This window comes from Paracoccus methylovorus, assembly GCF_016919705.1.
Taxonomy (GTDB): domain Bacteria; phylum Pseudomonadota; class Alphaproteobacteria; order Rhodobacterales; family Rhodobacteraceae; genus Paracoccus; species Paracoccus methylovorus.
Window position 1 is genome coordinate 779,844 of the sequence record NZ_CP070368.1, and the last position, 225,274, is coordinate 1,005,117.

The window sequence follows — 225,274 nt, forward strand, 5'->3', positions numbered from 1 at the left end:
TCTTTAGCAGGTCCGCAAGCCCTGAGAAAGGCTTGCGGGTCGGCTCTTCGGGCTCGGGTTCCGATGCGTCGAGCGCGGCCCCCTTGGCGCGCGGGTAAAGCGGCAGGGCCAGAACCAGCGTCTCGGTCATGATCGCCTCGACGTCGATGAATTGGCCCAAAGGTTCCATTTCTTCGTCCGGCATTTCGATTTCCTCGCCCTCGGGCGTGCCGACATGGGGCGAAAAGACGCGATGCACAGCTTCGCGCAGGTCGGTCTGGACCGGGGCCAAGGTCACCACGCAAGGCTGTACCACGCGGGCCGTCAACTCACCCGTGACCTCCCACGCGTCGCTGGCTACGGCACGGATGCGGCCGGAAAACCCCAGCCGGGGCAGGGCGTTCAGCCCCAACTCGGCCGCCAGCGCCGCTCGCGCGGGGGCGTCGGGGGCCAGTGCGAAATCGGTCGGCTGCCGGGGGTTCAGATGGGCCACCCGGAACCGGGTCTGCTGGGATTTGGAATTGGTCATCGGTGGCCTTTCGCGGGCAAATTCGCCCTGGGTCTGGATATTCTTGAGCGTGAGGCACGAGTTTGCTAAGCCGGTCGCGCGGCGTCAACAGGCGCGTAATGGGACAGAGAGAAGATGAAGATTTCACGGCGGCAGCTCATGGGTCTTGCGTTGGCCGCGTCTCTTGGCCTTTCCGCCTGTCAGGCCACCTATCGCAATCATGGCTATGTTCCCCCCGAGGAGCAATTGGCCCAGGTGGTGGTCGGCCAGACCACCCAAGCCGAGCTGGAGGGGCTGATCGGCCGGCCTTCGGCGCAGGGGCTGCTGACCGGTTCGGCCTGGTATTACGTCGGGTCGCGCTGGCAGTTCTATGGTCCGCGCGAGCCGCGCGAGGTCGATCGTCAGGTGCTTGCCATCAGCTTTGCCGAGAACGGCGTGGTCAGCAATGTCGAGCGTTTTGGGATGGAACGCGGGCAGGTCGTGGTGTTGTCGCGCCGCGTCACCGATACCGGCGTGGTCAGCCTTGGCCTGATCCGCCAGCTTCTGGGCAATATCGGCCGCGTTCAGGCCGGCGATTTCCTGGGGGATTAAGCGAAAAAGGGGCGCTTGCCGGCGCCCTTTTCCGTTCATCCCGGCTGAGGCACAAAGCGCAGCGCCACGCCGTTGATGCAATAGCGCAGGCCCGAAGGCGGCGGGCCGTCGGGGAAGACATGGCCAAGATGCGCGTCGCAGCGATGGCAGCGCACCTCGGTTCGGATCATGCCGTGGCTGGTGTCGCTGTGCTCGTCAATCGGGCCACCGGGGCCGGAAAAACTGGGCCAGCCGCAGTGGCTTTCAAACTTGGCGTCGCCATCGAACAACCGCGCCCCGCAGCACACGCATTCGTAATATCCCGGCCCATTCGGGAAGCCCGGATGCGAAAACGGCCGCTCGGTTCCCGCCTGCCGGGTCACGCGATAGGTTTCGGCGTCCAGTTGCGCCCGCCATTCCGCATCGCTTTTGATGATCCGCTCTGACATCTTGGCCCTTCAGTCCTTATATGCTGTTGTTACAAGATAGGTGCAGTGTAAGTGGTGACAAGTCGAAGCGGGACCGGCTCAAGATCGGACGGGACGCCATGAGGCCATTGCGCAAGGGTCGTTACCAGGTTGGCTTTGCTGAAAGCGACGCGGATATTCGCAGCGCGCAGCAATTGCGTTGGCTTTGCTTTCTGGGCCGGTACGACGAGGCTGACGGCCGGGAGCTGCTGGATGCCGATGATTACGACGGGCGTTGCAGCCATGTGCTGATTCGCGAAACCGCCACGGGCCAACTGGTCGCTTGCTTTCGCATGCTGACCTTGTCCGCCGGAGCCGAGATCGGCGACAGCTATTCGGCGCGCCATTACAACCTGTCACGTCTGCGCGATTACCGGGGCCGCATGGCCGAGATCGGTCGTTTCTGCATCCATCCCCAATGGCATGACCCCGATATCCTGCGACTCGCCTGGGGAGCGCTGGCCCGCCATGTCGATGAACAGCGTATCGAGATGCTTTTCGGCTGCTCCAGCTTTGCGGGCGTCGATACCCATGGCTACGAGGATGCCTTTGCCATGCTGCGCGAGCGGCATCTGGCGCCGAAACGCTGGCTGCCGCGGGTCAAGGCCCCGCAGGTCTTTCGCTTTGCCCGCGTGCTGCGGCTGCGCAAGGCAGACCCGCGTCGCGCCATGGCGGCGATGCCGCCGCTTTTGCGCTCATACCTCGCCATGGGGGGATGGGTCAGCGATCATGCGGTGGTGGATCGCCAGCTTGATACGCTGCATGTCTTTACCGGGCTGGAGGTTTGCGCCATTCCTCCGGGGCGGGCGAAGCTCTTGCGGATGGCAGGGGGCTAAGGCGGCTTTGCATCCGGCGCGCAAAGCGCCTATGTGGCGGCGCATGAGCGACAGATTCCAATTCTCGGTCCAGGCCACCGACGGCCGTGCCCGCACCGGTGTCATCAGCACCCCCCGGGGCGAAATCCGCACCCCCGCCTTCATGCCCGTCGGCACCGCCGCCACGGTCAAGGCGATGCTGCCCGAATCGGTGCGCGCCACCGGTGCCGATATTCTTTTGGGCAACACCTATCATTTGATGCTGCGCCCCGGCGCGGAACGCATCGCCCGGCTGGGTGGGCTGCACAAGTTCATGAACTGGCCACGCCCGATTCTGACCGATTCGGGCGGGTTTCAGGTCATGTCGCTTTCCAGCCTGCGCAAGCTGACCGAAGAAGGCGTGACCTTTTCCAGCCATGTCGATGGCTCCAAGCATCACCTGTCGCCTGAAAGCAGCATGCAGATCCAGCGCCTGCTGGGGTCCGATATCGTCATGGCCTTCGATGAATGCCCCGCGCTGCCGGCGTCCGAAGACGAGGTGGCGAAATCCATGCGCATGTCGATGCGATGGGCGCAGCGATCACGTGACGCCTTTGGCGACCGGCCTGGCCATGCGCTGTTCGGCATCATGCAGGGCGGCGTCACCCGCGAATTGCGCGAGGAATCCGCCGAGGCGCTGAAATCCATCGGTTTTGAAGGCTATGCCATCGGCGGCCTTGCCGTGGGCGAGGGGCAAGAGGCGATGTTCGGCGTGCTGGACTATGCGCCGGGTTGCCTGCCCGAGGACAAGCCGCGCTACCTGATGGGCGTGGGCAAGCCGGACGATATCGTCGGTGCGGTGGTGCGCGGCGTGGACATGATGGATTGCGTGCTGCCCTCGCGCTCGGGGCGCACCGGGCAGGCGTGGACCCGTCGCGGCCAGGTCAATGTCAAGAACGCACGGCATGCCGACGACCCCCGCCCGCTGGACGAAGAATGCAGTTGTCCGGCTTGCACAGGCTATTCCCGTGCTTATCTGCATCATGTCTTTCGCGCTGGCGAGATGATCTCGGGCATGCTGCTGACCTGGCATAATCTGCACTACTTCCAAGAGCTGATGGCCGGTCTGCGTGATGCCATCGCGCGCGGAGCCCTGACCAGTTTTGTCACCGAATTCGAGGCAATGCGGGCACAGGGTGACATAGATCCGTTATGAAACGCGGGATCATCTCTTGAATTCTGACAAACCTTAGATAATCCCGAAAGGATTCGCTGGCGGAAGAACCGCCCTCTGAAAGAGCCATATGCCCGCAAAAGCAACCCAAGATCAAAATCCCGAGATCCGCACCCTTACCACCACGGATGAACTGGCCGAGTTCTGCGCCCTCGCAAAAACCCAGCCCTATGTCACACTCGACACCGAATTCCTGCGCGAACGGACTTATTATTCCAGGCTGTGCCTGATTCAGGCCGCGCTGCCTTCAGCCTCGGGGGCGAAAGCGGCGGGCGGCACTGCGGTGCTGATCGACCCTATGGTCGAAGGGCTGTCGCTTGAGCCGCTTTACGACCTTTTCCGTCACCAAGCGACGGTCAAGGTGTTCCACGCCGCCCGGCAGGATCTGGAGATCTTCTTTCACGATGCGGGCGTCATGCCCGACCCGCTGTTCGACACGCAAATCGCCGCCATGGTCTGCGGCTTTGGCGAGCAGGTGGGCTATGAGACACTGGTCAAGAAGATCGCCCGCCAGCCGCTGGACAAGTCCTCGCGCTTTACCGATTGGTCGCATCGGCCGCTTTCGGATGCGCAGGCCGCCTATGCGCTGGCCGACGTGACGCATCTGCGCGCGATTTACGAATTCCTGTCGACCCAGTTGGAAAAGACCGGCCGCGCGCCTTGGGTCGCCGAAGAGGTCGCGGTTCTGCTGAACCCCGAAACCTATATCACCCGGCCCGAAGAGGCGTGGGAGCGGGTGCGCACCCGCTCCGGTTCGCCGCGCTTTCTGGCCGTGGTGCGCGAACTCGCCCGCTTTCGCGAAACCTATGCCCAGGATCGCGACATTCCCCGCGCCCGGGTGTTCAAGGATGACGCGCTGATCGAGCTTGCCTCGACCAAGCCGCTGACCGAAGGCGATCTGGCCAAGTCCCGCTTGCTTTTGCGTGACGCCCGCCGGGGCGAGATCGCCAATGGCATCCTTGCTGCGGTCAAGGCCGGGGTCGATGCGCGCGAACTGCCCAAGCCCGCCCCCGAAGAACCGGGCCGACCCGGCAACGCAGCGTTGGCCGAGCTTTTGCGCGTGCTGTTGAAGGCCAAGGCCGATTCGGCTGGGGTGGCGCCGCGGCTGATCGCCTCGGCCGCCGATCTTGACGCCATCGCCTCGGGCGCACGGGATGTGCCTGCGCTTTCGGGCTGGCGGGCCGAGGTTTTCGGCCATGACGCATTGCGGCTGGCGGCGGGCGAGATTGCCTTGTCCGCGCAGGGTGGGGTGGTCAAGGTCGTGCCGGTTCCGGTCTGAAGCGCGCTAATCCGCGTCGCTGTCCGCAGTATCGCGGGCGGCGGGGCTGACCAGCGCCCGGACTAGATACAGCACCACCATGGCCATGGCGGTGGCCATCAGCGCCAGTCGCAGGTCGCCGGTGCCGCAGCAGAGGCCGATGGCGCCGCAAAGCCACATTGAAGCGCCGGTGGTGATGCCGCGTACGTTGCCCTTGCTGATGACGATCGAGCCGGCGGCCAGAAAGGCCACGCCCGCAGTCACCGCCTCGATGAGGCGCAAGGGGTCGGTGCGCTGCTGCTCTTCGTTCACGGGGCTGAAATCGACCAGTTCCATCGCCACCAGCGTAAAGCAGGCCGCGGCCAATGCGATCAGCATATGCGTGCGCAGGCCGGCGGCGCGGGATTTGACCTCGCGCTCCCAGCCGATCACTCCGCCCAACAGAACCGCCATGGTCAGCCGCAGAGCGACCACCCCGGCGGGCAGGCTCATGGGGCGCGAGAACTCGCCCACCAGCATGTCCAGCATGATGTTACTTTCGAGACGCTTTTTCCTCGATCCCCGAACGCCCCTCGCGGCGGTCGAGTTCATTTTCCACGTCGGAAAGCGTCACATCGCGGGCGGCAAGCATGACCAGCAGATGATAGATCGTGTCGGCGGCTTCACAGATCAGCCTGTCGCGGTCGCCCTTGACCGCCTCGATGATCGCCTCGATGGCTTCCTCGCCGAATTTCTCGGCGCATTTCTCGGGGCCCTTCGCCAGCAGGTTTGCCGTCCAGCTTGTCGCGGGGTCGGTGCCCTTGCGGGAAGCGATGGTGTCCGCCAGCCGCTGCAGGCTGGTTACGTCCGGCCCGCTCATGTCAGGCGCACCGGGATGCCGGCGGCGGCCATATGCTCTTTGGCCTCGCGGATGGTGAAGGTGCCGAAATGAAAGATCGAGGCCGCCAGCACCGCCGAGGCATGGCCTTCCAGCACACCCTCGGCCAGATGCGACAGCTCGCCCACCCCGCCCGAAGCGATCACCGGAATGCCCACGGCATCGGCGACGGCGCGGGTCAGCGGGATGTTGAAACCGGCTTTGGTGCCGTCCCGGTCCATGCTGGTCAGCAGGATCTCGCCTGCGCCCTTGGCGGCCACGGTGCGGGCGAATTCCACCGCGTCGATGCCGGTCGGCTTGCGCCCGCCGTGGGTAAATATCTCCCATTTCCCGGGCGCGACCGTCTTGGCGTCGATGGCGCAGACGATGCACTGGCTGCCGAACCGATCAGCGGCCTCGGCGATCACATCCGGGTCGGCCACGGCGGCCGAGTTGAAGCTGACCTTGTCTGCGCCAGCCAGCAGCAGGTCGCGCACATCCTTGTGGCTGCGCACGCCGCCACCCACGGTCAGCGGCACGAAACAGGCTTCGGCGGTGCGCGTCACCAGATCGTACATGGTGCCGCGATTCTCATGCGTGGCATGGATGTCGAGGAAACAGATCTCATCCGCGCCGGCGGCGTCATAGGCGCGTGCCGCCTCGACCGGATCGCCGGCATCGACAAGGTCCACGAAATTCACGCCCTTGACCACGCGGCCATCGGCGACATCCAGACAGGGGATCACACGGGTCTTGAGCATGAAGCTTTGTTACCTCGTCCGGCGTGCTCAGGCCAGCGCCTTCAGCGCCGCGCCCAGGTCGATGGCGCCATCGTAAAGCGCCCGACCCGAAATTGCTCCGGCGATGATGCCGGTGTTGCGCAGCGCCAGCAGATCCTGCATCGAGGACACCCCGCCCGAGGCGATGACCGGAATATTCACCGCCCGCGCCAGCGCTTCGGTCGCCGCGATGTTGGGTCCGGCCATGGCCCCGTCGCGGTCGATGTCGGTATAGATGATCGCGGCGACGCCCGCGTCCTGAAAGCGATGCGCCAGATCGACGGCCATCACATCGGTTTCCTCGGCCCAGCCGCGGGTCGCCACCCGGCCGCCGCGCGCGTCGATGCCCACCGCGATCTTGCCCGGGAATGCCATCGCCGCCTCGCGCACCAGATCGGGCTTTTCGACCGCAACCGTGCCCAGAATCACCCGCGACAAGCCCCGATCCAGCCACTCCTCGATGGTCGCCATGTCGCGGATGCCGCCGCCCAACTGGGCGGGCACGTCGATGGCGGCCAGGATCGCCTCGACTGCGGCGGCATTCACCGGCTTGCCGGCAAAGGCACCGTTGAGGTCGACCAGATGCAGCCATTCCGCCCCGGCGTCCTGAAAGGCGCGGGCCTGCGCTGCGGGATCCGAACCAAAGACGGTCGCCGCCTCCATGTCGCCGCGCAGCAGCCGTACGCAATTGCCGTCCTTGAGGTCGATCGCGGGATAAAGGATCATCGCATCTCTCCTGATAGCGTGGCGCCCCTTTGCCACAGCCGCCGCCGATCCGAAAGACCCCGCCCCCAAAGCCGCGACCTCACGTCAGGCTTGATCGGGGCATCGCGCCTTCGCATCCTGCGCGCAGGAACCATGACCCCGGGGGAGGGGGGAACCACCATGAAGATACTGACCATCGCCGCCCTGCTTGCGCTTGCAGGCACTGCTGCCAATGCTCAAGGCATCGACGGCATCTTTCAGACCCAGGCCAATGACGACGGCAATGTCGGCATGGTCGAGTTCTACGATTGTGGCGGAAAATATTGCGGCAGGCTGATCAAAAGTTTCGACAAGTCGGGCAAAGAGATTCAATCGCCCCACACCGGCAAGAACATCGTCGCCAATATGAGTGATAATGGCGGCGGTAAATTCTCGGGCGGCACGATCTGGGACCCCGGTGCGGACAAGACCTATAAGTCGAAAATGCAACTGAACGGCAAGGCGCTCGACGTCTCGGGCTGCATTGCGGTCTTCTGCAAGACCCAGCACTGGGTCCGGGCCAGATAGGCCCGGCTTCTTTCGTGTTCAAATATCCCGGGGGACGCGCTTGCCGCCCCCGTCAAGGGGGCGACAAGCGCGGGGGGCAGAGCCCCCGCCAGCGCCCGTCAGGGGCGCCAGCGCAGGAAATTGCCGATGATGCGCAAACCTGTCGCCTGCGACTTTTCCGGATGAAACTGCGTGCCGACGATATTGTCGCGCCCAACTACGGCCGTCACCGGCCCGCCGTAATCGGCCGTGGCCAAAAGATGCGCTTCGTCCGTGACGCGAAACTGCCAGCTATGCACGAAATAGGCGTGATCGCCCGAGGAAATGCCATCAAGCAGCGGATGCGGGTGCAGCACCTTCAGATCGTTCCAGCCCATATGCGGCACTTTCAGGCCCGGCGCCCGGATCGCCTCGATTTCGCCGCCGATCCATCCCAGACCATTGGTATCACGATACTCATGCCCGATCCCGGCCAGCATCTGCATACCGACGCAGATGCCCATGAAGGGCACGGCCCGCGCCAGTACCGCCTCGTGCAGCGCCTCGACCATGCCGGGCACGGCGTCGAGCGCGACGCGGCAGGCCGGAAAGGCGCCGTCGCCCGGCAGCACGATACGGTCGGCGCGCGCCACCTTTTCGGGATCGGAGGTCACTACCACCTCGGCCCCGGTCTCGCGTCCCATCAGGGCAAAGGCTTTCTCGGCCGAATGCAGGTTGCCGCTGTCGTAATCGACCAGTGCGACCCGCATCAAAGCGCGCCCTTGGTCGAGGGCAAAACGCCCGCCATGCGCAGATCCGGCTCGACCGCCTCGCGCAGGGCCCGCGCCACCGCCTTGAAGGCGGCCTCGGCGATGTGGTGGGCGTTGAAGCCGCTCAGCCGGTCCACATGCAGCGTGATCCCGCCATGGGTGGAAAGCGCCTGAAAGAATTCGCGCACCAGTTCGGTGTCGAAGCTGCCGATCTTTTGCGCCGGGAAATCCACGTTCCATGCCAGCCATGGCCGTGCCGAAAGATCCAGCGCCGCGCGCACAAGCGCATCGTCCATCGCCAGATGGAACGAGCCATAGCGCCGGATACCCTTTTTGTCTCCCAGCGCCTGCGCCAGCGCCTGTCCGATGGCGATGCCGGTGTCCTCGACCGTGTGATGGTCGTCTATATGCAGATCACCCTTGGCCCGCACCGTCAGGTCGATCAGCGAATGCCGCGAAAGCTGGTCCAGCATGTGATCGAAGAAACCGACGCCGGTCTGGTTGTCATAGCGGCCGGTGCCGTCGAGGTTCAGCTCGACCTCGATCTGCGTCTCGGCCGTCTCGCGGGTGATCTTTGCGCGGCGCATCTGGCGTCTCTCCTCATGCAGGCTGGTTGCCTTATAGGGCTGGACCGGGCGGCTGAAAAGCCGATGCGGCACGCAGATCCGCCGGTAAACTCTGCCCGTCCTTGTCATATGGCCGATGCAATGCGAAAAGTGACGGGCGACCCCCAAAGGACAAGCGACCCGAAAGGATCCTGGTCGATGAGAAATGACTTGAACGTCAGCGAAAAGCGGCTGATCGCGGCCTTGGACCGCATTGACCAATTTCTGGACCGGACGGCCCTGGCGCAGCGCGCCTCGCCCTCCGCATCTTCGTCCGGCGATGCCGAGGCGCGATTGCACGAACTGCATGCTGAAAACCAGCGCCTTTCCCAAGAGCTTGCGGCCTTGCATGCGCGTCAGGCCAGCATGCTTTCCGACTGCGAGACGCGCTTGGCGCAGGCGCATGAGCGTCTGGTTCAGGCCGGGCAGGAGGCCGCGCGGCTTTCGGCCGCGAACGAGGCGCTGACATCCGCCAATCGTGCCCTGATCGCGACGCAGGATCAGGGTGCGTCACCCGACGATATCCGCCTTGCGCTTGAGGCCGAGGTCGAATCGCTGCGCGCCGTCCGCGCCGCCGAGGTTGCGCAGATGGGCGAGATCGTCGATGCGCTGGACCGCATGATCGACGATCCGGCGCCCCCGGCCCATGACGATGCGCCACCCGCTGTGGTCGATGCCCAAAAGGCCGAAGCAGCGGTGATCGCGGGCGACGAACAGGCGAGCGAGGTGGCCGGGACGGCCGCATTGGCCCGCGATGATGCCACCGTGGACGGGGAAAGGGGCTGAACAATGGCCGAAGTGGATTTCTCGATCGGGCACAAATCCTATACGCTGGCCTGCCAGGAAGGCGAGGAGCGGCTGCTGAAGCGTGCCGCCGGCCTGCTGGATGCCGAGGCGCAGGTGATTCTTGAACAGGCCGGCCGGATGCCCGAGCCGCGGCTTTTGCTGCTGTCGGGGCTGATGCTGGCCGATCGGACCTCGGGTCTGGAAGATCGCGTCGCCACGCTGGAGCGCGAGTTGGCGCGGATGAGGACCAATCCGCAGCGCGTGGAGGTGCCGGTGGTGCCCGAAAGCCTGTCGGAGGCCATGGCCGAACTCGCCGCCCGGGCAGAGGCCCTGGCCCAGAAGGCCGAGGATCAGGCGGCGGACTAAGCGCCTTACGTCGCGGTTTTTTGGGTATTTAAGCAACGAAGAAAGGGCGGGGCCGGTGCGTGGTTTGCGGCGCGTCCTTGTGTTGGGGCGGAGTTTTTGGCCGGCTGTGCCGCGCGGACCCTTGCGACTTTGCCCGCCATGGATATAACCCCGGACGATTTATCAGCCGCCAGCCCGAGGGACCGTCATGCCGAAAAGAACCGATATCAAATCCATCCTGATCATCGGTGCCGGCCCTATCGTCATCGGCCAGGCATGCGAATTCGACTATTCCGGCGCCCAGGCCTGCAAGGCGTTGCGCGAGGAAGGCTACCGGGTCATCCTTGTGAACTCGAACCCCGCCACGATCATGACCGATCCCGAGATGGCGGATGCGACCTATATCGAGCCGATCACCCCAGAGGTGGTCGAGAAGATCATCGCCAAGGAACGGCCCGACGCGCTTTTGCCGACCATGGGCGGTCAGACAGGGCTGAACACCGCCCTGGCGCTGGCGGATATGGGGGTGCTGAACCGCTATGGCGTCGAGCTGATCGGTGCGCAGCGCGCCGCCATCGAGATGGCCGAGGATCGCAAGCTGTTCCGCGAGGCCATGGACCGCATCGGTCTGGAAAACCCGCGCGCCACCATCGTTGCAGCGCCGAAGCATCCCAACGGGCGCTATGATATCGCTGCGGGCGTCGCGATGGCGACCGAGGCGCTGGAGGATATCGGTTTGCCTGCCATCATCCGCCCTGCGTTTACTCTGGGCGGGACCGGCGGCGGCGTCGCCTATAACCGCGACGATTACGAGCGCATCGTGCGGTCGGGGCTGGAAGCCTCGCCCGTCGCGCAGGTGCTGGTCGATGAAAGCCTGCTGGGCTGGAAAGAATACGAGATGGAGGTCGTGCGCGACCGCGCTGACAACGCCATCATCGTCTGTTCGATCGAGAACGTCGACCCGATGGGTGTGCATACAGGCGATTCGATCACCGTCGCCCCGGCGCTGACGCTGACCGACCGTGAATACCAGCGTATGCGCAACGGCTCGATTGCGGTTTTGCGCGAGATCGGCGTCGAGACCGGAGGTTCGAACGTGCAATGGGCGATCAACCCCAAGGACGGCCGCATGGTGGTGATCGAGATGAACCCGCGGGTGTCGCGGTCCTCGGCGCTGGCGTCCAAGGCGACCGGCTTCCCGATCGCCAAAATTGCCGCAAAGCTGGCGGTGGGTTTTACGCTGGACGAGTTGGACAACGACATCACCCGGGTCACTCCGGCCTCGTTCGAGCCGTCGATCGACTATGTTGTCACCAAGATCCCCCGCTTTGCCTTTGAAAAATTCCCGGGATCGAAAGCCGAACTGACCACGGCGATGAAATCGGTGGGCGAGGTGATGGCCATTGGCCGGACCTTCCACGAATCGCTGCAAAAGGCGCTGGCCTCGATGGAGAACGGCCTGACCGGGCTGGACGATATCGAGATACCCGGCGCGCCGGACAAGGCGGCCATCATCAAGGCGATCAGCCAGCAGACCCCCGACCGGCTGCGCCTGATCGCGCAGGCCATGCGTCACGGGCTGAGCGATGACGAAATCCTTCACGCCACCAGTTTCGATCCGTGGTTCCTGAGCCGCATCCGCGAGATCGTCGATACCGAGGCCGGGATTCGCGCCTCGGGGCTGCCTGCCGATCTTGACGGGCTGCGCAGGTTGAAGATGATGGGCTTTACCGATGCACGGCTGGCCGACCTGGCCGGGAAAACCGAGACCGAGGTGCGCCAGTCCCGCCGCGCGATGGACCTGCATCCGGTCTTCAAGCGCATCGACACCTGTGCCGCCGAATTCGAGGCCCAGACCCCCTATATGTACTCGACCTATGAAGTTCCCGCGATGGGCGAGGTCGAGAACGAGGCCCGTCCCAGCGACCGCAAGAAGGTCGTGATCCTGGGCGGCGGCCCGAACCGTATCGGTCAGGGCATCGAATTCGACTATTGCTGCTGCCACGCCTGTTTCGCGCTGACCAAGGCCGGTTACGAGACCATCATGGTCAACTGCAACCCCGAGACGGTTTCGACCGACTATGACACCTCGGACCGGCTTTATTTCGAACCGCTGACGCTGGAACACGTCCTTGAAATCCTGCGCATCGAGCAAGAGAACGGCACGCTGCACGGCGTCATCGTCCAGTTCGGCGGCCAGACGCCGCTGAAGCTTGCCAACGCGCTGGAGGCCGAAGGCATTCCGATCCTTGGCACCACTCCCGATGCCATCGACCTGGCCGAGGATCGTGAGCGGTTCCAGAAACTGCTGAACGACCTGGGCCTGAAGCAACCGATCAACGGTATCGCCCGCAGCGGCGCCGAGGCGCTGGACATCGCCGCCCGCATCGGCTTTCCGCTGGTCATCCGCCCGTCCTATGTCCTTGGCGGTCGCGCGATGGAGATCGTGCGCGACGTGGACCAACTCAACCGCTATATCCGCGAGGCCGTGCAGGTTTCGGGTGACAGCCCGGTGCTTCTGGACAGCTATCTCTCGGGCGCCATCGAGGTGGATGTCGACGCGCTTTGCGACGGGCAGAACGTCCATGTCGCCGGCATCATGGAGCATATCGAAGAGGCCGGCGTCCATTCCGGCGACTCGGCCTGTTCGCTGCCGCCGCATACGCTGGACGCCGCCACCATCGCGGAACTGAAAACCCAGACCGAGGCGATGGCCCGCGCGCTGAACGTCGTCGGTCTGATGAACGTGCAGTTTGCGCTGAAGGACGGCGCGATCTATGTGCTTGAGGTCAACCCGCGTGCCTCGCGCACCGTGCCCTTTGTCGCCAAGGCCACCGACAGCGCCATCGCCTCGATCGCGGCGCGGCTTATGGCGGGCGAGCCGATGTCGAACTTCCCCACCCGGCCGGCCTATCCCGCAGGGGTTGGCCCGGACGATCCGCTGCCCTTTGCCGATCCGATGACGCTGGCCGATCCGAACACGCCCTGGTTCTCGGTCAAGGAGGCGGTGCTGCCCTTTGCCCGCTTCCCCGGTGTCGATACCTTGCTTGGCCCCGAGATGCGTTCGACCGGCGAAGTCATGGGTTGGGACCGCAGCTTCCCGCGTGCCTTCCTCAAGGCGCAGATGGGGGCGGGGACGACGCTGCCGGATTCCGGGCTGATCTTCATCTCGGTTCGCGATGCCGACAAGACAGAGGCGCTGGCCGAGGCTGCGCGCGACCTGACCGCCATGGGCTTCACGCTGGTTGCCACCCGCGGCACGGCCGAATTCCTGCGCGGGGCCGGGGTCGAGACGGAACTTGTCAACAAGGTGTATGAGGGCCGCCCCAACATCGTGGATCGCCTGAAGAACGACGAGATCGCGATGGTGCTGAACACGACCGAGGGCACGCAGGCCATCGCCGACTCGCGCGAGATCCGGGCCGTCGCGCTGAACGACAAGATCCCCTATTTCACCACGGCGGCCGGAAGCATTGCCGCAGTCGCTGCGATCAAGTCGCGCGGCGATGGGGAAGTCGGAGTCAGGTCGCTGCAGGCGTAAGCCGGCGCATCACCGCACTTATGTCGCTGGCGTATTCATATGTGGATGCGCCGGCGCACTTGATCCGGCCTCGGCACGGTCCCGTGCAATGCGTGACCGTGATGCCTGCAATCCGCGGCTGGTGTCGTGACAGCCTGGCAGAGTTTCAAACCAGCAGGGTATGTGCCTGAAAGGGCATGACGCCGTTCGCGCTTTCGGCGCGATCAAACGGCATGCGCAAATTCCATCATGCCCAACTGGCCGGAAGCCGTCTCAAGAACAGCGGATACTTATGCGGGAAAAGTGGCAGCCCGTAGGGGAGTCGAACCCCTCTTTTCAGGTTGAAAACCTGACGTCCTAACCGATAGACGAACGGGCCACTTTCTGCGTCCGCCGCATCATGCCCGGCGGCGTGGGGCGGTATTTAGGTTCTATGTCGGGGGGCTGCAAGCGGAAAAATCACCCCAAGACAAAGTTTTTCCGGCAAGTCCTGTTGCCTCATCCCACGGGCGCGGCATCCTCCAGCCGCAGGCGCACCCGCTCGCGTCCGCCCCATTGCGATAGCTCCAGCTTGCCTGCCAGATGAAAGCGGCGGCCACGGGCGCCCAGCAGCGCGGGGCCCAGCGGGCCGCTCATCGCGCCCCATGCCACTGCCTCCAGAACCGGGCTGCCGGGGCTGCGGAAGCGCAGGCGCAAATGGCTGTCACCCATCGTCGAGGCGCTGTCGATCAACTGTTCGGCGAATGCGAAACGCGGGGCAGGGGCGGCCTGCCCATAGGGGCCGGCGCGTTCCAGCATCTGCATCAGCTCGACCGTGGCGCCGGCGGGGTCCAGCAGGCCCGAGATGCGCAGCTCTCCGGCGCCGATACGCTCGGCCATCTCGCGGGCCAGAAGCTGCGACAGGCGCTTCATCGCCGCGGGAATCTTCGCCTCTTCGATGGTCAGGCCGGCGGCCATGGCGTGACCGCCCCCCTTCAGCAGCAGCCCCTCGGCGGCAAGGCGTTGGATAGCGCGGCCCAGATCGACGCCGGCCACCGAACGGGCCGAGCCCTTGCCGATACCGTGCTCGATACCGATCACTACTGAAGGCAGGCCGGTCGCCTCTTTGACGCGGGCGGCGACGATGCCGACGACGCCGGGATGCCAGCCTGCGCCCGCTGCCCAAGCCAGACAGTCGGGATCGTCGGAGGTGGCTATGCGCGCCTCGACCTGAGCTAGCGCCTCTTCGCGCACGGCGGCCTCGATGGCGCGGCGATCGCGATTCAATTCGTCCAGTTCGGCTGCCAGCCGCTCGGCCTGCCGTGCGTCGGTGCAAGAAAGGCACATGGCCCCCAGATCCGCGCGTCCGACCCGGCCGCCGGCATTGATGCGCGGACCCAGAAGAAAGCCCAGATGAAAGGCGTTCGGCGCCGAATCCAGCCGTGCCACGTCGGACAGCGCCACCAGCCCCGGACGCTCGCGCCGGGCCATGATAAGCAACCCTTGCCGCACAAAGGCACGATTGACGCCGACCAGAGGCGCGACATCCGCGACCGTTGCCAGCGCCACCAGATCCAGGAGCGCCATCAGGTCGGGCTGCGGTTGGCCCCCCTCGCGCAGCAGTCGGTTGGCCTGTACCAGCGTCAGAAAGACCACGCCTGCAGCGCAAAGGTGGCCAAGGCTGCCATCCTCGTCCGCCCGGTTGGGGTTCACCACGGCCAGCGCGGGCGGCAGGGTCTCGCCACCCTGATGGTGGTCCAGCACGACCACGTCGCAACTGGCTGCCGCCAGCGCCTCATGGCTGAGTGTGCCGCAATCGACGCAGACGATCAGGTCATGGTCGCGCGAAAGCGCCGTCATGGCCGGGGCGTTGGGACCATAGCCTTCGTCGATACGGTCGGGGATATAAAGCGTAGCATCGCGCCCCTGTCGGCGCAGCCAGTCCAGAAGCAGCGCGGCCGAGGCGCCGCCGTCTACGTCGTAATCGGCAAAGATGGCGATGCGCTGGCTGGAAAGCACTGCCGCAACCAGACGTGCGGCGGCCTTGTCCATGTCGCGCAGCGACAGCGGATCGGGCAGCAGGTCGCGCAGCTTTGGCTCAAGATAAAGCGGCGTCTCATGCGCCAGAACGCCGCGTGCGGCCAGCACCCGGCTGACGGGCAGGGGCAGGCGGCTGTCCTGCGCCAGCGCCTGTGCTGCGCGTTCCAAAGCGGCGTCGGGACCGCGCCAGAGGCGGCCGGTCAGCGAAGAGGTGACGGAAAGAAATGCGGTCATGCGGGCTTCATCCCCCATGACCGCCTGTTGTTCAAGCCTGTTGGGCCGTGATTTACTTGATCGGGTTGCGGTAGATCATGCGCCGCACCGAGCCCGTCTTGGAGCGCATCAGGATCGTCTCGGTCTGCAGGTAATGCGGTTCGCGCTTGACGCCGGCCAGGATAGAGCCGTTCGTCACGCCTGTTGCGGCAAAGATCACGTCGGCAGTGACCATCTCGTCACGCGAATAGATCCGGTCCAGATCGGTAATCCCGGCCTTGGCGGCGCGATCCTTTTCATCCTGATTGCGGAACAGCAATTTGCCCCACATCTGCCCGCCCATGCATTTCAGCGCCGACGCGGCCAGCACGCCCTCGGGTGCGCCGCCCGAGCCCATATACATGTCGATGCCGGTCAATTCTGCCTCGGCGCAATGGATCACGCCGGCAACGTCGCCATCGGTGATCAGGCGGATTGCTGCGCCGGTCGAACGCACCTCGGCCACCAGTTCCTCGTGGCGGGGGCGTTCAAGAATGCAGACGGTGATGTCGCTGTCCTTCAGGCCACGCGCCTTGGCCAGCGCCCGTACCCGCTCGGCCGGAGACATGTCGAGGCTGACGATATCCGTGGGATAGCCCGGCCCGATGGCAAGCTTTTCCATGTAGACATCGGGCGCATGCAGCAGCGTGCCGCGGGGCGCCATGGCGATCACGGTCAGCGCATTCGGCATGTCCTTGGCGGTCAGCGTGGTGCCCTCAAGCGGGTCCAGCGCGATATCGACCGCAGGACCCGCGCCAGTGCCGACCTCTTCGCCGATATAGAGCATCGGAGCCTCGTCCCGCTCGCCCTCGCCGATGACGACAACCCCCTTGATGTCCAGCTTGTTCAACTGGTCGCGCATGGCGTTCACGGCGGCCTGGTCGGCAGCCTTCTCGTCTCCACGGCCGATCAGCCGCGCCGAGGCATGTGCCGCCGCCTCGCTGACGCGGGCGAGGCCAAGCGACAGCAGGCGGTCGTTGAAATCCTTGGGCGAGGTCATAGGGAAATTCCTTGTGCTTTCTGGCTTTCCCGGCTTCTACGCCCGGGGTCCGGGGCGAACAAGACTGCGTGCGCTAACGGTTCAGCTTTCCGCCAGTTCCAGTGCCAGCGCATGAATGCGCGGCACGATGTCGCCCAAGGTGCGATGCACCAGCCGGTGGCGCGCGACAGGGTTAAGCCCCGCGAACTGCGCGCTGGCCATGCGGACGCGGAAATGCGTCTCGCCGCCCTCGCGCCAGCCTCCGTGTCCACGATGGTTTTCGCTTTCGTCGACGATTTCCAGCCGGGACGGTTGAAGTTCGGTCAGTCTTTTATGCATCTCGTCGGCAATCATGCGCTTGCCCCCTTTCATGTCTCGCGAAATAGCCTAAACTGCCTGTCCCGTTCAGGACAAGGCAGGGAAATGAGTAACAGCGACCCGTTCGGATTCGATATTTCTGCGGCTGCGGATAAGAAACGCAGGACCAAGGGCCGGCGCGGCATGTCTGGTGCCTTTGAAACCTCGACCCGGCGATGCGACAAGGAAGGCTGCAACCAGCCGGGCCAGTACCGTGCGCCGAAATCGCCGCGGGCGTTGGATGAATATTATTGGTTCTGCAAGGACCATGTGCGTGAATACAACCTGAACTGGAACTATTTCCAAGGCCAGTCTGAGGCTGAGTTTCAGGAATTCCTGGACAATGCCACGGTCTGGGAACGGCCGACCAAGCCGTTCGGCCGCGCCACGCAAGAGCAGAAATGGGCGCGTCATGGGATCGACGATCCGCTGGAGATCCTGGGGGCGAACGGGACCAATCCCGAAATGCGCACACGCGCGGCGCGGAAACTGCCCCCGACCGAACGCCGGGCGTTGGAAATCCTCGAAGCCAAGGAAACCTGGACGCGGGCCGAGATCCGCAAACAATACAAATCGTTGGTCAAGGATCTTCATCCCGATATGAACGGTGGCGACCGCTCGGATGAGGATCGGCTTCAAGAGGTGGTCTGGGCTTGGGACCAAGTCAAGGACAGCCGCAGCTTCAAGGATTGAAGCATGGGGGCTTTGCGCCCCCACGCCCGTCGTGCAAGCCCGACGGGCTTCCCCCGCAGGATATTTGTCCACGAAAGAAACCGGCGAAAGGTCAGACCCGGCCACGGTTTCTTCGTTGCTTAAATACCCTGGGGGAGCGCGGAACGCGCGGGGGCGAAGCCCCCTTGCGCCTCTACAGCTCGCGCTTGATCGCTTCGGCGAGGTCGGTCTTTTCCCATGAGAATCCCCCGTCGGCGTCGGGTGCGCGCCCGAAATGGCCATATGCGGCGGTGCGGCGATAGATCGGGCGGCAGAGCGCCAGATGGTCGCGGATTCCGCGCGGCGTCAGGTCCATGGCGCGCGAGACGGCGCGTTCGATCTCTGCCTCGGGGATCTCGCTGGTGCCGAAAGTATCGGCATAGATGGACAGGGGCTTTGCCACGCCGATGGCATAGGAAAGCTGGATCACGCAGCGTTTGGCGAGGCCTGCGGCAACGACGTTCTTGGCCAGATAGCGTGCGGCATAGGCCGCCGAGCGGTCCACCTTGGTCGGGTCTTTGCCCGAGAAGGCGCCGCCGCCATGCGGGGCTGCGCCGCCATAGGTATCGACGATGATCTTGCGTCCCGTCAGCCCGGCGTCTCCATCCGGTCCGCCGATTACGAAAGTCCCCGTCGGGTTCACCCACCATTCGGTGTTCTCGGTCAGCCAGTCCGTGGGCAGGACCTCGCGGATATAGGGTTCAACGATGGCGCGGATGTCGTCGGAGGTCTGGCTTTCGTCCTTATGCTGGTGCGACAGCACCAGGCTGGTGATCTCGACCGGCTTGCCGTTTTCGTAGCGCAGGCTCAGTTGCGATTTTGCATCCGGGCCCAGTGACGGGGCGTCGCCGGATTTGCGCGCTTCGGCCAGACGGCGCAGGATCGCGTGGGAATACTGGATCGGTGCGGGCATGAGTTCCGGCGTCTCATCGACCGCATAGCCGAACATGATGCCCTGGTCGCCGGCACCGTCGCGGTCCACACCCTGGCTGATATGGGCGGATTGCTCGTGCAGGAAGTTGTGAACGTGACAGGTGTTCCAATGGAACTTTTCCTGCTCATAGCCGATGTCGCGGATGGTGCTGCGGGCGATATGGCCGATGCGGTCCATATATTCGCCAAGCTTTTTCTTGTCGCTTAGCCCGATCTCGCCGCCGATGACCACGGTGCCGGTGGTCGCAAATGTCTCGCAGGCGACGCGGGCGGCCGGGTCCTCGGCCAGAAGCGCGTCCAGCACCGCATCCGATATCTGGTCGCATAATTTGTCGGGGTGCCCCTCGGATACGGATTCCGAGGTGAACACGTAGTTCTGTCTGGCCATGAAATGCTCCGTTGAAATGACGCCGCCACGCCAGGAAGCCGTTGTGGCGGTCAAGCAGAAGCGTTAGTGGACGCGCCCGCCGCCGTCAACTGCGCAACTTGGTGCGGGGTCTTGCCGCGACGCACAGGAAGACGGCCAACGCCAGCGCCACGGCCGGCCAATCGCCCCAACGCGACCATGGTGTCGGCGGCAGCGCGCCGGGCAGTGCCGCGTCGATGCGGCCGGCTTGGTTCATTCCCAACATGGCGCGGGGCGTCCCGCGTGCGTCGATTACGGCCGAGACACCGGTATTGGCTGCTCGCATCAGCGGCAGGCCCGATTCGATGGCGCGCAACCGGGCTTGTGCCAGATGCTGCCATGGGCCCGAGATCTGGCCGAACCAGGCATCGTTGGTCACCTGCAGCAGCCATGCGGGCCGGTTTTCTCCGGAAATCAGATGATAAGAAAAGACGGCCTCGTAGCAGATCAGCGGCTGCATCGGCGGCAGGCCGGACAGGTGCATGACTTGCGCCCCAGGTCCGGCGGAATAGCCAAAGCCGTGTTGAGCGGCGAAGGCACGGATGCCAAACCGCGCCATCATGTCGCCCCAAGGCGTGTATTCGCCAAAGGGAACGAGGTGGAATTTGTCGTAGATCGGTCCGATGCCTTGGTCGGTAAATTCGGTCAGGCTGTTGAAATAGCGGCTGCCCTCAACCCTCTGGATACCAAGGATCACCGGAGCGCCGACGTAGGCCGCGATATCCTGCGGGGCGGTGCCCGATTGTTCTAGCAGGAAGTTCACCGCCGTTTCGGGCCAGATCACCGCGTCGGGTGGCGGCATGCCCGGGTCGCGCGCGGTTGAAAGATCAAGCATGCGGCGAAAAAAGACCTCGGACCAATAGGGGTCCCATTTCAGGGCCTGTGTCGCGTCGGGTTGGATCAGCCGCAGGCGCGGGCCGGTATCGGGCGGAAGCGGCTGGGCCAAACGCGCAAGCCCCGCGCTCCACGCGGTAGCGACGACCAATACCGCCAGGACCGTGCCCGGTAGCGCAGGAAAACGGCCCGGGCGGCGGAAGGCCAGCGGCAGGGCGGCGCAAAGCATGGTCAGACCCGACAGCCCGATGGCGCCAAGGGTTGCCGCTGTCTGTCCTGCAGGGGTGTCGATCCAGATATGGCCGGTCAGAGCCCAGGGCAGGCCGGTGAAAATCCAGCCTCGGATCCAGTCGGACAGCACGATCAGTGCCGCGAACCCAATCCCTTGCCGGGGAAATCCAGGAGCGAGCCGGGCGGCAAGCCAGGCGGGGATGGTCCAGAACAATGCCCCGCCAGCGGCCATAAGAACCAAGGCGAAGGGGCCCATCCAGCCGTAGATATCTGCCTCGACCAGAAAGGGCTCGACGATCCAAGACATGGCCAGGGCAAAATAACCCAGCCCGGCAGCAAAAGCGTGCCAAGCCGTGCGGCGCGGCGTTTCGGCGCAAGCGACGCGATGGCAGAGCAGGGCCAGCGCCAACAGGCTCAGTGGCCACAGATTCCATGGCGCTTGACCCAGTGCCGCTGCTGCCCCCAGCCCGGCATCAAAAACGAGGGTGACCCAGAAGGGACGCCCACCTCGCGATGATGACGTGAGGGCCGGAGGGGCCATGAAAGCGGCTCAGGCTCCTGTGGCGGTGTCGTCCGATCCGGGCGCGGGTTCGGCACCGGAGGCTTCGGTTGTGGCGGCTTCTGCTGCGACCGGCTTGGCCCGGGGCTTGCGCGGGGCACGAGGCTTGGCTGGCTTTGCTGCCGTCTTTCGTGCCGGTTTGGCGGCGGGAGCGGGTTCGGCAGGCGTCTCTTCTGCACTGGACTCGGCGCTATCTGCAGCGGGTGCCTGGGGTTCGGAGGGCGCTTCGGCGGCGGCTTCGACAGCTTCGACCTTGGCCTTGGGCGTGCGCGGCTTGCGCTTGCGCACCGGCTTTTCCTTGGCCTCGGGTTCGGCTGTTGCCACGGTTTCCGGGGCAGGCTCGGCTGAGGCGGAAGGCTTGGGGGCAGGCTGAGGCGCGGATTCAGGCTCGACCGCAGGCGGAATAGCGGGCTCCGCCACGGACCCGGGCGAAGGCTGGGCCTCGGCAACCGGCGCCTGCTGGTTCTCCGCCGTGACCTCGGTTAGGGGTTCGGCAACCGGCTCGGCCGCTACGGGCTGGGTAGAGCGTGCAGGCCCCCTGGCCGGTCTGCGCTGGGACTGCTTGGCAGGAGTCGGCTTGGCCGGTTCGGCTGCTACCACCTCGCGCGGGGTTTCCGCGATGGTTTCCTCGGCGGGTTCGGTGAAGCCGGGGCGGAAGGTGCGGGTCAGGAACTCTGGCACATGATCGCCCATGCCCATGACGGGGTGGCGGTCGCCGCGGCGATCATCGCGCCGGTCGTGTCGTTGGTCGTGCCGTTCGCGACGCTCTTCGCGGGGGGCGTGGTCGTGCCGCTGCTCGGGCTGCTCGACCGGCTTTGCTTCGACGCGCGGTTCCAGCGGCGTGGTGGAGGCGTGCTGCTCACCATCCTCGCGGCGGGGACGGCGGTCACGTTCGCGACCGCGTTCGCGGCGGCCGTTTTCGCGTGCGGGACGCGGGGTGCTTTGCGCGGCGCTGGACAAGGTAAAGCCTTCCGGTACGGGTGCGCGGGGCAGGGTCTGCTTGACCAGCGATTCGATGGCGCCAAGGTACTTGTCGTCCGAGGGCGTTGCGATCGAGATGGCGGTGCCCAGACGTCCGGCGCGGCCGGTGCGGCCGATGCGGTGGACATAGTCCTCGGCATGGCTGGGCAGGTCGAAGTTGAAGATATGGCTGACGGCCGGAATATCCAACCCGCGTGCTGCCACGTCCGAGGCGACCAGGAAACGCAGTTTGTCTTCGCGGAAACCGTCCAGCGTCGCCGTGCGGTGGCGCTGGTCCAGATCGCCATGGATCGGAGCAGCATCGAAACCATGCGCCTTCAGCGATTTGGCGACAATGTCTACATCGGTCTTGCGGTTGCAGAAGATGATGGCGTTCTTGAGGTTCTCACCCTCGGCGCGAATCAGCGCCCGCAGCAACTCGCGCTTTTGCTTGGCGGTCTGGTCGCGGCGGGTCGGGGTGATCTCGACCAGCTTCTGGGTGATGGTCTCGCTGGTGGTGGCCTGCCGGGCGACCTCGATGCGTTCGGGCGTGTGCAGGAAGGTGTCGGTGATCCGCTCGATCTCGGGCGCCATGGTGGCGCTGAAGAACAGGGTCTGCCGGGTAAAGGGCGTCATCTGGAAGATGCGCTCGATATCGGGGATGAAACCCATGTCGAGCATGCGGTCGGCCTCATCGACGACCATGATCTGCACGCCGGTCAGCAACAGCTTGCCGCGTTCGAAGTGATCGAGCAGGCGGCCGGGGGTGGCGATCAGAACATCGACGCCGCGGTCGATCAGCTTGTCCTGTTCGCCAAAGGATACGCCGCCGATCAGCAGCGCCTTGGTCAGCCGGGTGTGCTTGGCATAGATGTCGAAGTTCTCGGCCACCTGAGCAGCCAGTTCGCGGGTGGGACACAGCACCAGGCTGCGCGGCATGCGCGCGCGCGCCCGGCCACGGCCCAGAAGCGTAATCATCGGCAGGGTGAAGCTGGCGGTCTTGCCGGTGCCGGTCTGGGCGATCCCCAAAACGTCGCGGCCTTCCAGCGCCGGGGGAATCGCCCCCGCCTGGATCGGCGTCGGGGTTTCATAGCCCGCCTCGGCGATGGCTTTCAAAACCTTGGGGTCAAGCTTCAGATCGGAAAATTTGGTCATTCAGGGCTTTCGTATCAATGCGCAGAGCAATCTGCGCCGTGCTTGCGTCCATCGCCGTCCGTCCGGAAACCGGATTTCGCGGCGGTTCGGGACGCAATTTCCGCACGCCCCTCGCCTTGCCTGCCGGATGCAGACAGCGCGGACCTAGCTGAAAACACGCTCTACGTCAATCTGATGCGGTTTTCGCGTTTCGTGGCCCGGTTGACGGCCCCCTCGGGCAGGCGTTATCCCCGGACGATCTTACGGATGGAAGCCATGAACCTCTTTTCGGATATCCGCGCGCTGGTCATCGATACGCTGGCGCAGATGGAACAGGCGGGTGAACTGCCCGCGGGTCTCGACACCGCGAATGTGACGGTCGAACCACCCCGAGACGCCGCGCATGGCGACATGGCCACCAACGCTGCGATGGTGCTGGCAAAACCCGCCGGCAAGAAGCCTCGCGACATTGCCGAGGCGCTGGCTGCGCGACTTGGCGCCGATCCGCGCATCACCTCGGCCGAAGTGGCGGGACCGGGTTTCCTGAACCTGCGCCTCGCGCCTGCCGAGTGGCAGGGCGTGATCCGCGCCGCATTGAACGAGGGCGGCGATTACGGCCGTTCGGATCTGGGGCAGGGGCAAAAGGTCAACGTTGAATTCGTCAGCGCCAATCCGACCGGGCCGATGCATGTCGGTCATACGCGCGGCGCGGTCTTTGGCGATGCGCTGGCTGCGCTGCTGGATTTTTCGGGCCATGACGTCACGCGCGAATATTACATCAACGACGGCGGCGCGCAGGTCGATGTGCTGGCACGTTCGGCCTATGAGCGTTATCGCGAGGCCAACGGGCTTGAGCCAGAGATCCGCGAGGGGCTTTATCCCGGCGATTATCTGATCCCGGTGGGCGAGACGCTGAGGGCGAAATACGGCACCAGCCTGCTGGACAAGCCGGAGTCGGAGTGGCTGGACGAAGTGCGCGATCTGGCCACCGAGGCCATGATGGCGATGATCCGCGACGATCTGGCGCTGCTGAATGTGCGCATGGACGTCTATTCCAGCGAGAAGGCGCTTTACGGCACGGGCCGGATCGAGGCGGCCATTGCGCGGCTGCGCGACGCCGGGCTGATCTATGAAGGCGTGCTGGAGCCGCCCAAGGGCAAGACGCCGGACGACTGGGAACCGCGTGAACAAACGCTGTTCCGCTCGACCGCGCATGGCGACGATGTGGACCGCCCGGTCCAGAAGTCGGACGGTGCGTGGACCTATTTCGCGCCCGATATCGCCTATCACTGGGACAAGATCGAACGTGGCTTCGATGCGCTGATCGACGTGTTCGGCGCCGACCACGGCGGCTATGTCAAGCGCATGACCGCGGCGGTCAGGGCGCTGTCGGACGGCCGTGTCCCGCTGGATATCAAGCTGATCCAGTTGGTCCGGCTGTTCAGGAACGGCGAACCTTTCAAGATGTCCAAGCGCGCCGGCACCTTTGTCACCCTGCGCGACGTGGTCGAGCAGGCGGGCGCGGACGTCACCCGCTTTCACATGCTGACGCGCAAGAACGATGCGGCGCTGGATTTCGACTTCGCCCGCGTGCTGGAGCAGTCCAAGGACAACCCGGTCTGGTATGTGCAATACGCCAGCGCGCGGGTGAACTCGGTGCTGGGCAAGGCGGCGGCAATGGGGATCGACACTTCGGATGCGGCGCTGGCGCAGGCCGATCTGGCGCAGCTTTCGCATCCGGCCGAGCTGGAACTGGCCCGCAAAGTTGCAGAATGGCCACGCACGGTCGAGATCGCCGCCCGCGCGCACGAGCCGCACAGGATCGCGTTTTTCCTTTATGACATTGCGTCCGAGCTGCATTCGCTGTGGAACCGCGGCAATGACGAACCGTCCCTGCGTTTCCTGCAAGAGACCGATCCGGCAGCCACGGCGGCGAAAATCGCCCTTGTGCGGTCCGTTGCCGTTGTCATTTCGGCCGGTCTTGGTATCTTGGGGGTAACTCCGGCCAAAGAAATGCGCTGAAAATACGGCGCTCTGCCGGGGCGAGCAGTAAACGAGCAGCGTCGGAACAACCGGCAGGCAGGCAGGAATGACGGTAGTAGATTTCCGCTCTTCGGGCGGGTTTGACGGGTCGCAGCCTCATGGGTTGTCGCAGGATTACCCTCATGCCGAGGGGCAGCAGGGCTATGCTGACGATTGGCAGGACGACGGCTGGAACGAACAGCACTATCACGTGGGTGCCGAATCGCTGGTCGATTCGCCTTCGGTTCTGGGACGGCTGACGCGGCTGACGCATTATCTGGGCGCGCTGATCTCGGTCGGGCTGATCGTGATCCTTGCGGTCTGGGGCTATAAGCTGGTGGTGCGCGACGTATCGGGCGTGCCGGTGATCCGCGCCATCGAGGGCGAGGCCCGCACCGCCCCGGACAATCCGGGCGGAGAGTTGACGCATCGCATGGGTCTTGCCGTGAACTCGGTTGCGGCCGGTGCCGAATCGGCTGCGGTGGATCGTGTGGCGATCGCCCCGCAGGCGGCGACACTCGACGGTCAGGACGTGGCCATGGGTGAACTGGGCGCTACGGCGCAAGAGCCCTCGCACCTGGTCGAACTGCCGCTGGCAGAGGAAACCGCCCGCGTCATCGCCCGCCCCGATAGCGAACCAGATCCGGCGGTTGCTGCCGTTGCCAGCGCGGTGATCTCGGACGCTCCGGTCGCTGACGCGCCGGTGAACGAGGCGGTGACCGATCTGGCCGGAAACGAGACCCGCGACATGGCCATCACCACCGCATTGGCCGAAGCCGCTGCCGCGCCCCCTGCCGGTGCCATCGCGCAATCGGTTCGTCCCGCGCCGCGCCCGCGTCGCGTGGCCGCAGCGCAAGTGGTTGCAAGCGACGCCGCCCCGGCACCCGCCGCTGCCGAAAGCCGCCCGGCCGCAGCGCCCGACACCTCCGCACCGACGCCGGCCCCTGCACAGGTCGCCTCGGGCGCGCCTTTGGTCCAGATCGGCGCTTTTGACAGCGACGCGCTGGCACGGGGGGAATGGAACCGCGTTTCCGGCAAGCTGGGCGGGCTTTTCGCCGGCAAGGGCATGGTGATCCAGGAACACAAGTCCAATGGCCGCACCTTCTGGCGCTTGCGCGCCTCGGGCTTTGCTTCGCGCGACGATGCCCGGCGTTTCTGCGTGGCACTGATCGCCGAGGGCGTGGACTGCATCCCCGCCAGCGCGAACTAGGCCGATGGGCAGCGCCACCATCCTTGGCGGCATCGCCGGCCCGGACCTGAGCCGGGCCGAGCGCGATTTCTTTCGCGCCGCCGACCCTTGGGGTTTCATCCTGTTTGCGCGCAACATCGACACGCCGGAGCGCCTGCGCCGGCTGACCGCCGATCTGCGCGAGGCCGTGGGCCGCGACGCCCCGGTTCTGATCGATCAAGAGGGGGGGCGCGTCCAGCGCATGCGTGCGCCGCATTGGACCGACTGGCCGGCACCCCTGGATCAGGCAGGGCGCGGTGAGCGGGCGATCTGGTTGCACCACCACCTGCTTGCGCAGGAACTGCGTGCCGTCGGTATCGATGCCGATTGCGCGCCGGTTCTGGACATCGCCCGCGAGGATACGCATCCCTTTCTGAAAAACCGCTGTCTCGGTTGCGATGCCCAAACCGTGATTCAACTGGGACGTTCTGCTGCCGATGCGATGCTGGCTGCGGGGGTTTTGCCGGTGGTCAAGCACATGCCGGGCCATGGCCGGGCGCGGGTGGACAGCCACAAGGACCTGCCGGTGGTCGACACGCCACTGGACGAGTTGCGCGCCAGCGATTTCGTGCCTTTCCGCGCGCTCAGCGACCTGCCCATGGCGATGACCGCGCATATCCGCTTTACCGCGATCGACGATGCGCCGGCCACTGCCTCGGCCGCGGTGATCGAAATGATCCGCCGCGAGATCGGCTTTGACGGTCTTCTCATGTCGGACGATATCGGCATGCAGGCGCTGTCGGGCAGCATGGCCGAACGCGCCGCGGCCACCATAGCCGCCGGCTGCGATCTGGTTCTGTCGTGCAATGAAACACTTGCGCAGATGGACGAAATCGTCGGTGCCGCCGGTGCTATGGGTTCGCGGGCCATCGAACGGGGTGATGCGGCCCTGGCCATGCGCCGCGCCCCCCGGCAGGATGAAACGGCTGCGCTGCGGGCCGAATTGGCGGCGCTTGGCGGGTCGGCGGCCTGATCGGTTGACTAAGCCCGGTGCATGGCGGATTCTGCGCAGATCCTGTTTTTCGGAAACGTCATGACCAAGGTGCCTTATCTGATCCCCGTGCCCAACCCCAAGCCGGATCCGGTGCCGCATTTGCCGGGGCTTGCGCCGCAGGATGTGGCCGAGCGCCGGGCAGAAGAGGTGCTGGTCGTCGATGTCTCGGGCTTTGAGGGGCCGCTGGATCTGCTGCTGACCTTGTCGCGTACGCAAAAGGTCGATCTGATGCAGGTCTCGGTGCTGGAACTTGCCGACCAGTATCTGACCTTTGTCGAAGAGGCGCGCGCGCTGCGGATCGAACTGGCGGCGGATTATCTGGTCATGGCGGCATGGCTGGCCTTTCTGAAATCCCGCCTGCTTTTACCGCCCGATCCCGAGGCCGAGGGTCCGTCGGCCGAGGAAATGGCGGCGCATCTGGCCTTTCAGCTGGAACGGCTGAATGCCATGCGCGAGGCTGCGGCGCGGCTGATGGCGCGCGACCGGCTAGGACAGGACCGTTTTGTGCGCGGCGCCCCCGAAACCGTCACCCGCCAGCGCCAGGTCGCCTGGCAGGCCGGGCTGATCGATCTGATGCGGGCCTATGCGCGGCTGCGCACCCGCGACGAATTCCGGCCATATGCCTTTGATCGCCGCGACGTCCTGAGCATGGAGCAGGCGCTGGACAGGGTGCGTGGACTGATCGGCTTTGCCGGCGACTGGACCGAGCTTTCCGCCTTTCTGCCCGAAGGGTGGGAAAGCGACCCGCAGCGCCGCCGCTCGGCCACCGCCGCGACCTTTGCCGCCACGCTGGAACTGGCGCGCCAGGGCGCGCTGGAGATTGCTCAGACCGAGAGTTTTGCCCCGATCACCATCCGCAGGCGCCCGCAATGAGCCAGGACGACGCCGCCACCCCCGAGCTGCAACGCTTTCCGCCCCCGCCGCTGCCCGAGCAGGAGCGGATGGTCGAGGCGATCCTGTTCGCCTCTGCCGAGCCGATGAGCCAGCGCGAGATCGCCGCGCGGCTGCCTGCCGGCTGCGACGTGGCCGAGGCTCTGCAAGCCTTGCGCGCCCGCTATGATGGGCGAGGGGTGCAGTTGGCGCGGGTGGGCGAGGCTTGGGCATTTCGCACCGCTGCCGATCTGGGCTTTTTGATGCAGGAAAGCGTGGTCGAAAGTCGCCGCCTGTCGCGCGCCGCCACCGAGACGCTGGCGATCATCGCCTATCACCAGCCCGTCACCCGCGCCGAGATCGAAGAGATCCGCGGCGTTGCCGTCAGCCGCGGCACGGTGGACCAACTGATCGAGCTGGGCTGGGTCCGCATCGGTCGTCGTCGCCAGACACCGGGCCGGCCGGTGACTTTCGTCGTGACCGAGGTGTTTCTGGATCAATTCGGGCTGGAAAGTGCCCGTGACCTGCCGGGATTGGCGGAATTGAGGGCCGCGGGTCTTTTGGAGTCCCGCCCGCATGGTGATGGGCTGACACCCGGTCTTTTCGGTGAGGACAGCGATGAAGGCGCGGGAATGTCGGCCGAAGATTTGTTCGAAGACGAGTGAAGAGTTTAGGGTAAATCAATGAATTTTAATCAGACTATTATTAAGCTGATGCGTATGGCGACCAATCGGTTGCTGAACTGGGGGATTCGCCGGGTGAATGCGCCGAAGCCGGGACAAAGGCGAACGGCGCAGCAGCGGAGCCAGGAAAAAACCGCGCGCGATACTGTCAAGCGTACGCGTCAGGCCGCCCGTCTTAAGCGGCGAATGTGAGTTAGGTCCCGGGGGCTCTGCCCCCGCCGCGCCAGATGCGCGGCTCCCCCGGGATATTTGGTCACGAAAGAAGGCAGGCGGTTCAGGCGAATTGCTTGGCGAGCTTGAGACCTTGACCCTGATAGTTCGAGGCGATGCCGCTGCCGTATAGCTGCTCGGGCCGCGCGGACATGCGTTCATAGACCAAGCGCCCCACGACCTGACCGTGTTCCAGCGCGAAGGGTGCCTCGTGGCAGCGGACCTCCAACACGCCCCGTGCGCCTTGGCCGGCTGTGCCGTGGCCGAATCCCGGGTCGAAAAAGCCAGCGTAATGCACCCGGAATTCGCCGACCATGGCCAGATAGGGGGCCATCTCGGCGGCGTAATCAGGTGGAATCGCCACGGCCTCGCGGCTGACGAGAATATAGAAGGCGCCGGGATCGAGGATGAGTTGGCCGTCGTTGGTGTGCAATTCGTCCCAGAAATCCTTGGCCTGATAGGCGCCGATGCGGTCGAGGTCGATTACGCCGCTGTGGGGGCGGGCGCGATAGCCAACCAGATCGCCCTGTTCCGGGCGCAGATCGACCGAGAAGCCCAAGCCGTCGTCGATCAGCGCCTCGCCATTGACCAGCGGCTCGTGCCGATGCAACGCGCGCAATTCGGCATCCGATAGCATTGCCTGACCCTGCCGCAGCCGTAGCTGATTCAGCCGCATGCCGGGCCGCACCAGCACGGAAAAGCTGCGCGGGCAGATCTCGGCGTAGATCGGCCCGTCATAGCCTGGGGGTAGGCGGTCGAACTCCGTGCCCTCGTCCGTCACCAGCCGCGTCAGAAGGTCGAGCCGCCCGGTTGAGCTTTTCGCATTGGCCACCGCATCAAGGCCCGGAGGCAGGCGCAGGCGTTCCATCAGCGGCACCAGATAGACGCAGCCCTTTTCCAACACCGCGCCGCCGGTCAGGTCCATGCGGTGCATTTCGAAATCCTTGAGCCGGTCGCTGACCTTGCGCCCGCGTCCGGCCAGAAACGACGCGCGCAGCCGCCAGGCCGTTGCGCCCAGCCGCAAGTCGAGGCTGGCCGGCTGGATCTGTTCGGGCAGGATCGGATGGCTGGCCGAGATCGCGCCATTCGCGATCAACTGGCGCAGGGAAGAATCGGGAAGCACACCGTTCACGCAAAACCCTTTCGGCAAAAGGAAACGCCCATCCCCGGATGGAGATGGGCGTTTTCGGAATGGTCGGGCCGGCGAGATTCGAACTCGCGGCCTTCCGCCCCCCAGACGGACGCGCTAACCAGGCTGCGCCACGGCCCGACGCGGGTCATATAGAGCGAAGCGCCGACCCAGCACAAGAGGCGAAGGACGGAAATTTCAGCAAGAAATTCGATTGCTGTGGATAGATTGCGACCCAGGGCAGGAAAGAGACCTGCCATGCGTATCAGCGTGCGCCCGACAATGCGTCCCGCAGAGCTTTTGCCTGCGCGGGCAGGGGCTTGCCATGCAATTCGCGCTGACGCAGCACCATCGCGGTTGCGACAAGACGGCCAAGCCAGTCGGATGTTGGGGCGATGTCCTGATCGGTGTCGACTGTAGCGAAAAGCGGCAACGATTCTGCCGTCGGCTGTTTGCGCCGAGTCGGCTTTGCCGGCTTCGTCGTGGGTCCGGTGGAGGGAAGGGAAGCCTGCCCGGACGTGCCGGGCGGGGCCAGGCCTATGGCGAGGCCGGGATGTTCGGCATCGCCCAGTTGTTCTCCCAGACGGGCTGCGCCTATCTTGCGCAGGGCACCGCCGCGATCCGAGGCTATCAGCCGCTTGGCGCCGCGAATGCTGAGCCCTTCCTCACGCATGACCTGACAAAGTCCAGCGGCCAGCCGCACATCGTCCGGGCGGTAATAACGCCGGCCATCGGCGCGTTTCACCGGGGCAAGCTGCGTGAATTGCGATTCCCAATACCGCAGCACATGCGGCGCGACGCCTACGAGGCGCGAGACCTCTCCGATGGATCGAAAGGCGTCGGGGGACTTGCTCATCAGTCCTTGCGCCTGTTTCCGGCCGCCACGCGATCCTTCATCAGATGCGAGGGTCGGAAGGACAGCACCCGTCGCGGCGTGATCGGCACTTCCTCGCCTGTCTTGGGGTTGCGGCCGATGCGTTCGTTCTTTTCGCGGACCGAAAACGTGCCGAAGGACGAGATCTTGACCTGCTCGCCGCGCACCAGCGCATCGGAGATATGGTCAAGGACGCTTTCGACAAGCTGGGCCGATTCGTGGCGGGACAGACCCACCTCACGGAACACGGCTTCGGCCAGGTCCATGCGGGTCAGGGTAGAGTCGCTCATCTCGGAAACCTCTTGAATGGTGCGAAGGATGATTTCTTTACGCCGCCGAGTCAACAACCCCGGCCCGATTCCGTTCCCTGCTTCGCCAATTTTGTCCCGCATTATTCGCGTCTTACCCGCAAGGTCCCGCGCATTGCCCCACGCAGCCTGCTTGGAACAGCGGCAATTCGCACCTATCTTGGGCCTGAAAGGGCAAGCGAGGCGAAAAGGATATGGCCGGAGGGTGGACCCGCGACGACGCGGTGAACGAACAGATCGACGTCTCGACCCGAGAGGCGATCGAGCGGATGCGGCTGCGTAATACTCCGCGTGATGGACAGGATAGCGCCGAGTTCTGCGATGAATGCGACGAGCCTATCCCCGAGGCGCGGCGGCAGGCGATTCCCGGTGTGCGCCTGTGCGTCAACTGCAAGTCGGGGCACGACAGGCCATGGCGTCCGACGGTGGGGTTCAACCGGCGTGGATCAAAAGATTCGCAGTTGAAATAGGGGCTTATCTACCAGCGTAGAACCACCGACCCCCAAGCAAGGCCGCCGCCGATAGCCTCGGCCACCAACACGTCGCCGGGTTTGAAGCAACCTTCGGCATTGGCCACGGACAGCGCCAGCGGGATGGATGCGGCCGAGGTATTGCCATGGTCGGCGACGGTCAGAACCACCTTTTCCATCGGCAGATGCATGCGCTTGGCGGTGGCCTCGATGATGCGCAGATTGGCCTGATGCGGCACCAGCCAGTCCACTTGCTCGGGCGTCAGCCCGGCGCGGTCCAGGGCGCGATGCGCAGTTTGCGCCAGCTTTTCGACCGCGTGACGGAACACCAGATTGCCCTGCATGCGCAGATGTCCGGCCGTGCCGGTCGTGGCCACGCCGCCGTCGACGTAAAGCAGGTCGCGATACTGTCCGTCACTGTTCAGGTCGGCCGCGAGGATACCGCGATCTGCGGGCGATCCGTCGCTTTCGACCGCCTCCAGCACCACTGCGCCTGCCCCATCACCGAAAAGAACGCAGGTCGAGCGGTCGGTCCAGTCCATGATCCGGCTGAAGGTTTCCGCCCCGATCAGCAGGACGCGATCCGCAAGGCCGGCGCGAATCAATGCATCGGCATTGGCCAGCGCAAAGACAAAGCCGGCGCAGACCGCTTGCAGGTCATAGGCAAAGCCTTGCCGCATCCCCAGCCCGGCCTGCACCATGGTTGCGACCGAGGGAAAGGTCAGATCCGGGGTCGAGGTCGCCACGATCACCGCGTCGATCTGCCCGGCCTCGATGCCGGCATCGGCCAAGGCGGCCTGCGCGGCCAGAATGCCCAGATCGCTGGTGCGCTGGTCCTCGGCGGCGAAATGACGCCGCTCAATCCCGGTGCGGGCGCGGATCCATTCGTCGGTGGTGTCCAGCTTGTCCTCGAACCAGCTGTTCTCTACCACGCGCTCGGGCAGGTAATGGCCGGTTCCCCGGACGATCGCACGCCGCATCAGGACGCCCCCTCGTTTTCCTTGCCGCCGTTGTTTTGGCTGGCCGCCGCGACGGATTGCGCCACGCGCACCGCCAGCCGCTGCTGAAACCCCGATTGCGCCAGCCGGAAGGCCAGCTTGATCGCCGCCGAAACGCCGGTCGCATCGGCCGAGCCATGCGATTTCACCACCGTCCCGTTCAGACCCAGAAAGACGCCGCCGTTGACACGACGGGGATCGATCCGTTTTTGCAACCGCTTGAGCGAACCCATCGCCAGCAACGCGGCAAATTTCGACAATATTGACTTGCCGAAGGTTTCCTTGAGAAGCCCGCCGACCAGTTTCGCCGTGCCCTCGCCGGTTTTCAGCGCGACATTGCCGGTAAAGCCGTCAGTTACGATCACGTCGACGCGTGCCGAGGGCAGGTCGCTGCCTTCGACAAAACCGACATATTCGAAATTCGCGGCCTGAGCAGTGGTGGGGATCAGTTCATGCGCCTGTTTCAGTTCGGGCCGGCCCTTATGCTCTTCGGTGCCGACATTCAGCAGCCCGACGCGCGGCCGTTCAAGCCCGAAACCATTGCGGGCATAGGAAGCCCCCATCAGCGCATAGGTCAGAAGATCCTGCGCATCGGCGCGGATGTCGGCGCCGACATCCAGCATGACGTTGAAGCCCTGCGGATTGTGCGAAGGCCACAGGCAGGCGATTGCCGGGCGGTTCACCCCCGGCAGCTTGCGCAGCCGCAGCATGGACAGTGCCATCAGCGCCCCGGTGTTACCACAGGAAACGGCTGCGGTCGCCTCGCCCCGGCGAACCGATTCGAGAGCAGACCACATCGAGGTGCCTTCGCTTTTGCGCAGCACCTGACTGGGCTTGTCGTCCATCGTCACGACACCGGCGGCGTCGCGGATGTCGCAGCGCTGTGCCAGATCGCCCCGGCGGCTGATCAGCCGCTCGAGCTCGGCACGCGGGCCGTGGACGATAAAGCGGATATCGGGATTCTTCGCGGCGCTTTCGGCAATGCCGGCGATCACCGTCGCAGGGCCGCTGTCGCCGCCCATTGCGTCAACGGAGATCACCACGTCGCCCCCGTCGCCAGGGGCGCGAGGCAGAATGCTGGAATCTGCCGAAGCCATATCCGCGGTCTGTCCGCTCAGGCCGCGTCTTCGTCCAGATCGACCTCGGTGGCCTGCGCCACGACCTCGCGGTCGGCGTAATGACCGCAAGAGGGGCAGACGTGGTGCGGGCGCTTCAGCTCGCCGCAGTTGGAGCATTCGTTCGGGTTACCGGCAACGAGCGCATCATGCGAACGACGCATGTTGCGGCGGGAACGGGTAACTCGGTTCTGAGGGACGGCCATGTCTCAACCTCAAGTGGTTCGGGGGGCAACCGGCTGGGTGGCCCCGGATTCAGTGTTCTTTTCTGGGACGGGCATAGGCCACGGAGGCGCTGGCCGCAAGTCGCGAAAACTGCTCGCAAAACGGGGGCCGCGGTCCGGGATACCCCGCCGGTCGAATGAACGCGGCAAAATAGCGGGATTTTTGCATTGCGCAAGGGAAATCTTTGGGAAAAGCGGCGCAGGCGCGCCGCTGCCTCCGGCGGGGATATTGGGGCACGAAAGAAGCTGGGCGGCCGCGAGAGGGGCTAGGTTCAGCGGGCGAGCTTGGCGTGGACCTCGTCGAGGTCGATTTCGGCCTTGGGGAGTTTGTTGTCGGGATTGTGGAAGTCGTATTTGAAGAGCTGGAAATCCTTTTTGTAGATTTCCCAGATCAGGTGCCGCGACAGGTCGTCGAAATATTCGCTGACCTTATGAGCGCGCTTGGGGCCGTGGCCTTCGGATTCGTTGAACTTCGGCACATCGTTCACATCCAGCTTGACCGGGGTCGGTGCGGCGTCCAGCACCCTCTGCATGCCTTCGTCGAACTTTTCAGTGAAGAAGATCTGATTGTAGCGCCCACCGTTCACGATGAAGGTGGAGATATGACCGGACATGGCCGACCAGTGAATATCGGGCTCCATCGGGCGGCGCCAACGGATGGTGTCGCGCGCAAACAGCAGGAAGCGGCGGAAGCTTGCGATCTGGTCGAATTCGAAGCCGTTTTCCGGACTGCCGACATCGACGCCGTAACGCTGCATCAATTGGGGGACAAGATTGCCCCGGTAGCGCTTGCCGTTGCGCTGGATGCCGGCGATCTTGTCGAAGAACGAAGACAGGATGCGCGCATAGGGGTTACGCACGCAAGTGAAGGTCAGCGTCTGATGCGCCTTGACGTGTTCCTCGATCAGCGGCTGGCTTTCGGGCTGGTTCCATTTGTGCAGCCCGCTGGTCGAATCGTGGATGTCGCCGTCGAAATAACGACCGTGATCGGAATAGAACATGATCTGCCCGATTGAGGAACAGGCGCATTTCGGGACCACGCGATAGATCATGCTTGCGCTTTCCGTCATCCAGGTTCCTGGGAAACCCATGGCTTTACACCCCTCAAAAAAACTGCGCCGGCCAAAGCGGATCCGCGACCGGGTTGCCCCACCGGTCAAAATCAGTAAGGACACAAAGCAAATCACCGGCAGAGATTCAACCTGCCGTCGTGCGTTACCTGCGTGAACCGGATGGGATGAGTATCGAGATGGCGCGCATTGCCTTCATTCTGCTCTGCCACAAGGATCCAAAGGGCGTGGTCGCGCAGGCCCGCCGCCTGGCCGCCTCGGGCGATTATGTGTCGATTCACTTCGATGGACGCGCCAATGCGCAGGAATTCGAGTTCGTCCGGGCTGCACTTGCCGACAATTCCTCGGTCGTTTTCGTGCAGCGGCGCTGGAAATGCGGCTGGGGCGAATGGTCGCTGGTCGGGGCCACGCTGGAGGCGGTGCGCGCCGCCGTCGTCGCTTTTCCGCGGGCAACGCATTTCTATATGTTGTCGGGCGATTGCATGCCGATCAAATCGGCCGAATATGCCCATGGTTTTCTGGATGCCGAGGATTGCGATTACATCGAGAATTTCGACTTCTTCGAATCGGACTGGATCAAGACCGGTCTCAAGGAAGAGCGGCTGATCTATCGCCATTGGTTCAACGAGCGGATGCAGAAATGGCTGTTCTATACCAGTTATGATTTGCAAAGGCGTTTCGGTCTGACTCGCAGGGTGCCGGCGGATATCCAGGTGATGATCGGTTCGCAATGGTGGTGCCTGCGCCGCCAAACCGTCGAGAAGGTGCTGGATTTCTGCGCCAGCCGGCCGGATGTGATGCGCTTTTTCTCGACCACATGGATCCCGGACGAGACGTTTTTTCAGACCGTCGTGCCCCATGTCGTGCCGCGCAAGGAGATCCGGGCGCGCACTCTGACCTATCTGGTCTTTACCGATTACGGCATGCCCGTGACCTTTTATAATGACCATTACGATCTCTTGATGGGGCAGAACTATCTGTTCGCCCGCAAGATCAGCCCCGAGGCGATCCAGTTGCGCCAACGGCTGGGCGCGCTTTGGGCCGCAAGCGGGATGCATTTCCCGATCTCGAACGCGGCGACGGGACTGTTTCGTTTCCTGACGGCGCGTGGTCGTATCGGGCGGCGTTTTGGCCAGCGTTTCTGGGAGGCGGAAGGCAGTCTGGGCCGCGCCAATTCCTTGCTGCTGGTGGTGGCCAAGAAATGGCATGTCGCCAAGCGCCTGACCGCTGCGGTGCGCGCGCAAACGCTGATTCCGGCGGTGGATTTCGTCTTTAACGAACTTGACGCGCATCTGCCCGATCTGGGCGGCGTCGAAACCACGGTCGAAAAGCGTGACCGCCATCGGCGCGCGTTGATCCGGCTGTTGTTTCAGCATTTCGAATCGCACCGGCTGGTGCTGTGCCTTGACCCTTCGGCGCTGTATCTGATTCAGGATATGGTCTCGGACAAGGCCGAAACCCGTATCCTGCTAATCGATTCTCAGTTCGACGACGACTATCTGCGCGGTCACATCGCGCGGGTGGGGCTTGCGGGGACCGGAACCGCTCCGGACGTGATCGAGCAATTGCTGCCCATGGTGCGCGCCGATCTGGAGCATGAGGCCGAGCGGCTGCGCGACATGGATTTCGCGGCCTTCCATTCCATTGCGCCCTGGTTGACGCCCGAGGAGAATGCCGAGCAATTGGCGCGGTTCCTGGACGTGCCAACCGAGACCGCGCTGGCGCTGGCCAAGACCGAATATCTGTTCAGCGATTGAGGAGAGCCCGATGCCTGCCTATGACGACAGCAATATCTTTGCCCGTATCCTGCGTGGCGAGATTCCCAATGACACGGTTCTGGAAACCGAACATACGCTGATCTTTCGCGACATTCGCCCGCAGGCCCCGGTGCATGTGCTGGCAATCCCCAAGGGGGCCTATGTCAGCTATGACGATTTCGCGGCCAATGCCTCGGAGCCCGAAATCGTCGATTTCCACCGCGCCGTGGCCCGGGTAACGCGGGATCTGGGCGTTTCGCTGGAGGCAGGGCAGGGGTTTCGTGCCATCACCAACGCCGGAGAGCACGGCGTGCAGGAGGTGCCGCATTTCCACATGCATATTCTGGGCGGCCGTCCCATGGGCCGGATGGTACAGCCGGGCTGAAGCGGTCTTTCAGCGCGAGGTCAGCTGGATGAACACATCTTCAAGGTCCGGCGCTTCGACCGTGACATCGCGGATCGGCAGGCCGGCTGCGCGCAGCGCGTCGATCAGCCCGTCCACCGGAATGCGCGAGGGCGCATAGCTAAGGGCGAGCCGGCCGTCCTGCCGCCGTTCGGCGCGCACGCAGTCGGGCAGGGTGGGCAGGGCGCGGGCCTCGCCTGTATCGACGATCAGCGTCTTGGAATCGGCACGGCCGAGCATGGCGGCGGTATCCTCGCACAGGATCAACTCGCCACGGTCGATGATGGCGATGCGGTCGCACATCTTCTCGGCCTCTTCCAGGTAATGCGTGGTCAGGATGATGGTCATGCCCTGTTCGTTCAGCTTGCGCACATTGCGCCACAGCATATCGCGCAACTGGATGTCCACGCCCGCCGTCGGTTCGTCCAGGACAAGGATTTGCGGCCGATGCACCAGCGCCTTGGCCAGAAGCAAGCGCCGCTTCATGCCGCCTGACAGATGGCGCGAATAGCTTTCCGCCTGATCGGTCAGCCCCACCAGTTCAAGCAGGTCGTCGGTCCAGCGTTCGCCTTTTGGCACGCCGTAAAGCCCGGCCTGCACTTCCAGGCTGGCGCGCGGGCTCAGGAACGGGTCTATGTGCAATTCTTGCGGCATGATGCCGATGGCGGCGCGGGACTGGCGCGGATTCACGTCCTGGTCGAACCCCCAGATCCTGACCTTGCCCGCGGTCTTGCGCACCAGCCCGGCCAGAATGTTGATCGTGGTCGATTTTCCGGCGCCATTTGGCCCGAGCAAGCCAAAGATCGAGCCGGCGGGAATCGACAGGTCCAGGCTTTTCAGCGCCTGTTTCGCCGCGGCCCTGCCTGCGGCGGCATAGGTTTTGGTCAGGCCGCTGATTTCGATGGCGTTCGGGCTTTGCTGGGGGGCTGGCATCGGCTCTTTGCGTTCATTATGATCGCCGCTGGTTTAACCCTGTTTGTTGTCAGAGCTCAAGGAACCGCCATGACCATTCCGGCCCCCGAGATCCAGACCGTGTCCAACTGGAAGGTCGCCTGCGACGGCGACGAGACGCGGGGGCTGGGCCATCCGCGCGTCTGGCTGGCCATTCCGCAGGACCTGGGCTGGGTCGAATGCGGCTATTGCGACAAGCGCTTTGTGATCGACCGCGAACACGTTCACGGCGATCACTGAAGCCGGTTGCGGCTGGATTTCCAGGCCGTTCCCCGTGCTGCTTTGACGTGCTGGCGGAGGCGTTGCGACGCCTCCGGCGGGGATATTTACGCACGAAAGAAGGCCATGGCCACGCGGTCTTGGCCCGCCCGGCGCTTCGTGGCAAAAGGGGCGCCGGAATGATGCAGGACAGGAGCGGGCGCATATGACTGAGGCATTCGGCAAGGGCCACCACCTGCATCTGATCGACGGATCGGCCTTTATCTTTCGCGCCTATCACGCCCTGCCGCCGCTGACCCGGCGTTCCGACGGGCTGCCCATCGGGGCGGTGGCGGGCTTTTGCAACATGGTGTGGAAGTATTTGCAGGACGGCAAGGGATCGGATCAGCCGACGCATGCGGCGGTGATCTTTGACCATTCCTCAAAGACGTTTCGCAATGACATCTATCCGCTTTACAAGGCCAACCGTCCCGAGCCGCCCGAAGATCTGCGGCCGCAGTTCCCACTGACACGCGAGGCGACGCGCGCCTTCAGCATTGCCTGCATCGAGACCGAGGGGTTCGAGGCCGACGACATTATTGCCTCGTTGGCCTGTCAGGCGCGGGATGCAGGCGGGCGCGTGACGATCATCAGCTCGGACAAAGATCTGATGCAGTTGGTCGGTGATGGTGTTCAGATGATGGATCCGATCAAGGGCAAGCCCATAGGTCCCGAGGAGGTGCGCGAGAAATTCGGTGTCGGCCCCGAACGGGTGGTTGATGTGCAGGCGCTGGCCGGCGATTCTATCGACAATGTGCCGGGCGCGCCTGGAATCGGGATCAAGACGGCTGCGCAGCTTATCGGGGAATACGGCGATCTAGAGACCCTGTTGGCGCGGGCCGGAGAAATCAAACAGCCCAAGCGTCGCCAGACCCTGATCGACCATGCCGAGCAGATCCGCATCTCTAGGCGGCTGGTCGAACTGGACTGCCGGATGGTGCTGGATTTCGGGTTGGAGACTCTGTCGATCCGCGAGCCCGAGCCGGAGGCGTTGATGGAATTCCTGACGCGGATGGAATTGCGCACGCTGACCAAACGCGTGGCCGAGCGTTTCGGGACCGAGGCTCCGACCGTGGCCGAGGCGGCGCCCGGGCCAACTGCCGCTGCCGGGGATGCGGCTTCGTCGGTCGCTGAACTGCCGGCGATCGACCGCAGCCTTTATGTGACGATTCGCGATGAGGCTGTCCTGGCCGAATGGCTGGCTGAGATTGGCGAAAAGGGTATTGTCGCCATCGATACCGAAACCACGGGCCTGGACGAGATGCAGGCCGAACTGGTCGGGATTTCGCTTTGCACCGGGCCCGGTCGCGCGGCCTATCTGCCGCTGGGCCATGTGGACGGTACGGCGGATCTGTTCGCCTCAGGTGCGCGCTCGGGCGGACAGATGGATCTGGAGCGGGCGCTGGCCATGCTGCGGCCGGTGCTGGAGGATCCGTCGGTGCTGAAGATCGGCCAGAACGTCAAATATGACTGGAAAATTCTGGCCCGTCATGGCATCCGCATGGCACCCTTGGACGATACGATGCTGCTGTCCTATGCGCTGAACGCGGGGGCGCACAACCATGGCATGGATGAACTGGCGGACCTGTACCTGGGTCATCGCTGCCTGCCGATCAAGGATCTGATCGGTTCGGGCAAGGCACAGATCAATTTCTCGCAGGTGCCGATCGACCGGGCCAGCGAGTATGCCGCCGAGGACGCCGAGGTGACCTGGCGGCTTTGGTACCATCTGCGTCCGAAACTGTCGCCCAACCATGTCACCACAGCCTATGAACGGTTGGAACGGCCGATGATCGGGGTTCTGGCCGATATGGAGATGGCCGGCGTCCGCATCGATTCCGAACATCTCAAGCGCATGTCCAATGCCTTTGCCCAAAAGATGGCCGGGCTGGAGGCCGAGATACACGCCTTGGCCGGCGGGTCGTTCAACGTGGGCAGCCCCAAGCAACTGGGCGAGATCCTGTTCGAGCGCATGGGCCTTGCCGGCGGCAAGCAGGGCAAGACCGGCGCTTTTTCGACAAGCGCCGAAGTGTTGGAGGATCTGGCCGCCGAGGGGCACGAACTGCCGGCACGGGTGCTGGACTGGCGGGCGATTTCCAAGATGAAATCGACCTATACCGATGCGCTTCCCTTGCATGTGAACCCCGAGACGGGGCGGGTGCATACCTGTTATTCCATCGCCGGTGCGCAGACAGGGCGGCTGGCCTCGACTGATCCGAACCTGCAGAATATTCCCGTGCGGACCGACGAGGGGCGGCGCATTCGCGAAGCCTTTGTCGCCGGGCCGGGGATGCGATTTGTGAGCCTTGACTATAGCCAGATCGAGCTGCGGATCCTTGCGCATGTGGCGCAGATCCCGGCGCTGAAGCAGGCTTTTCGCGACGGAATCGACATTCACGCCATGACTGCCAGCCAGATGTTTGGCGTGCCGGTCGAGGGGATGGACCCGATGATCCGGCGTCGGGCCAAGGCGATCAATTTCGGGGTGATCTATGGGATTTCCGGCTTTGGCCTGGCGCGCAACCTGCGCATTCCTCGTGCAGAGGCGCAGGCATTTATCGACACATATTTTGAGCGTTTTCCCGAGATCCGAGCCTATATGGACCGCACCGTCGCCGAGGCAAAGCAGGACGGGTTCGTACGCACATTGTTTGGCCGGCGGATCATGACGCCGGGGATCAACCAATCAGGTCCGGCGGCCGGTGGGGCGCGACGGGCGGCAATCAACGCGCCCATCCAGGGCGCGGCGGCCGATATCATTCGCCGCGCGATGATTCGTATGCCGGACGCAATTCGGGACCTGCCGGCCCGGATGCTGCTGCAGGTGCATGACGAGCTGGTCTTTGAGGTTGAAGAAGGCGCGGTGCCCGACCTGATCGAGGCGGCGCGCGCTGTCATGCAGGGTGCGGCCGATCCCGCCGTCAAGCTGGATGTGCCGTTGATCGTTGACGCCGGTCATGGCCTGAACTGGGCCGAGGCGCACTAAATTTCAGCGAAGCGCACGGGTTGTACGGTCGGGTTTGGGTATTTGGACAACGAAGAAGCCGCTGAGGAGCGGGGCTGTCGCATAGGCTTGAAGAGAGCTGGCACCCTATCGCTCATCTCTGACAATGCGACTGTCGTGTATGATCTTTGACTGTCGTGTATGATCTTTATTGCCTTATCCGCACCGCGCAACATTACCTGCCCGCAAGTGGCGACGGGCAGGTCAAGTATGCGGTTGCCCGTAAGGGCGGAGCCTGTCACGGCGGGGAGGGTCAGATCGCTGCGGAATGGCCCGAAGCTGCCATGTCATAGCCGTCAAACATACGGGCGATGATGCGGGTCAGCGGGCGTCCCTTTAACGTGATGCGGAGGCCCGAGGCATCGGTTTCGACCATTTCGCCGAAATGCGCGGCGACGGGTTTGAGGACCCGCGCCAAGCTTTCGGCGTCGAAGCCGTAGTTTTCGATGAATTCCTGTGCCCGGATCTCGAAATCGCACATCAGTGCCTCGATCATCCGCGAACGCCAGCGATCCTCGGCCGTGAAAGTGTGCCCGCGCGTGGTCGAGAATCGCCCGTCGCGTATCTTGCCCAGATGGGCACCCGTTGCCGGCGCGTTCTGCGCATAGCCTTGCGGAAAGCGCGAGATCGACGAGGCGCCGAGCCCGATCAAGACCTCGGCCCGGTCGTCGGTATAGCCTTGGAAGTTGCGGCGCAGCAGCCCGGCCTTTTGTGCACGGGCCAGCCCGTCGCCGGGGCGGGCAAAGTGATCGATGCCGATTTCGTCATAGCCATCGGCCAGGAACAATTCGCGCGCGGTTTCAAACAGGCGCAGCCGGCCGTAGGGATCGGGCAGGGCATCCGAAGGAATCATCACCTGTCGCTTGGCCATCCACGGTACATGCGCATAGCCGTAAAGCGCGACCCGGTCGGGAGAAAGCGCCAGCAACTTCTGCACCGATTCCGCGATCTTATGCGGGTCCTGATTGGGCAAGCCGTAAAGGATGTCGGCATTCAGGCTTTCGATACCGCGGTCGCGAATCATGTCCACGGCGCGGTTCGTGATCTCGAAGCTTTGTTCGCGACCGATGATCTTCTGGATCTCGGGGTCGAAATCCTGCACCCCGATCGAGGCGCGGGTCAGCCCCGCCTCAGCCAACGCATCCATACGCGCTTCGTCGATCTCGTTCGGGTCGATCTCGACCGAGAACTCTGCCCCCTCGGCGAGTGGAAAAGCGTTCAGCACCGCGCCGGCAACTTCGCGCATCATCTCGGGCGGCATCAGCGTCGGCGTTCCGCCCCCCCAGTGCAGGCGCGACAGCCTGACGCCGGGCGCAAGCGCCGATTTAAGCATGGTCAGTTCGGCCAAGAGGGCCTTGGCATAGGCGCGCACCGGCTCGTCCGATTGCGTGCCCTGCGTGCGGCAGGCGCAAAACCAGCACAATCGCCGACAGAACGGCACATGCATATAAAGCGAGATCGACGCGCCCGAAGGGATCGCGGCGATCCAGTCACGGAAGACCGGCTCCCCGACTGCGGGGGTGAAATGCGGTGCGGTGGGATAGCTGGTGTAACGCGGCACACGCGCGTCAAACAGTCCCAGCCGCTCAAGTTGCGATTGCTGTTCCATGCTGTTATCCTGACGTCGAACACGCGCCAGGACCTTGACACAAATCAAATGTCACACAACGCCGCAATCTGCGCGACGCAGCAGCCCTGCGAAATCTGTCCGATCCGGTATCGGGCCGTCTGCGCGCATTGCGAAGGCGATGAGCTGAACGAACTTGAGGGCATGAAATTCTATCGCCGTTACGAGGCCGGACAGGTGATTGTCTGGGCGGGTGACCGGATGGATTTCGTGGGTTCCGTGGTTTCGGGCATGGCGGGACTGACCCAGCAGTTGGAGGACGGGCGTACGCAGATCGTCGGCCTGCTGCTGCCCAGCGATTTCCTGGGCCGTCCCGGGCGCGATATCGCGGCCTATACCGTCACCGCGACCAGTGATCTCGTCCTGTGCTGCTTCCGGCGGAGACCCTTTGAGAAGCTGCTTATCGACAACCCCCGCATCGCCAGTCGCCTGCTGGAGATGACGCTGGACGAACTGGACGCGGCCCGCGACTGGCTGCTGCTTCTGGGCCGTAAGTCGGCACGCGAGAAGATCGCATCGTTGCTGGTGATTCTGGCGCGGCGCGCGGCGGCGATGATCAAGCGCCGGCCCGAAGGGCGCATTGTCGTTGAACTGCCCCTGACGCGCGAGGCGATGGCCGATTACCTGGGCCTGACGCTGGAGACCGTTAGCCGGCAGATGAGCGCGCTGAAGCGTGAAGGGGTGATCGAGCTTGATGGCAAGCGGCGGGTGATCGTGCCTTCTTTCGTGCGTCTGGTCACGGAAAGCGGCGATGATTCGGACGGCGGGCCGCTTAGTTAGGCGAAAGAGCGCGCCTTTGGCTGCTGGAATGAAAAAACCCCCGGGCAACGCCGGGGGTTTTTCTGTCAGGGCGGTAGGATCAGCGTGCCATCAGCACCGGAACCTGCGCTTTTTCCAGCATGTTGCGTGTGGCGCCGCCCAGAATCGCCTGACGGAACCGGGAATGGCCATAAGCGCCCATCACCAGCATGTCCGCGCCGATTTCCGTCGCACGGCGATTCAGGATGTCGCTGATCAGCGGCAGGGTGCGGGCCAGCACCGCGATTTCGGCTTTTACGCCATGGCGCGTCAGCATCTGGCACAGCGCCCCACCGGGGTCCGAGCGTTCGGGACCGTTGGGCGAGGGGTCGATCACCGTGATCTCGACGCTTTCGGCCGCGATCAGCAGGGGCAGCGCCCGGCGCACTGCGGCCAGCGCCTCGTTCGACTGGTTCCAGGCGATCATGATTTTTTTGCCGAAGGGTTCCTTCAACTCATCCGGCACGATCAGCACGGGGGCGGCGCCCTCGAACAGTGCAGCCTCGGTCACGGCCTCGGCATCGACAAGCGCGTCCTTGCCATAGGGGCGGTTCAGCACGACCAGATCGGAATAGCGCGCACGCATCCCGACCAGCGTCGAAAGCCCGCCGACCTGGGCCACAGCGGAATCGACGGACCAGCGGATGTCTTCGGGGTCGAGCCGGTCGCGGACGTTTTCCTCCAGCTCGGCTGCTGCCGTCACGGCCTTGTCGATGGATTCCTGAAACACATAGGCCGAGGCCCCCGCATAGTAATAGCCGCTTTGAGTGTGGTCCACGCCCATGCAGAACACGTCAAGATGCGCATCCTCCCGCCGGGTCATGGCAATGGCCGAATCAAGCTGCCTGCGCTGATTGGCGTCGGTCAGAACGGTCAGGATCGTCTTGTAGCCCATGGGCCCTCTCCTTTCGGGGGTTCGGTGCAAGTTTTGCCGTGATCGGGCAGGATCGCAATCACCACCGGGACCCGACTGCGACATTCTGTCCAGATTATTTGAGATTTTACACCTATCCCGCGTGGACAGATTGACGCAGATCAAAGTTCACGGAACCGTGCGACGTTAGATGAAACTGTCGAATAGGCGATCCAGTCGCATCACCACGCGATTCGGACGCATTCTGCGCAGGATGAAGGACACGAACTTATGTTGGACACCATCAAGCTGATCGCACTTGGCAGCGTCGCGGTTCTTGCCGCGATCGCGGCCAATTATGCGCGCGCGGATGATCTGGCGTATCTGGTGAACGCCTGGATCGTCATGTTGGCGGCGGGCGGCATGTTTTTGCGCGTGCTGCGCCGGATGGGCAACGAACAACCTTCGTTAGAGCCGCATCCCGAAACGCAATATATGGACGACGTGATCCGGGCGGGCGTGATCGCCACCGCTTTCTGGGGCGTCGTGGGCTTTCTCGTCGGGGTGGTCATCGCCTTTCAGCTGGCCTTTCCGGCACTGAACCTCAGCGACATCACCCTGGGATACACCAACTTCGGCAAGCTGCGGCCGCTGCATACCTCGGCAGTGATCTTTGCCTTTGGCGGCAACGCGCTGATCGCCACATCGTTCTATGTGGTGCAGCGGACCTCTGCTGCGCGGCTCTGGGGCGGCAATACGGCTTGGTTCGTGTTCTGGGGCTATCAGTTGTTCATCGTGCTGGCCGCGACCGGTTATATCCTTGGCGCCACCCAGTCCAAGGAATACGCCGAGCCTGAATGGTATGTGGACTGGTGGCTGACCATTGTCTGGGTCGCCTATCTGCTGGTGTTCCTGGGTACGATCATGAGGCGGAGAGAGCCGCATATCTATGTGGCGAACTGGTTCTACCTGTCCTTCATCGTGACCATCGCCATGCTGCATATCGTCAACAACCTGGCGATCCCGGTCAGCCCCTTCGGCTCCAAGTCGGTGCAGCTGTTCTCGGGCGTGCAGGATGCGATGACGCAATGGTGGTATGGCCACAATGCCGTGGGCTTCTTCCTGACCGCTGGTTTCCTGGGCATGATGTATTACTTCATTCCCAAGCAGGCCGAGCGTCCGGTCTACAGCTACAAGCTGTCCATCATCCACTTCTGGGCGCTGATCTTCCTTTATATCTGGGCTGGCCCGCACCACCTGCATTACACGGCACTGCCCGACTGGGCCGCAACGCTGGGCATGGTGTTTTCGATCATCCTGTGGATGCCTTCGTGGGGCGGCATGATCAACGGGCTGATGACGCTGTCGGGGGCCTGGGACAAGCTGCGCACCGATCCGATCATCCGCATGATGGTGGTGGCCGTCGGCTTTTACGGCATGGCGACCTTTGAAGGTCCCATGATGTCGATCAAGGCGGTGAACTCGCTGTCGCATTACACCGACTGGACCATCGGCCATGTGCATTCCGGCGCCTTGGGCTGGAACGGCATGATCACCTTTGGCGCGCTCTACTATCTGGTGCCGCGTCTTTGGGGGCGTGAGCGGCTTTATTCGACGGGTCTGGTCAGCTGGCACTTCTGGCTCGCCACCATCGGGCTGGTGCTCTACGCGGCCTCGATGTGGGTCTCGGGCATCATGGAAGGGCTGATGTGGCGCGAGGTCGATGCGCAGGGCTTCCTGGTCAACGCCTTTGCTGACACGGTTGCCGCGAAATTCCCGATGAACGTGGTCCGGGCGTTGGGCGGCGTGCTTTACCTGACCGGCGCGCTGATCATGTGCTACAATCTGTGGGCCACCGTCGCCAAGCAACCCAGCACCAAATCGACCGCCGTCGCGGTTCCTGCCGAGTGAGGACGGATCATGGCCATTCTTGAAAAGCATAAGGTTCTCGAAAAGAACGCCACGCTGTTGCTGGTCTTTTCCTTTCTTGTCGTGACCATCGGCGGCATCGTCGAGATCGCGCCCCTGTTCTATCTGCAGAACACCATCGAGGAGGTCGAGGGGATGCGCCCCTACACCCCGTTGGAGCTTAAGGGCCGGGACGTATATGTCCGCGAGGGCTGCTATGTCTGCCACAGCCAGATGATCCGCCCGATGCGGGACGAGGTCGAACGCTATGGTCATTACAGCCTTGCCGCCGAGTCGATGTATGATCACCCGTTCCAATGGGGCTCCAAGCGGACCGGGCCGGATCTGGCTCGGGTGGGCGGTCGCTATTCGGACGAATGGCATCTCGACCACTTGGTGAACCCGCAGGCGGTGGTGCCGGAATCGATCATGCCGAAATACGGTTTCCTGCTGGACCGTCGCATCGACCCCTCGGACATGGCGCAGCGGCTCAAAACCGATTCCTGGGTCGGAGTGCCCTATGACGAGGAGATGATTGCGGCGGCGGTCAGCGATTTCCGCGCGCAGGCCGATCCGGATGCGGATGCCTCGGGGCTGGAAGAACGCTATCCGGGCGTGCAGCAGCGCAATTTCGACCGCCGTCCCGGCGTGTCCGAGATGGACGCCCTGATCGCCTATTTGCAGGTGCTGGGTACGATGGTCGATTTCTCGACCTTCGAGCCAGACCCGAACCGCTGAGGCCCGCCATGGATATGTATTCCTTCCTGCGTGAACTGGCCGACAGTTGGGTGCTTTTGTCGCTGGTGCTGTTCTTTCTGGGGACCGTGTTGTTCGCCTTCAGACCGGGTTCGCGCCCGTTGCACCGTGACGCGGCGGAAAGCATCTTCCGCAATGAGACGAGCCCCGCCTCGGCGGGCGAGAAGGAGGTCGAGTGATGGCCGATACCGACGACGAGCATACCAGCCCGAAAAATCCCGATAACCGGATCGAGTTGGAACGCCAGGCCGCCGATGAGGCTCACAAGGCGGATATCCTTGCCCATCCGCCCGAAGGACCGGGCGGACAGCCGCTGCATCCGCCGGCCACGCCCCGGCCGGGGGCCACCCGCGTCGTGCGTGACCGCAAGGGCGGTCGCCAAGTGGTCGAAGTGCCCTCGACCGGCCATAGCTGGGACGGGATCGAGGAATACGACAACCCGCTGCCGCGTTGGTGGCTGTGGACCTTTTATGCCACCATCATATGGGGACTGGCTTATGTCATCGCCTTTCCCGCCATTCCGCTGGTGAACGGGGCGACCCAAGGGCTTTTGGGCCAGAACACCCGTGCGGATGTCGCGGCCGAGATCCAGCGCTTCAACGATACCAATGCCCCGATTCAGGCACGGTTGGTCGAGACGCCGCTGGACGAGATCGCGGCCGACCCGGAACTGGCGAACTACACCGCCAACGCCGGTGCTGCGATCTTCCGGACCTGGTGCGCGCAATGCCACGGCTCGGGGGCGGGTGGCGCGTCGGGCTATCCTTCGCTTTTGGACAACGACTGGCTTTGGGGTGGCACGCTGGAGGAGGTTCACACAACGGTGATGCACGGTATCCGCGACCCCAAAGACGCCGATACCCGTTATTCCGAAATGCCGCGTTTTGGCACCGACGAGTTGCTGGATGATACCCAGATCCAGCAGGTCGTAAACCATGTGCTGGAGCTGGGCGGCCAACCGCATGATGCGGCGCTGGCGGCCGAGGGCGTGACGGTATTTGCCGACAACTGCTCGTCCTGCCATGCCGAGGACGGAACCGGCGACCGTGCGCAAGGTGCGCCTGATCTGACCGATGCGGTCTGGCTCTATGGTTCCGACCCTGCGACGATTAGGCGAATCGTGCGTGAAGGCCCCTTTGGCGTAATGCCAGCTTGGACAGGTCGTCTGTCCGACGCCGATATCGTCGCCGTCGCTGCCTATGTCCACAGCCTTGGCGGTGGCGAGTAACATAATTCCGAGATCCGCGGCCGGGCAACCGGCCCCGGAGGCACCGGCCCCCCGTCCTGTTCGCGCGTTTCCAAGGGGGGCCGGCGCTCATATCAAATCGCAAGGATTGGCCCCGGTGCAAGCCGGTGGGCCGATTTTCTTATGCGGGGTGCGACAATTCGGCCCATGTCCCGCCAGTTTGATACCGCTATTCTCGTCGAGCCCTGCGATTGACGCAGATCAAAGCACTTTCGCCATCAGGCTCTACACTGAATAACGCGCAACAGGAGCCAATCATGTCGAATTCCGACATTGACCCGCCACGTCTCTATGCCGCCCGAGAGCCGATCTTTCCTCGCCGGGCCCATGGCTGGTTTCGCAACCTGAAATGGATCATCATGGCGGTGACCCTGGCGATCTATTACGTTACGCCATGGATACGCTGGGATCGCGGACCCAGCCTGTCGGATCAGGCAGTGCTGGTCGATCTCGCCAATCGCCGCTTTTATTTCTTTTGGATCGAGATCTGGCCGCATGAATTCTATTTCGTGGCCGGTCTTTTGGTCATGGCGGGTTTGGGGCTGTTCCTGTTCACCTCGGCGCTGGGACGTGTCTGGTGCGGCTATACCTGTCCGCAGACGGTCTGGACCGACCTTTTCATGCTGACCGAGCACTGGGTCGAGGGGGATCGCAACGCCCGCCTGCGGCTGTGGAACGCACCATGGAGCGCGCGCAAGCTGCGGTTGCGGCTGACGAAATGGACGATCTGGCTGGTGATCGCGGTGATGACCGGCGGCGCGTGGATTTTTTATTTCACCGATGCACCCACGCTTTTGGGAAACCTGTTTACCGGAAACGCGCACCCGGTCGCCTATATCACCATGGGTATCCTGACCGCGACCACCTTCGTTTTCGGTGGTTTCGCGCGCGAGCAGATCTGCATCTATGCCTGTCCGTGGCCGCGCATTCAGGCCGCCATGATGGATGAGGATACGCTGACTGTCGCCTATCGCGACTGGCGCGGTGAGCCGCGCGGCAAGCTGCATAAGGGCGAGGCGACGAAATCCGACGGTGCGGCCAAGGGCGATTGCATCGACTGCATGGCCTGCGTGAACGTTTGTCCCATGGGCATCGACATTCGTGATGGACAGCAGATGGAATGTATCACCTGCGCCCTTTGCATCGACGCCTGCGACGAGGTGATGGACAAGATCGGCAAGCCGCGCGGCCTGATCGATTACATGGCCCTGAGGGACGAGTCCGCCGAGCGCGCGGGCGAAACCCCGAAGCCGGTGATCCGGCATATCCTGCGTCCGCGCACAATTCTGTATTTCACCCTTTGGGCCGGGATCGGTGTGGCTTTGATCGTGGCGCTGTTCCTTCGCTCGCCTTTCGACCTGAACGTGACGCCGGTGCGCAACCCGCTTTACGTCACCATGGCCGACGGCGCGATCCGCAACACCTATGCGTTGCGACTGCGCAACAAACAGGGGGACGAGCGCGATTTCCGCGTCCTGGTCACCGGATCGGACGGCTCTGCGCCGCAGGGCGTCGCCTTGACGCTGGAGGGGTTGCCCGATGCCGCCCTTAGCGTGCTTGCCGACAGCACCCATACGCAGCGGGTCTATATCACCGCCGAACCCGGCTCTGCATTGGCCGAAAGTGGACAGAGTGAGTTGACGCTTTGGGTCGAGGATGTCACCGATGGGGTGAAATCCCGCATCGATACCGTCTTCCACGGAAGGAGCGAATGATGCAGCGCGAACTGACCGGCCGCCATGTGCTGATCATCACCTTGGTTGCCTTTGGCACCATTATCGCCGTCAATGTTTTCATGGCGGTCAAGGCCGTCGGGACCTTTCCGGGGCTTGAGGTCAAGAACAGTTATGTCGCCTCGCAGAACTTCGACCGCGAACGCGCGGCTCAGGAGGCGCTGAACTGGACGGTTACGCCGGAATTCGACGGGCATGAACTGCTGCTTACGATCCGCGACGAACAGGGCTATCCGGCACCCGTGCAGGATCTGGAGGTGACGGTGGGTCGTCCGACTCATAGCCGCGAGGATCAGACGCCCGGGTTCACCTATGCCGGCGGTGTGTTCCGCGCGCCGCTGACGCTGGCGCCGGGAACGTGGAATATCCACCTGACCGCCACCAGCCCCGACGGCACGACGTTCCGTCAGCGCATCGACCATTATCACGGCAACCGGGTGAACTGACATGGCGGATACCGCGCTGCACGATCACGACGCACGTCTCTCGGCCTGTCCGGCCTGCGATGCGGCGCCGCTGGCGCAGCGCATCGCCGGAGCGGTTGGCGGGCAGGGGGACGTCATCCTGTCCCTGCCGACGATTCATTGCGCCACCTGCATTACCGATGTCGAGCGGGTGCTGAACCGTCATCCCGGCGTCAGGGACGCGCGCGTCAACCTGACGCTGCGCCGCGTGACCGTGGATGCGCCCGGCATGACTGCGGATGAGCTTATCCCTGTCGTTGAAAGCATCGGCTATGAGGCGCATGGGCTTGACCCGGCTGCGCTGAGCGCCAGTGCTGCCGACCGGCAGGGCCGGGACATCCTGATGCGCATCGGCGTGTCGGGATTCGCGATGATGAACATCATGATCCTGTCCGTCGCGGTCTGGTCCGGGGCCGAGGACGCGACGCGCGACATGTTCCACTGGATTTCCGGTGCCATCGCGCTGCCCACGGTGGTCTTTGCCGGGCAGCCGTTTTTCGCCAGCGCATGGCGGGCCCTACGACATGGGCGGTTGGGCATGGATGTGCCGATTTCGCTGGCGCTGATCCTGGCCAGCTCGATCTCGGTTTATGAAACGCTGCATTCCGGTCGCCACGCCTATTTCGACGCGGCGGTGATGCTGTGCTTTTTTCTGCTGATCGGGCGCTATCTGGATTACCGGACCCGCGCCGTGGCCCGCTCGGCGGCCGAGGAACTGACCGCGCTTGAAGTGCCGCGCGCCTTTCGTGTCACGTCGGCGGGCGACGAACCGGTGCCGGTTTCCGAACTGGTCCCGGGCGACCTGATCCGCATTCGCCCCGGTGCCCGCATTCCGGCGGATGGCGAGATCGCGCAAGGCAGCAGCGAAATCGACCGCTCACTGTTGACGGGTGAAAGTATTCCCGTCCCGGCCGGTCCCGGCGTCGCGCTTTCGGCGGGCGAGGTGAACCTGACCGGCCCGCTGATCATGCGGGTGACGGCGGCAGGGCGCGACAGTTCGCTGGCGCGGCTGACAGCCCTTGTCGCGGCGGCGGAATCGGCGCGCGGGCATTATACCGGGCTGGCCGACCGAGCCTCGCGCCTTTATTCGCCGATGGTGCATCTTTTGGCCTTTTGCAGCTTCCTTGGCTGGTATTTCACTACGCATGACGCGCGGCTGGCGCTGAATGTGGCGGCGGCTGTGCTGATCATCACCTGCCCTTGCGCCCTTGGTCTGGCCGTGCCTGCGGTGATTACCGCCGCCTCGGGCCGGCTGTTCAGGCGTGGCATGCTGATCAAGGACGGCACAGCGCTGGAGCGGCTGGCAGAGGTCGATGCCGTGGTCTTTGACAAGACGGGCACCCTGACCATGGGCGTGCCGCAACTGGTTTCGCTGGACGGACTTTCGCCCGAGGCGCGGCCGGTGGCGCTGGCGCTTGCGCAGGGGTCTGGCCATCCGCTGTCCCAGGCTTTGGCGCAGGCGCTGACTGACGCCGGGGCCCGACCCGCAGCCCTTTCCGATCTGTGCGAGGTTCCGGGCTATGGTATCGCCGGGACGTGGCAGGGGCGCGAGGTTCGGCTGGGCCGTGCCGACTGGCTGGGCGCCCGGCATGGCGATGCCCGGCTTTCGGCAAGCTGGCTGTCCTTGGGTCAGGACGCGCCGATCCGGCTGGAATTCTCGGACCGGCTACGTCCGGGGGCCGAGACCTGCGTGGCGCGGATTCTCGCCTCGGGGCGGCGGGTGATGCTGCTGTCGGGCGATGCCGCGCCAGTGGTTCAGGATCTGGCCCAGCGGCTGGGCATCGCAGAATGGCAAGCCGGCGTCACCCCCGTTGAAAAGGCCGAAACCCTGCGCGGGTTGCGCCAGCAAGGGCTGCATGCGCTGATGGTTGGCGATGGGCTTAACGACACGGCCGCGCTGGCCGAGGCGCATGTCTCGATCTCGCCCGCCTCGGCGCTGGACGCGGCGCGCACCGCCTCGGATATGGTGCTGATGGGCAGCGACCTTGCCCCCGTCGCCGAGGCGTTGGCGCTGGCGCGAAAGGCACGCGCCCGGATCAAAGAGAACTTTGCCATCTCGCTGCTTTACAACGTCGTTGCGGTTCCCATCGCCATTGCCGGCTTTGCCACCCCGCTGATGGCGGCGCTGGCCATGTCGCTGAGCTCGATCAGCGTGACGCTTAACGCGCTGCGGTTGAGGTAAAAAGGGGGAAGCATGGAAATTCTCGGCCTTCTGATCCCGGTTTCCCTTGCCCTTGGCGGGCTTGGGCTTCTGGCCTTTATCTGGTCCCTGCGCGGTCGCCAATACGACGACCCCAAGGGCGATGCAGAGCGGATCCTCAGTTCGCAATGGGACGACCATCCCAAGCCATGACCCGCGGGTCACGGCCTTGTTGGCTTGCATTGTCAACGCTGAAAGGCCAATCAGGCGCGACCCAACAGACAGGTAAGCGATGGCCAGTCCCGCCCCGTTTTCGCGTTACGAATTCATGATCGCATGGCGCTACCTGCGCGCGCGCCGGGCCGAGGGCGGCGTCAGCGTCATGACCTGGATCAGCCTGATCGGCATCACGCTGGGCGTGATGGCGCTGATCGCCACGCTGGCGGTGCGCGCCGGGTTTCGGGCCGAGTTTGTCGATACGATCCTGGGTGCCAACGCCCATAGCACGGTCTATTATGCGCCTACGCAGATCTATAACGAACTGACCGAAGAGACCTATGTCACCCCCGGTAGGATCGAGGATTACAATGCGTTGGCCGCCAAGATCGAACAGATCCCCGGCGTGACCCGCGCGATGCCCGTGATCCGTGCGCAGGTCATGGCGCGGCAGGGCGAATCCGCCACCTTGGGCGATGTCTATGGCATCACGCTCGATGCGCTTAGGGAGATGTCGGGCATCGCCGACCCGGATCGGGCGGCAGGGAACCTTGATGATTTCGACTGCGGCATCGCCATAGGCATCGGTATGGCCCGTGATCTGGGGCTGGGCGTCGGCGACCGGCTGCAACTGGTTGCGCCCGATGGCGCCAAGACGCCCTTCGGCACCACGCCCCGGGTCGAGTCCTTTGAGGTGGTCTATATCTTTTCCGCCGGGCGCTATGATGTGGACAAGGCGCGCATCTATATGCCGATGGCCGAGGCGCAGAGCTTTTTCAACCGCGAAGACCTTGCCGATGAGATTGAGGTTTTCGTGACCGACCCCGAGCGGATAGATGACTGGACGCTGCCGCTTTTGCAGGCCGCGGGCGAGCGCGCGCAGATCTGGACCTGGCGCGATGCATCGGGTTCATTCCTTGCGGCGCTTGATATGGAGGATGACGTCATGTTCATCATCCTGTCGATTCTGGTGCTGATCGCCTCGATGAACATTACCTCCGGGCTGATCATGCTGGTCAAGAACAAGGGCCGCGATATCGGCATCTTGCGAACCATGGGGCTGACCGAGGGTTCCGTGCTGCGGATATTCTTTCTGTGCGGGGCCTTTACCGGGGTAATCGGCACCATCGCCGGCGTGGTTCTGGGCGTGGCGCTGGCGCTGAACGTCGATCACATCATGGCGGCGCTGAATGCGTTGACGGGCGGCAATGCCTGGCAGCCCGAGGTGCGCGGCATCTATCAACTGACTGCCGAATTGCGGGCCTGGGATATTTTCCGGGCGGCGGCCTTGTCGCTGGCGCTGTCCTTTATCGTCACCATTTTCCCGGCCCGCCGCGCAGCTCGGATGAACCCGGTGGAGGCGCTGCGCTATGAGTGACATTCTGGTTCTGGACGGAATTTCCAAGACCTACGGCATGGGCGGGCCTGCGCCGGTGCCCGTTCTGTCGGATCTGTCGCTTTCGGTCGCGCGTGGCGAAGTTGTGGCGTTGGTCGGACCTTCGGGCACCGGGAAATCGACGCTTTTGCATATCGCGGGGCTGCTCGACACAGCCGATTCTGGCCGGGTGCTGCTGAATGGTCGCGACATGGCGGGGCAGAACGACCGGGCGCGGACCGAGGCCCGCCGCGAAGAATTGGGCTTCGTCTATCAATTCCACCACTTGCTTCCTGAATTTTCGGCAGCGGAGAATATCGTTCTGCCGCAGTTGGCGAATGCCGTTCCTCAGTCAGCCGCGAGGGCACGGGCGCTGGATCTGCTGCGCTGGGTGGGCCTGTCCCACCGTGCGGATCACCGGCCGGCGCAACTGTCTGGTGGCGAACAGCAAAGGGTCGCCTTTTGCCGGGCGCTGGCGAACCAGCCTTCGTTGCTGCTGGCGGATGAGCCGACGGGGAACCTGGATCCCGCCACATCTGACAAGGTTTTCGACATGCTGATGGGGCTGGTGCGCGATACGGGCCTTGGGGCGCTGATTGCCACGCATAACATGGAACTGGCGGGCCGGATGGACCGGGTGATCCGGCTGGGCGCATGAGAAGCGCAGTTGCGGCACGCGATGAGGCATTCAGGGGCCTTGAGCGGAGGGTCTCATGCGTCTGATAGCGGCTGCCTGCGTCGGTCTGCTGGCGAGTTCTGCGGTGGCCGACCCCGTCGAGCAGTTCGGTACGGCGATGAAATACGGCCTGCCGCTGGCGGCTGCGGCCTGCGCCGCCGATCAAGGACGGCTGGAGGATTTCGCCGTGCGGGGTGTTTTGCAGGCCGCACTGGTTTGGGGGATGAAGGAGTTTTTCGACGGCCAGCCGATCTCGCGCCGGCCTTCGGGCGAGGGCAAGGGCTTCCCCTCGGGTCACACCGCAGCGGCGTTTTTCGGCGCTGCCGATCTGGCGGGGAAATGTTTCGACGACCGGCCTGAGGCGGGTGCGCTGGCCTATGGTGCCGCGGGCCTCACGGGATGGAGCAGGTTGCACGCGGGTGAGCATACCCCGCAGCAGGTTCTTACCGGGGCGTTGATAGGGTTCACGTTCGGTGCGGCCAGCTTTGGAATTGGCACCGAAGGGGCGGGTTTTTCCGTGGGAATGCGATTCTGATTTTTAAAAAAACACTATATTACAATGCAATATAATTGATTATTGCACTTAATTCTAAACTTCGCATTATCCAGCGCGAGGTCCGGCCAGGATCACCATGGCCCCCAGCACGCAAAGTGCGCCGCCCAAAAGATCCCAGCGCGTCGGCACCTGCCCCTCGGTCTGCCAGAGCCAGCCAAGCGAGGCGATGACATAAATCCCGCCATAGGCCGCATAGGCTCGGCCGGCAAAATCGACGTCGATCCGGGTCAAAAGCCACGCGAACAATGCTAGGGACAGCATGCCGGGTGCCAGCCAAAGCGGCGATTTGCCCAAACGCAGCCAAGCCCAAAAGGCGAAACAGCCCGCGATTTCGGCCAGCGCCGCCAAAACATAGATGGCAAGCGGCGTGACCAGCGTCACACGTCCAATTCCTCGGAATCGGCGAATTGGGCGTTTTCCTGAATGAACTGAAAGCGCAGTTCGGGTTTTTTACCCATCAGCCGCTCGACCAGATCTCCGGTTTCGCCGCCCTCGTCATCGTCGATCGAGACTCGGATCAGCTTGCGGGTTTTTGGGTTCATGGTTGTGTCGCGCAGATCCTTGGCGTCCATTTCACCCAGACCCTTAAAACGCTGCACGTCGATCTTGCCCCTGCCGCCCAGCCCTTTGGCAAGCCAGATTTCCTTCTCGGCGTCGTCGGCGACATAGATACGGTGTGCGCCCTGCGTCAGCCGGTAAAGTGGCGGGCAGGCCAGATACAGATGGCCTTTGTCGATCAATGGCCGCATCTGGGTAAAGAAAAAGGTCATGAGGAGCGAGGCGATATGAGCGCCGTCGACATCGGCGTCGGTCATGATGATGATCTTGTCGTAACGCAGATCGTCGACATTGAACCTTGTGCCCATGTTGACACCCAGCGCCTGGCAAAGATCGGCGATCTCCTGGTTCGAGCCCAGCTTGGACGAGGCTGCGCCCAGCACGTTCAGGATCTTGCCACGCAGCGGCAGCAGCGCCTGGGTCGTACGCTCGCGCGCCATCTTGGCGCTGCCGCCGGCCGAGTCGCCTTCGACGATGAAAAGCTCGGTGCCTTCGCGATTGGTGGCAGAACAATCGACCAGTTTACCGGGCAGGCGCAGTTTCTTGGTGGCGGATTTCCGGGCGGTTTCCTTTTCCTGCCGGCGGCGCATCCGTTCCTCGGCCCGCAGCACCAGAAAATCCAGAATGGCGCCTGCCGATTTCGTATCCGCGGCCAGCCAGTTGTCGAAATGGTCGCGCACCGCGCCTTCGACCAGCCGTTGCGCCTCGGTGGTGGCAAGGCGGTCCTTGGTCTGACCGACGAATTCCGGCTCGCGAATAAAGCACGAGACCAGCGCGCAGCCTCCGGCCAGCAGATCCTCGCGGGTGATCTGCGCCGCCTTCTTGTTGCTGACCCGTTCGCCATAGGCGCGGATGCCACGCAGGATGGCGGACCAGAAGCCGGCCTCATGGGTGCCGCCCTCGGGGGTGGGCACCGTGTTGCAATAGGACTGGATGAAGCCGTCGCGCGAGGGGGTCCAGTTGATCGCCCAGTCGACCTTGCCGGGGACGTTGAACTTTTCCTTGAAATCGACGCTGCCGGCAAAGGGACGGTCGGCATAGGTCGAGGCCTTGCCCAGCACTTCGCCAAGATAATCGGCAAGGCCGCCGGGAAAATGGAAGGTCGCCTCCAACGGCGTTTCGCCGTCGTCCACCTCGGATTTCCAGCGTATCTCGACACCCGAGAACAGATAGGCCTTGGACTTGACCATGCGCAGCAGGCGCGCGGGTTTGAACCGGTGGTGGCCAAAGATCTGTTCATCGGCATGGAAGGTCACGGTAGTGCCGCGACGGTTGGGCGCCGCGCCGATCTTTTCGACCGGACCCAGTGGCAGACCACGCGAGAAACGCTGCTCGTAAAGCTCACGGTTACGGGCGACCTGCACCACCATGCTGTCGGAAAGCGCGTTGACGACCGAGGCGCCGACGCCATGAAGCCCACCCGAGGTCTGGTAAGTGTCGCCCGAAAACTTGCCGCCTGCGTGCAGGGTGCACAGGATCACCTCCAGCGCCGATTTGCCGGGGAATTTCGGGTGCGGATCGATAGGGATGCCGCGGCCGTTGTCGCGGATCACCACGCTGAAATCGGCCAGCATTTCCACCTCGATGCGGCTGGCATGGCCGGCCACCGCCTCGTCCATCGAGTTGTCGAGGATCTCGGCCACCAAGTGATGCAAGGCCCGTTCGTCGGTGCCACCGATATACATACCGGGCCGTTTGCGCACGGGCTCCAGCCCCTCAAGCACCTCGATCGAGGACGCCGAATAACTGTCGGAAGCCTTATCCGCAGAGGGGAAGAGATCGTCGGCCATTGCACCTGCTCGTCTTGTTCTTCTGGGGCGGGGTTATCTCATGCCCCATGGGGCGGGGGCAAGGGAAAGTGGGCAGGCCGCTGCCAACCGCAAGGGATAGCACTGCAATCACGACGGATTTGCCTCTGGTTTTAGTAGGATTTGATTTCTTTTTGACCCGGATCAAGGCGCTAGGGCGCATGTCCTGTCAGACTTGGCCAATTATTCAGTCCTAGCTTGGTCAAGACATATGGAAGATCATCCTGTTTCAAGTGAGTCCCTAGTTTTCTCGGCGAGTAGCGAGCTTGTCGAGAACGAGGCGGGGGGGACAGAACCATCAGTCGTCCCGCCGACAACTCCTCCGGTTGATGTGGAGCCGCGAGGGCCAAGAAGTTTTCCCCATATCGACCCGGATGCGATCCGGTTGGCTTTCGAGTCGGGGCGCTATCCCTATCCGCGTCGCATGGGGCGCGTGGCTTATGAAAAGGAAAAGGCCCGGCTGCAGTCCGAGTTGCTGAAGGCCCAGCTTTGGGCGCAAGAGACCGGGCAGAAATTCGTCATCCTGTTCGAGGGGCGCGACGCCGCCGGCAAGGGCGGCACGATCAAGCGTTTCATGGAACATCTGAATCCGCGTTTTGCCCGGGTGGTGGCGCTGAACAAGCCGTCCGAAATCGAACGCGGACAGTGGTTCTTTCAGCGCTATATCCAGCACCTGCCGACCGCTGGCGAGATGGTTTTTTACGACCGCAGTTGGTACAATCGTGCCGGGGTCGAGCGGGTCATGAGCTTTTGTTCCCCGGTCGAATATCTGGAATTCATGCGGCAGGCCCCGGAATTCGAGCGGATGTTGGCACGCTCGGGTATCCGGCTTTACAAATACTGGTTCTCGGTTACGCGCAGCGAACAGCGGGCGCGCTTCAAGGCTCGCGAGACCGATCCGCTGAAACGCTGGAAGCTTTCCCCCATCGATCTGGCCAGCCTCGACAAATGGGATGACTATACCGAGGCGAAAGAGGCGATGTTTTTTTACACCGATACCGCCGATGCACCCTGGACCATTGTCAAGTCGAACGACAAGAAACGGGCGCGGCTGAATTGCATGCGGCATTTCCTGTCCTCGCTTGATTACCCGGACAAGGATCTGACCATTGCCACGCCGCCCGATCCGCTGATCGTCGGCCACGCAAGCCATGTGGTTCATTCGGCAGAACATATTCTGGGCGCCTCGTTGCGCCCCGAGAATCGGAGGATGCCCACCCCAGAAGGCTAGGTTCAAAGCTTGGATGCAGTCGACAATCTGGCGTGGCCGATCCCTACAGCATTTCGGCAATTCATTGAATCGCAGAAATGCTGTAGATCCTTGTTTTTATGCATTTCCGACATAAAATCGGTACCCGCCTTTGCTGGAAATGTTTTTGCATAGCGCCGCGGCTTTTCGGATCGGCTTGCAGCAAAAGCCGCAGCCGTTTGTGTGCTCGGCCATGCTAGTCATGTCGGGCAGATAGGGGACGTTTCAATGGGCCGGTCGGGGGGCCTGCGACCTTTGGATTGAAAACGCGCCACCCAGCCACACGCGTGCTCTGCGCCGGTTTCCTCATCCGAGTCCGAGGGGCTTACTCCGGCTCGGTCAGCCGCTCCTGCCACATTTTGCGGAATGCCGGGCGGGCTTGGCAATCGCCAAGCCAGGCGATGACCGCCGGAAACTGCTCCATCAACGCGCCATAGCCCTGAGCATAGCGCAGAACTTCGGCGACGTTCAGGTCGGCTACGGTGAATCGGCCGCCGATCAGGTGACCATGGCGGCCAATGTGATCTTCCAGAACATGCAGAGGGCGGATCAATCGCTCGGCCGCATGGGCGACCGTGGCCTGAGCGGCCCCGGATTGCGACTGGCCATTGCCATGGTTGAAAAGGATGGTCAGCGCATCCTGCTCTATGGCGGTCGCGGCGTAAAAGCTCCATTGCAGCATCAACGCCTCTTCGACCGCGTCGGCAGGGCCGAAGGGCTGGCCGTATTTGCACGCCAGATGCAGGGTGCAGGCCAAGGATTCCGACAGCACCAGATCGCCGTCCTGCATCACCGGAATGGCACCGGCGGGCGACAGCTTCAGAAAGCTTGGCGAATGCGTATTCAAAGGCGCATCCGGCGCGTCGGGGTCGGGTAGGCGATAGGCCTGAATCACCGGCACCTGCTTGAACGGCAAACCTAGCTCATGACACAGCCAGATGATGCGCGATGCGCGCGAACGGGTGACGCCATAGACTGTCAGCACGGGGCTCTCCTTAGATCCTGCGAAAGCTTAGGCGCGTTCACAGCGTCTGGGCAAGATAGCGCATCATGTTGCCGCCCATGACCTTGGTGATTTGCTGGTCGCTCAGCCCGGCATCCATCAGGGCCTGTGTCAGTGCCGACAGACCTGCGGCGTCGAAGGGCACACCGACCGAACCGTCGTAATCCGAGCCGAGCGAGACGTGATCCTCCCCCACAAGCGCGATAGCGGCCCGGATGGCGTTGGCGATATCGGCCGGAGTTTTGCCGCAGACCACATCGGCCCAATAGCCAATGCCGATCAGCCCGCCCTTTTCAGCGATGGCCTTTACCAACGCATCATCCAGGTTCCGGGGGCTGGGGCATTGGCCGTGAATACCGGTATGCGACAGGATCGGTCGCGTGCCCGGAATAGCCAGTACATCACGCACCATCTGGGGGCTTGCATGGGCAAGGTCGATGACCATGCGCTTGGCCGTCATCTCTTCCACCACCTGCCGACCCAGCGGGCTTAGCCCCGCACCGCTGCCACCTTCGCCATGCAGGCTCCCGCCCAACTCGTTGTCGAAGAAATGCGTCAGCCCCAGCAGGCGGAAACCTGCGCCATAAAGCACCTGAAGGTTACCGATCTGCCCCTCCAGCGGATGCGCGCCTTCGGAACCCAGGATAGCGCCCACCGTTTTAGCGCCATTCTGACGCGCTTCCAGCAGAGTCTGCAAATCCTTGGCCGAACGGATCAACATGAGTTGGTCAGGAGCGCGTTCGACGGCGCGGTGCAGCGCGTCGGCCTGTGTCAACGCACGCTCCTTGAGGCTGAACCAACTGGGCAGGGGGCGCAGTTGGCCGATAAAAAGCGGTGTGATGTTGTCGGGGGCCTGAGCAGAGTTATGGCTGTAGTTTTGCCCGCGGGGGCTTTTGGTGACCGTTGTGAAAACCTGAACCGCGACATTCCCCTCGGCCAGCCGGGGGATATCCACATGGCCGCGGGACGCGCGCTCCAGAAGGTCGCGGTCCCAAAGCAGAGCGTCGGAGTGCCAGTCGCCGATTACAAGTCGCTGATGCAGCGCCTCGGCCTGAGGTGATACGGGCCAGCCCTCGGCTGGCGTGGTGACGGGGTTCAGACGATCCTCGACGAAGCCGGGACCCCAGATCGCAACTACTGCCGCCGCAACCAGCGCCAACCCCAGAAGCCAAAGGATGATACGCCGGATTATGCCGATCATAAGATTTCCCTTCCCGTTTTCCGGCAAGATAGGGCAGGCGCATGCCTCAGGCGATGGAAAACTGCCGAAAATTCAATCCAAGGATGGGTTGTAAGAAAGGCGGGGGCTTTGCCCCCATCCCTTCGGGATTCCCCCAGGATATTTGGGCAACGAAGAATAACGGAATAATTTACCGCTTCTTTCGTGTGTAAATATCCTCTGGGGGTCCGGGGGAGAAGCGCCCCCGGTTTGCGACGGTCAGACCTCCATCGTTTCAAGTTCGTCGATGAAGCTTTCGATGATGGAAAGGCCCTTGTCCCAGAAGGCCGGATCCGAGGCATCAAGACCGAAGGGGGCCAAGAGTTCCTTGTGATGCCGTGAGCCGCCTGCGGCCAGCATATCGAAATATTTCGCCTGAAAGTCGGGCAGTCCGTCTTCATAGGCAGCATAAAGCGCGTTCACTAACCCGTCACCGAAAGCATAGGCGTAGACATAGAAGGGCGAATGAATGAAATGCGGCACGTAGGTCCAGAAAGTCTCATAGCCCGGCATGAATTCGAAGGCGTCGCCCAGGCTTTCGTGCTGTACCGACATCCAGAGGGCGTTTATGTCTTCGGGGGTCAGTTCCCCTTGGGCGCGTGCGGCGTGCAGCTTGCATTCGAAATCATAGAAGGCGATCTGGCGCACCACCGTGTTGATCATGTCTTCGACTTTTCCGGCCAGCAGAGCTTTGCGCTGTGCCTTGTCGGTGGTTTTCGAAAGTAAGGCGCGGAAGGTCAGCATCTCGCCGAAAACACTTGCCGTTTCGGCAAGTGTCAGCGGTGTCGCGGCCAGAAGCTCTCCCTGTGCTGCTGCCAGCCGCTGGTGAACGCCGTGTCCCAATTCATGCGCCAACGTCATCACATCGCGCGGCTTGCCGAGATAGTTCAAAAGCACATAGGGATGCACGGTCGTTACCGTGGGATGGGCAAAAGCGCCGGGGACTTTTCCGGACTTCACGGCCGCGTCAATCCAGCCTTGCTCGAAGAAGGGCTGAGCCAGTTCCGCCAGTTGCGGCGAGAATCCGGCATAGGCATCCAGCACGGTGGCCTGCGCCTCGGGCCAGGGGATAAGACGCGCGCTTTCACTGGGCAGCGGTGCGTTGCGGTCCCAGATCTGGAGCTTGTCCAAGCCCAGCCAGCGCGCCTTGAGCCGATAGTAGCGATGCGACAGGCGCGGGTAGGCGGTCGTGACGGCATCACGCAGGGCCTCGACCACTTCGGGTTCGACATGGTTCGACAGGTGGCGCGCAGTTTGTGGCGTCGGCATCTTGCGCCATTTGTCCTCGATCGCCTTTTCTTTGGCCAGCGTGTTGTGGATGCGGGCGAAAAGCTTGACGTTCTTGCCAAAGACCTCGGTCAGTGCGCGGGCGCCGGCTTCGCGCCGGGGACGATCGTGATCGGTCAGCAGGTTCAGCGTGGCCTCCAAGCCCAGCTCTTCTCCGTTCACGTCAAAGGTCAGGCCGGCGGTGGTCTCGTCGAAGAGGCGGTTCCAGGCAGCGGCGCCCACGACCGAATTGTCGTGTAAAAAGCGTTCCAGCTCATTCGAAAGCTGATAGGGGCGCATGGCGCGCATGCGGTCGAAGACCGGCTTGTAGCGCGCAGGGCCGTTCGGCGCAGAGAAGATTTCTTCGTAGCGCCCGTCCGGGATACGGTTGAACTCCAGGCTGAAGAAGACCAGCTTGGCGGTTGCCGTGGTGATGAGATCCTGAAGATCGCCCATCTGCTTGGCGCGCGCCGAATCCGTGGTGTTCTGGTAATAGCGCAGCCCGGCATAGGACATGACGCGACCGGCCAGAATGTCGATTTGCTGATAGCGTTCGATGCATTCCAGCATCTTGTCGGCGTCCAGCGCAGCCAGTTTGCCGTCGTAGTCGCGGGCGAAGCTGCAGCAGGACTGCTCCACAGCCTCGACATCGCGAGCGAGTTCGGGCGAATCGGGGGCAGGGTAGAGATCGCTCAGATCCCATTCGGGCAGCGTGCCCAGATCGGGGCCGTCGGCTGCGACAGGCAAGGCGTTCTCGTCACGGGGCAGGATGCGATGGAGGATGCTGTTCAGGGGGCTACAGGCAGAAATCGTCATGATCGGTCCTTTCGTATGGCCAACATGTGACCTCTGAACTGCCGCGCTGCAAGGTATCCGACACGGCCGGACTTGCGCAATTAACCGGATAAGGCCGGCGCAGCGCTCTCGAAATGCGCGATGCTGGCCTCCAGAAAGCGGCTGCGGACGGCATCGCGCTCAATCATCGGCTCGTGGCGGCAATCGGGCAGCTCCAGCAGCGTGGCGCCGGGCCAGGTGGCCACCCGTGCGCGGATGGCCCGGGGCGAGACGACGCGTTCCTTGTCCCCCAGCGCGATCAGTGTTGGCAGGGTGGGGGCAGGCAGGGTGGTAAGGCGGTGGCATTCCTGCAAGGCGGCAATCAGCCAGTCGTTGCTGACGCCGCCGACTGAAATATCGGGCCAGCTTGCCGTCTCGGCCACCAGCCGGCCCCAGCGGCGACCGTCCCCGGTCAGTAGGTTGTCGTGGAACGGGTCCATCAGGACAAAGTTTTCCTCGCCGCCTGATCCGGGTGCGGGATGTCCGCCACGGCCCAGTTTGCGGCCAAGGCGGGCAATGGCCATCGCCAGGACCTCGGGCACGCGGCGCAGATTGATGCCCCACATCGGTGCCGAGAACACAACGCTTTGCACCGGCAACCCGGCCTCCAACGCGGCAAGACCGATGGTGCCGCCCATGGAATGCGCCAGCAGATGCCAGGGACGCGGCAGGTCCAGTTCCTGTGCCGTTACCACCAGTTCGACGACATCGCGCTGGTAATCGGCGAAATCACCGATATGGCCGGGCCGAGGGTTGGGCTGCAACCGGTCCGACATGCCTTGACCGCGCCAGTCCAGCGTCAGCACATCAAGCCCGGCGGCGTTCAGGTCTGCAGCGACTTCGGCGTATTTCTCAAGGTATTCGGTGCGGCCCGGGAACAGCAGAACCGTTCCCGAGGCCCCGCCCGCCGCCCAATGTGCCGCCCGCAGCCGCACGCCATCCTCGGCCCGCAGCCAGAAGGCGCGGGCAAGCGGCAGCGGATCGCCGGGCAGCGTGTTGAAGGGCGCGGGCTTCATCGCCTAGGACAGCAGCGCCCCAAGCTTCATCGCCGCGCCCATCGAGCCGTCGACCCGCAGCTTGCCGGTCATGAAGGCGGTGGTGGGGTTCACGTCGCCGCTCATCAGGCCCTCGAAGGTTTCGCGGCTGGCGGTCAGCGTCACCTCGGCTTCGTCATCGGCGGCACGTGCGCCGTCGGCGTCGATATAGACCGCACCTTCGCCCTCGATGACGAATTTGGCGGTGCCGTCGAAGCCCTTGGCCTTTTCGTCCAGTGCGGCCACGGCGGCCTCGACCACTTTGCTCATTCTCGATCTCCTGTTGTCGTGTCTGGAATTAGACGATGGGGAAAGTTACATGGTGAATATGCTTTTGCCAGTCCCACATTTCCATCATGCCGTTGCGGCAGCGCTTTTCCTGGGGCTGGCAGGTGTCGGTGCTGTCCATGCTTGGCCTGCCGTGCCCCCGGCAAAGGCGCCTTCGTTCCATGCGATACCTGTCCAGGACGAGGAGCCGCAAGAAAATTCTCCTGAAAATGATAGCGATCTGTTGACCGACAGCCCTTTGGCAGAGCCTGCCGCCCCGTCCGAGCCGACCACCCAGGCGCAAGTGCAGGCGCGCGAGGATCTGGATCTGCTGTTTGCCGAACTGGCCCAGCCCGGCGGTGAAACCTGGGCCCGGGCCGAAAGCGATATCCTGCGTATCTGGTCGCGCTCGGGCTCGGCGGCGATGGACCTGCTGTACAAGCGGGGCGAGACGGCGCTGGATGCGGGCGATACCGTCGCCGCCATCGGCCACCTGACGGCGCTGACCGATCATGCACCGGATTTCGCGGCGGGCTGGTATCTGCGTTCGGTCGCATTTTATCTGGACGGCGATTTCGGCCCGGCCATCGCCGATCTGGGCGAGGTGCTGCGGCTGGAGCCCCGTCATTTTGGTGCGCTTACCCAATTGGGCACGATCCTCGAGGAGCTGGGCGACGACCGGAACGCGTTGAAAGCCTTTCGCCAAAGCCTGACGATCCACCCGAATCAGCAGGACGCGCAGGATGCCGTTCAGCGGCTTGAACGGAAATTGCAGGGTATGGACGCCTGACATGCAGGACAGATCGCGGGTCACGGCCATCCTTGGCCCGACAAATACTGGCAAGACGCATTACGCCATCGAACGCATGCTGGCGCATCGCACCGGGGTCATCGGCCTGCCGCTGCGGCTTTTGGCGCGCGAAGTCTATGACCGGATCGTCAAGGCGCGCGGGCCCTCGGTCGTGGCGCTGATTACGGGCGAAGAGCGGATCGTGCCCGAGCGGGTGCAATACTGGGTCGCCACCACCGAGGCCATGCCCGAGGTCGGCGCCGATTTCGTCGCCATAGACGAGATCCAGCTTTGCGCCGATCCCGACCGCGGCCATGTCTTTACCGACCGGCTGCTGAACATGCGCGGGCTGCATGAAACGCTGCTTTTGGGGGCCGATACCATGCGCCCGGCCATCGCCGCGCTGGTGCCGCAGGCGCAGTTCATGCGGCGCGACCGGTTTTCCGCGCTGTCATGGGCGGGGTCCAAAAAGATCAGCCGCATGCCGCCGCGCTCGGCCATCGTCTGCTTTTCCGTTGAAGAGGTCTACGCAACCGCCGAACTGATCCGGCGGCAAAAGGGCGGCTGCGCCGTGGTGATGGGCGCGCTGAGCCCGCGCACCCGCAATGCGCAGGTGGCGATGTATCAAAATGGCGAGGTGGATTATCTGGTCGCCACCGATGCCATCGGCATGGGGCTGAACCTCGACATCCGTCATATCGCCTTTTCGGCGACCGAGAAATTCGACGGTCGCCGTTATCGTCCGTTATTCCCCCATGAACTGGGCCAGATCGCCGGCAGGGCGGGGCGCCATACCGAACCGGGCACTTTCGGCGTCACCGGTGATGCCGGGCCTCTGGAAGAAGGGCTGATCGAGGCCATCGAGAACCACCGCTTTGCGCCGATCCAGCGGCTGATGTGGCGCAACTCCACGCTGGAATTCGGCACAATCGAGCGGCTGCTGCTAAGTCTGGAAACCCCGCCGCAATCGGAATGGCTGGCCCGGGGGCGCGAGGCGGACGACATCCGTGCGCTCAAGGCGCTGTCCTCCATGCCGGAGGTCCGCGACAGGGTGACGCACCCGCGCGATGTGCGGCTGTTGTGGGATGTGTGCCGGATTCCGGATTTCCGCTCGATCTCTCCGGCCGAACATGCGTCGCTTCTGGCGCGAATCTTCGGCTTCCTGCGCGATGGCGGCGTGCCCGGCGACTGGTTGGAAGGTCAGATCCGCCGTATCGACCGCGTGCAGGGCGATATCGATACATTGTCGAAACGATTGGCATATATCCGGACATGGACCTATGTTGCCCAGCGTTCGGGTTGGGTATCAGACGAAAGTCATTGGCGTGCCGAGACGCGCGCGGTAGAAGATCGCTTGTCGGACGCGTTGCACGCGGCTTTGACGCAAAGATTCGTGGACCGGCGCACTTCCGTGCTGCTGCGCCGGCTCAAACAGAAGGAGAGCCTTTTGGCCGAGGTGAATGACAAGGGCGAAGTGACGGTCGAGGGCGAATTCGCCGGCCGTCTGGAGGGCTTCCGCTTCCACGCCGATCCGAGCGCAACCGGGGACGAAGCGCGTATGTTGCAACGCGCCGCCTATGAGGCGTTGCGTCCCGAATTCCATCTGCGCGCCGACAGGTTCTATAACGCGCCGGATACCGAGCTGGACTTCACCGAACAGGGCGGCCTGATGTGGGGCAGTTCCGCGGTAGGCAAGCTGGTCAAGGGTAGCGAGGGGCTGCGTCCGGGTGTCGAGCCTTTCGTCGATGAAGAAGCTGGCCCCGAGATCACCGAAAAGGTGCGCCGTCGGTTGCAGCATTTCATCGACCGCAGGATCGCGACCCTGTTCGAGCCGCTGCTGGCGCTTAAGAACGATGAGACGCTGGCCGGCATTGCGCGCGGCTTTGCCTTTCGTCTGGTCGAGTCGCTGGGCGTGCTGCCGCGCGAAGGCGTGGCCAATGAGGTCAAGGAGCTGGATCAGGACGCGCGCGGGCTTTTGCGCAAGCATGGCGTGCGCTTTGGCCAGTTCACCATCTTCCAGCCGGCGCTGCTGAAGCCGGCGCCGACGCGGCTGCGGCTGGTGCTGTGGGGGCTGGATCAAGGGTTGTCGGAATTCCCCGAAAGCCCGCCGCCCGGCCTAGTGACCATCCCCAACCTGCCCGACGTGCCCAAGGGATATTATACGCTTTCGGGCTATCACCCGGCGGGCGAACGGGCGATCCGCATCGATATGCTGGAACGTCTTGCCGACATGCTGCGCAACCAGGACAGCCGCGGCGGGTTCGAGGCGACGCCGGACATGTTGTCCATCACCGGCATGACGCTGGAGCAATTCTCAGGTCTGATGCAGGGGCTGGGCTATCGCGCCGAGCAGGGTGAGCGGGTCAAGGCCCGTGCCGAGCCTGCGCCCGTCGTCGTCGCACCCGAGCCCGAGGCCATAGATCACGAGCATCCGCTGACCGAAGAGGAAAGCGTGCTTGCCGCCGAGACCCGTGCCAAGTGGGAGGCCGAGCAGGCCGCCCGCAAAGCCGCCGAGGCGGAAGCCGGGGCCACAGCCGAGCCTGGTGCCGACGAGCCTGTCGAAGCGCCTGCGCCTGAAACCGAGGTGTTCTATACCTTCACCTGGGCGCCGCGTCCGCGCGGCGGCAACCGCCGTCCCGAGCGGGGCGAGCGGCCGGGACAGGGGCAAGGGCAGGGTCAACAGGGCCGTGCCGAGGGTGAACGCGGGCCGCGCCGCGACCGCGAGCCGGGGCAAGAAAACCGGCGCGAGGGCAAACCCTTCGAGGGCAAGCGTCGCGACGACCAACGCGGTGAACGTGGACCCAAGGGCAAACCCAAAGGCAAGCCGCGCCATGACGGACCCAAAAGCTTCGAGGCGCGTCCGCCCCGAGCCGAGAAACAGGCCGATCCCGACAGCCCCTTCGCCATTCTCGCCGCGCTCAAAAACAAGTCGTGAGCGCGGAAGGGGCCGGGGCGATCAGGCTCGACCGTTGGCTGCATCACGCGCGGCTGTTCAAGACCCGCACCCTGGCCGCCGACGCGATCGGCGCCGGGGGCATCAGGGTAAACGGGCAGCCTTGTAGCAAACCGGCGCAGGTGGTTCGGAGCGGCGATACCATCACCGTCTCCGCCCATGGCCGGGTGCGTGTGATGCGAGTCCTTGTGTTGGGAGAGCGCCGCGGCCCCGCCAGCGAAGCCGCCACGCTTTATGAAGAGCTGTAGCGGCTTGGGGTCAGGAACCGGGTTCCGCGCCGCGTCTCTGCGATAGAACGCCATTCCATCCCGCCATTCGCTGGCCATATCCCCGTCTTTTCGCCTGCGGCGGCCTTGATTGATGGCAGCGTCGGGCGTAACTAGCCGATCAGGAAACAGGAATATCTCGCCATGACTTATGTCGTCACCGAAAACTGCATCATGTGCAAATACACCGACTGCGTCGAGGTTTGCCCCGTGGACTGTTTCTATGAAGGCGAGAATACGCTGGTCATCCATCCCGATGAATGCATCGACTGCGGCGTTTGCGAACCGGAATGCCCGGCAGACGCGATTCGTCCCGACACCGAGCCCGACATGGACAAATGGGTCGAGTTCAACCGGAAATATGCCGACTCCTGGCCGGTGATCACCCGCAAGAAAGATCCGATGCCCGGCTATGAGGAGATGGATGGCACTCCCGGCAAGCTGGAGAAATACTTTTCGGAAGCGCCGGGCGAGGGGGATTAATACTGGCCGCCGGACCTTGGTTTGGTAGCTGATCGTGAACCAAACGGCGATTTGCGGTTGGAAAACCGGGAATCGCTGGCTTACACCTGTGACAGGTGGGACTGATTCGCACCCTCTCAACCGTGGGGTCCGCAGGGACATTTGGGTTTAGGTTTTGATTTAAAAGGGATTTTTTGATCTCTTTCGGACCGGTGCCGCTGTGCAGCGAACCTTTGAACCGAGGGGATTTTTATGCTATGGTGCAGCCATATCGCGCCGGTCTGGCTGCTTTGGTGGCCTGGCCGGCGTTGCTGCCTGTCCTGACCGCCTGCCCGGTCAGAAGTGCAAGAACAAGAATGTTGGCCCGTAAGGTGGGATCGTCCCGCCTTGGGGGTTTTTGTGCCGCGCGTCGGCGCAGCTGCGAAGGAAGCCCAATGTCGAAAGCCAAGAAGACCGAATTCCGCCCCGATGACTTTGTCGTCTATCCGACCCATGGCGTGGGTCGCATCGTTTCGATCGAAGAGCAAGAGGTGGCGGGGCTGCGCCTTGAAATGTTCGTGATCTCGTTCGAAAAAGACAAGATGACTTTGCGTGTGCCGACCGCACGCGCGACCGAGATCGGTATGCGCGGTCTTTCGACCCCCGATCTGGTGGAGCGTGCCTTGGACACGCTGAAAGGCAAGGCCCGCGTCAAGCGTGCGATGTGGTCGCGCCGCGCCCAAGAATATGAGCAAAAGATCAACTCGGGCGATCTGATGTCGATTGCCGAAGTGGTGCGCGACCTGCACCGCAATGACGACCAGCGCGAGCAATCCTATTCCGAACGTCAGCTCTATGAGGCCGCGTTGGAGCGCCTGACCCGCGAAGTCGCCGCTGTCAGCGGCATGGACGAGGCCGGCGCCCAGAAAAAGGTCGAAACCGTGCTGACGGCCCGCGCGGCCTGAACGTCCCGCGTTCAAGATGATAGGGGTGCCTTTGGGGCGCCCCTTTTTCATGTCCATGCTGTGAGGACATGAAGGTCCGCTGCCGGATAAGACCTTTATAGCCGACTGCGCGGATGTCCTCCTGATCCGGGTATTGCAGGGGTCTGCCGGCTGACGACCCCTGCGACATTCAGCCCAAGGCTGCCAGAATCCGCGCCCAACTGCGGGCCCCTTTGGCAAAGCTTTGCAGGTCGTATTTCTCATTCGGCGAATGGATGCGATCATCGTCGCGGCCAAAGCCGATCAGCATGGAGTCCATGCCGAGGATCTCTTTGAAATCGCCGGCAATGGGGATCGATCCGCCGGCGCCGATATATGCCGCCTCACGGTCCCATTCGTCGCTCAGCGCCGTCTTGGCCGCTGCAAACGCCGGGTCCGAGATGTCCATGCGGCTGGCCGGGCTCGCGCCGTGCCCGTGAAACTCGACCGTGCAATCCTGCGGCACGGCGGCGCGGACATGCGCGCGGAAGGTGTCGCGAATCCGCTTGGGGTCCTGCGTGCCGGTCAGGCGGAAGCTGACCTTGGCGCGGGCCTCGGCTGGCAGGACGGTCTTGAAGCCTTCGCCCGTATAGCCGCCAGTGATACCGTTGATTTCAAAGGTCGGGCGGTTCCACACCATTTCCAATCCCGTGCGACTCTGTTCGCCGATGGGCTGCTTCAGCCCGACGCGCGACAGGAATTCGCTGGCGTCAAAACCCAGCGCCGCCCAATCCGCGCGCAACGCGTCGGACAGTTCCTCGACGCCGTCGTAAAAGCCGGGCAGGGTAATATGGCCGCTGCTGTCCTTGACAGTCGAGAGGACGTTGACCAGCACCTGGATCGGATTTGCCGCCAGCCCGCCGAAACTGCCCGAATGCAGGTCGCGGTCGGCTGCGCGGATCACGATCTCTTCGCCGTAAAGGCCGCGCAACTGCGTGGTGATGGCGGGGCGGCCATCCGCGTAAAGCCCGGTGTCGCAGATCATCGCCATGCCGGCGCGCAATTCCTCGGCGTTTTCGCGCAGAAAGGGCCTTAGGCTGGGCGAGCCGGATTCCTCTTCGCCTTCGAACAGCAGCACGAGGTCCGAGGGCAGCCTGCCATGCACGGTCTTCCACGCCCGGAAGGCCTCGACAAAAGTCATGAGCTGGCCTTTGTCGTCCGAGGCGCCGCGCGCCCGGATCACCTTGCCTTGCGGTGTATCCTCGATCAGCGGCTCAAAGGGCGGGTTCTGCCACAGTTCCAGCGGATCGACCGGCTGCACGTCATAATGGCCGTAAAACAGCAGCGGGCGGCGGTCGCCCCTTTGCGAATGGGCGACGACCATCGGGTGTCCGGGCGTGTCTCGCACCGAAGCCTCGAACCCCAGCCCGATGAGTTCCGCGCACAGCCAATCCGCCGCGCGCCGCACCTCGCCCCGATAGGCCGGATCGGTCGAGACGGACGGAATGCGAAGAAATTCCATCAGCCGGTCGAGCGCTTGGGGCAGCTCTTTGTCCAAGGTTGAAAGTACTTCGCCGATTCTGGAATTATCCGTCATTCTTTGCCTTTCCTGATTGATTTTCTCAGGGAAAATGCCTGCCATCTTGGTCGTGGTGCGACATTTTTACGCTGTATTTTCTCTGACTTGATACGTATCAAGGTATGACCCGCGGGATCGCAGCATGATCCTCCAAGCGAGCAAGTTCAAGCAAGGCAAGGGATCTGTGATGGACTATTCGGCCGCCCTCGATCAGGCTATCGGCAAGTTGCACGAAGAAGGGCGCTATCGCACCTTTATCGACATCGAACGCCGTAAAGGTGCCTATCCGCAGGCGGTCTGGACCCGGCCGGACGGGTCCGAGACCGAGATTACCGTGTGGTGTGGCAACGACTATCTGGGCATGGGTCAGCACCCCGTCGTGCTGGCCGCGATGCACGAGGCACTGGACGCCACGGGCGCCGGCTCGGGCGGGACCCGCAATATTTCGGGCACGACAGTCTATCATAAGCGGCTGGAGGCAGAGCTTTCCGATCTGCACGGCAAAGAGTCCGCCTTGGTCTTTTCCAGCGCCTATACTGCCAATGACGCGACGCTTTCGACGCTGCGCAAGCTGTTTCCCGGCCTGATTATCTATTCGGACGAGTTGAACCACGCCTCGATGATCGAAGGGATCAAGCGTTTCGATGGCGCCAAGCGCATCTTCCGTCACAATGACGTCGAACATCTGCGCGAATTGCTGGCAGCCGACGATCCGGAGGCGCCGAAGCTGATCGCTTTTGAATCGATCTATTCGATGGATGGCGACTTTGGCCCCATTTCCGCGATCTGCGATCTGGCAGACGAATTCAACGCCCTGACCTATCTGGACGAAGTGCACGCCGTCGGCATGTATGGCCCCCGCGGGGGCGGCGTGGCCGAGCGTGACGGGCTGACCGGGCGCATCGACATCTTCAACGGCACGCTGGGCAAGGCTTTTGGCGTCTTCGGCGGCTATATCGCGGCCTCTGCCAAGATGATCGATGCGATCCGCTCTTATGCGCCGGGCTTTATCTTTACCACTTCGCTGCCGCCTGCGGTGGCGGCGGGCGCTGCGGCCTCGATCGCCTTCCTGAAATCCGCCGAAGGGCAGTTGCTGCGCGACCAGCAGCAGTTGAACGCCCGCATCCTCAAGATGCGGTTGCGCGGCCTGGGCATGCCAATCATGGACCACGGCAGCCATATCGTGCCGGTGCATGTCGGCAATCCGGTGCACTGCAAGGCGTTGTCGGACCTGCTTTTGGCCGATTTCGGCATCTATGTGCAGCCGATCAACTTCCCCACCGTGCCGCGTGGGACCGAGCGGTTGCGCTTTACGCCCTCGCCAGTGCATGATCCCAAGCAGATCGACAGTCTGGTAAGGGCCATGGATAACCTTTGGTCACAGTGCAAACTGAACCGTTCAACTTCGGCTGCTTGAAGCGGTTTCGGGGTGAAGACCTCTCGCGCCCGTGATAACCTTGCTTTAATCAAGTTGTGAGAGTCTTCCGATTCGGGAGGATGAGCAGCAAAGAATGGGGCAGGCGCAATGATCGGGCTAAGGGGGAATCCCCCGTCTCATGGCCATGAGGAATCGGCGGCATTGCCGCCCGGTTTCGACGATCCTGATATTCGTCTCGGTGACCTGATGCGAGGCGAACGAGCCACGCTGGGCAAATCGCTTCTGGATGTCCAGCGCGAGTTGCGTATTCGTGCCTCCTATGTTGCAGCTATCGAAAACTGCGACATTTCCGCCTTTGACACGCCCAGCTTCATCGCGGGCTATGTGCGCTCTTACGCGCGCTATCTCGGTATGGATTCCGACTGGACCTTCCGGCGTTTCTGTCAGGAATCAGGCTTCCAGCCCACGCACGGCATGGCGCCCGCAGCTTCGGGACCGAAACCGCAGCGGCGGCCTTCGGACCCGGCCGAGGCGCTTGCCAATCCGCATCCGATCTTCCTGCCCAAGCAGGAAAGCCTCTGGAACTCCATCGAGCCACGCGCCATCGGCTCGCTGCTGGTGATGATCGTTCTGGCCTGCGGTTTGGGCTATGGTGGTTGGGCCGTGCTGCAAGAGGTGCAGAAGGTCAATCTGACCCCCGGCGATCAGGCTCCCGGTATGATCGCCGCGCTCGACCCGGTGCAAGAGGCTGCCGAGCCCGAGACAGTCGAATCTGCGCAGGTCAACCTGCCAAGACCCGAGGGGCTGGACCGCACCTATCGTCCGCAGGCACTTGAGGTGCCGGTATTGGTGGCCCGCGACGGACCCATCGCCGCCATCGATCCGGGGCTTAATGCGCCGGCGATGCAGCCCGAAAGTGCCGAGCTCGCGATACGCAGCGCCGCCGCTCAGGATCAAATCTATGGTCCGCTGATGCCGGCCGAACAGGTGGCGGTGCGCACGGTTGCGCCCGATGCGCCTGAGGTCGAGATCCTTGCGGCCCGCCCGGCTTGGGTGCGGGTCACTTCGGCCGATGGCACCGTGCTTCTGGAAAAGACCATGGATGCGGGCGAACGCTTTGCCTTGCCCAAGCTCGAAGCGCCGCCGGTGCTGCGGGCGGGAAACTCCGGCGCGATCTATTTCGCGGTAAACGGCCGCACTTATGGCCCGGCCGCTCCGGGGGCGAAGGTGGTCAAGAACGTCGAACTGTCGCCCAACGCGCTGACCGCGCAATTTGCCTTTGCCGATGTGACCAAGGATCCGCAGCTGGCCGAGATGGTCGCGCTGGCCTCGGCCGGCCAGTCGGAACAGGCCCCCGTACAGGAATGATCCGCACCACCCGTATCTGGTCACGGATGCGGCATCCCTTAGCCTGCGGGGATCGGATGGGTTGCCCGCCCGGTCGCATCAGCCTATCTCTCACGGGTGAATCCGCTTCTGGCGCAGGAAAAGGCCCCAGCCATGTCGCATAATCCGATCCGCCCTTGGCGCAATATCGACCGGCGCAAGTCGCGCCAGATCATGGTCGGCAATGTCCCGGTAGGGGGCGATGCGCCGATCAGCGTGCAGACCATGACCAATACGGATACGTCGGATGTGCGGGCGACGCTGGATCAGATACTCCGCGCGGCGGATGTCGGTGCCGATATCGTGCGGGTATCGACCCCGGACGAGGCTTCGACCCGGGCCCTGCGCGAGATCTGCCGTGAAAGCCCGGTGCCGATCGTGGCCGATATCCATTTCCACTACAAACGCGCCATTGAGGCGGCCGAGGCCGGCGCCGCATGTCTGCGCATCAATCCCGGCAATATCGGCGACGCCGCCCGCGTCCGCGAAGTGATCAAGGCGGCCAAGGACCACGGCTGCTCGATTCGCATCGGTGTAAATGCCGGCAGTCTGGAAAAACACCTGCTGGAAAAATATGGCGAACCGTGCCCCGATGCGATGGTGGAATCCGGCCTAGATCACATCCGTATCCTGCAAGATAACGATTTTCACGAGTTCAAGATCAGCGTGAAAGCCAGCGACGTTTTCCTTGCCGCCGCCGCCTATCAGCAACTGGCCGAGGCCACGGATGCCCCCATACACTTGGGCATCACCGAAGCGGGCGGCTTGATGTCAGGCACCGTGAAGTCGGCCGTCGGCCTTGGCAACCTTTTATGGATGGGCATCGGCGACACGATCCGCGTCAGCCTTTCGGCTGATCTGGTGGAAGAGGTCAAGGTCGGTTTCGAGATCCTGAAAGGGCTGGGCCTTCGCACCCGCGGCGTGCAGATCATTTCTTGCCCCAGTTGCGCGCGGCAGGGTTTCGACGTGATCAAGACGGTCGAGATTCTGGAAAAGCGCCTTGAGCACATCAAGACGCCGATGAGCCTGTCGATCATCGGCTGCGTGGTGAATGGCCCGGGCGAGGCGCTGATGACCGATATCGGTTTCACCGGCGGTGGGGCGGGTTCCGGCATGGTCTATCTGGCCGGCAAGCAGAACCATAAGATGACGAATGCGCAGATGGTCGATCACATCGTCGAACTGGTCGAGAAGCGCGCGGCCGAGATCGAGACCACGCAATCCGCCGCCGCCGAATAAGCGCAAGGGCGGCCGTTTGTGCCGCCCCCAACTTCTTCGTTGCCCAAATACCCATGCTCCCGCGCAGCAAACGCAGCGTGGGATATTTTGCTCAGCCCTCGGTCTTTGCCTCGCGCGCTCGGGCGACGGTGCTTTCCAGCCCTTCGGCCGGCATCCCGCGCAGCATCTCGCCATCGATGATGAATGTGGGCGTGCCCATGATACGCATTTGCTCGGCAAGCTGGTGGTTCTTGCGCAAGACGGCCGAGACATCTTCGGTGTTCATGCGGTTCAAAACGGCTTGGCTGTCCAGGTCCAGATCGCCGGCAAGCTTGGCCAGGCTTTCCAGATTGACCGGTCCGCGCGATTCCATCAGCGCGTCATGCGCCTTTTTATAGGCATCCGGCCCGGCCTCTTGCTGCACTGCGACGGCGAAACGTGCGGCCATGTCGCTTTCCTGGGTCAGGATCGGGAACTCCTTCAGGATCCAGCGGATATTGCCATCAGCCGAAATCAGTTTTTCCACATCCGGGCTGACCCGCTTGCAGACGCCGCAGCGATAGTCGATGAACTCGACAAGGGTCACGTCGCCCTCGGGATTGCCGCCGATCCAGCTATGGCCATCCTCGAAGATCGCCTTGCTGTTGTTTTCCACCAGCAACTCGTCGTTCTTGGACTCGTCGGCAAGGCGGCGCTCTTCCAGCACGTTGATCGACTCGATCAGCACGTCGGGATTGGCCATCAGATAGTCGCGCACTGCTTCGCCAAAGGCAGCCTTTTCGGTCTCGGTCATGTTCGCCGGATCGAAGGCGGCGGCGGGCAGGGCGGTCGCCGTCAGCAGGGCGGCGGTCAGAATGGCTTTCATCCAGGGGTCCTTTCCAGTTGACGGCAATCTGGCCCGTCCATTGCGGTGTTGCAAGCATTCCGCCCAAGGCTCACGCGGGCTTGACCGCCCCCGCCGCAGACGTGATACCCGGCCAAAACCACGAGGCAGACATGAGACAATCCCGCCGCGGCCAGGTCGATCCCTTTATCGTCATGGATGTGATGGAAGCCGCCCGCAAGGCCGAGGCGCAGGGGCGACGCATCATTCATATGGAGGTGGGCCAGCCCTCGACCCCCGCGCCGATGGGCGCGCGCCGTGCGCTGGCTGCGTCTCTTGACCGGCCGCTGGGCTATACGGTTGCGCTGGGTCTGCCAGAGTTGCGTCAAAGCATCGCACAGCTTTACCGGCGCTGGTACGGGCTCGATCTTGATCCGCAGCGGGTGGTGATCACGCCGGGCTCCAGCGGGGCTTTCATCCTGGCGTTTTCGGCGCTGTTCGACGCGGGCGAGCGGGTGGCGCTGGGTGAGCCGGGCTATCCCAGCTATCGCCAGATCCTGCGCGCCATGTCGCTGCAGCCCGTCGGCATCCAGACCAGGGCCGAGGATCGCTATCAACCCCGCCCGCAGGATTTGCCGACGGATGCGCAGGGGCTGATCCTTGCCTCGCCCGGCAATCCCTCCGGCACGGTGCTGCGCCGCGAGGAACTGGCGGGTTTGACCGCGCGCGCGGCCGAATTGGGGATGAGCGTCATCTCGGACGAGATCTATCACGGGTTGGATTACGGTGCGGGATTTCATTCCGCGCTGGAGGTGTCGGACGACGTGTTCGTCATCAACAGCTTCTCAAAGTATTTCAGCATGACGGGCTGGCGCGTCGGTTGGATGGTGGTGCCCGAAAGCATGATCCGCACCGTTGAACGGATTGCACAGAACATGTTCATCTGCCCGCCGCATGCAAGCCAGGTCGCTGCCCTCGCCGCCATGGACTGCGTCGATGAGGCCGAGGCCAATCTGGCAGTCTATGCCGCGAACCGCCAGTTGATGCTGGACCGGCTGCCCAGGATCGGCTTTTCCCGCATCGCCCCGCCCGAGGGCGCATTCTATATTTATGCCGACGTGTCGGACCTGACTGAAAACAGCCTGAACTTTGCTGCGGAAATTCTTGAAAAAGCTGGGGTCGCGGTGACGCCGGGTCTGGATTTCGACCCGCGTCGCGGCGCGCGGACACTGCGCTTCAGCTATGCCGCCGGGACAGCCGAGATTACCGAAGGACTGGACCGGCTGGCAGCATTCATGGCGGTCCGATGAGATGGCTTTGCGCGGTCTTGTTGCTGCTGCTGGCGTGGCCCGCGCTGGCCGACAACGGCGGGCGCTCGGCCTTGGCAACCGTCGATCTGACGCAGTCTTCGCTGACGGCCGAGGGGCGGGACCGGGGCAAGCCGCGCCCGATGGAACTGCGGTTGACGCTTAGCCAGCCGGTGCCTTACCGGGTCTATTTCCTTGACGGTCCGCCGCGTCTGGTGGTCGATTTCCGCGAGATCGATTTTTCCGGCACCGAAGCCGAGGCATTGCCGGGCCGCGATCTGGTGCCGGCACTGCGCTGGGGGCGGTTCCGCCCGGGCTGGTCGCGTCTGGTGATGGAGTTGCCCGGCCCCTATGCGTTGCGCCTTGCGGTGCAAAGCCCGGCCGAAGGTGGTGCCCGCGGCGCGCTGGTCAAGCTGCGTATCGAGCCGGTTGGCCAAAAGGATTTCGTTACCCGCGGCAATGCGCTGTCTGCGCTTTGGGACCTGCCGACGCCAGCCGATGTAACGGCCCTGCCACCGCGCCGCACGGGCGAGCGCCCCTTGCGTGTGGCACTGGACCCCGGTCATGGCGGCCACGATCCCGGCGCGCAGGTGGGCGCGATCAGCGAGGCGGCGCTGATGCTGAGCTTTGCCCGCGAACTTACTGAGATCCTGACCCGCGCCGGGTTCGAGGTCGTCGCCACCCGCAACGACGACAATTTCATCCCGTTGGAGCGGCGCATGACCATCGCGCGCGCGAAACAGGCCGATCTGTTCATCTCTTTGCATGCCGATGCGCTGCCGGCGGGCGAGGCGGCGGGGCTGTCGATCTATATGTGGAACCCGCAGGCCGACGACCGCGCCACACGTGAACTGGCCATGCGTCATGACCGGGCCGATCTGCTGGCCGGGCTGGATCTGGCCGGAACCGACGATCAACTGGCCGATGTCCTGATGGATCTGGTGCGGACCGAGACGCATCCACGTTCCGAGGCATTTGCCAAATTCACGGTATCCGAGCTTAATCGGGCGGGTATCGCCATGCACCGCACCCCGGTGCGCGGTGCGGCGTTTTCGGTGCTGAAATCGCCCGACATTCCCTCGGTCCTGATCGAGCTGGGCTTTCTGACCGATGCCGGCGACCGGGCCAATCTGTTCGACCCGGACTGGCGCGCGCGTACTGCGCAAGCGCTGACTCAGGCGATCAGCCTGTGGGCGCAAGATGATGCTGCCCGTGCAGTTTTGCTGCGTAAATAGCGCAAGGTTGCTTTGACGGGCGCGGCCCTGCTGTCTATAGAGGCGCAGGTTATCCCCAGAGGCTTGCCCATTGCTGCGCTTCCTGCTGTCCTTCGTCGGTGCGATCTTTTCATGGTTCGTGACCGCAATCTTTTTCATCGCCCTGACAGTCGGCGCGGTGTTCTGGATGTATTCGCGCGACCTGCCAAGCCATGAGCAACTGGCCCAATATGCGCCCAAGACCATCAGCCGGATCTATTCCGCAGAAGGGCGGCTGATCGACGAATTTGCCGAGGAACGTCGCATTTTCGTGCCCATCGACGAAATCCCGCCGTTGGTAAAGCAGGCCTTCGTCAGCGCCGAGGACAAGCATTTCTACAGCCATCACGGCTTTGACCCGATGGGCATGGGCAAGGCGGCGCTGGATGCGATCAGTTCGGGCGGACGCAACCTGCGCGGTGCCTCGACCATCACCCAGCAGGTGATGAAGAACTTTCTGCTGTCCAGCGATCGCAGCGTCGAGCGCAAGATCAAGGAACTGATCCTGGCCACCCGGCTGGAATCGACCCTGTCCAAGGACCAGATCCTTGAGCTTTACCTCAACGAGATCTTTCTGGGCCAAAACAGTTTTGGCGTGGCGGCTGCGGCGCAAAGCTATTTCAACAAGCCGCTGACCGAACTTACCCCGCACGAGGCTGCGACGCTGGCTGCAATGCCCAAGGCTCCGGGCCGCTATCACCCGGTCCGCGCCAAGGAGGCCCTGACCGAACGGCGCGATTACGTCCTGCGCGAGATGTGGCAAAACGGCTATATAGATCAAGCCACTTACGAGGCAGAGGTGCAGCAGCCGCTGCGCTCGGTGCAGAATGGCGACTTCCCTGCCTTTCAGGAGCAGTTGCCGCCTCGCGATTATTTCACCGACGAGATTCGGCGCCAGCTTTCCGCGCAATTCGGCGCCGAGGAATTCTTTGGCGGCGGTCTGGCCATCCGGGCGACCATCGATCCCAAGCTGCAGAACGTGGCCGCACATGCGCTGCAACAGGCGCTAGAAAAATACGACCGCGGCCGCGGTGTCTGGCGCGGCACCCGCGTCCGTATCCCTGCCGAGCAACTGGGCGATGAAGCGGTGTGGCGCGCGGCGCTGTCCGATGCCGATGTGCCGCGCGATATCGAGGGCTGGTTCCCGGCCGTCGTTCTGGCGCTGGACAAGGCCGACGCCACCATCGGCATCGAGGATCAGCAAGGCACGGCCACCATACCCGCCAAGGACGTGCAATGGGCGCGCAAGCGGCATGCCGACGGCACGCTGGGGGCCAAGGCCAAGGTCGCATCGGATCTGCTGGAGCTTGGCGATGTGGTGCTGGTGCGCCGTATGGTCAGCGACAGTGACGGCAGCTTTATCCGTTGGACCCTGCGTCAGGTGCCCGAAGTTCAGGGCGGTTTCATGGCCATGGACGTCAACACCGGCCGCGTCATCGCCATGCAGGGCGGCTTCAGCTATCAAAGCTCGGTTTTCAACCGCGCGACGCAGGCGCAGCGCCAGCCGGGGTCAAGCTTCAAGCCTTTCGTCTATGCGGCGGCGCTGGATTCAGGCTTCAACCCGGCCACCATCATCGTCGATGAGCCCATCACTCTGAACACGCCGCAGGGACTGTGGACCCCAAAGAACGCCAGCGGCAGGTTCTATGGCCCCACCCCGATGCGCACAGGCATCGAGCAGTCGCGCAACCTGATGACCATCCGTATCGCCCAGGATATTGGCATGGATACGGTGGCCAAATATGCCGAGAAATTCGGGGTCTACGACCATCTTGGCCATTTCCTTGCCAACAGTCTCGGGGCGCAGGAAACGACCCTGTTCAAGATGGTCGCGGCCTATGCCATGTTCGCCAACGGCGGCGAGCGGGTGGAACCTACCCTGGTCGACCGCGTGCAGGACCGGCGCGGACGCACCATCTATCGCCATGACCAAAGCGAATGCGTGACCTGCGCCCAGCCCTCGCTGCCGCCCGGTGCCGCGCCCCAGATCCGCTCGAACCGCGAGCAGGTGATGGACGCGATTACCGCCTATCAGCTGACTTCGATGCTGGAAGGCGTGGTCAAGCGCGGCTCGGGACGCGGGGTCAGCCTGCCCGTGCCCGTCGCGGGCAAGACCGGCACCACGAATGATGCCAAGGACGTGTGGTTCATCGGTTTCACCTCGAACATCGTGGCCGGATGCTATCTGGGTTATGACCAGCCGCGCACGCTGGGTTCGAACGCCTTTGGCGGCACGCTTTGCGTGCCGGTCTTCAACGAGTTCATGCAAGAGGCGGTCAAGGAATTCGGCGGCACCGCCTTCAAGGTTCCGCCCGGCGGACATTTCGTCAACATCGACCGCTTCAGTGGCGCGATCCTTGGACCGGACGCCAAGGGTGACAACGTGATCGCCGAATATTTCCGCGATGGTCAGGATCTGTCCGGTATCGCATTGATCGACGGCGGTTTTGGCCGGGCCGATCCGGGCACGCTGCCGCTGTTTACCGAAGGACGCGATAGCGGGCAGGCGGTGACCACCTCGACCGGCAAGAAAAGGGTGATCCCGAAAAAGGCCGATTTCGGCACCCTGTCCTCGGGCGGGCTGTATTAGAAGGGCGGGTTGCCGCCGCCCGCTGCCCGCGTTATTTGTCCTGCCCTATCCGAAATCCGAACCCAGAGAGTGCAGATGCGCGCCGAAACCCAAGCCACCATCGAGGCGATCCGCAAATCGCTGAAACTGCTCGGCCAGCGCATGGACTGGGAAACCGCCCCGCACCGGCTGGAAGAACTGAACGCCATGATCGAGGCCGGCGATATCTGGTCCGATCCGGCGCGCGCCCAGAAGCTGATGCGCGACCGGCAGATGCTGTCGGATGCGGTCGAAACCTATCGCCGCATCGAAACCGAGCTGTCCGACAATGCCGAATTGATCGAGCTGGGCGAAGCCGAGGGCGATGCCGAGATTGTCGCCGATGCCGAGGCTGCGCTGAAATCGCTGGCGGAAATGGCGGCGCAAAAAGAGCTTGAGGCGCTTTTGAACGGTGAGGCGGACGGCAACGACACCTTCCTGGAAATCAACGCCGGCGCCGGCGGCACGGAAAGCGCCGACTGGGCCAGCATGCTTGCACGGATGTATGTCCGCTGGGCCGAGAAAAAAGGCTATAACGTCGAGCTTTTGTCCGAAACCCCCGGCGAAGAGGCGGGCATTCGTTCGGCAGCCTACAAGATCTCGGGCCCCAATGCCTATGGCTGGCTGAAGTCGGAATCGGGGGTGCATCGGCTGGTGCGTATCTCGCCCTATGATTCGGCGGCGCGGCGGCATACCTCGTTCAGTTCGGTCTGGGTCTACCCGGTGGTGGATGACAATATCGAGATCACCATCCCCGACAATGAGATCCGCATCGATACCTATCGCTCGTCCGGGGCGGGCGGACAGCACGTCAACACAACCGATTCGGCGGTGCGTATCACCCACCTGCCGACCGGGATCGTTGTGACCAGTTCGGAGAAATCCCAGCACCAGAACCGGGCAAACGCCATGGCGGCGCTGAAGGCGCGGCTGTACCAGCAGGAACTGGACAAGCGCAACGCCGTGATCAACGCCCAGCACGAGGCCAAGGGCGATGCCGGCTGGGGCAACCAGATCCGTTCCTATGTGCTGCACCCCTATCAGATGGTGAAGGACTTGCGCACCGGGCACGAGACCTCGGACACGCAAGGGGTGCTGGACGGCGCTTTGGACAGCTTCATGGCCGCCACTCTGGCTTTGGATGTGGCCGGCAAGTCGCGGGCCGAGGCGCAGGCCGAGGACTGATCTGCCACGCTTTTTGCGATGTCGCATGGGTATTTGGGCAACGAAGAAATGCTGATCTTGGCCTGAGTTGAAGGCAGGGTCGTGGTTTGCTGCCTGTTGCGGGGTTGCATCCGTTGGCGGCATCGCGCGGTGGGGCGGTTTTGGCCTTGGTCCGGTTGCGTTAGCCTGTCCGCTGTCTGGACCTGCGGGAGCGCGCGGCATGGAAGTGAAGCGGATCAACCTGGCCCTGCAAGGCGGCGGCGCGCATGGCGCCTTTGCCTGGGGTGTTTTGGATCGGCTGCTGGACGAGCCCGGAATTGAGATCCGGGGCATCAGCGGCACTTCGGCCGGGGCGCTTAACGGGGCGGCTTTGGCGGCGGGCTTGTCCTGCGGGCCCGGCGGGCGCGGGCGCGAGGCTGCGCGCGAGAATCTGGCCCATATCTGGTCGCAGGTCGGGCAGGTCAGCGACAACTCCGTCGTGCGCTGGCTGCATTCGATGTTCCCGGTGCCGCGAGGCTGGCAAAGGCTGACAGAGCTGTTCTCGCCCGTGGCGTGGCTGGGATCATTGACCCGGGTGTTCAGCCCCTATGATTCGGGACCGTTCTATACCAACCCGCTGGGCGCGATCCTGCGCGAGATGCCGCATCCTCGTCTGGGGCGAGAAGAGGGGCCGGCGCTGTTCGTTACCGCGACCAATGTGCGCACCGGGCTGGTGCGGGTGTTTGGCGGGGCCGAGGTGACGGTGGAGGCTGTGCTGGCATCGGCCTGCCTGCCGGAATTATTCCGTGCCGTCGAACTGGACGATCCCCTGACGGGGCGGCGCGAGGCTTATTGGGACGGCGGCTATTCCGGCAATCCGGCGCTGTTTCCGCTGTATCGCGCCGACTTGCCCCGCGACGTCGTGATCGTGAATATCAACCCGATGCTGCGCGACGCGATCCCCAAGACCCCGGCCGCGATTCAGGACCGGGTGAACGAGATCAGCTTCAACGCAGCACTTCTGTCCGAGTTGCGGGCGATCAACTTCGTCAAGCGGCTGTTTGCCGAAGACCGGCTGACCGGGCGGCCGATGAAAAACGTGCTGCTGCACGCGATCATGGACGAAGAGCTTATGAATTCGCTGAGCGCCAGCACCAAGCTGCTTCCCAATCCCGGCCTGCTGCAGCGCATGCATGATGCAGGGATGGAGGCAGCCGAGCAGTTTCTGGAACGCGATGCCGGCAATATCGGTGAACGCGATTCATATGATGTGTCGCGGTTGTTCGGCGCTCGCTAGCGAGATGCGATTCGCGCGAACGCCAGAAAGGTGCCAGCCAGTCTAATGAGGGGAAATGGGTGAGAGGCTGGACAGCGACCCAAGCGGGGCTCGTTACGGCTGCTTCCTTCCGGACCTGACCGAGTTGGCGAGGCGCTCGCCCGCGCCAGCCTCTCGCCGTCTAGATATGCGCGCATGCGGCCGGATGCAAGCCGTTGCCGGTCACAGATGCAGCCGCAGATGCAGGAAACCGTCGGGGTCGATACCGGCTGGCTCGACCCGGGTGGAAAGTGCGTCCAGATGCCGGGCGGCGGCTGGGCCGGTCCTGAACAGGACCGAGGTTCCGGGCAGGGCGCGAAAGCTCCAACCCAAGCGGGCATCGGGGGCAAGCACGCGGCGTTGCGCGACATAGCGGCGCAGGATGTCGCGCGTCCGGGAAGCACCGTCCAGCACCACGGGCCGTCCCGCCGTCGCCGGCCCGAACAGGCCGCAATCGGACAGCCGAAAGCTGTTTGTCACCAGAATGAAGGGATGATTGGGCGCGACCGGGCGGCTGCGATGGGTCAGCGCGCCTATACGGTGCGAAACGCCATTTGCCAACCCGCCGTCCGGCGTGTAGCGGGGCGGCAGGCTTGGGTCGATCTGCCACTCAAGACCGTCGATGATATCGAAATTATAGCTGGGAAAGTCTGGGTCGATCAGCGGCTGGTCGAGTTTGCCCGGTTCCACGCGCAGGAACATGCTGGCCGAGCGTTCCAGCCACTCGCGTACCTTGGCACCGGTAAGGTGGATGGCGCAGATCCGGTTCGGAAACAGGTAAAGATCGGCGATGTTTCGCAGCGTCAGCCCTCCGGCGGGGACATCCGTGTAGTGCTGCGGCCCGCCACGCCCGCCCGCGCGAAAGGGCGCGGCTGCCGTAAGGATCGGCAGGTCCTGCCAGCAGGAGCCGCGCAGCGCTTGCCGCACATGCCAACGCTGCGCCATGGCGACCAGACGCAGGCCGGGATCATCGCCGATCAGGGCGAAATAGCTGTTCAGCGGCTTTTCGGTCCGGCCGATGCGGCGGCGGAAATGCCGAAGCGTCCGGTGATGTGCCATAAGCGCGGGGCCGGTGATAAGGGGTTGGCCGTGCTCATCGTGGAACTGTCGCTCCAACAGAATGTGGTTTTGCACTGGCAGAGGACGGCGCGGACGCAGGTTGGTCGAGACGATGGGAAATTCGACCCCCTCCAGCGTCCGGCGCAAAAAGCCCAGGCCAAAGCTGAAATCGTGGTTGCCTACGGTGGCGGCATCATAGCGCAGGGCGTTCATCGCGGCGATGGCCGGATGCCGCTGCTGGGGGGCGATATTGCCCTTTCTGCCAGATAATCGCCCATTGGACTGCCTTGCAGTGCGTGGCCATTGTCGAACAGCAGGCAATTTCGCGCCGTTTGGCGCGCGCGCGATCAGGCCTGCCGTCCGCGACAGTCCCATCCGCGCCGATGGGCGATCAGCAAAATAGTCATATCCCAGCAGATGCATATGCAGGTCCGTGGTCGCCATGATGCGAAGTTCCAAGGCACCGACAGGCTGCGAATGGGTCATGGGAGAGGTGGATTTCATCCGGCTTGAATGCGGTTATTATAGACATATTGCAACCGTGGATTGTATCTGGATCTGTGGCCCTGAGGGCGGATGTGACGCTTGCATGCCATGTCGCAACATGGAATTAACCGCGCTACGGTTCGACATTTTGTAGGTAACTGGATCAGCGATGAAATTTTCGACCAGACGGGATATCGATCTTGGGGCGGAGGCGCTGTTCCGCGCCGTCAGCGATTTCAATTCCATCGAGCGGCTTTTTGTGCGGCGGGGTGCCAGCGTGTGCCGGCTGGATGATTTGGACGCGCCCGGTGTCGGCATGCGCTGGCTGATCGGGTTCAATTGGCGCGGCCAGCACCGCGAGATAACTGCCGAACTGGCGCAACTCGATGTGCCCGAGGTGGTGGTCATCACGGGTAATGCCGAACAGTTCGACCTAATGATCCGGGTGACCGTTGTTGCGCTGACACCGGAAAAATCGCGGCTTATCTTCGAGACCGAGGTGCATCCGCGCAGCATGAAGGCGCGGCTCTTGCTGCAAACGGCCAAGCTGGGCAAGGCGCAGCTTGACCGCAAGTTCACGAAGAAAGTCGGCGAATTCATCGCCCATATCGCCTCGGGCGAACGGGCCTGACAAAGGCCCGCGCCGTGGTTCCTGGGTTGTGGCCTATTCGGCCGCCGTCGCTTGCGACTGGATCGCGCGCAGCGGATCCGCCGGATAGACGCCCAGAATATTCAGGCTGGAGGTGAAATAGGCCAGTTCCTCCAGCGCGCGGGCGACATGCGCATCTTCTGGATGACCCTCGATGTCGGCATAGAATTGCGTGGCGGTAAAGACACCGTCCACCATATAGCTTTCCAGCTTGATCATGTTGACGCCGTTGGTGGCAAAGCCGCCAAGCGCCTTGTAAAGCGCGGCCGGGATGTTGCGGACGCGAAAGACGAAACTGGTGATCATGGTCGTGCCGCCTTCGGCATTGGTGCGGCGGCCGAAATCGGGTTCGCGCGCCATGACCAGGAAGCGGGTGGTGTTGTTCTGGCGGTCCTCGATCCCCGAGGCCAGTTCCTCAAGCCCGTAGATCTCACCCGCGAGCGGGGCGGCCAGCGCGGCCAGCGACCTCTCGCCCCGATTGGCGACTTCAAGTGCCGAGCCGGCGGTATCGGCGCCGACCATGCCCCGGATGGCGTGACGGCGCAGAAAGCCGCGGCACTGGCCCAGAAGGACCGGGTGGCTCATGGCGTCGCTGACTTCGGAAAGCTTGGTGCCCGGTACGGCCAGCAGGCTTATGCGCACGCGCACGAAACCTTCGTCGATGATGTGCAGCCCGCTTTCTGGCAGCAGGTGATGAATGTCGGCCACCCGCCCATAGGTCGAATTTTCGACCGGCAGCATGGCAAGTTCGGCCCGGCCGCTACGCACCGCTTCGATCGTGTCCTCAAAGGTGCGGCAGGGCAGCGCCTCCATCTGCGGGCGATAATGCCGGCAGGCCTGATGGCTGTAGGCGCCGGGTTCGCCCTGAAATGCGATCACGTTCTGGGTCGCGGTATCGGTCATGGATCACACCTTGGCTTGGGGCCGTGCCCTGTGTCGGGGCGGCCCCGCCGCCCGTTTTGTGTCGTGGGTGCGACAACTACACCTTGAACCGACGGAACAAAAGCGGGTAGATACGCGCAAACGCACGGACAGACCCAGGGAAACGCAGACATGTTCGATACCATGACCGTCACCAAGGCCGCCGGGGCGCTGATCGGCTCGCTCCTGTTCCTTTTGTTGATGAACTGGGCGGCGTCGGGCATCTTCCACACCGGTCCCGCAGGTCATGGCGGTGAGGGCGAAGAACACGCCCAAGCCTATACCATCCCGGTCGAGGATACTGGAAGTGCCGAAGATGTCGCAGCCGATGAAGGCCCCGATTTTGCCGCCGTCCTTGCCTCGGCCGATGCTGCCGCAGGCGAAAAAGTGTTCGGAAAATGCCGCGCCTGCCACAAGCTGGACGGCAGCGACGGCACCGGCCCGCACCTGAATGGTGTCGTGGGCCGCGCGGTCGCCAGCGTCGGCGGCTTCAAGTATTCCGACCCCATGGTGGCGCATGGCGGCGATTGGACGCCAGAGGCGCTGCAGGAATTCCTGACCAACCCGAAAGCCGTGGTCAAAGGCACGAAGATGGCCTTTGCCGGTCTGCCCAAGGTCGAGGATCGCGCCAACCTGATCGCCTATCTGGAAAGCCAGCAATAAGCGATCCGCAGCAAGCATTTGCGCAAGAACAGGGCGTCCCGCGGGGCGCCCTTTTTTTCATGCCGCCGCGTGGACCGCACGGCGGATCACGCAATTGCATATTGAACCGCGGCGGAGGACTGCTAGCTTTGGCGCCCAAGGCGGATTGCGGCCCGAGCAAGACAGAACAAGGATCGACAAGACCCGATGACGATGCGTTTCATGCGACAAGTTCCGATGGCCGTGTTACTGGCGTTGTTGCCCGGCTGGTTACAGGCTCAGGACCAGCAGCCCCCAAAAACCATCACGTCGCATGGGATTTCGGTCTTTGGCACGCCTGAATTGCCCGCCGATTTTCCGCATCTGCGCTATGTGAACCCGGACGCGCCCAAGGGGGGCCAGATTTCGGAATGGGCCAGCGGCGGTTTCGACAGCTACAATCCCTTTACCCATCGTGGCCGCGCGGCGGCGCTGTCCAGTTCGATGCTGGAGCCGCTGATGGAAACCGTCGCCGATGAGATCGGCACTGCCTATTGCCTGCTTTGCGAGACCATCGAATATCCCGAAAGCCGCGACTGGGTGATCTTTCACCTGAGGCCCGAGGCGCAGTTTTCCGACGGAACGCCGCTGACCGCCCATGACGTGCTGTTTTCGTTCGAGCTTTTGCGTGACAAGGGGCTGTCCTCATATCGCACGATCATCTCGAAAATCGTCGACAAGGCCGAGGTGATCGACGACCACACCATCAAGTTCATCTTCCGCCCCGACTATCCGCGCCGCGACGTGATCCAGTCGGTGGGCGGTCAGATCGTCTTCTCGCGCGAAGATTTTCTTAAGAACAAGCGCGATATCGAACAGTCGAGCAACATCCCCTACGTCGGCTCAGGCCCCTATATGTTCGACCGGGCCGATATCGGGCGGTCGGTCGTCCTGCGACGCAATCCCGATTACTGGGGCAAGGATCTGCCGATCAATGTCGGGCGCCACAATTTCGACAGCATTCGCATCGAGTATTTTGGCGATTACGACAGCGCTTTCGAGGCGTTCAAGGCCGGTGTCTATACTTTCCGTAACGAGGCAAGCTCGATCCATTGGGCGACGCGTTATGATTTCCCCGCCGTCCAGTCCGGCGCTGTCAGGAAAGAGGCGCTGGCGGACGGCACCATCGCCTCGGGGCAGGGCTGGGTTTTCAACCTGCGCCGGCCCAAGTTCCAGGATATCCGGGTGCGGGAGGCTATCGAGCTGCTGTTCAACTTCGAATGGTCGAACGAGACGCTGTTTTACGGGCTTTACGACAGGGTGAATTCCCCCTGGGACAACAGCCCGCTGATGGCCGAGGGTCCTCCCACCCCCGAGGAGTTGGCCCTGCTTGAGCCGCTGGCCAAGGATCTGCCGGAAGGCGTGCTGACCGATGACGCCGTGCTGCAGCCAGTGTCGGGCAAGACCCAGCTTGACCGCCGGAACATGCGCCAAGCCGCGAAGCTGCTGGACGATGCCGGATGGGCGGTGGGCTCTGACGGGATGCGCCGCAATGCTCAGGGCGAGGTGCTGCGGGTCGAGTTCCTGAACGACAGCGCGACATTCGACCGGGTGATCAATCCCTTCGTGCAGAACCTGCGCGCGGTCGGCATCGACGCGGTGAACCTGCGGGTGGATGATGCGCAACTGACATCCCGCACCCGCAGCCATGACTTTGATCTTGTGACGGATCAACTGGCGCAGGGCTATTTCCTGACTGGCGATACCGAGCAGACCTTCGGCTCGGAAAACGTTGGCGATGTGTTCAACTCGATGGGGCTGGCCAACCCGGCAATCGACCGGCTGATCCAGCAGGGTATCGAGGCCACGACCCAGGAAGAGATGACTGCCGTGGCCCATGCGCTGGATCGCAGCCTGCGGGCGCTGCGCTTCTGGGTGCCGCAGTGGTACAAGGCCGAACACACCGTCGCCTATTACGATATCTTCGCCCATCCCGAGACCTTGCCCCCCTATGCGCTGGGTGAGCTTGATTTCTGGTGGTATGACGCGGATAAGGCGGAAAAGCTGAAACAATCCGGCGCGCTGCGCTAAGCCCGAACGGGCGGCGCAACCAGACAAGCGGAACGAGGGGCGGATGGCAGCCTATATCCTGCGGCGCTTGCTGCTGATCATACCTACGCTGATCGGTATCATGCTGGTCAATTTCACGCTGACGCAATTCGTTCCCGGCGGCCCGATCGAGCAGATCATCGCCCGGGTGCAGGGCGAAGGCGATGCGCTGCGCAATATCACCGGCGGCGGCGGCGAAATGCCCCAGAACACCGAATATGCCGGGGCTCGGGGCATTCCGCCCGAAATGCTGGACCAGTTGGAAGTGCAGATGGGTTTTGCCCGCATCGTCTGCACGCCCGGACATGAGGGTGAGCCAGACCTGAAATCCCCTGATTGCAGCAAGGAAAAGATCGGCGCGGTCGAACGATTCCTGATCATGTTGGGCAATTACATTCGCTTCGATTTCGGCACGAGCTTTTTCCGCTCGATCTCGGTGATCGATCTGGTGCTGGAAAAGATGCCGGTTTCGATCACGCTGGGGCTGTGGTCCACGCTGATCGCCTATCTGATCTCGATCCCGCTGGGCATCAGAAAGGCGGTCAGGAACGGCTCGACCTTCGATACCTGGACTTCGGGGGTGATCATCGTCGGCTATGCCATCCCGGCTTTCCTGTTCGCGGTGTTGTTGATGGTGCTTTTCGCGGGCGGCAGCTATTGGCAGATATTTCCGCTGCGCGGCCTGACCTCGGACAACTGGGCCGATCTGAGCCTTTGGGGCAAGGTCAAGGATTACCTGTGGCACATTACCCTGCCGGTGCTGGCCACCACCATTGCCAGCTTTGCCACGCTGACCCTGCTGACCAAGAACAGCTTTCTGGACGAGATCAACAAGCAATATGTCATCACCGCCCGCGCCAAGGGCCTGACCGAACGACGGGTGCTTTACGGCCACGTGTTCCGCAACGCCATGCTGATCGTGATCGCGGGCTTTCCCTCGTTGTTTCTGGGGGTATTTTTCGGCTCATCGATCCTGATCGAGACGATCTTCTCGCTCGACGGGCTTGGCCGGCTGGGCTTCGAGGCGGCGGTGCAGCGTGATTATCCGGTGATTTTCGGCACGCTCTATGTCTTTGGCCTGCTGGGCCTGCTGGTCGGGATCCTGTCTGACCTGATGTATGTGCTTGTCGATCCGCGCATTGATTTTGACCGGAGGGCCGGCTGATGGCGATGAGCGAACTCAACCGCCGCCGCTTGCGCAATTTCCGCCGCAACAAGCGGGCCCTCTGGTCGTTGATCATCTTTACCACGTTGTTCGTGGCCTCGCTCTTTGCCGAGTTGATCGCCAACGACCGGCCGATCATCGTCAACTTCAAGGGCAGTTGGCATTTTCCCGTCTATCGCTTTTACCCCGAGACCGCGTTCGGTGGCGATTTCGGCACCGAGGCGATCTATACCGATCCCGGCGTGCAATGCCTGATCCGCACCGGTGGCCGGCAGGAATGCTGGGACGACCCTGAGGGAACCGAGCTTGAGGCTCGCGAAACCGGCATGGTCGCCGGCGAAGTGATCGAGCGGGGCTGGATGCTGTGGCCGCCGATTCCCTATCACTTCCGCACCATCAATAATGTCGGAACCGCCCCCAGCGCGCCCGACGCGCAGCACTGGCTGGGCACGGACGATACCGCGCGCGACGTGCTGGCGCGGGTGATTTATGGCTTTCGGCTGTCGATCCTGTTCACCATGATCGTGACCGTGGCCGCGTCGCTCTTGGGCATCACGGCGGGGGCGGTGCAGGGTTATTTCGGCGGCAGGACTGATCTGGTATTTCAGAGACTGCTTGAAATATGGGGATCAACCCCTTCACTTTACGTCATTATTATCTTGTTCGCAATTCTGGGGCGAAGTTTCTGGCTGCTGGTTTTTGTGTCGATCCTGTTTGGCTGGCCGGCGCTGGTGGGCGTGGTGCGGGCCGAATTCCTGCGGGCGCGCAACTTTGAATATGTCCGGGCGGCGCGGGCCTTGGGGGTTTCCGACCGCATCATCATGTTCCGCCATATCCTGCCCAATGCCATGGTGGCGACGCTGACCATGCTGCCTTTTGTCGTGACCGGCACGATCTCGTCGCTCGCGGCGCTGGATTATCTTGGTTACGGGCTGCCGACCTCGGCGCCTTCGCTGGGCGAACTGGCCCTGCAGGCCAAGCAGAACCTGCAAGCGCCGTGGCTTGGCTTCACCGCCTTTTTCGCCTTCGCGATCATGCTGTCGCTGCTGGTGTTCATCTTCGAAGGTGTGCGTGACGCCTTTGACCCCAGAAAGACCTTTCGATGACGCCGGTTCTGGAAGTCAGCGACCTGCGGGTCGGGTTTCGGCAGGACGGGCAGGTGGTGCCCGCCGTCAAGGGTGTCAGCTTTACCGTCAACAAGGGCGAGACGGTGGCGCTGGTCGGTGAATCCGGTTCGGGCAAATCGGTCACGGCCCTGTCCACCGTGCGTCTTTTGGGCGAGGCGGCAGAAGTCTCCGGCTCGGTCCGTTATGCCGGCCACGAATTGGTGGGGGCGCCGGACTCAGACCTGCGCCGGGTGCGCGGCAATGACATCAGCTTTATTTTCCAAGAGCCGATGACCTCGCTGAACCCGCTGCACACGCTGGAGCGGCAGCTTGCCGAAAGCCTGGCGCTGCATCAGGGGCTGAAGGGCGCGGCGGTGCAGGCGCGGATCATCGAGCTGTTGACCCGCGTGGGCATCCGTGATCCCGAAACGCGGCTGGCCGATTATCCGCACCAGCTTTCCGGCGGGCAGCGCCAGCGGGTGATGATCGCCATGGCGTTGGCGAACGGCCCGGAACTGCTGATTGCGGACGAGCCGACCACGGCGCTGGATGTGACCATTCAGGCGCAGATCATGGAGCTTTTGGCCGAGCTGAAGGCCGCCGAGGGCCTGTCGATGCTGTTCATCAGCCACGATCTTGGCCTTGTGCGCCGCATCGCTGACCGGGTCTGCGTGATGAAGGGCGGCGAGATCGTCGAGCAGGGCCCGGTCGAGGAAATCTTTGCCAACCCCCAGCACGAATATACCCGTATGTTGCTGGCGGCAGAGCCCAAGGGCCGCGCCGATCCCATCCCCGAGGGCGCCCCGCAGATCGTGGCGACGCAGGACCTGAGGGTCTGGTTCCCGATCCAGCGCGGCTTTTTGCGTCGCACCATCGGCCATGTGAAGGCGGTGAATGGCGCCACGATCTCGGTCCGCTCGGGCGAGACGCTGGGCATTGTCGGCGAATCTGGCTCTGGCAAGACGACGCTGGCGCTGGCGATCATGCGGCTGATCGAAAGCGACGGGCCGATCCTTTACATGGGCCGCGACATCTCGAAAACGCCGGGTCGCGCGTTGCGGGGCCTGCGTCGCGACATGCAGATCGTGTTCCAGGACCCTTTCGGCAGCCTGTCGCCGCGCATGACGGTGGAACAGATCATCTCAGAAGGGCTGGGCGTGCATGGGATCGAGCCGGGCCGCAACCGGCGCGAGATGGTCGATGCGATCATGCGCGAGGTCGGTTTGGACCCCGCCACCATGCACCGTTATCCGCATGAATTCAGCGGTGGCCAGCGCCAGCGCATCGCCATCGCCCGCGCGATGATCCTGAACCCCAAGCTGGTGGTGCTGGACGAGCCGACCTCGGCGCTGGACATGACCGTGCAGGTGCAGATCGTCGAACTGCTGCGGCGATTGCAGCACAGGCACGGTTTGGCCTTCCTGTTCATCAGCCATGACCTGCGTGTCGTGCGCGCCATGGCGCATCAGATCATGGTCATGCGCGCTGGCGAGGTGGTCGAGCAGGGGCTGACCGACGCGGTTTTCAGCAATCCGCAAACCGAATATACCCGCCAGCTGATCCAGGCAGCCTTTCTGACGGCAAGCGCATGAAAATCCTGTTCGTTCATCAGAATTTTCCGGCGCAATTCCTGCATCTGGCGCCGGCGCTGGCAGCGCGCGGCCATCACGTCATGGGCCTGACGGACGAAAAGAACGCGCGGCCTTCGCCGGTTCGCGTGGTGCGCTACAAGGCGCCGGACGAGCCCTCGTTGCCGCCCATGCTGGGCCGGACATTCAGCGAGATGGCCGAGCGGGGCTGGCTGGCGGCACGCGGCTGCCGGGCCTTGCGCGATCGGCACGACTATACTCCCGACGTGATCTTTGGCCACAGCGGTTGGGGCGAGACGCTGTTTTTGCGCGAAATCTGGCCACAGGCAAAGCTGCTGGTCTATGCCGAACTGCTGTATCGCACGCGCGGCCATGATGTGGGGTTCGATCCTGAAATTACCCCCGACAGCGACGAGGCGCGGATCGGCACCATCGCGCGCTCGGCACATCTGATTCAGGGGCTGGTGCAGGCCGATGCCGGGCTGGCGCCGACCGAATATCAGGCGAACTCCTTTCCGGCCGAGTTGCGCCAAAAGCTGACGGTGATCCATGACGGCATCGACACGCTGAAGGTCTGTCCCAATCCGCTGGCCGACTTCCTGCTGCCCGACGGGCGCCGCTTGCGGGCCGGGGACGAGGTGCTGACCTATGTTTCGCGCTCGCTTGAACCTTATCGCGGCTTTCACCGTTTCATGCGCGCGTTGCCCCAGGTGATGCGGGCGCGGCCGGATGCGCAGGTGGTGGTCGTTGGCGGCGAGGGCGTCAGCTACGGCAGCCTGCCCAAGGATGCGCCGAACTGGAAAGAGAAACTGCTGGCCGAACTGGACGGCCAGTTGGACCTGTCGCGCATCCATTTCATGGGCCGCGTGGCTTATCCGCAATATCTGGCGCTGCTGCAGGTCAGCCGGGTGCATTGCTACCTGACCTATCCCTTCGTGCTGAGCTGGTCCTTGGCCGAGGCGATGGCGGCGGGCTGCTATATCGTCGGTTCTGATACCGAGCCGGTGCGCGAACTGATACGGGACGGCGAGAATGGGCGGCTGGTGCCGTTCTTTGACCAACCGGCGCTGGAGGCGGCGTTGATCCGCGGGCTTTCCGGCGATCCCGACGCCGACCGGATGCGGGCGGCGGCGCGGGAAACCATCCTGCAAGGCTATGACCTGCACCGCCACAGCCTGCCGCAACTGGTGGATTGGGTCGAGGGCTTTGCGCCCTAAAGCTCGATCTCGCTGCCCGGGTCGCGTTCGAACAGTGGCGGTGGCGCCTCGGGCAGGTCGGGGTTCAGGCGTGGATCATCCTCGGGCGCGGGGCGCAGCATGTCGCGCAGTGCATCGCCTACCGGCGGGGGCGGCGGCGCATCGGCGCGGCGGCGGATCAGGATGTCGCCGTTTTCCAGCCGCTCGGGCGCCTGATAATTGCGCACATCGTCCATCAGCTTGCCGATGTCTTGCAACACCGGCGCGACCGCGCCCAGTGTGTCGCCCAGATCGCGGCCCAGCCGGTCCAGATGCGGCTCGGCCTGATTGAGCAGGTTGCGCATGAAGTTTTCCAGCCCGCGTTCCAGCGTGTCCAATTCCGGCGCGGGGACGTCGTTGGGCGTTGGCTCGTCGGCAAGCGGCGGTTCGTAATCCTGCGCCATGGCACAGGGGGACGTAAGCGCGGTGCACAGGAGCAGGGGGGTCAGGATTTTGCGCATGGGCCGGTCCTTCGGCTGTTTGCAGGGGAAACGGGCGGCGGGGCGGCCGGGTTCCCTATGCCGGATGCAGGCGGTGCATGTTGCGGAAGTTTTCCCACGCCTCGTTCAATGCGCGGGTGCGGGCCTCGGCCAGCCGGATCGCCTCGGGCGGCAGGCCGCGGGCAACGGCGCGGTCGGGGTGGGAGGCAAGCACCAACTCGCGCCAGCGTCGACGCGCTTCGGGCAGGGGCGTGTCGGGGGTAACGCCCAGCACCTCGCACGAAGGACAGCCTTGCCGCCGGTCATGGCGGGCGCGGATCGTCGCCACCTGCGCGGGCGTCATGCCGAAGATGCGTGCCACGTCGTCGATGAACAGGATTTCCGCCTCGTGCAACTCGCTGTCGGCGACGGCGATGATGAACAATCCCTCGATCACATCGGCCAGAACCGGGTCGCCGGGCGGGAACATGCGTGCGATGCGCCGGGCCCAGGCGTCGAAGCCGGCCACGTCCTGCCGCGCCAGGTCAAAGACCCGGGCGGCGTTCTTTTCTTCGGATCGCGGGATGATGAAGACACGGCGAAAGGCCGCGACCTCGGACCTCGCCACCGCGCCGTCCGCCTTGGCCAGTTTGGCCCCCAGTGCGATCACCGCGATGGTGAAGGCGACCGATTTCTCGGGCGGGGTGGCGGCACGGTCGGTGCCGACGATCGCCGCCAGCCTGTCGGCGATTCGCTGCCAAAAGCTGCGCGGCTTGGGCAGTTCGGGGCAGGGCTGTTGGTGGTCCTTTATCGCGGCATCCATGGCATTCAGCCTAGGCGGGGTGGCGGGTCAAGTCCACTGACATTCCCGCCAGTTACGCGGTTTCACCTGTGGTTTTCCAAGGCAGCCTTGATCACCAGCACGACCAGCGCGATCACGGTCAGGGTCGAAGCGGCGGCGAAAGCGCCGGTGGTATTCAGGTCATTGAACATCAGTTCGATCTGCAACGGCAGCGTGTTCGTCTGCCCCCGGATCGAGCCGGAAACCACCGAAACCCCGCCGAATTCGCCAACCGCGCGGGCCGTGCAAAGCACCGCGCCGTAAAGCAGGGCCCAGCGGATATTGGGTAGGGTCACGCGTGAAAACACCTGCCATCCGCGTGCGCCCAACGTCACCGCCGCCTGTTCCTGTTCGGAGCCCTGCGCCTGCATCAAGGGCAGCACCTCGCGCACCACGAAGGGGGCGGTGACGAACATCGTAACCAGCACGATGCCGGGCACGGCGAACATGATCTTCAGGTCGTGCGCGGCAAGCCACGGCCCCCACAGCCCTTGTCGTCCGTAAAGCAGCAGGTAGCAGATGCCGGCGATGATCGGCGAGATCGAAAAGGGAATCTCGATCACGACCATCAACAGCTTGCGTCCCGGAAAGCGGAATCGGGCGATGGCCCATGCCGCCGCGATACCGAAGGCGATGTTGACCGGCACCACGATCACCGCCACCAGCGTGGTAAGCCAGATCGCATGCAGCACCAAGGGATCGGTGATGTTCTTCAGGTAGACCGCCCAGCCATCGGCGAAGGCACGCCAGAAGATGAAGGCCAGCGGCGCGACGACAAAGATTGCCGTCAGCCCGAAGGCCAGCCCGATCAGCAGGCGCGGCATGGTGCGGCTTTGGCCGGGGGCATAGGTCAGTGCGGCTGCGGTCATGAGCGTGCCTCAAGATGGCGGGCAGCGCGGAACTGCATCAGGTTCGACAGCACCAGCAGGATCAAGGCAAAGCCCAGCAGGACCAGCGCAATGGCGGCGGCGCCCTGATAGTCGTATTCCTCAAGCCGGATATAGGCCAGCAGCGCGGCGATTTCGGTCTTGAAGGGCAGGTTGCCGGCGATGAACACCACCGCGCCGAACTCGCCCAGCGACCGGGCAAAGGCCACGGTCGAGCCGGCGATCCACGCCGGCAGGATCGCCGGCAGCACCACGCGGCGGAAGATGGCAAAGGGGCGGGCGCCCAGCGTCATCGCCGCCTGCTCCAGCGCCGGGTCCAGATCCTCCAGCACCGGCTGGATGGCGCGGACAACGAAGGGGATCGAGGTAAAGGTCATCGCCAGGATCACGCCGCCCAGCGTATAGACCAGCTCGATCCCGGCACCGGCCAGCGGTGCGCCGAACCAGCCGTTCGCCGAATAAAGCGCGGTCAGCGAAATACCCGCCACGGCGGTGGGAAGCGCGAAGGGAATATCCATCAGGGCGTCGAGGATGCGCCTGCCCGGAAAGTCATAGCGCGTCAGCACCCAGGCCATCAGCAACCCGTAAAAGGCGTTGAACAGCGTGGCCAGCGCGGCGGCGGTCAGCGTTACCCGCAGCGCGGCCAGCGTGCGCGGTGCGGTGATGATTGCCCAGAAACGCGCCGGGCCGATCTCGGCCCCTTTCAGGATCAGCGCGACCACGGGGATCAGGATCACCAGCGCGACATAAAGCAGCGTCGTGCCGAGGCTCAGCGAGAACCCCGGCAGGACGCGTTTTGCGCGGATGGGCGCGGTCATGCTCATCTGTTGACGAAAACCTGATCGAGAATGCCGCCCTCGGCCAGATGTTCGGCGGTGATCTTGTCCCAGCCGCCGAAAACCTCATCGACGGTCAGCAGCTTCACCTCGGGGAACTCGGCCGAATATTTGGCCGTTACCGTTTCATCGGTGGTGCGATAGTGGTTTTGGGCCAGCGTCTCTTGCGCTTGGGGCAGATAGAGCCAGTTGAGGTATTCCGTCGAAACTTCGGTGGAACCGTTCTTTTCGGCGTTCTCGGAGACAACGGCGACCGGGAAGGCAGCGAACAGGCTGGTCGCCGGGGTCACCGATTCATAACCCTGATCGGCATATTGCGCGGCGATGCCCTTGGTTTCGGCCTCGAAGGTGATCAGCACGTCGCCGATGTTGCGCTCGGTAAAGGTCTGGGTCGCAGCCCGGCCGCCGGTGTCGAAGACCGGGACGTTGGCAAAGATCTTGGCGACGAATTCCTGTGCCTTTTCCGGCGTGCCGCCCTCTTGCGTCAGGGCATAGGCATAGGCGGCCAGATAGGTATAGCGCGCGTTGCCACTGGTCTTGGGGTTCGGGAAGACCGCCTGCACGTCGTCGCGGGCCAGATCCGACCAGTCCTTGATCCCCTTTGGGTTGCCCTTGCGCACCAGAAAGGCGGGCAGGGAATAATAGGGCGAGGCGCCGTTGGGGAAAGCCTCGCGCCAGTTCTCTGCGACCAGCCCGTTCTGCGCCAGCACGTCGATGTCGGTTTCCTGGTTGAAGGTGACCACATCGGCCGGCAGCCCCTCGAGGATTGCGCGCGCCTGTTTCGACGATCCGCCATGGCTTTGGTCGATGGTGACGTCGTTGCCGGTCTTGTCCTTCCAATAGGTCTGGAACTGGGGGTTGAGCGCTTCGAACAGCTCGCGGCCCACGTCATAGCTGACGTTCAGGATCTTGTCCTGAGCCAGCGCCGGGGAAGCCCCCAACAGCAAGGCCAGTGCGGCGGCATGAAGCTTGCGGATCGTCATAGGCTTATCTCCTTGCGGGGGAATTCAATGGGGGTCGGGTGTGACTGGCTGGCGGCGCGGGAACCGGGAAAGATCGCGCCAGCCTCGGGGCGCAGGTTGACGCGGCCGCCGGGGGCCAGCCCCTGCGCCTCTGGCGCGCGGCGGGGCAGGTCGATGCCAAAGTGGCCGGCGCCATCGGTCAGATCCAGCCGCAAAAGCGCGCCGTTGCTGGTGCGATGTGTGATCTGCCAGCGCCCGGCCGGATCGGCCAGCGGCGTGATATCGGCGGGGCGCAGGAACAGCGTTGCCGGCCCGTCGGGCAGGGCGCGGCGCGGCAGGCGGCTGCTGTCCAGCCCCGCCGCCTCGGCCCGGCCGGCGTTAAGCGTGATCGGCACCTCGATGGTTGCCCCCATGAAACGGGCGACAAAGGGGCTGGCGGGATGGTCGTGGATCTGGTCGGCATTGCCGATCTGCTCGATCCGGCCGTCGCCCATCACGACGACGCGGTCGGCCAGCTCAAAGGCCTCTTCCTGATCGTGGGTGACGAAGATCGTGGTCGAGCCGGTCTGGTCATGCACATCGCGCAACCAGGCGCGCAGGTCGCGGCGCACGGCGGCATCAAGCGCGCCGAAGGGTTCGTCAAGCAGCAACACGGTGGGCTCGATGGCCAAGGCCCGTCCCAGTGCCACGCGCTGACGCTGGCCACCCGATAGTTGCGCCGGGTAGCGGTCGCCCAGATGCGCGATTTGCAGGAACTCCAGCAATTGATCGACCTTGCTGGCGATCACGGCCTTGCCCGGCCGCTGGGTGCGCGGGCGCACGGTCAGGCCGAAGGCGATGTTGTCGCGCACGCTCATATGCGGGAACAGGGCGTAATGCTGAAAGACGAAACCGATGCGGCGATCCTGCGCAGCAAGGTTCAGCCAGTTCTGTCCATGCACCTGCAAGCCGCCGCCGTCGGGCCATTCAAGCCCGGCGATGATCTTCAGCAGCGTGGTCTTGCCCGAGCCCGAGGGACCCAGCAGCGCCACCAACTCGCCCGATTCGACGGTCAGGTCGATACCGCGCAGCACCGCGGTGCCGCCGAAGCTTTTGGTCATGTGCTCGATGCCGATGGACATGGGCGCCTCCGTTTCCGGAGACAGAGGTAGCGGCGGGGTCAGAGGCCGGCAAGGCAGGCAGGGCCAAAGGTCAAGGGTATGGCGGCGAATGATTTCCCAAGCCTGGCCGGGCGGTGGATCGGTGTTCCGCGCGGCTTCCTTGTGGGCGGAAAGCGTCCGGGGGACGCCGGTGCGACGGGCGTATTCTTCCTTATTTTTCATGCAGGCCCGGCGATGGGGGGCTTCGCAAGCCGGTGCGGTGCTGCTAGGGTCCGGCGCGCGGACGAAAAGGGACGACAGGATGGACGGCGACGCGGTGGTGATTGGGCGGGAAAGCCCCTTGGGTCAGGATCTGGCGCTGCTGTTTCAGCGCCATACTGCCGACATGCATGCGGACACGCCGCCTGAATCGATCCACATGTTGCCGCGCGCCGATCTGGAAAGCCCTGACATCGCCTTTTTCGTGCTGCGCGAGGCTGGGGTTCCCGTTGGCATGGGTGCCTTGAAGCGCATCTCCCCGGATCATGCCGAGATCAAGTCCATGCATGTGCTGGCCGAGGCGCGTGGCCGGGGCCATTCGCGTCGCATGCTCGATGCGCTGATCGCCCATGCCCGGGCCGAGGGCATGTCGCGCCTTAGCCTTGAGACGGGGGTGCAGCCGACGTTCATCGCTGCGCGCGGGCTTTATGCGCGGGCGGGATTTGCCGACTGCGCGGCCTTTGGCGATTACCGGCCCGATCCGAACAGCGTCTTCATGACGATTGACCTGAGCGGTTCGGATTGAGCGGTTGATTCAGCCGCAATCCTGCGCCATGACATGTCGCCATACGGCCCCGTAGCTCAACCGGATAGAGCAAGCGCCTTCTAAGCGCTAGGTTGCAGGTTCGAGTCCTGCCGGGGTCGCCATTTTTCGGAATAATGCCTGAAATGTTATTCAAGTCAGCACCTTGTTCAAGCGTGTCCCGAACTTGGGCTTGCGTGTCCCGTTTCATCATCCTTGCACCAATAGTTTGACCATTTTCAGGCGATCAGCCGCGCGCGTGTAGCGTTCGACCTCACCCAAGGTCATGTGACCGGCCATCGCCGCAATTTGATGCGTGGTGGCACCCTTTTCGGCCCAGTAGACGCAGAATGCCTTTCGAAGCCCGTGCAGGCGCGCAACCATGCCGACTTCAGGTTCGCCTTTTTTATCCGGTGGTGCTTGAGGTCGCACAGGCAGCGCTTGGCCTCAAAAGCGACCATGAGGAGAAGTTGGCCTCAGATCGCGAACGCAAGCGGCTTGGGCAGTTGCCGAACCAGATCATCCGCGCGGGCGGCAGTCGGCAGATGCCCATCATGGCCTCCTTGCCTCAAAATTACCGAAGAAGGCGGCCACGAAACATGGGGCTATTCAGAGAAAGCAACCGCTGCGCGATTGCCCGCTCAATGGTCAGGAACTGAATGCCGTGTATGACTGGCTGCGTTCCGGAAAGCGCTTTCACATCATGCGGGACCATCCTTTCCATATGGCCCCAATGATGGGGGCATCCGGATGGCCCGACCAGTTCGGCGCGCATACAGGATCGTCGCTCCAGTCCGGAACTCGATATCTGCAACCTCGCCGACGCGACATCGTATGGAACCGCCCCGCTCTGGCGACTGGGTGGGCTGCGTCTCTTGCCGAACGGAGGGCGCTGGCAAGCGTGGCGCTCGACCTGCAGTTCCAGGCGCTATTCCAGACTACGCCATACATCTCATAGCCAACCGTCATCTATTGGAAAACCGGTTCTTGTTCTGGCGCAAAAATGTAGCCATTCGTCGCATGGGGGCAGTCATCCTCCATGAGGTGCTGGACAATAGTGCCCGCACATGCGTCTCACTTTTTGCACGGGCAAGCACTTCCTTATCCCGCTGTCTTTGGACCTCAAGCAGCATCCTGTTGAGCGCTGCGATTTGCGCGGCATGGGTTTTTTGTTCTGCTTCGCGTTGCTTCTGGCTTTCCAGCAGCAACTCGCTGATCTTTGTGATCTCTTCGAGCCGTTCTTGGACGTTTTTCTCGTAAGCGTGAAGATCACGTTCGCGGTCACGCAGGTTTTCATGAAGGCGTTTCTGATCTTCCTCTTGCGCGCGCATGAAAATGGCAACCTGATCGAGAGAGCCGTCCAAACGCCGACGAAGGTGATCCAGTGTGTTATAATTAGAGGGGTTCTCTGCGTTACTCGTCCAGTTTTCGAGAATTCGGAACACATCGCGCACGACATCGGCCACCTGCATGGATCTGCTTACATCTTCCTCAGCCCGGCGCTGGCGATGTAGGACATTGCTGAGAAAATTGTCGATATCCTGACGAACGGTGATGCTGTTGCGATGGAAGCTCAGGCCGAGCCTTTTTTCAATCTGCGCGACCTGTGGATGCCAGTCGTCGAGTAATGCCTTATAGTTTGTAAAAACGCGCGTCTTTCCGCGCGTTGCGGCCTCAGCATCCAGCACATGGCGCAACCAGATCAATAATCCGACCTCGACTGGAATTCCATCGCGCTTTTTCAGGGAGTCGGCGGTTTCAAGCGGATTCCGGTGAGTGTGGATGTAGAGGGGTTGATAGCCCAGACGGATAAATGCCTCATCCCAGAACCCGGCGAGGCGACAAATTCGAGGATCCTTCAGAAGCGGGAGCCGGGCTGCAGAAAATTCTTCGTGCAGTATCTCTACCGCTTCGGATATGAAGCTCTCGAACACTTGGGGGGCGAAGCTACCGAGGTCGAGTGGTGAAAGGTCTTTCCAGTTCGATCCAAGCGCTTTGAGCAGCTTGTCGTTGAAGGCCATCACGCGCAGAGATTCAAAGTATCCGAGTGGATTATCACCGCTTGCCGGCATCAGGGTCTCTGGGATATCTGCACCTAAGTGCTTGAGCACGCCCGACAACGCTGAGGTTCCGCAGCGATGCGGCCCGAGTATAACAAGAGAAACGGGCTTCTGGTCCGAAGTAATAAGAGATTTATTCATAGGTCCGACTCGCCTCGAACATTATTCGCCTACATCGAGTGTCTTGGGGGATGCCCGCGTGCTCTGGATGGGGCAAGTAGAAGCATTTTAGGGTCAAGGCATATTGATTTCAATCTGTTATAGAGATCGTAGCCCTGCAATGAGACCTATACATGAGCAGCCGCTTGTTCCAGTTTATGCGCGATTGCGGCTTCTTTGGCGCGGTGTGCTGTCAGCATGGTGCGGGCCGGAATCTGCTCGCGGGGCAGGCGATCGTCGAACGGCTGTTGCGGGGGGCACAGCAGGTTGGACGTCTGGCGCCGGAATGGATGCCTCTCGAACAGGCGGCGGTTCACTTGGGATGTTCGTCAGGGGAGCTCGTCGAGAGGATTAAGGACGGGCGACTGACATGGATCGGCCGGCATCTGAAGCGGTCGGGATTTGCGTCGATCCTTGTGAGTATTTCCGGCCTCGACGGGGATGAGATTTCTGCCGAAACCTTTGCCCTGTCTCAAGGGCTGTCGTTCAGCGAAATGCTGAGCTTTTTCAGGAAGGGCCCTTCGCCCGCTGAAATTGCCAAACGCGAGACCGGGTGTAAGGATCCGATCATGCTGACCCCAGAGCAGGTCGCAGCCTTTCATGAGAATTTCGTCAGCTTTCGCCGGCTTGCTCTGGCACATAGGCTGTCTTGGGACGGGCTCAACCAGCGACTGGATGGCTTCGGCATCGCGCCGGTCGACGGGTGCCTGCGCATCTATCGCAAGAGCGAAACCGATCCGCTCTTGCATGATGTGGCTTCGACAGGGCTATGAAACCCTGCAGATTCAGCAAGTAACCGAATTATCGCCAGCCCGGCGTCGATTTTTCTTGACCGGGCTTGCGCACTCCATTCCTTTTTCTGGCTTCTTGCCAAGAAAAGGAAAAGCATGCGCAAAAGGCGTTTGATCCCCGATTCGCCGAATCGAAAGACTATTTCGATTCAAGCCTTTCTCCTATGCGTCGTTCACCGATGAAAGCAAAAGGGTGCGCAAGAAATCAAAAGCGTGCTCAGACTTAACTACATGATCTACATGCGAGAAAGTGCGCCTCCTCGCGCAGAGGGTGCCCTGCGGGTATGGATTATTGAGGGGTGACGAAAAAAGCCCGAAATGCACGGTGTAGATCCCGGCTACCGGGTATCATTTCCGATGATCCTGAAGCCCAAGCTCGACCCACATCCAGCCAAAATCATATTCGGCAATCGGACCCTCGCGATTCGTGGCGCTGCGGTTCTCCAGCATCTTCAGCCATTCGATCACCTCCTCACGGCCGTCTGCCGTGCGCGCCGCCTGCCGCGGCGACTTGCCTCCCAGTGCCGGGATGGGCGCGTCCAGCGTTTCACGGTAGTGCTTGTCCAAGTGATCCTGCATCAGCTGGCGCGCAATGTCGGGGGGGATTTCATCAGCGCCTTCGCGCGGCTCTTCACTCCGTTGGTCGGCCCGCATCTGATCCACCGTCCGGATCGTGGTCAGCGGCGATTTCAACAGATCACCAGCGGTCGCGCTGATCAACGCCTCGACCTTGGCCGCACGCTCGGCCGAATTGACGCTGACGAGCAGCGTCTTCCCCTTCAGTTCCAAAGAGCCCAAGACGGCCGCCCTCTCCATCTGCATGTCTAACATGATGCCGCCGCCCGCTTTGCTGCTTTGCTTCTTCTTTGGTGCCAGCCAGTTCCAGAACTTCGGTCCCTCGGGCAGGAAATCCCTCACCCGGTCCAGCTGCTCCGCCACCACCTTCTGCGTTACGTCGTTGGCGAGCGGGAAACGCATGTCGTGGAACAGGACATCGTCGCCGTCCGAATTGGTGAACTGCGGCTCGATTGGGGTAAGGGCGCGGTCGATCTCGACGAACAGCCAAGCGGCGGTGAAGATGGGCGCGCAGCCCATCAGCTGGTCGCGGTTGAGCCGCAGCGCTTCGCGCTTCTTCAGTTTCAGGGTATCGCGCGGCCCCGCAAAAAGGAAGTCCACGGCCTCGGCACGGAAAGGCAGGAGAGCCCCCGAGATGATGTGATGGTCGCGTTCGGGGACCACCCGCACGGTTATACGGTCCCATTGCTTCAGGGTGCGCGTGGCGGAATTCTCGCGCACCGTGATCGGTGCGGCATCCGATAGTAAATCACGCAACACCATGGAGGTGCCGGGCTGGACATCACTCACCTCATAGAGGCTGACCGGCGTATCCCGCAGCGCGGCGAAATATTCCCGATTGAGGGCGGTCTCCTTCCAGCCGCGCCGCTTTAGGTAAAGATCGACGATGTTGCCGTCCTCATAGCGCTGGCCAAGGAAGTCCTCGAACCCGCATCCCCAAAGCACGCCTGACCATTGCTCACCCAACAAATCGGCCAAGCCGTCCTGATCGATCTCGAATTCCTCGAGCGCAGGCAGTAGGTGTTCCGCGACTACATCCTGCAGCCGTTCCCGCCAGTCGCCTTCGCGGCCAATGAAGGCCAGAAGGTCCGATATGTCGTTACGTTCGGTCACAATCGTTCCCCGTCTTCTATGCGAGTTTTCTAGCTGCGGAGCTTCGGTTTCGACAAGGGTCCTGCGGCCAAGCTTGGCGCTTACACACGATGGCTCTGGAGTGGAGGGAGCCGAGCCGCGGTATGGGCTTGGTCTGTCCCATGAAAATACCGCCGTGAAATCCTCCTGCCATAAACGGCATATATTTTTAATCTAGCCAAATAAGATTATTAATGCGTTCCGATTGGGCGCGGCCTTTTCAAAGAAGAACTAGCCGCGCATGTGTCATGCCGACTGATTATTGATGCTGTTAACCAGATGCATATAGTAATCATGAAGTTCTGCGGGTAGCGCTTCAGCGACTAGGATGTCACGCTTCTCGATATGGACATCAAATAGAGAAATACTATCTCGCCCCCTAAGCGAAGTGTGCTTTTCTACTATAGTAGAAACGGAGTTCAATATCTCTTTGGACCTTGCCTCGTAGGGGCTTAGACTGAAACTGTTCGCTAGATCAAACATCACATCGATGTCAGTATATTTAGTGTATCGCTTGCAGACTACGCTCGGATACCCTGATTTGTTGCAGGTCAAAATACAATTATTCAAACGATTGGAAGCATCGCTATTTTTGATAGAAAGGTGGGGCATTGGCGTCCTTTTAATTATTTGGATTTGAGACATGTATGTTTTGGCGACTATGTGTCCCACGCCGCAAGAGGGAATAAGTTAAGATCGCTCCGAATGGTTCTCCATTACGGCATATGTTGATTGAGAACTGCGACGAATTGATCATCATGCCGATCAGAAATCAGATGCGCGAGTTCGTGCAGAATAACATAATCAGTGGCATTTATGGGCTTTGCGGACAGTTCCGTGTTTAGCCAGACGATGCCCTTGGCAGCGTTGCAACTGCCCCATTTCGATGGCGTCACACCTAGGATCTCGGACCATTTCTGGACTTTAGGGCGTGTTGACAAAAGGGATTCACCGGGCGCGGTGATCGTGATTCAAGCTGGTATCTGCAATGGAGACCAGCGTGGCACGAAACCTGATGTCGAACGACGAGTGGGCGTTCTTTGAACGCTTCATCCTGGCTGTCCGTTCTCCGAACGGCCGCAAGCCCACGAACCATCGGCTTGTTCTGGATGGGATTTTCTGGATCGCCCGAACGGGGTCGCCCTGGCGCGACCTGCCGGAAGAGTTCGGCAAATGGTCGTCTGTCTATCGGCAGTTCCGGCGCTGGACGTTGGCGGGGCTGTGGGAACAGATCCTGGAGGCGCTGAACGAGAGCCGGATCGTGCCGGATGCGCTGCAGATGATCGACAGCACCGTGGTTCGCGCTCATCATCAGGCAGCGGGCGCAAAAGGGGGACTCCGCGCCAAGGTTTCGGCCGCTCGCGAGGTGGCTTCACGACCAAGATCCATCTGCGGGTCAATGCGGCAGGCCTGCCCATGAGAACCGAGATCACGGCCGGGCAGACATCGGACTACCTCGGCTTCGATCTGGTCATGGCTGACAACCTGCCCGAGCCAAGCGTTCTGCTCGCAGACCGCGGCTACGACTCCGACAACATCCGCAAGACCATGGAGGTGCGCGACGTGGTGCCGGTCATCCCCATGCGCAAAACCCGGAAGCTACGGGTCGCCGTTGACCGCAGGCTCTACCGCCTGCGCAATCTCGTTGAGCGGTGCTTCAACAAGCTCAAGAATGCCCGTCGCGTCGCCACCCGCTACGACAAGACCGCCGAAAGCTTCCTGGGCTTCATCGACATCACGTCGATCCGCCTCTGGCTCCGCCATTTGTCAACATGACCTAGGGGCCGAAACCATCCGCAACTCTGCCCGTCGCCAAGCGGCCATCCATGTGGCGCGTTGATCACGACTACTGTTCAAGGGGGAGTTCATCGACAGGCGATCATTCCCCAGAACAGCAATCTTATGCTTTCGCCTATTCCATTCGACGACCTCCAGGCGCAGTGGGCGCCCCCAGACATAATGCGTTTCGCCGCTCCGATAGAGGCGCTTGGATTGCCTTTCCTGGGTCAAGAACCGCGCTTGCTGCCGCCGCACCCATGCCATTCGTGTCAGGACAGCACGCCTGACAGCATCCAGGCTCACGGCCGTCGGAGCGGCAACGCGGACGCGGCCATCAGGTGGGTAGACGCCAACGTGCAGGTTCTTGATGCTTTTCCAATGCACCTCGACATCGATGCCGCCGATCATATGGTGCTCAGTATTCACTATGGTTCTTCAAAATTGCCATGATGCTGTCGACGAGGGTTTCGGCGCCTGGCAGTTCAGTCTCCACCGCACGCCGGACTTTCTTTTCCTTCATCATGTGGCCGCGCCAGCCATCTGGCGCGACATCGCGCACCGCCTGATCGACGCGCAACGCAAGCTCCTCATCGGTATTCAAGTTGTCGAACAACGCCTTCTGGCCCGCCGACTTGATGCTCGCGGGGTAGTCCGCCCCATGGCCAGATTTGGCCTGCTTCACGAGTTCGGCGATGCGTTTCAGGTATTCGGCGTATTCGATGGCATCGTTGCGGCGCTGCGTGACAAGGTCCGTCAACAGCTGAGACATTTGCTCGTAGAAGCGCGGGTTGACCGGGGTTTCGTCAATGATGAGGCGGCGGACGTTGTTCTCGATGGCCTCGGCGACGTTGTTCCGATTTCGGTTGGTGCCGGCAGGCAGGTCGTTGGCGGCATCCGCGCCCTTGCTCAGGACTAGGTCGATCAGGCTAATATCGTCCAGGTGAGAGATCGTCTTGGAATCGTCCGCACGGATATAGGTATCGATGAGATGCCGCACCGCGGGCTCGTAAAGTTTTAGATCGACAGCATCGCCACTATGCAGGCGGACCTCGTCCCGAATGCTGATTGCGCGCTCTACTTCTTTGCGCATTTCGCCCATTTCCAGTTCGTTGAACCTGGAGGCATCAGGCTCGGATGCGACGTTCGCATAGGCTCACCACGATCAGAAGCTTCATCTGACCCGGTTCATTCTTGAACAGGCGCAGTGCCTCTTCCTCGTAATCCTCTTCGCTCTTGTCCCCTAGCAGGTCGTCATAAACCCGATGCACATACTGCTTTTCGGTTTCTCCCATGCCGGTCTCTTCGCCGGTCAGTTCCGGCGCGGCCCGCTTATAGGAGGTCACGATGGCGCATTTGCTGGCGAGGGTGGAGCCAGACTTGCTGAAAATCTCGAAGAACCTGCATGCTTCGGGGATTGACCCAGCAACCAGCATTGCGTTCCCGCGACCAGCCTTTAGGCGCGGCTTCAACTCCATATCCATGATAATGTCGCTGGCGATCTGCTCTAGGCGATCCTTGCTTGACAGCACGCGTTGCAATGTGCCCCAGCGCTGCTTCAGGGTCGCCTTGGCGATGGGCGTCAGGTTCTTGGTCTTGGCCTCGAACCAGGCGTCGATCTTGTCGGGCGAGGTGATACGCTGATCAATGTCCCGCGCCTCCTAGCGCAGGTCGAGCACGACGCCGTCCTCGACCGCTTCATCGAAACGGTAAGGTTTGCCGATATAAGGCCCAAAGGTCTCAAGCGCCTCCGTTTATTTCCATTAGACTCTTCATCTTCGGATGCTTGGCATAACTTGAGCCATATTTTCTAGATAACATGTCGTTCAAGTTAATCCGTCGCTCCACGGGGATCACTGCGGCATCTGTTCCTCCCAATATGCGATAACGATGTTCAAGATGTTCAAAGCCATAGGTCAAGTTTCGCATGTGCCAGTGAATCCAGAACTTATCCCGCCGATCTCGTATGAAGATATAGAAGTCGCGAAGAAGTTTTTCTTCGACACGATCAAAATTTCCCCGCACATCCTCGCGAGCGATACCCATTTCTTCGGCTATAGCATGGGTCGAAAAACTAACCGTCTGCTCGGTTGCAAAGTGAGTTACTCCTATAGAAGTGATGCGAGGGGACAAGCCCTCATTATCATCATTCAGGCTCTGACATGAGTAATGAACAATATAGAAGTTCTCAGGATTATTTTTAACTTGCGAAAAGAAGTCGCTGCTGTTGGAGATAGTCATGATCCCGCCGAGTGGGTCCCCGTGGTGATGAAAAACGGTCGCTGTTTCGCCTTCAAAGCAGATGGCTTTTGTGCGCAGACGGTCATGTCAACCTGCTGCAGAGTCTATGAGAAAAATAGCTCATCGACCCGCGCTACAGCTCGGCGAACAACGCTCATGGCTGAACTCTTTTCGCTGTCCTGAAGGATCACCTTCGCAGAGTTTAGGAGTTCCAGCAACATTTGAAGGTTGACGTTTCTCTTGTCCTCCACACCAACGATCGCTCGAGATACGTCAATCGCGGATTTCACATCAGCGACCGACGGAACTTTACCCGAATGCATCTCGCTAAGGATAACTCCTGCCTAACCCGATGCTCGGCTAAATGCTGGTTTGACACCAAAAAACTGTCGCGGTTAACTTCCCTTCGGCTGGACGGCGCTGAGCAGGACATAACTAACGATTCGACTTGTTTTGAATTCAGCCCTGCTCCCCGAGCGAAGTAGTGCATGGGCAGCCAAGCGCCATTACCAGCCTCCACCGCACAGCGGATGTAGTCCCTTGGTTCAAACGGGGTCTGCTGTTCAAGAAAGTCATCAATTATGCTGTTGACCGTAACAAACGTCTTTTGAACAGTGACCGTTCCTGCCCCCACTGGTGATACTTCACCGATCAGCATGAGGGCTGGAGCGCCCTCTTTTTCCCGAAATTCGCCCTCTTTAATGAACTTGATCTTCTCTACGAGATGCTCACCAATTAGGATCGTTCCGTTGTCGCCACGAAGCTCACCTTTGGACAAATCGGCAATCATAGCATTTCTTGGACCAAGCTTAATAAGTTCCTCCACCAGTGGCAGCATCTGCTCGCGAACCCGCCTGTCCCGATCCTCGAGGATTGTTTGCAAATCGCTGTATTTTATTCTAGAAGATTGTCCTGGATATCGAAAGAATATGTCTCCTTCGGAAATCCTTCCTTCGCCTTTCGTCGTGATGACCGGTCGACCGGGGTGCTTATGCACGTAAATGATGCCGATCTTAGCTCCATCAAGGTGGATACATTTCGTCTCGATGCGTGGCGTTGGATCAAACGTCGATTTCAACTTCATCGAAAAGTCTGCCGGATCCGCGTTCTCGAATTCGCTCGATGACATTCCTTTTGCCAGATAGCTATCAGAATCGATGATTCCGTTAGTCAATGACTTGTCCTTGACGCCAAGAACAACGTAACCTCCCTCGTTATTGGCCAAGGCCGCTACCGCACGAAGCCATTTTTCAGAGTGCCGGAACCCAAAACCTTCCTTGCACTCGTGCCTTTCGGTTTCGCCGAGATGGAATCGCCATTTGTCGTCCGCCCCTTTCACGAACATGCTAACGAGCATTTCATCGCTCATCGGTCCATTGATCAGCCCCCACTATTCCCCCGGAACTGTCGTCCGTATCATTGATCCGAGCGGTTTCGGAGGATGCTATGGTAGGCCGGGTGGCGGACGAGGTGGTTCTGAGCGCCGCGGAGCGCGGGTTTCTGGAGGCTCAGGTTCGACGGCACAAGGCGGCGCGTTCGCTGTCGGACCGGTGCCGGATAATCCTGCTCTGTGCGGAAGGGCTGCAAAGCAAGGAGGTCGGCGCGCGGCTCGGAGTGCATGAGCATACTGTCGGCAAGTGGCGCAGACGGTCCGTCAGGGACCGGATCGAGGGGCTGACCGACGAATATCGTCCTGGTCGGCCCCGCACGGTGTCGGACGATCAGGTAGCCGAGGTGATCGAGCGGACACTGAACACCACGCCGAAGGACGCCACCCATTGGTCGATCCGCTCGATGGCTGTGGCGACGGGCCTGTCGCATACCACCATCCGCCGGATCTGGGCCGCCTTCGGCCTGCAACCGCATCGCAGCGAGACGTTCAAGCTCTCGACCGATCCGCTGTTCGTCGACAAGGTGCAGGATATCGTCGGCCTTTACATGGCCCCACCGAACCGGGCCATCGTGCTGTGCGTGGACGAAAAATCCCAGATTCAGGCGCTGGATCGGGAACAGCCGGTGTTGCCGATGGCGCCGGGTGTCGCCGAGCGGAGAACCCACAGCTATATCCGCCACGGTACGACCTCGCTGTTTGCAGCACTCGATATCGCCACAGGGGCGGTGATCGGCAAATGCTACAAGCGGCACCGGGCGACCGCGTTCCTCGACTTCCTGAAGCGGATCGATGCAACCTTGCCGCAAGGACGGGACGTGCATCTGGTGATGGACAACTACGCCACCCACAAGACACCCAAGATCAAGGCCTGGCTCGCCCGGCGCCCGCATTGGCATGTGCATTTCACACCCACCTCAGCCAGTTGGATCAACCAGGTGGAGCGCTGGTTCGCAGAACTGACGCGCAAGCAACTGCAACGGGGCGTCCACCGCTCCACCGCCGACCTCGAGGCGGACATTGTCGCATTCATCGACGCGCACAACGAGAACCCCAAGCCCTACCGATGGGTCAAATCCGCCGACGAAATCCTCGCGTCGGTCAAACGCTTCTGCCAGAAAACACAGCAAAATCTATGTGCCGAAATTTAGATGCAGGTGACTAGGGGGTCCATTTTGATTGTTAGTGCAATGTTGGCCGCGTTTCCAGCGCGGTCGGCGTTGCTGGCCCGGGTTGCGGAGCCATCCGTGCTGGAAACGCGGGGATGATCGCTGAATTACTGTATCTCCCATTTCCGATGTCGGTGATCCGTCCGGAGTTGACAGGTCGATCGGGACGGTTAAAAAAGAACTGGATATCTTTGTTCTTCATCTCCCGGCTTATCATAGCTTTAAAAATTGAGATTTCGTCATTCGAAATTTTTCTTGCCGCCACTCTACCGTTCCACCCTCACTGCTTTCCCAGTGGGCAAAAATCCGCTGATAGAGTCAAGGACTGGCAGGCCCGAAACATCTGGTCTTTTCAGCGAAGAAGCTCCGAGCGACGCTGGGTCGCAGCGAACGTCCGGAATGTCCCATGATCGACGTGCAGAGCCCATTGCTGACCTTCGCTACTGACGCTAGCCTATAGTTACGCGCATCAAGAACGACCTGTATGGTCGATCATCTGCGCGTCATCCCCCCATTGGAAAGCAAGGATGGCACATGTGTGACCATATGTTCGTCGTGACTGGTGGCCCCGGTTCCGGCAAGAGCACTTTGATCGACGCCCTGCATGATAGGGGATTTGCGTCCATGCCCGAGGCCGGGCGGGCGATCATTCGCGATCAGGTTCAGATCGGCGGAACCGCCTTGCCGTGGGCAGACAAAGCCACGTTTGCCGAACTCATGCTCGGATGGGAGCTGCGTTCGTGGCATGAAGCTGCGGCTTTCGAAAAGCCGGTGCTTATGGACAGAGGAGTCCCCGATGTCGTCGGCTATCTGACGCTATGTGGCCTTCGGGTTCCCATCCATGTGGAGGCTGCCGCGGAGACATATCGCTACAACAGAACGGTCTTCATTGCCCCATACTGGGAGGCCATTTTCGGGCAGGACGCCGAAAGAAGGCAGGATCAAGAGGAAGCCGAAGCAACCGGCCGGGTCATGGCTGATACTTACGCCCGCTTCGGCTACCAACTTGTCGAGCTGCCCAAGGCGTCAGTCGAGGAACGGGTTGCTTTCGTCATGGATCACCTAAAAGCTGAATGACGGCTTCGTCCCTCAGCGTTCGTCATGCGATGTCTGCGGGCCATCGTGCGTTGCAAGGTAGACTGACCTTAAAAGGCATGTGAGAGGTGGCGGGCGGCGGTATGAATGGCTATCCGGGATGGATGGCCCGACTTCCTCTTTCCGTTCATTCCATACCTGGCGAAACTGCGACTTCCTTGGCGTCGCGCTTGGCGCAGGTAAACCAAGTTCCCTTGCGCGAATTCTTGCGCGACATGGGTATCGGGATACACAGCCTGATTGCTGGCGAACGCGCTGCCCTCACACAATTGGCGGAGCTTTCCGGTGTTCCGGTCGCCGCGCTTCGTCAGGGCACACCCAGGACCAGCGATGGGGAGGCATGGTTCGCGGGTCATCGCTTTCCTGCTGCCAGTGTCGGCGGCAGGGAGGTGCGCGGTTGCCCCGACTGCTTGGAAGCCGAGCCGGGACTGCGTGGTATATGGTCGCTGCCCTTCGTCACGATCTGCCCGGAGCATAACCGCCCGTTGGTTACATTGTGGACGGTGCAGGACAGGCTTGATCGACATGAGGTAACCAGGCGACTGCCGGAGCTTGATCTGCCCGCCGAGTCGTCCTGAGCAGCGCGATCCTTCTCTATTCGAATTTTGGCTTTTCGGCAGGCTTGAGGGGAACACAGCCTCCGACCATTGGCTTGACCAATTCGATCTTTATGCTTCCGCGCAGTTCTGCTTTGAGCTGGGTCGGGCCGCGATTGCGACCAAGCTGCCGAAGTGGCATGCGCTTCGCGACGATCAGCAATGGTGGCCGGCGGATGTCGGATTTCGGCTTTGCTCGGGTGGCGAGGAAGCGCTATGCGCTGCACTGATCGAATTGTAGCATTTGATGGGCCAGCCCGAGGAAGGGCCGCGCAAGATTTTCGGCGGTCTTCATGACCTGCTTGCCGTGGATCCTTGCCCTGAGGAATTGCAGCCGTTCCGGGACATCCTGCAGCGGCACATCGTGGAAAGCTGGCCGCTTGCTCCCGGCGATGAGGTGCTGGGCGAGCCGGTGCTGCGACGCGGGCGCATGTCGCTGCGCTCAGTGGCGTGCCTGATGCAGATGCCGGAGGCTGATATTCAAACCGCGATCAAGAGCGATGAGGTTTCTCCGCCGGGGTGGGCGCTGATCGATCACGCTGAGGCGCGGGCGGCGTTCCCGCAGGGGCTGACCGAACCTGACTTCCTGCAGGCCATGTCGTTGACGCCGCTCCAGTTTGCACAGGCGCGGGATAAGGAACTGTTCGAGCGCACCGATGACCTACGCTGGAACGCCTGGGCCGCGCAGGACCTGATCGACGACCTGTTGCTCGGTGCAGAGCCGATCTACGTGGCCATGCATGATTGGTGTAGTTTGGGCGAAGCGTCGGTCAGATTGCGAATGACTTTGCCCGAGATTATCGAAAGCATTCGCTCAGGCAGGGTGGCGCGGGTGGGCAAGTATCTTCAGCGCTCGGGCTTCGGGTCGGTTCTGGTAAACCTCGGCCATGTCGGACAGGAAGGTGGGGCGACTTCGTTGGATGCCTTTGCCTATTCGCAAGGACTGCGGCCCAGCGAGCTCCTGACCTTTGTTCGACGTAATGGCCTGTCGTGCCAGCAGGTGCGCGGCCCGCGAGGCGGGGTGCAGTTTCAGATGAGCGCGACCGACCGCGAGGCATTCCACGATCGGTTTATCAGTTTTCGCACTTTGGGCGTTACGACCCTACTGGGGTGGAGCGAGCTTCAGGCGCGGCTTGATGCCGGTGGGATACGGCCGGAGGGAGGCAGCGCGAGGATCTATTCCCGCGCCGACGTCATCCATCTGCTCACTTAAATCAGAGACCCGCGCGGATTTCGCTTGACGCCTTTGCGCAGGCTATTGCTTTCGTTTGCGCATGCTTCCCCTTTTTTTGGCAGCATCTTTCCGATGTCAGCCGAGCATGGGCTTCCCGGCGACGTAAGTTTGCGCGATGGCGCGGTCGTCGCCGAGGATCTGCAGGATGAACAGCTCTTCGGCCAGGGTTTCGGCCCGCTCCATCCGCAGTGCCATGGCGGGGGTCGCGCTGCTGTTCAGCACCACCAGATCGGCGTCGCTGCCGGGCTCCAGCGTGCCGATCCGGTCCGCCATGCCAAGCGCCACCGCATTCCCCCTCGTGACCCAATGGAAGGCCGCGAAGGGATGCAGTTTCTGGCCGCGCAGTTGCAGGATCTTGTAGCCCTCGTTCAGGGTTTGCAGCATCGAATAGCTGGTGCCGCCGCCCACATCGGTGGCGATGCCGCTGACCACGCCGGCCGCGCGCAGGCCGGCCTCGTCGAAAAGACCTGAGCCGAGGAACAGGTTCGAGGTGGGGCAGAACACGGCGCGGCTGCCTGTCTCGGCCATGCGGGCGATCTCGCGTGGCTCAAGGTGGATCGAGTGACCAAGCAGCAGCTTGTCGGATAAAAGCCCGTAGGTTTCGTAAATGTCGAGATAATCGCGCGCCTGGGGATAAAGGCTGAGGGTAAAGGCGATCTCGTCCCGGTTCTCGCTAAGATGGGTCTGGATATGGCAGTCGGGATGCTCGCGCACCAACTGCCCGGTCATTTCCATCTGCTCGGGGGTCGAGGTGATGGCAAAGCGGGGGGTAATGGCGTAACGCTGCCGGCCCCGGCCGTGCCATTTCGCGATGAGTTGCTTGCTGTCGTCATAGCCTTGCTGGGGCGTGTCCAGAACCGCCTCGGGGGCGTTGCGGTCCATCATCACCTTGCCGGCGACCATGGCCATGTTGCGGGCCTCGGCCGCAGAGAACAGCGCCTCGGCCGATTGCGGATGCACCGAGCAGAAGGCCACCGCGGTGGTGGTGCCGTGCTGGAGCAGCAGGTCTAGGAACTTCTCGGCCATCGCGGGGGCGTGGCCCTGCTGGGCAAAGCGGGATTCCTCGGGGAAGGTATAGGTGTTGAGCCAGTCGAGCAGTTGCGCCCCCCAGCTTGCGATCACCTGGACCTGCGGAAAATGGATATGCGTGTCGATGAAGCCTGGCAGGATCAGATGCGGGCGATGGTCGATTTCGCGCAGTTCGGGTTCGCGCAGGTCGGCATAGTCGTCGATGGCAACAATCTTGCCGGCTTCGGTGATGATGGCGCCGTCCTCGTGATAGGTGAAGGCGCTTTCGACCTCGACCGGGTCGGCGTGGAATGAGAGCGTTCGCCCCCGGATCAGCTGTCGCATGGGTATTTTTTCAACGAAGAAGTGGTTTGGGTCAGCCGGTCGATGATTTCGGCGGCGGTGAAGGCGGCGATGACCTCGGGGCGCTTGTCGTGCGACCAGCCGGCGCCGATCGGGCAGGTCAGCCGGTCGGTGTCGAGCCCCTGGGCGCGGGCAAAGCGGCGGAACTGCGCCAGCTTGGTCTGGCTGCCGATCATGCCGATATAGGGCGCGTCCATGCGGCGCAGGGCCTCGGCGGCGAGCAGGAAGTCCAGCGCGTGGTCATGGGTGACGATGACATGGCTGGTGCCGAAGGGGGCATCGCGGATCTCGGCTTCGGGCAGGGGGGTGAGGCGGGTGTCGCCCGTCGCCTGCGCCAGTTCCTGCGCGCGCTGGTCGATCAGGATGGGGCGCAGCGGTAGGAGTGCGAGGGCCGTGGCCAGCGCCCGGCCGACATGGCCCGCGCCGAAGATCAACACCCGGGGATGATCGGGCTCGGCCGGGGGTTCGGCGATGCTGGTCAGGGCAAGCTCGACCCGGCCGCCGCAGCATTGGCCGATCTCGGGGCCGAGGGGCACGTCCATTCGCGCCCGGGTCTCGCCGCGCGTCAGCATCTGCCTGGCGCGGTCGATCGCCATATACTCCAGCTGCCCGCCGCCGATCGTGCCGCTGAGGCCCTGTTCGCTGACGAACATTGCCGCTCCGGCCTCGCGCGGGGACGATCCGCGGGTGCGGGTGATCTGGACCCGGATCATTGCCGCAGCCGCTCGATGGCCATCAGCACCCGTTCGGGCGTGGCGGGGGCGTCGATGCGCGGGTTCTCGCGATAGCCGTTGAACGAGGCCACGGCCATGTTCAGCGCCTGGAAGACGGAGATGCCCAGCATGAAGGGCGGTTCGCCCACGGCTTTGGAGCGTTTGATCGAGGCCTCGCGGTTCACCGACCAGTCGGCAAGCTGGACGTTGAAGATCCTGGGCCGGTCCGAGGCCAGAGGGATCTTGTAGGTCGAGGGTGCGTGGGTGCGCAGCCGGCCCTTGTCGTCCCACCACAGTTCTTCGCTGGTCAGCCAGCCGGTGCCCTGCACGAAAGCACCCTCGACCTGGCCCTTGTCGATGGCCGGGTTCAGGCTGCGGCCCACGTCATGGAGCACATCGGCGCGCTCGATGACATATTCCCCGGTCAGCGTATCGACCGAAACCTCGGCGCAGGCCGCGCCATAGGCGAAGTAATAGAACGGCCGTCCGCGCCCGGTGTCGCGATCCCAGTGGATCTTGGGTGTCTTGTAGAAACCCGCGGCCGAAAGCTGGATCCGCGCCAGATAGGCGGTGTTGATGAAATCCCCGAAGGGCAGTTCCTCATCGCCGATCCGCACCGTCTCGCCGATGCTGACCAGTTCGGGCGGCACGTTCTTGGCCTTTGCGGCGAATTCCGTCAGCCGTTCGAGCAACTGGCGGCAGGCATCCAACGCGGCCATGCCGTTCAGGTCCGAACCGGAAGAGGCCGCGGTGGCCGAAGTGTTGGGTACCTTTTCCGTCGTGGTCTTGGTGATCTTGATCCGGTCGATATGGACGCCGAGCGCTTCGGCTGCCACTTGGGCGACCTTGGTGTTCAGGCCCTGGCCCATCTCGGTGCCGCCGTGGTTGAGGTGGATCGAGCCGTCAGAATAAATGTGGATCAACGCACCGGCCTGGTTGTACCAGGTCGCGGTAAAGCTGATGCCGAACTTGACCGGGGTCAGGGCGATGCCCTTGCGGATCGCGCCACCCTGTTCCCTGGCGCGGGCATTGAAATCCAGCACCGCCTGCCGACGCGCCTGATAATCGCTGCTTGCCTCCAGTTCATCGAAGATGCGGGGCAGGATCTGGTCCTCGACCTCTTGGTGATAGGGGGTGAGCTGGCCGTTTTCGTAAAGGTTCAGCCTGCGGATCTCCAGCGGATCGCGGCCGAGGGTATAGGCGATATCCTCGACGATGCGCTCGGCCATGACCACGCCTTGCGGACCGCCGAAGCCGCGGAAGGCGGTGTTCGAGCAGGTGTTGGTCTTCAACGGATGGCTGCGCAGCTCGACCGCCGGATAGTAATAGGCGTTGTCGGCGTGAAACAGCGCGCGATCCGTCACCGGGCCCGACAGGTCGGCCGAAAAGCCGCAGCGGGCGTAGAAATCGGCGTCGACGGCGTGGATCTTGCCGGTCTCGTCATAGCCGACCGCATAGTCGATGACGAAATCGTGGCGTTTGCCGGTGATGGCGAAATCATCGTCGCGGTCCGGGCGCAGCTTGACCGCGCGGCCCAGTTTCTTGGCCGCCAGGGCCGAGATGCAGGCGAACGGGTTCATCTGCGATTCCTTGCCGCCGAAGCCGCCGCCCATGCGGCGCACATTCACCACCACCGCATTCGAGGGCACGCCCAGCACATGGGCGACCATGTGCTGCACCTCGGATGGGTGCTGGGTCGAGACATTGACGATCACCTCGTCATCTTCGCCGGGGATCGAGAAGGCGATCTGGCTTTCCAGATAGAAGTGCTCTTGCCCGCCGACGGTTAGCCGGCCCTCTATACGGCGGGGCGCACGGTCCATCTCGGCCATGTCGCCGCGGGCCAGCTTCAGCGGTTTGGTCACGTAGCCCATGCCGGCATCGCGGGCGGCGATGGCGTCGATGGCAAAGGGCAGTTCCTCATATTCGATCCTGGCCAGTTGGCAGGCGCGGCGGGCCTGATCGCGGGTCTCGGCCACGACGGCAAAGATCGGCTGGCCGTGGAACTGCACCTCGGCTTCGGCCAGCAGCGGCTCGTCATGCAGGCCGGTGGGCGAGATGTCGTTGACGCCGGGAACGTCCCGGGCCGTCAGCACCAGATGCACGCCCGGCGCCTTTCGGGCCGCGTCGAGGTCCATCGACACGATCCGGCCATGCGTGACCGTCGAAAGGCCCAGATAGGCGTGCAGCGTGCCGATCGGCTCTGGCAGGTCATCGGTGTAATCGGCGCGGCCGGTGACGTGTTTTTCTGCGGAATCATGGATGATGGATGTATGGGCGGCGCCCTTGACGAAAACGTCCTGTTTCATTCGACCCTCCTCAGGCGGTGGTCTGCGCCGGACTGTTCAAGCCAGAAGCGGCGGAAGAAATTGGCGGCGAGTTGCTGGCGATATTCCTTGCTGGCCCGCCAGTCGCTGAGCGGCTGGAAGTCGTTTGCGACCGCGCGCGCGGCGGCCTCGAAGGTCTCGGCGGCAAAGGGCTGGCCCGTCAGCGCGGCCTCGGCATGAGTGGCGCGTTTGGGCGTGCCGGCCATGCCGCCAAAGGCGACGCGGGCGTCGATGATGGTCGCGCCGTCGGTTTCCACCCAAAAGGCTGCGGCCGAGGCGGTGATGTCGGCATGATGGCGCTTGCTGACCTTGTAGGCGGCGATGCGCGCGTCGCCCTTGAGCGGCAGGGTGATCGCCTCGACGAATTCGCCGGGGCGGCGGTCCTGCTTGCCGTATTCGATGAAATAGTCCTCGATGGGCAGTTCGCGCGTCCCTTCGGCGCTGCGCAGCCGCAGCGTGGCCCCCAGCGCGATCAGCAGGGGCGGCGTCTCGCCGATGGGCGAGCCGTTGGCGACATTGCCGCCGATGGTGCCGGCGTTGCGGACCTGCCAGCCGCCGATGCGCAGCCAGTAATCCACCGCCTCGGGGAAATGCTGGCGGATAAAGGGCTCGAATTCGGAATAGGTCACGCCGGCCCCGATGGTGATATGCCCCGGTGCGATCTGGATCGTCTTGAGATCCTGCAGATGGCCGATGAACACCGCCGGAGAGATGTTGCGCAGGAATTTCGTCACCCACAGCCCGACATCGGTCGCACCCGCGACGATGGTGGCCTTGGGGTTTTCCGCCAGCACCAGCGCCAGATCGGCGGCGTCGGCGGGCAGGATGGCGCGGTCCTCGCCACGGGCCACCTCGACCCGCTCGCGCGGGATGGCGTCGAGTGCCGCGGTGATGCGGTCGCGTTCGACGGTCAGCGCGTCCATGTGCTGGCCACCGGCCTCGGACGCAGCGAAGGCGGCCTTGACGATGGGCTCATAGCCGGTGCAGCGGCACAGGTTGCCTTGCAGCGCGGTCTCGATCGCCAGCACGTCGGGCTGCGGATCGGACATCCATAGCCCGTAAAGCGCCATGACGAAACCGGGCGTGCAAAACCCGCACTGGCTGCCGTGATGTTCGACCATGGCGGCCTGAACCGGGTGCAACCCGCCATCGGCGCCGCGCAGATGCTCGACCGTGACGATATGGCAGCCGTGGCACGAGGCCAGAAAGCGGATGCAGGCGTTGATCGGTTCGTAATGCAGCCGGCCGTTGTGCAGCCGGCCGACCAGCACGGTGCAGGCGCCGCAATCGCCCTCGGCGCAGCCTTCCTTGGTGCCGGTCAGGCGGCGGTTGAGCCGGAGAAAGTCCAACAGAGTGTCCGACGGTCCGGCCTGGGTCAGGCGGATCTCGGTGTCGTTCAGAAGAAAGCGCAATGCGTCGCCCATTCGGTCCTCGCTCGGGATGGCTGGGTAGAGCTTCAGCGTAGTTGTGAATTGCTCTTTGCGAAATCTCGGATTGAGCATAAGACTTTCAGCGATTCCTTGAAAGAGGCGGGTCAACCCATGCCATATCTTGAAAGTCTGCGAGTCTTTGTCCGCGTGGTCGAACTGGGCTCGATCACGGCGGGCGGCCGCGACCTGCGCATGTCGCCGGCGGTGGCCTCGAACCGGATCAAGGACCTGGAGACGCGCTATGGTGTGCGGCTGCTCAATCGCACGACGCGCAAGCTGGTGCCGACCGAGGTGGGCCGGGCCTTTTACGACAACGCCCGCCGGGTGATCGAGACGCTGGACGAGGCCGAGGCGGTGGTCTCGGGCTTTTCGGGCATGCCGCATGGCGCCTTGCGGGTAACGGCGCCGCTGGGTCTGGGCCGGCGGTTGATCGCGCCCTTGGTGCCGAAATTCTGCGATGAATATTCCGGGGTCGAGGTGCGGCTGCGGCTGTCCGACCGCAATGTCGATATCATCGCGGACGGGATCGACCTGGCGTTCTTTCTGGGTGAGCCGCAGGATTCGGCGCTGAAATGGCGGCGGATCGCGGAATGTCGGCGCGCGCTGGTGGCAACCCCGGACTATCTGGACAAGCACGGCCGCCCCGAACGGCCCGAGGACATGACCGCGCATAACTGCCTGCTGCTGCGCTATCCCCGCAGCCCCGAATATTACTGGGTATTGCAGACCCCCGATGGGCCGCAGAAGCTTTTGGTCAATGGCAACTTCGATGCCGACGACGGCGACGTGCTCAGCGCCTGGGCGCTGGCGGGCAGGGGGATCGTCAACCGGCCGCGTTATGAGGTGGCCGATCATCTTGCCTCGGGGCGGCTGGTCGAGGTGTTGCCGGATTATCCGCCTATCCCGTCCCAGTTCGGGGTGCTGACCCCGCACCGCCGCCTGCAGGACCCCAAGGTGCGGCTGTTTGCCGATTTCATCGCCCGCGAGGTGCGGGGGGCTTTTGCCTGAACTCTAGTCCCGGACCCATTCCATGATGTGCAGATAGGGCGCGCGGCGATAGCGCGCGATCCGCTGCGGCTCCCCGCCCTGCGGCGTGGGTTCGTCGAAATGCACCAGCCGCAACCCGTGCGACAGCAGTGGTTGCATATAGGCGTGAAGGGGGCGGTGCCAGTTGCGGATCAGGATGCCGCGCCAACTGACCCATTCCGCCCGTTCGTCCATGTAATTGTCGATGACAAAGCCCGCGCCGGGGTCGCCCTTCCAGCCGCCCGCCGTGCTGAATGAATTGAGGTTGGCGATCAGCAGGCTACCGCCCGGACGCAGCACGCGCACCATCTCGGCGATGGCCGCGCCGATATCGTCGATGTCGATAAGGGTCAGGTAGCTGACGACAAGGTCGAAACCGGCATCGGGCAGAGATAGCGCCTCGGCGCGCTCTTGCAGATAGGTGCCTTGAGGGTGGCGGCTGCGGGCGGTCTCGATCAGTTTCAGCGTGGGGTCGATGCCGGTTGGGTCCATCCCTTCGGCGGCGAGCATCCGGCAAAAGCGCCCCTCGCCGCAGCCGACATCCAGCGCTTTGCGAAAACCCCGGCCGCGGATGCGGGCCAGCATCGGGACGTCCAGCACGTGGCGGCGCGAGAAATCGCCGCTGTCGCCCATATCGGCGATCCAGGCCTCGGCAGAATCGTCCCAGCCATTTGTGCTGTCCATGTCGTCCCCTCCATCCGGCGAGAAAGCCTGCTAGCGGATCGGGGATGCCGGGTCAAATTGCCGGCGCATGGCGCGCCTTAGTTCAGTGCGAAGCTTCTGGGCAGGCTGCGATACCAGTCGACGATGGCCTGACGTTCCTGGGTTTCCATGAAACTGACGTTTGCCGGCGGCATGGCGTTGGTCACGCCGGCCTGAATGAAGATTTCGCGCGCGGCGCGGGTGATGTCGTCGGGGGTTTCCAGCAGCACGCCCTTGGGCGCGGTATGGATGCCCTCGAACGAGGGCTCCCTTGCGTGGCACATCGAGCAGCGGCCCATGACGGCGTTATAGGCGTCATCCCATCCGGGGGCGTCCACCATCGCCTGTTGGGTGGGTGTCAGGACGCGGGCCTCGGCCTCTTCCAAGGTCTGGCGGAACATCGGTGCGGTCGACAGCCACATCACGATGATGAACAGGATCGTGGTCACGGCCCATGTCCACCAGCGCATGCCGCCGCCTGCGTGCATGGTGTTGAAGAAATGCCGGATGGTCACGCCCATCAGGAAGATCAACCCGGCGATCACCCAGTTGTATTCGGTGGCGAAAGCCAGCGGGTAGTGGTTCGACAGCATCAGGAACACCACCGGCAGCGTCAGGTAGTTGTTATGCGTCGAACGCAGCTTGGCGATCTTGCCGTATTTCGGATCGGCAGGACGGCCGGCCTTGAGATCGGCGACCACGATGCGCTGGTTCGGCATGATGACGAAGAACACGTTTGCCGTCATGATCGTGGCGGTAAAGGCGCCCAGATGCAGCATGACCGCGCGGCCGGTGAAGACCTGATTGTAGGCCCAGCCCATGACCAGCAGAAGCACGAACAGGATGAGCATCAGCAGGGTCGGCGTCTCGCCCAGCTTCGACTTGCACATGTTGGTATAGATCAGCCAGCCGATCGACAGCGAGCCGGCCGAGATCAGGATCGCCTGCCAGGGCGCCAACTCCATCTTGGCGGGGTCGATCAGGAACAGTTCGGAGCCGACCCAATAGGTGACCATCAGGAGCGCCGCCCCCGAGATCCAGGTCATGTAGCTTTCCCATTTGAACCAGATCAGGTGTTCGGGCATCCGCTCGGGCGCGACCAGGTATTTCTGGATGTGGTAGAAGCCGCCGCCATGGACCTGCCATTCTTCGCCATGCGCGCCGACCGGCAGGCCGGGCACCTTGCGCAGGCCAAGGTCGAGGGCGACGAAATAGAAGGACGAGCCGATCCAGCAGATGGCGGTGACGACATGCGTCCATCGGATGGCAAAGGCCAGCCAATCCCAGATGACGGCGAAATCGGACATACTTTGTCTCCTGTCTAGCTGGGGAAAGACTAGCCGGTTCGCGGGGTTGCGAGTATTCACGCATTTCCCCTTGCTGTCTTAACGATGCGTTGAAAATCCTTTGCGCCCAAGCGGAAATGCGAAAGAGGGGGCATTGCCCCCTCGCTCATGCGGTTTTGGGGCTTCGCCCCGCTCGTCGCCTGCGCTCCTCGCCCCCCAGGATATTTGGGCACGAAAGAAGCCGGGCCTGTTTCAACTGCCGCGATAGGTCGAAAAGCCGTAGGGGGAAATCAGCAGCGGCACATGGTAGTGGTCCTGTTCGGACATGCCGAAGCGCAGCGGCACCTGATCGAGAAAACGAGGTTTTGCGGCCTCGTGGCCCTGGTCGTCCAGCCATGCGCCGACATGGAAGACCAGTTCGTATTCGCCGGGTGCGAACTCGGTCTCGGGCAGGATGTGTTGATCGGTGCGGCCGTCGTGGTTGGTGACGGTCTGGGCGATCAGCCGGCGTTCGCCATCAAGGCGATAGAGTTCGATCTTCATGCCCTTGGCGGGCGTGCCGTTGGCGGTGTCGAGCACATGGGTGGTCAGATAGCCGGACATTTTCATCCTTTCCTTGTCAATCCGCGAGCCGGGCAATGGCAGCCCGGGCCTGTTCGTTGAGGCGATTTGTGTCGGCCGTCAGCAGGTGGTGATCCTGCACGACGGCGCGGCCTTCCACATAGACCGCGCGCGGGCGGATGGGCGCGCAGAAGATCAGTGCCGCGACCGGATCCCATTGGCCGGCAGCTGGCAATTCCGACACGTCCCAGAGCACCAGATCGGCGCGTTTGCCGGGGATGAGCGCGCCGATGTCGCTGCGTCCCAGCACCCGGGCGCCGCCCAGCGTGGCGATCTCGAGCGCCTCGCGCGCGCCAAGCGCGGCCGGCCCGTCCTTGAGCCGGGCGACGAGCATGGCCTGCCGCGCCTCGAGCCCGAGATGGCTGCAGTCGTTGGAGGCCGAGCCATCGACGCCCAGCCCCACGGGCACGCCTGCATCGCGCATCCGTCGCACCGGGGCGATGCCCGAGGCGAGCCGCGCGTTCGAGCACGGGCAATGCGCCACGCCGGTGCCGGTGCGGCCAAAGAGGTCGATTTCGCCCTCCGACAGCTTCACGCAATGCGCGTGCCAGACATCCTCGCCGGTCCAGCCCAGGCTTACGGCGTAATCGCCGGGCAGCATGCCGAAGTTTTCCAGAGAATAGGCGATATCCTCGTCGTTTTCGGCCAGATGGGTATGCAGCCGCACGCCCTTTTCGCGCGCAAGGATGGCGGCGTCGCGCATCAACTCGCGACTGACCGAAAAGGGCGAGCAGGGGGCAAGCCCGACCTGCACCATCGCGCCCGGGTTCGGATCGTGGAAGGCGGCCACCACGCGTTCGCTGTCCTTGAGGATTGCGGCCTCGTCCTCGACCAGCGCGTCGGGGGGCAGGCCGCCTTTGCTTTCGCCGATCGACATGGCGCCGCGTGTGGCGGTAAAGCGGATGCCGATTTCGCTAGCAGCTTCGATACTGTCGTCGAGCCGGGCGCCGTTCGGAAAGAGATACAGGTGATCCGAGGAACAGGTGCAGCCCGAAAGCGCCAGCTCCGCAAGGCCGATCCGGGTTGACAGGCGGATGTCCTGCGGCCCCATGCGGCCCCAGATCGGATAAAGCGTCCTGAGCCAGCCGAAGAGCGCCGCGTCCTGTGCGGCGGGCACGGCGCGGGTCAGGGTCTGGAACAGGTGATGATGGGTATTCACGAAGCCGGGGGTGACGACGCAACCCCGGGCCTCGACCACCTCGGCGCCTTCGGCGGAGAGCCCTGTGCCGACGGCGGAGATCACCCCGCCGTCGATCAGGATGTCCCCGCCTGCGATCTCGCGTCGGGCGCCGTCCATGGTGACAACCACCTCGGCGCCCCTGATGAGCAGGCGGCTGCGCATCAGTGTGCCTCGGCCGCGTGGGCGGCGGCGGCGACTTCTTCGTCGCTGGTGTGCGGTGCGCCGTTGAAGAACCAGTTCAATCCCACCGCGGCCAACGCGGCCAGCAGGATGCCCGAATGGATCAGCGTATGCAGGGAATGCGGCAGCCACTGGTTGAAGTCAGGTGCGATCATCGGGACCATGCCAAGGCCCAGCGAGACGGCGACGATGAACAGGTTGTGCTTGTTGCCCTTGAAATCCACATTGGCGAGGATGCGGATGCCTGTCGCGGCGACCATGCCGAACATCACCAGCCCGGCGCCGCCCAGAACCGTGGTCGGCAGCGATTCGACCAGTGCGCCCATCTTGGGGATCAGGCCCAGCAGGATCATGATGGCGCCGCCTGCAACGCAGACAAAGCGCGAGCGCACGCCGGTCACGCCCACCAGCCCGACGTTCTGGCTGAACGAGGTATAGGGGAAGGTATTGAACAGCCCGCCGATGGCGGTGCCCAGACCGTCCACCCGCAGCCCGGCGCTGAGCGCCTTGGGCGTCATCCTGCGGCCGCAGATGTCGCTGAGCGCCAGGAACATCCCGGTGGATTCGATCATGGTCACGAACATCACCAGCAGCATGGTCAGGATCATCACCGGATCAAAGATCGGCATGCCGAAATGCAGGGGCTTGATCGGCGCGAACCAGGCAGCCTCGGAGATGCCGTCGAAATGCATCATGCCCAGGATCGCGGCCAGCACGCCGCCGATGACGATGCCCAGAAGCACCGCGATATTGGCAACGAAGCCCTTGGCATAGCGTGCGATCAGCAAAATCGCGGCCAGCACGGTGACGCCGATCAGGATGCGGGGAACGGATGCATAATCGGGGTTGGGCATGGTCGGCATCAGCATGACGCCATCGGGGACGCCGCCCGAGGCGATGGCGGCTTCCAGCCATGCCTGCTGCGCAGGATCGACCAGTTGCGGTGCCGTGGGGCCGACCGGCAGGCCGAATATCCAGTTGATCCCCACCGGCATCAGGCTGACGCCGATGACGAGGATCACCGTGCCGGTGACGACGCTTGGGAAAAAGCGCAAAAGCCGGCTGACCAGCGGCGCGAACAGGATCGAGATAAGCCCCGCCGCCATGATCGCGCCGAACATCATCCGCGCGCCCTCTTGTCCCGGATTTGACGAGGCGATGGCGACCATGGGGCCGACGGCGGCGAAGGTCACACCCATCATCACCGGCAGACGGATGCCGAACCATTGCGTGGCACCAAAGGACTGGATGATGGTGACGATCCCGCAGACGAAAAGGTCGGCGGAAATCAGAAAGGCCACGTCCTGCGGCGATAGCTGCAGGGCGCGGCCGACGATCAGCGGCACCGCGATGGCGCCGGCATACATGACCAGAACATGCTGGAAACCCAAAGCGAGCAGTCGAGGGGCGGCGATGCGCTCCTCGACCGGATCGAATCCGGGGCTGGTATCAACTGCTTGCATACGTCCTTATCCTCCCTTGTTCAGGACGTGAGCGGCATCGGGTCAGATTTCGACCTCTTGCGCCGCCCCGTTTTGCTTGGCCAGTTCGACGACGGCCTTGGCCACGGCCAGATCTTGCAAGCCTACGCCGGTGCCGTCGAAAATCGTCACTTCGGCATCGCCCCGGCCCGGATCGTCGCCCGCGACCACCGCGCCGAGTTCGCTGATCTGCTCCTCCTTGATCAGCCCCGAAGCGATGGCGTGCTGGCATTCTCCGATGCTGATCGACTGCGCGATCTCATCGGTAAAGACGCGGGCGCGCGCCACCAGCGCCGGGTCGAGTTCCTGCTTGCCCTTGGTATCGGTGCCCATCGCGGCGATATGCGTCGGGCCCTTGACATGCTCGTTCATCAACAGCGGGCTGAAGGACGAGGTGATCGAGATGATCACATCCGCCTCGGCCCCCAGACGGTCCAGTTCGACCGCCTCGAAGGGCAGGCCCAGTTCGGCAGCGGTGTCGGCAAGGCGCGACAGCATCTCGGGATGCGGGTTCCAGCCGATGACCTTTTCGAAGCCGTGTACATTCGCCGCCGCTCGCATCTGGAAAGCGGACTGGTGGCCGGCGCCGATCATGCCCAGAACCTTGGCCCCCTTGGGCGCCAGGTGCTTGATCGACACCGCCGAGGCTGCCGCGGTGCGCAGGGCGGTCAGCAGATTGCCGCCCACCGCCGCACTGACCCGGCCGGTATCTGGGTCGAACAGAAAGATCGTGGACTGATGGTTGATCAGGTTGTGCTTTTGGTTGTTCGGCCAGTAGCCGCCTGCCTTCAGCCCCAGCGTCAGCGCCGAAGCGTCAAAGCCGCCCTTGAAGCCGTAAAGCGCATCTTCATGGCCAATCGCCTCGCGCACGACGGGAAAGTTATAGGCCTTGCGCCGCGCCATCGAGGCAAAGATTGCCTCGATAGCCTCGAACGCCGCCTCGGGGGTCATCAGACCCGCGATTTCCTTTTCGGCAACGACAAGCATCAGTAGCCCTTTCCGCGCGCCGAGACCGGCCAGACCACTTCCACCTTGCCGTTCCGCACGCCGACATACCAGTCATGGACGTTGCAGGTCGGGTCGCAATGGCCCGGCACCAGCCGCAGCTTGTCGTTGACCTTGAGCACGGCGCCCTTGTCCTCGACCACGCCATGTTCGTCGCTGCACTTGATGTATTTGACATCGTCGCGGCCATAGACAAAGGGCAAGCCGCTATCGACCGACTGCGCCTTGAGCCCCGCATCGACCACCGCCAGATGCGGCTTGGCGTGGCTCATCACCGAGGTCAGGATGAACAGCGCGTTTTCCCATTCGCCCTGGTCGATGCGCTTGCCGTCCTGATCGTGGATGCGGCCGTAATCGGCGTCCATGAAGGCGTAAGAGCCGCATTGCAATTCGTTATAAACGTTCGAGTTCGACTCGAAATAATACGACCCCGTGCCGCCGCCCGAGACGAATTCCGGCTTGAGCCCTTCGGCCTCCAGCGCCTCGACGGCTTCGGTCACCTGCGCGATGGCGGCGTCCAGCTTGGCCTTGCGGTCCTCATAGCTGTCCATGTGCTGCATGGCGCCCTGATACGCCTGAATGCCCTTGAAGCTCAGGTTCGGGGCAGCATCGGCGGCCTTGGCGATTTCGACCACGGCTTCTTTGGTGGTCACGCCGCAGCGCCCGGCGCCGCAGTCGATCTCGACAAAGATGCCCAGTTCGGTGCCGTGCTTTTGCGCCGCCGCCGACAGATCGGCGATATTGGCCAGTTCGTCGACGCAGACCGTGACGGTCGCGCCCAGCTTGGGCAGCCGGGCCAGACGGTCGACCTTGGCGGGCTCGCGCACCTCGTTGGTGACCAGCACGTCCTTGATGCCTCCGCGGGCAAAGACCTCGGCTTCCGAGACCTTCTGGCAGCAGACGCCGATCGAGCCGCCCAGCGACTCCTGCAGCTTCTGCACGTCGACCGATTTGTGCATCTTGCCATGGCTGCGATGGCGCATGCCATGCGCCTTGGCGTAATCGCCCATCTTCTTGATGTTACGCTCCAGCGCGTCCAGATCCAGGATCAGGCAGGGCGTCTGGATATCGTTTTCGTCCATGCCGGGCAGGGCAGGAATGTCGTAGCCGACTTCATAGCCGGAGAAATCCGTTTTCGCGTTCATGGGGATCTCCTCAGTTCCAGGGCAGCTTGTCGAGATCGACATTGCCGCCGGTGACGATGACGCCGACGCGCTTGCCGGCGAATGCTTCGGGGTTCTTCAGGATCGTTGCCAGCGGCACGGCGCTGGAGGGCTCCATGACGATCCGCAGATGTTTCCAGATCAGCTTCATCGCGTCCACGATTTCGGCGTCCGAGGCGGTATAGATCTCGGACACGTGGTTCTTGACGAAATGCCAGGTCAGATCCTTGAGCGGCACCAAGAGCCCGTCTGCGACGGTCTTGGGCGCGTCGTCGGCGATGATGTAGCCGGCCTTGAAGCTGCGATAGGCGTCGTCGGCCTGCTCGGGTTCGGCCGCGATCACCTGCGTTTCCGGGGCCAGCGTCGAAAGCGTCAGGCAGGTGCCCGAGATCATGCCGCCGCCGCCGATCGGGGCCACCACAGCGTCCAGACCGTCGGTCTGCTCGATGATCTCCTTGGCGCAGGTGCCTTGGCCGGCGATCACGCGCGGATCGTTATAGGGATGGACGAAATCGCCCCCGGTCTCGGCCTGAACCTTGGCGAAGGTCTCTTCCCGCGAACTGGTCGAGGGTTCGCATTCGGTGATCTTGCCGCCATAGCGACGCACCGTGTCCTTCTTGGCCTGCGGCGCGGTGCGGGGCATCACGACGTTGCAGGGAATCCCGCGCAGCATGGCTGCGTAGGACAGGCACGAGGCATGGTTGCCCGAGCTATGCGTTGCGACACCCTTGGCCGCTTGGCGCTCGTCCAGACCGAAGACCGCGTTGGTGGCGCCGCGGACCTTGAAGGCTCCCGGCTCCTGAAAGTTTTCGCATTTGAAGAACAGTTGCGCGCCCGTCAGTTCGTTAAGGTAATCCGAGGTGCGGATCGGCGTGCGACGGATATGCGGCTTGATCCGCTCATGCGCGGCCAGCATGTCCTCATAGGTTGGGATGTACATGGCGTCCTTCATCCTCAGGCGGCTTTCTTCTGCGCGGCGGCGGTGGTCTGGCGGTAATGTTCCTGCGCGGCGGCGACGCCCGAGCCGAGGGTGATCGGCAGGCCCAGATCGGCCATCACCATCTCGGCGGTGGCGATACCCGACAGAGCCATGGCGTCGGTCAGGCTGCCAAGGTGGCCGATGCGGAACACCTTGCCCGCGACCTGTCCCAGCCCAGTGCCGAAGGCCATGTCATAGGTGTCCAGCGCATGGCTGACGATCAGGTTGGCATCGAAACCTTCCGGCACGCGGATGGCGCTGACGCTGTCCGAGTAAAGCTCGGGGCGGGCGGCGCAAAGCTTCAGGCCCCATGCTCCGACCGCGGCGCGCACGCCGCCCGCGATGCGGTGGTGGCGGGCAAAGACGTTCTCCAGCCCCTCGGCCAGAATGCGTTCGCAGCTTGCGTTCAGCCCGTTGATCAGACCGACCGGCGGCGTATAGGGATAGCCGTTTCGGGCATAGCCGGTGGCCATGTCGCGGATGTCAAAGAAGGTGCGCGGCAGGCGCGCGGTTTCGACCGCTGCCATGGCCTTGGGTGAAAAGCCCACGATGGCCAGACCGGGGGGCAGCATGAAGCCCTTTTGACTGCCGGTGACGGCGATATCGACGCCCCATTCGTCCATGCGGAAATCCATCGACCCGATGGAGCTGACGCCGTCCACGAACAGCAGCGCCGGGTGCCCGGCCGCGTCCAGCGCCCGGCGGACGGCGGCGATGTCCGACTTCACGCCGGTCGCGGTTTCGTTGTGCGTGGCCAGCACGACCCGGATCTCATGACCCTTGTCGGCGGTCAGGATTTCTTCGAACCGATCGGCCGGAATGCCTTCGCCCCAAGGGGTTTCGACAAAAGTAACGTCAAGTCCGTGGCGCTGGCACATATCGATCCAGCGGTGGCTGAACATGCCGTTGCGGGCGGCCAGCACCTTGTCCCCGGCCGACAGCGTGTTGGTGATCGCCGTTTCCCAGCCGCCGGTGCCGGTCGAGGGGAACAGGAAAACCTGCGCCTGCGTGGTCTTGAGGATTTTCTTCACGCCCTCCAACGCCGGATGCAGCATGCGGCCGAACACCGGCGAGCGGTGGTCGATGGTGGGCATGTCCACAGCCTTGCGCATCTCCTCGGGGATGTTGGTCGGGCCGGGGATAAAGATCGGGTTCTGACTGGTCATGGCAATTCCTCCTACGCTTGTGGACCAAGCTACGATCAGCTGTCTACGGATGCAATTTTTCTGAAAAATATTTCGCAATCGCGGAAAAATGGCTTAAAGTTGCGTAGAATCATCCGGTTGCGCTTTTCCAAAGCGGGGAATTGATTTTCAATAAATACAGAAAGTTGTCGAAAGGAAAAATTGAATGTCGGTCCAGATCCGGAAAAGGGGCCGTCCCAGAGGGCGTGCGGGTGGTGCGGCGGCCGAGGATTCGGGTGGCATCCGTGCGCTGGACCGGGCACTGGAAATCCTTGACCTGATTGCGGTTTCCAGCGGTCTGACGCTGTCCGAGATCGCGCATCGGCTGGATATGGCGCCTTCCACCGTGCATCGCGTGCTGGTGACGCTGGCGGCGCGCGGGGTTGCGGAAACCGACAGTCAGACCCAGGCTTGGTACGTGGGGCCGACGGCTTTCCGTCACGGTTCGGCCTTCATGCGCCGCTCGGGACTGGTCGAGCGGGCGCGGCCGCTGCTACGCCGGCTGATGGAGGTCACGGGCGAGACGGCCAACTTGGGTATCCTGAACGGCGATGCCGTGCTGTTTCTAAGTCAGGCCGAGACGCATGAAACGATCCGCGCCTTCTTTCCGCCCGGCACGCGCTCGGCGCTGCACGCCTCGGGGATCGGCAAGGCGCTGCTGGCCCATACGCGGCCCTCGGACCTGAAACGCATGATCCGCGAGATGACGCTGGAACGCTTTACCGACATGACGCTGACCGATCCTCAGGCGCTGCTGGAGGATCTGGCTCGTATCCGTGCGCGCGGCTATTCGCTGGACAACGAAGAACGGACGCCGGGTATGCGCTGCATCGCTGCCCCGATTTTTGATCTGGCCGGCGAGGCGGCGGCGGGTATCTCGGTCTCGGGGCCAAGCCTGCGCATGTCGGACGCCCGGCTGGCGGCCATGTCCGACGCGGTGATCGAGGCGGCGCGCGAACTGTCTTTTGGCATGGCGCCGCGACCCGAGGAGGGCGAAAGGATATGATTCGTCTGGATGACGTCTGAAACGGTGCTGATATCCTTGAAGGAAGTGGCGGGATTTTCAGGTTATTTGTACATTAACCGCAGATTCACGTTCAGTTCACACCGGCCATCCTAGCTTCAGTGCGACATAAGACCGCACCCGACTGCCATGGCCCGGTGCGTGTCTTGCAAGGAGCATGCGGTATGGATGATTTCGCTTCTCCACTGGGGGCCGGAATTGATAACACGCAGCAGCCACGCGCATGGCGGGCACCGGAAGCGATGGTTACGCCGGACCCGGCCGAGCTCGTGGCCAAGGAAACGGCGGGCAGGGGCGGTGACGCCAGCAGTATCTATGGCGCCTGCAGCGTCGAGACCTATCGCGCCGCAGGTGCTCTGCATGCCGCCCACCGTGACGCAGGCGGGTTTCTGGATGCGGTCGACCGTTTCGCCGCGCCGGATTTCTGGCGCCGTGACGGGGCGGTGAAATCCTGGATCTATGATCGTCAGCCAGTGGAACATGCGCCGGGCCGCGACATGGATTCCGTGCGGGTGTTCTATCACGCCGGCCACGGCAGGATGGACGAGCGCGGGATCTTTCATCTGCCGATGGGCGCGCTTTGGAGCGGGACGGATGCCTGCCTGACCTCGGACCGGATGCGCCTTGGCTCGGGTGTGCTGCGCTATCTGTTCTGGTCCACCAGCCAGTCGCTGCGGGTCGGTCCGGGCTTCAGCCCGCCGCAAAGCTGGGCGCAGGCCAATCACGGTCTGCGGATGCTGTTCGGCTTTGACTCCATCTGCTGGGATTCCGGCCGTTATGGCGCAAACTTCTGGCACCATTGGCAGATGGGAAAGTCTTTTTCGCAGGCGTGGCTGGATGGCGCCTGGGACATTTCGCATGACCAAAGCCCGGTCGCCTGCGCCTGCGCTTCGGACCGCGAGACGGCATTGAACATGCTTTTCGGCGAGCGAAGCTTTGGTGTGCAGCGCAGCAAGGCGCAATGCTGGGCATGGCGCTGGCACCAGCCTGCGCCGCTTTACCAGCGCGACCCGGCGTTGACCCAGCCCCCGGCCGAGTTCTCGGTCATTCGGCTGGTTCCGGTGTCCGAGGATCGTGCGCTGGCCAATTCGGTGCTGTCGCGCCTGGGCTTGAACCCTGTCTTGGTCGGGGCCGATGCGCGGGGCGCGATTTCGGTCGACAAGGGGCCGGTCCGTTTTCGGCGCCAGCCCGACGGGCGGATTCTTCTGGAACTTGGCCCCGGCGCGCCGGGGCAGGCCCTGCAGGAGATGCCGCCGCGCCGCACGCTTGTCAGTCGCGCCCAGAGTGCGCTGCGGTGTCACGGGTTCCTGCCCCCCGGAACCGAGCTGGTTTTCGACCGCGTCTCGCTGGCCATGTCCGCGACGACCAGCCTGCACCGGCTGGATGAACCGCCGGCCGAAAGCCTGGATGAGATCATCGTGCAGTTCCGGCAGGCGATCGACGGTATCCCGATGCTGACCTCGGATGCCGGCAGTCTCCGGCTGGCGATGCGCCCGGATGGCACCGTTCTTCGCATCGAATCCACCCTGCGGCAGGTGGTCGAGCGCATGCCGGCCCGCGCCCATCGCCACGGTCTGCCCGACGATCCGCCGCCGCCGCTGCGTCCCGAAGGGCTGCCCGAGCCCGAGCCGCAGGCGATCACGCGGATGCTGGCACAACATTCGGCGCGGCTTATGCGCGATCTGGCGGCACGCGGTGCGGCGCCGCTCACCCTGCGCATCCTGCCGGACACGACGGAAATAGGATACGGAATCCGCAGCAATACGGCACGCCTGGTTGCCCGTCAGGGCATCGAGATCGAATGCGTGCGCGGCTTTCGCAAGCGTTACTGGATCCAGTCGGACCTGGGTGACTGATGATCCGGTAGCCCGGAGGCGGAGGCAGCCGCCTTCGGGCACTTGATTACCGCAAAACGTCAAGGAGCATTGCCCGAGAGAGGTCGCATGGCCGAATACACCCGAGCCCAGATCGTGCGGCGCATTGCGACGACGGGTCACCTGCGTCTGGCCGGATCCGATCTGGCCGGGCTGGATCTGTCGGGTCTGACACTGGTCGAGGCCGATCTGTCTTATGCCGACCTGACCCGTGCCGACCTGACTGAGGCGCAACTGCCCGCCTCCAGCCTGTGGTCGGCGCGTGCGGCGGGTGCGCGGTTTCGCAATGCAAACCTTTCGGGCGCAAACCTTGGGCTGGCCGATCTTTCGGATGCCGATCTGCGTGGTGCGATTCTTGAGCGTGCCGATCTGACCGGGGCCCGGCTGGATCGGGCCGACCTGAGCGATGCGCGTCTGCGCGGGGCCTGGCTCGACACCATGCAAAGGGCGCTGGCAATGGGCGCGCCGCCCCTGCGCTATCCCGTCCGCAGGCCGCCGGTGACCCATATCCTGCGTGCGGGGCAGATCGTCGAACCGGTGACCTTGCGCTGTGGCGACCGGCTGGAGGTGCATCTGGACAGCTTGACCGAGGCGGCCGTGCGCCATCCCGATCTGGCCCGGGTCGAAGGCGCGCCCATCCTTGCCGGTCCCGAATTGCCGCAAGCCCTTGCCGGACCGCCTTTTGTGCTGACCTTCAGGGCAATCGCGCCCGGTCGGGGTCGGCTGGTGCTGAAGGCGGGCGCTGACGGTCCCTCAGTCGGGCTGGAGGTGCTGGTTTCGCCCTGACGGCGTTCACAGGCCCGAGCGCGTGATCCCCATCAGATTTGCCATGCGCAACGGGCCGGCGGGGTAGTCCGGTGCTGCCATCAGTTCCAACGTGAAATCCGGCTCGATCCGCCGCAGATGGCGCAGGGCGTCGGCTGCCCCCACCACATCGCCCCGATGATAGCGCAGCGCGGCCAGAAAACGCAGCGAAGGTCGGTTGTCCGGGGCAAAGGCAAAAGCGGCAGCGGCGGAATTCTCGGCATCGCCAAAGCGGTTCAGGCGCAACTGCACCACCGCGCGCCGCATCAGCCAGGCCGCTTGCCCCAACTCGGCCAAGGCGCCGTGGGTGCTGCGTTCGGTCGCCTCCAGCGCCTCGAGGTTGCGGCCTACGTCGGTCAGGGCCTGCGACAGCGCGTGGCACGCCAGCTCATTGTCTGGGTCGTTGCGGCAGGCGGCCTGCGCCAGTTCCAGCGCCCCCACCGCATCCCTTTGCCACGACGCCGAAAGCGAGGCCACGGCCAGCACGGAAGGGTTGTCGGGGGCCAGTTCGCGGGCCTGCTGGGCAAAGGCTTCGGCCTCGTCCGAACAACGCGCCGGATCCTCGGTCAGCCGCTCGCTGACCAGTGTGTGGCGCAGATAGGATCGCAGCGCCAGCGCGACCCCGCTCTGCCGCTCGTGCGGCAGCGATGCAAGGAACCGATCGGCCGATTCCAGACGGTCGCGAGAATAGCTGAACACGTCCCAGACCGGAAAGGTCAGCCCCAGCGCCGGAGGGGCGGTCCGTCGCGCCCGGTCCAGCAGCGCCACGGCGATCTGTGCCACCGCATGGCGCATGGTTGCGGTTTCATCGGCGCCGCGAATGGTAAATCGTCGCGTCCAGCCGCGCGCGCCCGTAGCAATGTCGCGCATCACCACCATCAACGAGCAATCCGGTCCCGAGGAATAGCAGATCGCATCGATCTGCGTACCGGTCTGCGAGCCCCGTGCGACGATCCGGTCGGCCAGGGTTGCCGGAATCATCTCGCAGGCGCGGGCGGCGGCTTCGTTCACGATCATCTCGCCGATCACCTTGGTGCGGCTGTCGCTGCTTACGATTGGCTGCAAGGTCACCACATGATCCGATAGTGCCGGGTCGCCGGCACACCACGCGGGCGCAACGGGCGTCAAGGACCGCTGCAGGACGCTGGGACCGTCGCTGTCCGGGGTCAGCCGCAGGCGCATGTCGCGCAGCCATGTCTCGAACTCGGGGTCGGGGATGTCGATATCGGCGGCGAATTCGATAGGCGCGCCGCCGGCATCATAGACCGGCGTCAGGTCGATGCGCAGCTGTTCGGAATCCAGCCCGACCCAGCCCACACCGGTCTGCAGGATGCCCTTGTAGGCGCCCAGGGCGCAGCGTAATTCGCGCAGCATCTGACGCAGGCTGTCCGAACCGCGCTGCCGGCCCCGCTCGCTCCACAGCAGGTCTTGCAGCCGGGCACGGCTTAGCCGCAGGTCCGGCGCTGTCCCCAGCAAGGCCAGTGCGCCACGGGCCTTCTGGCTGCGAGGGGTCAGGTCTGTTCCGTCGGCGCCGTGCAAGCGCACGGATCCCATCAGACTCAGCGTGGCAGGCATTTGATTCGCCGCATGGCTTCGTTATGGTTGCATTTCGATCTTATGACGTCATGGTGCAGGCGAACAACAGCCACCGCACAGGATCAAAGAATGGGGCAGGCGGGGAATCCGCGCCCGGTTGCAGCGGATACATTGCCTGCGCATCGTAGCTGCGCTATCGGGACGTCAAAGCAAAGGGGATCCCGAAGATGACCGAGCGCAAGAGCGGCCTGTCCTATGCCGAGGCCGGAGTGGATATCGACGCGGGCAATGCGCTGGTCGAGCGGATCAAGCCGGCCGCCGCCGCCACCCGACGCCCGGGCGTCATGGAGGGCTTGGGCGGTTTCGGCGCGCTCTTCGATCCGCGCGCGGCGGGCTATCAGGACCCGGTTCTGGTTGCCGCCACCGATGGCGTGGGCACCAAACTGCGCATCGGCATCGACACCGGCGAACTCGACGGGCTTGGCATCGACCTGGTGGCCATGTGCGTGAACGATTTGGTGTGCCAAGGCGCCGAGCCGCTGTTCTTTCTGGACTATTTCGCCACCGGCAAGCTTTCGGTCGATGAGGCCGCCCGCGTCATCAACGGCATTGCCGAGGGATGCCGTCGTTCCGGCTGTGCGCTGATCGGCGGCGAGACGGCCGAGATGCCGGGCATGTATGCGCGCGGCGATTTCGACCTCGCAGGCTTCGCCGTGGGCGCGATGGAGCGTGGCACGGCTCTGCCCGCTGGGGTCGCGGATGGTGATGTGCTTTTGGGCCTTGCCTCGGACGGCGTGCATTCCAACGGCTTCTCGCTGGTGCGCAAGGTGGCTGAACATGCCGGGCTCGACTGGAATTCGCCTGCACCCTTCGGCACCGGCACATTGGGCCAGGCGCTGCTGGTGCCCACCCGGCTTTATGTGCGCCCGCTGCTGGCGGCGATCCGCGCGGGCGGCGTGCATGCGGCGGCGCATATCACCGGCGGCGGCATTACCGAAAACCTGCCGCGCGTCCTGCCCCAAGGGCTTGGGGCGCAGGTCGATCTGGACAGTTTCAGCCTGCCGCCGGTCTTCGACTGGCTGGCCGGGGCCGGCGATATCGCCGATGCCGAGATGCTCAAGACCTTCAACTGCGGTATCGGCATGATCCTTGCCGTTGATGCAGCACACGCCGCCGATCTGGAGGCGCTGCTCAAGGCGCAGGGCGAAACGGTGATCCGGCTGGGGCAGGTCAACCCCGGCGCCGGCGTGCGCTACAGCGGCCGGCTGCGGTGAAACGCGTCGCCATCCTGATCTCGGGCGGCGGCTCGAACATGGTCAAGCTGGTCGAATCAATGGCGGGCACCCATCCCGCGCGACCGGTGATCGTCGGCTCAAACGATCCGCAGGCCACGGGTCTTGCCCGCGCTGCGGCCATGGATGTGCCGACGTTTGCCGTCGATCACCGCGCCTTCAAAGGCGACCGCGCCGCTTTCGAGGCGGCCCTGCTCGAACCCCTGCTGGCTGCGCAACCCGACATCCTCTGCCTCGCCGGGTTCATGCGCATCCTGACCCCGGATTTCGTTCAGCGGTTCGACGGGCGGATGCTGAACATCCATCCCTCGCTTCTACCGAAATATCCCGGGCTGCATACGCATCAGCGCGCCATCGAGGCCGGCGATGCCGAGGCGGGGGCGACGGTGCATCTGGTCACGCCGGAACTCGACGCGGGTCCGATTCTTGGTCAGGCGCGAGTCCCGGTCCTGCCCGGCGATACGGCCGAAACCCTGGCCGCCCGCGTGTTGATCCAGGAGCACCGGCTCTATCCGCAGGTGCTGTACCGCTTCGCGCAGGGCGACCAGCGGCCGATCACCCTCACCGCAGCCTGAACCGGGCAAGCCCTTCTTCGTTGCCCAAATACCCTGGGGGTGCGGGGGCAAAGCCCCCGTTCTTTCGACGCTCCGCTATTTCTCCGGCACCAGCCCGCGCGGCGCAAAGCGCAGCATCAATAGCAGCACCAATCCCAACGCGATAAAGCGCATATGCGGCGCGCTGCCCAGCAGATGGTCGCGCAGTGCACCCTCGGGGATGGGGCCGGTGACAAGGCGCATGAACTCGGGCCCCCAGACTTCGGCCTTGATCCACAGGAACCAGATCAGGATCGCACCCAGCGCTGCCCCCCAATTGTTGCCCGAACCGCCGACGATCACCATGACCCAGATGAGAAAGGTATAACGCAAGGGGTTAAAGCTGTTTGGCGACAAAAGCCCGTCCAAGGTGACCATCATTGCGCCGGCAAGGCCGATCACCCCGCTGCCGATGACGAAGATCTGCAAATGCCGGCGGGTCACGTTCTTGCCCATGGCCTCGGCGGCGGTTTCGTTGTCGCGGATGGCGCGCATCATCCGCCCCCATGGGGATTTCAGCGCCAGCTCCGCAAGCAGGATCAGAGCCAACAATACTGCGCCGAACAGGCCGGCATAAAGCAGCTTGACCCAGATGCCCGAGGCCAAGGCCGGGCTTAGCCCCCATTCCGCCGCCCGGGCGACGAAATCGGGATTACCCTGCAAATCTAGTTCATAGGGCACCGGGCGAGGGATACCGGAAAAGTTCTTGACCCCGCGCGACAACCATTCCTCGTTGCGCATGATGGCGACGATGATCTCGCCGATGCCCAGCGTGGCGATGGCCAGATAATCCGACCGCAGCCCCAGCGCCACCTTGCCGACGCCCCATGCCGCGGCCGCGGCAAACAATGCGCCGACCGGCCAGGACAGCAGCACGGGCCAGCCCAGCCCGCCGATATTGCCGGCGGCGGCAGAGTTGTTCGCCTCGATCGCCATCACCGCCGGATCGAACAGCCAGCGGTAAAGCACGAAACCCAGCACCAGCACGGCGATCAGCGCCGGCACCCGCAAAAGCCCCGACATCCGCTTCCAAACCTGTGCCGCCAGTGCCAATGTACCCAGCCCGACCGCCAGCGCCAGAAGGACGCGCGGCCCGCCTGCTTCCCAAGCCCCTTGCACCGGGGCCGTCGAAACCAGCACCGGCGCAAGACCGCCGAGCGCCAGAAAGCCCACGACACCGGCGTTGAAGAGCCCCGCGTAGCCCCATTGCATGTTCACACCCAGCGCCATGACGGCCGAGATCAGCCCCATGTTCAGAATGGCCAGCGCGGTGTTCCAACTGCCCGAAAACAGCGCATTGCGGAAACTGCCCTCGGCCACGAATAGCGCGACAAGGATCAGAAACAGGATCGGCGCGCGCCAGGCGCTGACGGCATCGGCTTGACGTGTGTTCGACATGAAAAGCCCCCTCAGACGGATTTGCCGCGGAACAGGCCGGTCGGCCGGAACAGCAGGACCACGATCAGGATTACGAAGCTGACCGCGAATTTGTATTCGGTGGACAGCAGTTGCAGCAGCCCATCAGGCTGAAAGCCCAGATAGGTTGCGATCTTGCGCCAGGGATAGGTGACCGCGACCTCCGAAAAGGCCACGATAAAGCCGCCTGCGACCGCGCCCAGCGGATTGCCGAGCCCTCCAACGATCGCCGCGGCAAAGATCGGCAGCAGGATCTGGAAATAGTTGAAGACCTTGAATGACTTGTCCAGCCCGTAAAGCGTTCCCGCCGTGACTGCCAACGCCGTGGCGATGATCCAGGTCAGGCGTACCACCCGTTCGGGGTCGATGCCCGAAAGCAACGCCAGATCCTCGTTGTCGGAATAGGCACGCATCGCCTTGCCCGCGCGCGAGCGGTTCAGAAAGCGGAACAGGGCCCAGCAGGCCAGCGCCGTCACGACCAGCGTCAGCACCTGGCTGACGCGCAACGACAGCCCTTCGGAAAGGCCGGTCCAGGCGCGGAACTGTTGCACGGTGATCACGAAGCGTGCGCCGTCGTCAAAGCGTATTTCATCGACGCCGATTATCAGCCGGGTCAGCCCGTTCATGATGAACATGACCCCGACCGAGGCCATGACCAGAATGATCGGAGCCGAGCGTTTGCTGCGATAAAAGCGATAGACCGCGCGGTCCGTGCCCAGCGTGAACAACGCCGTAACCGCGATGCCAAAGGGCAGGGCAAGCAGGGCGGTCGGCAACGGGCCAAGGCTGATGCCGATGGCTTGCAGCCCCCAGGTGATCAGAATGACCATCGCGGCGCCAAAGGCCATGGTGTCGCCATGGGCAAAGTTGGAAAAGCGCAGGATGCCATAGATCAGCGTCACCCCCAGCGCACCCAGCGCCAGTTGTGCGCCATAGGAGGCCGCGGGGATCACCACGAAGTTGAGGATCGCCACAAGGGCGTTCAGGACGTCCATCTTCAGCCCCCCAGAAATGTGCGGCGGACCTCGGGGTCGGCGAGCAGCGCCTGTCCGGTGTCGGTGTAACGGTTGGCGCCTTGCACAAGCACATAGCCGATGTCGGCGATCTCCAGCGCCTGCCGGGCGTTCTGCTCGACCATCAGGATCGAAATACCGGTGCGGGCGACTTCGATGATACGGTCGAAGAGTTCATCCATGACGATGGGGCTGACGCCGGCGGTGGGCTCGTCCAACATCAAAAGGCTGGGTTTGGTCATCAGCGCGCGGCCGACCGCCACCTGCTGACGCTGCCCGCCCGACAGTTCGCCCGCGTATTGCTTGCGCTTGTCGGCCACGGCCGGGAACAGGTCATAGACTTGCGCCATGGTGTCGCGGAAATCGTCCTCGCGAATATAAGCGCCCATTTCCAGATTTTCCTCGACCGTCATGGTCGGGAAGATGTTGTGGGTCTGCGGCACGAAGCCCATGCCCTTGCGCACCCGTTCTTGCGGGGTCAGGTGGGTGATGTCCTCGCCCGCCAGCGTGACCTTGCCTTCGCGCAGGTTCAGCATGCCGAAGACGGCCTTCATCGCGGTCGATTTTCCGGCGCCGTTGGGGCCGACGATGACGGCGATCTGGCCGCCGTCGACCGTCAGGGTGCAGTTGTTCAGAATGTCGGCCTTGCCATAGCCACCGCGCATGGCGGTGGCGGAAAGATAGGGCTCTGCCATCAAATATCCCCCGCTGGCTTGCCGTCGCCCCCGCGGCCGGCCTCGGCGCCCAGGCCGGGTTGGGCCCCGTGACTTTCGCCAAAGGCAGCTTCCTCGGCGACTTCGGCGGCGACCTTGTTCTTCAGGCCGGTGCCCAGATAGGCCTCGATCACCGCTTCGTTTTTCATGATGCTGTCGGCCGAGCCTTGAGCCAGCACCTTGCCCGCCGCCATGACGATCACGGGATCGCAAAGCCGGCCTATGAAATCCATGTCATGTTCAATGACGCAGAAGGTATAGCCGCGTTCCTTGTTCAACCGCACGATGGCATCGCCGATCGTGCCCAGCAGCGTGCGGTTCACCCCGGCGCCCACCTCGTCCAGAAACACGATCCTGGCATCGACCATCATCGTGCGACCCAGTTCCAGCAGCTTTTTCTGCCCGCCGGAAAGGTTGCCGGCCTTTTCATGGGTGAGATGGGAAATGGTCAGAAACTCAAGAACTTCGTCGGCTTTCTTGCGAAGTTCGCGTTCTTCCTGGCGAATGCGGCCGCGGCGAAGCCATGTGTTGAGCAGCGTTTCACCGCATTGCCCGCCGGGAACCATCATCAGGTTCTCGCGCACGGTCATCGAGGAAAACTCATGCGCCAGCTGGAAGGTGCGCAAGAGCCCTTTGTGAAACAGCTCATGCGGGGGCAGGCCGGTGATATCCTCGCCCGCCATGGTGACGCGCCCGGCCGTTGGCTTCAAAACCCCTGCGATCACGTTGAAAAGGGTTGATTTTCCGGCGCCATTCGGGCCGATCAATCCGGTTATCGAGCCCTGCTCGATCGTCAGACTTGCGCCATCGACGGCGCAGAAGCCTCCGAAATGCTTGTGCAGGTCGTGGACCTGGATCATCGCGCTCCCCACCTCATGCATTGCATGAAGAATTTTCCCTACGGAATTGTTTTTTATTATGAAAAGGGCCCGGAAATCCGGACCCTTTTCCCGATGCGCATAGCTTAGCGGAAGCCTACCACGTTAAGCTTGCCGCCCTTGAAGTCGACTTCGCGATAGACGCCGGCGCTTTCGCCGGGTTCGATCAGCTCGACCGAGGTCGCGCCGACATAATCGACGTCCTGACCGGCGGCCAACAGTTCCAGCGCCTTGGCCAATTCGCCCGGATAGATTTTCTCGCCCGGCTCATTGGCGACTTCCATCACCTTGTCCTTGTAGACTTTGGGGTCCGAGGATTTGGCGGCCTGCATGGCCAGCAACATCAGCGCGCTTGCATCATAGGATTCGCCCGCATAGGCCGAAGTGCCATCGAAACCGGCCTCTTTGGCCAGCGTGTCGAACTTGTCATGTCCTTCGCCTTCGGCCGAGGGGTTCTGGCCGAACGAGGTTTCCAACTGCGCGCCGAATTTTTCGGCCAGCACGTTGTTCACCATGCCGTCGGGCAACACGAAGGTTTCAAAGGCGCCGGTGTCCAGCGAGCCCTGGATGATGCCCGAGCCGCCCTGATCGGCATAGCCTGCCACCACCAGTGCCTCGCCCCCGGCGGCGGCCAGCGCGGCGACCTCGGCCGAATAGTCGGCCTTACCGTCGTCATGGGCCGAAACCACGGTCACGGTGCCGCCCTTGGCCTTGTAGGCGTCGGCAAAGCTGTCGGCCAGACCCTTGCCGTAGTCGTTGTTGGTATAGGTGACGGCGACGCTGTTGATGCCGCGCTCCAGCACGATATCGGCCATGACGTCGCCTTGGCGCGCGTCGGAGGGCGAGGTGCGGAAGAAGAAGCCTTTGTCGTCGATCGTCGAAAGTGCGGGCGAAGTGGCCGAGGGCGAGATCATCACCACGCCTTGCGGCACGCCGACCTGTTCGAGCGAGGCGATGGTTTCGCCCGAGCACATGCCGCCCATGACGCCCTTGACGCCCTCGGCGGTGACAAGACGGGTGACGGCGGCGACCGAGGCGGCCGCGTCGATGCAGGTGTTGTCAGCCACAACCGGCGTCACGGTCGAACCGTCCAGCAGCTTGCCGCTGTCCGAGACCTCCTTCATTGCCAGTTCCGCGCCTTTTTGCATAGCGGGCGAGATCGATTCCAACGGGCCGGTGAGGCCCAGTGAAATACCCATCTTGATTTCCTCGGCACCGGCTGCACCGGCAAGCAAGGCCCCGGCGGCACTGGCCAGAAGAAGCTTTTTCATAGTCGTCTCCCTGAGTGGAACATTGTCCTGTCTGACAGGTTATAAGCGCGCGATTAAAAAGAAAAGCATGTTGGCAAGCCGACGATGGGGCGGATTTGCCCATGCCGTAGCGGAAGATGCCTTAATCGGCGCCCGCCGCGCCGCGTTCCCGATAGGGGGTGCAACCATAGGTCGTGCGATAGCATTTCGAGAAATGCGCGGCCGAGGCAAAGCCGCAGGCCAGCCCGATCTCCATCACGCTCATCCCGGTTTGAAGCAGCAGGTGACGGGCCCGTTCCAGCCGCAGTTCCATATAGTATCGCTTGGGCGACCGGCCCAGATAGCGGGCGAAAAGCCTTTCGAGCTGGCGCGGCGACAGTCCCGCCTCGGAGGCAAGCCGCGCCGGGCTGACCGGATCCTCGATATTGCCCTCCATCCGGGCCAGAACCTGCGCCAGCCGGGGATGGCGTGTTCCCATCCGGGTCGGGCTGGACAGGCGCTGCTGGTCCTCTTCTGAACGGATCGAGGTGTGAATCAGTTGATCGGCCACGCGACTGGCCAGTTCGGTGCTGTGATCGCGGGCGATCTGGCGCAGCATCAGGTCGATGGCGGCGGTGCCTCCGGCGGCGGTCAGACGATTGCCGTCTTCGACAAAGACCGTGCGGATCAAGGTCACGTCGGGGAATTTCTCGGCAAAGCCGTCCTGATTTTCCCAATGGATGGTGGCGCGGCGTCCGTCCAGCAGCCCCGCCTCGGCCAGCACCCATGCGCCGGTGCAAAGCGCGCCCATTCGTGTGCCACGCCGCGCCTCGCGTCTAAGCCAAGCCAGCACCGGCCGCGTCGCAGCGCGCGGGACATCCAGGCCGCCGCAGATCAGCACCGTATCGTCGCGCCGGGTGTCCGAAAGCGGCCCGTCCAGCAGAATGCGGGCACCGTTCGAACAAACGGCGCATTCACCCTGCGGACCCAACAACTGCCATTGGTAGAGCTCTCGCCCCGCCAGCCGGTTGGCCAGTCGCAAGGGCTCGATCGCGGCGGCAAAGGAAACCATCGTGAAACGATCCAGCAATACAAAGACATAGCGCCGCACGGGTGCCGGGGCAGGGGCCGGAATCGGCCCCGGAACGACGGGGGCTGCTGGATCAAGTTCTGGCATGTCTGTCGCGCGTCTGAAATCACTGGCAGATCAGCAGGCAATCGCAAGGCGCGCAAGGCTTTTCCTTTGGCCCTGCAACCTCTATATGGCAGGCACTGTTAGCATGAAGGATAGGATCATGGCACCGACGAATTCCAGTTTCGCGACCCCGGCACAGGCATGGGACAAGCGTGGCTGGCGCGCCTATCCGCGCGTCCAGATGCCTGACTATCCCGACCAGAATGCTGTCGCCGCCGTCGAGGCGCAACTGGCCAAGTTCCCGCCGCTGGTTTTTGCCGGCGAGGCGCGCCGTCTGAAAGCCTCGCTGGGCGAGGTCGCTTCCGGTCGTGCCTTCCTGTTGCAAGGCGGTGACTGCGCTGAAAGTTTCTCGGAATTCTCGGCCGACAACATCCGCGACACGTTCAAGGTCATGCTGCAAATGGCCGTCGTACTGACCTGGGGCGCGCAGCTTCCGGTGGTCAAGGTCGGCCGCATGGCGGGTCAGTTCGCCAAGCCGCGCTCTACCTCGACGGAAAAGGTCGGCGATCAGGAGCTGCCCAGCTATCGCGGCGACATCATCAACGGCTTCGACTTCACCCCGCAGGCGCGCATTCCCGATCCGCAGCGCATGCTCGCTGCCTATACGCAGGCCTCGGCTTCGCTCAATCTGTTGCGCGCATTTTCGACGGGGGGCTATGCCGACATCCACCGGGTGCAAAGCTGGATCAGCGATTTCACCGGCGGTGAAGAAGCCGCGCGCTACCGCGACATCGCCGAGCGCATCAGCGATGCGATGGCGTTTATGGCGGCGGCCGGCGTGACCTCGGAAACCGCGCATGATCTTGGCAAGGTGGATTTCTACACCAGCCACGAGGCGCTGCTTCTGGAATATGAAGAGGCGCTGGCGCGGATCGATTCGACCACCGGCCTGCCGGTCGCGGGCTCGGGCCACATGATCTGGATCGGCGACCGCACGCGTCAGGTCGATGGTGCCCATGTCGAGTTCTGCCGCGGGGTGCAAAACCCGATCGGGCTGAAATGCGGTCCCTCGATCAGCGACAGCGATCTGAAGACGCTGATCGCCAAGCTGAACCCCGAGAACGAACCGGGCCGGCTGACGCTGATCGCCCGCTTTGGGGCTGGCACGGTGGGTGAAAACCTGCCGCGCCTGATCAAGGCGGTGCAGGAAGAGGGGGCGCATGTCGTCTGGTCTTGCGATCCGATGCACGGCAACACGATCAAATCGGCCTCGGGCTACAAAACCCGGCCCTTCGATTCGGTGCTGCGTGAGGTGCGCGAATTCTTTGCCATCCACCGCGCCGAGGGCACCATTCCGGGCGGCGTGCATTTCGAGATGACCGGCCAGGACGTGACCGAATGCATCGGTGGTGTTCGTGCCGTCACCGACGAAGACCTGTCGAGCCGCTATCACACCGCCTGCGACCCAAGGCTTAACGCCAGCCAGTCGCTGGAGCTGGCCTTCCTCGTGGCCGAGGAACTGCGCAACCGCCGTATCAATGGCGCGACCAAGCAGGCCAAGGCAAGCTGACGCCGGCCGGATAGGAAACCAAAAAGGGGCGGCGGGCTTTGACCTGACCGCCCTTTTTCATGCCGCATAGGCCTTGGGTGGCACGGCCTGCACAACCCGTGCAGAGTTACTGGAGCTCGCCGGGCGGCTTTGAAGGCGGATCGTTGCTTACGACACGAAAGCGGGCGCGGCGCTCGGCCGGGCTGGCGTCCTGGGGCAAAGGGGCAATTGGCTTGGGCGGCGGTGCGCTTTTCCACCGCATTGGCGTCTCGGCAAACCCCGGCGGCGAGGGCGATGGCTCGACCACCTTGGCTCCGGGAATGACCGGGAATTCGATATCCGACAGCAGATCGAAACGGCGCGGGCTTTCGCCGACCTGCCCCTGTACGACCAGACAGCCAAGTGCCCGCGTCACATCCCCCAGATCCGAACGCAGCGGCAACAGCAGCATCCGGCCGTCCAGCGCCGGGCGACCATAGCTGGCGGGCGAACCCAGCACGATCTCGGCGATCTGCGGGGCGAAGAACACGCTTTCCAGCACATCGGACAGCCGTCCTCGCGAACTGGTGTTCAGAAAGGCGCAAAGCGGCATGCCTCGCACCTCCATTCCCATCAGGTCGATAAGATGGCGTCCGGCCAGTCGAAAACGGGCCGCCCCCGGGGCGATGCGCTCAAGGATAAAGGCATAGTCAAGCGCCCTGCGGATTCCTCGCGGCGCGACATCGGCGCGGTTGGGAATGGCGCGGCCTTGACGCAGCCCCTCCCAATAACCGCGCAATTCGCCCAGGATGCGGTCCATCTGCACGGGTTCGTAATCGGCAAGGCGCAACAGTTTGCCGGGCCGGTCCTGCGTCGCATCGGGGCTTAGCATGGCCCCTCTGTCCTGTCCGTCGTCGTTAGACATCTGCCCTCGACCTTACAGTTACTCGTAAAACAATTTACCTGATCGGGATCTAGACCTTTCCATTCCGGCTGCCGAGCAATTTCTTTCCAGATGGTTAAAAACCGAAGCCTTGCCGGCGCAGGGCTTGACCCTGCTGGCGGGCAGGGCCATTCAGGCGGCGCTGAACGGCTGGGGACAAGGCGGATGGAGATGGAGCGCAGCGGACTTCTGGTGATCCTGTCCTCGCCCTCGGGGGCGGGAAAATCGACGCTGGCGCGGCGGCTGATGGACTGGGACCCGCAGTTGCGGTTTTCGGTCTCGGCGACCACCCGCAAGCCGCGTCCTGGCGAGGTTGAGGGCGAGCATTACTATTTCCGCACTTCTGAACAATTCCGCACCATGGTGGCCGAGGGCGAGATGCTGGAACATGCCGAGGTCTTCGGCAATTTCTATGGCACCCCCCGCGGCCCGGTGGAGGAGGCGATGCGCGCCGGTCGCGACACGCTTTTCGACGTGGACTGGCAGGGCGGGCAGCAGATCCGCGCATCGAGCCTTGGCGGGCATGTCATCTCGATCTTCGTGCTGCCGCCCAGTCTGGCCGAGCTGGAGCGCCGGCTGATCGCACGCCAGCAGGATGCGCCAGAGGTCATCGCGGGCCGCATGCGCAAAAGCCGTGACGAGATCAGCCACTGGGCGGAATACGATTATGTCATCGTCAACGACGATCTGGACCGCAGTGCCGAGGCGCTGAAGACCATCTTGCGGGCCGAGCGGATGCGCCGCGCCCGGCAGGTGGGCCTTGGCCCCTTCGTCCGCGCCCTTATGGAGGAGGAAAGCGCATGATCTGGGAACTGGACGGCATAGCGCCGCAAATCGCCGATGATGCCTGGGTGGCACCGGACGCGCGGCTGATGGGCAATATCGTGCTGGAACCGGGCGCAAGCGTCTGGTTCGGCGCCGTGTTGCGCGGCGATAACGAAGAGATCCGCGTCGGCCGGAACTCGAACGTGCAGGACCTGACGGTTTGCCATACCGATATCGGCTTTCCGCTGACCATCGGGGCGAATTGCACCATCGGCCACCGGGCCATCCTGCACGGCTGCACCATCGAGGACGGCGTGCTGATCGGCATGGGCGCGATCATCTTGAACGGGGCAAGGATCGGTGCCGGCTCGCTGATCGGTGCCGGGGCGTTGATCGCCGAGAACAAGGTGATCCCGCCCGGCTCGCTGGTGATGGGGGCGCCGGGCAAGGTCGTGCGCGAACTGGACGAGGCGGCGCGCGATGCGCTGCTGAAATCGGCCGAAGGCTATAACCGCAACGCTGCCCGCTTTCGTCACGGGCTGGCGCAGGTCGCACCGGGATGATCGAGGCGCGGCTGCATGCGCTGCTGCGCGGCGTGCCTTCGCCCATGCTGGTCGTGGACCCATACGCCCGCATCATCGGCGCCAACGAGGCGGCCGAGGCGCTTTTGGGGGCGGTGCTGAGCGGGCGGCCCTTTGTCACCGTGCTGCGCCACCCCGAGGTCAATGCCGCATTGGATGCGGTCATTGCCGGTCAGGAACGCGCGCTGCTGAATGTCACGCTGGGTGCGATCGACAGGCGGGTGCTCTGCGAGGTTACGGTGACCGCGTTACAGGCGCCGGGACTGACCGGGGCTGCGGTTGTGATCGAAGATCGCTCGCGCGATGAAGAGACCGAGCAGATGCGCCGCGACTTCGTTGCCAACGTCAGTCACGAATTGCGCACACCGCTGACCGCCCTGATGGGCTTTATCGAGACGCTGCGCGGCCCGGCGCGCAACGATGCCGCCGCCCGCGACCGCTTCCTCGACATCATGGAACGCGAGGCGGGGCGGATGAACCGGTTGGTTGCCGATCTTTTGTCGCTGAGCCGGGTCGAGCAGGACGAGCGCCGCCGTCCGGCGCAGAGGCTGGATCTGGCGGGGCTGCTGCGCGGGGTGGTGGCGACGCTGACCCCCGCCGCTGCCGCGGCCGGGGTGCGGTTGGATCTGCAGATCGCCGATGGAAAGGTGCCGGTCCCCGGCGACGCCGACCAATTGGTGCAGGTGTTTCACAACCTGATCGAGAATGCGGTGAAATATGGCGCTTCGGGCGGTGTGGCGACAGTGACGCTGGAGCGGCTGGCATATGAGCCGGTGCTGCGCGGCCCGGCCTGGTCGGTCGTCGTCGCGGATCAGGGTGAGGGGATCGAGCAGCAGCACCTGCCGCGCCTGACCGAGCGGTTCTATCGCGTCGATACCCACCGCTCACGCGAGAAGGGCGGCACCGGATTGGGTTTGGCCATCGTCAAGCATATCGTGAACCGCCATCGCGGTCGGCTGCGCATCGAAAGCGAGCGCGGGCAGGGCAGCCGGTTTACGGTGATCCTGCCGGAACAAGTCGGCCGCATCTGACAGGCAGGGCTGGTAGGTTGCGAAAGCAAAAAAGCCGGGGGCATTGAACCCCCGGCTTTTCTATTTCCGGCTTTGCCGACAGGAATCGGTGCCGATCACTCTGCCGCGTGGCCCGAAACCGGCGCGGGGGTGGTCGCGGATTTCATGCGGAAGCCGCGCTCAAGCTGATCGAAGGGCGCGACCGGATATTCGCCCGAGAAACAGGCGTCGCAATATTGCGGACAGGAACTGTCGCGACCCCGCGCCTCGCCCACGGCGCGATAAAGCCCGTCCAGCGTCACGAAGGCCAGAGAATCGACGCCGATCCATTCGCGCATCTCTTCTTCGGACATTTGCGCGGCCAGCAGTTTGTCGCGGTCAGGCGTATCCACGCCATAGAAACAGGGCCAGGCGGTGGGCGGGCTGGCGATCCGGAAATGCACCTCGGCCGCGCCGGCATCCAGGATCATATCCTTGATCTTGCGCGAGGTCGTGCCACGCACCACCGAATCGTCCACCAGAACCACCCGCTTGCCCTTGACCAGTGCGCGGTTGACGTTGAGCTTGAGCCGCACACCCATATTGCGGATCTGCTCGGTCGGTTCGATGAAGGTCCGGCCCATATACTGGTTGCGGATGATGCCCATGCCAAAGGGAATACCACTTTCGTGGGCATAGCCGATGGCGGCGGGCGTGCCGGAATCAGGCACCGGACAGACCATATCGGCGTCGACCGGAGCTTCGCGGGCCAGTTCCACCCCGATCTGGCGGCGCGTTTCATAGACCGAGCGGCCGCCGATAATCGAATCGGGGCGCGAGAAATACACATGCTCAAAGATGCAGAAACGTCCCTTTGACGGGCCGAATGGGCGTGAGCTTTCGATCTCTCCCTTGGAGATCACCACCATCTCGCCCGGCTCGATCTCGCGCAGGAACTCGGCGCCGATGATGTCGAGTGCGCAGGTTTCGGAAGCCAAGACATAACCTTCATCGCCAATGCGGCCCAGAACCAGTGGGCGCACGCCCAGAAGGTCGCGCACGCCGATCAGCTTGGTGCGGGTCATGGCGATGATGCTGAAGGCGCCTTCGACCCGGCGCAGCGCGTCCTTCATCCGTTCGGGGATGTTGCGCTGGATCGAACGCGCCATCAGGTGGATGATGCATTCGCTGTCCGAACTGGACTGGAAGATCGAGCCGCGCTCGATCAACTCGCGGCGCAGCGCCATGGCGTTGGTGATGTTGCCGTTATGGGCGATGGCGCAGCCGCCCATGGCAAACTCGCCAAAGAAAGGCTGCACGTCGCGGATCGCCGTCGCGGCCTTGGTGCCGGCGGTCGAATAGCGCACATGGCCGATGGCGAGCGACCCCGGCAGGGTCTCCATCAGGCTTTGCTTGGTGAAGTTGTCGCGCACATAGCCAAAGCGATGGGCGCTGTTGAAACCCTGTTCGGCATCATGGGCGACAATGCCCCCCGCCTCTTGTCCGCGGTGCTGCAGCGCGTGCAGCCCCAATGCAACGAAATTGGCGGCATCCACGACTCCGATTACGCCGAACACGCCGCATTCTTCATGCAGGCGGTCGGAATCAAAGGGATGGGCAAGGAATGGCTGCATCATCACCGACTCTTGGGGCTATTCCGGGGCTGGGTTGGGGTGCTTGACGTCAATCTAGGGTGTCAGGCAGGCGAAGTCACGCCCCACGGTCGTCGCAGGGCATAATTTATGTCACGAAATGATCATATCCGATCAATTTGCCGGTGTGGTGGGCGTGGGGGTGGACGCATCGACCGGCTGGCCCGAGGGTGCGCAGCTGCGCACCAGCTGCTCATAGCGGCTGACGACCCATCCCGGTGCGTCCTGCGGGATCTGCTGGTCCATCTGGCCGCGCATCCGTTCGAACACCTGAGCCGAGCGGGAATTGTCGACCATGGCCACGGGTTGGCTGGCCATAACCCGGTCGTAGACGATGAAGGCGATCGCGACGAGCAGGATGCCGCGCGCTACGCCGAACAGGAAGCCCATGCCCTGATCCACGCCCCCCAGCGCCGAACGCTGCACCACCGAAGAGAACAGCGGCGTGATGATCGAGAACAGCACCAGCGCCAGGGCAAAGACCGCGGCAAAGCCGGCGATAGTCGCTAGTTCGCAACTGTCGGCAAGGAATTTGTTGAGCCCCGGCACCTGCGCCACCATGGGCCGCACCGTCGCCGCGAAGATGAAGGCCAGCACCGCTGCGCCGATCCAACCCAGAATCGCCAGCGATTCGCGCACGAAGCCCCGTGCATAGGCCAGGATCGCCGAGAGGATGATCACGGCCGCGACAACGCCGTCGATGATGGTGAAACCGTCCATTTTACGCCCTTTCGCGGCATTCTCCGCGTTTTGGGGCCAGATCCTGCGCCATTATCCTGCGCCGAATGTCTCGCCCACGAAACTTGTCAGATCCGCGATGCGGTCGATCCGCATCCCGGCCACGCCCTCGACCTTGGTGGCCGATGGCAGGATCGCCCGTGAAAAACCAAGTTTCTGCGCCTCTTTCAACCTGTTTTCCGCCTGTGACACCGGGCGCAGCGCTCCGGACAGGCTTATCTCGCCGAAAAGCACGGCCTCGGGCGGCAGCGCCACATCCTCGCGCGCGCTTAGCAGCGCCGCGGCGATGGCCAGGTCGGCGGCGGGTTCGTTTACACGCATCCCCCCGGCAACATTAAGAAAAACATCCAAACCGGCGAAGGGGATGGCGCAGCGCGCCTCGAGCACGGCAAGGATGGTCGAGACGCGCCCTGCGTCCAGCCCGACTACGGTTCGGCGGGGACTCGCCAATGTCGAGGGGGCGACGAGGGCCTGCACCTCGGTCAGGACCGGCCGCGTGCCCTCGATCCCGGCGAAGACCGCCGATCCGGCGCTGGCCTCGCCGCGCTCGGACAGAAACAGCGCCGAGGGATTGGCCACTTCGGAAAGCCCGCCGCCGGTCATTTCGAAGACGCCGATCTCGTCCGCGGGGCCGAAGCGGTTCTTGTGCGCGCGCAGGATTCGGAACTGGTGACCGCGCTCGCCCTCGAAATACAAAACGGTATCGACCATATGCTCGACCACGCGCGGGCCGGCGATCTGCCCCTCTTTGGTGACATGGCCGACGAGGATGACCGAAGTGCCGCGCCGCTTGGCGAAGGTGACAAGTTCATGAACGGCGGCGCGGACCTGCGTTACCGATCCGGGTGCCGCCTCGATCCGGTCGGACCAGAGCGTCTGGATGGAATCGATCACGGCAACATCGGGCCGTTCGGTGTCGAGCGTGGTGAGGATGTCACGCAGCGCGGTTTCCGCCCCAAGCCGCACCGGCGCGTCGCCAAGGCCCAGGCGCTGCGCCCGCAGCCGGACCTGTGCGCTGGCCTCTTCGCCAGAGACATAGATCGCCTGTTGTCCTGTGCGCGCGAAGGCGGCTGCGGCTTGCAGAAGCAGGGTGGATTTACCGATGCCCGGATCGCCGCCGACAAGCACCGCCGAGCCGGGAACCAGCCCCCCACCCAGCACGCGGTCGAGTTCGGCAATGCCGGAAATCGCGCGCGGCGGCGGCGCCTCTTGTGTTTCCAGACCCGAAAGCGGGATGGGTTTGCCCTTGAGTGTGCCAAGGCCGCGGCCGGGGCCCTGCGAAAGCGGCACCTCCTCGATAACGGTGTTCCATGCGCCGCAGGCGTCGCAGCGACCGGACCATTTGCGGTGGCTGCCGCCGCAGGCAGTGCAGGTGAAGGCGGTGATCGGTTTGGCCATGGGCGTTATCTGGCAGATTATGCGGGTCGGTGCCACCGGGAAGGAGGTGGGATGGGGCCGGGTTTCTTTGAAATGGCCGTGTTGCGGCTGTAGCGCGGTCGCAGGGGTATTTGGGCAACAGAGAAATGCCGGGCGGGGTCGGCGGTGATCTGGTGTCCAAGGTGCGGTGGCGGGGGTGGAACTGGCGTGGAGTTCAGGTCATGCCGAGGCCCGCCCGCATCATCAGGCGGCGGACGGGCGCCACGGCATAGAGGCTGCCGAGGGCTGCGGCGCGCAGGTCCCGCAGTGGTCGCGGCGCCAGCATGCTGGTGCGGTTCAGCGCGTCGATGCCAATAAGGCGGGCAAGTGCCTCGGGCCGGCGGCGTTGTTCATAGGCGGCGAGAGACGCCGCGCTGCCGGGATCGGCAGAGGAGAGGTCGATGAGGGCGGCAAGATCCGCCAGGCTCATGTTCAGGCCCTGCGCACCGATGGGGGGGACGACATGCGCCGCCTCGGCGATCAGGGCCGTGCGCGGGCCGGTGAAACGGTCGGCGATCTGGCTGATGATCGGCCATTCCGTCAGCCGCGTGGCCGGTGTCAGGTGGCCCAGGACGCCCGCCGAGCGTCGGTTCAGCTCGGCCTTGAAGGCATCGCCCGGCAGGGCGCGCAGCCGCGCGGTTTCCGGGCCGCGTTCCATCCAGACCACGGCCGAAGAGGGTTTTCCGTCGCGGTCTGGCAGGGGAACCAGCGTGAAGGGACCGCCCGAGCGGTGGATTTCGGTCGAGACGTTTTCATGCGGGCGTTCGTGGGTGACGGCGAAAGCCAGCGCCTTTTGCCCATAGCGCAGGGTGCGGGTGCCGATGCCAAGCGCCTGGCGGACCGGCGAGTTTCGGCCATCGGCCCCGATCACCAGTTTCGCCCGGATCCGGTTGCCGTCGGTCAGCGTGACCAAGGCCTCGGTGTCGCGCACGACCAGTCCCGCGGTGCCGATGCCGGGCAGAAAACGGACATTCTGCAAGCTGGCAAGGCGGGCCGAGATTTCCCGTTTCAACAGCCAGTTCGGCAGGTTCCACCCGAAGGGCTGGTCCGAGATTTCCGAGGCGTCGAATTCGCGGGTCAGCCGCGCCTGCGAGAGCTTCCCGCCTGCGTCGATGATCCGCATGATTTGCAGTGCCGTGGCATGGGGGGCGAGCCGCTCCCACAATCCGGCCGCTTGCAGCACGGCGATCGAGGGATGCAGAAACGCGGTGCTGCGCAGGTCCGAACCTTGCGCCCCTTCCTCGGTCACCGGGGGGGCAGGGTCCACGCAGATCACCGCATGGCCGGCGCTGCCGAATGCGGCGGCGGTGATCAGCCCGGCAATGCCGCCGCCGGAGACGAGGATCTCGGTATCGTCGATCTGCATGGTCCTGTCTTGGCCGGTCTAGAGCCCGGCCGCATAGGCGGCGAGCATGAGGTAGACCAGCAAGGTGGCCGCCAGCGCCACCATGGTAAGTGCTGGCAGACCCCAGACGGCAAGGGCAAGGACCGAGATCAGCACGACCAGCCCGGCAAAGACGAAAAGGCCGGTGGCGGTGCGTGCTTCGGACCGGGCTTCGGCGGGGGTGAGGGGTTGGGACATGGCGCGCTCCTTGGGGCTTGCGGATTGCAGTCAGGCGGAAGGTTGGATTTTAACGGCTGCATTCGTTCCGGCAAGCCCGCGCAGGAAGGCGCTGAGATCACCGGTGCGATGATGCACATGGGGTCCGTGGTCGTGATCCTGGGCCAATTCATCGGGACCGTGACGTCCCGAACCGACAAGAACCGTCCGCATTCCAAGCGCGTGCGGGATGGCGAGGTTGCGCGGGTCGTCCTCGAACATGGCGGCTTTCGAGGGCTCAAAGCCCTCGGCGGTCTGGACTGCGGCATAAGCGCGCGGGTCCGGCTTGGGGAGGAAGCCGGCCTCTTCCACGCCATGGATCGCGTCGAAGATCATCAGCCCGCGGTGTTCAAGCACCCGTGCCGCATAGGCGCTGTCGCCATTGGTGTGCACGATCTTGCGGCCCGGCAGGGCGCCGATCAGCTCTGCCAACTCGGGGTCGGGCGTCAGGGCCGAGAAGTCGATATCGTGCACCTCGTGCAGATAGGGCAGGGGCTCGATGCCATGTTCCGCCATCAGCCCGGCCAGAGTGGTGCCATGCTGGCGCCAGTAATGGTCGCGCAGCCGGCTTGCCTCGGCTTCGGTCACACGCAATTCGCGCATGACATAGGCGGTCATGCGCCGCTCGATCTGGGCGAACAGCCTGACCTCGGGCGCGTAAAGCGTGTTGTCCAGATCGAAGATCCAGGTGGTGACATGCCGAAAATCCATGATCCCTGCCTAAACCGGCTGCATGACGCTTGCAATCGCCGTTCCAAGCGGGGATCGTGCGGGGTATGAAAGACGCCTATTCCCTGATCCTCTCCGCCATCGACAACGGTATTTATCGCCCCGGCGACCGGCTGGTCGAATCCGAACTGGCAGAACGTTTCGGCGTTTCGCGCACCCCGGTCCGCGAGGCGCTGCAACGGCTGGAAACCCAGTCCATGCTCAAGCGGGACGGGCGTAGCCTGATCGTCGCCACGCTGGACCACAACCAGCTTGCCGAGCTGTACATCGTGCGCGCCGAGCTGGAGGCGCTGGCGGCACGGCTGGCCGCGCGCCACGCCACCCCCGAAGAGATCCGCGTGCTGCTGGGCATGGTCGAGGACGACCATGCCATCTTGGGCGACCCGCAGGCGCTGGCACGCGCGAACCGGCGCTTTCACCACCAGATCCATCTGGCTTCGCACAACCGTTATCTGGTGCAGCAACTTGACCTGGTGCATCGCAGCATGGCGCTGATGGCGCGGACCAGTCTGGCGGCGCAAGGACGCGATGTCGTCACGCTGGACGAGCATCAGTCCATCGTCGATGCCATTGCCGCCCATGATGGCGCTGCGGCCGAAGCCGCGCTGCGTCATCATATCTCGATGGCCTTTGAGACCCGCTTGAAAGAAGAGGCGCGGCTGGCGGACGAGGAAGACGGCTGATGCGCGAGATCCGCGCCCTTGCCGATCTGGAGGAGGGCGCGGCGCATCTTGCGCGGGTCTGTCCGGTCTGGTCGCGGGAATTGCCGGCGCTGATGCCCTTGCCCCTGCGACGCTGGCCCGAAGGGTTTGGGGCGATCCGCGACGCCGTGGTTGCGCAGCAGATATCGACCCATGCGGCAAATGCGATCTCTGCGCGGATGGTCGCGGCGGGGCTGGCCGACGAAAAGGGGATCGCCGAGGCGGACGAGGAGGCATTGCGTGCCGCTGGCTTGTCGCGGCCCAAAATCCGCTATCTGCGCGGTATCGTCGCGGCAGGGGTTGATTGGGAAGGCTTGCGCGAGTTGCCCGATGATGAGGTCATCGCCCGCCTGACCGCCCTGCCGGGCATCGGGCGCTGGACGGCGGATATCTATCTGAAATTCGCACTGGGCCGGGCCGATGCCTTTGCTGCCGGCGATCTGGCGCTGGCCGAAGCTGCGCGGCTGCTTTACGGCCTGCCTGAACGGCCCGGGCCAGCGGCGCTGACCGGATTGGCCGAGCCCTGGCGGCCTTGGCGGGCGGTTGCGGCCCGGGCGCTCTGGGCCTATTACCGGGCCGCAAAAGGGCGCGAGGGCGTCCGCTAGGGAGACGAGATGGCGCGTGAACTGAAATCCGAACGCAAGGGCCCGCAAAAGGCCGATTCCGTGGTGATCTTTCTGCATGGCTATGGTGCGGACGGGGCCGATCTTCTGGGGCTGGCCGACCCGCTGGCACCGCATCTGCCCGGCACGGTATTCTATGCTCCGAACGCGCCTGAGCCTAGCGTGAACAATCCGATGGGCTATCAATGGTTCCCGATCCCGTGGATGGATGGTTCGTCCGAGGCGCAGGCCAAAACCTCTGCAGAACAATCATTCAACGATATCAATGCATTTATTGATAAAGTTCTGGCGGATGAGGACCTGCCAGCGAACCGGTTGGCACTGGTCGGCTTTTCACAGGGCACGATGATGGCGCTGGCCATCGCGCCGCAGCGAGACGAGGAGATCGCCGGCGTCGTCGGCTTCTCGGGGCGTCTGCTGGAACCAGAGCTTGGCGCGGTACGGGTCAAGCCACCGATCCTGCTGGTGCACGGCGATCAGGATCAGGTCGTGCCATTCGAGAGCATGGAGATCGCCGGGGCGGCGCTGCAAAATGCCGGTTTCACCGTTTATGGCCATGTGATGAGGGGCACCGGGCATGGTATCTCTCCCGATGGCTTGTCGGCGGCGCTGGCCTTTCTGAAAGAGCGTTTTGCCGCCGGTTCGTGACGGTTTGCGCGATTTCGCACTTGCGAAACCAATATCAGCCCTTACGTTGGTTTATAAGGAACAGACGAGGAGAGCCTATATGACCCTGATCTGGATGACTGCGATCGCGTTGATCCCGGCCGGCATGGTGGCTCTGCGTCTGCTTGCGCCGCAACCCGTTGCCGTGCGCGCAAGGCGCTAATCGCCGGTTTCACCGATCAATCCCAGATCGCCGGATCGGCAATTTCGATGGAGTTCCCGGCTGGATCGCGGAAATAAAGCGATCTGCCGCCTTGGGGCCAGATAAAATCGGCCTCGATCTCTATTCCCGATGCTTCCAGATATGCCCGCCAGGCGTCGAATGAGCCCGGCTTCGCCCCCATGCAGAAATGTCCCGACCCCTCGCTGCCATGCGGCGGCACGGGCAGGCGGGCGTCGGGTTTTGGCGGCATGCGGGTTGCGTCGGCGCGAAACACCAGCAAGACCTGTGCACCGCAGCGAAAGAACACGTGGCGGTCGCGTGCCCGGGCGATCTCGGGCAGGCCGATGATCTCGGTCCAGAAATGTGCGGCCTTATCCAGATCCTCGGCGTAAAGCGCGGATTCCAGCGTGCCGATCAGCTTTGGCGGCGTGTTCATGCTGCTATCTTGCCAGCTATCCGTCGCTTGAGCCAGCCCGGCTTGACCCGGCCCCTGTGCCGCGCGACAACCTGACGACAGGACAGGAGACCACGCATGGCATGGATTTATCTGGGCGCGGCCGGACTGCTGGAGGTGATCTGGGCATTTTACATGAAGCAGTCCGACGGATTCAGCCGCCTCTGGCCCACCGTAATCACGGTGGTTGCCATGGCGGCAAGCGTCTGGTTCCTGTCGCTGTCGATGAAGGTGCTGCCGCTTGGCACTGCTTATGTGATCTGGACCGGCATCGGGGCGGTTGGCAGTTTCGTTCTGGGGATCGCCCTGCTGGGCGAACCGGCAAATGCCTTGCGCCTTGTCTCGGCGGTTCTGATCGTGGCGGGGCTGGTATTGATGAAAATCGCTTCGCCACATTAAGGCTTGTCACGCATGTGTCACGCCACGCGGCTATTTGTGCGCCAGGCATATATTCAGGGACTTGTCAGTCCGGAACCGCGATATATAGTCGGTGCCATATTCTGACCAGCCCCGGGCAAGGCGAAGCGAGGGCCGATGCTGGACGACCATGGTGAATTTCGAACTCATTTCGTGCGCGAGCCGTCTTTCTCGCGCCATCACCCGGCACTGGTTCTGAACGCCGATTTCCGACCTCTCAGTTATTATCCGCTATCCCTTTGGCCTTGGCAGGAGGCGGTGAAGGCGGTGTTTCTGGACAGGGTCCAGATCATCGCCGAATATGACGAGGTGGTGCGAAGCCAACGACACACCATACGCATTCCCTCGGTCGTGGTATTGAAAGATTTCGTCAAACCCCAGAAGCGCGTGGCATTCACGCGCTTCAATCTTTTTCTGCGGGACGAATTCTGCTGCCAGTATTGCGGCGCCAAGGGCGAGCTGACCTTTGACCATGTCCTGCCGCGCTCGCGCGGAGGGGTGACGAGTTGGGAAAACGTCGTCGCCGCCTGTTCGCCCTGCAATCTGAAAAAGGCCAACAAGCTGCTCAAGCATTCGGGGCTAAGGCTGCGCCATCCGCCGCGCCGGCCCACCCCCGAGGAAATGCACGCCATCGGCAGGCGCTTCCCGCCAAACCATCTGCATGAAAGCTGGATGGATTTCCTATACTGGGACACCGAGCTTATCCACGAGTAACGGTGGGGCGCGCTGATCCGTTATTATTGGGCATTGTAATGCGCCTATAATGTAACGGGCTTGATCCAAGCGACGTTCTGCGATGATGATTACGCACGAAACGCGCACAGGTCACGCATGGCAAGTCGGGAAGGCTTGCCGGTGCTATAATCCTCGCAGTACGGCTTCAAGCCCAAGGCGGACATGGCCGGCGACGTTTTAGAGGAGCACTCATTCGGGATCGACTTCGCCCATCATGCGGGTGATGTCTGGCTATAGATACCGCTCGTCATACTCGCCACAACGCTGGCCGGCGGCGCTGGATGGTTGGCAAGGATGTCCCGTAAGGATCGTGTCGATGTGCCCGCGCCAGCTATCGCCAGCGAAGGTTCGCACGTTGTCCCACACCGAGGCCGGCCAGAAAGATCGGGCACGCCGTCGAGGTGCGGCGGTTTCTCCAGATTGCGTATGTCCGGGGCGATGTTCGGCAAGACGGGGCAGATATCCAACCGCCATTCCTGCGACCGATGCGGCTTGGGCGTCAGGGTCGATCTCAACAAAGCAGCGGGTATGAAAACCGGGTTCGGTAAACTGGATACGGAGGTCGAGCTCGCCGTATCCGGCGCAGAGGGATACACGTTGTCCCAACCATGTAAAGTCATGTGGATGGCTGCTGACGAGCAGATCATGCAGGCTTTGGTTGGTCATATCCGATTCTGCCGCCAGCACATGGCATATGTGGGCGATTAACTCTCCGGTCATGAACCACTGGACGGCACCGACCTCCTAGGGCCCGTGGACGCTGATAGCAACACGATCAGCCTAGCGGTGTTCGCCACGCCCCATCCCCGCGAGATCAGGTGGGTGGGGAATAAACCGGTCTGCCTGATGTATTCATGCGGGAAGGGAATCTATACTCCGGCGTGTGCGACGTGTTCAGGGATCAACATCATTTGGAACATGACCGGGGCGCTGAGTCCACGCACATCCTCGCTTTATAATGCCAGATTCATCCCCATGTTTGACGACACGGCAGGCACGCTTGGGTTCGACACTTGGTGGAGACCAATGGTGGGGTTGGACCGGCACTCGACGTGGAAACGGGTCACAGGCGAAAACTGCTCTACAGCCGCACCAATGTGATTTTGCTTTGACGCGATTGAGCCTTTCGCCTGCTATCCGGTGTAACTATCGGGCCGCTGCAAGGATTGCCCGCGCATAGTCAAGATTTTTGTGCAGATCGTCCCCCCGTGCCAAACTATACTGATCTGAAACTAGAAATCCACACCGGATCATATCCGGTGGGATAGGAATAAGAACCGCGCCCAATTCATTTATTACAGCGGCGTAAATCTGCCAAATTCTCTCATATTGATGCATTGTTTCCTGATGTTCTTCTACACCTTCCACATTATTTTCTGCCCCCCGCAGCGGAGTTGTCACTACGGTGATAACTTTACTGAAATTTTGACGTAAAGCATGCAGGATCCGGAGTGAGGGAAGCGTGTGTAAATACTCGCGCAGGCTTGCCTCGATAAAGTTGCGACTGAAGCATCCGGGGGCCGCAGATAGGAGACTTTCAAAAGGACCCATAACACGGATGCGCCCGCCTGCCCATAATATATGGGCGTAGGTGTCAAGGTTAATAGGTGGCAAAGCACCTCGCGCTCGACTGGAAACTATACCTTCCTTGATTGAAACCGTGTTGAAGGCGGAGCCCGTCTGATACCAGAAATCGACATGCTGATATCCAAGAATGGCCTTGTCGGCGTCGTAGAGGCTCTTGAACATCGCCACATTACTGTCGCCAAAAACGAGAAGCCTATCGTCTTGCAAACGCATCTAAAATAACCTCGTCACAGATAACATCAGGATCTGTCTCAGGCTCTCCTGCGGGTGTTTGAGAGCTGCCAGACCGGACGTGTCTTGCGCCTGTTTCGCCCTCAATGGCGCAGAAGAAGTGCTGAAGAACGGCGTCTACACCGCCCGCTGTGACATTTCGATAATTGCCTTCGTAGTGAATACCGCGGCTTACCGGAGCCGTCACGACCTCATAAGAGGGGAAATAGTCTATGCTGGGGCTGCTCTCGGTCAGTTGTCCGGCCACTGCGCGAAGCACACTCTTGGAATATGTCGTTGCAGTCAGGACGTGATTGTTGCTGGCAGTTGCGGTAAGCGGAACCGGCGATACCGTTGTTATTACGCGAAGGTTAATACTACGGTTTTCATTTACAATGCGAAGTGCGTCACGAAAGTCGCGGGCGATTTGGCCCAGAGGATGATTGATCATATATGTCGAGGCAGGGTCGTAATGTCCCGCGACCACTCCGGGACAGGAAGAATATTCGTGCCCCGTGGCGCGGTCAATCCAAGCTTCGGTCAGCCCAAAGGTGAAAAGCAGTACATCAGCTTCGGTAAAGGCAAGACGCAGTGCCGCCAGTGCAGCTTCGCGACTAGCCATTAGCTCCTCTACACTTACAAATCCATCCGGCTCGATCTGTTGTCGATAGGGATCATAGTACCGCCCATCTTTTTCGAGCGGCTGAAGCGAGGGGGCGTCGCTTCCAAAGGCAAATCGCACCCATTGCAGAAGCATATGTGCAGTATATATATTTCCCGTGCGGAAGCTGAATATACCATAGTTGAAACGCCGTTTACTCTCTGGCGCGCTGTAATCAGGCCCCGGCTCTGCATCAAGCCATGTGTAGCCACGTTCAACCAACCGACGGCTGATGTGTTGAGCAAAGCACGACCCTGCGGTAATGAACTTTGTCGACTTGGTCAATTTGAACTTGGGTCTCCACAGGTCGGTCAACCCGAATCCACCGGGATCTGCTACGGCTGTTCGCCAGTAAAACCGGTTGGGACGTCCTTCGTAGGGGTGGGTCATATAGCACCTGAAAACAGAAGGTTCGTGAGGGCTGCTAAATGCTAACCTTCGATTCTGCAACCCGAAGCGCCTGACGCTTTCGTCGTGAGGCATTTAGGCTGTCGTTAGTGGCTCGCCGGAGTCGAATAGCAGCATAGCATGCTTTCTGCCAATTCTGCCCGCCTTTTGCAGGCTTTTTCAAGCGCAACTCCGCGAGGACAGGAGAATGACCATGGTGCCATCAATGGATAACAGGACTGGCCCGTAACCTGCCTGTCTGATTACTCGCGATCGTCAGTCTCATGGCGACGTTTTCTGGTGCGGCGTTCATTTTTGTGCGGCAGGATCAGGAAATCACCTACCCACGGCGCTAAGATCAGCGAGAACGCAACCGCGCAGATCAACGAGCAAGTCAGAACGCTGGAAATCAACGCTGGCTGTGCGGACGAGCGGCTATTGCTGATCTTGGACAGCGTGTGCAAGATCGAGGCCAAGCTGGAAATGAGCACGCCATGAACTGTTGACAGGCCACGGAAACAGCCCCCGGGATGATCGTCCGATCAGTGTCGGGAGGCGACCAGTGGTTGGAACATAATTTCCCAACTCCAATCGTCAAGATACCCTCAATGCCTGCCTCGCGTGGGCTTTCAGCGCCGACAAGCTCATGTCGCGCAGCAGAGGCGAGAAAGACGGCTGTTCATGCCGCGTTTCTTGGCGGTTCCATCAATGGCACGCAGCAAACCCACGCTCCATGGTGATGTCGATGCGCTACACAGCGGTATCTTCTGGGATGTAGGGCACCGGCAGGCTTTTCTCCGGGTGCAGCAGGATGGGCTTTTCCCCGCCGATCATCAGCACAGGCTGAGCAGCACTTTGCCCATAGGCACCCGCAAGGGGCGAACTTTGCGGGTGCATTTCGTTATCGGGTTAAGGATTTGCTCGCGTTCTGGTAGAACGGGTACAAATTTCCCGATCCGAATTATCACGAGGCAATTTTCCAATGTCTTTTGCATCAGCGAATGAACGCTACTTCGTCAGCCTGGTCAACCAGGCTCGCCGTGCGGAAGGGCTCGACTCATTGGCAATTGAAAAACGGCTGAACACTGCGGCCGAGGCTCACAGCCGTTGGATGATCAACGCGGATGTTTTCTCACACACCGGGCAGGGCGGATCCTCAGCACGCGGCCGGATCGAGGCGACGGGGTTTGCCCTGACCGGTGACTGGATGACGGCAGAAAATATCGCCTATGTCAGCATTCAGGGTGAAAGCGATTTGCGGGATGAAATCCGCCAACTGCATCAAATGCTCATGAACAGCCCCGGTCACTACAAAAGCATCATGAGCGATGCGGACTACATCGGCATCGGGCTTGAGGTCGGTTATCTCAAGGTGAATGGCCGAGACCACAAGGTCTTGATGGCGACGCAGAACTTTGCCGACACCGATGCGCAGGTGCGTATCGATACCGGAACTTTTGCCAAACTCGCAAATCCGGGTGTGAACCAGTCGATGCAGACCCGCGCGGACTGGCTGGACAGCTTCAACGGACAGGTTTTCGTAACTCCGGGACCCTCGCAAAACAGCGCGCGCAACGATGATTATCGCCTGACATCCAGACATGACGTGGCATTCGGCGGGGCGGGCAACGACTGGATGGCGGGCAATGGGGGGAACGATACGCTGAAAGGGGGTGCCGGCCATGATCGGATCATCGGCGGCAACGGCTTCGATTCCCTTGTTGGCGGGGCAGGTAACGACACGTTGCAGGGCGGCAATGGCAACGACACGCTGCTTGGTGGTGAGGGGCGTGATCAGTTGCGCGGTGGAGCCGGCAACGACACGCTGAAAGGCGGAGCGGGCCTCGACACCATATTGGGCGGCAGTGGTGCGGACCTGCTGGAGGGTGGTGCGGGCAATGACTGGCTGCGGGGCGAAGGCGGAAACGACCGGCTTATCGGGGGCACTGGCAACGACACGCTGCACGGCGGATATGGCAATGACGCCTTGAACGGCGGTGCCGGTGCGGATGTGTTCATCTTTGCAGACGGTCACGGCTCGGACACGATCAACGGGTATCAGCGGGGTCTTGACCGGTTGTTGATCGATGATGGCCTGCTGGACGCCAACCCGGCCAGCTTCATCCGAGATCATATGAGCAAGACCGCAAACGGGGTGCTTGTTGATTTCGGCGGGGGCGACCGGATTGTCGTGAATGGAGCGAACTTGACCGTTGCCGCAGTTGCGGACGATATCTTCGCTATCTGACGGCATCTGGCCTTTAAGGGTGCGCCCGCCGGAGTGATCCGCGCGGGCGCTTTCATTTGTAGCTTGATGGCGCTGGGGGCATGCCCCCGGGTGCCTCAATGCTCGTGTTCTGGCAGGTCTTTCAGCTGATCTTCGGTCCAACGGGTGACGGCGTGAACGTCGCCCGCTTCATCGCGCATGAAGTCGAGATCGCGGACAGGGACAGCTATGGATTTGGTGCCAATGCCAAGGAACCCACCGACATCGATTACAGCCTGCGCATCTGCTCCGTAGCCATGTACATGCTGAGCGGTGCCGATGTTTTCATCGTCGGGTCCATAGATGGTGGCTCCGGTAAAATGCACCGAGAATCCCTCCTTGGTGAAAGCGCCGGGAGTCTTCATCGCCGAGCTCCACCAAGTGAACATTTGGGATAGTTGGTCCTGCTTGGACCCGCTGGGGCCGGTTTGCGCCGTAACGATCTGTGGGCCTGAGGCAAGCACGAATCCCAAAATCGCAACCAGGCGACAGACGATTCCACAACGTCCAGAAGCCATTCACTGTCCTCCGGGACCTTGATGCCATCTTGCTTCCGGCCAACAATTGCGCCGGACGGACGGTTCCATATACTTGATTGATTCGCTAGTTTTTCAAGCCTCTCTGTGGATGAGAGGAAATTGGTTGTTCGGCCCGCGCGCTGTGAACGCTGTCAGCCCCCTGAAGGGGGACGTGCGAAAGCAGCGCGAGCAATGTTCCCTTCGGGGGCGCCTTGGTAAAAGAAAATTGCAGATGATAAGGCGCTTGCGCTGACCAAAGCGCGCCTCGATGCGGCGGCAATCAATACGATGTTCGCAGGCCAAGATCGTCCGCACCGGCGTCAAGGGTGACACATAGCAAGGGGATTGCTGGCCGGACGACATGGGTAGGCGGCTCGTGGTAAGCAAACAGCCGGGCCCAAAGGCCCGGCTGTTTGCTTACTTGCTTACGACATACTGGTTAATTGACCAATCAATTAACCTAAAACTTGACGTAAGGGTAGCTATCTCTTTGGTCAGGTCCCTAAGCGTCGCACCATCCCTTGCATGCTCATCAGAGTCCGAGCCATCCTTGCATGATCCGCCTGGCCGGCAAACAGGAAGGAAGGGCGACGATGACACGACCCTGGACATATAGACCCACCGATCCCGAGCAACCGGACTGGGAGGACAATGCCCTTAGCAATGCGATGGCGTGGGCCTCCGATACCTTTGTTGGGAACTGGTGCAAACAGGATGATCACTGGACTTTCGCGGTGACGAAACCGATCTGGACCGAGTGCAGCTGTTGCCTGACATTTCGCGGGGTCATATTGGGGCTGATTGTGGGCTTCGTGATCGGAGCCGTCGTTCTGTAGTTACGTTCAGGACTGGTGCAGCGCAGCGCCGGGTGCGCCGAATACGGTGACGGCGCTGCCAACTCGGATCGAGCGCCGCGCCGTCACTGACATACTCATGTCTCTTGGGCCGATTCTCAAAGCCTGCTGGATGCGACATTGCCGCGCAGGATGCCGCCGCCCAGGCAACTCATGCCGACGGCGAGGGCGACCAGCACAAGGCTGGCCCGAAGCGTCCAGGCCTCGGCGATGAAGCCGATCAGCGCCGGGCCGATCAGGATACCCGCATAGCCCATGGTCAGAACCCGCGACATGGCCCGGCCGCCGTCGCGTGCGCTGAACTGGCCCGCAGCCGAGAAGATGATGGGGATGACATTGGCCGCACCCAGCCCGCAAAGTGCCAGAGCGGTCAGTGCCACCCAGACCGAGGGCGCAAGCAGCATCAGCGTCAGGAACAATGCCACGCAGGCAGTGCCCAGACGGAACAGCCGCACCGGCCCCAGCATCCGGTTCGCACGGTCGCCGGTCAGCCGGCCCAGCATCATCGCGCCGCCAAAGACGGCATATCCCAGCGCGCCGGTGCTTTCCGTCGTGCCCATGACGCGCACCAGATAGAGCGCGGCCCAATCCATGATTGCGCCTTCTGCAAAGAAGATCACAAAGGCCATGGCGCCCAGCATCAGCACGCGGATCAGGCGCGGCCCGCTGCTCGAACTTGACGAATGATGCGCCTCGGGTCTGATCGGAGCGGGGCGATCCGTCCGCCACAATGCTGCCCCGGCAAGTGCTACAATCAGCAGCGCAGCAGAGACGAGGATAAGCGGCGACGGCATCCCCCAACGACTGAGCAGCGCATAGGCCACCGCCGCTGCCAGCGTTCCGCCGCTGAACATGGCATGGAAAAACGACATGATCGGACGGTCGGCCTGCGCCTCAAGCTCGGCGGCATGCTTGTTCATCGCCACATCCACCGTGCCGAATGCCATGCCGCATAGCGCCGCCAGAATGGCTGCGGTCCATATCTGCATGGCCAGTCCGACACAGCCGATTCCCACCCCGAACAGGCCGGCCGCGACAAGCGAGATTCGCTGCGCTCCGAAGCGGGCGATGAAGCGCGGCGTCATGTTCATCGCGAGGATGGCGCCCGCGGCAAAGCACAGCAGGACGACCCCGATCTGGCTTTCGCTCATGCCCGTCCGCCGGCCCAAGGCAGGCAGGTTCGCGCCCCAGGCACCGATCCCGATCCCGCCGGCGAAGAAGCAGGTGGAGATGATCAGCTTGCCGCGTTGAAGGGAATGATCCGTGACAGGCAAGATGAATGCTCCCGGTGGATTATGCCGCATGCACCGTTTGCCGGCCTGCTTTCCCTTTCGCAAGGCCTTGCGGTTATGTGCGCTGGCCCGACGAGTGTGACCGCAGTGCCGCAACGCATTAGGATCATGCCTTTAGCAGGATATTCAGCGGAGCTATGCCTGCTCTGGGCTTAGGCTGCGGGGAAATTGCCCGCGGTCTTGGGGCGCAACACGGTCGTGGTGACTACCTTATACAGTCAAGGATCTTGCGGCTGCTGGGAGTCGGAGGGCATCGCCAAGATCAGGCGTCGAATCGTTACCCGATCAAATGAAGCAAGCTTGCGTTGCACCCACGCGGTCCGCGCAGAAGCTGAGCTTAACCATTAAAACTCATGCATAATTTCCTTAGTGCCATGAGAATAAAATATAAGATTTTCCGTTAATGGCATTCTGAACTGACCTCTGAGCGAGATATCTCGTTTATCTTCATGTTTTTGTTGGTATTTCATCCGTGAACTGATAATTTCCGGGCGCGGAAACAAGCTGTTCCCGGCATGGAACGCAGCGGATTTATTGCAGTTGTCACAAATGCCGGGTAAAGAGACCGTCAGGTTTGCGTGATGACATCAAGCCTGCTTATGCGCCGGGACATGTGGATTTCCGGTGCTGCGACTGTCGTCCGCGCACATGGCCCGCTGCCTGCGGCCATGCAGGACGATCAACGAAAAGATAAGAAAGGATCTCGTATGTGGACACGTATTCAGACCGTGGTGGACGGAAACCCCATTTCCGGTGACTGGACGATTTGCTGCAATGAGGTGCCGGTGGGACGCATCTGTCATGATCGGAAGGAAGCGGGCGTAGCTGCCTGGGCTTGGTCGATCCTGAATGATCCGACCGCCAATGGACGGGCATGGACCGAAGAGGCGGCCATGTCGTCGATCAAGGGCTATGCCGAGAAACCCGGCGACGCCGCCGCCTGAGAAGGTCGGAAAGGGACGGTGCCTTGCGCCGTCCGTTCCCTTCCCTGCGACCGGCCCCATGTGACGGTCCGCAAGGTCAGCTTCGGTGGTCTCGCGCTGTCAGATGCGTGATCGCGGCCGCAAGAAGCGCCAAAAAACCCAGCACAACTATCGGAATGCCTGCTGCGCTTGCCGCCCAGATCGTCAACCCGGCGGCCAGGATCACGGCAAGGATCAGGATCAGGAAATGCGGCAGCGGCATGACGTCCTCCGTTGTCTTCAATATGGCTCCGTCGGCGGTCGTCGAAAAGGGCTTGATGCGAATTTGCGCGATTGGTCGCCGGTTAATCCGATTTTGCGCCGGGATTTCGTGTCCATGCTAGGAAATGTTCCCTAAATGTTCTAATCTGGCGGCATGAACCTGCCACCCCGGAACCCAGACGAGATCCTGCGCGCACGCGGCGCCGAGTCGCGCCCGGCTGCGCGGTTCGAGCCCTATCAGACCCAACGCCAGCATGACGGCTGGGACATTTCCGAGGATCAGAACCTGCTGCGCACCGAGGTCACGCAAGAGCAGGCGCGCTCGATCATCACCCGCAACCGGTCGCCGGACATTCCCTTCGACCGCTCGATCAATCCCTATCGCGGTTGCGAACACGGTTGCATCTATTGTTTCGCCCGGCCGAGCCATGCCTATCTGGGCCTTTCGCCGGGGCTGGATTTCGAAACCCGCATCACTGCCAAGCCCAACGCACCCGAGCTGCTGTCGGCAGAGATCGGCAGGCGTGGATATTCGGTCGCGCCCATCGCCTTTGGCACCAATACCGATCCCTATCAGCCCATCGAGGCGAAGCTCTGCATCATGCGCGGCTGTTTGCAGGTGCTGCATGACTGGAACCACCCGCTAAGTCTGGTGACGCGAGGCGCCACGGTCATGCGCGACACCGATCTGTTGGGGGCGATGGCGGCCAAGGGGCAGGTCATAGCCTGCGTGTCCATCACGACGCTGGACCCGGAGCTGGCCCGGCAGATGGAGCCTCGCGCGCCGGCGCCAGCGACCCGGCTGCGGATGATCCGTGCGCTGTCAGATGCCGGTGTGCCGGTGCGCGTCATGGTCGCGCCGGTGATCCCGGTGCTGACCGAACACGAATTGGAACGGATCATGCAGGCCGCGCGCGATTCCGGCGCAACGGCCGCCGGTATGATCCCGATCCGCCTGCCGCTGGAGGTGGCGCCGCTGTTTCGGGACTGGCTGCAGCGTCACCACCCTGGCAAGGCGGCGCATGTCATGGCACGGGTGCAGGCGATGCGGGGCGGGCGCGACAACGACCCGCGCTTTGGCAGCCGGATGCGGGGCGAAGGGCATGAGGTCGCCCTGCTGCATCAGCGGTTCCGTCTGGCCCGCCAGCGGCTGGGATTACAGCGCGAAGCCGAGGTTTTGGATTGCAGCCGCTTTGGTCCGCCGCCTCGGGCAGGGGATCAGTTGTCGCTGTTCTGACTTCGCGGGGTTATTCTCCGGGGCCCATGACCTGCGCGATCCGCGCCGAGATCCGCTCGGGCGAGGGGCGCGGGCCACGCGGCGCGGCAATCATGGCCTCGCGCATGGCGGCGAGATGCGCGGGGGTCGTGCCGCAACAGCCGCCAATGATGCGCACGCCCAGATCGCGCGCCAGCACGCCGAATTCCGCCATGACTTCGGGCGTCGCGTCATAGATCAACCCGCCGTCCTGATAGCGTGGCACACCGGCATTGGGTTTGGCGATCAGGGGGCGTTCGTTCCCCGAGGCGGCAAATCCGGCCACCGCCATCAGCAATTCGGCGGGGCCGGTGCCGCAATTCGCACCATAGGCGACGGGCGGATACGGCAGCCGGTCCATCAGCGAGGCCAGTTGTGGCGGTGTCACGCCCATCATGCTGCGCCCGCCCGGCTCAAAGCTCATCATGCCGCACCAGGGCATGCCCACGGTCTGGGCGGCCTTGGCGGCGGCGCGCATCTCTTCGACGGCGCTGACGGTCTCGATCCACAGGACATCCGCGCCACCGTCCTTCAAGGCCTGCGCCTGTTCGGTGAACATGGCGGTGGCCTCGGCCTCGGTCAGCCGGCCCATCGGCGCCATGATCTCGCCGATCGGGCCGATCGAGCCGGCAACGACCACGGCGCGGCCGACTTCTGCCACCGCTTCGCGCGCCAGACGTGCGGCGGTGCGGTTCAGCGACACCACCCGGTCTTGCGCCTTGGCCAGCCGCAGCCGGCTGGCGTTGGCGCCAAAGCTGTTGGTCAGGATGATATCCGCGCCCGAGGTGATCATTTGCCGGTGCAGTTCGCGCACCTTGTCGGGGTGGGTTTCGCACCACAGATCCGGCGCCTGACCCGGCGCCAGCCCCATGTTGTAGAGATTCGTCCCCGTCGCCCCGTCGGCCAGCAGCCAAGGGCGTTCGCCGAGCATTCTCGACAGCTGATCAGGCATGGTTTTTCCCGTTTTACGGCAGGATGGGGAAAGCATAGCCCATCCCGCCGGGAAGTCATTGAAACATTCGTGAAAGTCCCGCGCCGCCTAGCGTGAGCGGATCATGCCCATGATGTCCTTGGTACGTTCGATGATCGGCTGGGCGATTGCGGCGGCCTGATCGGCGCCTCGTCCAAGAATGCGGTCGATCTCGGCCGGGTCGGCCATGAACTGCGTCATCCGCTTGGTGATCGGGGCCATCGCCTCGACCGCGACCTCGGCCAAAGCCGGTTTGAACGTGCCGAAACCTTGCCCCTCGAACCGTGCCAGCACCTGATCGCCGTCCTCGCCGGTCAGAGCGGCATAGATGTTGATAAGGTTCTTTGCCTCGGGCCGGTCCTTGAGCCCTTCCATGCTGCCGGGCAGCGGCTCGGCATCGGTGCGCGCCTTGCGGATCTTTTGCGCGATGGCATCGGCATCGTCGGTCAGGTTGATACGGCTGGCGTCCGAGGGATCGGATTTCGACATTTTCTTGGAGCCGTCGCGCAAGCTCATGACGCGGGTCGCCGTGCCCTCGATCAAGGGTTCGGTGATGGGAAAGAAATCCACGCCATAGTCATGGTTGAACTTGGTGGCGATGTCGCGGGTCAGCTCCAGATGCTGTTTCTGGTCCTCGCCCACAGGCACGGCGGTGGCGTGATAGGCCAGAATGTCGGCGGCCATCAGCGATGGGTAGGCCAGCAGGCCAAGGCTGGAATTCTCGCTGTTCTTGCCGGCCTTGTCCTTGAACTGGGTCATGCGATACATCCAGCCCACACGCGCCACGGTATTGAAAAGCCACGCGAGTTCCGCATGTTGTGGGACCTGGCTTTGGTTGAAGAGAACCGAGACCTCGGGATCGACACCGGACGCAAGGAAAGCCGCCGCCACTTCGCGGGTGTTGTGGCGCAGTTTCTGGGGATCTTGCCAGACGGTGATCGCATGCAGGTCGACGACGCAATAGATCGTCTCGGCCCCCTTGCCCTGATAGTCGGCAAAGCGTTTCAGCGCGCCCAGATAATTCCCCAGAGTCAGCCCGCCCGAGGGCTGGATGCCGGAGAAGATACGCTTGGCAAAGCTCGTGGTCATGACACTACCTGCTTGGAAAATCCCGGTGGCTGGCTTACCTCTTGGCCCGTCCGGGCGCAACCGCCCTGCCTCTCAAGGAGCCATGATGCGTCCCGGTTATGATGAATCGCCCTTCAATCCCGTGCCCGCGGTGGTCTGGATGATCGCCCTGCCGATGATCGCCTGCGAGGCGGTGTTCGGCCTTGCGCAGATGGGCTTTATCGGGGGCGGCGGGCCGGGCACCGGGTTGGCCATGCGCCAGATCGCGGTCGAGCGCACCGCCTATCTTCCCGAACTGGTGCTGCGGCTGTGGCAGATGCGGCTGTTCGTTTTCGACCAGAGCTGGCGCATCGTGACCTATCCCTTCGTGCATCTGTCGCTGACACATGCGCTGTTCGTGATCGTGTTCACGCTGGCTCTGGGGAACCTGATCGCGCATCAGTTCCGTGCGTGGGCTGTCGTGGCACTGTTCTTTGGCTCAGCCATCGGTGGGGCGCTGGTCTATACGCTGGCGGCAGGGCTTTTGCCGCAGTTCCGCTTTCAGGCGCTGATCGGTGGCTATCCGGCCGTCTATGGTTTTGTCGGCGCGTTCACATTCCTGCTGTGGACCCGGCTGGGGCAAGAGAACGCAAACCGTCTGCGCGCATTCACCCTGATCGGAATGCTTTTGGCCTTCCAACTGGTCTTTGCCATTCTGTTTCAGGATGGCAGCATGACCTGGATTGCCGAGATCGCCGGCTTTTTCTGGGGCTTTGCGTTGTCCTTTGTGCTGATCCCGGGCGGGATCGGGCGCGTGATGCGCCAGATCCGTCAACGCTGACGCCGCAGCCCCGCGCGCAGGTCCGAGGGGCGGAAGGCGCCAAGGGCCAGCGCCGCCGCGCCATAGGCCGACATGCCGCCAAGAACCAGCGCGGCCAGCGCCAGATAGCGGGTGCCGGCCTGTTCCAGCGCGTCCCCCAGCAGCACCATCAGCCCCCAGATCACCACGCCCATCACCGCTGATGCCGCGCAGATGCGGGGCAGGCGGTGGCGGAACCGCTCGTCAAGCTGGGTCGCCTCGCCAAAGACTCTGGTGCCGCGCCAAAGCTGTGCCGCCATAATCCAGCCGGCGATGGTGGTGCCCCATGCGGCGGCGGAAAAGCCGATGAAGGGCGCAAGCCCCAGCGCCACAACCGCATTGACCACCATCGACCAGACCGCGAAGCGAAACGGGGTGCGGGTATCCTCGCGCGCGAAATACAGGGGTTGCAGTACTTTTTGCAGGACAAAGGCGGGCAGGCCCAGCCCATAGATCGCCAGCGCCAGCGCGGTGGGGCCGACGTCGGATGGCAGGAATGCGCCGCGCCGGAACAGCACCGAAATCAGCGGATAGGCCGCCATCACCAGCGCCACGGCGGCGGGCACGGTCAGGAACAGGGCGAATTCGGCGGCGCGGTTATAGGCGTGCCGGCCGCCGCCGGTATCGCCCGCCTTCAGCCGGCGCGAGATATCGGGCAAAAGCACGATGCCGATGGCGATGCCCACCACGCCCAGCGGCAGTTGATACAGCCTGTCGGCATTGGTCAGCCATGCGATTGCGCCGTCGAAAAACGATCCGACCTGACGCCCGACCAGCAGGTTGATCTGCACCACGCCCCCGGCCAGCACGGCGGGCGCGGCCACCGCCAGCAGTCGCCGCATGTCCGGCGACAGCCGGGGCCGGCGCAGGCGCAGCGGAAAGCCCATGCGCTTGGCCGCCCACCAGACAGTGACCAGTTGCGCCATCCCCGAAACCGGCGTGGACCATGCCATGGCCAGACCCATGTCCCAGCCGTTGCGATCCGCCAGCAGCATGGCGGCGATCAGGATAAAGTTCATCAGCACCGGCGCGGCAGCGGCGGCCATGAAGCGCCCGCCCGCGTTCAGCAACCCGGACAGCAGCGCAGTCAGCGAAATAAACAGGATATAGGGAAAGCAGATGCGGCCATAGATCACCGCCAGTTCAAAGCGTTCGTCGCCCTTGAACCCCGCCGCCTGCATCAGCACCAGCCAGGGCATGGCGACATGCGCCAGCAACGAGACGACCACGACCACCGAGGCGAGCCCGGCAAACGCCTCTTCCGCGAAGCCGCGCGGGTTCTCGTCGCTTTCCAGCCGCTTGGCGAACATCGGGACGAAAGCGGTGTTGAATGCGCCTTCGGCAAAGAAGCGGCGGAACATGTTGGGCAGCGTAAAGGCGACGATATAGGCCTGCGCCACCGGGCCGGTGCCCAGATAGGCGGCAATCATCACGTCGCGGATAAAGCCCACCATCCGGCTGGCCAGAGTCCATGCCCCTACCGAGAGAAAGCCCCGGATAAGTCTGATCGGTTGCATATCTTGTCCCTCAGAACGACCCGCCCAGCGGGCGTTCGGCGCGTTCGGCGCGTTCGACCCCGTCCTTGATCGCCTGTCGCAGCTTTTTTTCCAATGTGTCGCGGCGCTGCTGCTGATGCAGCTTCAGCCCGAACATATCCTTGACATAAAAGGTGTCCACGACCTGCGCGCCGAAAGTAGCGATCACCGCGCTGGCGATCTGGATATGGTTGTCGGCCAGCGTCCGGGTCAGGTCGTAAAGCAGGCCCGGACGGTCGCGCGTGTCGACCTCGACCACCGTGTAGACGTCCGAAGCCTCGTTGTCGAAAGTGACGTGGGTGGGAAAGCGAAAGGCCGCCTCGCGCTTTTTAGGCTTGTCGCGGCCGGCCAGGGCTTCGCGCGCCACGATCTCGCCCTTCAGGGTGCGCTCGATCATCTTGCGCAGGCGCGGCAGGCCGTCCGCGGCATAGGGATGGCCGTCCCTGTCCTGCAACCAGAATACGGCGGTGGCGAAGCCGTCCTTGGTGGTATAGGTGCGCGCATCGACGATATTGGCCCCGACCAGTGCCAGCGCGCCGGCCATGCGCGAAAAGATGCCCGGATGGTCGGCCAGCACAAAGGCGGCGCGGGTGGCGTCGCGGTCGGTGTCGGGATGGAGATCGGTGCGGATATCGTCGTCATCCAGATCCTTGAGCATCTCGGCAAAGACATATTGCGTCTCGGTCGGCAGACCGGGCCAGTAATTGTCGTAATGCCGGCCCAGCTCCGCCTTGATCGCCTTCGGCTCCCACCCCCTGGCGATCAGCATGTGCCGCAACGAGCGTTTGGCCTCGCCGATGCGCTTGTCGCGGTTCAGCTCCTCAAGCCCGTTTTCCAGTGCCGCGGCGGTTTCCTGATGCAGCTTGCGCAGCAACATCGCCTTCCAGTTGTTCCAGGTGCCGGGCCCGACACCGCGGATGTCGCAGACCGTCAACACCAGAAGCATGTCCAGCCGCTTGGTCGTCTTGACCGCCTTGGCGAAGTCGCGCAGCGTGCGCGGGTCGGCGATGTCGCGTTTCTGGGCCACGTCCGACATCAGCAGATGGTTGCGGATCAGCCATTCGATGGTCTCGATCTCGTCCGCGGGCAGGCTGAAGCGGGCGCAGACCCGCCGTGCCAGCCGTGCCCCAAGTATCGAGTGATCCTCGGCCCGGCCCTTGCCGATATCGTGCAGCAGCACCGCCAGATAGATCACCCGGCGGTTCACCTTGCCCTTCATGATCTTGCTGACCACCGGCAGATCCCCGGCATCGTCGCCGCGCTCGATTGCGGCCAGTGCTGCGACGCATTGGATCAGGTGCTCGTCCACCGTGTAATGGTGATAGACGTTGAACTGCATCATCGCCACCACGGGCGCGAACTCGGGGATGAAGGCCGCCAGCACGCCCAGCTCGTTCATCCGCCGCAGCGAGCGTTCCGGGTTGCCGTGCTTGAGCAGCAGGTCCAGGAATATCCGCACCGCCTCGGGGTCCGAACGCATGCGGTCGTCGATCCGGTCCAGATTGGCTGCGACGGCGCGCATCGCGTCGGGATGGATCAGGATGCCGGTCCTGAGCGCCTCTTCGAAAAGCCGCAGGATGTTGAGCGGATCGGACAGGAACTGGCTTTCGTCGGCATAGGTCAGCCGTCCCTGATCGACCCGGAAACCGGTGCGGACCCGGCGGCGGCGCTGAAACAGGATGTTCATGATCGGCGCGCGGTAGAGGTGCCGCGATTCCAGCGCGACCAGAAAGACGCGGGTCAATTCGCCCACTTTGGTCGCATGCAGGAAATAGTCCTGCATGAAGATTTCCACCGCCCTGCGACCGCCAAGATCGCGGTAGCCCATGCGTTTGGCCACCTCGACCTGCATGTCAAACGTCAGCTTGTCCTGCGGCCGGCCGGCGATCAGATGCAGGTGGCAACGCACGGCCCACAGGAAATCCTCGGCCTGCCAGAAGGTCAGGTGCTCTTCCCGCGTAAAAAAGCCCAGATCGACCAGTTCGACGGCGCGATCGACGCGATGGATGTATTTCGCGATCCAGTAGAGGGTTTGCAGGTCCCGCAGCCCGCCCTTGCCCTCTTTGACGTTGGGCTCCAGCACATAACGCTGGCCGCCCTGCCGGCGGTGACGCTCGGACCGCTCGGCCAGCTTGGCCTCGATGAATTCGGGGACGGTCTTGTCGAAAAGCTCGGACCACAGCCGGTCGCGCAGGATTTCGGCCGCGGTGGCATGGCCGCAGATCAGCCGGTGCTCCAGCAGGCTGGTGCGGATGGTGATGTCGCCCGCGCCCAGCCGCAGGCAGTCATCGACCGAGCGTGTGGACTGACCGATCTTCAGCTTCAGGTCCCACAACATGTAAAGCATCGATTCCACGACGCTTTCAGCCCAGCCACTGATCTTCCACGGCGTCAGGAACAGCAGATCGACGTCGGATTGCGGTGCCATCTCGGCCCGGCCATAGCCGCCGATGGCCAACACTGCCAGCCGCTCGGCATCGGTCGGGTGGGGCAGCGGATGCAGGATCGTGGTGGCGACGTGATGGATCGCCGTCACGGTGGCATCGGTGAGGCTGGCGATGGCCCGCACCGTCTCGCGCGCGGCACGGGGATGGGACATGAAACCCGCCGCGATATCGGCCATCGCGGCAGCGCGCGCCTGCGTCAGGATTGCGACGGTGCGGGCCCTGACCTCGCGCGGCTCGGATACGTCCCCCAATGCCTCGGTCAGCGCCGGCAGGAAGCTTTCGGGGGTAAACATCGAATGCGCCCCGGGCAGGGCCGGGGCGCTTTGCGGCAGGCTGTCGGTGTCCTTGGCGCTCAAGATCAGAACCCAAAGCCGCCGAAGCTGCGCGGTGCCGGATCAAGCACCACCACCTGACCGCCCCGGACCGTGGCCACGGCCAGCGCGCGCTCATTGGTGCCGTCTCGTTTCAGGCGGAAGGCGCCCGAGACCCCGGCGAAACCGGCGCTCTGAGTCAGCCCCGAGGTGGTCAGGGCATTGCGCTTGCCCGCGCGCACCAGAGCGGCGATCGCCGCTACGCCGTCATAGGCCAGCGAGCCCAGATCATGCGGCGTTTCGCCGTAAGCGGCGCGGTAACGCTGCTCGAACTGGGCCTTGAGCGTGGTGTCGGGAAGGGCGAACCACCCCCCTTGGACGCCGCGCAGTTGCAGCCGGGCCGAGGGCTGGTCCCAGCGCGTCAGTCCCATCATCTGCACCGTGGCCGAGGTGACGCCTGCATCCGCCAGACTATCGGTCAGATAGGGCAGAACCGCGCCCTGGTTCGCGGTCATGAAGACCGCATCGACATTGCCCGACAGTGCCGCCTGCGCAACATTCGGCACGATGCCGTCGATGCCGGTTTTGGACAGCGGATGCACCGCGGTTCCGGCCAGCGTGGCGCCGTTGCGCTTGATCGCGCGCTCGATGGCGCGGGCGCCGACCTGACCCGCGGTGTCGTCCTCGGCCACCATGAGGATGCGGCGCTTGCCGTTCCTGACGCCGTATTTCACCAGCCGGTCGGCGACGTTGTCGAAGGTATTGCCCAGCACGAAGACATTGCCGCCGGCGATATCGGTGTTGTTGGAAAAGGAAAGCACGTTGACGCCTTGCGGGGCCATGGCGTTGCCGACCGCGTTGGCGCTGTCGGCGAAAAGCGGCCCCAGGATGATCTTGGCCCCCTCGCCAACCGCCCGGTTGGCCACGGCGACGGCTGTGCCGGGATCGGATCCGGAATCATAGACGCGCAGGTCGATGGTCGCGCCGCGCGCATCCGCCGCCGCCATCTTGGCGGAATTGGTCAAAGAACGCGCCAGCCAGTCCAGATCCGCGCTGCCCGTGCCCCCCGGCACCAGAAGGGCGACCTGAACCGGTTGCGAGGGGTCGATGCTCTGACCGGTCTGCGGGCCCGAGGCCCCCATGTCGGCCGGCTGGCAGGCGGCAAGCGTCAGGGCGGAAAGGACAGCTCCGATGCGCGCAAGCGGACGGCGCATGTCGAAGGCGCCGCGGATCGTTTTCAGGACGGTCATGGCGTGATTCCCTATTGGATCGAGGCTGGGGGTTTGATGGAGGCACGTTATTGGCATATGCGGGACATGGCAACTTGCCCCGGCAGGAAGAAAGGGATCAGCGATGGAGGATGGCGCCAGCACAGGCGGAACGGGCGCGAGACCCCTTTCCCTGACCGTATCGGCTCACTCGCCCGAGCCGGGACTTTATCTGGTCGCGACGCCGATCGGTGCGGCGCGCGACATTACGCTGCGGGCGCTGGATGTGCTGAACACAGCCGATGTGCTGGCCGCCGAGGATACCCGCAACCTGCGGCACCTGATGGATATTCACGGCATTCCGGTCCGGGGGCGCCGCATCATCGCCTATCACGACCACAATGCGGACCGGCAGCGCCCGGCGATCCTTGGCGCCTTGGAGCAGGGCAGGTCTGTCGCCTATGCCTCGGATGCGGGCACGCCACTGGTCGCTGATCCGGGCTACCGGCTTGCGCGGGATGCCGCCGAGGCAGGCTTTGCGGTCAGGGCGCTGCCCGGTCCATCCGCGGCGCTGGCGGCGCTGTCGGTGGCCGGTCTTCCCAGTGACCGGTTCATGTTCGTGGGGTTTCCCCCGGCTGCGGCGGGCGCCCGCCGGAAATGGATCGAAAGCTGGCGTCAGGTCGATGCCACGATAATCGCCTTCGAAAGCCCGAGGCGCGTTAAGCAACTATTGGATAATTTGTGCGAGATTGAGGCGAATCGTTCTACGGTGATCTGCCGGGAACTGACGAAGAAATTTGAAGAGGTGATGCGTGGAACGGCGACGGAACTGGCCCAACGGATCCCAGAGGAAGGGCTGCGTGGTGAAGTGGTCGTGCTTTTCGGGCGACCAGAGCCGGTCGTCGCTGACGAGGCCAGTTTGCGCAAGGCCCTGGACGGGCTTCTGGGCACGCTTCCGGTAAAGGAAGCCGCGGCGGAGATTGCGTCGAGGTTTGGTCTGCCACGGCGAGAGGTTTATGCGCTGGCCCTAGAGATGAGGAAAGAGCGGGAATGAAGTTCGAAAGGATTTCCTATGGGACGCCGGTCCCGGGAAGTGACAGCAAAGCCCGACAAGGTGCCTTGGCCTATTCTGCCGGTCGTTTCGCCGAAGAATCGGTGGCGCGGGAATACCGACAGCGCGGCTATGAGGTCATGGCTGAACGCTGGCGCGGTCGGGGCGGTGAAATTGATCTGATTTTACGCAAGGATGACGAATATGTCTTTGTCGAGGTCAAGAAATCACGCTTGCATGACTGGGCGGCGGAGCGAATCAACGCGCGGCAGATCGCACGGATTTGCAATTCCGCATTGGAATACTGCGGGCGCCTTCCTGCCGGTTTGTTGACTGCCATGCGCTTCGACGCGGCCTTGGTCGATCAGTTCGGACGTGTCGATATCATAGAGAGTGCTTTTGGTGTGAACTAGGTGTTTGGTGCGACAAATGGGTAGACGTGAACGGGGATTTGGTCTGGTCAGTCAGGCCGCAGGACCGATTGCCCGCAGGGGCCACCAATATCAACGCCATGCCGGACTGCCGCTTGCAAACCCCGGGTATGCGCGCCAGAACTTCCTGCGAAACAGGCAGGGAATGATAGTATGAGTCTTTACGTAGCCTTGCAGATGGATCCGGTCGAACATGTCTCGATCGACGGCGACAGCACGTTCCGGCTGGGGCTCGAGGCAGAAGCCCGTGGTTACCGGCTGTTCCAATACACTGCCGACCGCCTGAGCTATTGCGAAGGACGGGTGATGGCCCGCGGTCGGCCGGTCAGCCTGCGGCGCGAACAGGGGAATCACGTGGCTTTCGGCGACTGGTTCGATGTCGATCTGTCGGAGTTCGACGTGGTCTGGTTGCGTCAGGATCCCCCCTTCGACATGGGTTATATTACCACCACTCATCTTCTGGATCGGGTGCATCCCTCGACTTATGTCGTCAATGACCCTTTCTGGGTTCGTAACAGCCCCGAGAAACTGCTGGTTCTGGATTTCCCAGAGCTTACGCCCCCGACGCTGATCACCCGCGATCTGGGCCAGATCCGCGCCTTCCGCGAACGGCACGGTGATTTCATCCTGAAGCCGCTTTATGGCAACGGGGGCGTCGGCATTTTTCACATGCGGCCGGACGATCCGAATCTTTCCTCGCTGGTCGAGACTTTTCTTGCCAATAGCCGCGAGCCGATTATTGCGCAGAAATACCTGCCTGCCGTGGTCAGGGGGGACAAACGTATCATCTTGGTTGATGGCGAACCTGTCGGCGCGATCAACCGTGTCCCGGCCCAAGGCGAAGCGCGGTCGAACATGCATGTCGGCGGCCGCCCGGAAAAGATCGGCCTGACTAAGCGGGAACACGAGATCTGCGCGCAGATTGGTCCGGTCCTGCGCGAGAAGGGTCTGATTTTTACCGGTATCGACGTCATCGACGGGTGGCTGACCGAGATCAACGTAACCTCGCCGACCGGGATTCAGGAGCTTGAACGCTTTGATGGTGTGAACGCAGCGGCGTTGATTTGGGATGCTATCGAGCGCCGGCTGGCCGAGCGGGGCTAGGTCGCATCGCAGACGGTCTTCCAAGGTCGCTGCATGGTAATCGTCACTCAATAGCGGGTGCTTTTGCAATTTATGGGCAAAGTGCCGACGCGGCGGTTGGTTGCGTGGTTAAATGCCGTGCAACTTCAGTCCGGCCGGCCAAAAGGCAGGCGATAGGACAAGGCCTCGGCCAGATGCGGCTGGCGGATATTGGGCGCTTCATCCAGATCGGCCACCGTGCGGGCGCTACGCAGGATACGATGATAGCCACGCGGGGTCAGTCCCAGCCGGTCCGCGGCCAGAGCCAGGAGTGAACGACACTCGCTGTCGAGCGGCGCGATTTCCTCGAGCAACCGGCCCGACGCATCTGCATTCACCCGCGCGGTCGGATGATCGGCGAAACGCTGTGATTGCCGGTCCCGGGCGGCGGCGACCCGTTCGGCGACACTGGCAGAGCTTTCACCCGTGGCCGGCAAGCCCAGATCCTCGATGGAGACCTGTGGCACCTCGATGCGCAGATCGAACCGATCCATCATCGGCCCGGATATGCGGCCCAGATAGTCGGAGCCGCAGCGTGGCGCCTTGGAGCAGGCGCGCGCGGCATCGGCGATCTCGCCGCAGCGGCAGGGATTGGCGGCGGCGACCAGCAGGAAACGTGCCGGATAGCGGATATGGGCATTGGCGCGTGAAACGTGGATTTCGCCCGTCTCGACAGGCTCGCGCAGCGCGTCTATGACCCGGCGTTCGAACTCCGGCAGCTCGTCCAGAAACAGCACGCCGTTATGGGCCAGGCTGGCTTGTCCCGGCCGGGCATTGCGGCCCCCGCCCACCATTGCCGCCATTGAGGCGGTATGATGGGGTTGGCAAAAGGGCACCATGCGCGAGATGCCGCCCCCCGCAAGCAGGCCTGCGACGGATTGGATGATCGAGGTCTCCAGCGCCTCTTGCGGGCTTAGCGGTGGCAGGATCCCCGGCAGTCGGGTGGCCAGCATGGATTTACTGGCGCCCGGCGGCCCCACCATCAGCAGGTGGTGCCGGCCAGCCGCGGCGATTTCCAGCGCGCGGCGAGCCCGTTCCTGCCCCCTGACTTCGGCAAGATCGGCCTCTTGCACGGTTCGCGCCAGTTCGCCGGGGGCGGTGCGTATCAGTGGCGCGCGATCGGTCAGGTGATCGACTGCTTCGCGCAGCGTGCGCGGCGCAAAGACCGGAACGGCCCCGACCCAGGCGGCTTCGGCCCCGCAGGGCTGCGGCACCAGCAGCGCTCGGTTGTCCTCGGCCGCGGCCATGGCGGCGGGCAGTGCCCCTGCGACAGGCGACAACCGCCCATCCAGCGCCAGTTCCCCCAGCGCCACGACCCGCTCCAGGGTTTCGGCGGGGATGATCTCAAGCGCGGCCAGCACCGCAAGTGCGATGGGCAGGTCGAAATGCGAGCCCTCTTTGGGCAGGTAGGCGGGTGAGAGGTTCACCGTCACCCTGCGCGAAGGCATGGCGATGGACAGCGCGCCGAAAGCGGCCTTGACCCTTTCTCGCGCTTCGCTGACCGACTTGTCGGGCAGGCCGACGATGCCAAAGCCCGGTAGACCCGGCGAGACCGAACATTGCACCTCGACCAGCCGCGCCTCGACCCCGTCGAAGGCAACCGTATAGGCAATTGCCACCATCGCCGTCCCCACTTCACCGGCTTTTCGCCTAACACGCGGTAGCTTAAAGAATGGTTAACGGGCGCGGCTTGCTTGTTACCCGCGCCGCTTGCCCCTATGTGCAGGGCGAACGACACGGCAGAGGAAGCAACCATGCAAGGCAGCCGAATATTGTTGATCGTTGGCGGGGGTATCGCCGCGTTCAAGATTCCCGAGCTGATCCGCATGATCCGGCGCGAGGGCGGCTCTGTCGTGCCGGTCCTGACACGTGCGGGCGCCGAGTTCGTTACGCCGCTGACGCTTTCTGCGCTGGCCGAGGCGCCCTGCCATACCGAACTGTTCGACCTTACCCGCGAATCCGAGATGGGCCATATTCAGCTTTCGCGCGCGGCAGATCTGGTGGTGGTCGCGCCGGCCACCGCCAACCTGCTGGCGCGCATGGCGACGGGAATGGCCGATGATCTGGCGACCACCTTGCTGCTGGCAACGGACAAGCCGGTACTGGCGGCTCCGGCGATGAATGTGCGCATGTGGCAGCACGCGGCTACGCAACGCAATCTGGACATGCTGGAAAACGACGGAATCCGCTTCGTTGGCCCGGACGAAGGCGACATGGCCTGCGGGGAATACGGACCCGGCCGCATGGCGGAACCCGAGGCGATTCTAAGCGCGATCCGTGCTGCGCTTGCTCGCGAAAGGCCGTTGCGTCTGCCGCCCGAAGCGGTGGTGTCGCTGCCGGCCCGTCGGCTGGGCGGTCAGCATGTGATCGTGACCTCGGGGCCGACGCATGAGCCCATAGATCCGGTGCGCTATATCGCCAATCGTTCCAGCGGGGCGCAAGGCGCGGCCATTGCTGCCGCGCTGCGCGATCTGGGTGCGCGGGTCAGCTTTGTCACCGGCCCGGCTGAGGTGCCGCCGCCCGAGGGTGTCGAGGTGATAGCAGTGGAAACCGCCCGCGAGATGCGCGAGGCGGTCGAGGCGGCGTTGCCCGCCGACGCCGCAGTCATGGCCGCTGCCGTCGCCGATTGGCATGTCGCCAACGCCCGGCCGGGCAAGATCAAGAAAGATGGCACCGGCAAGTTGCCCGAGCTGGAGTTCGCGGAAAACCCTGACATTCTTGCCTGGATAAGCCAGTTGCCGCAGGGGCGTCCCGCGTTGGTGGTGGGCTTTGCCGCTGAAACCGACGATGTGCTGGAAAACGCCACCCGCAAGCGCAAACGCAAGGGGTGCGACTGGATCGTGGCCAATGATGTCAGCCCTGCGACCGGGATCATGGGGGGCGTCGAGAACGCCGTCACCCTGATCTCGGACGAGGGGGCGGAAAGCTGGCCGCGCCTGTCCAAGGGCGAGGTCGCGCGCCGTCTGGCCGAGCGTATTGCCGATGCGCTGAGCCTCGAGGGTGACAGCCTATCGGAGGGGCAGGGATGAACCGGGTCTATCTGGACTGGAACGCCACCGCGCCGCTGCGCTCTGAGGCGCGCGAAGCGATGCTGGCCGCGACCGAGATCGTCGGCAATCCGTCGTCTGTCCATGCTGAAGGACGGGCCGCGAAATCTGCGCTGGAACAGGCGCGCGAGGAAATCGCCGCGGCTTTGGGTGCCGAGGGGGCGGATGTGATCTTTACCTCGGGTGCGACCGAGGCGGCTGCACTGGTGCTTCAGGGACGCGGGCTGGCCTGTGCGGCGGTCGAACATCCTGCCGTGCTGGCCTGGTGCGACAGTTCCTTGCCGACTGATACCAAGGGGCAGGTGACGGTGGCCGATCCGACGCGCGCGACATTGCAGCTTGCCAATTCCGAGACCGGCGTGATCCAGGAACTGCCCCATGGGCTCGCGGTCAGCGACCTGACCCAGGCATTCGGAAAGACGCCCTTCGCGTTCAACTGGCTGGGGATCCAGGCCGGGTTCGTCAGCGCCCACAAGCTTGGCGGCCCGCGCGGGGTGGGCGCGCTGGTGGTCAAGCGCGGCACCGAGATCGAGGCACGTATCAAGGGGGGCGGGCAGGAACAGGGCCGGCGTGCCGGGACGGAAAACCTGATCGGCATCATGGCATTTGCAGCGGCGGCAAAAGCGGCGCAGAATGATCTGGATCAAGGAAGCGAAGAAAAAGTGTCGCAACTGCGCGATTCGCTGATGGCCGCTCTGGAATCCGGGGCGGAAATGGTTACATTCCCGGGGCGTGAGTCCCGCCGCCTGCCAAATACATTGTCGATCCTGACGCCGGGATGGCGCGGAGAGACGCAGGTGATGCAGATGGATCTGGCCGGATTTGCCGTCTCGGCAGGCTCGGCCTGCTCTTCGGGCAAGGTCCGGCCGAGTTCGGTTCTGACAGCCATGGGAATCGCGCCGGAACGGGCCGGCGATGCGATCCGCGTGTCGATCGGGCCGACGACGGACGCCGGGGACGTGATGCGTTTTGCGGATGCCTGGCTGGCGGCATATGGCCGCTGGCGGCAAAGGAATGATTGGCGGGCGACCGCGGGAAGGGCTTGAAATGACTGAACAGATCGGCGAGGCAATCGAAGTCCGCGAGGGCGTTGACCGTGAAACCGTCGAGACCGTCCAGAACATGGGGTCGTATAAATACGGCTGGGAAACGGATATCGAGATGGAATACGCCCCCAAGGGCGTGAATGAGGATATCGTCCGGCTGATCTCGGAAAAGAACGAAGAGCCGGAATGGATGACCGAATGGCGGCTGCAAGCCTTTCGTCGCTGGCAGACCATGACCGAGCCGAAATGGGCGATGCTGCATTATCCCGAGATCGATTATCAGGAGCAGTATTACTACGCCCGTCCGAAAAGCATGCAGGTCAAGCCAAAGTCGCTGGACGAGGTCGATCCCAAGCTGCTTGCCACTTATGAAAAGCTGGGTATCCCGCTGAAGGAACAGATGATTCTGGCCGGTATCGATGGCGCGGAGGGTGCCCCGGCCGAGGGTCGCAAGGTCGCGGTCGATGCTGTGTTCGACAGTGTGTCGGTCGGCACCACCTTCAAGGACGAACTGGCAAAGGCCGGCGTGATCTTCTGCTCGATCTCGGAAGCCATTCGCGAACATCCCGAACTGGTAAAGAAATACCTTGGTTCGGTCGTGCCGCAGACGGACAATTTCTATGCCACGCTGAACTCGGCTGTCTTCTCGGACGGCAGCTTTGTTTATGTTCCGCCGGGCGTGCGCTGCCCGATGGAGCTGTCGACCTATTTCCGCATCAATGCCGAGAATACCGGTCAGTTCGAGCGCACTCTGATCATCGCCGACAAGGGCTCATACGTCAGCTATCTGGAGGGCTGCACCGCGCCCAAGCGCGACGTGGCGCAACTGCATGCGGCGGTGGTGGAAATCGTCATTCTGGAAGATGCCGAGGTCAAGTATTCGACCGTGCAGAACTGGTTCCCCGGCGACGAGGAAGGCAGGGGCGGCATCTACAACTTCGTCACCAAGCGTGCCGACTGCCGCGAGGCACGGGCCAAGGTGATGTGGACCCAGGTCGAAACCGGCTCTGCCATCACCTGGAAATACCCTTCGTGCATTCTGCGCGGTGACGAGTCGCAGGGCGAATTCTACTCGATCGCCATTGCCAACAACCACCAGCAGGCCGACACGGGCACCAAGATGATCCATCTTGGTAAGAACACCCGCTCGCGCATTGTTTCAAAAGGGATTTCTGCCGGACAAGCGCAGAATACCTATCGCGGGCTGGTGTCCATGCACCCGCGCGCGAAGAACAGCCGCAACTATACCCAATGCGACAGCCTGCTGATCGGCGACAAATGCGGCGCCCATACCGTGCCCTATATCGAGGTCAAGAACACATCGTCGCGGGTTGAGCATGAGGCGACCACCAGCAAGGTGGACGACGACCAACTGTTCTATTGCCGTTCGCGTGGTATGGACGAGGAAGAGGCGGTCGCGCTGGTGGTGAACGGCTTCTGCCGCGAGGTGCTGCAGGCTCTGCCGATGGAGTTCGCCATGGAGGCGCAGGCACTGGTCGCCATCTCGCTGGAAGGGTCGGTGGGATGATTGCCGCCGTTGTATCCGGCAATGCGGGTCGCCCTTCGGGCACCTGCCAACCTTCGCGGGCTGCGGCCTTCGACAGCGTTTTGTCCGTGACGCAGGACCGCGGCCGCCATTTGGGCGGTAACGCTTGGGCCGGTGTCGATCTGGGCTATAAAGTCATCAATAATATGCGGGAGGTGTCCGGCTTGGACGCCGCCGCAAGTGTCGAATAGGAACCGAACTATGCTGGAAATCAAGAATCTGCACGTCAAGCTTGAGGATGAGGACAAACAGATCCTCAAAGGCGTCGATCTGACCGTCCCGGCCGGCGAGGTCCATGCGATCATGGGGCCGAACGGCTCGGGGAAATCGACCCTGTCCTATGTGCTGTCGGGCCGTGACGGCTATGAGGTGACCGAGGGCGAGGCGACGCTGAACGGCGAAGCCCTGCTGGAGATGGAGCCGGAAGAGCGCGCCAGCGCCGGCCTGTTCCTGGCCTTCCAGTATCCGGTCGAGATCCCGGGCGTCGGTAATATGACCTTCCTGCGCACCGCCGTGAACGCGCAGCGCAAGTCGCGCGGCGAAGAAGAACTGAGCGCGGCCGATTTCCTCAAGCTGATCCGCGAAAAAGCCCGGACGCTGAAGATCGACGCCGAAATGCTGAAGCGCCCGGTCAACGTGGGCTTCTCGGGCGGCGAGAAAAAGCGCAACGAGATCTTGCAGATGGCCATGCTTGAGCCGCGCATGTGCATCCTGGACGAAACCGATTCCGGGCTGGACGTCGATGCGATGCGGCTGGTGGCCGAAGGCGTGAATGCGTTGCGTTCGCCCGACCGCGCCTTTCTGGTGATCACGCATTATCAGCGGCTGCTCGACCACATCAAACCCGACGTGGTGCATATCATGGCGGATGGCCGCATCGTTCGCTCTGGCGGGCCCGAGCTTGCGCTTGAGGTCGAAGAGAACGGCTATGGCGATCTGCTGGCGGAGGTCGGGTGATGGCGGATACGGCTGTTCTTGCCGCGCAGGTGCCTGCGGTCGAGGGCAAGGTCCGTCCCGGAGACGCGGCGGTGGCCGCGCGTCTGGATGCGCTGAAGTTGCCGCAAGGCGGCTTTACCCGTGCCGCGCGCGAGGATGCGGCACAGAGGCTGCAGGCCATGGGCCTGCCGGGCGCGCGTGACGAATACTGGCGCTATACCGATCCGGCGGCATTCAATGCCGCCCGGCCCGCACCGGTCGAATTCTCGGCCGATAGCTCGACCCTGTTCACGGGGATCGAGCGGCTGAATATCGTTTTCGTGGACGGGCGTTTCGATGCCACGGCCTCGGATGCGCTGGAAGCCGAGGGCCTGGAGATCGACAGCCTTGCCGCGGTCGAAGGGGCTGCGGATCACTGGGCGGTCGGGGTTTACGGTCAGCTTGAAGCCGCGGGACAGATCCCGGTCAAACGGCCTTTTGCGACGCTGAACACGCTCGCCGCCCCCGAGGGCGTGCTGATCCGTGTCACCGGCAAGCCTTCGCGTCCGGTCCATATCACCTATCGCCGTTCTGCGGCGGATGCCGATGTCTATTTGCATCACGTCGTCAAGCTTGAGGACGGGGCCGAACTGACGCTGCTGGAGACCGGCGCGATCGGGGCGCGCTCGAACGTGGTGCTCGAGGCGGATCTGGGCAAAGGCGCCCGTTTCCATCACATCAGCGCCAAGCGTGCCAATGATCCCAAGCTGGGCCTGGGCCATATCTTTGCCCGCGTCGCGGATGAGGCGCTGTTCAAGTCCTTCTCGCTTTCGGTCAATGGCCGGCTGATGCGCAACGAGTCGGTGATCGACATCGCCGGCAACGATGCGGTAGCCCATATCGCTGCTGCCGTGCTGGGAGATGGCGATATCGGCGCCTTCCACCATGACGACACCGTCTTTGTCACCCATGCCGCCGAGCGTTGCGAAAGCCGGCAGGTCTATAAAAAGGTGCTGAAGAACGGGGCCGAGGGCATCTTCCAGGGCAAGATCCTGGTCAAGCCCGGTGCGCAAAAGACCGACGGCTACCAGATCAGCCAAGGTTTGCTGCTGGACGAGGGCAGCCAGTTCCTCGCCAAGCCCGAGCTGGAGATCTATGCCGACGACGTCAAATGCTCGCACGGCTCGACCACCGGCGCATTGGATGAAACGGCGCTGTTCTATCTGCGCTCGCGCGGGGTGCCCAAGCAACGCGCCGTTGTGCTGCTGGTGCTGTCCTTCCTGGCCGATGCCTTGGACGAGATCGACGATCACCGGCTGCGCGACGACATCCTTGGCCGGCTGGAAGACTGGCTGACCGAGCGCGCGGGTAATCCGAGCAAGGCATGAGCCGGACTGGTATCGTTCCGCGCATCCTTGAAAGCTGGTGGGCGCCGGGCAGGGTGGTCAAATCCCTGCGCGGCATGCCCGACCGGGCGCTGATCGTCGTGCTGATGGCGGCGATGCTGATCTTTCTGATCGCACAGGCGCCGGGTCATGCCCGTGCCGCGCAGTTGCAACCCGAGGTGCCCTTGGGCGCGCGCATGGGCGGGGCGCTGCTGGCGGTGATGTTCATGATGCCGCTTTTGGCTTATGCGCTGGCGGCGCTTGTTTCTGCGCTGTCCCGGCTGACGCCTTGGCCGGTGGCACCGCTGGAGTCGCGCCTGGCATTGTTCTGGGCCTTGCTGGCAGTGGCTCCGGCCATGCTGCTGGCGGGGATAACTGCCGGTCTGGTCGGTCCCGGTGCGGCACTTGGCCTGACGCGGGCGGTGGCGGGTCTGGGTTTTCTCGTGATATGGGGCGCGGGACTGGGCGCATTGGCGGGGCATAGATGAAACTGGGCGATCTTGGCGATCTGATGGTCCTGACCCTGCGTGATCCCGATGCGGCGATTCGCGTATTGCGCGGGCTGGATCTGCCGATGGTCACGCGCTGGATGGTGCTGTTGCTGGCGGTGTCGCTGTCGACGCTGCTTGCCGGGCTGTCGTTGTTGCTGTTCCCGATCGAAGTCGACAACCTCGTTTCGCGCATGCTGTCCGAACCGATGACGCTGGCTGGCATCCAGTTTGGCGCCATGGCGTTGTCGGCACTGTTCGTGGCGCATATCGGGCGGCTTTTCGGTGGCCACGGCAATTTTGCCGATGCGCTTCTGGCGGTGGGCTGGGTCGAATTGATGCTGGTCGGGCTGCAAGCCGTGCAGGTGGTGATGATGCTGCTGTTTCCAGCCACCGCGACGATGCTTTCCATGCTGGCCTTTGGCCTGTTCCTTTATCTTGCCGTGACCATGACCAAGGCGCTGCATGGGTTCACCAATACCGCTAAGGTGGTGGTGGGGTTGATCGGCAGCATCTTTGTGCTTGGCTTCGTGCTATCGCTGATCGCCGCCGCGTTCGGCATTGTCCCCGAGGTGACACCATGAGCTTCAACATAGACAAGGTTCGCGCCGATTTCCCGATCCTCGCCAGTCAGGTGAACGGTCGGCCGCTGGTCTATCTGGACAACGGAGCCTCGGCGCAAAAACCTCGCGCGGTGATCGATGCGGTGACGCGCGCCTACGAGGCCGAATATGCCAATGTGCATCGCGGCCTGCACTTCCTGTCCAATCTCGCGACCGAGAATTATGAACGGGTCCGCGCCATCATCGCCCGTTTCCTGAACGCACCGCGCGAAGACGAGGTGATCTTTACCTCGGGCGCGACCGAGGGGATCAACCTCGTTTCCTACGGCTGGGCGGCACCGCGGCTTCAGGCTGGCGACGAGATTCTGCTGTCGGTTCTGGAGCATCACGCCAATATCGTGCCCTGGCACTTCCTGCGCGAACGCCAGGGTGTGCAGATCAAATGGGTCGAACCCGAGGCGGACGGTTCACTGCCGCCCGAAAAGGTGCTGGCAGCCGTGGGACCCAGGACGAAACTGATCGCCGTCACCCATATGTCGAACGTGACTGGCACCGTGGTGGATGTCGGCACCATCGCGCGCGGCACGCATGTGCCGGTGCTGGCGGATGGTAGTCAGGCCGCCGTGCATATGCCCGTTGACCTTCAGGCACTCGGCGTCGATTTTTACTGCATCACCGGGCATAAGCTCTATGGCCCGTCGGGGTCGGGCGCGATCTGGATCAGGGCCGAGCGGCAGGCCGAGATGCGTCCTTTCATGGGGGGCGGCGACATGATTCGCACTGTCACCCGCGACACGGTCGACTATGCCGACCCACCCCTGCGGTTTGAGGCCGGGACCCCCGGCATCGTCAACCAGATCGGTCTGGGCGCGGCCTTGGAATATCTGATGGCCTTGGGCATGGAGAATGTTGCCGCGCATGAACGGGATTTGCGTGACTATGCGCGTGAGCGGCTGCGCAGCCTGAACTGGCTGTCGGTGCAGGGCGACGCGGCGGATAAGGGTGCGATCTTTTCGATGACGATGCAGGGCGCGCATGCCCATGATATCTCGACGATCCTCGACAAGCGCGGCATCGCGGTGCGGGCGGGGACGCATTGCGCCATGCCTTTGCTGGATTTCTTTGGCGTCAGTGCCACGGCACGCGCCAGCTTTGCGATGTATAACACCCGTGCCGAGGTCGATGCGCTGATCGACGGTCTGAGTTTCTGCCGCGAGCTTTTTGCCTAAGTCCCGGTGACGGGGTGCGCGCTGGTCTGCGGGCATCCGGTATCTTCTCTCGGGCCGTGTCAGGGCAGCGGTCACGTACCGTGCGGCACGGCGCCGAGGCATCTGCCAAGGGTTTGTTATAAAAACTTGATACGCCTCGGTCGATGCATCGCCGTTCTGGGCGTCACCCTGCACTCGGCCCATCTTGGCTTTCAGCTTGCTGAGCCGGGTCACTAGCGCCGATGTATCGGCCTTCTTTTCAAGATAGGTCATCTTGGCTTGCACAGTCGCAGTGTCCGGAGTTCCGATTGCTACCGTTTCGGACAATATCCAGGACCCCTTCGTTCCGACCGGCTCTGGCGATATGCTTGAAATGGCGCGCTGGACCCTGCTGGCCGGGCATTTGAAGGGGGACGAACTGGCAACTGCCTATGCCATGATAACCGATGTTCCCGCGAAGTTGATGAGACTGGGCGATTACACAATCCGCAAGGGTGTGCCGGCCAACCTCAATATCATGCGGCCGAGGACATCGATACGCTGGTCGCCGGTGGCCCATCCGGTGCCTGCGTCTTTACCCGTGGTAGGCTTGCTTCCGAGACCGTCTATCGTGATTAATTAGTCCATTCTAACTGCGTGGATGCCGGAGCCTTCCGGGGCATCTGCCTTGATCAGGTCATCTCCGGCACTCAAGCTGGACCTCGACGGGGTTCGGCACAAGTTCCAGCACGGCACCACTGCTGGCATCGACGCCAGCACCGATAATGCCTCCGACAAGCACATTGCCGGCCATCGCGGCACTGCCGCCTCCGGCAACGCGGTTAGTGCCCCGGGTTTGCTGCGGCTTACAACCGTTTTTTGCAACAAGAATATTTAGTTCCGATTTATGTGGGACCTTGAAAGTGCATGAATGCTAGTACAGGTTTACCTATCGCTCATTTTAACCTGGGCCCCTTGGGGCGTCGCATTTACAACATGGGTGTCGGTCGTACCGCGTGTAATAGTGGCACGACCTGCCACTGACAGGGCGGTAACCAAGGCCGAAAAACAAAGAATCATTCTATAACTTCACAAGAAATCGAGCCAACGCTCGTGGGGAGGGCATCTCCTCGCAAGACATGATATATCTAAAATGTCTGGAATATTTTTGACCAGATTTGGCACCTACCCATAGCGGTCGATTGGCGTCTTGAAACAGGATTACGCTTGCTTTTTACTTGGTCCGGCGACGCGCCACAGCACGACGGGGAATAATGCCAATTATCTTGCAAGTGATTGACCGCAAATGAGCCATTTACGATCCGGGTATCTGCCCTGCCATCCCTTTGCGGCGTGTTGCAGCAGGGGGCAGTCATGAGCGGCGCGCTCTCCAGCCTGCGCATCGTCGAAATCGCCGGTATCGGTCCGACCCCGTTCTCGGCCATGTGGTTTGCCGATCATGGCGCGCAGGTGATCCGCATCGCCCGCCCCGGATCGCCGCAGATATTTCCAATGAAACGCGATGTGCTCGACCGCGGCCGGAACTGGCTGGAGCTCGATCTGAAATCGCCCGAGGGACGCGACCTTGCACGCGACCTGATCGGTCGCGCCGACGCGGTGATCGAGGGCATGCGACCGGGGGTGATGGAGCGGCTTGGCCTTGGCCCCGCCGATTTCCTGGAAAACCCGAAACTGGTCTATGGCCGGATGACCGGTTGGGGACAAACTGGCCCGCTTGCGCATACGGCCGGACACGACCTGACCTATCTGGCGATCACCGGGGCGCTGCATGCCATCGGCCCTAGCGATCATCCGGTACCGCCGCTGAATCTGGTCGGCGACTTCGCCGCTGGCTCGATGTATCTGGTCTCGGGCATGCTGGCGGCGATTCTGCATGCACGCGAGACGGGCAGAGGTCAGGTCGTCGATGCCGCGATCACCGATGGGGTGGCGCATCTCATGGCGATGATCTCGGGGTTGCGGGTCAATGGCCTGTGGCGGGACGAACGCGGGGCGAACCTGCTGGATGGTGGTGCGCCCTATTACACCTGCTATCGCTGTGCCTGCGGCGGCTTTCTTGCCATCGGTGCCATTGAGCCGCAATTTTGGGCCGAATTGATCCAGCGGCTGGACCTTGATGCGACAGATCTACCGGACCGCGCCGATCCTGCGAACTGGCTGGCACTCCGCCAGATCCTGGCCACACGCATCGCGGCGCGCAGCCGCGACGACTGGGCGGCTGAGCTGGAGGGAACGGATGCCTGCGCCGCCCCGGTGCTGTCCATCGACGAGGCGCCGCAGCATCCGCATAACCGCGCGCGCGGCGTTTTTGCGGGCAGCGATCCGCGCCCATCACCGCTTTTGTCCCAGACGCCCGGCGGCCTGCGGCCGGCGCAGCAGATTTCGACTGCCGAGGCGCGTGATCTGTGGCGCTAGGCCGCCATTTCGGTTGACTTGGCGGGTCGAATCCGCGATATACCCGCGACCGGCCGGGCATATGTCCGTTGCCGGCGTGTTATTTTGAACCTCACCCACGAAATGGGTGCGCTGTCCGAAGGCGGGGCTTGACCCCATGAAGATCCGCAAAGCGGGGGCCAAAGGATGCGGCAGAGCAAGGAAAGACGGAATGTTCGCAGTTCTCAAGACGGGCGGCAAGCAATACCGGGTTCAGGCCGGTGATGTGCTGCGTGTCGAAAAACTGAACGCCGAAGCCGGCGACAAGGTCCAGTTCAACGAAGTGCTGATGATCGGCGCCACTGTCGGTGCACCGCTGGTCGCTGGTGCCGCCGTGCAGGCCGAAGTCATCGACAATATCAAGGCCGACAAGGTCATCACCTATGTCAAGCGTCGCCGTAAGCATTCCTCGCAGCGCACCCGCGGTCACCGCCAGCAGCTGACGCTGGTCCGCATTACGGACCTGCTGGAAAAAGGCGCCGACAAGACCGACGTGAAACCGGCCGTGGGCGCCCGTACCAAGATCGAGCCGACCACGAAACCGGCAAAAACCAAAAAGTCGGAAGCCGTCGCTGCGGCCGAAGACGCCAACTGAGGCAGAAGGAGACTGAGCCATGGCACATAAGAAAGCAGGCGGTTCGTCCCGCAACGGCCGTGATTCGGCTGGTCGTCGTCTCGGCGTGAAACTCTATGGCGGCCAGTTGGCCGTCGCCGGCAATATCATCGTGCGTCAGCGCGGCACCACCTGGTGGCCGGGCGAGAACGTCGGCATGGGCCGCGACCATACGCTGTTCGCGCTGACCGAAGGCCATGTGACCTTCAAGAAGGGCCTCAAGGGCCGCACCTATATTTCCGTGCTTCCTGCCAATCTGGAGGCCGCCGAGTAAGCCGATTTCAACACCCGGGTGTTAAAAAAGGGGATCGGCCAAAGCCGGTCCCCTTCGCGTTTTCGGGATCGGCACCCATATGATTGCGAGTGATTGGGGAGAAGAGTGATATGAACGAATTGATTTCCTCGCATGCGCGGCAGATCGAGATCGTGACCGAGCGTTTTGTTCTGCGTCCACTTAGGGCGTCGGATGCCGGGCTCATCGCGCATTACACCGCCGATCGACGCGTGGCCGAGGGAACCCGTTCTATTCCGCACCCTTTGCCGCCCGGCGCATCCGAAGCCTATGTTCGTCGTGCCATGTCGGATGATCGGGACGAAGATGTCTGGGCGATTGATGGCTCTGCCAACAAACTGGCCGAGGTTCTGGGCGTCGTTTCGCTGACGCGGATCGATCAGGAACAGTCGGAGCTCGGCTTCTGGATCGGCGCAGGATTCTGGAACACCGGCTTTGCAACCGAGGCTGTCTCGGCGCTGGTTGAGGCCAATCCGCACAGCTCGCGCACATTGTTTGCCGAAGCGTTTCAGGACAATCCGGGCTCGGCGCGTGTGCTGACCAATTGCGGGTTTGAATATCTGGGCGATGCGGAAAGTTGGTCTCTGGCACGCAATGCGCGTGTGCCGACCTGGACTTACCTGCGCAAGATGACCTGACCGGTCATAGCCGGGCAACTAACGACAAACTGATGAAGCAGTGCTGTCAGGGTATTTATGCAACGAAGAAGACGGCCGGGTGCGCCTGAAATTCTTCGTTGTGTAAATACCCATATTGCAACGGTGCAGCCGATAATGTCTCCGGCCGGATTGCACGCTACCGAAGTCTAAAACCCAGTCGGATATCCTTGCGTCAGCGGCGCAGGGTAATGATGTTTGTTGCGCTGGTGATCACAACCTCGCGCAGCTCTGTCACGGCGGCGTTCGGAATGGTCAGCGCGACTGTCACCATGTCACTGGCCGGGCTTGGCGGATTGGCGGCGGCAAAGGTGTCGGGCAGCGGCGGCTTGCCGACCAGCCGCAACCGCAGCACGCCGTTTTCGTCGGGGCGAATACGGCCTTTGGGCATGGGCACTTCGGTCACCAGTGCGACATCCCACCAGCCTTTGCTTCCGGCAAGTCCGGTCACGACCAACATCCGGCCCTCGTAAAGCGGTTCCCATTTCGCGCTTGTGACCTGAGCCAGCGCGAAACGGCCGTCCTGAGCCACGATCGGATAGCCGCCTTTGGGCTCCAGCGTTTGTTGCTGCGCCGCGTGGCTGCCGCCGAACCACCGAAACGGGTTCAGGCTGCTGTCTCCCATACGGCCGCAGCCGGCCAGTACGAGCATCGCACAGGCAAGAGTGCCCAAGGTTCCTGACCGCATGAAGGCTGCCCCCGTTTTTCCAAGTCTTGCGCGCAGTGATAAGACAAGTTGGGCGGGCGCGAAAGCCTCTTTGACCTTGGCAGCCTGTCGCGCTATGCCAAGACCGCCTGCCGAAAAAGGATGCCTCCGATGGCCACGCCTGCCTTTGAAGAAATCGCCGAGACCTTTGATTTCCTGGAGGACTGGGAAGAGCGTTATCGCCATGTCATTGAACTGGGCAAGGCCATGCCGCCCATGGACGCATCTTTGCAGGTGCCCGCCACCAAGGTTGAAGGTTGCGCCAGCCAAGTCTGGATCATGCCCCGGATCGAGGAGGGGCGCTTTGATTTTCAGGGCGACAGCGATGCACTGATCGTGCGCGGACTTATCGCCATCGTGCATGCGCTTTATTCCGGCGTGTCGGTGCGGGAGGTGGCGGCAATCAATGCCGCTTCCGAACTTGGCCGGCTGGGGCTGGAAGAGCATCTTTCGGCGCAACGCTCGAATGGCCTTCGTGCGATGGTCGAACGCATCCGCTTGCTGGCTGCGGCGGCCTGAGCGAATCCGGCAGGATCAGCTGCCGCGCCGATGCGAGATCCAGCCGCCGCCCAGCACGCGGGTGCCCTCGGTGGCATAGAAGACGCAGGCCTGGCCCGGGCTGACCCCTTCTTCGGGGGCCAGCAGTTCCACCTCGGCCCGACGTTGGCCAGTGACTCGCAGGATGGCGGGACTCGGCGGCCGGGTTGAGCGAATGCGGGCGGTAATCGGGATCTCACCGGCAAAGGGTTCGTCGCCCAGCCAGTTCACCTCGGTCACGGGTACGATCTTGGTGGCGAGTGCCTGTTTGGGGCCGACGACGACACGCTGGGACCCGGGCTCCAGCCGCACGACATAAAGCGGATCACCCAAGCCGCCGATGCCCAGGCCGCGTCGCTGCCCGATGGTGTAATGGATTACGCCACGATGCGCGCCCAGCACATTGCCATCCATGTCCACGATCTCGCCCGGGTCGGCAGCACCGGGGCGCAGCTTTTCGATCACGCTGGCATAATTGCCGTCCGGGACAAAGCAGATGTCCTGACTGTCGGGCTTGTCGGCGACCGAAAGCCCGTATTGGGCCGCCAGCGCACGGGTCTCGGCCTTGCTGGCCAATCCGCCCAAAGGAAAACGCAGGAAATCAAGCTGTTCTTGCGTGGTCGAGAACAGAAAATAGCTTTGGTCGCGGTGAGGATCGGCGGCCATATGCAGTTCAGCACCTTTGGGACCGTCGAAGCGGCGGATGTAATGCCCCGTCGCCATGCAATCGGCATCCAGCTCGCGCGCCGTTTCCAGAAGATCGCGGAATTTCACCCGCTCGTTGCAGCGGATACAGGGAACCGGGGTAGCGCCTGCCAGATAGGCGTCGGCAAATTCCTCGATCACGGATTCGCGGAACTTGTTTTCGTAATCCAGAACGTAATGCGGAAAGCCCACGCGCTCGGCCACGCGGCGGGCGTCGTGAATATCCTGCCCTGCGCAGCAGGCGCCCTTTTTTGCCAGTGCTGCCCCGTGGTCGTAGAGTTGCAGCGTTACGCCGATGACGTCATACCCTTGGTCGGCCAGCATCGCGGCCACCACCGAACTGTCCACGCCGCCCGACATGGCAACGACCACGCGCGTCTGCGCCGGGGGCTTGGGAAAGCCCAGCGAATTCACGGTCGACGCTGGCGCGGCAGGGCGCTGAAGGGTGCTTGGCGCTGTCATGGATCGTCCTTTCGCAGGCACGCGTTTTCCGCCCCGCAGTTCCTGACATTTATAGGTAATAATCCGCAATTCTCAAGAGCAGGAGGCCGGAAACCCTGCGCGACTTCACCTCGACTTAAGGAGTTTGTCACATGATCGGGTCAGGAGAGCAGGGGCTTGAAGATGTTTTTGAAGAAAACCCCGGGGCTGCGCACCGTCATGTTACCCGACGGCAGCGTCCTGACCCTGGCCGATCTACCGGAACCGCAGGTCCGCTGGGTCGCCAGCCGCAAGGCGACGGTGGTCGATGCCGTGCATTACGGTCTGCTGACCCGGGACGAGGCGATTCGACGCTATGGGCTGACCGAGGAAGAGTTTGACGCCTGGAGCAGTGCTTTTCGGCGGCATGGGCGCGATGCATTGAAAGTCACGCAGTTGCAAAGATTTCGGCAACCATGAATTTAGACAAATTTGATAAATATGCTAGTAACGCGATATTAACCTTTTGCAGGCAGGTGTAGCTGCTAAACCGGCTAACAAGAGGGAAGTATAATGAGAATTCTTTTGGTCGAGGATGACGGGACCACGGCACGCAGCATCGAGCTGATGCTGACGAATGCGAGTTATAATGTTTATCGCACCGACATGGGTGAGGAGGGCATCGATCTTGCCAAGCTTTACGACTACGATCTTATCCTGCTGGATCTGGACCTGCCGGACATGCACGGCATGGAGGTGCTGCGCCAGATCCGCATGTCCCGCATCGATACGCCGATACTGATCCTGACCGGTTCGGACGATACCGAAAGCAAGCTGCGCGGCTTTGGATTCGGCGCTGACGATTACATGACCAAGCCCTTCAACCGCGATGAGCTGATCGCCCGGATCCAGGCCATCATCCGGCGGTCCAAGGGGCACAGCCAGTCGGTGATCCGCACCGGTGAGATGATGGTGAATCTTGATGCGCGCTCGGTCGAGGTGGGTGGTCGCCCGGTCAACCTGACCGGTAAGGAATATCAGATCCTGGAACTGCTCAGCCTGCGCAAGGGCACGACGCTGACCAAGGAAATGTTCTTGAATCACCTTTATGGCGGCATGGACGAGCCTGAACTGAAAATCATTGACGTCTTCGTCTGCAAGCTGCGTAAAAAGCTGGCCGCCGTGATGAAAGGGGAAAGCTGTATCGAGACGGTCTGGGGCAGGGGCTATGTTCTGCGCGATCCGGCACCCGAGACCCAGAATGCCGAACGTATGGCTATGCGCGCCTAATCTGTCCCAGACTCTGGCGGTGTGGTCGAGTGCTGGACAACCCGGCCCCGGCCCCGGTATCACCTTTCCCCGGATGACGGCCCATAATGGGGCCAGAAAGGCAGAGGGCAGGATGGCCGGACAAGACGAGGATCAGGCTGTTCCGGCAGAGAATGCGGCCCTGCCGTCTGTTTCCAATCTCGACGTCGAGGCGGTCGCCGCCGAACATGCCCTGCTGAGTGACAAGGTGGCGCAGGCAAACCTGGCCTATTATCAACAGGACGCGCCCTTTATCAGTGATGCGGAATACGACGCTTGCAAGCAGCGGCTGGAAGAGATCGAAGGGCGGTTTCCCGAACTGGCCCACTCCGGCAGCCCCACGGCGCAAGTCGGTGCTGCGCCAGACCAGCGTTTTGCCAAGATTGCGCATCGCCTGCCGATGCTGTCCCTGGAGAACGGATTCTCTCAAGGCGACGTCGAATCCTTTGTGCAAAGGGTACGCTCTTTCCTGAACCTGCCTGCCGGGGTCGCGCTGGAGTTTACGGCCGAACCCAAGATCGACGGCTTGTCGTTGTCGCTGCGCTACGAGGGCGGGCAACTGGTCCAAGCTGCAACCCGGGGTGACGGCGCGGTGGGCGAAAACGTGACCGCCAATGCCCGCACCATTGCCGATATTCCCCAGAAACTTGCCGGGACAGGCTATCCCGATGTGCTGGAAATCCGCGGCGAATGCTACATGTCGCATGAGGATTTTGAAAAGCTGAACCAGTCCGATACCGGGCGCGTCTTCGCCAATCCGCGCAATGCCGCTGCGGGCTCCTTGCGCCAGCTCGACCCCGGCGTGACGGCGGCGCGTCCGCTGCGCTTCTTCGCCTATGCTTGGGGAGAGGTCAGCGCGCCCTTTGCCGGCACTCAGATAGAGGCGGTAAGGCGCATGCGTGATTTCGGCTTCCAGATCAACGCCCTGACGCGGACCTGCGGTTCGGTGCCAGAGATGCTGGATGCCTGGGCCGAAATCGAGCAGATGCGGGCAACGCTGGGTTACGACATCGACGGCGTGGTCTACAAGGTCGACGATCTGACCTATCAGGCGCGGCTGGGCATGCGTTCCACAACGCCGCGATGGGCTCTTGCCCACAAATTTCCGGCCGAACGCGCCTGGACCCGGCTTGAGGCGATCGACATCCAGGTCGGTCGCACAGGTGCGCTCAGCCCGGTCGCCCGGCTGCATCCGGTGACGGTGGGCGGCGTGGTCGTCTCGAACGCAACCCTGCACAATGAGGATTATATCGCCGGTCAGGGCGCGGACGGCAGCGAGATCCGCGGCGGCAAGGATATCCGCATCGGCGATTGGGTCGAGGTTTATCGCGCCGGTGACGTGATCCCCAAGGTTGCCGACATCGACCTGAGCAAGCGCCCGCCCGAGGCGGTGCCCTACGCTTTTCCGACCATATGTCCCGAGTGCGGTTCGCCGGCAATCCGCGAGGAAGGCGATTCGGTACGGCGCTGCACCGGCGGGCTGATCTGTCCCGCCCAGGCAGTCGAGAAGCTGCGCCATTTCGTCTCGCGCGCCGCTTTTGATATCGAGGGACTGGGGGCCAAGCTGGTCGAAGAACTGTTCCGCGATGGCTGGATCGCCGAGCCCGCCGATATCTTTACCTTGCAGGATCGCTACGGTCACGGCCAGCTTACCCAATTGAAGAACCGCGAAGGCTGGGGCGAAAAAAGTGCCACCAGCCTGTTTGAGGCCATCGAAAAGCGGCGTGAAATCCCCTTGGCGCGCCTGCTTTTCGCGCTTGGTATCCGCCATGTCGGCGAGGTCGCGGCGCAGGATCTTGCCCGTCATTACAGAGAGTGGGATGCGCTGGTCAGGGCGCTTGACACGGCCCGCCCTGCCGCGCTGGCCCATCGCATTGCCGACGATGCCGCGCAGGGCGAACGTGACGCAGCACGGGCCGAAGGCCGCCGCGCCCGTCCTTCCGAGGCTCGCGCAGCCGCGTTGTCGCAGGTCGACCTGTCCGCCGCGGCGATAAACGCCTGGGCCGGACTGATTGCCGCCGACGGAATCGGTCCGGGGCTGGCTATGTCTCTTTCGGACGCCTTTGCCAATCAACGCGAGCGGGCGGCGATCGAGCGGCTGGTGGCCCACCTGACCATCCTGCCGCCAGAAGCGCGCGCCACCAACAGCGCCATCACCGGCAAGACACTGGTCTTTACCGGCACGCTGGAAAAGATGACGCGGGCCGAGGCAAAGGCCCGGGCCGAGGCGATGGGTGCACATGTCGCGGGCTCGGTTTCGGCCAAGACGGATCTGCTGATCGCCGGTCCGGGCGCCGGCTCGAAGGCGAAAAAGGCCGCCGAACTTGGCATCAAGGTGATTGATGAGGATGAATGGCTGACGATCGCGCAGCGGTGACACCGGGGCGGCCGCCCGCACTGTTCCCCTTGTTTGCGGGGGTCGAAACCCTGCAGGGCGTCGGCCCACGCGCGGCCGAGGCCTTTGCCCAGATGGGTATCAAGCGCCTGCGCGACCTGATCCTGACCCTGCCGCATTCCGGCATACGCCGCCGCCGCATCGCCCACCTGGCCGAGGCCCGCCCGCCCGAGATCGTCACCCTGGCCATCACCGTCCAGCGCCATAGCCCGCCCACCGCCAAGGGAAGGCCGTGGAGGGTGCATTGCACGGATGGCAGCGCCGACTTGCAACTTGTGTTCTTTCACCCGCGCAAGGATTGGATCGAAGGTCAGCTTCCTCCGGGGACGCGGCGGCTGATCTCGGGCAAGATCGAGTTCTTCGACGGCATGGCGCAGATGGTGCATCCCGATCATATTGGTCCCGAGGATTCGGCCGCACCGCCCGGTTTCGAGCCGGTCTATCCGCTCTCGGGGCGATTGACGCAGGGCGTGGTGCAAAAGGCCGTGCAGGCGGCGATGGCGCGTTTGCCGCAGGCCGACGAGTGGATTGATCCCGCGCTTGTCGCGCGCGAAGGCTGGCCGGATTGGCGGGCGGCACTGGCGCGCGCCCATGCGCCCGAGGGGCCGGCGGGCCTGTCGCCAACCGATCCGGCCCGCGCACGGCTGGCTTATGATGAACTTTTCGCACATCAGATGACGCTGGCCCTGCTGCGGCGTGATCGGCGGCGGCAGGCGGGATTGGTCACACAAGGCGATGGCGGCTTGCGGCAACAGGTCTTGGATGGGCTACCTTGGCCGCCCACCGGGGCACAGCGCCGCGCGGTTGAAGAAATCGCGGCGGATATGGCTGCGCCGCGGCGGATGAACCGATTGCTGCAAGGCGATGTCGGCGCTGGTAAGACGCTGGTGGCGTTTCTCGCGTTGCTGGTGGCGGTCGAGGCGGGCGGGCAGGGCGTGCTGATGGCCCCGACCGAGATTCTGGCCCGCCAGCACTTCCGTGCGCTCGAGCCGCTGGCCCGGCTTGCGGGCATCCGGCCGGAGGTGTTGACCGGACGCGACAAAGGTGATGCGCGGGTCAATATCCTGACCGACCTGGCCGAGGGCAGGATCGACATTCTGGTCGGCACCCATGCGGTGATTCAGAAATCGGTCGCATTTCATGACCTGCGGCTGGCGATCATAGACGAACAGCACCGTTTCGGGGTCAACCAGCGTATGGAACTGGGCGCCAAGGGCGGCGATCTGCCGCCAGATATGCTGGTGATGACGGCGACGCCGATCCCGCGTTCTTTGGCGCTGGCGCAATTCGGCGACATGGATCTGTCGGTGCTGGACGAAAAGCCGGCCGGCCGCCAGCCGATCCGCACCACGGTGATATCGGATACGCGCATGGCAGAGGTGGTAGAGCATCTGGCCCGCGCGCTGGATGGCGGTGCCCGTGCCTATTGGGTTTGTCCGCTGGTCGAGGAAAGCGAATCAGTCGATCTGACCGCCGCCGAGGCGCGCTTTCAGGAGCTTCGCGCCCGTTTCGGGGAGCAGGTGCGGCTGGTCCATGGCCAGATGCCTGCCGATGAACGCGACGCCGCCATGGCGGATTTTGTCTCGGGGCGGGCGCAAATGTTGGTTGCGACAACGGTGATCGAGGTCGGAGTGGACGTGCCAGAGGCAACGATCATGGTCATCGAACGTGCCGAGAGCTTTGGATTGGCGCAGTTGCACCAGTTGCGGGGCCGGGTCGGGCGGGGCTCGGGCGCGTCAAGCTGCTTGCTGATGTATCACGAGCCGCTGTCGGAAACCGGCCGGCGGCGCCTGTCGATCCTGCGCGAGACCGAGGACGGTTTCCGCATCGCCGAGGAGGATCTGGCGATTCGCGGCGCGGGCGACGTTATCGGCACGGCACAATCCGGTCTGCCGCAGTTCCGCATCGCTGACCTTGAGCGGCAGGCGGGGTTGATGGCGATGGCGCGCAAGGATGCGCAAAGCTTTCTGGAACGCGATCCGGCGATGGAAAGCGAACGCGGCCGCGCCGTACGGCTGCTTTTGTGGCTGATGGAGCAGGACCGTGCCATCCGGTTGATCACTGCCGGATAGATGTTCGCAAGATGTTCCCAATAAGTTCTTTACATCCGCCGTTGTTTATGAGAACAAATCATAAACAAACTGTGGAGAGATTATATGACCCGTGAATCCCTCTCTGACCTGCTGGGCACCGTCGCGATTTCGGTGACTGCCATCATCCTGTTTTCCTTGCCATCCATTCTGGCAGCCTGACCCCTCACTGCCCCGCGCATTCGGCGGCCCTTGCCTGGGGGTGCGTCGCGACCTTCCCCGGGCGATCATGCGCGCAACTGCCGGCCCTTAAGGCCGGCTTTTCTTTATCGTGCTAGCTGTAGTCCTTGGCGGGAGGCAAAGATCGCCTCCGGCGGGGGTATTTTGGCAACGAAGAAGCGGGGAGGCAGATCAGGCGTCTATGGCGCCGAGCAAAGCCTCCCATGCCAGCATGATCGAGGCGTGACGATTGGGGAATTCGCGGGCCGGCAGCAAAGCCTCGAGTTCCTCAAAGGGTGCTGTGGGGGCAGGGCCGTTTGCTTTCAGCATGGCCTGCAATTCGTCGCGGGCATGGGCGATCTCGTCCCGCGTGCGGCCAAGCGCGGTCCGGCCCAGGACGCCGGCCGACGCCTGGCCCAGGGCGCAGGCCCGCACCTCTTGCGAGAAATCGGCAATACGGCCGTCCTGCATGACTACATGCGCTGTAACCGAGGACCCGCATTGCGGTGACCGGCGATGCGCGCTGCCGGTGGCAGTGTCCAGCTTGCCAAGGTGCGGGATGTCAGAGGCCAGCGCCAGGATGCGCCGCGAGTAAAGCTGCATCAGGTCGCTGTCGGACATGGTCTTTCCCCTTGCTGCCGTCGGGTCTAGATAGGTGCGGTGCAGTTGAAAGGAAAGCCGATGTTCGATCCAGCCGGCCTGAAATATGACGCAAATGGCCTGATTCCCGCCATCGCGCAGGATCATCAGAGCGGCGAGGTGCTGATGATGGCTTGGATGAACGAGGAATCGCTGCGCCGCACTTTGGCCCGGGGCCATGTCACCTATTGGTCGCGCTCGCGTCAGGATTTCTGGGCCAAGGGTGAGAGCTCGGGAAACGTGCAGAAGCTTGTGGAACTGCGGGTGGATTGCGACCGCGATTGTCTGCTGCTGCTGGTCGACCAGACAGGCCCGGCATGTCACACCAATCGGCGCAGTTGTTTTTACACCGCTGTTCGCGAGGGGCAGGAGGTGATCATCATGGCGCCTCAGAACCCCAGCATGTGACGAATTTCGCAGGCGCTGACGCCTTCGTCACGAAAGAGCTTCAGGGCCCGGGCGTCGTCGCGCTTGGCAAGTCGTTTGCCGTGTTGGTCCCGGATTAGCCGGTGGTGATGATAGCGCGGTGTCGGAGTTTCAAGCAGTTTCTGAAGAATAATATGTATCCATGTGGAATCTATAAGATCTTTTCCGCGTGTAACCAATGTGATGCCCTGCGCGGCATCATCCACCACCACTGACAGATGATAGCTCGTGCCCATGCCGCGGCGTGCCAGCACGACGTCGCCCACCCCCGCGATGAAATCCTGCGCCGCCAGCCGGTGCGGAAGGCCGGGGGCAATATTTTCATCCTCGAATGCAATCTCATGCAGTTCCAGATAATCCAGAGCACGGGCGGCATTCAGGCGAATTGCGTCCTCGGGACCCGCGTCGGTCATGCTGCGGTGACGGCAGGTGCCCGGATAGACCGGCCCATCAGGGCCGATGACTGGTGTTGCCCCCTCTTGCGGGGCTGAGAGCGCGGCGCGGATATCGGCACGACGGCATTGGCAGGGATAGATCAGGCCAAGGGCTGCCAGTCGGTCCAGAGCCGCCTGATAGGCCGAGAGGCGTTCGGATTGGCGCATGACCGGTTGCGGCCAGTCGAGGCCCAGCCAATGCAGATCTTCGCCGATCAGGGCCTCGTATTCCGGGCGAGAGCGGGTTTGGTCGATATCCTCGATCCGCAGCAGGAACTGACCCGGATCGGCCAGCTTTGCGGCAGTCAGGGCCGCGAAGGCATGGCCCAGATGCAGCGGACCGGTGGGAGAAGGGGCAAACCGCGTTCGGTTCAACTTTGTTCCACAAGCCATTGTTGAAAATCATTCTTTGCCCGGTCTGTATAGGCCGGGTAACGGTCCTTGCGCCCCTTGCGGCCACCGCGCATTTCGTCCAGTGGCGGGTAGAGGCCGAAATTCACGTTCATCGGTTGGAAAGTTTTGGCGTCCGCACCGCCGGTGATGTGGTTGACCAGCGCCCCCATCGAGGTGGTGGCGGGTGGCGGCGGCAGGTCGCGCCCCAACGCCTCGGCAGCGGCCATGCGCCCGGCAAGCAGGCCCATGGCGGCACTTTCGACATAGCCCTCGACCCCCGTGACCTGACCGGCAAAGCGCAGGTTCGGTCGAACGCGTAGCCGCAGCCGGTCGTCGATCAGGCGGGGCGCGTTCAGAAAGGTATTGCGGTGAATGCCGCCAAGCCGTGCAAAGCTGGCGCTCTGCAGACCGGGAATTCGCCGGAAAACATCGGTTTGAGATCCATACTTCATCTTGGTTTGGAAGCCGACGATATTGTAAAGCGTCCCAAGTGCATTGTCCCGGCGCAATTGCACGACCGCATAGGGCTTTTCAGTCGGGTTGTGGGTATTGGTCAGGCCAACGGGTTTCATCGGCCCGTGGCGCAGGGTGTCGCGGCCGCGTTCGGCCATGACCTCTATCGGCAGGCAGCCGTCGAAATAGCCGGCCGTCTCTCCCTCGTGGAACTCGGTCTTGTCGGCGGCGAGCAGGGCGTCGATGAAGCCTTCGTAATCGTCGCGCGTCATCGGGCAGTTGATATAGGCGGTGCGCTCTTCCTCGGTATCGCCCTTGTCATAACGGCTTTGGCGCCAGCAGATCTGCATGTCGATGCTGTCGGCGTGGACGATGGGCGCGATGGCGTCGAAGAAGGCCAGCGAGCCCTCACCCGTCAGATCGCGGATGGACTGGCCCAGGGCTTGTGAGGTCAGCGGGCCGGTGGCGACGATCCAGCTTCCCTCGCCCGGAAGTTCGCAAATCTCGCCTTGAGCAAAGCTGACCAGCGGCTCATCCCGCAGGGCCTGGGTGACGGCTTGCGAGAAGACGTCGCGGTCCACGGCCAGCGCGCCGCCGGCAGGCAGGCGGTGGCGATCGGCCATCGTCATGATCAGCCCGCCTGCCTGACGCATTTCCCAATGCAACTGCCCGACGGCGTTCATGCGGTCGTCGTCCGAGCGGAAGCTGTTCGAGCAGACCATCTCGGCGCAATCGCCGGTGCGATGGGCGAAGGTTGCAACCGTGGGGCGCATCTCGTGCAGCACAACGGGCACGCCCGCGCGAGCGATCTGCCAAGCGGCTTCAGAGCCGGCAAGGCCCGCGCCAATGATATGGATCGGTTCCATGCTTACTTCCTTCGCGTCAGGCGCGTTGTCCTAGCAATCGCCGGACGTGACGGCAAGAGAAAGGGCGGCGCCCACAAGGGGTGCCGCCCGATCTTGCTCCGCCTCTGGCCCGAAATCAGGCTTCGGCAGTTTCTTCTTCGGCGCTTTCTTCGTTATCCGACGAGCGCAGGCCCGAAGGCGCAGCGATGTTGGCAATGACGAAGTTGCGGTCGATGGTCGGCTTCACGCCTTTCGGCAGCACGATATCGTTGATGTGAACGGTATCGCCGATTTGCTTGCCGGTCAGGTCGACGGTGATCTGCTCGGGGATGTCCGATGCGGTGACCATCAGTTCAACCTCGGGGCGCACCACGACCAGCGTGCCGCCGCGCTTGAGACCGGGGGACGCCTCGTGATTCTCGAAGTTCACGTGGATGAACAGGTTCACCCGCGTGTTGCGGTGCAGGCGCATGAAGTCGATATGCGTCGGCAGGTCCTTGACCACGTCGCGCTGGACGCCGCGGCAGACGACGCGCACGTCATCCTGGCCCTCGACCTTCAGGTTCCACAGGGTGGACATAAAGCGGCCTGCGCGCAGTTTGGTCAGAAGCGAGTTGAACTCGATTTGGATGGGCTGCGGCTCTTTGCCGTCGCCATAAACGATGCCGGGCACCTTGCCTTCGCGGCGAGATTGGCGGGCGGCCCCCTTGCCTGTCCCCGCGCGTGCCTCGGCCACCAGATCCGGGATCTCTTTGGCCATGGTTGGTTTCCTTCGTGTTACTAATGGCGGCCATCCTCCAAGGGTGCATGGCCGAAGCCGGGCCTATAGCGCGGCGTCAGATGGATGTGAAGCAAAAAAACGCTTGCACGAAGGGGTGAAAATGCGTGTCAGATAATCTTGGTGGTTGCACAACATTGCAATCCACGGGGGCGGAGTTTTCGCGGTGCATCGTATTCATTCGCTGGATTATCTGAAACTGGGGTTGGCGGTCCTGGTCGCATTTGCCCACACCTACTGGCTGCAATCACATATGTCGCCGCGGATCTTCATGATCGGCAACGGTCTGATGCGGGTGATGGTGCCGACTTTCTGCATCGTGGCGGGTTATTTCCTTTACTCGGCGGTCGCGCGCGGCAAGGGCAACAAATGGCTGTGGCGCGTGCTGGCCCTGTATCTGTTCTGGATGGCGGTCTATCTGCCCTTTTGGTTGAATCAGGTCCATAGTCTTGTTTCATTGGTCAAAACATTAGCCTGGGGCTATTTCCACCTGTGGTTCATGGCCGGTATTCTGCTCGCCGGCGCGGTCATCGTGTTTTTGCGCGGCTTTGCCCGCAAGGTGGCGCCGGCTTACGAGTATCGCATCCTGCTGGCGACCGCGGCGGTCTGCGCCGTGATCGGGCTGGTCCTGCAATACGTCGCGCTGTCGGGGATCGTCTATATCGGCGTCAAGAAGTTCTCGAACGGGCTGTTCATGTGCTTTCCGTTCGTGGCCATCGGTTATCTCTGTGGTCGCCGCGTGGCGCGGCTGGGCGTTCAGGGGCTGCCGCCGCGCTGGCTGGTGCTGGCTGCCACCATCGCCGGGGCAGGGCTGCTTATGATCGAGGCATGGCTGGTGCAGGCATGGCGCGGCCAGCAGGTGATGCTGGATATACCGGTCAGTTCCTATGTCGCGGCTCCGGCACTGTTTCTGGCGGTGCTGGGCACGACCATGCCGCAGCCGGCGATCCGGCTGGATCCGATCTCGGCCATGATCTATTTCATGCATGTCATGGCGCTGCAGTTGGCTGGTATCGCAGGGGTGCGGGATCTGCCGGGGCTGATGCTGTTCGGCGTCGGTCTGCCGACGCTGGCGGCGCTGGTGCTAGGGCGCTTGCCGATACCGGGTTTTGGCAAGAACAAGCGGCAGGATGGGGGGCAGAAGGTCCGGCCCGACCCACCGCCCCTTAACCCGGTCCCTTAGCTCCAGGGTTGCAGAAACTCGGGCGGCACCAGCAGGTTGTGGCGACCAAGGTTCTTTACGTCCCGCTCGCCGCACAAGGCCATGGTGGTGTCCAGTTCCTTGTGGATCACCTCCAGCGCCTTGGTGACCCCGGCTTCGCCCATGGCGCCGAGCCCATAGATGAAGGCGCGGCCGATATGGGTGGCATGCGCGCCCATGGCCAGCGCCTTCAACACGTCCTGACCCGAGCGGATGCCGCTGTCCAAATGGACCTCGATCTCGTCCCCCACCGCTTTCACGATCTCGGGCAGCATGCGGATCGGGCTGACCGCGCCGTCCAACTGCCGGCCGCCGTGGTTGCTGACGATGATCGCATCGGCGCCGAAATCCGCGGCCATGCGCGCGTCCTCGGGGTCGTTGATGCCCTTGAGGATCAGCTTGCCGCCCCAGAGGTCGCGGATGCGGGCGATCTTGCCCCAGTCGAGTTGCGGGTCGAATTGCTCGGCTGTCCAGCTTGACAGCGACGAGGTGTCGCCGACTCCCTTGGCATGGCCGACGATATTGCCGAAAAAGCGCCGCTTGGTTTGCAGCATCTCGATGCCCCAACGCCATTTCGTCGCCAGATCCAGCAGCACCGGCAGGGTCAGACGGGGCGGCGCGGACAGGCCGTTCTTCAGGTCCTTGTGGCGCTGGCCAAGGATCTGCAGATCCAGCGTCAGCACCAGCGCCGAGCAGTTGGCACGCCTGGCCCGCTCGATGATCGCCTCCAGGAACTCCTGATCGCGCATGACGTAAAGCTGGAACCAGAAGGGATGGCGGGTCGCCTCGGCCACGTCCTCGATCGAGCAGATCGACATGGTCGAAAGCGTGAACGGCACGCCAAAGGCTTTCGCCGCCCGCGCCGCCTTGATCTCGCCATCGGCGCATTGCATGCCGGTCATGCCGACCGGGGCCAGCGCCACGGGCATGGCGACCTTTTCCCCGATCATGGTGCTTTCGGTGGTGCGCCCGGTCATGTCCACCGCGACGCGCTGGCGCAGCTTGATGCGCTGGAAATCGGTGGTGTTTTCGCGAAAGGTGCTTTCGGTATAGCTGCCGCTTTCGGCATAGTCATAGAACATGCGCGGTACGCGGCGGCGATAGATGGCCTTCAGATCGTCGATGCAGGTAATCACCGGCATGGTATTCTCCTTAATTCGGCGCGCAATCGGCGCCATCCTCGTCGGAACAGTCGCCGGCAAGGGATTGTTGTGAAAGCGCTTTGGCGCGGGCGCGCAGATCCTGGGCGCGCTGCTGCAACAGGGCGTCGCCCGGCACGGGCTTGGCCCCGGCGCGACCGGCAAGGGATTGCCCGCGCGCATCCAGTTTGTCGCTGATCGCGGCCGGGTCGCGGCCTGCCTCGGCGGCATGGGCTGGCAATGCGGGCTCGACCAGCAGTCGGTCGGTCGGCAACAGCGCGGGATAATCGCCGCCGGTATCGCCGCAGGCGGCCAGCAGCGTCAGCGCCATCGTGCCCCAGATCCGCCTCATGCAGTTCCCCTGAAATGTCATGGGCGGGAACATATGCCTGCCGGGGCGGTCGGGGCAAGATGGGCTCTTTCCTTGCGATGCGCCGCTGCCTAGAAGACGGCATGGCAAGAACCCATGGCTCGAAGGCAGAGATCACCGGACCGCTGATCCGCGACGCGGCGCGCAAGCTGTTTGCGCGCCATGGTTATGCTGCGGTTTCGATGCGCCAGATCGCGGCCGAGGTGGGCGTGCAGGTCGGCACGCTTTACAGCTATACATCCGACAAACAGGCGCTGCTGGCCGATCTGCTTCGCGGTCATATGGAAGAGCTCTTGGCCGCGTGGCGGGATGATCCTGCGCGCCCGGCGCTGGATCGGCTGGAGGCGTTTTTGCGTTTTCATATCCAGACCAGTCTGGAACGGCCCGAGGCGGTGTTCCTGTCCTATATGGAACTGCGCAACCTGACACCGGAAAACCGCGCCGGGATTGCCGCTTTGCGCCGCCGTTACGAGGACGCGCTGGAGGCGATCCTGATCGCCGGCGAGGCGGAGGGCGCGATGGCGGTGCCCGATACGCGGCTGGCGACCATGGCGCTGATCGCCATGCTGACCGGCGTCACCAACTGGTATCGCGAGGGCGGCCGTCTGGATCAGGAACGGGTCGTTGCGGTCTATTGGGACCTCGTGCGTGGCGCGGTCGGTGCGAATCCCCTTTTCAACGGGCGGTCCTGACCCGATATAAGACGGCATGAGCCTGCCACCGCAATTCCTTGACGAGATCCGCGCCCGCGTGCCCCTGTCGCGCGTTATCGGGCGTAAGGTGGTTTGGGATCTGCGCCGGTCGAATCAGGCCAAGGGCGATTGGTGGGCGCCCTGTCCCTTTCATGGCGAAAAGACCGCCTCATTCCATGTCGATGACCAGAAGGGGTTTTACTACTGCTTCGGCTGCCATGCCAAAGGCGATGCGCTGACCTTCCTGCGAGAGGCCGAGGGTCTGGGTTTCATCGAGGCGGTCGAACTGCTGGCCGCCGAGGCCGGCTTGCCGATGCCCGAACGTGATGCGCGCGCGGTGCAACGCGCCGACCGCCGCACGGAACTGGTCGATGTGATGGAGCAGGCGGTGCGCTGGTTCCGCATGCAACTGGGCATGGGCTCGGCCGAACAGGCGCGGGCCTATCTGGCCCGGCGCGGACTGGACGATGACGCTTGCGAACGCTTTGGCATCGGCTTCGCCCCGGACCAGCGGCAGGGTCTGTTCAACGCCCTGCGCGCCAAGGGCATCGCCGAGGCGCTGATCGTCGAGGCGGGGCTGGCCGCGAAACCCGACGATGGCGGCGCGCCCTTTGACCGGTTCCGGGGCCGCATCACCTTTCCGATCCGCGACGGGCGCGGGCGCTGCATCGCCTTTGGCGGCCGGGCGATGGACCCGAACGCAAGGGCGAAATACCTCAACAGCCCCGAGACGCCGCTGTTCGACAAGGGGCGCAACCTCTATAACACCGGCCCGGCGCGGGCGGCTGTGGCCAAGGGCAAGCCGCTGATCGTGGCCGAAGGCTATATGGATGTGATCGCGCTGGTCCGCGCAGGGTTCGAGGGCGCGGTAGCCCCGCTTGGCACCGCCATCACCGAGGATCAGTTGCGCCTGATGTGGCGCATCTCGCCCGAGCCGGTAATCGCGCTGGATGGCGACGACGCAGGGCTGCGAGCCGCAATGCGGCTTATTGATCTGGCACTGCCGATGGCCGGGCCGGGGCAGGCGCTGCGCTTTGCCTTTCTGCCGCAGGGACAGGACCCCGACGACCTGATCCGCGCCCAAGGGGCAGGGGGAATGGCCGCCGTTCTGGACGAGGCGCGGCCGCTGGTCGATCTGCTGTGGCGGCGCGAAACCGAGGGGCGCGTCTTTGACAGCCCCGAACGTCGTGCCGCGCTGGACAAGGCGCTTGGCGAGGCAGTGGCACGCATTCCCGACAAAGACACTCGCGATCACTACTTCGGCGCATTGCGGCAGATGAAATGGGAGATGTTCGGCAATCGCCGTCGCAACGATGCGCCTGCTGCCACCGCTGCGCGCGGCCCGCGCGAATGGCAGCCGCGCGGCAGCCGCTTTCAGCCGGTGGCGCCCGCAGCACCGACGCGGGCTTCGCGACTTTCCTCACCGGGTGCCGGCGAGCATGAGGCCGAGATGCTGGTCGAGGCCATGATCCTGGCGATCTGCGCCACCCATCCCGGGCTGATCGCCTCGGTGGAATCGCGGCTGGAGCGGCTGGAGCCGCAGGACCCCGACCGCGCCGCGCTGGTCCACGACCTGCTGTCGGGCACGCAGTCGCAGGCCGGGCAGCGCGCCCTTGAAAGCGTCATGGCCGACCCCCATGTGAGGGCGGCCCCGGCTATCCTGCGTCCGCATGACGGCGATGCCGCGGCCGGCATCCTTGCCAATGCGCTGGACCGGATCGAGGCCCGCCGTGTTGCGCGCGAAGAAATCGCCCGCGCCGAGACCGAGATCGAGGGACTGGCCGATGAGGGCCTGACCTGGCGCGTGGCGCAATCGGCCCGCGCCCGGCAACAGGCCGACCACCCCTCGCTTGCCGATCTGTCGGATCTGGGCGAGGACAGCGATGCTTTTCGGGCCATCCTGGAAGCTGCGCTGAAGAACGAGATATGGCGTAAACCGCGCCGCTGAGAGCGGTGCGAATCACCTGCGCCGAATCACTCCGGTCCAGTGCCGGTCGCAGGGTTTGAATCGCCCGCGATTCGCGCTAGAACCGGCCGATAGCCGATCCCGATTCGCACGATTCGCGAATCACCGCTTCAAGGGAGCCAGCATGGCAGCCAACGACGAAGACCAGAAGCCCGACACCAAGGATGACGATCATTCGCTGGACATGTCGCAGGCGGCGGTCAAGCGCATGATCGCCGAAGGGCGTGATCGCGGGTTCATCACCTACGACCAGCTCAATGCCGTTCTGCCGCCCGAGCAAGTCAGTTCCGACCAGATCGAGGACGTCATGTCCATGCTGTCGGAAATGGACATCCGCGTCGTCGAGAACGACGAAGAGGCCGAAGAGGTCGAACAGGGCGGGGAGTTGACGACCACTGGCTCTGGCTCGCGCGAGTTGGCCGTCGCCACCGCCGAGACGGAAAAGCTGGACCGCACCGACGACCCGGTGCGCATGTATCTGCGCGAGATGGGCTCGGTCGAGCTGCTGTCGCGCGAGGGCGAGATCGCCATCGCCAAGCGCATTGAGGCCGGCCGCAACACCATGATCGCCGGGCTGTGCGAAAGCCCGCTGACCTTCAAGGCCATCACCATGTGGCGCCAGGAGCTTCTGGACGAAGACATCCTGCTGCGCGACGTGATCGATCTTGAGACCACCTTCGGCCGCGCAATGGACGAGGATGGCGAAGAGGAAGTGGTGCTGCCGACCGCCGAAGCGCGTCCGGCCAACAGTGCCGGCCCCGCGCGGAGCGAGGAAGAGCTTGACGCCGACGGCAACCCCATGGGCCGCGAAGAGGATGAAGAGGACGACGACGGCCAGAACCTGTCGCTGGCCGCGATGGAAGCCTCGCTGAAGCCCAAGGTGCTGGAGACGCTGGAAGCGATCGCCGGGGGCTATGAAGAATTGTCGCACATGCAGGACAACCGCATGTCGGCCACCCTGAACGAAGACGACACCTTCTCGGCCGCGCAGGAGCGGGATTACCAGCGGCTGCGTTCGCGCATCGTCGCGCTGGTGAACGAACTGCATCTGCATAACAACCGGATCGAGGCGCTGGTCGACCAGATCTATGGCATCAATCGCCGTATCGTCACCATCGATTCGAATGTGGTGAAGCTGGCCGATGCCGCGCGCATCAACCGGCGCGAATTCATCGACGCCTATCGCGGCAGCGAGTTGGACCCGACCTGGGCCGAGCGCATGATGCGCAACAAGGGCCGGGGCTGGCAGGCCCTGTTCGAGAAATCCCGCACCCAGGTTGAAAACCTGCGCGGCGAGATGGCGATGGTCGGCCAACACGTCGGTGTCGATATCGAGGAATTCCGTCGTATCGTCAGCCAGGTTCAGCGCGGCGAAAAGGAATCGCGTCAGGCCAAGAAGGAAATGGTCGAGGCGAACCTGCGGCTGGTGATCTCGATCGCCAAGAAATACACGAACAGGGGCTTGCAATTCCTTGATCTTATTCAGGAAGGCAATATCGGCCTGATGAAGGCCGTCGACAAGTTCGAGTATCGCCGCGGCTACAAGTTCTCGACCTACGCGACCTGGTGGATCCGGCAGGCCATCACCCGCTCGATCGCCGATCAGGCCCGCACCATCCGTATCCCGGTGCATATGATCGAGACGATCAACAAGCTGGTGCGCACCGGCCGGCAGATGCTGCATGAAATCGGCCGCGAGCCCACGCCCGAGGAACTGGCCGAAAAGCTGCAAATGCCGCTGGAAAAGGTCCGCAAGGTGATGAAGATCGCCAAGGAACCGATCAGCCTTGAAACCCCCATCGGGGACGAAGAGGACAGCCAGCTTGGCGATTTCATCGAGGACAAGAATGCCGTCCTGCCGCTGGACAGCGCCATTCAGGAAAACCTCAAGGAAACCACGACCCGGGTTCTGGCCAGTCTGACGCCTCGCGAGGAACGGGTTCTGCGCATGCGTTTCGGCATCGGCATGAACACCGACCACACGCTGGAAGAGGTCGGCCAACAGTTCAGCGTGACCCGCGAACGTATCCGCCAGATCGAGGCCAAGGCGCTGCGCAAGCTCAAGCACCCCTCGCGCTCGCGCAAGCTGCGCAGCTTCCTCGACCAGTAACGGATCGTACAAATAACAAAGGCCGCGCTGGAAATGCGCGGCCTTCCTCATGCCGGAACGGCGGTTCAGCCGTGTTTTTCGATCCAGCCCGCGAAGGCATCCACATAGGCTTGCAGGAATTTCGCGGTCTTTTCATCGGTGACGCTGCCATCGGCGGCATAGGCTTCGGGATGCCATTGGATATAGGCCTCCGGCGTGCTCATCATCACCATGCCGACATGAACCATGTCGTTTTTCAGCCGGGCCTGCGCCATTGCCGCGCCGATAACGCCGGGCGACGTGCCGGTGACGGCCGCGGGCTTACCCTTCCATGAGTTCTGGCCATAGGGCCGGGTTGCCCAGTCGATCGCGTTCTTGATGACGCCCGGATAGCTGCGGTTATATTCCGGCGTGATCGCCAGCACCGCGTCCGAATGCTCGACCCGGTCCTTGAGTCGCAACACCGACTCGGGCGGATCGGCCCAGAGATCGTCGTCGTAATGCGGCAGATCGCCGATATGCAGCAGATGAAACTGCAGCCGGCCATCGGCCAGTTTCTGAAGTGCTTTCATCAGCTTGTTATTGATCGATTCCTTGCGGAGCGAACCCACCATGACGGCGACGGTCTTGACCATGCCTGATCTCCTTTTGCGGTTTCCGTCCGCAAGCTAGGGGGGCAGACCGGGTAGGGAAAGGGGCACCGCGCTTGCATTTTTGGGGGAAAAGGTGAACAGTCCCCGGCAAGCGGCGCTGGACCGCGGATCGGAACAGGCGCAAAGGCCGATGGGTAAGGCGGAAAAAATGCAGGCATGGCTGGCAGATACGGGTAATCTGCAACTGCTGCTGATCGTGGCTCTGGGCCTTTTGCTGCTGTGTCTTGTTGCGCTGTGGCGAACGCGGCGTTCGGCAGAAGCGGCCGCCGAGTCGGCGGCGCGGCGCGCAGGCGAGTTGCAGGCCCGGTGCGAGGTCGAAACGGCAAGGCTGCACGACCAGCTTCTGGCCGCCAGCCGGCTGGAGACACGGGCGGAATCGTTGACCCAACGCCTGCAAGAACTGCTGGAAGAGCGCGACGGGCTGACCGACGCCCTGCACGGCGAACGGCAGGCGGTTTCGCGGCTGGAACGCGACCTGGCCGAAACCCGGCTGGCCGCGCAAAAGGACCGCGAGGCGACCGAGCGAGAGATCGCCACCCTGCGCGAGCTGCGGGAAGAGATGACCGGGCAGTTCCGCCTTTTGGCGAATGAAACGCTGAAATCGCAGGGCAGCGAGATGCAAAAGGCGCATGGCGAACAGCTTTCGGCGCTACTCACGCCGTTTCGCGATCAGGTTCATCGTTTCCAGACCGAGCTTCAGGCCCGCAACAAGGCCACGGACGAAGAACGCGCCCGGCTGAAAGAGCAGATCGAATACCTCCACAAGCGGTCCGAGGACATCTCGCGCGAGGCGGTGGCGCTGACCCGGGCGCTCAAGGGCGACAGCCAGAAGCGCGGCGCCTGGGGCGAGATGATCCTTGAGCGCATCCTTGAGGATTCCGGCCTGATCGCCGGCACGCATTACGACACCCAGGCCAGCTATCGCGACGCCGATGGCAAGCTGTGGCGGCCCGATGTGATCGTCAAGATGCCGCAGAAAAAGCTGTTGGTCATCGACAGCAAGGTTTCGCTCAACGCCTATGAAGAGGCGGTGAATGCCGAGGACATGCCCACGCGCGAGGCGGCGTTGCGCCGTCATGTCGCCTCGATCCGGGGCCATGTCGCCGGGCTTGCCGCCAAGGGTTATCAGGCGCTGGACGAGGGATCGGTCGATTATGTGCTGATGTTCATCCCCGTCGAAGGTGCCTTTTCCGAGGCCCTGCGCGTCGATCCCGACCTTGCCCGGCACGCCTTGGAAAATCGCGTGGGGCTGGCAACGCCGACCACCCTGATGCTGACCTTGCGCACGGTCGATCACATCTGGACGGTAGAACGGCGCGAATCCAACGCCATGCAGATCGCCACGCGCGCCGGCCAGCTTTACGACAAGCTGCACGGTTTCGTCTCGGCCATCGAAGAGGTGGGAACGGCGCTGGACCGTGCGCAGAAAAGCCACGCGACAGCCATCGACCGGCTGACCCGGGGTCCCGGCAACGTCATCCGTCAGGCCGAAATCCTGCGCGATCTGGGCGCGCGCACGCAAAAACGCATCCTGCTGGATCACGACGGGGCTGCCTCGCTGGAAGCCCCGGGTGAGGCGGCGGAATGATAGCGCGCAAGCCTTGCCCACACGCTGTCCGCCATGCGGCGACAAAGGACGCGCCGGCATGAGCGCGACCCGCTTTACCCATCGGACCCATGGCCCGGCCTGCTACGATTTCACCCATGAGATCGCCGCGTGGCTGCGCGACATCGGGGCGGTGGACGGGGTGGTAACGCTGTTCGTGCGCCATACCTCGTGCTCGCTGCTGGTGCAGGAGAATGCCGATCCCGATGTTCAGCGCGACCTGCTGGCATGGCTGGACCGTATAGCACCGCCGGCCGACCATCCCTCGATGGATTACTTGACGCATCGCGCCGAGGGGCCGGACGACATGCCCGCCCATCTCAAAGCCGCTATCCTGCCTGTCAGCCTGCAAATCCCGGTCAGCGGTGGTCGGATGGAGCTGGGCACATGGCAGGGCATCTATCTGGTCGAGCATCGCGCCCACACGCATCGGCGCGAGGTGGCGGCGCATTTTCAGGCGGCGTGAACCAACTCGTTGCGTTGCAGGAAAACCCCTTTTCCTTAGGGCACGGATATGGAAACCTGCCAGTTTGAGGCGACAGGGATTCATGCAGGCATGGCGTCAGGTAACCGATCTCAGACGGCTCAGGGCCTGACCCTGATTGCGCCGCCCTTGGGCTATGCCGTGCTGGTGCTGGCAGCGCCGCTGCTGACCATTCTGGCCTATTCCTTTTTCAAGGACGGCTATCTGACGGTGATCCGCGAATTCACGCTGGAGAATTACCGCACCGTCTGGGCCGATCCGATCTTTCACAAGATCATGCTGCGTTCGGTCGTGGTCGCGGCACTGGTAACACTGGTGACAGTGGTGCTGGCCTTTCCGGTAGCCTATTTCCTGTCCTTCGTGGTTACGCCGCAGAAAAAGGCCATGTGGCTGTTTCTGATCACCATTCCCTTCTGGACCAGCTACCTGATCCGGGTGTTTCTGTGGAAGGTGATCCTGGGCTATAACGGCGTCATCAATTCGGGCCTCAAGACGCTGGGCATCATTGAACAGCCGCTGACCTTCATCCTCTACAACGTCAATTCGATCGTCATCACGCTGGCGCATGCCTATGCGCCCTTTGCGATCCTGCCGATCTTTATCGCGCTGGAAAAGATCGACCGTTCGTTGCTGGAGGCGGGGCGCGACCTTGGTGAAAGCCGGGCCATGACCTTCTGGCGCGTGACCCTGCCGCTTGCCATGCCGGGCGTGGTGGCGGCATCGCTGATCGTGTTCATCCCGACCATCGGCGATTATGTCACACCGGCCCTGATCGGCGGCGGCAAGATCCCGATGATCGCGAATATGATACAGGCGCAGATGCTGGATCTCGACAACCGGCCGATGGGGTCGGCCCTGGCGGTGACCGCCATGCTGATCGTCGCGGTCATCAGCCTGATCTTCCTTGCGCTGAACCGCCGCTTTCTGAGGGTGCGGCAATGAAGGGGCGGGGCCTGCATGTCTATGCGCTGATCTATCTGCTTTTTCTGTACGCACCGATCCTGCTTTTGCCGATCTTCGCCTTCAACTCGGGCACGATCATCGCCTTTCCGCTCAAGGGCTTTACCACGGAATGGTTTTCGCAAATGGCCGGCAACGCCTCGCTGCGCCGGGCGCTGACCAATTCGCTGATCATCGCAGTCAGCTCCTCGATTCTGGCCACCTGCCTTGGTATCTTTGCCGCCCGCGCCTCGACACGGTTCGAATTCCCCGCCAAGGGGCCGATCATGGGGCTGATCATGCTGCCTCTGGTACTGCCCGAGATCATCGTCTCGATCTCGCTTCTGGTGGTGCTGCTGTCGCTGGGGGTCCAGCTTAGCATCCTGACCGTCATCCTTGGCCATACGCTGATCTGCATGCCTTATGCGACGGTGATCCTGTCCACGGCCTTCAACTCGCTTGACCGGTCGCTGGAAGAGGCGGCCTACGATCTGGGCGAAACGCGGTGGAGCGCCTTTCGACTGGTCATCCTGCCGCTGGTCATGCCGGGCATCATTTCTTCCCTGCTGATGAGCTTTACCATCAGCCTCGACGAATTCATCATCGCCTTCTTCCTTGCGGGGAATGAGCCGACGCTGCCGACCTATATCTTCAGCCAACTGCGTTTCCCCAAGCAGATCCCGATGATCATGGCGCTGGGAACGGTGCTGGTGCTCATGTCGATCCTGCTTTTGACCGTCGCCGAATATTTCCGCCGCCGCGGTGTTGCCAGGACCGGCGCCCAGAATACCGGAGGTTTCCTGTGACCACCCCGAAAACCACCGCCGCCCACCGTGCCGCCATGGCCGGGGCGAAGCCGATGATCCAGATCCGCGATGTGCAAAAGCACTACGGTGACTATCACGCGCTGCGCGGCGTCGATCTGACCATCCGTGCGGGCGAGTTCTTTTCGCTGCTGGGTCCGTCCGGCTGCGGCAAGACGACGCTTTTGCGCACCATCGCCGGGTTCGAGGACATCTCGTCGGGTGCGGTTCTGATCGACGGGCAGGACATGCAGGACGTGCCGGCGAACCGGCGGCCGACCAACATGGTGTTTCAGTCCTATGCCATTTTCCCGCATCTGAGCGTGGCCGAGAATGTGGGTTTCGGCCTGCGCCGCGATCCGCGCAGCAAGGCTGAAAAAACGGCCGCGGTCGAGCAGGCATTGGAAATGGTCGGGCTCAAGGGCTATGGCAACCGCGCCAGCCATGCGCTTTCGGGCGGGCAACGCCAGAGGGTGGCGCTGGCGCGGGCGCTGATCCTCAAGCCCAAGGTGCTGCTGCTGGACGAGCCGCTTTCGGCGCTGGACCGCAAGATGCGCGAACAGATGCAGGTGGAGCTGATAAAGCTGCAACGCCAGGTCGGCATCACCTTCGTTCTGGTCACCCATGATCAGGAAGAGGCGCTGGTTATGTCCGACCGCATTGCCGTGATGTTCGAGGGCCAGATTGCCCAGCTTGACGGACCCGAGGCGCTTTATGCCCGGCCGACCAGCCGCCGTGTGGCGAATTTCATCGGAGTGATGAACTTTCTGCCGGCGCGGGTTCTGGGCGAAACCGCCACGGCCGTGCAGATCGAGGCGCCGGGTCTGGGCCGGGTCGATGTTCCCCTGGCCAATGTCAGCCATGCCGATCCGGGGGATGCGGGCCCCTCGATCGGCTTCCGCCCCGAGGCGGTGTCGCTGGTCGCACCGGGCGCACAGGGTGCGAATCGCGTGGCCGAAGGCGTGATCGACGAGGTCGTCTATTACGGCGACATGACCTATTACGACGTCCGGCTGGACGGTTCGGCTGCGTTCGACGGGCAGGCGCGCCCGGTCCGCATCGCCATGCGCAATGTCTTTGGCCGCGAGGTGCAAGACGTCGGAACCCGCGCGAATGTGAGCTGGTCTCCGGGCTCGCTGGTGCTTTTCCGCTGATCGGCAGGGGACCGGCTGCGGCATTCCGCCTAGCCGGTTTGCGACCCTGCTCGACCCGTGCAACAGTCCGGCCACCACGCAACAGACGGAGATCGAGATGATCGCACGTTTCGCAATTCTGCCCGCCCTGGCCCTTGGCCTGACTGCTGGCGCGACCCTGGCGCAAGAAGCCGCACCAGAAGCACCGGCCACGACCGAGGCACCCGCCGCGGTGGGACAGGATACCGGTGCCGCTTATGAAAGCGCGCGCAACCAGCTGGGTGTTCTGGCCTATTGCCAGGAACAAGGGCACATCGACGGCACGGCTGTCGAAATCCAGACCAAGCTTTTGGCGATGATCCCGCCGGGCGATGCCGCCGGTGGCGACGCTGCCGAGGCCAAGGGCAAGGAAGGCACCGTTTCCGCCATGGGTGTGGAACGCACGCTGGAGGATGCCGCGAAAGAGCAGAACACCACCGAAGAGGCGCTCTGCAAACAGATGGAAGGCCTGCTGCAACAGCTTGCCGCGCAGGTCCCGGCCTGATCGACTATTAGGTTTTGCTGCGGGACCAGTCGCTCGGTCCCGTGCCTTTGGCCGGCCCGCCGCTCTGCAAAGAGCAGGGCCGGCCGCTTTCGTTATTGTGCAGGCAAGCTGGCCTGAACCTTTTTGGGCAGGGCGCCGCGGACCAGCCGATAGGAATGCCGGATGCGATGCGCCAATTCGTCCGGCGCCGAATCAAGCGGCAGTGCGACCCAGCTTCGGTGCAGATAGGCCGCGCGCTCTGCCACCCCGGTCTCGATCAGGAACTCGGCCGTTTCGGCGCTGTCGGTCTTGACCGAGACATGCGTGCCAATGGTGCCGGTCACGGCAAAGGTTTTGCCGCCGACTTTCCAGCAGTCATGACCACCGCCCCAGGGGTCCGACCATTCGGCACCGGGCTGGGCGGCACAGATTTCATTGACGAGTTCGCGGCTCATGATCCGAGTTTTGCAGCCTCTCTTGGCATAGGCAAGACAATGCGTTAAGGCGGGCGCATGAAGGCAGGAACCGCCAGCATCCGTTGCATCATTACCGGCTGAAAATTCAGGCGGGCGGTTCATGGTGACCTGACGACGCCCGCAAAGGGGAAGTCATGGTCCAGATCAGGCTGACGAATACCAAAACCCGCGGGAAAGAAGTTTTCCGGCCCATCGACCCGCAGAACGTGCGGCTCTATCTTTGCGGTCCGACGGTTTATGACCGGGCGCATCTGGGCAATGCCCGTCCCGTGGTGGTGATCGATGTGCTGGTGCGGCTGCTGCGCCACGTCTATGGCGCGGATCATGTGACCTATGTGCGCAATTTTACCGACGTGGATGACAAGATCAACGCGACTGCGTCGGCGCGCAAAGAGGCCGGTGCCCCCGGCACGCTGGAAGAACTGATCCGCCAGCGCACCGAGGAGACCATCGGCTGGTATCACGCCGACATGGACGCTCTGGGGTCGGAGCGCCCCGATCATGAGCCGCGCGCAACCGATTACATCGGCCAGATGATCGACATGATCGGAACGCTGGTCGAGGGTGGCCATGCCTATGCCCGCGATGGTCATGTGCTGTTTCGCGTGCGCTCTTATGCCGATTACGGCAAGCTGTCTGGTCGCTCGGTCGATGACATGATCGCCGGTGCCCGCGTCGAGGTCGCGCCCTTCAAGGAAGACCCGATGGATTTCGTGCTGTGGAAACCCTCGGACGACGATCTGCCGGGCTGGGACAGCCCCTGGGGCCGGGGGCGTCCGGGCTGGCATATCGAATGCTCGGCGATGTCCTATGAACTGTTGGGCGAAAGCTTCGATATTCATGCGGGCGGCATCGACCTGCAATTCCCTCATCATGAGAATGAGATCGCGCAAAGCTGCTGCGCCCATCCGCATGGCGATTTTGCGCGCGTCTGGCTGCATAATGAGATGCTGCAGGTCGAGGGAAAGAAAATGTCCAAATCGCTGGGCAATTTCTTCACCGTTCGCGATTTGCTGGAGCAGGGCATTCCGGGCGAGGTGATCCGTTTTGTCCTGCTTTCGACCCATTATCGCAAGCCGATGGACTGGACCGCCGGGAAGGCGCGCGAGGCGGAAGCCGTGCTGCGCCGGTGGCGCGGCCTTGTCGCGGGGATCGACCCCGCGCCAAGCCCGGCACCTGCCGTCGCCGCTGCGCTGGCCGACGACCTCAACACCGCAGGTGCGATCGCGGCCTTGCATGAGATGGCGGGTCAGGGCGACGCAGCCGGACTGCTTGCCGGTGCGCGGATGCTGGGACTGCTGACCGAGGAACTGGGCAGTTGGGCAGCCGCCGCCGGCCCAGACCTTTCGACGCTGGCCGAACGCATGAACACACTGCGCGCCGAGGCCAAGGCCAGCAAGGATTTCTCGGCCGTGGATACGCTCAAGCAGCGGCTGATTGATGCCGGTGTCGAGGTCCGCATGAGCGCTACCGGCGTCGAGCTTCTGCCCGGCCCGGATTTCGACACCGCGAAACTGCCTGAATAACCGAACATCAGCCAGCCGAAGGGACCTTCCCGATGACGCGCCAGCGCCTTTACCTTTACGACACCACGCTGCGCGACGGGCAGCAGACCCAGGGCGTGCAGTTCTCCGCCGCTGAAAAGACCGAGATCGCGCTGATGCTGGACCAATTGGGCGTCGATTATATCGAGGGCGGCTGGCCCGGCGCCAATCCGACCGACAGCGATTTCTTTGCACAGGCCCCCGCGACCCGCGCCATCATGACCGCCTTTGGCATGACCAAGCGTGCGGGCCGCTCGGCCGAAAACGACGATGTGTTGGCGGCGGTGATGAACGCCGGCACACGCGCCGTCTGCCTTGTCGGCAAGACCCATCCCTTTCATGTCCGCGAGGCGCTGGGGATTTCGCTTGAGGACAACATCGACAATATCCGCGCCTCGGTCGCGCATCTGGTCGCGTCGGGGCGCGAAGCGCTGTTCGATGCCGAGCATTTTTTCGACGGTTATGGCGACGACCCCGACTATGCGCTGGCCTGTCTGCATGCGGCGCTGGCGGCCGGCGCGCGCTGGATCGTGCTGTGCGACACCAACGGCGGTACTCTGCCACAGCGGGTGGGGCAGGTGACCCGTGCCGTGATCGCAAGCGGCATCCCGGGCGATCATCTGGGCATCCATTGCCATGACGATACCGGCAATGCGGTGGCCTGCACGCTGGCCGCCATCGATGCCGGCGCGCGGCAGATTCAGGGCACGCTGAACGGCTTGGGCGAGCGTTGCGGCAACGCCAGCCTGACCAGCCTGATCCCGACCCTGCTTTTGAAAGAACCCTATCGCACAACGCTGCAAACCGGCGTGTCGCCCGAAGGGCTGGCCGGTCTGACCCGCCTGTCGCGCCGGCTGGAAGAGATACTGAACCGTGCGCCGCAGCGCGCAGCGCCCTATGTCGGAACCTCGGCATTTGCGCACAAGGCCGGGCTGCACGCCAGCGCCATCCTGAAGAACCCCACGACCTATGAGCACATCGATCCGGCCACGGTCGGAAACGAACGCATCATCCCGATGTCCAATCAGGCCGGGCAGTCGAACCTGCGCGCCCGTCTGGCCGAGGCAGGGATCGAGGTTGGCCGCGACGATCCGGCACTGTCGCGCATCCTTGATCTGGTCAAGGCGCGCGAGGATGCGGGTTATGCCTATGACGGCGCGCAGGCGAGTTTCGAACTGCTGGCGCTGGCTGAACTGGGCCGCATGCAGCATTACTTCACGGTCGAGCGTTACCGCGTCACCGTCGAGCGGCGCAAGAATGCGCTGGGAAAACGCATCTCGCTCTCGGAAGCGGTGGTGGTGGTGCAGATCGGCGGCGAGCGCATGCTCTCGGTCAGCGAAAGCATGGACCCCGAGGGGCAGGACCGCGGCCCTGTCAACGCGCTGTGGCGGGCACTGGCCAAGGATCTGGGGCCGTATCAGGGGGCCATCGACGACATGCATCTGGTCGATTTCCGCGTACGGATTACCGGCGGTGGCACCGATGCTGCAACCCGTGTCATCATCGACAGCGCCGACGGTCATGGCCAG

At 63.1% G+C, this 225,274-nt stretch carries 211 protein-coding genes, 3 tRNA genes, 1 other RNA gene, 2 pseudogenes and 1 riboswitch (2 of these 218 only partly in view); of the genes and pseudogenes, 115 read left to right on the top strand and 102 right to left on the bottom strand.

All coding sequences use genetic code 11. The features are described from left to right. Positions 1-508: the 5' portion of a YceD family protein gene (locus JWJ88_RS03950; protein WP_205294806.1), read on the bottom strand. Its footprint begins 20 nt before the window's first position; only the first 508 of its 528 coding nucleotides appear in the window; the start codon lies at positions 506-508; its stop codon lies beyond the left edge, outside the window. Between the two features lie 114 nt (positions 509-622). Between JWJ88_RS03950 and JWJ88_RS03955 the strand changes: the two genes are divergently transcribed. Beyond that, complete coding sequence (locus JWJ88_RS03955) at positions 623-1,078, top strand: outer membrane protein assembly factor BamE (RefSeq protein ID WP_205294807.1); 456 nt, start codon at positions 623-625, stop codon at positions 1,076-1,078. A 35-nt stretch (positions 1,079-1,113) separates the two neighbouring features. Here JWJ88_RS03955 and msrB read toward each other — a convergent pair whose 3' ends face one another. After that, positions 1,114-1,506 carry a peptide-methionine (R)-S-oxide reductase MsrB gene (gene msrB, locus JWJ88_RS03960; protein WP_205294808.1) on the bottom strand — a complete coding sequence of 131 codons (393 nt, stop codon included), beginning with the start codon at positions 1,504-1,506 and terminating at the stop codon, positions 1,114-1,116. A gap of 98 nt (positions 1,507-1,604) precedes the next feature. Here msrB and JWJ88_RS03965 point away from each other — a divergent pair, with 98 nt between their 5' ends. The 3 genes from JWJ88_RS03965 to rnd all read left to right on the top strand — a co-directional run bounded on the left by JWJ88_RS03965 (position 1,605) and on the right by rnd (position 4,831). Beyond that, on the top strand, positions 1,605-2,360 hold the full coding sequence (locus tag JWJ88_RS03965; protein WP_205294809.1) for a GNAT family N-acetyltransferase: 756 nt from the start codon (positions 1,605-1,607) through the stop codon (positions 2,358-2,360). A gap of 43 nt (positions 2,361-2,403) precedes the next feature. Then, a complete protein-coding gene (tgt, locus tag JWJ88_RS03970) occupies positions 2,404-3,534 on the top strand; it encodes a tRNA guanosine(34) transglycosylase Tgt (protein WP_205294810.1) in 1,131 nt (376 codons plus the stop codon). Between the two features lie 124 nt (positions 3,535-3,658). After that, a complete protein-coding gene (gene rnd / locus JWJ88_RS03975; RefSeq protein WP_205295112.1) occupies positions 3,659-4,831 on the top strand; it encodes a ribonuclease D in 1,173 nt (390 codons plus the stop codon). Between the two features lie 6 nt (positions 4,832-4,837). Here rnd and JWJ88_RS03980 read toward each other — a convergent pair whose 3' ends face one another. From JWJ88_RS03980 to hisA, 4 genes are read right to left on the bottom strand one after another with little or no spacing between them, the layout of a single operon-like run. Further along, complete coding sequence (locus JWJ88_RS03980) at positions 4,838-5,338, bottom strand: MgtC/SapB family protein (RefSeq protein WP_205294811.1); 501 nt, start codon at positions 5,336-5,338, stop codon at positions 4,838-4,840. Positions 5,339-5,342: 4 nt separating this feature from the next. Further along, entirely contained in the window at positions 5,343-5,669 is a 327-nt protein-coding gene (locus JWJ88_RS03985) for a phosphoribosyl-ATP diphosphatase (protein WP_205294812.1), read from the bottom strand. Next, positions 5,666-6,427, bottom strand: a complete 762-nt coding sequence (gene hisF, locus JWJ88_RS03990) for an imidazole glycerol phosphate synthase subunit HisF (RefSeq protein ID WP_205294813.1) — start codon at positions 6,425-6,427, stop codon at positions 5,666-5,668. The genes JWJ88_RS03985 and hisF overlap by 4 nt, the downstream gene beginning before the upstream one ends. Positions 6,428-6,454: 27 nt before the next feature. After that, on the bottom strand, positions 6,455-7,171 hold the full coding sequence (hisA, locus tag JWJ88_RS03995) for a 1-(5-phosphoribosyl)-5-[(5-phosphoribosylamino)methylideneamino]imidazole-4-carboxamide isomerase (protein ID WP_205294814.1): 717 nt from the start codon (positions 7,169-7,171) through the stop codon (positions 6,455-6,457). Between the two features lie 159 nt (positions 7,172-7,330). Here hisA and JWJ88_RS04000 point away from each other — a divergent pair, with 159 nt between their 5' ends. Beyond that, a complete protein-coding gene (locus tag JWJ88_RS04000; RefSeq protein WP_205294815.1) occupies positions 7,331-7,717 on the top strand; it encodes a DUF2147 domain-containing protein in 387 nt (128 codons plus the stop codon). A 98-nt stretch (positions 7,718-7,815) separates the two neighbouring features. On the opposite strand, the gene hisH is transcribed toward JWJ88_RS04000, so the two are convergent. Continuing rightward, positions 7,816-8,445 (bottom strand): imidazole glycerol phosphate synthase subunit HisH, encoded by a 630-nt coding sequence (gene hisH, locus JWJ88_RS04005; RefSeq protein ID WP_205294816.1) that lies wholly within the window; start codon positions 8,443-8,445, stop codon positions 7,816-7,818. Then, positions 8,445-9,032: an imidazoleglycerol-phosphate dehydratase HisB gene (gene hisB / locus JWJ88_RS04010; RefSeq protein WP_205294817.1), complete on the bottom strand. Its 588-nt coding sequence runs from the start codon at positions 9,030-9,032 to the stop codon at positions 8,445-8,447. The genes hisH and hisB overlap by 1 nt, the downstream gene beginning before the upstream one ends. 177 nt (positions 9,033-9,209) lie before the next feature. Here hisB and JWJ88_RS04015 point away from each other — a divergent pair, with 177 nt between their 5' ends. The 3 genes from JWJ88_RS04015 (at position 9,210) to carB (ending at position 13,722) form a co-directional block, all read left to right on the top strand. Further along, a complete protein-coding gene (locus tag JWJ88_RS04015; protein WP_205294818.1) occupies positions 9,210-9,836 on the top strand; it encodes a hypothetical protein in 627 nt (208 codons plus the stop codon). Between the two features lie 3 nt (positions 9,837-9,839). Further along, positions 9,840-10,202, top strand: coding sequence for a cell division protein ZapA (locus JWJ88_RS04020; RefSeq protein WP_205294819.1), 363 nt, complete (start codon positions 9,840-9,842; stop codon positions 10,200-10,202). A 187-nt stretch (positions 10,203-10,389) separates the two neighbouring features. Further along, a complete protein-coding gene (gene carB / locus JWJ88_RS04025; protein ID WP_205294820.1) occupies positions 10,390-13,722 on the top strand; it encodes a carbamoyl-phosphate synthase large subunit in 3,333 nt (1,110 codons plus the stop codon). Between the two features lie 283 nt (positions 13,723-14,005). Here carB and JWJ88_RS04030 read toward each other — a convergent pair. From JWJ88_RS04030 to JWJ88_RS04045, 4 genes are all read right to left on the bottom strand, one after another. Beyond that, a tRNA-Glu gene (locus tag JWJ88_RS04030) sits at positions 14,006-14,080 on the bottom strand. A gap of 119 nt (positions 14,081-14,199) precedes the next feature. Beyond that, the gene (gene recJ / locus JWJ88_RS04035) at positions 14,200-15,954 is read right to left on the bottom strand and encodes a single-stranded-DNA-specific exonuclease RecJ (RefSeq protein WP_205294821.1); all 1,755 of its coding nucleotides are present in this window, start codon (positions 15,952-15,954) and stop codon (positions 14,200-14,202) included. Positions 15,955-16,006: 52 nt separating this feature from the next. Further along, the gene (gene glpX, locus JWJ88_RS04040; protein ID WP_205294822.1) at positions 16,007-16,972 is read right to left on the bottom strand and encodes a class II fructose-bisphosphatase; all 966 of its coding nucleotides are present in this window, start codon (positions 16,970-16,972) and stop codon (positions 16,007-16,009) included. Positions 16,973-17,053: 81 nt separating this feature from the next. Next, entirely contained in the window at positions 17,054-17,305 is a 252-nt protein-coding gene (locus JWJ88_RS04045) for a BolA family protein (protein WP_205294823.1), read from the bottom strand. A gap of 69 nt (positions 17,306-17,374) precedes the next feature. Between JWJ88_RS04045 and JWJ88_RS04050 the strand changes: the two genes are divergently transcribed. Next, positions 17,375-18,001, top strand: a complete 627-nt coding sequence (locus tag JWJ88_RS04050) for a J domain-containing protein (protein ID WP_205294824.1) — start codon at positions 17,375-17,377, stop codon at positions 17,999-18,001. Between the two features lie 172 nt (positions 18,002-18,173). Here the strand turns inward: JWJ88_RS04050 and metK are convergent, their stop codons facing one another. The 3 genes from metK to JWJ88_RS04065 form a co-directional block, all read right to left on the bottom strand. Then, positions 18,174-19,340, bottom strand: a complete 1,167-nt coding sequence (gene metK, locus JWJ88_RS04055; protein WP_205294825.1) for a methionine adenosyltransferase — start codon at positions 19,338-19,340, stop codon at positions 18,174-18,176. A gap of 4 nt (positions 19,341-19,344) precedes the next feature. Continuing rightward, positions 19,345-19,393, bottom strand: a riboswitch (SAM-SAH riboswitch). Positions 19,394-19,425: 32 nt separating this feature from the next. Beyond that, positions 19,426-20,964: an apolipoprotein N-acyltransferase gene (gene lnt, locus JWJ88_RS04060; RefSeq protein WP_205294826.1), complete on the bottom strand. Its 1,539-nt coding sequence runs from the start codon at positions 20,962-20,964 to the stop codon at positions 19,426-19,428. Between the two features lie 9 nt (positions 20,965-20,973). Further along, positions 20,974-23,097 (bottom strand): DEAD/DEAH box helicase, encoded by a 2,124-nt coding sequence (locus JWJ88_RS04065; protein WP_205294827.1) that lies wholly within the window; start codon positions 23,095-23,097, stop codon positions 20,974-20,976. Between the two features lie 255 nt (positions 23,098-23,352). Here JWJ88_RS04065 and argS point away from each other — a divergent pair, with 255 nt between their 5' ends. From argS to scpB, 5 genes are all read left to right on the top strand, one after another. Continuing rightward, the gene (gene argS, locus JWJ88_RS04070) at positions 23,353-25,098 is read left to right on the top strand and encodes an arginine--tRNA ligase (RefSeq protein WP_205294828.1); all 1,746 of its coding nucleotides are present in this window, start codon (positions 23,353-23,355) and stop codon (positions 25,096-25,098) included. Between the two features lie 67 nt (positions 25,099-25,165). Continuing rightward, entirely contained in the window at positions 25,166-26,308 is a 1,143-nt protein-coding gene (locus tag JWJ88_RS04075; RefSeq protein ID WP_205294829.1) for an SPOR domain-containing protein, read from the top strand. Positions 26,309-26,312: 4 nt separating this feature from the next. Next, positions 26,313-27,299, top strand: coding sequence for a beta-N-acetylhexosaminidase (nagZ, locus tag JWJ88_RS04080; protein ID WP_205294830.1), 987 nt, complete (start codon positions 26,313-26,315; stop codon positions 27,297-27,299). 60 nt (positions 27,300-27,359) lie between these two features. After that, complete coding sequence (locus JWJ88_RS04085) at positions 27,360-28,193, top strand: segregation and condensation protein A (RefSeq protein WP_205294831.1); 834 nt, start codon at positions 27,360-27,362, stop codon at positions 28,191-28,193. Continuing rightward, positions 28,190-28,855, top strand: coding sequence for an SMC-Scp complex subunit ScpB (gene scpB / locus JWJ88_RS04090; protein ID WP_205294832.1), 666 nt, complete (start codon positions 28,190-28,192; stop codon positions 28,853-28,855). The genes JWJ88_RS04085 and scpB overlap by 4 nt, the downstream gene beginning before the upstream one ends. 292 nt (positions 28,856-29,147) lie before the next feature. On the opposite strand, the gene JWJ88_RS04095 is transcribed toward scpB, so the two are convergent. The 4 genes from JWJ88_RS04095 to ihfA all read right to left on the bottom strand — a co-directional run bounded on the left by JWJ88_RS04095 (position 29,148) and on the right by ihfA (position 31,376). After that, positions 29,148-30,215, bottom strand: coding sequence for a 2'-deoxycytidine 5'-triphosphate deaminase (locus JWJ88_RS04095; RefSeq protein WP_205294833.1), 1,068 nt, complete (start codon positions 30,213-30,215; stop codon positions 29,148-29,150). 60 nt (positions 30,216-30,275) lie between these two features. Next, a tRNA-Pro gene (locus JWJ88_RS04100) sits at positions 30,276-30,353 on the bottom strand. Positions 30,354-30,477: 124 nt separating this feature from the next. Then, positions 30,478-31,068 (bottom strand): MerR family transcriptional regulator, encoded by a 591-nt coding sequence (locus tag JWJ88_RS04105; protein WP_205294834.1) that lies wholly within the window; start codon positions 31,066-31,068, stop codon positions 30,478-30,480. After that, complete coding sequence (gene ihfA, locus JWJ88_RS04110; RefSeq protein ID WP_205294835.1) at positions 31,068-31,376, bottom strand: integration host factor subunit alpha; 309 nt, start codon at positions 31,374-31,376, stop codon at positions 31,068-31,070. The genes JWJ88_RS04105 and ihfA overlap by 1 nt, the downstream gene beginning before the upstream one ends. A 212-nt stretch (positions 31,377-31,588) precedes the next feature. On the opposite strand from ihfA, the gene JWJ88_RS04115 reads away from it, so the two are divergent. Continuing rightward, complete coding sequence (locus JWJ88_RS04115; RefSeq protein WP_205294836.1) at positions 31,589-31,864, top strand: DksA/TraR family C4-type zinc finger protein; 276 nt, start codon at positions 31,589-31,591, stop codon at positions 31,862-31,864. Between the two features lie 8 nt (positions 31,865-31,872). Here the strand turns inward: JWJ88_RS04115 and JWJ88_RS04120 are convergent, their stop codons facing one another. From JWJ88_RS04120 to JWJ88_RS04135, 4 genes are all read right to left on the bottom strand, one after another. Then, positions 31,873-32,844 (bottom strand): beta-ketoacyl-ACP synthase III, encoded by a 972-nt coding sequence (locus JWJ88_RS04120; protein WP_205294837.1) that lies wholly within the window; start codon positions 32,842-32,844, stop codon positions 31,873-31,875. Next, on the bottom strand, positions 32,844-33,959 hold the full coding sequence (plsX, locus tag JWJ88_RS04125) for a phosphate acyltransferase PlsX (protein ID WP_205294838.1): 1,116 nt from the start codon (positions 33,957-33,959) through the stop codon (positions 32,844-32,846). Before plsX ends, JWJ88_RS04120 begins: the two co-directional genes overlap by 1 nt. Positions 33,960-33,976: 17 nt before the next feature. Continuing rightward, positions 33,977-34,183, bottom strand: a complete 207-nt coding sequence (gene rpmF / locus JWJ88_RS04130; RefSeq protein ID WP_205294839.1) for a 50S ribosomal protein L32 — start codon at positions 34,181-34,183, stop codon at positions 33,977-33,979. A 290-nt stretch (positions 34,184-34,473) separates the two neighbouring features. After that, the gene (locus tag JWJ88_RS04135; protein ID WP_205294840.1) at positions 34,474-35,292 is read right to left on the bottom strand and encodes a sulfotransferase family protein; all 819 of its coding nucleotides are present in this window, start codon (positions 35,290-35,292) and stop codon (positions 34,474-34,476) included. Between the two features lie 158 nt (positions 35,293-35,450). Between JWJ88_RS04135 and JWJ88_RS04140 the strand changes: the two genes are divergently transcribed. Further along, the gene (locus tag JWJ88_RS04140) at positions 35,451-37,028 is read left to right on the top strand and encodes a DUF5928 domain-containing protein (protein WP_205294841.1); all 1,578 of its coding nucleotides are present in this window, start codon (positions 35,451-35,453) and stop codon (positions 37,026-37,028) included. 10 nt (positions 37,029-37,038) lie between these two features. Then, the gene (locus JWJ88_RS04145; protein WP_205294842.1) at positions 37,039-37,413 is read left to right on the top strand and encodes an HIT domain-containing protein; all 375 of its coding nucleotides are present in this window, start codon (positions 37,039-37,041) and stop codon (positions 37,411-37,413) included. A 9-nt stretch (positions 37,414-37,422) separates the two neighbouring features. Here the strand turns inward: JWJ88_RS04145 and JWJ88_RS04150 are convergent, their stop codons facing one another. Next, entirely contained in the window at positions 37,423-38,364 is a 942-nt protein-coding gene (locus JWJ88_RS04150; protein ID WP_205294843.1) for an ABC transporter ATP-binding protein, read from the bottom strand. Between the two features lie 69 nt (positions 38,365-38,433). On the opposite strand from JWJ88_RS04150, the gene JWJ88_RS04155 reads away from it, so the two are divergent. Further along, a complete protein-coding gene (locus JWJ88_RS04155) occupies positions 38,434-38,622 on the top strand; it encodes a zinc-finger domain-containing protein (protein ID WP_205294844.1) in 189 nt (62 codons plus the stop codon). A gap of 184 nt (positions 38,623-38,806) precedes the next feature. Then, positions 38,807-41,626: a DNA polymerase I gene (gene polA / locus JWJ88_RS04160; protein WP_205294845.1), complete on the top strand. Its 2,820-nt coding sequence runs from the start codon at positions 38,807-38,809 to the stop codon at positions 41,624-41,626. A gap of 271 nt (positions 41,627-41,897) precedes the next feature. On the opposite strand, the gene hemN is transcribed toward polA, so the two are convergent. Then, positions 41,898-43,253 (bottom strand): oxygen-independent coproporphyrinogen III oxidase, encoded by a 1,356-nt coding sequence (hemN, locus tag JWJ88_RS04165; RefSeq protein WP_205294846.1) that lies wholly within the window; start codon positions 43,251-43,253, stop codon positions 41,898-41,900. A gap of 48 nt (positions 43,254-43,301) precedes the next feature. Here hemN and fnrL point away from each other — a divergent pair, with 48 nt between their 5' ends. Continuing rightward, positions 43,302-44,051 (top strand): transcriptional regulator FnrL, encoded by a 750-nt coding sequence (gene fnrL / locus JWJ88_RS04170; protein WP_205294847.1) that lies wholly within the window; start codon positions 43,302-43,304, stop codon positions 44,049-44,051. Between the two features lie 79 nt (positions 44,052-44,130). Here the strand turns inward: fnrL and JWJ88_RS04175 are convergent, their stop codons facing one another. Continuing rightward, on the bottom strand, positions 44,131-44,964 hold the full coding sequence (locus JWJ88_RS04175; protein ID WP_205294848.1) for a universal stress protein: 834 nt from the start codon (positions 44,962-44,964) through the stop codon (positions 44,131-44,133). 249 nt (positions 44,965-45,213) lie between these two features. Here JWJ88_RS04175 and ccoN point away from each other — a divergent pair, with 249 nt between their 5' ends. The 11 genes from ccoN to JWJ88_RS04230 all read left to right on the top strand — a co-directional run bounded on the left by ccoN (position 45,214) and on the right by JWJ88_RS04230 (position 55,971). Continuing rightward, positions 45,214-46,833: a cytochrome-c oxidase, cbb3-type subunit I gene (gene ccoN / locus JWJ88_RS04180; protein ID WP_205294849.1), complete on the top strand. Its 1,620-nt coding sequence runs from the start codon at positions 45,214-45,216 to the stop codon at positions 46,831-46,833. A gap of 9 nt (positions 46,834-46,842) precedes the next feature. Beyond that, positions 46,843-47,568, top strand: coding sequence for a cytochrome-c oxidase, cbb3-type subunit II (ccoO, locus tag JWJ88_RS04185; RefSeq protein ID WP_205294850.1), 726 nt, complete (start codon positions 46,843-46,845; stop codon positions 47,566-47,568). A gap of 8 nt (positions 47,569-47,576) precedes the next feature. After that, entirely contained in the window at positions 47,577-47,765 is a 189-nt protein-coding gene (locus tag JWJ88_RS04190; protein ID WP_205294851.1) for a cbb3-type cytochrome c oxidase subunit 3, read from the top strand. Further along, entirely contained in the window at positions 47,765-48,814 is a 1,050-nt protein-coding gene (gene ccoP / locus JWJ88_RS04195) for a cytochrome-c oxidase, cbb3-type subunit III (protein WP_205294852.1), read from the top strand. The genes JWJ88_RS04190 and ccoP overlap by 1 nt, the downstream gene beginning before the upstream one ends. A gap of 275 nt (positions 48,815-49,089) precedes the next feature. Then, positions 49,090-50,547, top strand: coding sequence for a cytochrome c oxidase accessory protein CcoG (gene ccoG, locus JWJ88_RS04200; RefSeq protein WP_205294853.1), 1,458 nt, complete (start codon positions 49,090-49,092; stop codon positions 50,545-50,547). Beyond that, entirely contained in the window at positions 50,547-51,011 is a 465-nt protein-coding gene (locus tag JWJ88_RS04205; protein WP_205294854.1) for a FixH family protein, read from the top strand. The genes ccoG and JWJ88_RS04205 overlap by 1 nt, the downstream gene beginning before the upstream one ends. Before the next feature lies 1 nt (position 51,012). After that, positions 51,013-53,211, top strand: coding sequence for a heavy metal translocating P-type ATPase (locus JWJ88_RS04210; protein ID WP_205294855.1), 2,199 nt, complete (start codon positions 51,013-51,015; stop codon positions 53,209-53,211). Positions 53,212-53,223: 12 nt separating this feature from the next. Then, positions 53,224-53,382 carry a cbb3-type cytochrome oxidase assembly protein CcoS gene (ccoS, locus tag JWJ88_RS04215; RefSeq protein WP_205294856.1) on the top strand — a complete coding sequence of 53 codons (159 nt, stop codon included), beginning with the start codon at positions 53,224-53,226 and terminating at the stop codon, positions 53,380-53,382. Between the two features lie 79 nt (positions 53,383-53,461). Continuing rightward, the gene (locus tag JWJ88_RS04220; RefSeq protein ID WP_205294857.1) at positions 53,462-54,763 is read left to right on the top strand and encodes a lipoprotein-releasing ABC transporter permease subunit; all 1,302 of its coding nucleotides are present in this window, start codon (positions 53,462-53,464) and stop codon (positions 54,761-54,763) included. Next, entirely contained in the window at positions 54,756-55,418 is a 663-nt protein-coding gene (locus JWJ88_RS04225; protein WP_205294858.1) for an ABC transporter ATP-binding protein, read from the top strand. The genes JWJ88_RS04220 and JWJ88_RS04225 overlap by 8 nt, the downstream gene beginning before the upstream one ends. Before the next feature lie 55 nt (positions 55,419-55,473). Further along, complete coding sequence (locus JWJ88_RS04230) at positions 55,474-55,971, top strand: phosphatase PAP2 family protein (protein ID WP_205294859.1); 498 nt, start codon at positions 55,474-55,476, stop codon at positions 55,969-55,971. Between the two features lie 66 nt (positions 55,972-56,037). On the opposite strand, the gene JWJ88_RS04235 is transcribed toward JWJ88_RS04230, so the two are convergent. Together JWJ88_RS04235 and parE are read right to left on the bottom strand one after the other, a co-directional pair. Continuing rightward, complete coding sequence (locus JWJ88_RS04235) at positions 56,038-56,373, bottom strand: YnfA family protein (protein ID WP_205294860.1); 336 nt, start codon at positions 56,371-56,373, stop codon at positions 56,038-56,040. Further along, on the bottom strand, positions 56,370-58,340 hold the full coding sequence (parE, locus tag JWJ88_RS04240; RefSeq protein ID WP_205294861.1) for a DNA topoisomerase IV subunit B: 1,971 nt from the start codon (positions 58,338-58,340) through the stop codon (positions 56,370-56,372). Before parE ends, JWJ88_RS04235 begins: the two co-directional genes overlap by 4 nt. Positions 58,341-58,569: 229 nt before the next feature. Between parE and ppk2 the strand changes: the two genes are divergently transcribed. Further along, positions 58,570-59,589: a polyphosphate kinase 2 gene (gene ppk2 / locus JWJ88_RS04245; RefSeq protein WP_205294862.1), complete on the top strand. Its 1,020-nt coding sequence runs from the start codon at positions 58,570-58,572 to the stop codon at positions 59,587-59,589. Between the two features lie 343 nt (positions 59,590-59,932). On the opposite strand, the gene JWJ88_RS04250 is transcribed toward ppk2, so the two are convergent. The 5 genes from JWJ88_RS04250 to JWJ88_RS04270 all read right to left on the bottom strand — a co-directional run bounded on the left by JWJ88_RS04250 (position 59,933) and on the right by JWJ88_RS04270 (position 65,233). Beyond that, positions 59,933-60,592 (bottom strand): glutathione S-transferase family protein, encoded by a 660-nt coding sequence (locus JWJ88_RS04250; RefSeq protein WP_205294863.1) that lies wholly within the window; start codon positions 60,590-60,592, stop codon positions 59,933-59,935. Positions 60,593-60,629: 37 nt separating this feature from the next. Beyond that, positions 60,630-61,811 (bottom strand): dipeptidase, encoded by a 1,182-nt coding sequence (locus tag JWJ88_RS04255; protein WP_205294864.1) that lies wholly within the window; start codon positions 61,809-61,811, stop codon positions 60,630-60,632. Between the two features lie 237 nt (positions 61,812-62,048). After that, positions 62,049-63,911 carry a M3 family oligoendopeptidase gene (locus JWJ88_RS04260; RefSeq protein ID WP_240200194.1) on the bottom strand — a complete coding sequence of 621 codons (1,863 nt, stop codon included), beginning with the start codon at positions 63,909-63,911 and terminating at the stop codon, positions 62,049-62,051. A gap of 80 nt (positions 63,912-63,991) precedes the next feature. Further along, positions 63,992-64,945, bottom strand: coding sequence for an alpha/beta fold hydrolase (locus tag JWJ88_RS04265; RefSeq protein WP_205294865.1), 954 nt, complete (start codon positions 64,943-64,945; stop codon positions 63,992-63,994). A 3-nt stretch (positions 64,946-64,948) separates the two neighbouring features. Then, the gene (locus tag JWJ88_RS04270) at positions 64,949-65,233 is read right to left on the bottom strand and encodes an SCP2 sterol-binding domain-containing protein (protein WP_205294866.1); all 285 of its coding nucleotides are present in this window, start codon (positions 65,231-65,233) and stop codon (positions 64,949-64,951) included. Between the two features lie 241 nt (positions 65,234-65,474). Here JWJ88_RS04270 and JWJ88_RS04275 point away from each other — a divergent pair, with 241 nt between their 5' ends. The 6 genes and pseudogenes from JWJ88_RS04275 (at position 65,475) to JWJ88_RS04295 (ending at position 70,645) form a co-directional block, all read left to right on the top strand. Next, positions 65,475-66,020 (top strand): tetratricopeptide repeat protein, encoded by a 546-nt coding sequence (locus JWJ88_RS04275; RefSeq protein ID WP_240200195.1) that lies wholly within the window; start codon positions 65,475-65,477, stop codon positions 66,018-66,020. 1 nt (position 66,021) lies between these two features. Beyond that, positions 66,022-68,955, top strand: a complete 2,934-nt coding sequence (locus JWJ88_RS04280; RefSeq protein WP_205294868.1) for a helicase-related protein — start codon at positions 66,022-66,024, stop codon at positions 68,953-68,955. Then, positions 68,952-69,221, top strand: coding sequence for an RNA-binding S4 domain-containing protein (locus JWJ88_RS04285; protein WP_205294869.1), 270 nt, complete (start codon positions 68,952-68,954; stop codon positions 69,219-69,221). Before JWJ88_RS04280 ends, JWJ88_RS04285 begins: the two co-directional genes overlap by 4 nt. A 192-nt stretch (positions 69,222-69,413) precedes the next feature. Beyond that, a pseudogene (locus JWJ88_RS04290) lies at positions 69,414-69,641 on the top strand (4Fe-4S binding protein); the annotation flags it as partial. A gap of 22 nt (positions 69,642-69,663) precedes the next feature. Continuing rightward, positions 69,664-69,750: a hypothetical protein gene (locus tag JWJ88_RS22105; protein WP_353142433.1), complete on the top strand. Its 87-nt coding sequence runs from the start codon at positions 69,664-69,666 to the stop codon at positions 69,748-69,750. Between the two features lie 385 nt (positions 69,751-70,135). After that, the gene (locus JWJ88_RS04295; protein ID WP_205294871.1) at positions 70,136-70,645 is read left to right on the top strand and encodes a CarD family transcriptional regulator; all 510 of its coding nucleotides are present in this window, start codon (positions 70,136-70,138) and stop codon (positions 70,643-70,645) included. Positions 70,646-70,814: 169 nt separating this feature from the next. Here the strand turns inward: JWJ88_RS04295 and JWJ88_RS04300 are convergent, their stop codons facing one another. Further along, positions 70,815-72,200: a dipeptidase gene (locus JWJ88_RS04300; RefSeq protein WP_205294872.1), complete on the bottom strand. Its 1,386-nt coding sequence runs from the start codon at positions 72,198-72,200 to the stop codon at positions 70,815-70,817. Positions 72,201-72,369: 169 nt separating this feature from the next. On the opposite strand from JWJ88_RS04300, the gene hemA reads away from it, so the two are divergent. The 3 genes from hemA to ispG all read left to right on the top strand — a co-directional run bounded on the left by hemA (position 72,370) and on the right by ispG (position 76,185). Beyond that, positions 72,370-73,599 (top strand): 5-aminolevulinate synthase, encoded by a 1,230-nt coding sequence (hemA, locus tag JWJ88_RS04305; RefSeq protein WP_205294873.1) that lies wholly within the window; start codon positions 72,370-72,372, stop codon positions 73,597-73,599. 108 nt (positions 73,600-73,707) lie between these two features. Beyond that, entirely contained in the window at positions 73,708-74,928 is a 1,221-nt protein-coding gene (locus JWJ88_RS04310) for a helix-turn-helix domain-containing protein (protein WP_205294874.1), read from the top strand. 132 nt (positions 74,929-75,060) lie between these two features. Continuing rightward, complete coding sequence (gene ispG, locus JWJ88_RS04315) at positions 75,061-76,185, top strand: flavodoxin-dependent (E)-4-hydroxy-3-methylbut-2-enyl-diphosphate synthase (protein WP_205294875.1); 1,125 nt, start codon at positions 75,061-75,063, stop codon at positions 76,183-76,185. Between the two features lie 91 nt (positions 76,186-76,276). Here the strand turns inward: ispG and JWJ88_RS04320 are convergent, their stop codons facing one another. Next, a complete protein-coding gene (locus JWJ88_RS04320; protein WP_205294876.1) occupies positions 76,277-77,029 on the bottom strand; it encodes a DsbA family protein in 753 nt (250 codons plus the stop codon). 131 nt (positions 77,030-77,160) lie between these two features. On the opposite strand from JWJ88_RS04320, the gene JWJ88_RS04325 reads away from it, so the two are divergent. From JWJ88_RS04325 to JWJ88_RS04345, 5 genes are all read left to right on the top strand, one after another. Next, positions 77,161-78,297 (top strand): pyridoxal phosphate-dependent aminotransferase, encoded by a 1,137-nt coding sequence (locus JWJ88_RS04325; protein ID WP_205294877.1) that lies wholly within the window; start codon positions 77,161-77,163, stop codon positions 78,295-78,297. Next, positions 78,294-79,529 carry an N-acetylmuramoyl-L-alanine amidase gene (locus JWJ88_RS04330; protein WP_205294878.1) on the top strand — a complete coding sequence of 412 codons (1,236 nt, stop codon included), beginning with the start codon at positions 78,294-78,296 and terminating at the stop codon, positions 79,527-79,529. Before JWJ88_RS04325 ends, JWJ88_RS04330 begins: the two co-directional genes overlap by 4 nt. Before the next feature lie 70 nt (positions 79,530-79,599). After that, a complete protein-coding gene (locus JWJ88_RS04335; protein WP_205294879.1) occupies positions 79,600-82,137 on the top strand; it encodes a penicillin-binding protein 1A in 2,538 nt (845 codons plus the stop codon). A gap of 75 nt (positions 82,138-82,212) precedes the next feature. Next, a complete protein-coding gene (prfB, locus tag JWJ88_RS04340) occupies positions 82,213-83,340 on the top strand; it encodes a peptide chain release factor 2 (RefSeq protein WP_205294880.1) in 1,128 nt (375 codons plus the stop codon). Between the two features lie 199 nt (positions 83,341-83,539). Continuing rightward, a complete protein-coding gene (locus JWJ88_RS04345; protein ID WP_205294881.1) occupies positions 83,540-84,595 on the top strand; it encodes a patatin-like phospholipase family protein in 1,056 nt (351 codons plus the stop codon). A gap of 58 nt (positions 84,596-84,653) precedes the next feature. Here the strand turns inward: JWJ88_RS04345 and ffs are convergent. Further along, positions 84,654-84,750: signal recognition particle sRNA small type (gene ffs / locus JWJ88_RS04350), an RNA gene on the bottom strand. Between the two features lie 46 nt (positions 84,751-84,796). Continuing rightward, the gene (locus JWJ88_RS04355) at positions 84,797-86,158 is read right to left on the bottom strand and encodes a 5'-nucleotidase C-terminal domain-containing protein (RefSeq protein WP_240200196.1); all 1,362 of its coding nucleotides are present in this window, start codon (positions 86,156-86,158) and stop codon (positions 84,797-84,799) included. 169 nt (positions 86,159-86,327) lie between these two features. Here JWJ88_RS04355 and JWJ88_RS04360 point away from each other — a divergent pair, with 169 nt between their 5' ends. Next, the gene (locus JWJ88_RS04360) at positions 86,328-86,789 is read left to right on the top strand and encodes an SRPBCC family protein (protein ID WP_205294882.1); all 462 of its coding nucleotides are present in this window, start codon (positions 86,328-86,330) and stop codon (positions 86,787-86,789) included. 33 nt (positions 86,790-86,822) lie between these two features. On the opposite strand, the gene JWJ88_RS04365 is transcribed toward JWJ88_RS04360, so the two are convergent. Then, positions 86,823-87,710: a prephenate dehydratase gene (locus tag JWJ88_RS04365; protein ID WP_205294883.1), complete on the bottom strand. Its 888-nt coding sequence runs from the start codon at positions 87,708-87,710 to the stop codon at positions 86,823-86,825. Between the two features lie 150 nt (positions 87,711-87,860). Between JWJ88_RS04365 and JWJ88_RS04370 the strand changes: the two genes are divergently transcribed. The 6 genes from JWJ88_RS04370 to JWJ88_RS04395 all read left to right on the top strand — a co-directional run bounded on the left by JWJ88_RS04370 (position 87,861) and on the right by JWJ88_RS04395 (position 95,535). Beyond that, positions 87,861-88,391 (top strand): c-type cytochrome, encoded by a 531-nt coding sequence (locus tag JWJ88_RS04370; protein ID WP_205294884.1) that lies wholly within the window; start codon positions 87,861-87,863, stop codon positions 88,389-88,391. Positions 88,392-88,577: 186 nt separating this feature from the next. After that, on the top strand, positions 88,578-90,440 hold the full coding sequence (locus JWJ88_RS04375; RefSeq protein ID WP_205294885.1) for an extracellular solute-binding protein: 1,863 nt from the start codon (positions 88,578-88,580) through the stop codon (positions 90,438-90,440). 43 nt (positions 90,441-90,483) lie between these two features. Then, on the top strand, positions 90,484-91,623 hold the full coding sequence (locus JWJ88_RS04380; protein WP_205294886.1) for a microcin C ABC transporter permease YejB: 1,140 nt from the start codon (positions 90,484-90,486) through the stop codon (positions 91,621-91,623). Beyond that, entirely contained in the window at positions 91,623-92,729 is a 1,107-nt protein-coding gene (locus JWJ88_RS04385; protein WP_205294887.1) for an ABC transporter permease, read from the top strand. The genes JWJ88_RS04380 and JWJ88_RS04385 overlap by 1 nt, the downstream gene beginning before the upstream one ends. After that, a complete protein-coding gene (locus JWJ88_RS04390) occupies positions 92,726-94,321 on the top strand; it encodes an ABC transporter ATP-binding protein (protein WP_205294888.1) in 1,596 nt (531 codons plus the stop codon). The genes JWJ88_RS04385 and JWJ88_RS04390 overlap by 4 nt, the downstream gene beginning before the upstream one ends. Then, the gene (locus tag JWJ88_RS04395; RefSeq protein ID WP_205294889.1) at positions 94,318-95,535 is read left to right on the top strand and encodes a glycosyltransferase; all 1,218 of its coding nucleotides are present in this window, start codon (positions 94,318-94,320) and stop codon (positions 95,533-95,535) included. Before JWJ88_RS04390 ends, JWJ88_RS04395 begins: the two co-directional genes overlap by 4 nt. Here JWJ88_RS04395 and JWJ88_RS04400 read toward each other — a convergent pair. The 6 genes from JWJ88_RS04400 to JWJ88_RS04425 form a co-directional block, all read right to left on the bottom strand. After that, on the bottom strand, positions 95,532-96,014 hold the full coding sequence (locus tag JWJ88_RS04400; RefSeq protein ID WP_205294890.1) for a hypothetical protein: 483 nt from the start codon (positions 96,012-96,014) through the stop codon (positions 95,532-95,534). The two genes, JWJ88_RS04395 and JWJ88_RS04400, sit on opposite strands and share 4 nt — an antisense overlap. A gap of 55 nt (positions 96,015-96,069) precedes the next feature. Further along, positions 96,070-96,795 carry a molecular chaperone DjiA gene (locus JWJ88_RS04405; protein ID WP_205294891.1) on the bottom strand — a complete coding sequence of 242 codons (726 nt, stop codon included), beginning with the start codon at positions 96,793-96,795 and terminating at the stop codon, positions 96,070-96,072. A gap of 62 nt (positions 96,796-96,857) precedes the next feature. Next, positions 96,858-97,682 (bottom strand): sulfate ABC transporter permease subunit CysW, encoded by an 825-nt coding sequence (cysW, locus tag JWJ88_RS04410; protein WP_205294892.1) that lies wholly within the window; start codon positions 97,680-97,682, stop codon positions 96,858-96,860. Next, positions 97,679-98,518 (bottom strand): sulfate ABC transporter permease subunit CysT, encoded by an 840-nt coding sequence (gene cysT / locus JWJ88_RS04415; protein WP_407673889.1) that lies wholly within the window; start codon positions 98,516-98,518, stop codon positions 97,679-97,681. Before cysT ends, cysW begins: the two co-directional genes overlap by 4 nt. 2 nt (positions 98,519-98,520) lie before the next feature. Continuing rightward, positions 98,521-99,519 (bottom strand): sulfate ABC transporter substrate-binding protein, encoded by a 999-nt coding sequence (locus JWJ88_RS04420; protein WP_205294894.1) that lies wholly within the window; start codon positions 99,517-99,519, stop codon positions 98,521-98,523. Beyond that, the gene (locus JWJ88_RS04425; protein WP_205294895.1) at positions 99,516-100,619 is read right to left on the bottom strand and encodes a sulfate/molybdate ABC transporter ATP-binding protein; all 1,104 of its coding nucleotides are present in this window, start codon (positions 100,617-100,619) and stop codon (positions 99,516-99,518) included. Before JWJ88_RS04425 ends, JWJ88_RS04420 begins: the two co-directional genes overlap by 4 nt. 280 nt (positions 100,620-100,899) lie before the next feature. Here JWJ88_RS04425 and JWJ88_RS04430 point away from each other — a divergent pair, with 280 nt between their 5' ends. Both JWJ88_RS04430 and JWJ88_RS04435 read left to right on the top strand, forming a co-directional pair. After that, the gene (locus JWJ88_RS04430) at positions 100,900-101,382 is read left to right on the top strand and encodes a GNAT family N-acetyltransferase (protein WP_205294896.1); all 483 of its coding nucleotides are present in this window, start codon (positions 100,900-100,902) and stop codon (positions 101,380-101,382) included. A gap of 45 nt (positions 101,383-101,427) precedes the next feature. Then, a tRNA-Arg gene (locus tag JWJ88_RS04435) sits at positions 101,428-101,504 on the top strand. A gap of 85 nt (positions 101,505-101,589) precedes the next feature. Here the strand turns inward: JWJ88_RS04435 and JWJ88_RS04440 are convergent. Together JWJ88_RS04440 and JWJ88_RS04445 are read right to left on the bottom strand one after the other, a co-directional pair. After that, complete coding sequence (locus JWJ88_RS04440) at positions 101,590-101,763, bottom strand: hypothetical protein (protein ID WP_205294897.1); 174 nt, start codon at positions 101,761-101,763, stop codon at positions 101,590-101,592. 581 nt (positions 101,764-102,344) lie between these two features. After that, entirely contained in the window at positions 102,345-103,580 is a 1,236-nt protein-coding gene (locus tag JWJ88_RS04445) for a sulfotransferase family protein (protein WP_205294898.1), read from the bottom strand. 152 nt (positions 103,581-103,732) lie between these two features. On the opposite strand from JWJ88_RS04445, the gene JWJ88_RS04450 reads away from it, so the two are divergent. Further along, positions 103,733-104,371: a hypothetical protein gene (locus tag JWJ88_RS04450; RefSeq protein ID WP_205294899.1), complete on the top strand. Its 639-nt coding sequence runs from the start codon at positions 103,733-103,735 to the stop codon at positions 104,369-104,371. Positions 104,372-104,737: 366 nt separating this feature from the next. Here the strand turns inward: JWJ88_RS04450 and JWJ88_RS04455 are convergent, their stop codons facing one another. Both JWJ88_RS04455 and JWJ88_RS22110 read right to left on the bottom strand, forming a co-directional pair. Then, the gene (locus JWJ88_RS04455; protein ID WP_205294900.1) at positions 104,738-106,078 is read right to left on the bottom strand and encodes a hypothetical protein; all 1,341 of its coding nucleotides are present in this window, start codon (positions 106,076-106,078) and stop codon (positions 104,738-104,740) included. Between the two features lie 734 nt (positions 106,079-106,812). Next, positions 106,813-106,992 (bottom strand): M48 metallopeptidase family protein, encoded by a 180-nt coding sequence (locus tag JWJ88_RS22110; protein WP_205294901.1) that lies wholly within the window; start codon positions 106,990-106,992, stop codon positions 106,813-106,815. Positions 106,993-107,111: 119 nt separating this feature from the next. On the opposite strand from JWJ88_RS22110, the pseudogene JWJ88_RS04465 reads away from it, so the two are divergent. After that, positions 107,112-107,872, top strand: a pseudogene (locus tag JWJ88_RS04465) (IS5 family transposase). Here the strand turns inward: JWJ88_RS04465 and JWJ88_RS04470 are convergent. The 5 genes from JWJ88_RS04470 to JWJ88_RS04490 all read right to left on the bottom strand — a co-directional run bounded on the left by JWJ88_RS04470 (position 107,864) and on the right by JWJ88_RS04490 (position 111,482). Continuing rightward, a complete protein-coding gene (locus JWJ88_RS04470; RefSeq protein ID WP_240200197.1) occupies positions 107,864-108,283 on the bottom strand; it encodes a YgjP-like metallopeptidase domain-containing protein in 420 nt (139 codons plus the stop codon). The pseudogene JWJ88_RS04465 and the gene JWJ88_RS04470 sit on opposite strands and share 9 nt — an antisense overlap. Positions 108,284-108,290: 7 nt before the next feature. Further along, positions 108,291-108,974 (bottom strand): hypothetical protein, encoded by a 684-nt coding sequence (locus JWJ88_RS04475; protein WP_205294903.1) that lies wholly within the window; start codon positions 108,972-108,974, stop codon positions 108,291-108,293. Between the two features lie 25 nt (positions 108,975-108,999). After that, on the bottom strand, positions 109,000-109,404 hold the full coding sequence (locus tag JWJ88_RS04480) for a type I restriction enzyme subunit R domain-containing protein (protein ID WP_407673900.1): 405 nt from the start codon (positions 109,402-109,404) through the stop codon (positions 109,000-109,002). 208 nt (positions 109,405-109,612) lie between these two features. After that, positions 109,613-110,113 carry a hypothetical protein gene (locus JWJ88_RS04485; protein WP_205294905.1) on the bottom strand — a complete coding sequence of 167 codons (501 nt, stop codon included), beginning with the start codon at positions 110,111-110,113 and terminating at the stop codon, positions 109,613-109,615. 286 nt (positions 110,114-110,399) lie between these two features. Next, a complete protein-coding gene (locus JWJ88_RS04490; RefSeq protein WP_205294906.1) occupies positions 110,400-111,482 on the bottom strand; it encodes an ATP-binding protein in 1,083 nt (360 codons plus the stop codon). Between the two features lie 77 nt (positions 111,483-111,559). On the opposite strand from JWJ88_RS04490, the gene JWJ88_RS04495 reads away from it, so the two are divergent. The 4 genes from JWJ88_RS04495 to JWJ88_RS04510 all read left to right on the top strand — a co-directional run bounded on the left by JWJ88_RS04495 (position 111,560) and on the right by JWJ88_RS04510 (position 115,576). Continuing rightward, on the top strand, positions 111,560-112,654 hold the full coding sequence (locus tag JWJ88_RS04495; RefSeq protein ID WP_205294258.1) for an IS630 family transposase: 1,095 nt from the start codon (positions 111,560-111,562) through the stop codon (positions 112,652-112,654). Positions 112,655-113,206: 552 nt separating this feature from the next. Next, positions 113,207-113,749 carry an AAA family ATPase gene (locus JWJ88_RS04500; protein WP_205294907.1) on the top strand — a complete coding sequence of 181 codons (543 nt, stop codon included), beginning with the start codon at positions 113,207-113,209 and terminating at the stop codon, positions 113,747-113,749. Between the two features lie 101 nt (positions 113,750-113,850). Continuing rightward, complete coding sequence (locus JWJ88_RS04505; RefSeq protein WP_205294908.1) at positions 113,851-114,345, top strand: TniQ family protein; 495 nt, start codon at positions 113,851-113,853, stop codon at positions 114,343-114,345. Positions 114,346-114,610: 265 nt separating this feature from the next. After that, positions 114,611-115,576: a hypothetical protein gene (locus JWJ88_RS04510; RefSeq protein WP_205294909.1), complete on the top strand. Its 966-nt coding sequence runs from the start codon at positions 114,611-114,613 to the stop codon at positions 115,574-115,576. A gap of 96 nt (positions 115,577-115,672) precedes the next feature. On the opposite strand, the gene guaD is transcribed toward JWJ88_RS04510, so the two are convergent. The 4 genes from guaD to xdhA are packed head-to-tail and all read right to left on the bottom strand — an operon-like array spanning position 115,673 to position 121,432. After that, complete coding sequence (gene guaD, locus JWJ88_RS04515) at positions 115,673-116,950, bottom strand: guanine deaminase (RefSeq protein WP_205294910.1); 1,278 nt, start codon at positions 116,948-116,950, stop codon at positions 115,673-115,675. Next, the gene (gene xdhC, locus JWJ88_RS04520; RefSeq protein ID WP_205294911.1) at positions 116,938-117,681 is read right to left on the bottom strand and encodes a xanthine dehydrogenase accessory protein XdhC; all 744 of its coding nucleotides are present in this window, start codon (positions 117,679-117,681) and stop codon (positions 116,938-116,940) included. Before xdhC ends, guaD begins: the two co-directional genes overlap by 13 nt. Beyond that, positions 117,678-119,990, bottom strand: coding sequence for a xanthine dehydrogenase molybdopterin binding subunit (gene xdhB / locus JWJ88_RS04525; RefSeq protein WP_205294912.1), 2,313 nt, complete (start codon positions 119,988-119,990; stop codon positions 117,678-117,680). The genes xdhC and xdhB overlap by 4 nt, the downstream gene beginning before the upstream one ends. Next, complete coding sequence (gene xdhA / locus JWJ88_RS04530) at positions 119,987-121,432, bottom strand: xanthine dehydrogenase small subunit (RefSeq protein WP_205294913.1); 1,446 nt, start codon at positions 121,430-121,432, stop codon at positions 119,987-119,989. The genes xdhB and xdhA overlap by 4 nt, the downstream gene beginning before the upstream one ends. Positions 121,433-121,549: 117 nt before the next feature. Between xdhA and JWJ88_RS04535 the strand changes: the two genes are divergently transcribed. Beyond that, positions 121,550-122,446, top strand: a complete 897-nt coding sequence (locus JWJ88_RS04535) for a LysR family transcriptional regulator (RefSeq protein ID WP_205294914.1) — start codon at positions 121,550-121,552, stop codon at positions 122,444-122,446. 3 nt (positions 122,447-122,449) lie between these two features. Here the strand turns inward: JWJ88_RS04535 and JWJ88_RS04540 are convergent, their stop codons facing one another. The 9 genes from JWJ88_RS04540 to bhcA all read right to left on the bottom strand — a co-directional run bounded on the left by JWJ88_RS04540 (position 122,450) and on the right by bhcA (position 132,227). Continuing rightward, entirely contained in the window at positions 122,450-123,148 is a 699-nt protein-coding gene (locus JWJ88_RS04540; protein ID WP_205294915.1) for a class I SAM-dependent methyltransferase, read from the bottom strand. Positions 123,149-123,225: 77 nt separating this feature from the next. Further along, entirely contained in the window at positions 123,226-124,473 is a 1,248-nt protein-coding gene (locus tag JWJ88_RS04545) for a urate hydroxylase PuuD (RefSeq protein WP_205294916.1), read from the bottom strand. Between the two features lie 231 nt (positions 124,474-124,704). After that, positions 124,705-125,055 carry a hydroxyisourate hydrolase gene (uraH, locus tag JWJ88_RS04550; RefSeq protein ID WP_205294917.1) on the bottom strand — a complete coding sequence of 117 codons (351 nt, stop codon included), beginning with the start codon at positions 125,053-125,055 and terminating at the stop codon, positions 124,705-124,707. A gap of 16 nt (positions 125,056-125,071) precedes the next feature. Then, entirely contained in the window at positions 125,072-126,415 is a 1,344-nt protein-coding gene (locus JWJ88_RS04555; protein ID WP_205294918.1) for an 8-oxoguanine deaminase, read from the bottom strand. After that, on the bottom strand, positions 126,415-127,896 hold the full coding sequence (locus JWJ88_RS04560) for a nucleobase:cation symporter-2 family protein (protein ID WP_205294919.1): 1,482 nt from the start codon (positions 127,894-127,896) through the stop codon (positions 126,415-126,417). Before JWJ88_RS04560 ends, JWJ88_RS04555 begins: the two co-directional genes overlap by 1 nt. Positions 127,897-127,938: 42 nt before the next feature. Then, on the bottom strand, positions 127,939-128,901 hold the full coding sequence (gene bhcD, locus JWJ88_RS04565) for an iminosuccinate reductase BhcD (RefSeq protein ID WP_205294920.1): 963 nt from the start codon (positions 128,899-128,901) through the stop codon (positions 127,939-127,941). Then, positions 128,901-130,064, bottom strand: coding sequence for a 3-hydroxy-D-aspartate aldolase BhcC (bhcC, locus tag JWJ88_RS04570; RefSeq protein ID WP_205294921.1), 1,164 nt, complete (start codon positions 130,062-130,064; stop codon positions 128,901-128,903). Before bhcC ends, bhcD begins: the two co-directional genes overlap by 1 nt. Positions 130,065-130,074: 10 nt before the next feature. Then, positions 130,075-131,034 (bottom strand): beta-hydroxyaspartate dehydratase BhcB, encoded by a 960-nt coding sequence (gene bhcB, locus JWJ88_RS04575; protein ID WP_205294922.1) that lies wholly within the window; start codon positions 131,032-131,034, stop codon positions 130,075-130,077. Between the two features lie 2 nt (positions 131,035-131,036). Further along, entirely contained in the window at positions 131,037-132,227 is a 1,191-nt protein-coding gene (gene bhcA, locus JWJ88_RS04580) for an L-aspartate--glyoxylate aminotransferase BhcA (RefSeq protein WP_205294923.1), read from the bottom strand. A gap of 184 nt (positions 132,228-132,411) precedes the next feature. On the opposite strand from bhcA, the gene bhcR reads away from it, so the two are divergent. From bhcR to JWJ88_RS04595, 3 genes are all read left to right on the top strand, one after another. Then, positions 132,412-133,251 carry an HTH-type transcriptional regulator BhcR gene (gene bhcR / locus JWJ88_RS04585; RefSeq protein WP_205294924.1) on the top strand — a complete coding sequence of 280 codons (840 nt, stop codon included), beginning with the start codon at positions 132,412-132,414 and terminating at the stop codon, positions 133,249-133,251. Between the two features lie 182 nt (positions 133,252-133,433). Next, positions 133,434-135,125, top strand: coding sequence for a DUF6345 domain-containing protein (locus JWJ88_RS04590; protein ID WP_240200198.1), 1,692 nt, complete (start codon positions 133,434-133,436; stop codon positions 135,123-135,125). A gap of 87 nt (positions 135,126-135,212) precedes the next feature. After that, positions 135,213-135,929, top strand: a complete 717-nt coding sequence (locus tag JWJ88_RS04595) for a pentapeptide repeat-containing protein (RefSeq protein WP_205294926.1) — start codon at positions 135,213-135,215, stop codon at positions 135,927-135,929. A 6-nt stretch (positions 135,930-135,935) separates the two neighbouring features. On the opposite strand, the gene JWJ88_RS04600 is transcribed toward JWJ88_RS04595, so the two are convergent. Further along, positions 135,936-137,522: an SARP family transcriptional regulator gene (locus tag JWJ88_RS04600; RefSeq protein ID WP_205294927.1), complete on the bottom strand. Its 1,587-nt coding sequence runs from the start codon at positions 137,520-137,522 to the stop codon at positions 135,936-135,938. Between the two features lie 188 nt (positions 137,523-137,710). Between JWJ88_RS04600 and purM the strand changes: the two genes are divergently transcribed. After that, positions 137,711-138,757, top strand: coding sequence for a phosphoribosylformylglycinamidine cyclo-ligase (gene purM, locus JWJ88_RS04605; protein WP_205294928.1), 1,047 nt, complete (start codon positions 137,711-137,713; stop codon positions 138,755-138,757). Further along, positions 138,754-139,350, top strand: coding sequence for a phosphoribosylglycinamide formyltransferase (purN, locus tag JWJ88_RS04610; protein WP_205294929.1), 597 nt, complete (start codon positions 138,754-138,756; stop codon positions 139,348-139,350). Before purM ends, purN begins: the two co-directional genes overlap by 4 nt. Positions 139,351-139,425: 75 nt before the next feature. Here the strand turns inward: purN and JWJ88_RS04615 are convergent, their stop codons facing one another. The 6 genes from JWJ88_RS04615 to JWJ88_RS04640 form a co-directional block, all read right to left on the bottom strand. Continuing rightward, entirely contained in the window at positions 139,426-140,766 is a 1,341-nt protein-coding gene (locus JWJ88_RS04615; protein WP_205294930.1) for a branched-chain amino acid ABC transporter permease, read from the bottom strand. An 11-nt stretch (positions 140,767-140,777) separates the two neighbouring features. Then, a complete protein-coding gene (locus JWJ88_RS04620; protein ID WP_205294931.1) occupies positions 140,778-141,779 on the bottom strand; it encodes a branched-chain amino acid ABC transporter permease in 1,002 nt (333 codons plus the stop codon). Positions 141,780-141,781: 2 nt separating this feature from the next. Beyond that, positions 141,782-142,492, bottom strand: a complete 711-nt coding sequence (locus JWJ88_RS04625) for an ABC transporter ATP-binding protein (RefSeq protein ID WP_205294932.1) — start codon at positions 142,490-142,492, stop codon at positions 141,782-141,784. Next, positions 142,492-143,370 (bottom strand): ABC transporter ATP-binding protein, encoded by an 879-nt coding sequence (locus JWJ88_RS22115; RefSeq protein ID WP_205294933.1) that lies wholly within the window; start codon positions 143,368-143,370, stop codon positions 142,492-142,494. The genes JWJ88_RS04625 and JWJ88_RS22115 overlap by 1 nt, the downstream gene beginning before the upstream one ends. 104 nt (positions 143,371-143,474) lie before the next feature. After that, on the bottom strand, positions 143,475-144,659 hold the full coding sequence (locus tag JWJ88_RS04635; protein ID WP_205294934.1) for an ABC transporter substrate-binding protein: 1,185 nt from the start codon (positions 144,657-144,659) through the stop codon (positions 143,475-143,477). Between the two features lie 121 nt (positions 144,660-144,780). Further along, positions 144,781-145,794 carry a GlxA family transcriptional regulator gene (locus tag JWJ88_RS04640; RefSeq protein WP_205294935.1) on the bottom strand — a complete coding sequence of 338 codons (1,014 nt, stop codon included), beginning with the start codon at positions 145,792-145,794 and terminating at the stop codon, positions 144,781-144,783. Between the two features lie 118 nt (positions 145,795-145,912). Here JWJ88_RS04640 and JWJ88_RS04645 point away from each other — a divergent pair, with 118 nt between their 5' ends. Further along, on the top strand, positions 145,913-147,322 hold the full coding sequence (locus JWJ88_RS04645) for a class II 3-deoxy-7-phosphoheptulonate synthase (RefSeq protein WP_205294936.1): 1,410 nt from the start codon (positions 145,913-145,915) through the stop codon (positions 147,320-147,322). 106 nt (positions 147,323-147,428) lie between these two features. Here JWJ88_RS04645 and JWJ88_RS04650 read toward each other — a convergent pair whose 3' ends face one another. After that, positions 147,429-148,205, bottom strand: coding sequence for a PAS domain-containing protein (locus tag JWJ88_RS04650; protein WP_205294937.1), 777 nt, complete (start codon positions 148,203-148,205; stop codon positions 147,429-147,431). A gap of 189 nt (positions 148,206-148,394) precedes the next feature. Between JWJ88_RS04650 and gmk the strand changes: the two genes are divergently transcribed. Genes gmk through JWJ88_RS04665 form a run of 3 tightly spaced genes read left to right on the top strand, consistent with a single transcriptional unit; the run spans position 148,395 to position 150,600 of the window. Then, a complete protein-coding gene (gene gmk, locus JWJ88_RS04655; RefSeq protein ID WP_205294938.1) occupies positions 148,395-149,027 on the top strand; it encodes a guanylate kinase in 633 nt (210 codons plus the stop codon). Next, positions 149,024-149,551, top strand: coding sequence for a gamma carbonic anhydrase family protein (locus JWJ88_RS04660; RefSeq protein ID WP_205294939.1), 528 nt, complete (start codon positions 149,024-149,026; stop codon positions 149,549-149,551). Before gmk ends, JWJ88_RS04660 begins: the two co-directional genes overlap by 4 nt. Next, positions 149,548-150,600 carry an ATP-binding protein gene (locus tag JWJ88_RS04665; protein ID WP_205294940.1) on the top strand — a complete coding sequence of 351 codons (1,053 nt, stop codon included), beginning with the start codon at positions 149,548-149,550 and terminating at the stop codon, positions 150,598-150,600. Before JWJ88_RS04660 ends, JWJ88_RS04665 begins: the two co-directional genes overlap by 4 nt. A gap of 95 nt (positions 150,601-150,695) precedes the next feature. Here JWJ88_RS04665 and purF read toward each other — a convergent pair whose 3' ends face one another. From purF to JWJ88_RS04695, 6 genes are all read right to left on the bottom strand, one after another. Beyond that, the gene (purF, locus tag JWJ88_RS04670; RefSeq protein ID WP_205295114.1) at positions 150,696-152,192 is read right to left on the bottom strand and encodes an amidophosphoribosyltransferase; all 1,497 of its coding nucleotides are present in this window, start codon (positions 152,190-152,192) and stop codon (positions 150,696-150,698) included. 132 nt (positions 152,193-152,324) lie between these two features. Beyond that, complete coding sequence (locus tag JWJ88_RS04675) at positions 152,325-152,930, bottom strand: CvpA family protein (RefSeq protein WP_205294941.1); 606 nt, start codon at positions 152,928-152,930, stop codon at positions 152,325-152,327. 51 nt (positions 152,931-152,981) lie between these two features. Continuing rightward, complete coding sequence (radA, locus tag JWJ88_RS04680; protein ID WP_205294942.1) at positions 152,982-154,346, bottom strand: DNA repair protein RadA; 1,365 nt, start codon at positions 154,344-154,346, stop codon at positions 152,982-152,984. 193 nt (positions 154,347-154,539) lie between these two features. Continuing rightward, a complete protein-coding gene (locus JWJ88_RS04685) occupies positions 154,540-155,730 on the bottom strand; it encodes a UbiH/UbiF family hydroxylase (RefSeq protein WP_205294943.1) in 1,191 nt (396 codons plus the stop codon). 18 nt (positions 155,731-155,748) lie between these two features. Then, complete coding sequence (locus JWJ88_RS04690; protein WP_205294944.1) at positions 155,749-155,946, bottom strand: hypothetical protein; 198 nt, start codon at positions 155,944-155,946, stop codon at positions 155,749-155,751. 30 nt (positions 155,947-155,976) lie between these two features. After that, entirely contained in the window at positions 155,977-156,675 is a 699-nt protein-coding gene (locus JWJ88_RS04695) for a pyrimidine 5'-nucleotidase (RefSeq protein ID WP_205294945.1), read from the bottom strand. 65 nt (positions 156,676-156,740) lie between these two features. Here JWJ88_RS04695 and JWJ88_RS04700 point away from each other — a divergent pair, with 65 nt between their 5' ends. The 3 genes from JWJ88_RS04700 to JWJ88_RS04710 are packed head-to-tail and all read left to right on the top strand — an operon-like array spanning position 156,741 to position 158,665. Continuing rightward, positions 156,741-157,376, top strand: coding sequence for a GntR family transcriptional regulator (locus tag JWJ88_RS04700; RefSeq protein WP_205294946.1), 636 nt, complete (start codon positions 156,741-156,743; stop codon positions 157,374-157,376). Next, positions 157,376-157,999: a DNA-3-methyladenine glycosylase family protein gene (locus tag JWJ88_RS04705; RefSeq protein WP_205294947.1), complete on the top strand. Its 624-nt coding sequence runs from the start codon at positions 157,376-157,378 to the stop codon at positions 157,997-157,999. The genes JWJ88_RS04700 and JWJ88_RS04705 overlap by 1 nt, the downstream gene beginning before the upstream one ends. Positions 158,000-158,008: 9 nt before the next feature. Next, positions 158,009-158,665 carry an alpha/beta hydrolase gene (locus JWJ88_RS04710; RefSeq protein WP_205294948.1) on the top strand — a complete coding sequence of 219 codons (657 nt, stop codon included), beginning with the start codon at positions 158,009-158,011 and terminating at the stop codon, positions 158,663-158,665. A 197-nt stretch (positions 158,666-158,862) separates the two neighbouring features. Here JWJ88_RS04710 and JWJ88_RS04715 read toward each other — a convergent pair whose 3' ends face one another. Then, a complete protein-coding gene (locus JWJ88_RS04715) occupies positions 158,863-159,282 on the bottom strand; it encodes a VOC family protein (protein WP_205294949.1) in 420 nt (139 codons plus the stop codon). Between the two features lie 96 nt (positions 159,283-159,378). Between JWJ88_RS04715 and JWJ88_RS04720 the strand changes: the two genes are divergently transcribed. The 3 genes from JWJ88_RS04720 (at position 159,379) to JWJ88_RS04730 (ending at position 161,160) form a co-directional block, all read left to right on the top strand. After that, positions 159,379-159,699, top strand: coding sequence for a DMT family transporter (locus tag JWJ88_RS04720; RefSeq protein WP_205294950.1), 321 nt, complete (start codon positions 159,379-159,381; stop codon positions 159,697-159,699). A gap of 135 nt (positions 159,700-159,834) precedes the next feature. Then, positions 159,835-160,431: an HNH endonuclease gene (locus tag JWJ88_RS04725; protein ID WP_205294951.1), complete on the top strand. Its 597-nt coding sequence runs from the start codon at positions 159,835-159,837 to the stop codon at positions 160,429-160,431. 459 nt (positions 160,432-160,890) lie between these two features. Further along, positions 160,891-161,160 carry a hypothetical protein gene (locus JWJ88_RS04730; protein WP_205294952.1) on the top strand — a complete coding sequence of 90 codons (270 nt, stop codon included), beginning with the start codon at positions 160,891-160,893 and terminating at the stop codon, positions 161,158-161,160. 438 nt (positions 161,161-161,598) lie between these two features. Here JWJ88_RS04730 and JWJ88_RS04735 read toward each other — a convergent pair whose 3' ends face one another. Further along, entirely contained in the window at positions 161,599-162,252 is a 654-nt protein-coding gene (locus tag JWJ88_RS04735) for a hypothetical protein (RefSeq protein WP_205294953.1), read from the bottom strand. After that, a complete protein-coding gene (locus tag JWJ88_RS04740) occupies positions 162,233-163,300 on the bottom strand; it encodes a GSCFA domain-containing protein (protein ID WP_205294954.1) in 1,068 nt (355 codons plus the stop codon). Before JWJ88_RS04740 ends, JWJ88_RS04735 begins: the two co-directional genes overlap by 20 nt. 979 nt (positions 163,301-164,279) lie before the next feature. Here JWJ88_RS04740 and JWJ88_RS22040 point away from each other — a divergent pair. Further along, a complete protein-coding gene (locus JWJ88_RS22040) occupies positions 164,280-165,545 on the top strand; it encodes a CAP domain-containing protein (RefSeq protein WP_322985001.1) in 1,266 nt (421 codons plus the stop codon). 95 nt (positions 165,546-165,640) lie between these two features. Here JWJ88_RS22040 and JWJ88_RS04750 read toward each other — a convergent pair whose 3' ends face one another. Together JWJ88_RS04750 and JWJ88_RS04755 are read right to left on the bottom strand one after the other, a co-directional pair. Then, positions 165,641-165,928 (bottom strand): PRC-barrel domain containing protein, encoded by a 288-nt coding sequence (locus JWJ88_RS04750; protein WP_205294955.1) that lies wholly within the window; start codon positions 165,926-165,928, stop codon positions 165,641-165,643. Positions 165,929-167,033: 1,105 nt separating this feature from the next. Continuing rightward, positions 167,034-168,209 carry an MFS transporter gene (locus JWJ88_RS04755; protein ID WP_240200199.1) on the bottom strand — a complete coding sequence of 392 codons (1,176 nt, stop codon included), beginning with the start codon at positions 168,207-168,209 and terminating at the stop codon, positions 167,034-167,036. Between the two features lie 725 nt (positions 168,210-168,934). Between JWJ88_RS04755 and JWJ88_RS04760 the strand changes: the two genes are divergently transcribed. Further along, positions 168,935-169,171, top strand: a complete 237-nt coding sequence (locus JWJ88_RS04760) for a hypothetical protein (protein WP_205294957.1) — start codon at positions 168,935-168,937, stop codon at positions 169,169-169,171. A 76-nt stretch (positions 169,172-169,247) separates the two neighbouring features. Here the strand turns inward: JWJ88_RS04760 and JWJ88_RS04765 are convergent, their stop codons facing one another. Further along, the gene (locus JWJ88_RS04765; protein WP_205294958.1) at positions 169,248-169,412 is read right to left on the bottom strand and encodes a hypothetical protein; all 165 of its coding nucleotides are present in this window, start codon (positions 169,410-169,412) and stop codon (positions 169,248-169,250) included. 153 nt (positions 169,413-169,565) lie between these two features. Between JWJ88_RS04765 and JWJ88_RS04770 the strand changes: the two genes are divergently transcribed. After that, positions 169,566-170,648: a PA0069 family radical SAM protein gene (locus tag JWJ88_RS04770; RefSeq protein ID WP_205294959.1), complete on the top strand. Its 1,083-nt coding sequence runs from the start codon at positions 169,566-169,568 to the stop codon at positions 170,646-170,648. Positions 170,649-170,658: 10 nt separating this feature from the next. Here JWJ88_RS04770 and bmt read toward each other — a convergent pair whose 3' ends face one another. Next, complete coding sequence (gene bmt, locus JWJ88_RS04775) at positions 170,659-171,618, bottom strand: betaine--homocysteine S-methyltransferase (RefSeq protein WP_205294960.1); 960 nt, start codon at positions 171,616-171,618, stop codon at positions 170,659-170,661. A gap of 87 nt (positions 171,619-171,705) precedes the next feature. Continuing rightward, complete coding sequence (trpS, locus tag JWJ88_RS04780; protein WP_205294961.1) at positions 171,706-172,725, bottom strand: tryptophan--tRNA ligase; 1,020 nt, start codon at positions 172,723-172,725, stop codon at positions 171,706-171,708. Between the two features lie 82 nt (positions 172,726-172,807). Here trpS and JWJ88_RS04785 point away from each other — a divergent pair, with 82 nt between their 5' ends. Further along, positions 172,808-173,524: a rhomboid family intramembrane serine protease gene (locus JWJ88_RS04785; RefSeq protein WP_240200200.1), complete on the top strand. Its 717-nt coding sequence runs from the start codon at positions 172,808-172,810 to the stop codon at positions 173,522-173,524. On the opposite strand, the gene murJ is transcribed toward JWJ88_RS04785, so the two are convergent. The 3 genes from murJ to JWJ88_RS04800 are packed head-to-tail and all read right to left on the bottom strand — an operon-like array spanning position 173,515 to position 179,085. After that, the gene (gene murJ / locus JWJ88_RS04790) at positions 173,515-175,059 is read right to left on the bottom strand and encodes a murein biosynthesis integral membrane protein MurJ (RefSeq protein ID WP_205294962.1); all 1,545 of its coding nucleotides are present in this window, start codon (positions 175,057-175,059) and stop codon (positions 173,515-173,517) included. The genes JWJ88_RS04785 and murJ overlap by 10 nt on opposite strands. 10 nt (positions 175,060-175,069) lie before the next feature. After that, on the bottom strand, positions 175,070-177,880 hold the full coding sequence (locus JWJ88_RS04795) for a [protein-PII] uridylyltransferase (protein WP_205294963.1): 2,811 nt from the start codon (positions 177,878-177,880) through the stop codon (positions 175,070-175,072). Between the two features lie 2 nt (positions 177,881-177,882). Beyond that, complete coding sequence (locus tag JWJ88_RS04800) at positions 177,883-179,085, bottom strand: penicillin-binding protein activator (RefSeq protein ID WP_205294964.1); 1,203 nt, start codon at positions 179,083-179,085, stop codon at positions 177,883-177,885. A gap of 103 nt (positions 179,086-179,188) precedes the next feature. On the opposite strand from JWJ88_RS04800, the gene rsmI reads away from it, so the two are divergent. From rsmI to gshB, 3 genes are all read left to right on the top strand, one after another. Continuing rightward, positions 179,189-180,097, top strand: coding sequence for a 16S rRNA (cytidine(1402)-2'-O)-methyltransferase (gene rsmI, locus JWJ88_RS04805; RefSeq protein WP_205294965.1), 909 nt, complete (start codon positions 179,189-179,191; stop codon positions 180,095-180,097). Next, positions 180,094-180,507 carry a YraN family protein gene (locus JWJ88_RS04810; RefSeq protein ID WP_205294966.1) on the top strand — a complete coding sequence of 138 codons (414 nt, stop codon included), beginning with the start codon at positions 180,094-180,096 and terminating at the stop codon, positions 180,505-180,507. Before rsmI ends, JWJ88_RS04810 begins: the two co-directional genes overlap by 4 nt. A gap of 171 nt (positions 180,508-180,678) precedes the next feature. Further along, the gene (gshB, locus tag JWJ88_RS04815; RefSeq protein ID WP_205294967.1) at positions 180,679-181,629 is read left to right on the top strand and encodes a glutathione synthase; all 951 of its coding nucleotides are present in this window, start codon (positions 180,679-180,681) and stop codon (positions 181,627-181,629) included. 125 nt (positions 181,630-181,754) lie between these two features. Here gshB and JWJ88_RS04820 read toward each other — a convergent pair whose 3' ends face one another. Next, the gene (locus JWJ88_RS04820) at positions 181,755-183,269 is read right to left on the bottom strand and encodes a YifB family Mg chelatase-like AAA ATPase (RefSeq protein WP_205294968.1); all 1,515 of its coding nucleotides are present in this window, start codon (positions 183,267-183,269) and stop codon (positions 181,755-181,757) included. A gap of 132 nt (positions 183,270-183,401) precedes the next feature. Here JWJ88_RS04820 and coaBC point away from each other — a divergent pair, with 132 nt between their 5' ends. The 13 genes from coaBC (at position 183,402) to JWJ88_RS04885 (ending at position 195,821) form a co-directional block, all read left to right on the top strand. Then, positions 183,402-184,676 (top strand): bifunctional phosphopantothenoylcysteine decarboxylase/phosphopantothenate--cysteine ligase CoaBC, encoded by a 1,275-nt coding sequence (gene coaBC / locus JWJ88_RS04825; RefSeq protein WP_205294969.1) that lies wholly within the window; start codon positions 183,402-183,404, stop codon positions 184,674-184,676. Continuing rightward, the gene (locus JWJ88_RS04830; protein ID WP_205294970.1) at positions 184,673-185,740 is read left to right on the top strand and encodes a cysteine desulfurase family protein; all 1,068 of its coding nucleotides are present in this window, start codon (positions 184,673-184,675) and stop codon (positions 185,738-185,740) included. Before coaBC ends, JWJ88_RS04830 begins: the two co-directional genes overlap by 4 nt. Position 185,741: 1 nt before the next feature. Beyond that, positions 185,742-187,268, top strand: coding sequence for a Fe-S cluster assembly protein SufB (sufB, locus tag JWJ88_RS04835; protein ID WP_205294971.1), 1,527 nt, complete (start codon positions 185,742-185,744; stop codon positions 187,266-187,268). A gap of 219 nt (positions 187,269-187,487) precedes the next feature. Beyond that, on the top strand, positions 187,488-188,243 hold the full coding sequence (gene sufC / locus JWJ88_RS04840; protein WP_205294972.1) for a Fe-S cluster assembly ATPase SufC: 756 nt from the start codon (positions 187,488-187,490) through the stop codon (positions 188,241-188,243). Next, on the top strand, positions 188,243-189,589 hold the full coding sequence (locus JWJ88_RS04845) for a SufB/SufD family protein (RefSeq protein WP_205294973.1): 1,347 nt from the start codon (positions 188,243-188,245) through the stop codon (positions 189,587-189,589). The genes sufC and JWJ88_RS04845 overlap by 1 nt, the downstream gene beginning before the upstream one ends. Beyond that, positions 189,586-190,074 carry a hypothetical protein gene (locus tag JWJ88_RS04850; protein WP_205294974.1) on the top strand — a complete coding sequence of 163 codons (489 nt, stop codon included), beginning with the start codon at positions 189,586-189,588 and terminating at the stop codon, positions 190,072-190,074. Before JWJ88_RS04845 ends, JWJ88_RS04850 begins: the two co-directional genes overlap by 4 nt. Further along, positions 190,071-190,658, top strand: coding sequence for a YIP1 family protein (locus tag JWJ88_RS04855; RefSeq protein ID WP_205294975.1), 588 nt, complete (start codon positions 190,071-190,073; stop codon positions 190,656-190,658). The genes JWJ88_RS04850 and JWJ88_RS04855 overlap by 4 nt, the downstream gene beginning before the upstream one ends. Further along, positions 190,655-191,866 (top strand): cysteine desulfurase, encoded by a 1,212-nt coding sequence (locus JWJ88_RS04860; RefSeq protein ID WP_205294976.1) that lies wholly within the window; start codon positions 190,655-190,657, stop codon positions 191,864-191,866. The genes JWJ88_RS04855 and JWJ88_RS04860 overlap by 4 nt, the downstream gene beginning before the upstream one ends. 271 nt (positions 191,867-192,137) lie before the next feature. Beyond that, on the top strand, positions 192,138-192,467 hold the full coding sequence (locus JWJ88_RS22120) for an amidohydrolase family protein (RefSeq protein WP_353143036.1): 330 nt from the start codon (positions 192,138-192,140) through the stop codon (positions 192,465-192,467). A gap of 731 nt (positions 192,468-193,198) precedes the next feature. Then, positions 193,199-194,260: a CaiB/BaiF CoA transferase family protein gene (locus JWJ88_RS04870; RefSeq protein ID WP_205294977.1), complete on the top strand. Its 1,062-nt coding sequence runs from the start codon at positions 193,199-193,201 to the stop codon at positions 194,258-194,260. Positions 194,261-194,396: 136 nt separating this feature from the next. After that, complete coding sequence (gene rplU / locus JWJ88_RS04875) at positions 194,397-194,873, top strand: 50S ribosomal protein L21 (RefSeq protein WP_407673890.1); 477 nt, start codon at positions 194,397-194,399, stop codon at positions 194,871-194,873. A gap of 19 nt (positions 194,874-194,892) precedes the next feature. Further along, positions 194,893-195,165: a 50S ribosomal protein L27 gene (gene rpmA, locus JWJ88_RS04880; RefSeq protein WP_205294978.1), complete on the top strand. Its 273-nt coding sequence runs from the start codon at positions 194,893-194,895 to the stop codon at positions 195,163-195,165. Between the two features lie 110 nt (positions 195,166-195,275). Beyond that, positions 195,276-195,821 carry a GNAT family N-acetyltransferase gene (locus tag JWJ88_RS04885; RefSeq protein ID WP_205294979.1) on the top strand — a complete coding sequence of 182 codons (546 nt, stop codon included), beginning with the start codon at positions 195,276-195,278 and terminating at the stop codon, positions 195,819-195,821. Positions 195,822-196,014: 193 nt separating this feature from the next. Here JWJ88_RS04885 and JWJ88_RS04890 read toward each other — a convergent pair whose 3' ends face one another. Continuing rightward, on the bottom strand, positions 196,015-196,527 hold the full coding sequence (locus tag JWJ88_RS04890; protein WP_205294980.1) for a hypothetical protein: 513 nt from the start codon (positions 196,525-196,527) through the stop codon (positions 196,015-196,017). A 129-nt stretch (positions 196,528-196,656) separates the two neighbouring features. Here JWJ88_RS04890 and JWJ88_RS04895 point away from each other — a divergent pair, with 129 nt between their 5' ends. Next, positions 196,657-197,064, top strand: coding sequence for a SufE family protein (locus JWJ88_RS04895; protein WP_205294981.1), 408 nt, complete (start codon positions 196,657-196,659; stop codon positions 197,062-197,064). Between the two features lie 15 nt (positions 197,065-197,079). Here JWJ88_RS04895 and mnmA read toward each other — a convergent pair whose 3' ends face one another. After that, entirely contained in the window at positions 197,080-198,249 is a 1,170-nt protein-coding gene (gene mnmA, locus JWJ88_RS04900) for a tRNA 2-thiouridine(34) synthase MnmA (RefSeq protein WP_205294982.1), read from the bottom strand. A gap of 162 nt (positions 198,250-198,411) precedes the next feature. Here mnmA and sciP point away from each other — a divergent pair, with 162 nt between their 5' ends. The 4 genes from sciP to recG all read left to right on the top strand — a co-directional run bounded on the left by sciP (position 198,412) and on the right by recG (position 203,982). Next, entirely contained in the window at positions 198,412-198,687 is a 276-nt protein-coding gene (gene sciP / locus JWJ88_RS04905; protein WP_205294983.1) for a CtrA inhibitor SciP, read from the top strand. 93 nt (positions 198,688-198,780) lie between these two features. Continuing rightward, on the top strand, positions 198,781-199,497 hold the full coding sequence (gene ctrA, locus JWJ88_RS04910; protein WP_205294984.1) for a response regulator transcription factor CtrA: 717 nt from the start codon (positions 198,781-198,783) through the stop codon (positions 199,495-199,497). Positions 199,498-199,609: 112 nt separating this feature from the next. After that, complete coding sequence (gene ligA / locus JWJ88_RS04915) at positions 199,610-201,892, top strand: NAD-dependent DNA ligase LigA (RefSeq protein WP_205294985.1); 2,283 nt, start codon at positions 199,610-199,612, stop codon at positions 201,890-201,892. Further along, a complete protein-coding gene (recG, locus tag JWJ88_RS04920) occupies positions 201,868-203,982 on the top strand; it encodes an ATP-dependent DNA helicase RecG (protein WP_205294986.1) in 2,115 nt (704 codons plus the stop codon). Before ligA ends, recG begins: the two co-directional genes overlap by 25 nt. A gap of 369 nt (positions 203,983-204,351) precedes the next feature. Here the strand turns inward: recG and JWJ88_RS04925 are convergent, their stop codons facing one another. Continuing rightward, a complete protein-coding gene (locus JWJ88_RS04925; protein ID WP_205294987.1) occupies positions 204,352-204,780 on the bottom strand; it encodes an iron-sulfur cluster assembly scaffold protein in 429 nt (142 codons plus the stop codon). A 60-nt stretch (positions 204,781-204,840) separates the two neighbouring features. Here JWJ88_RS04925 and hisI point away from each other — a divergent pair, with 60 nt between their 5' ends. Next, positions 204,841-205,206 (top strand): phosphoribosyl-AMP cyclohydrolase, encoded by a 366-nt coding sequence (gene hisI / locus JWJ88_RS04930; protein WP_205294988.1) that lies wholly within the window; start codon positions 204,841-204,843, stop codon positions 205,204-205,206. Here hisI and gluQRS read toward each other — a convergent pair. The 3 genes from gluQRS to JWJ88_RS04945 form a co-directional block, all read right to left on the bottom strand. Continuing rightward, positions 205,188-206,051 carry a tRNA glutamyl-Q(34) synthetase GluQRS gene (gene gluQRS / locus JWJ88_RS04935; RefSeq protein ID WP_205294989.1) on the bottom strand — a complete coding sequence of 288 codons (864 nt, stop codon included), beginning with the start codon at positions 206,049-206,051 and terminating at the stop codon, positions 205,188-205,190. The two genes, hisI and gluQRS, sit on opposite strands and share 19 nt — an antisense overlap. After that, entirely contained in the window at positions 206,030-207,370 is a 1,341-nt protein-coding gene (gene trmFO, locus JWJ88_RS04940; protein ID WP_205294990.1) for a methylenetetrahydrofolate--tRNA-(uracil(54)-C(5))-methyltransferase (FADH(2)-oxidizing) TrmFO, read from the bottom strand. Before trmFO ends, gluQRS begins: the two co-directional genes overlap by 22 nt. A 115-nt stretch (positions 207,371-207,485) precedes the next feature. Continuing rightward, the gene (locus JWJ88_RS04945; protein ID WP_205294991.1) at positions 207,486-208,109 is read right to left on the bottom strand and encodes a 50S ribosomal protein L25/general stress protein Ctc; all 624 of its coding nucleotides are present in this window, start codon (positions 208,107-208,109) and stop codon (positions 207,486-207,488) included. Between the two features lie 184 nt (positions 208,110-208,293). On the opposite strand from JWJ88_RS04945, the gene JWJ88_RS04950 reads away from it, so the two are divergent. After that, positions 208,294-209,310, top strand: coding sequence for an acyltransferase family protein (locus JWJ88_RS04950; RefSeq protein WP_205294992.1), 1,017 nt, complete (start codon positions 208,294-208,296; stop codon positions 209,308-209,310). Here JWJ88_RS04950 and JWJ88_RS04955 read toward each other — a convergent pair. Then, positions 209,307-210,470, bottom strand: a complete 1,164-nt coding sequence (locus tag JWJ88_RS04955; RefSeq protein WP_205294993.1) for an alpha-hydroxy acid oxidase — start codon at positions 210,468-210,470, stop codon at positions 209,307-209,309. The two genes, JWJ88_RS04950 and JWJ88_RS04955, sit on opposite strands and share 4 nt — an antisense overlap. Before the next feature lie 10 nt (positions 210,471-210,480). Next, positions 210,481-210,819: a hypothetical protein gene (locus tag JWJ88_RS04960; RefSeq protein WP_205294994.1), complete on the bottom strand. Its 339-nt coding sequence runs from the start codon at positions 210,817-210,819 to the stop codon at positions 210,481-210,483. 101 nt (positions 210,820-210,920) lie between these two features. Here JWJ88_RS04960 and JWJ88_RS04965 point away from each other — a divergent pair, with 101 nt between their 5' ends. From JWJ88_RS04965 to rpoD, 3 genes are all read left to right on the top strand, one after another. Next, on the top strand, positions 210,921-211,529 hold the full coding sequence (locus JWJ88_RS04965; RefSeq protein ID WP_205294995.1) for a TetR/AcrR family transcriptional regulator: 609 nt from the start codon (positions 210,921-210,923) through the stop codon (positions 211,527-211,529). Between the two features lie 16 nt (positions 211,530-211,545). Next, positions 211,546-213,477: a DNA primase gene (gene dnaG, locus JWJ88_RS04970; protein ID WP_205294996.1), complete on the top strand. Its 1,932-nt coding sequence runs from the start codon at positions 211,546-211,548 to the stop codon at positions 213,475-213,477. A 142-nt stretch (positions 213,478-213,619) separates the two neighbouring features. After that, complete coding sequence (rpoD, locus tag JWJ88_RS04975) at positions 213,620-215,605, top strand: RNA polymerase sigma factor RpoD (protein ID WP_205294997.1); 1,986 nt, start codon at positions 213,620-213,622, stop codon at positions 215,603-215,605. A gap of 65 nt (positions 215,606-215,670) precedes the next feature. Here the strand turns inward: rpoD and JWJ88_RS04980 are convergent, their stop codons facing one another. Beyond that, positions 215,671-216,219, bottom strand: coding sequence for an NADPH-dependent FMN reductase (locus JWJ88_RS04980; RefSeq protein ID WP_205294998.1), 549 nt, complete (start codon positions 216,217-216,219; stop codon positions 215,671-215,673). Between the two features lie 91 nt (positions 216,220-216,310). Here JWJ88_RS04980 and rmuC point away from each other — a divergent pair, with 91 nt between their 5' ends. The 6 genes from rmuC (at position 216,311) to JWJ88_RS05010 (ending at position 221,746) form a co-directional block, all read left to right on the top strand. After that, entirely contained in the window at positions 216,311-217,825 is a 1,515-nt protein-coding gene (gene rmuC, locus JWJ88_RS04985) for a DNA recombination protein RmuC (protein ID WP_240200201.1), read from the top strand. Positions 217,826-217,883: 58 nt separating this feature from the next. After that, positions 217,884-218,309 carry a secondary thiamine-phosphate synthase enzyme YjbQ gene (locus JWJ88_RS04990; RefSeq protein WP_205294999.1) on the top strand — a complete coding sequence of 142 codons (426 nt, stop codon included), beginning with the start codon at positions 217,884-217,886 and terminating at the stop codon, positions 218,307-218,309. A gap of 90 nt (positions 218,310-218,399) precedes the next feature. After that, entirely contained in the window at positions 218,400-219,269 is an 870-nt protein-coding gene (locus JWJ88_RS04995; protein WP_205295000.1) for an ABC transporter permease, read from the top strand. After that, positions 219,266-220,072: an ABC transporter permease gene (locus JWJ88_RS05000; protein ID WP_205295001.1), complete on the top strand. Its 807-nt coding sequence runs from the start codon at positions 219,266-219,268 to the stop codon at positions 220,070-220,072. The genes JWJ88_RS04995 and JWJ88_RS05000 overlap by 4 nt, the downstream gene beginning before the upstream one ends. Positions 220,073-220,125: 53 nt before the next feature. Next, on the top strand, positions 220,126-221,223 hold the full coding sequence (locus tag JWJ88_RS05005) for an ABC transporter ATP-binding protein (RefSeq protein WP_205295119.1): 1,098 nt from the start codon (positions 220,126-220,128) through the stop codon (positions 221,221-221,223). Positions 221,224-221,320: 97 nt separating this feature from the next. Further along, positions 221,321-221,746 carry a pore-forming ESAT-6 family protein gene (locus JWJ88_RS05010; protein WP_205295002.1) on the top strand — a complete coding sequence of 142 codons (426 nt, stop codon included), beginning with the start codon at positions 221,321-221,323 and terminating at the stop codon, positions 221,744-221,746. 92 nt (positions 221,747-221,838) lie between these two features. Here JWJ88_RS05010 and JWJ88_RS05015 read toward each other — a convergent pair whose 3' ends face one another. After that, a complete protein-coding gene (locus tag JWJ88_RS05015; protein WP_205295003.1) occupies positions 221,839-222,180 on the bottom strand; it encodes an MmcQ/YjbR family DNA-binding protein in 342 nt (113 codons plus the stop codon). A gap of 155 nt (positions 222,181-222,335) precedes the next feature. On the opposite strand from JWJ88_RS05015, the gene cysS reads away from it, so the two are divergent. Continuing rightward, positions 222,336-223,727 (top strand): cysteine--tRNA ligase, encoded by a 1,392-nt coding sequence (gene cysS, locus JWJ88_RS05020; RefSeq protein ID WP_205295004.1) that lies wholly within the window; start codon positions 222,336-222,338, stop codon positions 223,725-223,727. A 32-nt stretch (positions 223,728-223,759) separates the two neighbouring features. Next, positions 223,760-225,274, top strand: the 5' portion of a protein-coding gene (cimA, locus tag JWJ88_RS05025) for a citramalate synthase (protein ID WP_205295005.1). 108 nt of this gene lie beyond the right edge of the window; the window shows 1,515 of its 1,623 coding nt (coding positions 1-1,515); it begins with the start codon at positions 223,760-223,762; its stop codon lies off the right edge, out of view.

What these genes read in the sequence shown, in the direction of transcription:
- JWJ88_RS04740 (WP_205294954.1), bottom strand. Translation starts at nt 163,300, where the DNA reads ATGACCCACCCCTACGAAGGACGTCCCAACCGGTTTTACTGGCGAACA.
- xdhB (WP_205294912.1), bottom strand. Translation starts at nt 119,990, where the DNA reads ATGAAACAGGACGTTTTCGTCAAGGGCGCCGCCCATACATCCATCATC.
- JWJ88_RS04675 (WP_205294941.1), bottom strand. Translation starts at nt 152,930, where the DNA reads ATGGACGGTTTCACCATCATCGACGGCGTTGTCGCGGCCGTGATCATC.
- ppk2 (WP_205294862.1), top strand. Translation starts at nt 58,570, where the DNA reads ATGGAAGATCATCCTGTTTCAAGTGAGTCCCTAGTTTTCTCGGCGAGT.
- bmt (WP_205294960.1), bottom strand. Translation starts at nt 171,618, where the DNA reads ATGCCTGATCAGCTGTCGAGAATGCTCGGCGAACGCCCTTGGCTGCTG.
- glpX (WP_205294822.1), bottom strand. Translation starts at nt 16,972, where the DNA reads ATGACCTCGCCCAAGGATTTCAACGACCGCCTGCTGTCGCTTGGCCTC.
- bhcB (WP_205294922.1), bottom strand. Translation starts at nt 131,034, where the DNA reads ATGAAGGACGCCATGTACATCCCAACCTATGAGGACATGCTGGCCGCG.
- JWJ88_RS04595 (WP_205294926.1), top strand. Translation starts at nt 135,213, where the DNA reads ATGGCCGAATACACCCGAGCCCAGATCGTGCGGCGCATTGCGACGACG.
- JWJ88_RS04425 (WP_205294895.1), bottom strand. Translation starts at nt 100,619, where the DNA reads ATGTCCATCGGCATCGAGCACATGACCAAAAGCTTCGGCGGCACCGCG.
- plsX (WP_205294838.1), bottom strand. Translation starts at nt 33,959, where the DNA reads ATGGCTTCGGCAGATTCCAGCATTCTGCCTCGCGCCCCTGGCGACGGG.
- JWJ88_RS04665 (WP_205294940.1), top strand. Translation starts at nt 149,548, where the DNA reads ATGATCGAGGCGCGGCTGCATGCGCTGCTGCGCGGCGTGCCTTCGCCC.
- metK (WP_205294825.1), bottom strand. Translation starts at nt 19,340, where the DNA reads ATGGCCAGACAGAACTACGTGTTCACCTCGGAATCCGTATCCGAGGGG.
- JWJ88_RS04535 (WP_205294914.1), top strand. Translation starts at nt 121,550, where the DNA reads ATGCCATATCTTGAAAGTCTGCGAGTCTTTGTCCGCGTGGTCGAACTG.
- purM (WP_205294928.1), top strand. Translation starts at nt 137,711, where the DNA reads ATGACCGAGCGCAAGAGCGGCCTGTCCTATGCCGAGGCCGGAGTGGAT.
- JWJ88_RS04785 (WP_240200200.1), top strand. Translation starts at nt 172,808, where the DNA reads ATGATGCGTCCCGGTTATGATGAATCGCCCTTCAATCCCGTGCCCGCG.
- radA (WP_205294942.1), bottom strand. Translation starts at nt 154,346, where the DNA reads ATGGCCAAACCGATCACCGCCTTCACCTGCACTGCCTGCGGCGGCAGC.
- polA (WP_205294845.1), top strand. Translation starts at nt 38,807, where the DNA reads ATGACTGAGGCATTCGGCAAGGGCCACCACCTGCATCTGATCGACGGA.
- lnt (WP_205294826.1), bottom strand. Translation starts at nt 20,964, where the DNA reads ATGGCCCCTCCGGCCCTCACGTCATCATCGCGAGGTGGGCGTCCCTTC.
- cysT (WP_407673889.1), bottom strand. Translation starts at nt 98,518, where the DNA reads ATGACCGCGCCCATCCGCGCAAAACGCGTCCTGCCGGGGTTCTCGCTG.
- ctrA (WP_205294984.1), top strand. Translation starts at nt 198,781, where the DNA reads ATGAGAATTCTTTTGGTCGAGGATGACGGGACCACGGCACGCAGCATC.
- murJ (WP_205294962.1), bottom strand. Translation starts at nt 175,059, where the DNA reads ATGCAACCGATCAGACTTATCCGGGGCTTTCTCTCGGTAGGGGCATGG.
- JWJ88_RS04230 (WP_205294859.1), top strand. Translation starts at nt 55,474, where the DNA reads ATGCGTCTGATAGCGGCTGCCTGCGTCGGTCTGCTGGCGAGTTCTGCG.
- cysS (WP_205295004.1), top strand. Translation starts at nt 222,336, where the DNA reads ATGGTCCAGATCAGGCTGACGAATACCAAAACCCGCGGGAAAGAAGTT.
- ligA (WP_205294985.1), top strand. Translation starts at nt 199,610, where the DNA reads ATGGCCGGACAAGACGAGGATCAGGCTGTTCCGGCAGAGAATGCGGCC.
- JWJ88_RS04715 (WP_205294949.1), bottom strand. Translation starts at nt 159,282, where the DNA reads ATGAACACGCCGCCAAAGCTGATCGGCACGCTGGAATCCGCGCTTTAC.
- JWJ88_RS04750 (WP_205294955.1), bottom strand. Translation starts at nt 165,928, where the DNA reads ATGAAGACTCCCGGCGCTTTCACCAAGGAGGGATTCTCGGTGCATTTT.
- JWJ88_RS04710 (WP_205294948.1), top strand. Translation starts at nt 158,009, where the DNA reads ATGGCGCGTGAACTGAAATCCGAACGCAAGGGCCCGCAAAAGGCCGAT.
- JWJ88_RS04190 (WP_205294851.1), top strand. Translation starts at nt 47,577, where the DNA reads ATGGATATGTATTCCTTCCTGCGTGAACTGGCCGACAGTTGGGTGCTT.
- JWJ88_RS04650 (WP_205294937.1), bottom strand. Translation starts at nt 148,205, where the DNA reads ATGTCTAACGACGACGGACAGGACAGAGGGGCCATGCTAAGCCCCGAT.
- JWJ88_RS04430 (WP_205294896.1), top strand. Translation starts at nt 100,900, where the DNA reads ATGGACGGCGACGCGGTGGTGATTGGGCGGGAAAGCCCCTTGGGTCAG.
- gluQRS (WP_205294989.1), bottom strand. Translation starts at nt 206,051, where the DNA reads ATGGCTTGTGGAACAAAGTTGAACCGAACGCGGTTTGCCCCTTCTCCC.
- JWJ88_RS04980 (WP_205294998.1), bottom strand. Translation starts at nt 216,219, where the DNA reads ATGGTCAAGACCGTCGCCGTCATGGTGGGTTCGCTCCGCAAGGAATCG.
- JWJ88_RS03955 (WP_205294807.1), top strand. Translation starts at nt 623, where the DNA reads ATGAAGATTTCACGGCGGCAGCTCATGGGTCTTGCGTTGGCCGCGTCT.
- JWJ88_RS04145 (WP_205294842.1), top strand. Translation starts at nt 37,039, where the DNA reads ATGCCTGCCTATGACGACAGCAATATCTTTGCCCGTATCCTGCGTGGC.
- JWJ88_RS04270 (WP_205294866.1), bottom strand. Translation starts at nt 65,233, where the DNA reads ATGAGCAAAGTGGTCGAGGCCGCCGTGGCCGCACTGGACGAAAAGGCC.
- JWJ88_RS04500 (WP_205294907.1), top strand. Translation starts at nt 113,207, where the DNA reads ATGTGTGACCATATGTTCGTCGTGACTGGTGGCCCCGGTTCCGGCAAG.
- bhcR (WP_205294924.1), top strand. Translation starts at nt 132,412, where the DNA reads ATGTCGGTCCAGATCCGGAAAAGGGGCCGTCCCAGAGGGCGTGCGGGT.
- coaBC (WP_205294969.1), top strand. Translation starts at nt 183,402, where the DNA reads ATGCAAGGCAGCCGAATATTGTTGATCGTTGGCGGGGGTATCGCCGCG.
- JWJ88_RS03965 (WP_205294809.1), top strand. Translation starts at nt 1,605, where the DNA reads ATGAGGCCATTGCGCAAGGGTCGTTACCAGGTTGGCTTTGCTGAAAGC.
- hisB (WP_205294817.1), bottom strand. Translation starts at nt 9,032, where the DNA reads ATGCGCCGCGCAAAGATCACCCGCGAGACGGCCGAGACGCAGATCGAG.
- JWJ88_RS04105 (WP_205294834.1), bottom strand. Translation starts at nt 31,068, where the DNA reads ATGAGCAAGTCCCCCGACGCCTTTCGATCCATCGGAGAGGTCTCGCGC.
- trmFO (WP_205294990.1), bottom strand. Translation starts at nt 207,370, where the DNA reads ATGGAACCGATCCATATCATTGGCGCGGGCCTTGCCGGCTCTGAAGCC.
- JWJ88_RS04440 (WP_205294897.1), bottom strand. Translation starts at nt 101,763, where the DNA reads ATGGTTGCGCGCCTGCACGGGCTTCGAAAGGCATTCTGCGTCTACTGG.
- ccoS (WP_205294856.1), top strand. Translation starts at nt 53,224, where the DNA reads ATGGAAATTCTCGGCCTTCTGATCCCGGTTTCCCTTGCCCTTGGCGGG.
- argS (WP_205294828.1), top strand. Translation starts at nt 23,353, where the DNA reads ATGAACCTCTTTTCGGATATCCGCGCGCTGGTCATCGATACGCTGGCG.
- xdhC (WP_205294911.1), bottom strand. Translation starts at nt 117,681, where the DNA reads ATGATCCGGGTCCAGATCACCCGCACCCGCGGATCGTCCCCGCGCGAG.
- JWJ88_RS04360 (WP_205294882.1), top strand. Translation starts at nt 86,328, where the DNA reads ATGAAATTTTCGACCAGACGGGATATCGATCTTGGGGCGGAGGCGCTG.
- JWJ88_RS04695 (WP_205294945.1), bottom strand. Translation starts at nt 156,675, where the DNA reads ATGGATTTTCGGCATGTCACCACCTGGATCTTCGATCTGGACAACACG.
- bhcC (WP_205294921.1), bottom strand. Translation starts at nt 130,064, where the DNA reads ATGAACGCGAAAACGGATTTCTCCGGCTATGAAGTCGGCTACGACATT.
- hisA (WP_205294814.1), bottom strand. Translation starts at nt 7,171, where the DNA reads ATGATCCTTTATCCCGCGATCGACCTCAAGGACGGCAATTGCGTACGG.
- JWJ88_RS04395 (WP_205294889.1), top strand. Translation starts at nt 94,318, where the DNA reads ATGAAAATCCTGTTCGTTCATCAGAATTTTCCGGCGCAATTCCTGCAT.
- rpoD (WP_205294997.1), top strand. Translation starts at nt 213,620, where the DNA reads ATGGCAGCCAACGACGAAGACCAGAAGCCCGACACCAAGGATGACGAT.
- JWJ88_RS04280 (WP_205294868.1), top strand. Translation starts at nt 66,022, where the DNA reads ATGCAGGACAGATCGCGGGTCACGGCCATCCTTGGCCCGACAAATACT.
- JWJ88_RS04860 (WP_205294976.1), top strand. Translation starts at nt 190,655, where the DNA reads ATGAGCTTCAACATAGACAAGGTTCGCGCCGATTTCCCGATCCTCGCC.
- rsmI (WP_205294965.1), top strand. Translation starts at nt 179,189, where the DNA reads ATGGAGGATGGCGCCAGCACAGGCGGAACGGGCGCGAGACCCCTTTCC.
- guaD (WP_205294910.1), bottom strand. Translation starts at nt 116,950, where the DNA reads ATGCGACAGCTGATCCGGGGGCGAACGCTCTCATTCCACGCCGACCCG.
- cysW (WP_205294892.1), bottom strand. Translation starts at nt 97,682, where the DNA reads ATGACCGCAGCCGCACTGACCTATGCCCCCGGCCAAAGCCGCACCATG.
- hisI (WP_205294988.1), top strand. Translation starts at nt 204,841, where the DNA reads ATGTTCGATCCAGCCGGCCTGAAATATGACGCAAATGGCCTGATTCCC.
- JWJ88_RS04225 (WP_205294858.1), top strand. Translation starts at nt 54,756, where the DNA reads ATGAGTGACATTCTGGTTCTGGACGGAATTTCCAAGACCTACGGCATG.
- JWJ88_RS04855 (WP_205294975.1), top strand. Translation starts at nt 190,071, where the DNA reads ATGAAACTGGGCGATCTTGGCGATCTGATGGTCCTGACCCTGCGTGAT.
- ccoO (WP_205294850.1), top strand. Translation starts at nt 46,843, where the DNA reads ATGGCCATTCTTGAAAAGCATAAGGTTCTCGAAAAGAACGCCACGCTG.
- JWJ88_RS04995 (WP_205295000.1), top strand. Translation starts at nt 218,400, where the DNA reads ATGGCGTCAGGTAACCGATCTCAGACGGCTCAGGGCCTGACCCTGATT.
- JWJ88_RS05010 (WP_205295002.1), top strand. Translation starts at nt 221,321, where the DNA reads ATGATCGCACGTTTCGCAATTCTGCCCGCCCTGGCCCTTGGCCTGACT.
- JWJ88_RS04640 (WP_205294935.1), bottom strand. Translation starts at nt 145,794, where the DNA reads ATGCCAGAACTTGATCCAGCAGCCCCCGTCGTTCCGGGGCCGATTCCG.
- JWJ88_RS04420 (WP_205294894.1), bottom strand. Translation starts at nt 99,519, where the DNA reads ATGACGATCCGCAAGCTTCATGCCGCCGCACTGGCCTTGCTGTTGGGG.
- JWJ88_RS04345 (WP_205294881.1), top strand. Translation starts at nt 83,540, where the DNA reads ATGGAAGTGAAGCGGATCAACCTGGCCCTGCAAGGCGGCGGCGCGCAT.
- prfB (WP_205294880.1), top strand. Translation starts at nt 82,213, where the DNA reads ATGCGCGCCGAAACCCAAGCCACCATCGAGGCGATCCGCAAATCGCTG.
- JWJ88_RS04850 (WP_205294974.1), top strand. Translation starts at nt 189,586, where the DNA reads ATGAGCCGGACTGGTATCGTTCCGCGCATCCTTGAAAGCTGGTGGGCG.
- JWJ88_RS04890 (WP_205294980.1), bottom strand. Translation starts at nt 196,527, where the DNA reads ATGCGGTCAGGAACCTTGGGCACTCTTGCCTGTGCGATGCTCGTACTG.
- trpS (WP_205294961.1), bottom strand. Translation starts at nt 172,725, where the DNA reads ATGACCACGAGCTTTGCCAAGCGTATCTTCTCCGGCATCCAGCCCTCG.
- JWJ88_RS04635 (WP_205294934.1), bottom strand. Translation starts at nt 144,659, where the DNA reads ATGAAAAAGCTTCTTCTGGCCAGTGCCGCCGGGGCCTTGCTTGCCGGT.
- JWJ88_RS04365 (WP_205294883.1), bottom strand. Translation starts at nt 87,710, where the DNA reads ATGACCGATACCGCGACCCAGAACGTGATCGCATTTCAGGGCGAACCC.
- sciP (WP_205294983.1), top strand. Translation starts at nt 198,412, where the DNA reads ATGTTTTTGAAGAAAACCCCGGGGCTGCGCACCGTCATGTTACCCGAC.
- fnrL (WP_205294847.1), top strand. Translation starts at nt 43,302, where the DNA reads ATGTCACACAACGCCGCAATCTGCGCGACGCAGCAGCCCTGCGAAATC.
- JWJ88_RS04540 (WP_205294915.1), bottom strand. Translation starts at nt 123,148, where the DNA reads ATGGACAGCACAAATGGCTGGGACGATTCTGCCGAGGCCTGGATCGCC.
- JWJ88_RS04325 (WP_205294877.1), top strand. Translation starts at nt 77,161, where the DNA reads ATGAGACAATCCCGCCGCGGCCAGGTCGATCCCTTTATCGTCATGGAT.
- JWJ88_RS04255 (WP_205294864.1), bottom strand. Translation starts at nt 61,811, where the DNA reads ATGATCGGCATAATCCGGCGTATCATCCTTTGGCTTCTGGGGTTGGCG.
- JWJ88_RS04310 (WP_205294874.1), top strand. Translation starts at nt 73,708, where the DNA reads ATGATCGGGCTAAGGGGGAATCCCCCGTCTCATGGCCATGAGGAATCG.
- rpmF (WP_205294839.1), bottom strand. Translation starts at nt 34,183, where the DNA reads ATGGCCGTCCCTCAGAACCGAGTTACCCGTTCCCGCCGCAACATGCGT.
- JWJ88_RS04175 (WP_205294848.1), bottom strand. Translation starts at nt 44,964, where the DNA reads ATGGGCTACAAGACGATCCTGACCGTTCTGACCGACGCCAATCAGCGC.
- JWJ88_RS04885 (WP_205294979.1), top strand. Translation starts at nt 195,276, where the DNA reads ATGAACGAATTGATTTCCTCGCATGCGCGGCAGATCGAGATCGTGACC.
- JWJ88_RS04045 (WP_205294823.1), bottom strand. Translation starts at nt 17,305, where the DNA reads ATGATTGCCGACGAGATGCATAAAAGACTGACCGAACTTCAACCGTCC.
- JWJ88_RS04560 (WP_205294919.1), bottom strand. Translation starts at nt 127,896, where the DNA reads ATGCAAGCAGTTGATACCAGCCCCGGATTCGATCCGGTCGAGGAGCGC.
- JWJ88_RS04085 (WP_205294831.1), top strand. Translation starts at nt 27,360, where the DNA reads ATGACCAAGGTGCCTTATCTGATCCCCGTGCCCAACCCCAAGCCGGAT.
- sufC (WP_205294972.1), top strand. Translation starts at nt 187,488, where the DNA reads ATGCTGGAAATCAAGAATCTGCACGTCAAGCTTGAGGATGAGGACAAA.
- ccoG (WP_205294853.1), top strand. Translation starts at nt 49,090, where the DNA reads ATGTCGAATTCCGACATTGACCCGCCACGTCTCTATGCCGCCCGAGAG.
- JWJ88_RS04375 (WP_205294885.1), top strand. Translation starts at nt 88,578, where the DNA reads ATGACGATGCGTTTCATGCGACAAGTTCCGATGGCCGTGTTACTGGCG.
- hemN (WP_205294846.1), bottom strand. Translation starts at nt 43,253, where the DNA reads ATGGAACAGCAATCGCAACTTGAGCGGCTGGGACTGTTTGACGCGCGT.
- JWJ88_RS04220 (WP_205294857.1), top strand. Translation starts at nt 53,462, where the DNA reads ATGGCCAGTCCCGCCCCGTTTTCGCGTTACGAATTCATGATCGCATGG.
- JWJ88_RS04210 (WP_205294855.1), top strand. Translation starts at nt 51,013, where the DNA reads ATGGCGGATACCGCGCTGCACGATCACGACGCACGTCTCTCGGCCTGT.
- JWJ88_RS04555 (WP_205294918.1), bottom strand. Translation starts at nt 126,415, where the DNA reads ATGCGCAGCCGCCTGCTCATCAGGGGCGCCGAGGTGGTTGTCACCATG.
- recG (WP_205294986.1), top strand. Translation starts at nt 201,868, where the DNA reads ATGGCTGACGATCGCGCAGCGGTGACACCGGGGCGGCCGCCCGCACTG.
- JWJ88_RS04450 (WP_205294899.1), top strand. Translation starts at nt 103,733, where the DNA reads ATGAGCAGCCGCTTGTTCCAGTTTATGCGCGATTGCGGCTTCTTTGGC.
- JWJ88_RS04590 (WP_240200198.1), top strand. Translation starts at nt 133,434, where the DNA reads ATGGATGATTTCGCTTCTCCACTGGGGGCCGGAATTGATAACACGCAG.
- JWJ88_RS04925 (WP_205294987.1), bottom strand. Translation starts at nt 204,780, where the DNA reads ATGTCCGACAGCGACCTGATGCAGCTTTACTCGCGGCGCATCCTGGCG.
- JWJ88_RS04265 (WP_205294865.1), bottom strand. Translation starts at nt 64,945, where the DNA reads ATGAAGCCCGCGCCCTTCAACACGCTGCCCGGCGATCCGCTGCCGCTT.
- JWJ88_RS04260 (WP_240200194.1), bottom strand. Translation starts at nt 63,911, where the DNA reads ATGACGATTTCTGCCTGTAGCCCCCTGAACAGCATCCTCCATCGCATC.
- JWJ88_RS04380 (WP_205294886.1), top strand. Translation starts at nt 90,484, where the DNA reads ATGGCAGCCTATATCCTGCGGCGCTTGCTGCTGATCATACCTACGCTG.
- bhcD (WP_205294920.1), bottom strand. Translation starts at nt 128,901, where the DNA reads ATGCTTGTCGTTGCCGAAAAGGAAATCGCGGGTCTGATGACCCCCGAG.
- JWJ88_RS04660 (WP_205294939.1), top strand. Translation starts at nt 149,024, where the DNA reads ATGATCTGGGAACTGGACGGCATAGCGCCGCAAATCGCCGATGATGCC.
- gmk (WP_205294938.1), top strand. Translation starts at nt 148,395, where the DNA reads ATGGAGCGCAGCGGACTTCTGGTGATCCTGTCCTCGCCCTCGGGGGCG.
- JWJ88_RS22115 (WP_205294933.1), bottom strand. Translation starts at nt 143,370, where the DNA reads ATGATCCAGGTCCACGACCTGCACAAGCATTTCGGAGGCTTCTGCGCC.
- JWJ88_RS04845 (WP_205294973.1), top strand. Translation starts at nt 188,243, where the DNA reads ATGGCGGATACGGCTGTTCTTGCCGCGCAGGTGCCTGCGGTCGAGGGC.
- xdhA (WP_205294913.1), bottom strand. Translation starts at nt 121,432, where the DNA reads ATGGGCGACGCATTGCGCTTTCTTCTGAACGACACCGAGATCCGCCTG.
- JWJ88_RS04150 (WP_205294843.1), bottom strand. Translation starts at nt 38,364, where the DNA reads ATGCCAGCCCCCCAGCAAAGCCCGAACGCCATCGAAATCAGCGGCCTG.
- JWJ88_RS04600 (WP_205294927.1), bottom strand. Translation starts at nt 137,522, where the DNA reads ATGCCTGCCACGCTGAGTCTGATGGGATCCGTGCGCTTGCACGGCGCC.
- JWJ88_RS04730 (WP_205294952.1), top strand. Translation starts at nt 160,891, where the DNA reads ATGTTCGGCAAGACGGGGCAGATATCCAACCGCCATTCCTGCGACCGA.
- JWJ88_RS04895 (WP_205294981.1), top strand. Translation starts at nt 196,657, where the DNA reads ATGGCCACGCCTGCCTTTGAAGAAATCGCCGAGACCTTTGATTTCCTG.
- JWJ88_RS04690 (WP_205294944.1), bottom strand. Translation starts at nt 155,946, where the DNA reads ATGTCCCAACCCCTCACCCCCGCCGAAGCCCGGTCCGAAGCACGCACC.
- JWJ88_RS04505 (WP_205294908.1), top strand. Translation starts at nt 113,851, where the DNA reads ATGAATGGCTATCCGGGATGGATGGCCCGACTTCCTCTTTCCGTTCAT.
- JWJ88_RS04320 (WP_205294876.1), bottom strand. Translation starts at nt 77,029, where the DNA reads ATGAAAGCCATTCTGACCGCCGCCCTGCTGACGGCGACCGCCCTGCCC.
- JWJ88_RS04870 (WP_205294977.1), top strand. Translation starts at nt 193,199, where the DNA reads ATGAGCGGCGCGCTCTCCAGCCTGCGCATCGTCGAAATCGCCGGTATC.
- JWJ88_RS04445 (WP_205294898.1), bottom strand. Translation starts at nt 103,580, where the DNA reads ATGAATAAATCTCTTATTACTTCGGACCAGAAGCCCGTTTCTCTTGTT.
- ihfA (WP_205294835.1), bottom strand. Translation starts at nt 31,376, where the DNA reads ATGAGCGACTCTACCCTGACCCGCATGGACCTGGCCGAAGCCGTGTTC.
- JWJ88_RS04810 (WP_205294966.1), top strand. Translation starts at nt 180,094, where the DNA reads ATGAAGTTCGAAAGGATTTCCTATGGGACGCCGGTCCCGGGAAGTGAC.
- nagZ (WP_205294830.1), top strand. Translation starts at nt 26,313, where the DNA reads ATGGGCAGCGCCACCATCCTTGGCGGCATCGCCGGCCCGGACCTGAGC.
- JWJ88_RS04720 (WP_205294950.1), top strand. Translation starts at nt 159,379, where the DNA reads ATGGCATGGATTTATCTGGGCGCGGCCGGACTGCTGGAGGTGATCTGG.
- JWJ88_RS04955 (WP_205294993.1), bottom strand. Translation starts at nt 210,470, where the DNA reads ATGCCGGTGATTACCTGCATCGACGATCTGAAGGCCATCTATCGCCGC.
- JWJ88_RS04960 (WP_205294994.1), bottom strand. Translation starts at nt 210,819, where the DNA reads ATGAGGCGGATCTGGGGCACGATGGCGCTGACGCTGCTGGCCGCCTGC.
- rpmA (WP_205294978.1), top strand. Translation starts at nt 194,893, where the DNA reads ATGGCACATAAGAAAGCAGGCGGTTCGTCCCGCAACGGCCGTGATTCG.
- JWJ88_RS22040 (WP_322985001.1), top strand. Translation starts at nt 164,280, where the DNA reads ATGTCTTTTGCATCAGCGAATGAACGCTACTTCGTCAGCCTGGTCAAC.
- bhcA (WP_205294923.1), bottom strand. Translation starts at nt 132,227, where the DNA reads ATGACCAGTCAGAACCCGATCTTTATCCCCGGCCCGACCAACATCCCC.
- JWJ88_RS03985 (WP_205294812.1), bottom strand. Translation starts at nt 5,669, where the DNA reads ATGAGCGGGCCGGACGTAACCAGCCTGCAGCGGCTGGCGGACACCATC.
- JWJ88_RS04385 (WP_205294887.1), top strand. Translation starts at nt 91,623, where the DNA reads ATGGCGATGAGCGAACTCAACCGCCGCCGCTTGCGCAATTTCCGCCGC.
- uraH (WP_205294917.1), bottom strand. Translation starts at nt 125,055, where the DNA reads ATGTCCGGCTATCTGACCACCCATGTGCTCGACACCGCCAACGGCACG.
- recJ (WP_205294821.1), bottom strand. Translation starts at nt 15,954, where the DNA reads ATGACCGCATTTCTTTCCGTCACCTCTTCGCTGACCGGCCGCCTCTGG.
- JWJ88_RS04330 (WP_205294878.1), top strand. Translation starts at nt 78,294, where the DNA reads ATGAGATGGCTTTGCGCGGTCTTGTTGCTGCTGCTGGCGTGGCCCGCG.
- JWJ88_RS04800 (WP_205294964.1), bottom strand. Translation starts at nt 179,085, where the DNA reads ATGACCGTCCTGAAAACGATCCGCGGCGCCTTCGACATGCGCCGTCCG.
- JWJ88_RS04620 (WP_205294931.1), bottom strand. Translation starts at nt 141,779, where the DNA reads ATGGACGTCCTGAACGCCCTTGTGGCGATCCTCAACTTCGTGGTGATC.
- JWJ88_RS04300 (WP_205294872.1), bottom strand. Translation starts at nt 72,200, where the DNA reads ATGACGGATAATTCCAGAATCGGCGAAGTACTTTCAACCTTGGACAAA.
- tgt (WP_205294810.1), top strand. Translation starts at nt 2,404, where the DNA reads ATGAGCGACAGATTCCAATTCTCGGTCCAGGCCACCGACGGCCGTGCC.
- scpB (WP_205294832.1), top strand. Translation starts at nt 28,190, where the DNA reads ATGAGCCAGGACGACGCCGCCACCCCCGAGCTGCAACGCTTTCCGCCC.
- JWJ88_RS04355 (WP_240200196.1), bottom strand. Translation starts at nt 86,158, where the DNA reads ATGACCCATTCGCAGCCTGTCGGTGCCTTGGAACTTCGCATCATGGCG.
- JWJ88_RS04050 (WP_205294824.1), top strand. Translation starts at nt 17,375, where the DNA reads ATGAGTAACAGCGACCCGTTCGGATTCGATATTTCTGCGGCTGCGGAT.
- ispG (WP_205294875.1), top strand. Translation starts at nt 75,061, where the DNA reads ATGTCGCATAATCCGATCCGCCCTTGGCGCAATATCGACCGGCGCAAG.
- JWJ88_RS04370 (WP_205294884.1), top strand. Translation starts at nt 87,861, where the DNA reads ATGTTCGATACCATGACCGTCACCAAGGCCGCCGGGGCGCTGATCGGC.
- JWJ88_RS04390 (WP_205294888.1), top strand. Translation starts at nt 92,726, where the DNA reads ATGACGCCGGTTCTGGAAGTCAGCGACCTGCGGGTCGGGTTTCGGCAG.
- JWJ88_RS04135 (WP_205294840.1), bottom strand. Translation starts at nt 35,292, where the DNA reads ATGGGTTTCCCAGGAACCTGGATGACGGAAAGCGCAAGCATGATCTAT.
- JWJ88_RS04615 (WP_205294930.1), bottom strand. Translation starts at nt 140,766, where the DNA reads ATGTCGAACACACGTCAAGCCGATGCCGTCAGCGCCTGGCGCGCGCCG.
- mnmA (WP_205294982.1), bottom strand. Translation starts at nt 198,249, where the DNA reads ATGACAGCGCCAAGCACCCTTCAGCGCCCTGCCGCGCCAGCGTCGACC.
- JWJ88_RS05005 (WP_205295119.1), top strand. Translation starts at nt 220,126, where the DNA reads ATGATCCAGATCCGCGATGTGCAAAAGCACTACGGTGACTATCACGCG.
- JWJ88_RS04765 (WP_205294958.1), bottom strand. Translation starts at nt 169,412, where the DNA reads ATGCCGCTGCCGCATTTCCTGATCCTGATCCTTGCCGTGATCCTGGCC.
- carB (WP_205294820.1), top strand. Translation starts at nt 10,390, where the DNA reads ATGCCGAAAAGAACCGATATCAAATCCATCCTGATCATCGGTGCCGGC.
- JWJ88_RS04685 (WP_205294943.1), bottom strand. Translation starts at nt 155,730, where the DNA reads ATGCAGATCGACGATACCGAGATCCTCGTCTCCGGCGGCGGCATTGCC.
- JWJ88_RS04075 (WP_205294829.1), top strand. Translation starts at nt 25,166, where the DNA reads ATGACGGTAGTAGATTTCCGCTCTTCGGGCGGGTTTGACGGGTCGCAG.
- JWJ88_RS04990 (WP_205294999.1), top strand. Translation starts at nt 217,884, where the DNA reads ATGAGCGCGACCCGCTTTACCCATCGGACCCATGGCCCGGCCTGCTAC.
- JWJ88_RS03980 (WP_205294811.1), bottom strand. Translation starts at nt 5,338, where the DNA reads ATGCTGGACATGCTGGTGGGCGAGTTCTCGCGCCCCATGAGCCTGCCC.
- hemA (WP_205294873.1), top strand. Translation starts at nt 72,370, where the DNA reads ATGGACTATTCGGCCGCCCTCGATCAGGCTATCGGCAAGTTGCACGAA.
- JWJ88_RS04770 (WP_205294959.1), top strand. Translation starts at nt 169,566, where the DNA reads ATGAACCTGCCACCCCGGAACCCAGACGAGATCCTGCGCGCACGCGGC.
- JWJ88_RS04705 (WP_205294947.1), top strand. Translation starts at nt 157,376, where the DNA reads ATGCGCGAGATCCGCGCCCTTGCCGATCTGGAGGAGGGCGCGGCGCAT.
- JWJ88_RS04625 (WP_205294932.1), bottom strand. Translation starts at nt 142,492, where the DNA reads ATGGCAGAGCCCTATCTTTCCGCCACCGCCATGCGCGGTGGCTATGGC.
- parE (WP_205294861.1), bottom strand. Translation starts at nt 58,340, where the DNA reads ATGGCCGACGATCTCTTCCCCTCTGCGGATAAGGCTTCCGACAGTTAT.
- JWJ88_RS04725 (WP_205294951.1), top strand. Translation starts at nt 159,835, where the DNA reads ATGCTGGACGACCATGGTGAATTTCGAACTCATTTCGTGCGCGAGCCG.
- JWJ88_RS04405 (WP_205294891.1), bottom strand. Translation starts at nt 96,795, where the DNA reads ATGGATGCCGCGATAAAGGACCACCAACAGCCCTGCCCCGAACTGCCC.
- hisF (WP_205294813.1), bottom strand. Translation starts at nt 6,427, where the DNA reads ATGCTCAAGACCCGTGTGATCCCCTGTCTGGATGTCGCCGATGGCCGC.
- JWJ88_RS04495 (WP_205294258.1), top strand. Translation starts at nt 111,560, where the DNA reads ATGGTAGGCCGGGTGGCGGACGAGGTGGTTCTGAGCGCCGCGGAGCGC.
- dnaG (WP_205294996.1), top strand. Translation starts at nt 211,546, where the DNA reads ATGAGCCTGCCACCGCAATTCCTTGACGAGATCCGCGCCCGCGTGCCC.
- purF (WP_205295114.1), bottom strand. Translation starts at nt 152,192, where the DNA reads ATGCAGCCATTCCTTGCCCATCCCTTTGATTCCGACCGCCTGCATGAA.
- JWJ88_RS04470 (WP_240200197.1), bottom strand. Translation starts at nt 108,283, where the DNA reads ATGATCGGCGGCATCGATGTCGAGGTGCATTGGAAAAGCATCAAGAAC.
- JWJ88_RS04820 (WP_205294968.1), bottom strand. Translation starts at nt 183,269, where the DNA reads ATGGTGGCAATTGCCTATACGGTTGCCTTCGACGGGGTCGAGGCGCGG.
- JWJ88_RS04645 (WP_205294936.1), top strand. Translation starts at nt 145,913, where the DNA reads ATGGCACCGACGAATTCCAGTTTCGCGACCCCGGCACAGGCATGGGAC.
- sufB (WP_205294971.1), top strand. Translation starts at nt 185,742, where the DNA reads ATGACTGAACAGATCGGCGAGGCAATCGAAGTCCGCGAGGGCGTTGAC.
- JWJ88_RS04965 (WP_205294995.1), top strand. Translation starts at nt 210,921, where the DNA reads ATGGCAAGAACCCATGGCTCGAAGGCAGAGATCACCGGACCGCTGATC.
- JWJ88_RS04510 (WP_205294909.1), top strand. Translation starts at nt 114,611, where the DNA reads ATGGGCCAGCCCGAGGAAGGGCCGCGCAAGATTTTCGGCGGTCTTCAT.
- ccoN (WP_205294849.1), top strand. Translation starts at nt 45,214, where the DNA reads ATGTTGGACACCATCAAGCTGATCGCACTTGGCAGCGTCGCGGTTCTT.
- JWJ88_RS04735 (WP_205294953.1), bottom strand. Translation starts at nt 162,252, where the DNA reads ATGCGTTTGCAAGACGATAGGCTTCTCGTTTTTGGCGACAGTAATGTG.
- JWJ88_RS04400 (WP_205294890.1), bottom strand. Translation starts at nt 96,014, where the DNA reads ATGCGCAAAATCCTGACCCCCCTGCTCCTGTGCACCGCGCTTACGTCC.
- JWJ88_RS22105 (WP_353142433.1), top strand. Translation starts at nt 69,664, where the DNA reads ATGGCACTCCCGGCAAGCTGGAGAAATACTTTTCGGAAGCGCCGGGCG.
- JWJ88_RS04065 (WP_205294827.1), bottom strand. Translation starts at nt 23,097, where the DNA reads ATGACCAAATTTTCCGATCTGAAGCTTGACCCCAAGGTTTTGAAAGCC.
- JWJ88_RS04490 (WP_205294906.1), bottom strand. Translation starts at nt 111,482, where the DNA reads ATGAGCGATGAAATGCTCGTTAGCATGTTCGTGAAAGGGGCGGACGAC.
- ccoP (WP_205294852.1), top strand. Translation starts at nt 47,765, where the DNA reads ATGGCCGATACCGACGACGAGCATACCAGCCCGAAAAATCCCGATAAC.
- JWJ88_RS04485 (WP_205294905.1), bottom strand. Translation starts at nt 110,113, where the DNA reads ATGACTATCTCCAACAGCAGCGACTTCTTTTCGCAAGTTAAAAATAAT.
- rplU (WP_407673890.1), top strand. Translation starts at nt 194,397, where the DNA reads ATGAAGATCCGCAAAGCGGGGGCCAAAGGATGCGGCAGAGCAAGGAAA.
- JWJ88_RS04830 (WP_205294970.1), top strand. Translation starts at nt 184,673, where the DNA reads ATGAACCGGGTCTATCTGGACTGGAACGCCACCGCGCCGCTGCGCTCT.
- JWJ88_RS05000 (WP_205295001.1), top strand. Translation starts at nt 219,266, where the DNA reads ATGAAGGGGCGGGGCCTGCATGTCTATGCGCTGATCTATCTGCTTTTT.
- hisH (WP_205294816.1), bottom strand. Translation starts at nt 8,445, where the DNA reads ATGCGGGTCGCACTGGTCGATTACGACAGCGGCAACCTGCATTCGGCC.
- JWJ88_RS04115 (WP_205294836.1), top strand. Translation starts at nt 31,589, where the DNA reads ATGGCCGGAGGGTGGACCCGCGACGACGCGGTGAACGAACAGATCGAC.
- gshB (WP_205294967.1), top strand. Translation starts at nt 180,679, where the DNA reads ATGAGTCTTTACGTAGCCTTGCAGATGGATCCGGTCGAACATGTCTCG.
- msrB (WP_205294808.1), bottom strand. Translation starts at nt 1,506, where the DNA reads ATGTCAGAGCGGATCATCAAAAGCGATGCGGAATGGCGGGCGCAACTG.
- JWJ88_RS04020 (WP_205294819.1), top strand. Translation starts at nt 9,840, where the DNA reads ATGGCCGAAGTGGATTTCTCGATCGGGCACAAATCCTATACGCTGGCC.
- JWJ88_RS04545 (WP_205294916.1), bottom strand. Translation starts at nt 124,473, where the DNA reads ATGTCCGATTTCGCCGTCATCTGGGATTGGCTGGCCTTTGCCATCCGA.
- JWJ88_RS04760 (WP_205294957.1), top strand. Translation starts at nt 168,935, where the DNA reads ATGTGGACACGTATTCAGACCGTGGTGGACGGAAACCCCATTTCCGGT.
- JWJ88_RS04155 (WP_205294844.1), top strand. Translation starts at nt 38,434, where the DNA reads ATGACCATTCCGGCCCCCGAGATCCAGACCGTGTCCAACTGGAAGGTC.
- JWJ88_RS04205 (WP_205294854.1), top strand. Translation starts at nt 50,547, where the DNA reads ATGCAGCGCGAACTGACCGGCCGCCATGTGCTGATCATCACCTTGGTT.
- JWJ88_RS04000 (WP_205294815.1), top strand. Translation starts at nt 7,331, where the DNA reads ATGAAGATACTGACCATCGCCGCCCTGCTTGCGCTTGCAGGCACTGCT.
- JWJ88_RS04945 (WP_205294991.1), bottom strand. Translation starts at nt 208,109, where the DNA reads ATGGCCAAAGAGATCCCGGATCTGGTGGCCGAGGCACGCGCGGGGACA.
- JWJ88_RS04015 (WP_205294818.1), top strand. Translation starts at nt 9,210, where the DNA reads ATGAGAAATGACTTGAACGTCAGCGAAAAGCGGCTGATCGCGGCCTTG.
- JWJ88_RS05015 (WP_205295003.1), bottom strand. Translation starts at nt 222,180, where the DNA reads ATGAGCCGCGAACTCGTCAATGAAATCTGTGCCGCCCAGCCCGGTGCC.
- JWJ88_RS04475 (WP_205294903.1), bottom strand. Translation starts at nt 108,974, where the DNA reads ATGGGCGAAATGCGCAAAGAAGTAGAGCGCGCAATCAGCATTCGGGAC.
- JWJ88_RS04700 (WP_205294946.1), top strand. Translation starts at nt 156,741, where the DNA reads ATGAAAGACGCCTATTCCCTGATCCTCTCCGCCATCGACAACGGTATT.
- JWJ88_RS04140 (WP_205294841.1), top strand. Translation starts at nt 35,451, where the DNA reads ATGGCGCGCATTGCCTTCATTCTGCTCTGCCACAAGGATCCAAAGGGC.
- JWJ88_RS04295 (WP_205294871.1), top strand. Translation starts at nt 70,136, where the DNA reads ATGTCGAAAGCCAAGAAGACCGAATTCCGCCCCGATGACTTTGTCGTC.
- JWJ88_RS04120 (WP_205294837.1), bottom strand. Translation starts at nt 32,844, where the DNA reads ATGCGGCGTGCGATCGTCCGGGGAACCGGCCATTACCTGCCCGAGCGC.